210 protein-coding genes, 6 tRNA genes and 4 pseudogenes (2 of these 220 only partly in view) are annotated in these 225428 nt (G+C 71.9%); 136 read left to right on the forward strand and 84 right to left on the reverse strand.

The window, feature by feature from the left end; translation table 11 throughout:
- Nucleotides 1-136 carry the 5' portion of a GntR family transcriptional regulator gene (locus tag AB0F29_RS08340; protein WP_361869551.1) on the reverse strand. 584 nt of this gene lie to the left of the window's left edge, so 136 of the gene's 720 nt are visible here — the first part of the coding sequence; the start codon lies at nt 134-136; its stop codon lies beyond the left edge, outside the window.
- A gap of 312 nt (nt 137-448) precedes the next feature.
- The gene (gene hmgA, locus AB0F29_RS08345; RefSeq protein ID WP_361868853.1) at nt 449-1768 is read right to left on the reverse strand and encodes a homogentisate 1,2-dioxygenase; all 1320 of its coding nucleotides are present in this window, start codon (nt 1766-1768) and stop codon (nt 449-451) included.
- Nucleotides 1769-1990: 222 nt separating this feature from the next.
- Here hmgA and AB0F29_RS08350 point away from each other — a divergent pair, with 222 nt between their 5' ends.
- From AB0F29_RS08350 to AB0F29_RS08365, 4 genes are all read left to right on the forward strand, one after another.
- Entirely contained in the window at nt 1991-2611 is a 621-nt protein-coding gene (locus AB0F29_RS08350; RefSeq protein ID WP_361868854.1) for a TetR/AcrR family transcriptional regulator, read from the forward strand.
- A gap of 368 nt (nt 2612-2979) precedes the next feature.
- Complete coding sequence (locus AB0F29_RS08355; RefSeq protein ID WP_361868857.1) at nt 2980-4425, forward strand: citrate:proton symporter; 1446 nt, start codon at nt 2980-2982, stop codon at nt 4423-4425.
- Nucleotides 4425-5801: an MFS transporter gene (locus tag AB0F29_RS08360; RefSeq protein ID WP_361868860.1), complete on the forward strand. Its 1377-nt coding sequence runs from the start codon at nt 4425-4427 to the stop codon at nt 5799-5801. Before AB0F29_RS08355 ends, AB0F29_RS08360 begins: the two co-directional genes overlap by 1 nt.
- A gap of 184 nt (nt 5802-5985) precedes the next feature.
- Complete coding sequence (locus AB0F29_RS08365) at nt 5986-7356, forward strand: ABC transporter ATP-binding protein (protein WP_361868862.1); 1371 nt, start codon at nt 5986-5988, stop codon at nt 7354-7356.
- A 13-nt stretch (nt 7357-7369) separates the two neighbouring features.
- Here the strand turns inward: AB0F29_RS08365 and AB0F29_RS08370 are convergent, their stop codons facing one another.
- Nucleotides 7370-7870: a DinB family protein gene (locus AB0F29_RS08370; RefSeq protein WP_361868863.1), complete on the reverse strand. Its 501-nt coding sequence runs from the start codon at nt 7868-7870 to the stop codon at nt 7370-7372.
- Nucleotides 7871-8169: 299 nt separating this feature from the next.
- Between AB0F29_RS08370 and AB0F29_RS08375 the strand changes: the two genes are divergently transcribed.
- Entirely contained in the window at nt 8170-9564 is a 1395-nt protein-coding gene (locus AB0F29_RS08375) for an aldehyde dehydrogenase family protein (RefSeq protein ID WP_361868865.1), read from the forward strand.
- A gap of 34 nt (nt 9565-9598) precedes the next feature.
- Nucleotides 9599-10690, forward strand: coding sequence for a Zn-dependent alcohol dehydrogenase (locus AB0F29_RS08380; RefSeq protein WP_361868868.1), 1092 nt, complete (start codon nt 9599-9601; stop codon nt 10688-10690).
- A gap of 133 nt (nt 10691-10823) precedes the next feature.
- Here AB0F29_RS08380 and AB0F29_RS08385 read toward each other — a convergent pair whose 3' ends face one another.
- The 5 genes from AB0F29_RS08385 to AB0F29_RS08405 form a co-directional block, all read right to left on the reverse strand.
- On the reverse strand, nt 10824-11414 hold the full coding sequence (locus AB0F29_RS08385) for a hypothetical protein (protein ID WP_361868870.1): 591 nt from the start codon (nt 11412-11414) through the stop codon (nt 10824-10826).
- A gap of 113 nt (nt 11415-11527) precedes the next feature.
- Nucleotides 11528-12196 carry a GNAT family N-acetyltransferase gene (locus AB0F29_RS08390; protein WP_361868873.1) on the reverse strand — a complete coding sequence of 223 codons (669 nt, stop codon included), beginning with the start codon at nt 12194-12196 and terminating at the stop codon, nt 11528-11530.
- A gap of 392 nt (nt 12197-12588) precedes the next feature.
- The gene (locus AB0F29_RS08395) at nt 12589-13011 is read right to left on the reverse strand and encodes an ANTAR domain-containing protein (protein WP_361868876.1); all 423 of its coding nucleotides are present in this window, start codon (nt 13009-13011) and stop codon (nt 12589-12591) included.
- A 149-nt stretch (nt 13012-13160) separates the two neighbouring features.
- Nucleotides 13161-13514: a DUF6233 domain-containing protein gene (locus tag AB0F29_RS08400; RefSeq protein ID WP_361868878.1), complete on the reverse strand. Its 354-nt coding sequence runs from the start codon at nt 13512-13514 to the stop codon at nt 13161-13163.
- 20 nt (nt 13515-13534) lie between these two features.
- Entirely contained in the window at nt 13535-13774 is a 240-nt protein-coding gene (locus tag AB0F29_RS08405; RefSeq protein WP_361868880.1) for a hypothetical protein, read from the reverse strand.
- 166 nt (nt 13775-13940) lie between these two features.
- Between AB0F29_RS08405 and AB0F29_RS08410 the strand changes: the two genes are divergently transcribed.
- Nucleotides 13941-14201, forward strand: a complete 261-nt coding sequence (locus AB0F29_RS08410) for a hypothetical protein (protein WP_361868883.1) — start codon at nt 13941-13943, stop codon at nt 14199-14201.
- Nucleotides 14202-15336: 1135 nt separating this feature from the next.
- Nucleotides 15337-16581, forward strand: coding sequence for a hypothetical protein (locus AB0F29_RS08415; RefSeq protein ID WP_361868886.1), 1245 nt, complete (start codon nt 15337-15339; stop codon nt 16579-16581).
- A gap of 155 nt (nt 16582-16736) precedes the next feature.
- Here the strand turns inward: AB0F29_RS08415 and AB0F29_RS08420 are convergent, their stop codons facing one another.
- From AB0F29_RS08420 to AB0F29_RS08430, 3 genes are all read right to left on the reverse strand, one after another.
- Nucleotides 16737-17966 carry a cytochrome P450 gene (locus AB0F29_RS08420; RefSeq protein WP_361868888.1) on the reverse strand — a complete coding sequence of 410 codons (1230 nt, stop codon included), beginning with the start codon at nt 17964-17966 and terminating at the stop codon, nt 16737-16739.
- Nucleotides 17944-18729 carry a tRNA-dependent cyclodipeptide synthase gene (locus tag AB0F29_RS08425; protein WP_361868891.1) on the reverse strand — a complete coding sequence of 262 codons (786 nt, stop codon included), beginning with the start codon at nt 18727-18729 and terminating at the stop codon, nt 17944-17946. Before AB0F29_RS08425 ends, AB0F29_RS08420 begins: the two co-directional genes overlap by 23 nt.
- 63 nt (nt 18730-18792) lie before the next feature.
- A complete protein-coding gene (locus AB0F29_RS08430) occupies nt 18793-19617 on the reverse strand; it encodes a methyltransferase domain-containing protein (protein WP_361868894.1) in 825 nt (274 codons plus the stop codon).
- Between the two features lie 833 nt (nt 19618-20450).
- Between AB0F29_RS08430 and AB0F29_RS08435 the strand changes: the two genes are divergently transcribed.
- On the forward strand, nt 20451-21797 hold the full coding sequence (locus AB0F29_RS08435; protein ID WP_361868896.1) for a cytochrome P450: 1347 nt from the start codon (nt 20451-20453) through the stop codon (nt 21795-21797).
- A 144-nt stretch (nt 21798-21941) separates the two neighbouring features.
- Here the strand turns inward: AB0F29_RS08435 and AB0F29_RS08440 are convergent.
- Nucleotides 21942-22094, reverse strand: a pseudogene (locus AB0F29_RS08440) (hypothetical protein); the annotation flags it as partial.
- A 426-nt stretch (nt 22095-22520) separates the two neighbouring features.
- Between AB0F29_RS08440 and AB0F29_RS08445 the strand changes: the two are divergent.
- Nucleotides 22521-22685, forward strand: a complete 165-nt coding sequence (locus tag AB0F29_RS08445; protein ID WP_361868899.1) for a hypothetical protein — start codon at nt 22521-22523, stop codon at nt 22683-22685.
- Nucleotides 22686-22714: 29 nt separating this feature from the next.
- On the opposite strand, the gene AB0F29_RS08450 is transcribed toward AB0F29_RS08445, so the two are convergent.
- Together AB0F29_RS08450 and AB0F29_RS08455 are read right to left on the reverse strand one after the other, a co-directional pair.
- On the reverse strand, nt 22715-23233 hold the full coding sequence (locus AB0F29_RS08450; protein ID WP_361868901.1) for a hypothetical protein: 519 nt from the start codon (nt 23231-23233) through the stop codon (nt 22715-22717).
- A 106-nt stretch (nt 23234-23339) separates the two neighbouring features.
- The gene (locus AB0F29_RS08455; RefSeq protein WP_361868904.1) at nt 23340-23945 is read right to left on the reverse strand and encodes a hypothetical protein; all 606 of its coding nucleotides are present in this window, start codon (nt 23943-23945) and stop codon (nt 23340-23342) included.
- 167 nt (nt 23946-24112) lie between these two features.
- On the opposite strand from AB0F29_RS08455, the gene AB0F29_RS08460 reads away from it, so the two are divergent.
- Both AB0F29_RS08460 and AB0F29_RS08465 read left to right on the forward strand, forming a co-directional pair.
- Nucleotides 24113-24502, forward strand: a complete 390-nt coding sequence (locus AB0F29_RS08460; RefSeq protein WP_361868907.1) for a helix-turn-helix transcriptional regulator — start codon at nt 24113-24115, stop codon at nt 24500-24502.
- Between the two features lie 140 nt (nt 24503-24642).
- Nucleotides 24643-24825 (forward strand): hypothetical protein, encoded by a 183-nt coding sequence (locus AB0F29_RS08465; protein ID WP_361868910.1) that lies wholly within the window; start codon nt 24643-24645, stop codon nt 24823-24825.
- 124 nt (nt 24826-24949) lie between these two features.
- Here AB0F29_RS08465 and AB0F29_RS08470 read toward each other — a convergent pair whose 3' ends face one another.
- From AB0F29_RS08470 to AB0F29_RS08480, 3 genes are all read right to left on the reverse strand, one after another.
- The gene (locus tag AB0F29_RS08470) at nt 24950-25930 is read right to left on the reverse strand and encodes a DMT family transporter (RefSeq protein WP_361868912.1); all 981 of its coding nucleotides are present in this window, start codon (nt 25928-25930) and stop codon (nt 24950-24952) included.
- A gap of 77 nt (nt 25931-26007) precedes the next feature.
- Nucleotides 26008-26760 (reverse strand): winged helix-turn-helix domain-containing protein, encoded by a 753-nt coding sequence (locus AB0F29_RS08475; protein ID WP_361868913.1) that lies wholly within the window; start codon nt 26758-26760, stop codon nt 26008-26010.
- A gap of 14 nt (nt 26761-26774) precedes the next feature.
- A complete protein-coding gene (locus AB0F29_RS08480) occupies nt 26775-27464 on the reverse strand; it encodes a TetR/AcrR family transcriptional regulator C-terminal domain-containing protein (RefSeq protein ID WP_361868915.1) in 690 nt (229 codons plus the stop codon).
- Nucleotides 27465-27554: 90 nt separating this feature from the next.
- Between AB0F29_RS08480 and AB0F29_RS08485 the strand changes: the two genes are divergently transcribed.
- The 3 genes from AB0F29_RS08485 to AB0F29_RS08495 all read left to right on the forward strand — a co-directional run bounded on the left by AB0F29_RS08485 (nt 27555) and on the right by AB0F29_RS08495 (nt 29805).
- A complete protein-coding gene (locus tag AB0F29_RS08485; protein ID WP_361868917.1) occupies nt 27555-28706 on the forward strand; it encodes an acyl-CoA dehydrogenase family protein in 1152 nt (383 codons plus the stop codon).
- 88 nt (nt 28707-28794) lie between these two features.
- Nucleotides 28795-29085 carry a YiaA/YiaB family inner membrane protein gene (locus AB0F29_RS08490; protein WP_069754201.1) on the forward strand — a complete coding sequence of 97 codons (291 nt, stop codon included), beginning with the start codon at nt 28795-28797 and terminating at the stop codon, nt 29083-29085.
- Nucleotides 29086-29172: 87 nt separating this feature from the next.
- The gene (locus AB0F29_RS08495; RefSeq protein ID WP_361868920.1) at nt 29173-29805 is read left to right on the forward strand and encodes a TetR/AcrR family transcriptional regulator; all 633 of its coding nucleotides are present in this window, start codon (nt 29173-29175) and stop codon (nt 29803-29805) included.
- A gap of 55 nt (nt 29806-29860) precedes the next feature.
- Here the strand turns inward: AB0F29_RS08495 and AB0F29_RS08500 are convergent, their stop codons facing one another.
- Complete coding sequence (locus AB0F29_RS08500) at nt 29861-30322, reverse strand: MaoC family dehydratase (protein WP_361868923.1); 462 nt, start codon at nt 30320-30322, stop codon at nt 29861-29863.
- A 113-nt stretch (nt 30323-30435) separates the two neighbouring features.
- On the opposite strand from AB0F29_RS08500, the gene soxR reads away from it, so the two are divergent.
- Entirely contained in the window at nt 30436-30912 is a 477-nt protein-coding gene (gene soxR, locus AB0F29_RS08505) for a redox-sensitive transcriptional activator SoxR (protein WP_361868925.1), read from the forward strand.
- A gap of 18 nt (nt 30913-30930) precedes the next feature.
- Here soxR and AB0F29_RS08510 read toward each other — a convergent pair whose 3' ends face one another.
- The gene (locus AB0F29_RS08510) at nt 30931-31545 is read right to left on the reverse strand and encodes a hypothetical protein (RefSeq protein ID WP_361868927.1); all 615 of its coding nucleotides are present in this window, start codon (nt 31543-31545) and stop codon (nt 30931-30933) included.
- A gap of 457 nt (nt 31546-32002) precedes the next feature.
- On the opposite strand from AB0F29_RS08510, the gene AB0F29_RS08515 reads away from it, so the two are divergent.
- From AB0F29_RS08515 to AB0F29_RS08525, 3 genes are all read left to right on the forward strand, one after another.
- Nucleotides 32003-35107: a DNRLRE domain-containing protein gene (locus AB0F29_RS08515; protein WP_361868929.1), complete on the forward strand. Its 3105-nt coding sequence runs from the start codon at nt 32003-32005 to the stop codon at nt 35105-35107.
- The gene (locus AB0F29_RS08520; RefSeq protein ID WP_361868931.1) at nt 35104-35544 is read left to right on the forward strand and encodes a hypothetical protein; all 441 of its coding nucleotides are present in this window, start codon (nt 35104-35106) and stop codon (nt 35542-35544) included. The genes AB0F29_RS08515 and AB0F29_RS08520 overlap by 4 nt, the downstream gene beginning before the upstream one ends.
- Nucleotides 35545-35739: 195 nt before the next feature.
- Complete coding sequence (locus AB0F29_RS08525; RefSeq protein WP_361868934.1) at nt 35740-36222, forward strand: GNAT family N-acetyltransferase; 483 nt, start codon at nt 35740-35742, stop codon at nt 36220-36222.
- Between the two features lie 14 nt (nt 36223-36236).
- Here the strand turns inward: AB0F29_RS08525 and AB0F29_RS08530 are convergent, their stop codons facing one another.
- A complete protein-coding gene (locus tag AB0F29_RS08530; RefSeq protein ID WP_361868937.1) occupies nt 36237-37517 on the reverse strand; it encodes a DUF1343 domain-containing protein in 1281 nt (426 codons plus the stop codon).
- A gap of 202 nt (nt 37518-37719) precedes the next feature.
- Here AB0F29_RS08530 and AB0F29_RS08535 point away from each other — a divergent pair, with 202 nt between their 5' ends.
- The 4 genes from AB0F29_RS08535 (at nt 37720) to AB0F29_RS08550 (ending at nt 42500) form a co-directional block, all read left to right on the forward strand.
- Nucleotides 37720-38490 carry an SDR family NAD(P)-dependent oxidoreductase gene (locus AB0F29_RS08535; RefSeq protein WP_361868939.1) on the forward strand — a complete coding sequence of 257 codons (771 nt, stop codon included), beginning with the start codon at nt 37720-37722 and terminating at the stop codon, nt 38488-38490.
- Nucleotides 38487-40205, forward strand: a complete 1719-nt coding sequence (locus AB0F29_RS08540) for an AMP-binding protein (protein ID WP_361868941.1) — start codon at nt 38487-38489, stop codon at nt 40203-40205. Before AB0F29_RS08535 ends, AB0F29_RS08540 begins: the two co-directional genes overlap by 4 nt.
- A gap of 49 nt (nt 40206-40254) precedes the next feature.
- Nucleotides 40255-40848 (forward strand): TetR/AcrR family transcriptional regulator, encoded by a 594-nt coding sequence (locus AB0F29_RS08545; RefSeq protein ID WP_361868944.1) that lies wholly within the window; start codon nt 40255-40257, stop codon nt 40846-40848.
- 317 nt (nt 40849-41165) lie between these two features.
- A complete protein-coding gene (locus tag AB0F29_RS08550) occupies nt 41166-42500 on the forward strand; it encodes a M28 family metallopeptidase (protein WP_361868946.1) in 1335 nt (444 codons plus the stop codon).
- A 71-nt stretch (nt 42501-42571) separates the two neighbouring features.
- Here the strand turns inward: AB0F29_RS08550 and AB0F29_RS08555 are convergent, their stop codons facing one another.
- Together AB0F29_RS08555 and AB0F29_RS08560 are read right to left on the reverse strand one after the other, a co-directional pair.
- The gene (locus AB0F29_RS08555) at nt 42572-43786 is read right to left on the reverse strand and encodes an acyl-CoA dehydrogenase family protein (RefSeq protein WP_361868949.1); all 1215 of its coding nucleotides are present in this window, start codon (nt 43784-43786) and stop codon (nt 42572-42574) included.
- Between the two features lie 5 nt (nt 43787-43791).
- Nucleotides 43792-44814: a phosphotransferase family protein gene (locus AB0F29_RS08560; protein ID WP_361868952.1), complete on the reverse strand. Its 1023-nt coding sequence runs from the start codon at nt 44812-44814 to the stop codon at nt 43792-43794.
- Nucleotides 44815-45005: 191 nt separating this feature from the next.
- On the opposite strand from AB0F29_RS08560, the gene AB0F29_RS08565 reads away from it, so the two are divergent.
- Entirely contained in the window at nt 45006-46295 is a 1290-nt protein-coding gene (locus AB0F29_RS08565) for an enolase C-terminal domain-like protein (protein WP_361868955.1), read from the forward strand.
- Nucleotides 46296-46464: 169 nt separating this feature from the next.
- Nucleotides 46465-47400 carry an NADP-dependent oxidoreductase gene (locus AB0F29_RS08570; protein ID WP_361868958.1) on the forward strand — a complete coding sequence of 312 codons (936 nt, stop codon included), beginning with the start codon at nt 46465-46467 and terminating at the stop codon, nt 47398-47400.
- Between the two features lie 150 nt (nt 47401-47550).
- Here AB0F29_RS08570 and AB0F29_RS08575 read toward each other — a convergent pair whose 3' ends face one another.
- The 3 genes from AB0F29_RS08575 to AB0F29_RS08585 all read right to left on the reverse strand — a co-directional run bounded on the left by AB0F29_RS08575 (nt 47551) and on the right by AB0F29_RS08585 (nt 49878).
- The gene (locus tag AB0F29_RS08575; protein ID WP_361868961.1) at nt 47551-47865 is read right to left on the reverse strand and encodes a DUF202 domain-containing protein; all 315 of its coding nucleotides are present in this window, start codon (nt 47863-47865) and stop codon (nt 47551-47553) included.
- Nucleotides 47862-48257: a DUF202 domain-containing protein gene (locus tag AB0F29_RS08580; RefSeq protein WP_361868963.1), complete on the reverse strand. Its 396-nt coding sequence runs from the start codon at nt 48255-48257 to the stop codon at nt 47862-47864. The genes AB0F29_RS08575 and AB0F29_RS08580 overlap by 4 nt, the downstream gene beginning before the upstream one ends.
- A 112-nt stretch (nt 48258-48369) precedes the next feature.
- Nucleotides 48370-49878 carry an alpha/beta hydrolase gene (locus AB0F29_RS08585; protein ID WP_361868965.1) on the reverse strand — a complete coding sequence of 503 codons (1509 nt, stop codon included), beginning with the start codon at nt 49876-49878 and terminating at the stop codon, nt 48370-48372.
- A 164-nt stretch (nt 49879-50042) separates the two neighbouring features.
- On the opposite strand from AB0F29_RS08585, the gene AB0F29_RS08590 reads away from it, so the two are divergent.
- Nucleotides 50043-50795, forward strand: coding sequence for a MerR family transcriptional regulator (locus AB0F29_RS08590; protein ID WP_018959567.1), 753 nt, complete (start codon nt 50043-50045; stop codon nt 50793-50795).
- Between the two features lie 190 nt (nt 50796-50985).
- On the opposite strand, the gene AB0F29_RS08595 is transcribed toward AB0F29_RS08590, so the two are convergent.
- Nucleotides 50986-51540: an NUDIX domain-containing protein gene (locus tag AB0F29_RS08595; protein ID WP_361868967.1), complete on the reverse strand. Its 555-nt coding sequence runs from the start codon at nt 51538-51540 to the stop codon at nt 50986-50988.
- A 143-nt stretch (nt 51541-51683) separates the two neighbouring features.
- Between AB0F29_RS08595 and AB0F29_RS08600 the strand changes: the two genes are divergently transcribed.
- Nucleotides 51684-53339, forward strand: coding sequence for an FAD-binding dehydrogenase (locus AB0F29_RS08600; protein ID WP_361868970.1), 1656 nt, complete (start codon nt 51684-51686; stop codon nt 53337-53339).
- Between the two features lie 151 nt (nt 53340-53490).
- Here AB0F29_RS08600 and AB0F29_RS08605 read toward each other — a convergent pair whose 3' ends face one another.
- On the reverse strand, nt 53491-53916 hold the full coding sequence (locus AB0F29_RS08605) for an ASCH domain-containing protein (RefSeq protein WP_361868973.1): 426 nt from the start codon (nt 53914-53916) through the stop codon (nt 53491-53493).
- Nucleotides 53917-54119: 203 nt separating this feature from the next.
- Between AB0F29_RS08605 and AB0F29_RS08610 the strand changes: the two genes are divergently transcribed.
- The gene (locus AB0F29_RS08610; RefSeq protein WP_361868976.1) at nt 54120-55091 is read left to right on the forward strand and encodes a hypothetical protein; all 972 of its coding nucleotides are present in this window, start codon (nt 54120-54122) and stop codon (nt 55089-55091) included.
- Nucleotides 55092-55149: 58 nt separating this feature from the next.
- A complete protein-coding gene (locus tag AB0F29_RS08615) occupies nt 55150-56721 on the forward strand; it encodes an APC family permease (protein ID WP_361868979.1) in 1572 nt (523 codons plus the stop codon).
- 78 nt (nt 56722-56799) lie between these two features.
- Here the strand turns inward: AB0F29_RS08615 and AB0F29_RS08620 are convergent, their stop codons facing one another.
- Nucleotides 56800-58197 (reverse strand): gluconate:H+ symporter, encoded by a 1398-nt coding sequence (locus AB0F29_RS08620; RefSeq protein ID WP_361868982.1) that lies wholly within the window; start codon nt 58195-58197, stop codon nt 56800-56802.
- A gap of 11 nt (nt 58198-58208) precedes the next feature.
- Nucleotides 58209-58739: a gluconokinase gene (locus AB0F29_RS08625; protein WP_361868984.1), complete on the reverse strand. Its 531-nt coding sequence runs from the start codon at nt 58737-58739 to the stop codon at nt 58209-58211.
- A 132-nt stretch (nt 58740-58871) separates the two neighbouring features.
- Here AB0F29_RS08625 and AB0F29_RS08630 point away from each other — a divergent pair, with 132 nt between their 5' ends.
- The 3 genes from AB0F29_RS08630 to AB0F29_RS08640 all read left to right on the forward strand — a co-directional run bounded on the left by AB0F29_RS08630 (nt 58872) and on the right by AB0F29_RS08640 (nt 61359).
- Entirely contained in the window at nt 58872-59573 is a 702-nt protein-coding gene (locus AB0F29_RS08630) for an FCD domain-containing protein (RefSeq protein ID WP_026290816.1), read from the forward strand.
- A gap of 71 nt (nt 59574-59644) precedes the next feature.
- Complete coding sequence (locus tag AB0F29_RS08635) at nt 59645-60730, forward strand: S-(hydroxymethyl)mycothiol dehydrogenase (protein WP_361868988.1); 1086 nt, start codon at nt 59645-59647, stop codon at nt 60728-60730.
- Entirely contained in the window at nt 60730-61359 is a 630-nt protein-coding gene (locus tag AB0F29_RS08640; protein WP_361868990.1) for an MBL fold metallo-hydrolase, read from the forward strand. Before AB0F29_RS08635 ends, AB0F29_RS08640 begins: the two co-directional genes overlap by 1 nt.
- Nucleotides 61360-61371: 12 nt before the next feature.
- Here the strand turns inward: AB0F29_RS08640 and AB0F29_RS08645 are convergent, their stop codons facing one another.
- Nucleotides 61372-62310, reverse strand: coding sequence for an RluA family pseudouridine synthase (locus AB0F29_RS08645; protein WP_361868992.1), 939 nt, complete (start codon nt 62308-62310; stop codon nt 61372-61374).
- 62 nt (nt 62311-62372) lie between these two features.
- A tRNA-Leu gene (locus AB0F29_RS08650) sits at nt 62373-62460 on the reverse strand.
- 183 nt (nt 62461-62643) lie between these two features.
- Between AB0F29_RS08650 and AB0F29_RS08655 the strand changes: the two genes are divergently transcribed.
- The 3 genes from AB0F29_RS08655 (at nt 62644) to AB0F29_RS08665 (ending at nt 65317) form a co-directional block, all read left to right on the forward strand.
- The gene (locus AB0F29_RS08655; RefSeq protein WP_361868994.1) at nt 62644-63978 is read left to right on the forward strand and encodes a M20/M25/M40 family metallo-hydrolase; all 1335 of its coding nucleotides are present in this window, start codon (nt 62644-62646) and stop codon (nt 63976-63978) included.
- A gap of 153 nt (nt 63979-64131) precedes the next feature.
- On the forward strand, nt 64132-64365 hold the full coding sequence (chpH, locus tag AB0F29_RS08660) for a chaplin ChpH (protein WP_361868997.1): 234 nt from the start codon (nt 64132-64134) through the stop codon (nt 64363-64365).
- A gap of 139 nt (nt 64366-64504) precedes the next feature.
- Nucleotides 64505-65317 carry a chaplin gene (locus AB0F29_RS08665; protein ID WP_361869000.1) on the forward strand — a complete coding sequence of 271 codons (813 nt, stop codon included), beginning with the start codon at nt 64505-64507 and terminating at the stop codon, nt 65315-65317.
- A gap of 70 nt (nt 65318-65387) precedes the next feature.
- On the opposite strand, the gene AB0F29_RS08670 is transcribed toward AB0F29_RS08665, so the two are convergent.
- Nucleotides 65388-65576 (reverse strand): DUF5703 family protein, encoded by a 189-nt coding sequence (locus AB0F29_RS08670; RefSeq protein WP_109977076.1) that lies wholly within the window; start codon nt 65574-65576, stop codon nt 65388-65390.
- A gap of 47 nt (nt 65577-65623) precedes the next feature.
- Here AB0F29_RS08670 and AB0F29_RS08675 point away from each other — a divergent pair, with 47 nt between their 5' ends.
- Nucleotides 65624-66289: a hypothetical protein gene (locus AB0F29_RS08675; RefSeq protein ID WP_361869002.1), complete on the forward strand. Its 666-nt coding sequence runs from the start codon at nt 65624-65626 to the stop codon at nt 66287-66289.
- Nucleotides 66290-66379: 90 nt separating this feature from the next.
- Here the strand turns inward: AB0F29_RS08675 and AB0F29_RS08680 are convergent, their stop codons facing one another.
- Together AB0F29_RS08680 and AB0F29_RS08685 are read right to left on the reverse strand one after the other, a co-directional pair.
- Complete coding sequence (locus tag AB0F29_RS08680; RefSeq protein ID WP_361869005.1) at nt 66380-68740, reverse strand: helix-hairpin-helix domain-containing protein; 2361 nt, start codon at nt 68738-68740, stop codon at nt 66380-66382.
- Nucleotides 68737-69720 carry an aldo/keto reductase gene (locus tag AB0F29_RS08685; RefSeq protein WP_361869007.1) on the reverse strand — a complete coding sequence of 328 codons (984 nt, stop codon included), beginning with the start codon at nt 69718-69720 and terminating at the stop codon, nt 68737-68739. The genes AB0F29_RS08680 and AB0F29_RS08685 overlap by 4 nt, the downstream gene beginning before the upstream one ends.
- A 138-nt stretch (nt 69721-69858) precedes the next feature.
- On the opposite strand from AB0F29_RS08685, the gene AB0F29_RS08690 reads away from it, so the two are divergent.
- Both AB0F29_RS08690 and AB0F29_RS08695 read left to right on the forward strand, forming a co-directional pair.
- Nucleotides 69859-70908, forward strand: coding sequence for an LLM class F420-dependent oxidoreductase (locus AB0F29_RS08690; protein ID WP_361869008.1), 1050 nt, complete (start codon nt 69859-69861; stop codon nt 70906-70908).
- A 253-nt stretch (nt 70909-71161) separates the two neighbouring features.
- Nucleotides 71162-71950 carry a ferritin-like domain-containing protein gene (locus AB0F29_RS08695; RefSeq protein ID WP_361869010.1) on the forward strand — a complete coding sequence of 263 codons (789 nt, stop codon included), beginning with the start codon at nt 71162-71164 and terminating at the stop codon, nt 71948-71950.
- Nucleotides 71951-72013: 63 nt separating this feature from the next.
- Here AB0F29_RS08695 and corA read toward each other — a convergent pair whose 3' ends face one another.
- A complete protein-coding gene (gene corA, locus AB0F29_RS08700; protein ID WP_361869012.1) occupies nt 72014-73006 on the reverse strand; it encodes a magnesium/cobalt transporter CorA in 993 nt (330 codons plus the stop codon).
- Nucleotides 73007-73060: 54 nt separating this feature from the next.
- Between corA and AB0F29_RS08705 the strand changes: the two genes are divergently transcribed.
- The 4 genes from AB0F29_RS08705 (at nt 73061) to mshC (ending at nt 76598) form a co-directional block, all read left to right on the forward strand.
- On the forward strand, nt 73061-73783 hold the full coding sequence (locus AB0F29_RS08705) for a histidine phosphatase family protein (protein WP_361869014.1): 723 nt from the start codon (nt 73061-73063) through the stop codon (nt 73781-73783).
- 70 nt (nt 73784-73853) lie between these two features.
- Nucleotides 73854-74444 (forward strand): DUF3090 domain-containing protein, encoded by a 591-nt coding sequence (locus tag AB0F29_RS08710; RefSeq protein ID WP_018959545.1) that lies wholly within the window; start codon nt 73854-73856, stop codon nt 74442-74444.
- Nucleotides 74408-75247, forward strand: a complete 840-nt coding sequence (locus tag AB0F29_RS08715; protein WP_361869017.1) for an SCO1664 family protein — start codon at nt 74408-74410, stop codon at nt 75245-75247. The genes AB0F29_RS08710 and AB0F29_RS08715 overlap by 37 nt, the downstream gene beginning before the upstream one ends.
- A gap of 121 nt (nt 75248-75368) precedes the next feature.
- Complete coding sequence (mshC, locus tag AB0F29_RS08720; protein ID WP_265602502.1) at nt 75369-76598, forward strand: cysteine--1-D-myo-inosityl 2-amino-2-deoxy-alpha-D-glucopyranoside ligase; 1230 nt, start codon at nt 75369-75371, stop codon at nt 76596-76598.
- 113 nt (nt 76599-76711) lie between these two features.
- On the opposite strand, the gene AB0F29_RS08725 is transcribed toward mshC, so the two are convergent.
- The 6 genes from AB0F29_RS08725 to AB0F29_RS08750 form a co-directional block, all read right to left on the reverse strand.
- Nucleotides 76712-77764, reverse strand: a complete 1053-nt coding sequence (locus tag AB0F29_RS08725; protein WP_361869020.1) for a PAC2 family protein — start codon at nt 77762-77764, stop codon at nt 76712-76714.
- Nucleotides 77765-77957: 193 nt separating this feature from the next.
- Nucleotides 77958-79016 carry an LLM class flavin-dependent oxidoreductase gene (locus AB0F29_RS08730; protein ID WP_361869023.1) on the reverse strand — a complete coding sequence of 353 codons (1059 nt, stop codon included), beginning with the start codon at nt 79014-79016 and terminating at the stop codon, nt 77958-77960.
- Between the two features lie 142 nt (nt 79017-79158).
- Nucleotides 79159-80769: a glycerol-3-phosphate dehydrogenase/oxidase gene (locus tag AB0F29_RS08735; RefSeq protein WP_361869025.1), complete on the reverse strand. Its 1611-nt coding sequence runs from the start codon at nt 80767-80769 to the stop codon at nt 79159-79161.
- A gap of 14 nt (nt 80770-80783) precedes the next feature.
- Nucleotides 80784-82328 carry a glycerol kinase GlpK gene (gene glpK / locus AB0F29_RS08740; RefSeq protein ID WP_018959539.1) on the reverse strand — a complete coding sequence of 515 codons (1545 nt, stop codon included), beginning with the start codon at nt 82326-82328 and terminating at the stop codon, nt 80784-80786.
- A gap of 53 nt (nt 82329-82381) precedes the next feature.
- Nucleotides 82382-83173, reverse strand: a complete 792-nt coding sequence (locus AB0F29_RS08745; protein WP_361869028.1) for an MIP/aquaporin family protein — start codon at nt 83171-83173, stop codon at nt 82382-82384.
- Between the two features lie 341 nt (nt 83174-83514).
- Entirely contained in the window at nt 83515-84279 is a 765-nt protein-coding gene (locus AB0F29_RS08750) for an IclR family transcriptional regulator (RefSeq protein ID WP_361869030.1), read from the reverse strand.
- 240 nt (nt 84280-84519) lie between these two features.
- On the opposite strand from AB0F29_RS08750, the gene metH reads away from it, so the two are divergent.
- The 3 genes from metH to AB0F29_RS08765 all read left to right on the forward strand — a co-directional run bounded on the left by metH (nt 84520) and on the right by AB0F29_RS08765 (nt 90815).
- A complete protein-coding gene (gene metH, locus AB0F29_RS08755; protein ID WP_361869033.1) occupies nt 84520-88038 on the forward strand; it encodes a methionine synthase in 3519 nt (1172 codons plus the stop codon).
- Nucleotides 88039-88182: 144 nt separating this feature from the next.
- The gene (locus tag AB0F29_RS08760; protein WP_361869036.1) at nt 88183-88893 is read left to right on the forward strand and encodes an HAD family phosphatase; all 711 of its coding nucleotides are present in this window, start codon (nt 88183-88185) and stop codon (nt 88891-88893) included.
- Nucleotides 88894-89216: 323 nt separating this feature from the next.
- Nucleotides 89217-90815: an ABC transporter substrate-binding protein gene (locus AB0F29_RS08765; RefSeq protein ID WP_361869039.1), complete on the forward strand. Its 1599-nt coding sequence runs from the start codon at nt 89217-89219 to the stop codon at nt 90813-90815.
- A gap of 115 nt (nt 90816-90930) precedes the next feature.
- Here the strand turns inward: AB0F29_RS08765 and AB0F29_RS08770 are convergent, their stop codons facing one another.
- The gene (locus tag AB0F29_RS08770; protein WP_003970158.1) at nt 90931-91602 is read right to left on the reverse strand and encodes a response regulator transcription factor; all 672 of its coding nucleotides are present in this window, start codon (nt 91600-91602) and stop codon (nt 90931-90933) included.
- A 9-nt stretch (nt 91603-91611) separates the two neighbouring features.
- Nucleotides 91612-92457, reverse strand: coding sequence for a PD-(D/E)XK nuclease family protein (locus AB0F29_RS08775; RefSeq protein WP_322784846.1), 846 nt, complete (start codon nt 92455-92457; stop codon nt 91612-91614).
- A gap of 177 nt (nt 92458-92634) precedes the next feature.
- Here AB0F29_RS08775 and AB0F29_RS08780 point away from each other — a divergent pair, with 177 nt between their 5' ends.
- From AB0F29_RS08780 to AB0F29_RS08790, 3 genes are all read left to right on the forward strand, one after another.
- On the forward strand, nt 92635-93885 hold the full coding sequence (locus tag AB0F29_RS08780) for a site-2 protease family protein (protein WP_361869043.1): 1251 nt from the start codon (nt 92635-92637) through the stop codon (nt 93883-93885).
- Nucleotides 93886-93980: 95 nt separating this feature from the next.
- The gene (locus AB0F29_RS08785) at nt 93981-94898 is read left to right on the forward strand and encodes a tRNA (adenine-N1)-methyltransferase (RefSeq protein ID WP_018959530.1); all 918 of its coding nucleotides are present in this window, start codon (nt 93981-93983) and stop codon (nt 94896-94898) included.
- Between the two features lie 181 nt (nt 94899-95079).
- Nucleotides 95080-95655, forward strand: a complete 576-nt coding sequence (locus AB0F29_RS08790) for a hypothetical protein (RefSeq protein WP_361869046.1) — start codon at nt 95080-95082, stop codon at nt 95653-95655.
- Nucleotides 95656-95715: 60 nt separating this feature from the next.
- Here AB0F29_RS08790 and AB0F29_RS08795 read toward each other — a convergent pair whose 3' ends face one another.
- Nucleotides 95716-96027 carry a ferredoxin gene (locus AB0F29_RS08795; RefSeq protein ID WP_018959528.1) on the reverse strand — a complete coding sequence of 104 codons (312 nt, stop codon included), beginning with the start codon at nt 96025-96027 and terminating at the stop codon, nt 95716-95718.
- Between the two features lie 240 nt (nt 96028-96267).
- Here AB0F29_RS08795 and arc point away from each other — a divergent pair, with 240 nt between their 5' ends.
- The 6 genes and pseudogenes from arc (at nt 96268) to prcA (ending at nt 102157) form a co-directional block, all read left to right on the forward strand.
- Nucleotides 96268-98034, forward strand: a complete 1767-nt coding sequence (gene arc, locus AB0F29_RS08800) for a proteasome ATPase (RefSeq protein ID WP_361869049.1) — start codon at nt 96268-96270, stop codon at nt 98032-98034.
- A 234-nt stretch (nt 98035-98268) separates the two neighbouring features.
- Nucleotides 98269-99780 (forward strand): depupylase/deamidase Dop, encoded by a 1512-nt coding sequence (dop, locus tag AB0F29_RS08805; protein ID WP_361327925.1) that lies wholly within the window; start codon nt 98269-98271, stop codon nt 99778-99780.
- Between the two features lie 130 nt (nt 99781-99910).
- The gene (locus AB0F29_RS08810; RefSeq protein WP_010057120.1) at nt 99911-100129 is read left to right on the forward strand and encodes a ubiquitin-like protein Pup; all 219 of its coding nucleotides are present in this window, start codon (nt 99911-99913) and stop codon (nt 100127-100129) included.
- A 162-nt stretch (nt 100130-100291) separates the two neighbouring features.
- Nucleotides 100292-100491: pseudogene (locus tag AB0F29_RS08815) on the forward strand (endonuclease domain-containing protein); the annotation flags it as partial.
- Nucleotides 100443-101288 (forward strand): proteasome subunit beta, encoded by an 846-nt coding sequence (gene prcB, locus AB0F29_RS08820; RefSeq protein WP_361869053.1) that lies wholly within the window; start codon nt 100443-100445, stop codon nt 101286-101288. The pseudogene AB0F29_RS08815 and the gene prcB, both read left to right, overlap by 49 nt.
- A 56-nt stretch (nt 101289-101344) precedes the next feature.
- Entirely contained in the window at nt 101345-102157 is an 813-nt protein-coding gene (prcA, locus tag AB0F29_RS08825; RefSeq protein ID WP_361869056.1) for a proteasome subunit alpha, read from the forward strand.
- A gap of 57 nt (nt 102158-102214) precedes the next feature.
- On the opposite strand, the gene AB0F29_RS08830 is transcribed toward prcA, so the two are convergent.
- Nucleotides 102215-103249, reverse strand: a complete 1035-nt coding sequence (locus AB0F29_RS08830; protein WP_361869058.1) for a LacI family DNA-binding transcriptional regulator — start codon at nt 103247-103249, stop codon at nt 102215-102217.
- A gap of 135 nt (nt 103250-103384) precedes the next feature.
- On the opposite strand from AB0F29_RS08830, the gene AB0F29_RS08835 reads away from it, so the two are divergent.
- The 12 genes from AB0F29_RS08835 (at nt 103385) to AB0F29_RS08890 (ending at nt 115590) form a co-directional block, all read left to right on the forward strand.
- On the forward strand, nt 103385-104644 hold the full coding sequence (locus AB0F29_RS08835; protein ID WP_361869060.1) for an MFS transporter: 1260 nt from the start codon (nt 103385-103387) through the stop codon (nt 104642-104644).
- Between the two features lie 9 nt (nt 104645-104653).
- On the forward strand, nt 104654-106015 hold the full coding sequence (gene pafA / locus AB0F29_RS08840) for a Pup--protein ligase (protein WP_030583618.1): 1362 nt from the start codon (nt 104654-104656) through the stop codon (nt 106013-106015).
- Nucleotides 106016-106164: 149 nt separating this feature from the next.
- Complete coding sequence (locus AB0F29_RS08845; protein WP_361869063.1) at nt 106165-107103, forward strand: FKBP-type peptidyl-prolyl cis-trans isomerase; 939 nt, start codon at nt 106165-106167, stop codon at nt 107101-107103.
- Nucleotides 107104-107147: 44 nt separating this feature from the next.
- Complete coding sequence (locus AB0F29_RS08850; RefSeq protein ID WP_361869066.1) at nt 107148-107519, forward strand: FKBP-type peptidyl-prolyl cis-trans isomerase; 372 nt, start codon at nt 107148-107150, stop codon at nt 107517-107519.
- 164 nt (nt 107520-107683) lie between these two features.
- Nucleotides 107684-108637, forward strand: a complete 954-nt coding sequence (locus tag AB0F29_RS08855; RefSeq protein WP_018959519.1) for a WYL domain-containing protein — start codon at nt 107684-107686, stop codon at nt 108635-108637.
- A 13-nt stretch (nt 108638-108650) separates the two neighbouring features.
- Nucleotides 108651-109607 carry a WYL domain-containing protein gene (locus AB0F29_RS08860; RefSeq protein WP_361869070.1) on the forward strand — a complete coding sequence of 319 codons (957 nt, stop codon included), beginning with the start codon at nt 108651-108653 and terminating at the stop codon, nt 109605-109607.
- A gap of 22 nt (nt 109608-109629) precedes the next feature.
- Nucleotides 109630-109941: a hypothetical protein gene (locus AB0F29_RS08865; protein ID WP_361869073.1), complete on the forward strand. Its 312-nt coding sequence runs from the start codon at nt 109630-109632 to the stop codon at nt 109939-109941.
- Nucleotides 109942-110016: 75 nt separating this feature from the next.
- Entirely contained in the window at nt 110017-110214 is a 198-nt protein-coding gene (locus tag AB0F29_RS08870) for a hypothetical protein (protein WP_361869076.1), read from the forward strand.
- Between the two features lie 219 nt (nt 110215-110433).
- A complete protein-coding gene (gene tatA, locus AB0F29_RS08875) occupies nt 110434-110730 on the forward strand; it encodes a Sec-independent protein translocase subunit TatA (protein ID WP_361869078.1) in 297 nt (98 codons plus the stop codon).
- 49 nt (nt 110731-110779) lie between these two features.
- Nucleotides 110780-111745, forward strand: coding sequence for a twin-arginine translocase subunit TatC (tatC, locus tag AB0F29_RS08880; RefSeq protein WP_361869081.1), 966 nt, complete (start codon nt 110780-110782; stop codon nt 111743-111745).
- A gap of 19 nt (nt 111746-111764) precedes the next feature.
- On the forward strand, nt 111765-112658 hold the full coding sequence (locus AB0F29_RS08885; RefSeq protein WP_361869084.1) for a diacylglycerol kinase: 894 nt from the start codon (nt 111765-111767) through the stop codon (nt 112656-112658).
- A 91-nt stretch (nt 112659-112749) separates the two neighbouring features.
- Nucleotides 112750-115590 carry a DEAD/DEAH box helicase gene (locus AB0F29_RS08890; protein WP_361869086.1) on the forward strand — a complete coding sequence of 947 codons (2841 nt, stop codon included), beginning with the start codon at nt 112750-112752 and terminating at the stop codon, nt 115588-115590.
- A 259-nt stretch (nt 115591-115849) separates the two neighbouring features.
- Here AB0F29_RS08890 and AB0F29_RS08895 read toward each other — a convergent pair whose 3' ends face one another.
- From AB0F29_RS08895 to AB0F29_RS08905, 3 genes are all read right to left on the reverse strand, one after another.
- Nucleotides 115850-116287, reverse strand: a complete 438-nt coding sequence (locus AB0F29_RS08895; protein WP_361869089.1) for an SPW repeat protein — start codon at nt 116285-116287, stop codon at nt 115850-115852.
- A 130-nt stretch (nt 116288-116417) separates the two neighbouring features.
- Entirely contained in the window at nt 116418-117377 is a 960-nt protein-coding gene (locus AB0F29_RS08900) for an ADP-ribosylglycohydrolase family protein (RefSeq protein ID WP_361869092.1), read from the reverse strand.
- Nucleotides 117378-117474: 97 nt separating this feature from the next.
- Entirely contained in the window at nt 117475-118122 is a 648-nt protein-coding gene (locus AB0F29_RS08905) for a fasciclin domain-containing protein (RefSeq protein WP_018959510.1), read from the reverse strand.
- A 304-nt stretch (nt 118123-118426) separates the two neighbouring features.
- On the opposite strand from AB0F29_RS08905, the gene AB0F29_RS08910 reads away from it, so the two are divergent.
- The 5 genes from AB0F29_RS08910 to AB0F29_RS08930 are packed head-to-tail and all read left to right on the forward strand — an operon-like array spanning nt 118427 to nt 123849.
- Nucleotides 118427-119719 (forward strand): FAD-dependent oxidoreductase, encoded by a 1293-nt coding sequence (locus tag AB0F29_RS08910; RefSeq protein ID WP_361869096.1) that lies wholly within the window; start codon nt 118427-118429, stop codon nt 119717-119719.
- Entirely contained in the window at nt 119713-120438 is a 726-nt protein-coding gene (locus AB0F29_RS08915; RefSeq protein ID WP_361869098.1) for a DUF1365 domain-containing protein, read from the forward strand. The genes AB0F29_RS08910 and AB0F29_RS08915 overlap by 7 nt, the downstream gene beginning before the upstream one ends.
- A complete protein-coding gene (locus AB0F29_RS08920; RefSeq protein ID WP_361869101.1) occupies nt 120435-121700 on the forward strand; it encodes a cyclopropane-fatty-acyl-phospholipid synthase family protein in 1266 nt (421 codons plus the stop codon). The genes AB0F29_RS08915 and AB0F29_RS08920 overlap by 4 nt, the downstream gene beginning before the upstream one ends.
- A complete protein-coding gene (locus AB0F29_RS08925) occupies nt 121697-123049 on the forward strand; it encodes a cyclopropane-fatty-acyl-phospholipid synthase family protein (RefSeq protein WP_361869104.1) in 1353 nt (450 codons plus the stop codon). The genes AB0F29_RS08920 and AB0F29_RS08925 overlap by 4 nt, the downstream gene beginning before the upstream one ends.
- Nucleotides 123046-123849 (forward strand): DUF1295 domain-containing protein, encoded by an 804-nt coding sequence (locus AB0F29_RS08930; protein ID WP_361869107.1) that lies wholly within the window; start codon nt 123046-123048, stop codon nt 123847-123849. The genes AB0F29_RS08925 and AB0F29_RS08930 overlap by 4 nt, the downstream gene beginning before the upstream one ends.
- Before the next feature lie 108 nt (nt 123850-123957).
- Here AB0F29_RS08930 and AB0F29_RS08935 read toward each other — a convergent pair whose 3' ends face one another.
- The 5 genes from AB0F29_RS08935 to AB0F29_RS08955 form a co-directional block, all read right to left on the reverse strand.
- Entirely contained in the window at nt 123958-125325 is a 1368-nt protein-coding gene (locus AB0F29_RS08935) for a deoxyribodipyrimidine photo-lyase (protein ID WP_361869110.1), read from the reverse strand.
- Nucleotides 125326-125375: 50 nt separating this feature from the next.
- Nucleotides 125376-126128 carry an anti-sigma factor gene (locus AB0F29_RS08940; protein ID WP_361869112.1) on the reverse strand — a complete coding sequence of 251 codons (753 nt, stop codon included), beginning with the start codon at nt 126126-126128 and terminating at the stop codon, nt 125376-125378.
- Nucleotides 126125-126709 carry a sigma-70 family RNA polymerase sigma factor gene (locus tag AB0F29_RS08945; RefSeq protein ID WP_018959502.1) on the reverse strand — a complete coding sequence of 195 codons (585 nt, stop codon included), beginning with the start codon at nt 126707-126709 and terminating at the stop codon, nt 126125-126127. The genes AB0F29_RS08940 and AB0F29_RS08945 overlap by 4 nt, the downstream gene beginning before the upstream one ends.
- Nucleotides 126710-126822: 113 nt before the next feature.
- Nucleotides 126823-127260 (reverse strand): ABA4-like family protein, encoded by a 438-nt coding sequence (locus AB0F29_RS08950; RefSeq protein WP_361869115.1) that lies wholly within the window; start codon nt 127258-127260, stop codon nt 126823-126825.
- The gene (locus AB0F29_RS08955) at nt 127257-128225 is read right to left on the reverse strand and encodes a hypothetical protein (protein ID WP_361869118.1); all 969 of its coding nucleotides are present in this window, start codon (nt 128223-128225) and stop codon (nt 127257-127259) included. The genes AB0F29_RS08950 and AB0F29_RS08955 overlap by 4 nt, the downstream gene beginning before the upstream one ends.
- A gap of 116 nt (nt 128226-128341) precedes the next feature.
- Here AB0F29_RS08955 and AB0F29_RS08960 point away from each other — a divergent pair, with 116 nt between their 5' ends.
- Nucleotides 128342-129085 (forward strand): MerR family transcriptional regulator, encoded by a 744-nt coding sequence (locus AB0F29_RS08960; protein ID WP_361869121.1) that lies wholly within the window; start codon nt 128342-128344, stop codon nt 129083-129085.
- 318 nt (nt 129086-129403) lie between these two features.
- On the opposite strand, the gene AB0F29_RS08965 is transcribed toward AB0F29_RS08960, so the two are convergent.
- Nucleotides 129404-130255, reverse strand: a complete 852-nt coding sequence (locus AB0F29_RS08965) for a siderophore-interacting protein (protein WP_361869123.1) — start codon at nt 130253-130255, stop codon at nt 129404-129406.
- 52 nt (nt 130256-130307) lie between these two features.
- Nucleotides 130308-131216 (reverse strand): 5'-3' exonuclease, encoded by a 909-nt coding sequence (locus tag AB0F29_RS08970; protein WP_361869554.1) that lies wholly within the window; start codon nt 131214-131216, stop codon nt 130308-130310.
- A 260-nt stretch (nt 131217-131476) separates the two neighbouring features.
- Here AB0F29_RS08970 and AB0F29_RS08975 point away from each other — a divergent pair, with 260 nt between their 5' ends.
- The 4 genes from AB0F29_RS08975 to AB0F29_RS08990 all read left to right on the forward strand — a co-directional run bounded on the left by AB0F29_RS08975 (nt 131477) and on the right by AB0F29_RS08990 (nt 136891).
- Nucleotides 131477-132613: a glycine betaine/L-proline ABC transporter ATP-binding protein gene (locus AB0F29_RS08975; RefSeq protein WP_361869126.1), complete on the forward strand. Its 1137-nt coding sequence runs from the start codon at nt 131477-131479 to the stop codon at nt 132611-132613.
- Nucleotides 132606-135227: an ABC transporter permease/substrate binding protein gene (locus AB0F29_RS08980; protein WP_361869129.1), complete on the forward strand. Its 2622-nt coding sequence runs from the start codon at nt 132606-132608 to the stop codon at nt 135225-135227. The genes AB0F29_RS08975 and AB0F29_RS08980 overlap by 8 nt, the downstream gene beginning before the upstream one ends.
- Before the next feature lie 163 nt (nt 135228-135390).
- Nucleotides 135391-135936: a helix-turn-helix domain-containing protein gene (locus AB0F29_RS08985; protein ID WP_265602545.1), complete on the forward strand. Its 546-nt coding sequence runs from the start codon at nt 135391-135393 to the stop codon at nt 135934-135936.
- A gap of 244 nt (nt 135937-136180) precedes the next feature.
- Nucleotides 136181-136891 carry a helical backbone metal receptor gene (locus AB0F29_RS08990; protein WP_361869133.1) on the forward strand — a complete coding sequence of 237 codons (711 nt, stop codon included), beginning with the start codon at nt 136181-136183 and terminating at the stop codon, nt 136889-136891.
- On the opposite strand, the gene AB0F29_RS08995 is transcribed toward AB0F29_RS08990, so the two are convergent.
- The gene (locus AB0F29_RS08995; RefSeq protein ID WP_361869136.1) at nt 136830-138017 is read right to left on the reverse strand and encodes a TDT family transporter; all 1188 of its coding nucleotides are present in this window, start codon (nt 138015-138017) and stop codon (nt 136830-136832) included. The two genes, AB0F29_RS08990 and AB0F29_RS08995, sit on opposite strands and share 62 nt — an antisense overlap.
- A gap of 70 nt (nt 138018-138087) precedes the next feature.
- Between AB0F29_RS08995 and AB0F29_RS09000 the strand changes: the two genes are divergently transcribed.
- Both AB0F29_RS09000 and AB0F29_RS09005 read left to right on the forward strand, forming a co-directional pair.
- Complete coding sequence (locus AB0F29_RS09000; protein ID WP_361869139.1) at nt 138088-139023, forward strand: LysR family transcriptional regulator; 936 nt, start codon at nt 138088-138090, stop codon at nt 139021-139023.
- 58 nt (nt 139024-139081) lie between these two features.
- Nucleotides 139082-140056: a DUF2510 domain-containing protein gene (locus tag AB0F29_RS09005; RefSeq protein ID WP_361869142.1), complete on the forward strand. Its 975-nt coding sequence runs from the start codon at nt 139082-139084 to the stop codon at nt 140054-140056.
- A 25-nt stretch (nt 140057-140081) separates the two neighbouring features.
- On the opposite strand, the gene AB0F29_RS09010 is transcribed toward AB0F29_RS09005, so the two are convergent.
- A complete protein-coding gene (locus tag AB0F29_RS09010; protein ID WP_361869145.1) occupies nt 140082-141284 on the reverse strand; it encodes an amino acid deaminase/aldolase in 1203 nt (400 codons plus the stop codon).
- A gap of 876 nt (nt 141285-142160) precedes the next feature.
- Between AB0F29_RS09010 and AB0F29_RS09015 the strand changes: the two genes are divergently transcribed.
- A complete protein-coding gene (locus AB0F29_RS09015; protein WP_361869148.1) occupies nt 142161-143135 on the forward strand; it encodes a hypothetical protein in 975 nt (324 codons plus the stop codon).
- Nucleotides 143132-144313: a type VII secretion-associated serine protease mycosin gene (gene mycP / locus AB0F29_RS09020; protein ID WP_361869151.1), complete on the forward strand. Its 1182-nt coding sequence runs from the start codon at nt 143132-143134 to the stop codon at nt 144311-144313. Before AB0F29_RS09015 ends, mycP begins: the two co-directional genes overlap by 4 nt.
- Nucleotides 144314-144344: 31 nt before the next feature.
- Here the strand turns inward: mycP and AB0F29_RS09025 are convergent, their stop codons facing one another.
- Nucleotides 144345-145295, reverse strand: coding sequence for a DMT family transporter (locus AB0F29_RS09025; protein ID WP_361869154.1), 951 nt, complete (start codon nt 145293-145295; stop codon nt 144345-144347).
- Nucleotides 145296-145362: 67 nt separating this feature from the next.
- On the opposite strand from AB0F29_RS09025, the gene AB0F29_RS09030 reads away from it, so the two are divergent.
- The 3 genes from AB0F29_RS09030 to AB0F29_RS09040 all read left to right on the forward strand — a co-directional run bounded on the left by AB0F29_RS09030 (nt 145363) and on the right by AB0F29_RS09040 (nt 147585).
- Nucleotides 145363-145968, forward strand: a complete 606-nt coding sequence (locus tag AB0F29_RS09030; RefSeq protein ID WP_361869156.1) for a TetR/AcrR family transcriptional regulator — start codon at nt 145363-145365, stop codon at nt 145966-145968.
- A gap of 59 nt (nt 145969-146027) precedes the next feature.
- A complete protein-coding gene (locus AB0F29_RS09035; protein ID WP_361869159.1) occupies nt 146028-146756 on the forward strand; it encodes an SseB family protein in 729 nt (242 codons plus the stop codon).
- Between the two features lie 115 nt (nt 146757-146871).
- On the forward strand, nt 146872-147585 hold the full coding sequence (locus tag AB0F29_RS09040) for an MIP family channel protein (protein WP_361869160.1): 714 nt from the start codon (nt 146872-146874) through the stop codon (nt 147583-147585).
- 92 nt (nt 147586-147677) lie between these two features.
- Here the strand turns inward: AB0F29_RS09040 and AB0F29_RS09045 are convergent, their stop codons facing one another.
- Nucleotides 147678-148040 carry a DUF1844 domain-containing protein gene (locus AB0F29_RS09045; RefSeq protein ID WP_018959482.1) on the reverse strand — a complete coding sequence of 121 codons (363 nt, stop codon included), beginning with the start codon at nt 148038-148040 and terminating at the stop codon, nt 147678-147680.
- Between the two features lie 371 nt (nt 148041-148411).
- Between AB0F29_RS09045 and infC the strand changes: the two genes are divergently transcribed.
- The 12 genes from infC to AB0F29_RS09105 all read left to right on the forward strand — a co-directional run bounded on the left by infC (nt 148412) and on the right by AB0F29_RS09105 (nt 159905).
- Nucleotides 148412-149128, forward strand: coding sequence for a translation initiation factor IF-3 (gene infC / locus AB0F29_RS09050; protein WP_361869557.1), 717 nt, complete (start codon nt 148412-148414; stop codon nt 149126-149128).
- 120 nt (nt 149129-149248) lie between these two features.
- On the forward strand, nt 149249-149443 hold the full coding sequence (gene rpmI, locus AB0F29_RS09055; RefSeq protein WP_003970213.1) for a 50S ribosomal protein L35: 195 nt from the start codon (nt 149249-149251) through the stop codon (nt 149441-149443).
- Between the two features lie 107 nt (nt 149444-149550).
- A complete protein-coding gene (gene rplT / locus AB0F29_RS09060) occupies nt 149551-149934 on the forward strand; it encodes a 50S ribosomal protein L20 (protein ID WP_007457565.1) in 384 nt (127 codons plus the stop codon).
- 145 nt (nt 149935-150079) lie between these two features.
- Nucleotides 150080-150925 (forward strand): RNA methyltransferase, encoded by an 846-nt coding sequence (locus AB0F29_RS09065; protein WP_361869164.1) that lies wholly within the window; start codon nt 150080-150082, stop codon nt 150923-150925.
- A 172-nt stretch (nt 150926-151097) separates the two neighbouring features.
- Nucleotides 151098-152276 carry an ATP-binding protein gene (locus AB0F29_RS09070; RefSeq protein ID WP_361869166.1) on the forward strand — a complete coding sequence of 393 codons (1179 nt, stop codon included), beginning with the start codon at nt 151098-151100 and terminating at the stop codon, nt 152274-152276.
- 168 nt (nt 152277-152444) lie between these two features.
- A complete protein-coding gene (pheS, locus tag AB0F29_RS09075; RefSeq protein WP_030632315.1) occupies nt 152445-153584 on the forward strand; it encodes a phenylalanine--tRNA ligase subunit alpha in 1140 nt (379 codons plus the stop codon).
- Nucleotides 153584-156097: a phenylalanine--tRNA ligase subunit beta gene (pheT, locus tag AB0F29_RS09080; RefSeq protein WP_361869168.1), complete on the forward strand. Its 2514-nt coding sequence runs from the start codon at nt 153584-153586 to the stop codon at nt 156095-156097. The genes pheS and pheT overlap by 1 nt, the downstream gene beginning before the upstream one ends.
- Before the next feature lie 417 nt (nt 156098-156514).
- The gene (locus tag AB0F29_RS09085) at nt 156515-157867 is read left to right on the forward strand and encodes a transcriptional regulator (protein WP_361869171.1); all 1353 of its coding nucleotides are present in this window, start codon (nt 156515-156517) and stop codon (nt 157865-157867) included.
- An 86-nt stretch (nt 157868-157953) separates the two neighbouring features.
- Nucleotides 157954-158484, forward strand: coding sequence for an NUDIX domain-containing protein (locus tag AB0F29_RS09090; RefSeq protein ID WP_361869174.1), 531 nt, complete (start codon nt 157954-157956; stop codon nt 158482-158484).
- Between the two features lie 234 nt (nt 158485-158718).
- Nucleotides 158719-159003: a hypothetical protein gene (locus AB0F29_RS09095; RefSeq protein ID WP_361869176.1), complete on the forward strand. Its 285-nt coding sequence runs from the start codon at nt 158719-158721 to the stop codon at nt 159001-159003.
- 99 nt (nt 159004-159102) lie between these two features.
- Nucleotides 159103-159564 carry a hypothetical protein gene (locus AB0F29_RS09100; RefSeq protein ID WP_361869179.1) on the forward strand — a complete coding sequence of 154 codons (462 nt, stop codon included), beginning with the start codon at nt 159103-159105 and terminating at the stop codon, nt 159562-159564.
- A gap of 131 nt (nt 159565-159695) precedes the next feature.
- The gene (locus tag AB0F29_RS09105) at nt 159696-159905 is read left to right on the forward strand and encodes a hypothetical protein (protein ID WP_361869180.1); all 210 of its coding nucleotides are present in this window, start codon (nt 159696-159698) and stop codon (nt 159903-159905) included.
- A gap of 302 nt (nt 159906-160207) precedes the next feature.
- Here AB0F29_RS09105 and AB0F29_RS09110 read toward each other — a convergent pair whose 3' ends face one another.
- Nucleotides 160208-161065, reverse strand: a complete 858-nt coding sequence (locus AB0F29_RS09110) for a 3-hydroxybutyryl-CoA dehydrogenase (protein ID WP_361869182.1) — start codon at nt 161063-161065, stop codon at nt 160208-160210.
- A gap of 233 nt (nt 161066-161298) precedes the next feature.
- Here AB0F29_RS09110 and AB0F29_RS09115 point away from each other — a divergent pair, with 233 nt between their 5' ends.
- A complete protein-coding gene (locus AB0F29_RS09115; protein WP_361869559.1) occupies nt 161299-162570 on the forward strand; it encodes a family 10 glycosylhydrolase in 1272 nt (423 codons plus the stop codon).
- Nucleotides 162571-162733: 163 nt separating this feature from the next.
- On the opposite strand, the gene AB0F29_RS09120 is transcribed toward AB0F29_RS09115, so the two are convergent.
- Both AB0F29_RS09120 and AB0F29_RS09125 read right to left on the reverse strand, forming a co-directional pair.
- Complete coding sequence (locus AB0F29_RS09120) at nt 162734-162937, reverse strand: DUF1918 domain-containing protein (RefSeq protein ID WP_361869185.1); 204 nt, start codon at nt 162935-162937, stop codon at nt 162734-162736.
- A gap of 47 nt (nt 162938-162984) precedes the next feature.
- Nucleotides 162985-164025, reverse strand: a complete 1041-nt coding sequence (locus AB0F29_RS09125; RefSeq protein WP_361869187.1) for a DMT family transporter — start codon at nt 164023-164025, stop codon at nt 162985-162987.
- On the opposite strand from AB0F29_RS09125, the gene AB0F29_RS09130 reads away from it, so the two are divergent.
- The 5 genes and pseudogenes from AB0F29_RS09130 (at nt 164024) to AB0F29_RS09150 (ending at nt 167669) form a co-directional block, all read left to right on the forward strand.
- The gene (locus AB0F29_RS09130; protein ID WP_361869190.1) at nt 164024-165478 is read left to right on the forward strand and encodes a PLP-dependent aminotransferase family protein; all 1455 of its coding nucleotides are present in this window, start codon (nt 164024-164026) and stop codon (nt 165476-165478) included. The two genes, AB0F29_RS09125 and AB0F29_RS09130, sit on opposite strands and share 2 nt — an antisense overlap.
- Nucleotides 165479-165541: 63 nt before the next feature.
- Nucleotides 165542-166117: a histidine phosphatase family protein gene (locus AB0F29_RS09135; RefSeq protein ID WP_007457533.1), complete on the forward strand. Its 576-nt coding sequence runs from the start codon at nt 165542-165544 to the stop codon at nt 166115-166117.
- 58 nt (nt 166118-166175) lie between these two features.
- Nucleotides 166176-166396: pseudogene (locus AB0F29_RS09140) on the forward strand (EstA family serine hydrolase); the annotation flags it as partial.
- A gap of 74 nt (nt 166397-166470) precedes the next feature.
- The gene (locus tag AB0F29_RS09145) at nt 166471-166968 is read left to right on the forward strand and encodes a peptidylprolyl isomerase (RefSeq protein ID WP_215109274.1); all 498 of its coding nucleotides are present in this window, start codon (nt 166471-166473) and stop codon (nt 166966-166968) included.
- 161 nt (nt 166969-167129) lie between these two features.
- On the forward strand, nt 167130-167669 hold the full coding sequence (locus tag AB0F29_RS09150) for a hypothetical protein (protein ID WP_361869193.1): 540 nt from the start codon (nt 167130-167132) through the stop codon (nt 167667-167669).
- Nucleotides 167670-167730: 61 nt separating this feature from the next.
- Here the strand turns inward: AB0F29_RS09150 and AB0F29_RS09155 are convergent, their stop codons facing one another.
- A complete protein-coding gene (locus tag AB0F29_RS09155) occupies nt 167731-168129 on the reverse strand; it encodes a DUF5997 family protein (protein ID WP_361869196.1) in 399 nt (132 codons plus the stop codon).
- Nucleotides 168130-168187: 58 nt separating this feature from the next.
- Here AB0F29_RS09155 and AB0F29_RS09160 point away from each other — a divergent pair, with 58 nt between their 5' ends.
- Both AB0F29_RS09160 and AB0F29_RS09165 read left to right on the forward strand, forming a co-directional pair.
- Nucleotides 168188-168988: a LysR family substrate-binding domain-containing protein gene (locus tag AB0F29_RS09160; protein WP_361869199.1), complete on the forward strand. Its 801-nt coding sequence runs from the start codon at nt 168188-168190 to the stop codon at nt 168986-168988.
- A 176-nt stretch (nt 168989-169164) separates the two neighbouring features.
- Nucleotides 169165-170484 carry a hypothetical protein gene (locus AB0F29_RS09165; RefSeq protein WP_361869562.1) on the forward strand — a complete coding sequence of 440 codons (1320 nt, stop codon included), beginning with the start codon at nt 169165-169167 and terminating at the stop codon, nt 170482-170484.
- Here the strand turns inward: AB0F29_RS09165 and AB0F29_RS09170 are convergent.
- The 3 genes from AB0F29_RS09170 to AB0F29_RS09180 all read right to left on the reverse strand — a co-directional run bounded on the left by AB0F29_RS09170 (nt 170463) and on the right by AB0F29_RS09180 (nt 172904).
- On the reverse strand, nt 170463-171461 hold the full coding sequence (locus AB0F29_RS09170; protein ID WP_361869201.1) for a MerR family transcriptional regulator: 999 nt from the start codon (nt 171459-171461) through the stop codon (nt 170463-170465). The genes AB0F29_RS09165 and AB0F29_RS09170 overlap by 22 nt on opposite strands.
- Before the next feature lie 3 nt (nt 171462-171464).
- Entirely contained in the window at nt 171465-172211 is a 747-nt protein-coding gene (locus AB0F29_RS09175) for a HEAT repeat domain-containing protein (RefSeq protein ID WP_361869564.1), read from the reverse strand.
- An 84-nt stretch (nt 172212-172295) separates the two neighbouring features.
- On the reverse strand, nt 172296-172904 hold the full coding sequence (locus AB0F29_RS09180; protein WP_361869203.1) for a GPP34 family phosphoprotein: 609 nt from the start codon (nt 172902-172904) through the stop codon (nt 172296-172298).
- A 184-nt stretch (nt 172905-173088) separates the two neighbouring features.
- Here AB0F29_RS09180 and AB0F29_RS09185 point away from each other — a divergent pair, with 184 nt between their 5' ends.
- The gene (locus AB0F29_RS09185; protein WP_361869206.1) at nt 173089-173418 is read left to right on the forward strand and encodes a deoxyxylulose-5-phosphate synthase; all 330 of its coding nucleotides are present in this window, start codon (nt 173089-173091) and stop codon (nt 173416-173418) included.
- Here the strand turns inward: AB0F29_RS09185 and AB0F29_RS09190 are convergent.
- The gene (locus tag AB0F29_RS09190) at nt 173405-174457 is read right to left on the reverse strand and encodes a hypothetical protein (protein ID WP_361869208.1); all 1053 of its coding nucleotides are present in this window, start codon (nt 174455-174457) and stop codon (nt 173405-173407) included. The two genes, AB0F29_RS09185 and AB0F29_RS09190, sit on opposite strands and share 14 nt — an antisense overlap.
- 328 nt (nt 174458-174785) lie before the next feature.
- On the opposite strand from AB0F29_RS09190, the gene AB0F29_RS09195 reads away from it, so the two are divergent.
- Nucleotides 174786-175130, forward strand: a complete 345-nt coding sequence (locus AB0F29_RS09195) for a hypothetical protein (RefSeq protein WP_361869210.1) — start codon at nt 174786-174788, stop codon at nt 175128-175130.
- 77 nt (nt 175131-175207) lie between these two features.
- On the opposite strand, the gene AB0F29_RS09200 is transcribed toward AB0F29_RS09195, so the two are convergent.
- On the reverse strand, nt 175208-176785 hold the full coding sequence (locus tag AB0F29_RS09200; protein ID WP_361869212.1) for an MFS transporter: 1578 nt from the start codon (nt 176783-176785) through the stop codon (nt 175208-175210).
- A gap of 74 nt (nt 176786-176859) precedes the next feature.
- On the reverse strand, nt 176860-177444 hold the full coding sequence (locus AB0F29_RS09205; RefSeq protein ID WP_361869215.1) for an NAD(P)H-dependent oxidoreductase: 585 nt from the start codon (nt 177442-177444) through the stop codon (nt 176860-176862).
- Nucleotides 177445-177585: 141 nt separating this feature from the next.
- On the opposite strand from AB0F29_RS09205, the gene AB0F29_RS09210 reads away from it, so the two are divergent.
- Nucleotides 177586-180939 carry a BTAD domain-containing putative transcriptional regulator gene (locus AB0F29_RS09210; RefSeq protein WP_361869217.1) on the forward strand — a complete coding sequence of 1118 codons (3354 nt, stop codon included), beginning with the start codon at nt 177586-177588 and terminating at the stop codon, nt 180937-180939.
- 298 nt (nt 180940-181237) lie between these two features.
- On the opposite strand, the pseudogene AB0F29_RS09215 reads toward AB0F29_RS09210, so the two are convergent.
- Nucleotides 181238-181590, reverse strand: a pseudogene (locus AB0F29_RS09215) (VOC family protein).
- A gap of 198 nt (nt 181591-181788) precedes the next feature.
- Between AB0F29_RS09215 and argC the strand changes: the two are divergent.
- From argC to AB0F29_RS09245, 6 genes are all read left to right on the forward strand, one after another.
- Nucleotides 181789-182817, forward strand: a complete 1029-nt coding sequence (gene argC, locus AB0F29_RS09220) for an N-acetyl-gamma-glutamyl-phosphate reductase (protein ID WP_361869220.1) — start codon at nt 181789-181791, stop codon at nt 182815-182817.
- Nucleotides 182814-183968, forward strand: coding sequence for a bifunctional glutamate N-acetyltransferase/amino-acid acetyltransferase ArgJ (gene argJ, locus AB0F29_RS09225; RefSeq protein WP_361869223.1), 1155 nt, complete (start codon nt 182814-182816; stop codon nt 183966-183968). Before argC ends, argJ begins: the two co-directional genes overlap by 4 nt.
- Nucleotides 183965-184894, forward strand: coding sequence for an acetylglutamate kinase (gene argB, locus AB0F29_RS09230; RefSeq protein WP_361869225.1), 930 nt, complete (start codon nt 183965-183967; stop codon nt 184892-184894). The genes argJ and argB overlap by 4 nt, the downstream gene beginning before the upstream one ends.
- Nucleotides 184891-186108 carry an acetylornithine transaminase gene (locus tag AB0F29_RS09235; RefSeq protein ID WP_361869227.1) on the forward strand — a complete coding sequence of 406 codons (1218 nt, stop codon included), beginning with the start codon at nt 184891-184893 and terminating at the stop codon, nt 186106-186108. The genes argB and AB0F29_RS09235 overlap by 4 nt, the downstream gene beginning before the upstream one ends.
- Nucleotides 186109-186133: 25 nt before the next feature.
- A complete protein-coding gene (locus tag AB0F29_RS09240) occupies nt 186134-186676 on the forward strand; it encodes an arginine repressor (protein WP_018959444.1) in 543 nt (180 codons plus the stop codon).
- Nucleotides 186677-187054: 378 nt separating this feature from the next.
- Nucleotides 187055-189019 carry a protein kinase gene (locus AB0F29_RS09245; protein WP_361869231.1) on the forward strand — a complete coding sequence of 655 codons (1965 nt, stop codon included), beginning with the start codon at nt 187055-187057 and terminating at the stop codon, nt 189017-189019.
- A gap of 444 nt (nt 189020-189463) precedes the next feature.
- Here the strand turns inward: AB0F29_RS09245 and AB0F29_RS09250 are convergent, their stop codons facing one another.
- Nucleotides 189464-190171 carry a L,D-transpeptidase family protein gene (locus tag AB0F29_RS09250; protein WP_361869233.1) on the reverse strand — a complete coding sequence of 236 codons (708 nt, stop codon included), beginning with the start codon at nt 190169-190171 and terminating at the stop codon, nt 189464-189466.
- Nucleotides 190172-190379: 208 nt separating this feature from the next.
- Here AB0F29_RS09250 and AB0F29_RS09255 point away from each other — a divergent pair, with 208 nt between their 5' ends.
- The 3 genes from AB0F29_RS09255 to AB0F29_RS09265 all read left to right on the forward strand — a co-directional run bounded on the left by AB0F29_RS09255 (nt 190380) and on the right by AB0F29_RS09265 (nt 194217).
- Nucleotides 190380-191576 carry an argininosuccinate synthase gene (locus AB0F29_RS09255; RefSeq protein WP_361869236.1) on the forward strand — a complete coding sequence of 399 codons (1197 nt, stop codon included), beginning with the start codon at nt 190380-190382 and terminating at the stop codon, nt 191574-191576.
- Between the two features lie 134 nt (nt 191577-191710).
- On the forward strand, nt 191711-193138 hold the full coding sequence (gene argH, locus AB0F29_RS09260; RefSeq protein WP_361869237.1) for an argininosuccinate lyase: 1428 nt from the start codon (nt 191711-191713) through the stop codon (nt 193136-193138).
- A gap of 107 nt (nt 193139-193245) precedes the next feature.
- Nucleotides 193246-194217: an aldo/keto reductase gene (locus tag AB0F29_RS09265; RefSeq protein ID WP_361869239.1), complete on the forward strand. Its 972-nt coding sequence runs from the start codon at nt 193246-193248 to the stop codon at nt 194215-194217.
- 43 nt (nt 194218-194260) lie between these two features.
- On the opposite strand, the gene helR is transcribed toward AB0F29_RS09265, so the two are convergent.
- Nucleotides 194261-196426: an RNA polymerase recycling motor ATPase HelR gene (gene helR / locus AB0F29_RS09270; protein WP_361869242.1), complete on the reverse strand. Its 2166-nt coding sequence runs from the start codon at nt 196424-196426 to the stop codon at nt 194261-194263.
- 284 nt (nt 196427-196710) lie between these two features.
- Between helR and AB0F29_RS09275 the strand changes: the two genes are divergently transcribed.
- Nucleotides 196711-197262, forward strand: coding sequence for a helix-turn-helix domain-containing protein (locus AB0F29_RS09275; protein ID WP_361869245.1), 552 nt, complete (start codon nt 196711-196713; stop codon nt 197260-197262).
- Nucleotides 197259-198803, forward strand: coding sequence for an MFS transporter (locus AB0F29_RS09280; RefSeq protein ID WP_361869248.1), 1545 nt, complete (start codon nt 197259-197261; stop codon nt 198801-198803). Before AB0F29_RS09275 ends, AB0F29_RS09280 begins: the two co-directional genes overlap by 4 nt.
- A gap of 97 nt (nt 198804-198900) precedes the next feature.
- On the opposite strand, the gene AB0F29_RS09285 is transcribed toward AB0F29_RS09280, so the two are convergent.
- Nucleotides 198901-199572: a lysophospholipid acyltransferase family protein gene (locus AB0F29_RS09285; protein ID WP_361869251.1), complete on the reverse strand. Its 672-nt coding sequence runs from the start codon at nt 199570-199572 to the stop codon at nt 198901-198903.
- 263 nt (nt 199573-199835) lie between these two features.
- On the opposite strand from AB0F29_RS09285, the gene AB0F29_RS09290 reads away from it, so the two are divergent.
- The 3 genes from AB0F29_RS09290 to AB0F29_RS09300 all read left to right on the forward strand — a co-directional run bounded on the left by AB0F29_RS09290 (nt 199836) and on the right by AB0F29_RS09300 (nt 202211).
- Nucleotides 199836-200981 (forward strand): glycerophosphodiester phosphodiesterase, encoded by a 1146-nt coding sequence (locus AB0F29_RS09290; protein WP_361869254.1) that lies wholly within the window; start codon nt 199836-199838, stop codon nt 200979-200981.
- Between the two features lie 136 nt (nt 200982-201117).
- On the forward strand, nt 201118-201690 hold the full coding sequence (locus AB0F29_RS09295) for a sigma-70 family RNA polymerase sigma factor (protein WP_361869256.1): 573 nt from the start codon (nt 201118-201120) through the stop codon (nt 201688-201690).
- Nucleotides 201691-201707: 17 nt separating this feature from the next.
- Complete coding sequence (locus AB0F29_RS09300) at nt 201708-202211, forward strand: GNAT family N-acetyltransferase (protein ID WP_361869259.1); 504 nt, start codon at nt 201708-201710, stop codon at nt 202209-202211.
- Between the two features lie 44 nt (nt 202212-202255).
- Here AB0F29_RS09300 and AB0F29_RS09305 read toward each other — a convergent pair whose 3' ends face one another.
- Together AB0F29_RS09305 and AB0F29_RS09310 are read right to left on the reverse strand one after the other, a co-directional pair.
- Nucleotides 202256-202696: a hypothetical protein gene (locus tag AB0F29_RS09305; protein WP_361869260.1), complete on the reverse strand. Its 441-nt coding sequence runs from the start codon at nt 202694-202696 to the stop codon at nt 202256-202258.
- Between the two features lies 1 nt (nt 202697).
- On the reverse strand, nt 202698-203057 hold the full coding sequence (locus AB0F29_RS09310) for a hypothetical protein (protein ID WP_215110157.1): 360 nt from the start codon (nt 203055-203057) through the stop codon (nt 202698-202700).
- A gap of 597 nt (nt 203058-203654) precedes the next feature.
- Here AB0F29_RS09310 and AB0F29_RS09315 point away from each other — a divergent pair.
- The 8 genes from AB0F29_RS09315 (at nt 203655) to AB0F29_RS09350 (ending at nt 215035) form a co-directional block, all read left to right on the forward strand.
- The gene (locus tag AB0F29_RS09315; protein WP_361869263.1) at nt 203655-204752 is read left to right on the forward strand and encodes an ATP-binding cassette domain-containing protein; all 1098 of its coding nucleotides are present in this window, start codon (nt 203655-203657) and stop codon (nt 204750-204752) included.
- A complete protein-coding gene (locus tag AB0F29_RS09320) occupies nt 204749-205420 on the forward strand; it encodes a methionine ABC transporter permease (protein ID WP_361869264.1) in 672 nt (223 codons plus the stop codon). Before AB0F29_RS09315 ends, AB0F29_RS09320 begins: the two co-directional genes overlap by 4 nt.
- Nucleotides 205421-205503: 83 nt before the next feature.
- Nucleotides 205504-206370 (forward strand): MetQ/NlpA family ABC transporter substrate-binding protein, encoded by an 867-nt coding sequence (locus AB0F29_RS09325; protein ID WP_361869265.1) that lies wholly within the window; start codon nt 205504-205506, stop codon nt 206368-206370.
- Between the two features lie 128 nt (nt 206371-206498).
- The gene (locus tag AB0F29_RS09330; RefSeq protein WP_361869267.1) at nt 206499-207158 is read left to right on the forward strand and encodes a GNAT family N-acetyltransferase; all 660 of its coding nucleotides are present in this window, start codon (nt 206499-206501) and stop codon (nt 207156-207158) included.
- 158 nt (nt 207159-207316) lie between these two features.
- On the forward strand, nt 207317-208555 hold the full coding sequence (cbiE, locus tag AB0F29_RS09335) for a precorrin-6y C5,15-methyltransferase (decarboxylating) subunit CbiE (protein ID WP_361869269.1): 1239 nt from the start codon (nt 207317-207319) through the stop codon (nt 208553-208555).
- Nucleotides 208556-208888: 333 nt separating this feature from the next.
- Nucleotides 208889-212563: a nicotinate-nucleotide--dimethylbenzimidazole phosphoribosyltransferase gene (gene cobT / locus AB0F29_RS09340; RefSeq protein WP_361869272.1), complete on the forward strand. Its 3675-nt coding sequence runs from the start codon at nt 208889-208891 to the stop codon at nt 212561-212563.
- Between the two features lie 264 nt (nt 212564-212827).
- Nucleotides 212828-214147, forward strand: a complete 1320-nt coding sequence (gene cobA, locus AB0F29_RS09345; RefSeq protein ID WP_361869274.1) for a uroporphyrinogen-III C-methyltransferase — start codon at nt 212828-212830, stop codon at nt 214145-214147.
- A 69-nt stretch (nt 214148-214216) separates the two neighbouring features.
- Complete coding sequence (locus AB0F29_RS09350) at nt 214217-215035, forward strand: RNA methyltransferase (protein ID WP_018959423.1); 819 nt, start codon at nt 214217-214219, stop codon at nt 215033-215035.
- Between the two features lie 55 nt (nt 215036-215090).
- Here AB0F29_RS09350 and AB0F29_RS09355 read toward each other — a convergent pair whose 3' ends face one another.
- Nucleotides 215091-216437: a protein kinase gene (locus AB0F29_RS09355; RefSeq protein ID WP_361869277.1), complete on the reverse strand. Its 1347-nt coding sequence runs from the start codon at nt 216435-216437 to the stop codon at nt 215091-215093.
- Nucleotides 216438-217054: 617 nt separating this feature from the next.
- Between AB0F29_RS09355 and AB0F29_RS09360 the strand changes: the two genes are divergently transcribed.
- The 3 genes from AB0F29_RS09360 (at nt 217055) to AB0F29_RS09370 (ending at nt 218962) form a co-directional block, all read left to right on the forward strand.
- A complete protein-coding gene (locus AB0F29_RS09360; protein ID WP_018959421.1) occupies nt 217055-217261 on the forward strand; it encodes a hypothetical protein in 207 nt (68 codons plus the stop codon).
- Between the two features lie 340 nt (nt 217262-217601).
- The gene (locus AB0F29_RS09365) at nt 217602-218582 is read left to right on the forward strand and encodes an aminoglycoside phosphotransferase family protein (protein ID WP_361869280.1); all 981 of its coding nucleotides are present in this window, start codon (nt 217602-217604) and stop codon (nt 218580-218582) included.
- 65 nt (nt 218583-218647) lie between these two features.
- A complete protein-coding gene (locus AB0F29_RS09370) occupies nt 218648-218962 on the forward strand; it encodes a zf-TFIIB domain-containing protein (protein ID WP_361869282.1) in 315 nt (104 codons plus the stop codon).
- Nucleotides 218963-219074: 112 nt separating this feature from the next.
- Here AB0F29_RS09370 and AB0F29_RS09375 read toward each other — a convergent pair.
- The 5 genes from AB0F29_RS09375 to AB0F29_RS09395 form a co-directional block, all read right to left on the reverse strand.
- Nucleotides 219075-219149 (reverse strand) — tRNA-Val (locus tag AB0F29_RS09375).
- A 23-nt stretch (nt 219150-219172) separates the two neighbouring features.
- Nucleotides 219173-219244: transfer RNA gene (locus AB0F29_RS09380), tRNA-Val, on the reverse strand.
- A gap of 36 nt (nt 219245-219280) precedes the next feature.
- Nucleotides 219281-219352: transfer RNA gene (locus AB0F29_RS09385), tRNA-Val, on the reverse strand.
- Between the two features lies 1 nt (nt 219353).
- A tRNA-Cys gene (locus AB0F29_RS09390) sits at nt 219354-219427 on the reverse strand.
- Nucleotides 219428-219465: 38 nt separating this feature from the next.
- A tRNA-Gly gene (locus AB0F29_RS09395) sits at nt 219466-219538 on the reverse strand.
- 145 nt (nt 219539-219683) lie between these two features.
- On the opposite strand from AB0F29_RS09395, the gene AB0F29_RS09400 reads away from it, so the two are divergent.
- From AB0F29_RS09400 to AB0F29_RS09410, 3 genes are all read left to right on the forward strand, one after another.
- Nucleotides 219684-220742, forward strand: a complete 1059-nt coding sequence (locus AB0F29_RS09400; protein ID WP_361869285.1) for a chorismate-binding protein — start codon at nt 219684-219686, stop codon at nt 220740-220742.
- Nucleotides 220739-221560, forward strand: coding sequence for an aminodeoxychorismate lyase (locus AB0F29_RS09405; protein ID WP_361869288.1), 822 nt, complete (start codon nt 220739-220741; stop codon nt 221558-221560). Before AB0F29_RS09400 ends, AB0F29_RS09405 begins: the two co-directional genes overlap by 4 nt.
- A gap of 61 nt (nt 221561-221621) precedes the next feature.
- Nucleotides 221622-222458, forward strand: a complete 837-nt coding sequence (locus AB0F29_RS09410; RefSeq protein ID WP_361869289.1) for a GNAT family N-acetyltransferase — start codon at nt 221622-221624, stop codon at nt 222456-222458.
- Nucleotides 222459-222502: 44 nt separating this feature from the next.
- Here AB0F29_RS09410 and AB0F29_RS09415 read toward each other — a convergent pair whose 3' ends face one another.
- A complete protein-coding gene (locus tag AB0F29_RS09415; protein WP_361869291.1) occupies nt 222503-223021 on the reverse strand; it encodes a DsbA family protein in 519 nt (172 codons plus the stop codon).
- Between the two features lie 330 nt (nt 223022-223351).
- Here AB0F29_RS09415 and AB0F29_RS09420 point away from each other — a divergent pair, with 330 nt between their 5' ends.
- Together AB0F29_RS09420 and AB0F29_RS09425 are read left to right on the forward strand one after the other, a co-directional pair.
- Nucleotides 223352-223831, forward strand: a complete 480-nt coding sequence (locus AB0F29_RS09420) for a hypothetical protein (protein ID WP_361869293.1) — start codon at nt 223352-223354, stop codon at nt 223829-223831.
- A 191-nt stretch (nt 223832-224022) separates the two neighbouring features.
- Entirely contained in the window at nt 224023-224178 is a 156-nt protein-coding gene (locus AB0F29_RS09425; RefSeq protein ID WP_164494018.1) for a hypothetical protein, read from the forward strand.
- 24 nt (nt 224179-224202) lie between these two features.
- Here AB0F29_RS09425 and AB0F29_RS09430 read toward each other — a convergent pair whose 3' ends face one another.
- Together AB0F29_RS09430 and AB0F29_RS09435 are read right to left on the reverse strand one after the other, a co-directional pair.
- Nucleotides 224203-224799 carry a CGNR zinc finger domain-containing protein gene (locus AB0F29_RS09430; protein WP_361869295.1) on the reverse strand — a complete coding sequence of 199 codons (597 nt, stop codon included), beginning with the start codon at nt 224797-224799 and terminating at the stop codon, nt 224203-224205.
- 270 nt (nt 224800-225069) lie between these two features.
- Nucleotides 225070-225428: the 3' portion of an SsgA family sporulation/cell division regulator gene (locus tag AB0F29_RS09435; protein WP_003959770.1), read on the reverse strand. 55 nt of this gene lie beyond the right edge of the window; 359 of the gene's 414 nt are visible here — the last part of the coding sequence; its start codon lies off the right edge, out of view — the gene reads right to left on this strand; the stop codon is at nt 225070-225072.

Genomic DNA, 225428 nt, shown 5'->3' on the forward strand with positions numbered 1-225428 from the left:
TGAGCACGCTGACCCCGTAGTGCGCGGCGAGCTGCTCCTCGGTGGGCAGCCTGGCGGAGGCGTCCTGGGGGCGGCCCAGTATGGAGGCCCGCAGGGACTGGGACACCTGGTACCAGAGAGGCAGCTTCCGGTTCAGGACGAGGGAGTCGGGGGCGAAGGCGGGCGAGGGCGGCGCGGGGACCGCCTCGGCGTTCCCGCCGGCCCCGGCGGTGGCGTCCCCGCCGGTCCCGGTCCCGGTCGTACCCGTGGCGTTCCCGCCGGTCCCGGTCCGGTCCGTGCCGGTGGTGTCCCCGCCGGTCCCGGTCCGGTCCGTGCCGGTGGTGTCGCCGTCGGTTCCGGTCCGGTCCGTGCCGGTGGTGTCGCCGTCGGTCCTCCGGGTGTCCGCCCCGGCTCTCTCCTGGCTCTCCGTCATGTGGTCCCCGTCCCGTCCCCTCCGGCCTTCCGCCGTCTATGGCCGGAAGTTGCGGCTCAGACCCTGCCATACGTCGTCGTAGCCGCGCTGAAGGTGTTCGGCGGCGGCCGCCTGGGCGGTCGCCGTGACCGGCCAGCGGGTCTCGAACATGAAGGCCAGGCCGTCGTCGATCTTCTGCGGCTTCAGCTCCGCCGCGCTCGCCCGGTCGAAGGTCTCCCGGTCCGGTCCGTGCGCCGACATCATGTTGTGCAGGGAGCCGCCGCCCGGGACGAAGCCGTCCGCCTTGGCGTCGTAAGCACCGTCGATCAGGCCCATGTACTCGCTCATCACGTTGCGGTGGAAGTACGGCGGGCGGAAGGTGTCCTCGCCGACCAGCCAGCGCGGGGCGAAGACCACGAAGTCCACCCCGGCCAGCCCCGGGGTGTCGGACGGCGAGGTCAGCACCGTGAAGATCGACGGGTCGGGGTGGTCGTAGCTGATCGTGCCGATCACGTTGAACCGGCGCAGGTCGTAGACGTACGGGGTGTGGTTGCCGTGCCAGGCCACCACGTCGAGCGGCGAGTGGTCGTACGTCGCCGACCAGAGGTTCCCGCAGAACTTGTTGACCACCTCCACCTGGCCCTCGTGGTCCTCGTACGCGGCGACGGGCGCGAGGAAGTCCCGTGCGTTCGCCAGGCCGTTGGCGCCGATCGGGCCGAGGTCGGGCAGCGCGAACGGGCGGCCGTAGTTCTCGCAGACGTATCCCCGCGCGGTCTCCTCCAGCAGCTCCACCCGGAAGCGGATCCCGCGCGGGATCAGCGCGACATGGCCCGGCTCGGCGCGCAGCAGGCCCAGTTCGGTGCGGAGCAGCAGTCCGCCGCGCTCGGGGACGATCAGCAACTCGCCGTCGGAGTCGCTGAACACGCGGTCCGTCATCGAGGAGTCGGCGTTGTACAGGTGGATCGCCATGCCCGCGCGCTGCGCGGCGTCGCCGTTGCCGCCGAGCGTCCACAGGCCGCTCAGGAAATCCGTGCCGGGCGCGGGGTCGGGCAGCGGATTCCAGCGCAGCCGGTTCGGATCCGGCACGGTCTCGGTGAAGGGCGCCGAGCGCAGGCCCCCGTTGTCGATGCGGGTGAACGCCGGGTGGGCGGCCGAGGGACGGATCCGGTAGAGCCAGGAGCGGCGGTTGTCCGCGCGCGGTTCGGTGAAGGCGGAGCCGCTCACCTGCTCCGCGTACAGCCCGAGCGGGGCGCGCTGGGGGGAGTTGCGGCCGTGCGGCAGCGCCCCGGGAACCGCCTCCGAGGCGTGCTCGTTGCCGAAGCCCGAGGAATACGTCAGCCCCTCGGCCGTCTTCCTCGCCTGGTCGATCGCGCTCATCCCGCACTCCCGGTGCCCAAGAAGCCATCGGATCCGCCGGACGGTGAATCCTATGTACTACCGTAGGAATAGGAGCGGGGCACGTCAACGGCATACATCGCGCCATTCGTGGCCTGTGTCGCGCCCATCGCGCGGTGCGGGGAGGGGGCCTGCGGGCGGGCGTCGCCGCCGTCCACCGGGTGGCCGGTGCGGTGCGTCGGGTTTGAGTCGGGGCACGGCATCATGGGGCCCGTGCCCCAAGTCAACCCGAACCTCCGCCGCGCCCCCGTGCAGCAGCGCAGCGCCGACCGGCTGGCCCGGATACTCGACTCGTGTGCCGGCCTCCTCGACGAGACCGGCTACGAGCAGCTCACCACGCGGGCCGTCGCCGAGCGCGCCGACGTGCCCATCGGCTCCGTCTACCGGTTCTTCTCCAACAAGCGGGCGCTCGTCGACGCCCTCGCGCTCCGCAACCTGGACACCTACGCCGACCGCATCGCCGCCCGGCTCGCTGACCTCCCGTCCGGCGACTGGCGTGCCGCCATCGACGCGGTGCTCGACGTGTACCTGGCGATGAAGCGGAGCGTCCCCGGCTTCGCGCTCGTCGACTTCGGGCCGCCGTTCCCCGCCGAGGGCGCGGCGGACGACGCCAACCGGCGGCTGGCGGACCGGCTCGTCGCGCTGCTCGCCGGCCACCTCGGCCGACGGCCCGACGAGGCGCTGTCCCGGGCGATCCTGGTGAGCGTCGAGGCCGCCGACGCGCTCCTCCAACTGGCCTTCCGCACGGAACCGTCGGGGGACGCGGCCATCGTCGCCGAGACGCGGACCCTGGTCAGGTCCTACCTCGCCCAGACGCTCGACTGAGCAAGGGTCCCCGGGCGGGGAGCCTTCGGCCGCTCCGCGTGCCCGGCCGCATGCCTGTGCGCCTTGCGAGGGCCCCTTGACCGGGAGCCTTCGGCCGCTCCGCGTGTCCGGCCGCGGGTGCGCCCGCATGCCTGTGCGCCTTGCGCGCCGCCCCTGGCGGGGTCCGCCCGTCTCCCCGCCGTCCGGCCGCCGTACTGAACGCCATTCCGGTCCCCGTGGGACCCGCTCTCTAACATCACCGTGTTGACCTGGGGTTTTGCTCGTATTGCTCACACGTCAACATCTTGTTAACGCCGCGAGAACGCCCCTAACGTCATCCGGACCGCCGACACCGGTGGGAGTTCAAGGATGAACGTTAGGTATCCCCCATGCTGACAATCCTCGGCTTCGCCATGATCGCGACCTTCCTGGTCCTGATCATGACGAAGAAGATGTCGCCGATCGCGGCGCTGGTACTGATCCCCGCACTGTTCTGTGTCGCCGTCGGACAGGGAGCGCAGCTCGGCGACTACGTCATCGAAGGCGTCGGCAACCTCGCGCCCACCGCGGCCATGCTGATGTTCGCCATCGTCTACTTCGGCGTGATGATCGACGTCGGCCTGTTCGACCCGATCGTCCGGGGCATTCTGAAGTTCTGCCAGGCCGACCCGATGCGCATCGTCGTCGGTACGGCGGTGCTCGCCGCGATCGTCTCGCTGGACGGCGACGGCTCCACCACCTTCATGATCACCGTCTCGGCGATGTATCCCCTCTACAAACGCCTGAAGATGAGCCTGGTCGTCATGACCGGCGTCGCGGCCACCGCCAACGGTGTCATGAACACCCTCCCCTGGGGCGGCCCCACCGCTCGTGCCGCCACCGCCCTCAAGCTGGACGCCTCCGAGATCTTCGTGCCGATGATCCCGGCGCTCGCCATGGGTCTGCTCGCCGTGTTCGTGCTGGCGTACGTGCTCGGCCTCCGGGAGCGCAAGCGCCTGGGGATGCTCACGCTCGACGAGGCGCTCGCCCGGGAGCCGGAGCCGGAGACCGTGTCCACCGGTGCGGGCGGCGCCGGCGGTGAGGACCGCCTCCGCAAGGGCGCCGCCGCCTCCGCGGGCGGTACGGGGACGGGTACGGGTGCCGGCAGCGACGCCGCGGCCGACCCCGCGGACGGGGGCGGGGATGACGACGAGTTCCAGGGCCTTGACCCGAACCGGTCCACGCTCCGCCCGAAGCTCTACTGGTTCAACGCCGGACTCACCGCCGCCCTGCTGACGGCGATGATCATGGAACTGATGCCGATCCCGGTGCTCTTCCTGCTCGGCGCGGCCCTCGCGCTCACCGTCAACTTCCCCCACATGCCCGACCAGCGGGCCCGGATCGCCGCGCACGCCGACAACGTCCTCAACGTCTCCGGCATGGTCTTCGCCGCCGCCGTCTTCACCGGAGTCCTCACCGGCACCGGCATGGTCGAGAACATGGCCGACTGGGTCGTCGGCGCGGTCCCCGACGCGATGGGCCCGCACATGGCCATCGTCACCGGCCTGCTCAGCCTGCCGCTCACCTACTTCATGTCCAACGACGGCTTCTACTTCGGCGTCCTCCCCGTCCTCGCCGAGGCAGGCGCGGCCCACGGGGTCTCGCCGCTGGAGATCGCGCGCGCCTCCCTGGCCGGCCAGGCCCTGCACATGTCCTCGCCGCTCGTGCCCGCCGTGTACGTCCTCGTCGGCATGGCGAAGGTCGAGTTCGGCGACCACACCCGCTTCACCGTCAAGTGGGCCATCCTCACCTCGCTCGTGGTGCTCGCGGCGGGCGTCCTCTTCGGCATCATGTAATGACCCGCACACCGCGAACCGGGCCCGGCAGGGGCTGGCTGCTGCGCCTCGTCATCGCCTTCGCCTTCGCGCAGGGGGCGGTGTCGATGGCGCGGCCCGCCGTCTCCTACCGGGCCCTCGCGCTGGGCGCGGACGAGGCGGCCGTCGGCGTCATCGCCGGGGTCTACGCCCTGCTCCCGCTGTTCGTCGCCGTGCCGCTGGGCCGCCGCACCGACCACGGCCGCTGCGCGCCCCTGCTGCCGCTCGGCGTGCTCCTGATCTCCGGCGGCTGCGCGGTCAGCGGCATCGTCTCCTCGCTGCCCGCGATGGCCGCCTGGAGTGGGGTGATGGGCCTCGGCCACCTGTGCTTCGTGATCGGCGCGCAGTCGATCGTGGCCCGGCAGTCCGCGCCCGACGAACAGGACCGCAACTTCGGGCACTTCACCATCGGGGCCTCGCTCGGCCAGCTCATCGGCCCGGTCGCCGCGGGCGCGCTCATCTCGGGGCAGGGCGGGGCCCTGGGGCGTACGAGCGCGCTCGCCCTCCTCGTAGCGGCCGCGGTCGCCGCCGTCGCCCTCGCCTCGCTCTGGCGCATCGAGCACCGCCGGGAGGCCGGCCCCGGGGGCCGGCCCGGCGACAAGGTCCCGGTCCGCGCGATCCTGGGCGCGCGCGGCGTCCCCGCGGGCATCTTCATCAGCATGGCGGTGCTGTCCGCCACCGACATCCTCACCGCCTACCTGCCGGTCGTCGGCGAACACCGCTCCATCGCCCCGGCCACCGTCGGGCTGCTGCTGAGCCTGCGGGCCGCCGCCACGATCGCCTGCCGGCTGGTCATGTCGCCGCTGCTGAGGCTGCTGGGCCGCAGGGCCCTGCTGACCAGCAGCTGCCTGCTCGCCGGGCTCCTCTGCGCGGGCGTCGCCCTCCCCGTGTCCGTCCCGGTCCTCGCCGTCATGCTCGCCGTCCTCGGCTTCTGCCTCGGCGTCGGCCAGCCGCTGTCCATGACCACCGTGGTCCGGGCCGCCCCCGACCGGGCCCGGTCCACCGCGCTCGCCCTCCGGCTGACGGGCAACCGGCTCGGCCAGGTCGCCGCCCCCGCCGCGGCGGGGCTGATCGCGGGCGCGGTGGGAGTGGCCGCCCCGTTCGTGCTGCTCGGCGTGGGCCTGATCGGCGCGGCGGGACTCGGCCTGCGCGGCGACGGACGCCCGGAGCCGTCACCGGCGCCCCTGGGCACGGGGTCGGTACCACCCCTGGAGACGGAGCCGGCACAGGCACCCCCGGGCACGGAGTCCGCCCTCGCCCCGCCGGACCCGGTGCCCGCGGCCGTACCGCAGGACACCCCGGCCCGCGGCGGCCCCGTACCGCCGACCGCACGGAAGGGGGCCGAGTACCCCGGCTGACCGGCCGGCAGCGGGCCCGTACCGCCGACCGCACGGAACGGGCCGAGAGCCCCGGCCGAACCGGCCCCGCCGGACCCGTATGCCCCAACCTTCGCGCGAGTCATTCCCACACCCCGCCCGGTGGGCTAGCTTCCACACAGCCGCTCCCCACCGCGATGCCACCACTTCCTCCGGGCGGACCCTCATGACGCGCGCGATCTCCCTGCACCAAGTCAGCAAGAACTACGGCCGGGACCGGCGGGCCGTCGACCGGTTCACGCTCTCCGTCGACCCCGGCGAGTTCGTCGTGCTGCTCGGGCCCTCCGGCTGCGGCAAGTCCACCGTGCTGCGCATGATCGCGGGCCTGGAGGAGATCACCGAGGGCGAGCTGCTCCTCGACGGGGAGTACGCCAACCACACCCCGCCGCGCGAACGCGGCATGGCGATGGTGTTCCAGAACTTCGCCCTCTACCCGAGCATGACCAACCGGGCCAACATCGGCTTCCCGCTGAGACTGGAGAACCCCCGCGAGGACAACACCGCGCGCGTCGAGGCCACCGCCCGGATGCTCGGGATCGGGCACGTCCTCGACCGCTACCCGGCACAGCTCTCCGGCGGCGAGCGCCAGCGGGTCGCGATGGGCCGGGCCATCTCCCGCCGGCCCTCCGTGTTCCTGATGGACGAGCCGCTCTCCAACCTCGACGCGAAGCTGCGCAGCCATCTGCGTGCCGAAATCGCCCTGCTCACCAAGGAACTGGGCGTCACCACGGTCTACGTCACGCATGATCAGGCCGAGGCGATGTCCCTCGGCGACCGGGTGGCCGTGATGCGCGGCGGAGTCCTCCAGCAGGTCAGTCCGCCCCGCGAGGTCTACGCCCTGCCGGACAACGTGTTCGTGGCCGCCTTCATCGGCACCCCGCGCATCAACCTCCTCCAGGCCGTCGTGCACGCCCCGCTGGAGGGCCGGATGTCGATCGACCTCGGGAGGCAGCGGCTCGCCCTGCCCGAACCCCTCAGCACCGACCACCAGTTGCTCCGGATCCAGCAGGGCCGGCGGATCATCGTGGGGCTGCGCTCGGAGGCGGTCCGGATCGCCCCGCCCAGCCAGGCCCGGCCCGGCGAGGTCGCCCTCAGCGGCATCGTCGAGCACGTCGAATACCAGGGGCACGAGGCGCTGGTCCACCTCAGGACCGGTTCGCGGCCCGCCGTGGTCCCGGACCTCGAATCCGCCCGGCCCCGGACGATGCCCCGCCGCCGCAGGGCCGCGGCCGGCGGGGGAGGCGGGGTCGGTGTCCGGAGACGGCTCGGGGGGCGGACGGGCGGCCGTATCAGCGGTCCTGTCGTCACCCTCGACGAACCCGCCCCGGACCCCACGGAGCCCCGGGGCCCCGACCACCCCTCCGCACCCTCCGGCGACCTGGTCGTGCGCACCGGACCCGACCTGCGAGTGCGGACCGGGGGACAGGTGCCGCTGCTGGTGGACCTGGCCCACCTGTACGTCTTCGACCACTACGGTCGCCGCATCTGCCCCCTGCCCCGGGACGCCCCCGGCTTCGACGACCTTCCCCGGAGCTGAGGGGCCCGCAGGCTCAGCGCCCCGTCGAGCCGTCGATCAGCTCACGGAGGATGTCCGCGTGACCGGCATGGCGACCGGTCTCCTCGATCATGTGCGCGAGGGCCCAACGGACGCTGGGGGCGGGGTCGTCCGAGCGTGGGCGGGGCACCGGCGCGCCGAGGCCGGTGCACGTGTCGAGTGCGCTGTTCGCCTCAGCGACCGCCTCCCGGTAGCGGGCGACGACCTCGGCCACGCCGTCCGCGGGGGCGGCGTGGAAGGTCGCCGGCCAGTCGGCGACCCGCTTCCCGAGGAACAGGGAGCGCTCGACGTAGGTCAGGTGGTTGAGCAGGCCGAGCAGGTTCGTGCCCGAGGGCACCGCGGCGGCGCGGGCCTCCGGTTCCGGGGCTCCCTCGACCTTCGCGGCGATCGACTCGCGCAGGTAGTCGAGGAAGCCGCGCAGCACCTCGGCCTCGCTGCCCCCGGCCCGGGGCGGCGGGGTGTCCCGGCGGCGTCGCGGGCGGGGCTCGGCGGTCATGGGTGCCTCCTGGGATCCGGGTTCGCGTGCTCGTTCCAGTCTTGGCCGGTCCACTGCCGCCAGGGCAAGGGATCATGCCGTTACGGCAAGGCGGCGCGAGCAGGGATGCCCGTGCCGGGGCGTGCGTGCCGGGCGTGACCGGCGTCTCCCAAGCCTCCCTGGCGTCAGAAAACTAACGGCGCTAGTTTGGGTGGGTGCGACGTGCTGCCCCGCGCCGCACGGCTTCGGCGCTCCGCACAGTTCGGCTTCGGCGCTCCGCGCACCTCGGCTCCGCACAGCACGTCCGGGAGGAAACAGCCATGAAGGCGCATGACCAGATGTACATCGACGGTGCGTGGCGGCCCGCCGTCGGACAGGACACGATCGCGGTCGTGAACCCGGCCGACGAGCAGGTCATCGCCCGCGTGCCGGCGGGAACGGCCGAGGACGTCGACGCGGCGGTACGGGCGGCGCGCGCCGCCTTCCCCGCCTGGGCCGCGACCCCGCCCGCCGAGCGCGCCTCCCGGCTCACCGCGCTGGCCGACACGCTGACCGCCCGCAAGGACGAACTGGCCGAGACCATCACTGCCGAGCTGGGCTCGCCGCTGCCGCTGTCCCAGAAGGTTCACGCGAGCGTGCCCGTGCTGGTGGCCGCCTCCTACGCCGAACTGGCCGGCCGCCACGCCTTCGAGGAGCGGATCGGCAACTCCACCGTGCTGCTGGAGCCGGTGGGCGTGGTCGGCGCGATCACCCCCTGGAACTACCCGCTCCACCAGATCGTCGCCAAGGTCGCCCCCGCCCTCGCCGCGGGCTGCACCGTCGTCCTCAAGCCCGCCGAGGACACCCCGCTCACCGCGCAGCTCTTCGCGGAGGCCACCGAAGCGGCCGGTCTGCCGCCGGGCGTCTTCAACCTCGTCACCGGCCTCGGACCGGTCGCCGGCCAGGCGCTCGCCGCCCATGAGGACGTCGACCTGGTCTCGTTCACCGGCTCCACCGCCGTGGGCCGGCAGATCGGCGCCACCGCCGGGGCCGCCGTCAAGCGGGTCGCCCTGGAGCTCGGCGGCAAGTCCGCCAACGTGATCCTGCCCGGTGCGGACCTCGCCAAAGCGGTCAACGTCGGCATCGCCAACGTGATGACCAACTCCGGCCAGACGTGCAGCGCCTGGACCCGGATGCTGGTGGACGCCGACCGGTACGAGGAGGCCGTGGAGCTCGCGGCGAACGCTCTCACCAAGTACGTGGTCGGCGAGCGGGTCGGTCCGCTCGTGAACGCCAAGCAGCGGGACCGGGTGCGCGGTTACATCGCCAAGGGCGTCGAGGAGGGCGCCCGGCTGGTCGCCGGCGGCCCGGACGCGCCCCTGGAGACCGGCTACTACGTCAGCCCGACCATCTTCGCGGATGTCACGCCGGACATGACGATCGCCCGCGAGGAGATCTTCGGCCCGGTGATCTCGATCCTGCGGTACGAGGACGAGGACGACGCCCTCCGTATCGCCAACGACACCGTGTACGGGCTCGCCGGCGCCGTCTGGGCCGCCGACGACGAGGAGGCGGTGGCCTTCGCCCGCCGGATGGACACCGGACAGGTCGACATCAACGGCGGACGGTTCAACCCGCTGGCCCCGTTCGGCGGTTACAAGCAGTCGGGGGTGGGACGCGAGCTGGGGCCGCACGGCCTGGCGGAGTACCTCCAGACCAAGTCGCTCCAGTTCTGAACCCCGCAACCCTTCCCGCACAAGGAGACTGCTCGTGGTCCGCGCCGCCGTACTGCCCGCCGTCGGAGCTCCGCTGGAGATCACCGACATCGTCCTGCCGGAGCCCGGCCCCGGCCAGGTGCGCGTCTCCCTCGCCGCCGCCGGCGTCTGTCACTCCGACCTGTCCCTGTCCAACGGCACCATGCGCGTCCCGGTGCCCGCCGTCCTCGGCCACGAGGGCGCCGGTACGGTCCTGGCGGTCGGCGAGGGTGTCACGCAGGTGGCCCCGGGCGACGGCGTGGTCCTCAACTGGGCCCCCTCCTGCGGGGCCTGCTTCCACTGCGGGATCGGCGAGGTCTGGCTCTGCGCCGACGCCCTGAAGGGGACCGCCAACCTCCACGCCCGTACGGCCGACGGCACCGACCTCCACCCCGGCCTCAACGTCGCGGCCTTCGCGGAGGAGACCGTCGTCGCCGCGAACTGCGTGCTCCCCGCCCCCGACGGCATCCCGCTCACCGACGCCGCCCTCCTCGGCTGCGCGGTCCTGACCGGCTACGGGGCGATCCACCACAGCGCCCGGGTCCGCGAGGGCGAGAGCGTCGTCGTCTTCGGGATCGGCGGCGTCGGCCTCGCCGTGCTCCAGGCCGCCCGGATCGCCGGCGCGTCCCGGATCATCGCGGTCGACGTCTCCCCGGCCAAGGAGGAGCTGGCCCGGCAGGCGGGAGCCACCGACTACGTCGTCGCCTCCGCCACCACCCCGCGCGAGATCCGCAAGCTCACCGGCGGCCGGGGCACGGACGTCGCGGTCGAGTGCGTCGGCCGGCCCGCGACCATCCGGGCCGCCTGGGAATCCACCCGGCGCGGCGGGCGCACCACGGTGGTCGGCATCGGCGGCAAGGACCAGGAAGTCACCTTCAACGCCCTGGAGCTCTTCCACTGGGGCAGGACCCTGACGGGCTGCGTCTACGGCAACAGCGACCCGGCCCGCGATCTGCCCGTCCTCGCCGACCACATCCGCGCCGGCTGCTTCGACCTGTCGATGATGGTCACCGAGCACATCGCCCTGGACGGCATTCCCGCCGCCTTCGACAACATGATCGCGGGCAAGGGCGGCCGCGCGCTGGTGGTCTTCCAGGCCCGGCCCTAACCTCACAGGGCAATACACCTAAGGCCGTCACGCCGCCGGGTTGATTGCGGGCGTTGGTCGCGCTGGCCTCCCACTTCAGGTTGGGGACGGCGTTGACGCCGGTGCTCCCGCCGGGCTGGATGGTGCCCAGGTCTCAGACGGCGACCGTCGCATCCCCCACGCAATGGGCGTCCGTGCTCAGCGTCGTCTCCCTCTCGTTCTCTCCCAGCGCTTCACGCGCCTTCCTGACCTTGGCTTCGTCTCGCGGGCTCTTAATCAACTCCGTCGCACAACGGCCGAGTGGCTCCGAAAGGCCAGGCTCCGCCATGGGGCGGAGGATCAGGGCGGTCCCGCGCGCCGGCACGTTCCCGATGTTCGCGACCATTACATCGGCGGGGTCGTCCTCGTCATCGGAGGGTTCGCGCATGAACTTGCCCTCGATGACGGCGCTGTCCACCTTCTGCACGGTGAAATCGAGGTTGTAGGTGCTACCGCCCTCAATCGAGATCTCGCTTCCCCCGTTCGTATTCCCTCCGAAGACCGTGGCCTTCACGGCGAAGGTGTAGGCACCCGGCCCGGCGTAGCCGAAGTTCGAGTTCCAGCCGCCCACAGACGTACCGCCCTTCTTGGCGGTGATGGAGTCAAAAGCCTCGCAAACGTCCGTCTTCGACCACGAGGAGCTGGGCGTGGCGTGATAGCAGACGGCCGAGGTGCGGGCCCGCATGACCGTGCCGTCGGTCTCCACGCACAGCGTGACGTCAGCCTTCTGCTGACGCGTTCCCTTGTCCGCGGCCTCAGCTCTGCCCGCAGCGCGAAAGCGGCGGTGGGGCTCTGCGGCCCGACCACCCGGGTGTCGGTTCAGAAGGGGAGAGGAGCGCGTCGCATGCGCAGTCGCGCTCCGGCTTCGTCGATCACGACCTCAGCACCGACCCAACCGTCCCGGAAGGCTGCCTCAAGTTCAGTGATGGCGGAGAGGGCCACGGCCTTCTCCTCCCCGCGTGGGGAATCCGCACCCCACCCGGCCGGAAAGGGGCGGTACAGCAGGAAGCGCAGGTGACCGCCGAATTTCCGCACGAGACGGACCGGTCGGAGTCCCGCCGTTACCAACGGCTTCACGCCGTACGGGTTGCAGGGGGAGCTCGTCGCGAAGACGTGCCGCGTGCCGGTGCCGGCAAGGTCGGCCAGCGCCCGCGCGTTCATCAGACCGCCCAGCCCGTGTCCGCGCCACTCGGGCTGGACCGCCGTGGTATCCCAGTGAGCGACCCGGTCCCACTCGTGGGAGGGAAGCGGCACTTCCTTGGCGAGGTTGAACTCCCGGCCCCGCGGAAAATAGACCATGCGATAGCCCACCGGTACACCGTGACGGAGCGACGCGTAACACAGACCGCCCCCGTCAAGGCAGTACTCGATGAACTCCCCTGAGCTGCGCTCGAAGACGGTCTTCTCTGGCAGAGCGGCGTAGATGCGCTCCTGCATGGTGAGGATGAGCCCGCGGTCCCCAGGCCCCAGCCGGACGATGTCGAACATCACGCCACCCCGGTCGTGGCAATGAAGAAAAGCAGATACGTCCTCATGCCCACGACTCCCTCAAAAAGAGCGGCTGCGGCCGATAGCCAGCGTGACCTACCCGCGCGGGTCACCGCGAACCGGCTCCCTGATCTACTGGGCCGGAAACCGCCAATGCGGCCTCGGCGGGGCCCGCCCCGGCGGGCGGCGTGGTCCAGAACGGCGCACGGCCGCCCGAGCAGACCCGGCGGGATCGCGCCGCGCTGGTCGGCCATGATCAGCCGTACGGACCCGATGTCGTCGAACGTCGAGTCGCACATGCTGGTCCGGGGGAGCCCTCACGTTGAGTAACGCCCCCAGGTGACAGGTCATCACTTTGCTCTGATAACGGGTGAACCGGAGAAGCGGCCGGGTCACCCAGCGCCGTCGCTCTGCCGGTCCCCCACGGCCCGCCGGCGCAGCTCCCGCTCCAGGCAGCGGCGCAGGGGCTCGGGGAGCCTTTCGCCTTGGGCGTGGGTCACGCGCGTTCCGGCTACCGCCCTCAGTTTCGCGTTGGAGTGCTGCGAGACGTTCACCAGCACGTCCCACGCCTCCTCGGGTGAGCAGCGGGTCAGGGCGATGGGGACTCCACACGCCTGGTCGATCACCGCGAGGCTCACTAAGGCCTGCTCCAGCTGACGGACCTGTTCCAGCGCCCGGTCCAGTTCCGCCCCGGTGTCACCGGTTCCCGCCGGGCGGGTGCTGTCCACCGCCGGGTGTGCGCCGTCCGGCGGGGGCGGGCCGTAGCGGACGGCGGGCGCGGTACTCCCCTGACCGGGAGAGGCAGAGGCGGCCATGGACGTCATCTTCCCGCCGCACCGTACGCAATGCATCACGACACAGCCCCGGGCGCACGTACCCCGGCCGCGCAGGTCAGGAGCCCTGCGCACGGTCCGCCGGGGTACTCACGTGAGGGGCATTCCGCTCAGAGCGGCCCGAGCAGGGGTCAGGGTCTGCTGAGCACGTTGTCGGGGCGGCACACCGCGCAAGCCTGGACACCCTCGGCCAGCTCCGCACGGGCACGCTCCCCACTGACCGGCCGCAGCGCCCTTCCCCCGGCGAAGCAGTCGCCCCGGTGAATCTCAGCGACGGGCGCCCCGATACCGACAGCAGAGATCCCCCACTCAGGCGTCGGCGTGCGACGCGGCCCAGGCCGGGCGGCGGCCGGGGGCCGCGCGGCGCGCTGGGGCTGCGCCGACCTCTCGACAGCCGCGATCTGCTCACGCACCCGATCCAGGGAGAGGACCAGCCACGTTTCCAGTGTCCGGAGACGCTCCAGGTCAGGAGGCAGATCACCCATGCCCGATCGGCTCCTCCGGCTCACGCCGCGTCCGCACGCCGGCCCCCGCCGGCTCGCCGCCTCAGCTCCACCCGGGCCGCAGGCGTCCACCCGGCCGGAGTCGACCAGAACGGATGCCACTCGATCCTCACCGACAGCAGGAGCAGCCGACGGCGCAGCTCCGTGGCACCGCGCGGACGCGGCACGGCCAGGGCGCGGTAGGTGTCGTGCCACTCCCGCTGGGCGCGGACAAGATCGTCGGGGAAGGGGAAGCCGTCCATCCACCTATCAGAACATGCGTTCGATTTCTTGTGCCACTCCACTGCTCACCGGGCCCGGCCGGTGCCGGCGCACCGCCTCCGGGGTGACCGGGCCGCGTTTTCCAGCCCGCACGCCGCTGCCGCCACGTTCCCCGGCACCGGCCCCGCGACCACGAGCTTGGCGTCCTTGGTCACGGCCGCCCGGTGCGGACGGCAGGCGGCGCTGCGGCTGTGGAGCGGGCACATGGCCCTGGTCGCCGAGACGGGCGCCGGCTTGGACGCGGCGGCGATGTTCCGGGCGCTGGAGGAAGAGGAGGTCGCCCCGCGGCGCCGAGGTCGAGGCCGCGGCGGCGCTGCTGTCGAGGAAATGCCGCAGGAGGGCCGCGTACATGCGGAAGGCTCCGGGAACATGTGCGAAGGCCGCCAGGGGCGGACACTGGAGGAGTGAGGCGCTCACGGGTGTGCGCGGTGTGCGGGGCCGGTCTCCCCCGGGCCGGATCGGCCCGGCGGCGGTACTGCTCCGACGCCTGCCGCGCCGCGGCCTACCGCGACCAGCAGACCAGCCGGCGGATCATCGCCGTCGGCGTCCTTAACCGCCGAAGCCGTTCCGGCCGCTCCGCGCCCTCTTGAGCTCGACGTTGGAAAATCTTAGGCCAGCTCGTTCCAACCTGGTCACTCCGCGCGCTCGTGGGCCAGACCCTTCGTGAGCTGCGCTTCTAAGGCCCCTTTGTCATTTCTTGGTGCTGGGGTGGTTGGAGTGTCAGGGTCCCCCGCCCCAAAATTGGGAGTGAGCAGGACAAGGGCAGCCGGGACTGGTGAGTCCCCGGTTGTTCACACTCGGCCGTTGGGGAGTACAGAATCGTTCCCTTGCGTGTCTCGGCTCGCGTCGTGTGCTGAGAAAGCTTGTTGCGATGGGTGAACGCGGTAGCGATGGACCATGACAGATCCTTTCGCACTGTGTCCCCTTCCGGTGCCTTGCGAATCGCCGTTGGTTTCGCTTACTCCGGCCGCTCCCCCTCCCTGCGAGGCGTGGGAAACAGCCGCCGATGATGCGCAGCTCTGCCAGGAGCCGGCACAGGAGGGGCTGGTGACAGGCTTCAACTGACTTTGCAGCTGTTCCGGCTGGCCGGTTCCTTCAAGAGTGGAGTGTCGGTTACGGCCGATCGAAGAGGCTGCGCGTCTCTTGATCGGCCGTTGCGGCCGTGCCCCCGCCCCTGCTTCGTATGGCCACGCAGTCGAAAAACGGGCTGTCTCGCTTCGGAATTGCTCATTCCTATTGCCTTCCGATCACACGCTGTCAGCGACTTTCAGGCGCCACTCCAAGGCCCACCAGAGGTAGCGCGGCCCACTTGGAGAAGAGCCCGTCGGTGCCCGAGCGCGCTGAATTCGGAGACGGCCGGAAGATGGCCTAAAAAGTCCCGCTTGAACTGCGCAGATGTCCGGAACTTACGGGGACGTGGATCCACGGCGGTCTTAAAGTGGATGTTCACAGCATCATGGCGACTGTTCTCTTAAATCTGCCAGGACCGTGCTGGGGCCGGGGAGCGGGGGAAGGTGTGCCTAAAGGGACGCGAAATACTCGCTTGGCTGCTCTTCAGCAGGAGGCAAAGTGGACCAACGGGGATTTGGCCCGGGAAGTCAACCGGCTCGGGACTCTTCACGGCCTGCGCCTGGCCTACGACCGAACAGCGGTCGCGCACTGGCTGTCCGGGTCCCGCCCGCGCCCTCCCGTGCCCGCCCTGGTGGCCGAGGTCCTCAGCCGCCGCCTGGGCCGACTGGTGACCCCCGAATGGACGGGGCTGGCATCCCCGCAACAGGCGGCATCTTCCTCCACCGCGCACCCGATCCTCGCACTCGCCGAATTCGCCGTCACTGACGCCGACTCCGACCGACGAGGCCGTCCTGCGCGCCTCTTCTCCGTCCAGGAGATCGAAGCCGAACTCAGCGGAGCAGCTATCCGGCTGCGCGATTCTGACAGCCGCCGCTCATCCACCGCACAGCGCCTCGAACACCTCAGCAGTTTTTTCTTCGAACACGTCCAGCGCTACGGGGGGCTGACGCTCGGCACCACCTTGTCACGCTACATAGCCGATGAGACACCGCGCCTCCTGGTCGTGCGCAGCACCGAGACCGACAGGCCGGAAGTCCTCACCGCCCTTGCCCGGCTCAGCTACGTCCAAGCCGCTATAGCGGCCGACAGCGGCCGTCCAGGGCTTGCCCAGGGCTACTACCAGCACGCGCTGAGACTCGCCCGGCGGGCCGGTGCCCGGCCCGACTACGCCATCACTCTGCGCGCCCTGGCCACCTTGGCGGACAGCCTTGGCGAGAGAGCGCTCAGTTGGAAACTCACGGGCCACGCCATCGAGATCGCAGGGCCGAACGCGGCGCCTGCGCTCCGGAGCTTCCTCTACTCCGGTCATGCCCTCACTCTGGCCCGGACCGGTGACCGCCCCGCTGCGCTCCGTGCGCTCGCCACCGCCTTGCGGATACACCAGGAGGACCTCCAAGCGACAAGTCCCTTCGAGACCTACACGGAAGCGTCGCTCCAGTACCAGCGCGCTCTCGTACTCAAGGCTTTGGGAGCAGGTCCTGACCACCTCCAGGCCCTCCTGGACTCCCTGAGGACAAGACCCGTCGACCACCACAAGGCCCTGGCCATCACCCACAGCCAGATCGCGCTCGCCCTTCTTCACGCAGGGCAGTGGGACCAGGCGCTCCCGCACGCCCAGAAGGCATTCGCCAGCGCCCGGACAGTCTCCTCCATGCCCGCCCGCACGAACGTGGCAGAACTACGCCAGTCCATGGCAGCCTTCCGCCGCCGCGTATAGACCTGCCCTCCAGGCCGACCGTGCCGAGCCCCTTCGGGGGACGGTAGCCGCCGCCCGAGAGTGGTCTGTGCCTCGCCTCGTAGCAGAGTCTGCTCATGTGCGGAGGCAGAGAACATCTGAGGCGACAGAGTGCGGGGTGTTGAAGCCCACACACCTCAGGACCAGGTGACGGGCAGTTCCGTCGGCCGGGTAAAGAGGTAGGTGTCCGGTTCCCAGGCGATGTCCTCGTGCTTGGCCGCCAGGGCCAGGTCCGGCAGTTGTGTGAAGAGGGTCGAGAGCGCGGTCTGCAGGTAGAGGCGGGCGATGTTGACGCCGAGGCAGAAGTGGGGGCCGGTGCCGAAGGTGATGGCCGGGTCCTCCCGTGTGCTGCGGTCGAGGCGGAAGCGCTCCGGTTGTTTGTAGTGCTCGGGGTCCCAGGTCGCGGCGACCCAGGGGGTGACGACGGCGTCGCCGGCCCGGATGCGGACTCCGTGCAGTTCTGTGTCGGCCAGGGCGAGCCGGGGCATCGACGTCATGCCGTTGTGGTGCAGGCGCAGGAGCTCGGCCACCGCAGTGGGCCACAGACCGGGGTCGCGCCGTATGCGGGCGAGCTGGTCGCCGTGCCGCAGCAGTGTGTAGACACCGGTCGTGACCGGCCCGGTGACCGGTTCGGCGGAGGTGACGAACAGATACATCACCGTGGCGTGCAGATGCTCCGCGGTGATGGCCCCGTGCTGGTGAGCGCGGATCAGCGCCTCGACCGGGTCACGCGGCTCGCATCCGTCGTCGTAGTCGGCCTTCTTGGCTTCGATCACTTCGGTCGCGAAGTCGAGCATCCACCGGGTGGAGGTGTCGATCTTGGCGGCCGGTGTCGTGTAGTCGACCTGCGAGCGCAGCCGGGGAACGATCTTGCGGCGCTGACGTGGGGCCACCCGCATGAGGTCACAGGCGAGGGTCGCGGCGAGCGGATGTGCGTAGGCGCGGTGCAGGTCTGCGGGGTTGGGGCCCTCGCGCAAGGCTATCGCGAGGTCGGAGGCGGCCAGGGCAATGGCGGGCTGGATTGCCGCCGCGGCGGCCGGGTTGAAGAACGGCTGGACCACGCGTCGTACGGTGGTGTGCTCGGGCGGGTCGAGGTTGAAGATGCCGCCGGGCACGCTGTTGAAGTCGTCTCCGGCGATGCGCTGCCCGCCGGGGCAGGTGAGATTGCGGGAGAAGTTGCGGCTGGATCCGATCGCGGTGATGTCGGTGCGGCGGGTGACCAGCCAGGCGCGGTGCCCGGAGGGGAAAGTCACCGGCGCTATCGGCCGTTCGCGTCGCAGGATGTCGAACATCTCGGGCGGCAGGCCGTGGCCGCGGGTGGGGAAGGAGTCGGGCCAGGTCAGTTCATCGGGGATCGTTGTTGCCACGGTCGTTCCTTTCATCGGTGAGTACGGACAGGGTGTGGCCCGTTCCTACGGTGAGGCCGGGGACCTGGCCGGTGGCCACCACGTCATAGAGGGGCACCCGGCGGTGGTAGACGAACAGGGTGCTGGGCCGTGCGAGCATGCTGGCGGCGTCCAGCAAAAGTGGGGCCTCGGCGAAGATGTAGCGGGTGTTGCTCTCGACCTGGGCTGGTGTGGGGTCGGAGTCGAGGGAGGTGGCCAGGGCGGTCCGGGTCATCGCGTGCACCGCTTCCCGCATCGGCCGTTGCGTGCGGTAGGCGCTCTCGATGCGGGCCCGGCTCTTCTGGTAGCGCGGGTGGGAGGCGAAGCGGGTCATCACATGCACCCGGGCGTCGGTGTCGGACATCCCGCAGTCGGCCAGGGTGCGGCGTGCGACGTTGCGCATGTTGTGGATGACGCGCTTGGAGCGCTGGACCGCGTGCCGCGGCGGCTTGCCCGCGGATATGTAGCGCAGCGCCGATTCAGGGGCCCCCGGCAGGACCACGTGCACGTCGGAGAACGACCTGGCCGCGCTCTGGCACAGGTCCGCTACGGTCTGCGTGGAGTAGAAGGAGTTGAACGGCGACAGGCCCAGCACCAGGGTGCCGTACCGCTCGCCCAGGCGCGGGTTGTGAAGGTCTACCCCCTCTACCCGGAATCCGCTGGGGCCTGAGAGGTCTTGTGCCGCGCTTTCCGGAGGTGCGTCAGTACCGGTGAGTGGCGGTGAAGCTGTACTGATTCGGCTCATGGCAGTGGCCCTATTCCTCGGGTCGGTTGGGGTGGGTCGGTTGGGAGAGCTGTGGGGGCCAGCTCACTGGTCCGGTGTCGCTGAGGTGTCTTCGGCCGGGTGGGTAGGGCTGTCGGGCACAGCCTCCGGGCCGGCGTGGGCGTCGATGATCAGGGCGTGAGGGCAGTCGAGGTAGTTCGCCCAGAACGCATCCCCATACCTCGCGCGGCCCTCGTCGGAGACGGTCGGGCGAATCCACGAGACGCCGTCGAATCCGGCCGCCTCGAGAGCTTGCTCGTGTGCTGCCGTGGACCAGCGGAAGAAGTCCAGGTCCAGCACCTCCGGCCCTACCCACGCCCGCAGGTGCCCCGGCGTGCCCTCCGCCGGTGACTCCTGCGAGCTCAGGAGCATCCCGTAGCCCCGGTACCACTGCGGATCCGTGGAGAACTCCGGGTTGAGGACCGCGGCCACGAACCGCCCGCCCGTCGCGCGCAGCGCTCGTCGCGCCGTCATACAGAAACCGTGCAGCGCCTCTTGGCTGGACGCGTAGGGCAGCACATACACGGCTGTGACCACGTCGAAGGACTCAGCGATGCCCGGCAGAGCGCCTGCGTCGGGATCGGCGGCGTTCGCTGCCAGGTACTCCACGCCCAGCCCCTCGCGCTCCTCGCGCCGATGGGCGTGCTCCACCATGGCGGCCGACTCGTCCACCCCCACCGCGCGGGCCGCCCCGGCACGGCGCAACCGACGGGTGTACAGCCCACTGCCGCACCCGAGGTCGAGCACGTCCCGTCCCACGATGTCACCGACCGCGTTCAGGAAGCTGTACGCCTCGACATGCTCCCGGAACGGCATCTGCTCCATGCTGCTTTCGTACGCCGCCACCGCTGTGTCGAACTGGGAATCCACCGTCATCTCCTCGCGCTCAGGCGTCGTCGTGCACGGCCCGCCCCGAAGGACTCCCGGCGGTGCACGGGTTCGTTGTTCTTCGTGTGCTGCTCCTTCGTATCGCCGCGATACGACGCGGTACGAGCCTGCGGGCTGCCAGAAGCGTGAACGCGTTGAACCCTGCTGTGATGGTGAGGAACCGCCAGTCCCGAAACCGAATCGGCCAGGCCCAGACACATAGACCCGCCGCACGCGTCCCCGGCCTGGAGGGCTGCAGCACGCTCCCGGCGCGCCCGGGGCGGCCCGCCGCGAAGCCGGCCCGCCCCGTCCATTAGGGGCCGGACCGGAGTCGGCGTCACCAACCAACCCGACTGGCTCTGGGCAGGCGCGAGGGCAGCCGCAGCGCTGTGGGCCGGGGCGCCCAGCCGCCTACGTGGCCTCGGCAGCCGTCAGCTCTGCAGCGGCACCAGGACCGGAAGGAAGGTGCAGCAGGAACCCGGCCGCGACCCACTCAGCCCGCCGGCGGGTGGCACACCTCGCCCCGTTCGCATCCGCATGCGGCCCCCGAGAACCATCCGCCCCGCCCCGCCCTCAGGGTGCTTTCCCCAGCGGGCCTTCGTCTGGCCCGCCCCCTGGTTCGCCTGCACAGGACCGTTCAACAGGTTCACGCCCTTTTGGTTACCGAGACCTTCCCTTCCTGGGGTGGGACTGGCTCTCTTGAAAGGAAAGGAACCGGCGGGGTCGCGGGCTCCGCCTCCCCGGACCCGGCCCCGGGCTCCACCCGCAACAACCGGCCCCGCGCACCCCGCGTCCCCGCTTCATCCACCGCACCGCCGACCGGAGAGTGGACAGCTATGACAAAGGACGTTCCGATCAGCCAGGCACCGGGAGCGCTGCCTCTCCTCGGCCACCTCCTGCCGCTGGTACGCGACCCCCTGAAATTCCTCACCTCACTGCCCGCCCGCGGAGACCTGGTCCACATCCGAATCGGCCCCATGAAGGCCCTTCTGGTGTGCGACCCGGGACTGACCCGCCACGTCCTGGTCAACGACCGCACCTTCGACAAAGGCGGCCCGGCATTCGACCAGGGCAGGGAAGTCCTGGGCAACGGCCTGCCCCTCTGCCCCCATACCGACCACCGCCGCCAGCGACGGCTGGTCCAGCCCGCCTTCCACCCTGACCGCCTGCCCGCGTACGCCCGCCTGATGACCGAACAGACCGACACCGCCACCGGCTCGTGGACCGACGGCCAGACCATCGACGCCTATACCGAGATGCAGAACATCGTCGCCCGGGGCCTGGTGGCAACCATGTTCGCCGACACCCTCAACCCCACCGCCATCACCGAGGTACTGGAGGACCTCGGCGCCATCACGGACGGCATCTTCCGGCGCATGATCACACCACCGCGCCTGAACATGCTCCCCACCCCCGGCAACCGCCGCTATTACCAGGCCCGATCCCGCCTGCGCCAGACCATGGCCCGCGCCACCGCGAACCGCCGCTCCGCCGCCACCGGCCACGACGACCTGCTGTCCGTACTCCTCGGCAGCCCCGATTCCCCCGAAGACAGCCATGACCAGAGCCTTTCCGACGCCGAGATCATCGACCAGCTGATGGCCTTCTTCTTCGCCGGCATCGAGACCGCGGCCGCCACCCTGGCATGGGCACTGCACGCACTGGCCCAGCATCCCCACATCGAAGAACAGCTCCACGCCGAGGCCGACAGCGTTCTCGCCGGCGCCGCAGCCACACTCGACGACGTGCCCAGGCTGGAATACACACGCCGCGTCCTCATGGAATCCCTGCGACGCTATCCGCCGGCCTGGCTCGTCAGCCGCACCACCACCACCGACACACACCTCGGCACGCACCCCGTCCGCTCCGGCACGGCCGTCTTCTTCAGCCCCTATCTCATCCACCACCGAACCGACCAGTACGACAACCCCGAGCAATTCGACCCCGACCGGTGGAGCAGCTCCCGCCACCTCAACCCACCGGACGGCTCCTTCATCCCGTTCGGCGGAGGCGCCCGCAAGTGCGTCGGCGACCAGTTCGGCATCACCGAAGCCGTCATCATCCTGGCCACGATCGCCGCACGATGGCGCCTGGAACCCCTGCCCGGCCGCCCCGTCCGCCCCGCCTTGGCCCTTACACTCAGCCCGCAACGGCTGCACATGCGCCTCAGGCCCCGCACATAGCACCGCCCGGGTCCCACCTGCACACCCCGCGTCGGCTTCACTCAGCCCACAGAGGACGAAGGCGAGCCGGTCGGCCTCGATGCGGTCCGCGTACGGGTGTCGGCCCCGCTCGCCGTACAGGTTCCGCAGCTGGCTCTCGGTGACTTCCTCGCCCGGCGCGAGTCCGAGCGCGGCCAGGCCGCGGCCCATCCAGCGCCCGGCCGGGACACCGGCCTGCTCCTGGGCGGCGCGCAGCGGCATTCGGGCAGGGCGGCGGCCGTCGCCGACGACGGTCTGACGCAGGTAGTAGCGGTACATCTGACCGGCCCGGATCACCCTGATATCGACTGTCAGACAGACCACGCCACACGGCTCTGACCTACGAGGAAGGGCCGGTCCGTCGGAGGGCCCGTCCGGCGGCAGCACCGGCCGGACCTTCCTTCCCCGGTGCCCGCCTGGCGGGAAGCGGCCTCGGGCCGGATTGCGAATGTCGTCGCTCTCCGGCGGTCGTCACTTCACCGCCCGAGCGCGGCAGCGAACACCTGAGCACCACCCGGTGCCGAAGAACGAACACCACCAACGCGCACCGTCCGTCAGCCCCTGGCGACAGCCAGGGGCTTCGTCGTGTTGCCCGGAGGAGACCACGTGCCCACCTTCGAGACCCTCCCCCGCTTCACCACCGACCTCCAGCACCTCACCTCCGCCTAGCGCCGGCGCTTCCACCGTGTCGTCCTGGACGCCTTCGTGCCGGACCTGCGCACCGGCCGCCAGTTCCGCCCCGGCTTACGCGTCAAGCGCGTACAGCGGTCCACCGGCGTCTACGAGATCACCTGGTCCATGGGCTCCGGGCCCGCAGGACGCGCCACCTGGCAGTTCGGGCCCGAGGTCTACCCCGGCATCCCCACGTGATCTGGCGCCGCGTCGGCACCACGACATCCTCACCGGCCCATGAGTCCGGGCGAGTTCAGCGGCACAGAGAGTAGCTGAGTAGGCGTCGGCGGCCTTCGTGCTCGGGCAGCCCGAGTCCGGGCGATCAGAGTTCCAGACCTCGCGTCGGCCTCGGCCCCGTACGCCGCCGCATAGCCGGCTTCCGCGATGACGTGCTCAAGTCTGCTGATCGCCCGCAGCCCGGCCGGCGGCGCGTCGCCGGCGAGCCTGTCGAGCTCCTGCTCGACCTGGTCCAGGAGCGCGACGAGCACGTCGGGAACCGAGACTGCGCGGGTTTCGACGTCGCCGATGTGCCGGGCCCAGTCGTCCTTGAGCTGCCTGGTGTCGTAGAGGTGCGGGGCGTTCCGGTCCACATCCTCCCAGCTGAGCGGGTAGCTGGTCTCGCCGCGCCAGCCGCACGAGCACGCTCCGCAAAGGCTGGGCGCCGGCGGCCTGCGCAGCTCACCCGAGAAGATCCACCAGTCGTTGCTCTCATGGAAGTTCGCGCCGCTGCCTCCGTCGAGCAGCACCGTTGCCGGTTCGATCCCGTCGGTCAGGAGGGGGCACGACAGCGGCGCGCCCCGGTTCCGGCCGCGCCGCTGTCGAGCTGTGGTCAGCCCTCGGGGGAGCCCCGGGTCAGTGGAGCTTGTTGACGGCGGTCTTCGTCGTGGTGCGGAAGGCCGTCAGCGGGGCGTCCTCAAGGTCGCCCATCTGGCCCCAGCGGACGAGGGTGACGGTGCGGCCGTCGCGGCCGACGGAGAACAGGTGGATGTCGGAAATGCCGATCTGCGGGTCGGCGGTGTCCAGGCTGTAGACCCAGGCGCCCTCTTCGACGGCGAGCTTGCCGCGGGAGGCGCTGACGGCCTGCAGGCCCGGATTCTGCTGCTCCAGCAGGGTGCCGCAGCTGGCAAGGGCCCCGCGGAGGGTGTCGACCAGCTTCACGGCGTCGGCCTCGGTACGGGCGACGGTGGTGACCTGGACGCCGTTGGTGTCGAGCTCGGTGCTGAACTCGCGGTAGCGGGTGTTCTGCGCCGGGATCTTGTACGGGGCGCAGAGGACGCCGCCGTTCTCCGGTACGCCGGTGAAGACCTGGGTGGCGGTCCACGGCGTCGACGACGGCGGCATCTGGGAGGCGGCGAGGAAGGCGGGCTGGGCAGCGGCCTGCGCCGGGGCTGTGGCGAGGGCCGCGAGGCCCAGTGCGGCAGCGGCAGCGGTGGCGAGTGCGGTGCGGAGCTTGTTCATGGTGGTGGATCCCCCGTCGGGTCGTTCGTTCGGTCAGTGCTCAACCAGCGTGGGGCCGGCGCCCGCTGGCTGCAACGATCACGCGCCCACCAGCCGTCCCGGAACCATTCCACCCCCGCTGACGTGCAAGGACGTGAAGGATGGGATGCAGGGCCGAGGGGGATGGAATGCCGAAGGACGCCGCCGTCGAGGAGTTCGCGGGGCTCGTGCGCGCGCTGAAGGCGCGGGACGGGAGGAGTTACGAGGCGCTGGGCCGGCGGCTGGGCGTCAGCGCGTCCACCCTCCACCGCTCCTGCTCGGGCGCGACTGTCCTGGAGGAGTTCGCCGTGGTCGACCGCCTCCGCCCTCATGTGCGGGGCGGACGAGGAGGAGCGGCGGGCCCTGGAGGCGGCCTGGGCGGAGGCGGATCGCGCCCGCCGCCGAGCGGCCTCACGCGTCCACGCCTGTGCCGGCCGTGTCGGCCGCGCCGGAATCGAACCCGGAACCGTCGCCATCGCTGCCGCTCTGCTCGGCCACCCCACCCAGCTACGTGTCTCGAGCCCGCGCGCCCCACGTAGCCATCAGTCCTGTCCACGTCCTCGCCCTGGTGCGCGGACTCGTGGAAGAGGCCGCAGAGCCTCGCGCGGATCGCTATCGGTACTTCAAGTCCCTGTTCGGCACTGAGCTCCACGAGGCAGCCGCCATCCGGTGCGGCTTGGTGGAACGCGCCAGCGGCGACCTGCGCGCCACACCAGCCGGACTCGACTTCTACGAGCGGCATCTGCGCCACCTGCCCGGCATTGCCGCCAACTACTGGTACGACCAGCCACATGTGGCCGACGCCGTCACGGAGATCAACCGCACCTACGACCAGGCCACAACGGAAACCCTCACCGCATGATCGACATCTCGAACACGCCCTAAGGCGAACCACGCCCCAGAAGTCCGGGGCCCGGGACGTCGACGTCACCGGGCCCAGCGGCCGGGCGTCCATCTCGCCCTCCTCGACCAGCCGGGAGGCCCCGCTACGTCCGTTCCGCCCGGCGCTCCTCGTCATGACGGGATCCCTCCACCGGCCGGGCCTGATCTCCGGCTGGGGCCCCGGTCCGCTGACGGCTCCGGGAGACCGCCACACCGACCAGGCAGAGCAGCCCGCCGAGTACCCCGAGCGGCGTCGGCACCTCGTCCAGCAGCAGCCACGCCATGAGCACCACCAGCGCCGGGACGGCGTACGTGGTGGCGCCCATCCGGCCCGCGGTGGTCCGGGCCAGGGCGTAGCCCCAGGTGGTGAAGGCCAGTGCGGTCGGGAAGACGCCCAGATAGATCATGTTCAGCGTGGCGGACATGGGGGCGTCGGCCGCCTCGGAGACCAGCACCCCGGTGAACGGCAGGCAGGCGACGGCGCCGATCACGCAGCCGAAGGTGTTGATCTGCAGCGAGGAGCCGTGCACGAGCGCCGGCTTCTGGCTGACCACGCCCAGCGCGTAGACCACCGCGGCCAGCAGGCACAGCGCCACGCCCAGCACGGAGGAGCTGCCGTGCCCGGACATCGCGAGGCCGACGACGACCGCGCCCGAGAACGAGATGCCCATGCCCAGCAGCAGGCGGCGCGGCAGCCCTTCGCCGAGCATGCGGGCGCCCATCAGGGCCATCAGGATCGGCCCGATGTTCACCAGCATGGCCGCCGTCCCGGCGTCGACCTCCTGCTCACCCCAGTTGAGCGCCACCATGTACAGCCCGAACCAGAGCACGCCGGAGGTGATGATTCCGCGCCAGGCGCCGCGCCCGGGCAGCCCCTCCCGCCGTACGAGGAGGATCGCCCCGAGCACCAGCGCGCCTGTCACCAGCCGCCCGAGGGCGAGGGCGCCGGGGGAGTAGGACTCGCCCGCACTCCGGATGGACACGAAGGCGGAGGCCCACAGCACAACAGTGGTGCAGGCGGCGGCGGTGGCGCGCCGGCGGTGGGCCGGCGGGGAGACCGGAAGAAGCGTCGGGGTCGTCGTCATGGCCACGACCGTAGGCCCGGAACGCTTCGGCCCCCACCGAATTGTCCATGCCCGTCAATCGACGGCCGCCCCCGCGCTCAAGCCCGTTCGGCACGGTCGGTCAGCGACGACGGGTCCATGCCCAGCCGGTCCGACAGTGCCCCCGCCCCCGCCGGAGTCACCCGTACCGCTCTCCCCGACCCCACCCGCTCGCACCACCCCGCCGCCAGCACATGCGCGCACAGCGCCGCCCCCGCCGCCCCCGCGAGATGGGGCCGTCGCTCCGTCCAGTCCAGGCAACACCGAGCCAGGGGGCGTCGTCCGGACCGGTCCAGGGGGATGCCCAGGGCGCCGAACCAGTCCAGCCCCGCCTCGGTCAGCGCGAACCCGGTGTCCTGCCGCAGCAGCCCCCGCACCGTCATCGCCTCGGTGATCCGGATGCCGAGCCGACCGGCGAGATGGTCGTAACACGTACGCCCCCGGGCCAGCGCGCTGCTGACGCTCGCCGCCCGCAGCGAACGCGGCTGCTCCGGGGCGTCGGGCGCCGCGTGCGAGGCCAGTCCCTCCACCAGGTGCGCGGCCCGCTCGTCGGCCAGCCGGACGTAGCGGTGACGGCCCTGCCGCTCCTCCGCGAGCAGCCCGCCCGCGATCAGCCGCCCGAGGTGCTCGCTGGCGGTGGACGGGGCGACGGAGGCGTACCGGGCCAGCTCACCGGCGGTCCAGGCCCGCCCGTCGAGCAGGGCCAGGCAGAAGGAGGCGCGGGTCTCGTCCGCGAGGAGGGCGGCCAGTGCGGCGAGTCGCGGGGCCGCCGCGTCGTGCGGCCGGGGGCGCTGTCGCGGGGAACGGTCCATGCGTCCAGGGTGCGTCAGGGACGGTTCGGCGCCGGCCGAACCGTCGCCGCGTCCTCGCCCACCGGCCGCGCGTACTCCTCGTACTGGATCGCCAGCCCGTCCAGCAACGCCCGCAGCCCGGTCTCGAAGGCCCCTTCGTCGACCTGGCGGCGGTGGTCGGCGAGCAGGTGGGCCTGGCCGAGGTGAGGGTAGTCGGCGGGGTCGTAGGCGGTCTCGTCGTCGACGAAGCCCCCGGCGAAGGAGCCCAGCGCCGAACCGGTGATGAAGTAGCGCATGAGCGCCCCGATCCGGGTGGCCTGGGCGGGTGGCCACCCCGCCCCCACCATCGCCCCGAACACCGCGTCGGCGACCCGCAGCCCCGCCGGGCGCCGCCCGGGGCCCCGGGCGAGGACCGGGACGATGTGCGGGTGCGCGGCGAGGGCGGCCCGGTAGGAGAGCGCCCAGTCGTGCAGGGCCTCGCGCCAGTCACGCGGGTCCGACTCCTCGAACATCGACAGATCGACCTGTACGGAGACCGTGTCGGCGACAGCGTCGAGGATCTCCTCCTTGTTGCGGAAGTGGTTGTAGAGCGAAGGGCCGCTGACCCCCAGGACGGCCGCCAGCCGACGCGTGGAGACGGCGTCCAGCCCTTCGGAGTCCACGAGCGCGCTCGCCGCCCCGACGATGCGGTCTCTGCTGAGGAGGGGCTTGCGCGGTCGGGCCATGCGGCTCATAGTAGGGCCTGCGAACCAAAAACTAGCAGTGCTAATTAAAGTGCGCCCGAGCGGCGCTCGCGAGAGGCGGTGGTGGGCACGATGGACCTGACGCTCAGCGAGGAGCAGGAAGCCGTCCGGAAGCTGGCCGAGGACTTCGTCGCCCGCGAGGTCGCCCCCCATGTCGTCGCGTGGGACCGCGCCGAGAATGTCGACAGGTCGATCGTGAAGAAGCTCGGGGACCTCGGCTTCCTCGGTCTGACCGTCCCCGAGGAGTACGGCGGCTCCGGCGGCGACCACCTGTCCTACTGCCTGGTCACCGAGGAGCTGGGGCGCGGCGACTCCTCGGTGCGCGGCATCGTCTCCGTATCGCTCGGGCTGGTCGCCAAGACCGTCGCGTCCTGGGGCGACGAGGAGCAGAAGCGGGCCTGGCTGCCCCGGCTCACCTCCGGCGAGGCGATCGGCTGCTTCGGTCTCACCGAGCCCGGCACCGGATCGGACGCCGGGAACCTCGCCACCCGGGCCGTGCGCGACGGCGGTGACTACGTCGTCAACGGCACCAAGATGTTCATCACCAACGGCACCTGGGCCGATGTCGTACTGCTCTTCGCGCGGACGAACGACGCCCCCGGCCACCGGGGCGTCTCCGCCTTCCTCGTCCCCACCGACACCCCCGGCCTCACCCGCCACACCGTCCACGGCAAGCTCGGCCTACGTGGCCAGGCCACCGCCGAACTGGTCCTCCAGGACGTCCGGATACCGGCCGGTTCCCTCCTCGGGCCCGAGGGTAAGGGCTTCTCCATCGCCATGTCCGCCCTGGCCAAGGGGCGGATGTCCGTCGCGGCGGGCTGCGTGGGCATCGCGCAGGCCGCCCTGGACGCGGCTGTGCGCTACGCCGGTGAGCGCGAACAGTTCGGCAAGGTCATCGCCCGCCATCAGCTCGTCCAGGAGCTGCTCAGCGACATCGCCGTGGACGTGGACGCGGCCCGGCTGCTGACCTGGCGGGTCGCCGACCTGGTCGACCGGGGCCAGGAGTTCGCCACCGCCGCTTCCAAGGCCAAGCTGTACGCGTCCGAGGCCGCCGTCCGCTGCGCCAACAACGCCCTCCAGGTCTTCGGCGGCTACGGCTACATCGACGAGTACCCGGTCGGCAAACTGCTGCGGGACGCCCGCGTGATGACGCTCTACGAGGGCACCAGCCAGATCCAGAAGCTGATCATCGGGCGCGCGCTGACCGGCGTCTCCGCCTTCTGACCGGCTCGCGGGTTCGTACGGGTGTCTGAGTACGGGCCTGAGTACGGGCGCGGATGTGGCGTGCGCCACGTCGGCGGATGCTGAACCCATGAGTGACACGACATCCGTCAAGCAGCAGAGCACCGCCGCCTTCTACCTGCAGGCGGTCGCCTCCTTCATGGTGGCGATCGGCGCGGTCGCCTTTGGAATTTTCTTTCTCGACGCCGACGCCTGGGTGCGCGGCTTCCTCGCCATCGGCGTGCTCTACCTGGTCACGTCCTGCTTCACACTCGCCAAGGTGATCAGGGACCGCCAGGAGGCCGGTCAGATCGTCAGCCGGGTGGACCAGGCCCGGCTGGAGAAGATCCTCGCCGAGCACGACCCCTTCCAGAAACTCTGACCCGGCAGGATCGACCGGGCAACCCCTAAGCGCTTGCTCAGGTTCGGGGTATGGTGTGCGTCCTGTTGACGGAGAGGGGTCCTGGCGATGAGTACGGCGGAGGAGACGAGCGGCGAGGACGCGCCGTGGGGCGAGGTCACTCCCGAGGCAGCCAGGCGGCTCCTCGTCGCCGCCGTGGACGCCTTCGCCGAGCGCGGGTATCACGCGACCACCACCCGTGACATCGCCGGCCGGGCCGGGATGAGCCCGGCCGCGCTCTACATCCACTACAAGACCAAGGAAGAGCTGCTCCACCGGATCAGCACGATCGGCCATGAGCGGGCGCTGTACGTGCTCGCGGCCGAGGCCGACCGGGACGGCACGGCCGCCGAACGCCTCGCCGGGGCCGTCCGCTCCTTCGTCCGCTGGCACGCGGAGCGGCACACCACCGCCCGGGTCGTGCAGTACGAGCTCGACGCGCTCGGCGAGGAGCACCGCACCGAGATCGTCGCGTTGCGGCGCCGGAGCGACGCGGTGGTGCGCCGGATCATCGGAGAAGGGGTGCGGGACGGCGAGTTCGACGTCCCCGACGTCCCCGGCACCGCCCTCGCGGTGCTCTCCCTCTGCATCGACGTGGCCCGCTGGTTCAACGCCCGGGGGACCCGCACCCCCGACGAGGTCGGCGAACTGTACGCCGGCCTCGTCCTGCGGATGGTCGGAGCCGGGCAGACCCAGAAGTAGCCGGCGGCTCCAGAAGTGGCCGGGGCTTCCGAGGCGGCCGTCGCTTTCTCAAGTATCAGAAGTAGTAGCGGGACACCGACTCGGCGACGCAGGTCGGCTTCTCGCCGCCCTCGCGTTCGACCGTGACGACCGCCGTGACCTGCACGCCGCCGCCGGTCTCCTCGACCTCGCGCAGCACCGCTGTCGCCCGCAGCCGCGAGCCGACCGGGACGGTCGAGGGGAAACGGACCTTGTTGGTACCGTAGTTGATGCCCATCTTCATGCCCTCGACCCGCATCACCTGCGGCACCAGGGCGGGCAGCAGGGAGAGCGTCAGATAGCCGTGCGCGATGGTCGTGCCGAACGGCCCGTCCTTCGCCCGCTCCGGGTCCACGTGGATCCACTGGTGGTCGCCGGTCGCGTCGGCGAACCGGTCGACCCTCTCCTGGTCGATCTCCAGCCAGTCGCTGTGTCCCAGCTGCTCGCCCACTCCGTCCCGCAGCTCCTGCGCGGACGTGAAGATCCTCGGCTCTGCCATGTTCCCGGTTCCTGCCTTCCGGCTCGGCGCACCATCAGGCGCGATGTCTAAGCGCTTGCTCAGCATCGTTGTGCGGCGCGTTCCTGTCAACGACATGGCAGTAGATTCGAGGGGTGCCCCAGATTCCCCAGACACTCCACGAACTCTCGGTCGGCCAGCTCTCGGCGCGCAGCGGCGCGGCCGTCTCGGCCCTGCACTTCTACGAGTCCAAAGGCCTGATCAGCAGCAGCCGCACCAGCGGCAACCAGCGCCGCTACTCGCGGGACGCGCTGCGCCGGGTCGCCTTCGTGCGCGCCGCCCAGCGCGTCGGCATCCCCCTGGCCACGATCCGGGAGGCGCTCGCCGAACTGCCCGAGGAGCGCACGCCCAACCGCGAGGACTGGGCCCGTCTCTCCGAGGTCTGGCGCAAGGAACTGGACGAGCGCATCGGGCAGTTGCACCGCCTGCGCGATCACCTGGCCGACTGCATCGGATGCGGCTGTCTGTCGTTGGAGACCTGCGTGCTGTCCAACCCCGACGACGTCGTCGGGGAGCGGATCACCGGTTCCCGTCTGATGCCCGAGCGCCGGAAGCCGCCCCGGCGCGCGTAGTTCCCGGAGCGCGAGGCATCACGCCGCCGCCGTGGCCGGCCTCCGGTGCCGCGGCAGCCGGGCCCTGGCCAGCGTGCGGTCGGTCAGGGCGGGCTGCGGCACCGCGATCCCGCAGCCCGTGCACACCGGACCCGCCCACGGCGCCTCGCCCCGCTCCTGCCGCCACTCGATGCCGGTGTCCGCGCAGACCGGGCAGGCGGAGCCGGGGTCGGCGCCCAGAGCCGCGATCAGGCGGCGCAGGACCTCGGCGAGCGGTTCGGTGGGGTGGATGTCCGGGTCGGAGCAGCGGGCCACCCCGTGACCGCCCCAGGTGCGGCGGTGCCAGTCGTCGAACGCACCGGGCCGCCGCAGCCCCGCGTGCTTCTCGCGCCGCCGCCGGTCGGCGAACCCCGCCTCGTACGCGAGCCAGACGGCCCGCGCCTCCTCCAGCTCGTCCAGCGCGCCCAGCAGACGCGCCGGATCGGGCGCCCGGTCCTCGGGGTCGATCCCGTGCCGGGCGCACAGATGGTCCCAGGTCGCCCGGTGCCCGTACGGGGCGAACCTCTCCAGACACTTGCGCAGCGAATACCGCCGCAGGGCCAGATCCCCCATCGGATCGCGGACCTGTCTCGCCATACTCCGGAAACCGGCCATGACACCGCCACCTCCGTCGCTCGTCCTTGGACGTCATGGAATGGACGTACGCCTGCCCGTTTCGGCTCCATCGAAAGATGAAATCCGTCCATTGGCCGAGACTCCCCATGTCGGGAGGGCTGCCGGGGCGGAAGCGGAGCGGCGCGCGGACGGGTGGTGCGAGGGTGTGCGGCCCTCGCGCGGGTGGCGAGAACCAATGGCGGCGTCACGGCCCCGTCGGTGGGCCCCGGCCCCGGCCGTCGCGTTCCGGGGGCGGTGGAATGCCAGGTCGGAGCGGTGCGGCCAGAAGGCGGCCGGTGATCGGGATCACGTGCCGGCAGGAGGCTGATTAGTGAAATATGCGTGATCTGCGGGGTTCTGACCGGCCATCAGGCCCATGTGCGCACATCTACGATCAGCTCCGTATTTGATCACCCACACAGGTGATTGACAGGAATTGATTCTTGTAGGGGAGAACGTGAACAGACGGTTCACGGCGGCGGCCATATCCCTGGCCATGTCCGCCACGCTCGCTGCTTCAGCGGGCACCGCTCAGGCGCAGGACGGCGGTGACGGAAGACCCGCCGTCACCGCCTCCGGCCCGGCGAAGCGCGTCACCGAGGCACCGGACATCGCCGCGGCACAGCTCGCGGCCAAGCTCTCCGGGCAGCGGGTGGAAGCCCTCTCCGAGCGCGCGGCCGACGCGGGCACATGGGCCAATCCGGACGGCACCCTCACGACGGAGACGTACTCCGGCCCGGTACGGGTCAAGGAAGACGGCCGGTGGAAGTCCCTGGACACCACCCTCGTGGACACCGGCGCCCAGTTGGAGCCGAAGACGGCCGTGGCCGATGTCGTCCTCTCGGACGGCGGCAAGGGTGACTTCGCGTCGGTCAGCCGGGGCAGCCGCACCTTCGGTCTCGACTGGGGCAAGACGCTCCCCGCGCCCCGGCTGGACGGCGACACGGCCGTCTACCCCTCCGTGGTCCCCAACGGTGATCTGCATGTCACCGCTCTGCCGCACGGCTTCTCCGAGTCACTGATCCTCACGGAACGGCCGACGGAACCGGTCGAACTGCGCCTGCCCGTCACCCTGGACGGCATGGAGCTGGAGAAGACTCCCCAGCGGCATCTGCGGCTGGAGGACAGCTCCGGAGATCTCGTCGCCAGCGCCCCCGCCCCCCGGATGTGGGGCACGGGAACCGACCCCGTGTCGGGTGACCCGCTGCGTCACGCCGAGATCGCCACCGCCGTGGAGCAGGGCCCCGAGGGCACGGTGCTGGTCCTCAGGCCCAGCGCGGCGTTCCTCGCCGACCCCTCCGTGACCTACCCGGTCACCATCGACCCGACCACCACCCTGGCCGCGTCCACCGACACCTGGGTGGCCACCAACTACCCGGACTCCCAGCGCGGTTCGACCGAGCTCAAGGCCGGCACCTACGACGGCGGCACCACCAGGGCCCGCTCGTACGTGAAGTTCGACGTCGCCAGGTTCGCGGGCAAGAAGGTCCTCAACGCCGAGCTCCGGCTGCACTCGTACTGGTCCTCCAGCTGTTCCGCCACCGGCTCGGGCGTCGAGGCCCGCCGGATCACGGGCGCCTGGGACCCCAGTGGGGTGACCTGGGGCGCCCAGCCCGCGACCACCGCGACCGGCGCCGCCGTGTCCAGGTCCGCGTACGGCTTCAGCTCGGCCTGCCCCGCCAACTTCATGCGCTGGGACGTCGACGGCATCGCCCAGGCGTGGGCGGACGGCCAGGCAAACCACGGTCTCCAGATCAGGGCCGTGGACGAGGGCGACTCCTTCAGCTGGCGACGCTTCCGCTCCGCCAACTTCGTCGACGGCGCACAGGGTCCGACCGAGCCCGCGCTCTCCGTCACGTACAACACCCGGCCCGGCGCGGCCGTCGCTGTGAACCCGGCGGCGGGTGCCGTGACCGCCGACACCACGCCCACCCTCCAGGGCAGGGCCGCCGACGCCGACGGCAACACCGTCCGCCTCACCTTCGAGGTGTGGAACGCCGACGGCACGGCCCGCATCGCCCAGGGCGTCTCCCCGTTCGTCGCCTCCGGCACCACCGCCGCCTGGACCGTGCCCGCCCTGGCCGCGGGCTCGTACAAGTGGCGCATCGCTGTCTTCGACGGCACCGAGTGGAACGGCACCTGGTCCGCCTGGCGGCCCCTGACCGTCGACCCGGCCGTCCCCGCGTCGCCCACCGTCAGCTCCGCGCAGTACCCGGCAGACGGGCTGTGGCACGGGGACTCCGGTCTGGTCGGCACCTTCCGGATCGCCGACGGCACCGGCAAGGCGGTCTCCGCCGAGTACGCCTTCAACGGTGGTGGTCCGACGGCCGCCGCCCTCACCTCCGGGGCTGCGACCGTCTCCTGGACGCCCGCCACCCGCGGGGCGCACAGCCTGCGCACCCGGGTCCGCAACGCGGCCGGCACCTGGTCCGACTGGCGTGAACACACCTTCCACGTCGGCGTCATCACCGGGGTCCTGGCCACCTCGTTCATCAACGAGATCTCCGAGACCCACTTCGGGACCCTCCTGCACCCGGTGGACGACACCACGGAGGAGGTCGAGGAGTTCCCGGAGGAGACGGTCGTCGAGGAGGACGACACCCCGCCCGGCTACGTCGAGGTGGAGGACCCCGAGGTCGAGGAGACCGAGGACTCCGCCGGGGCCGACGCGACCGCCCAGCTCCCTGACGCCGCGAACAGCTCCATCGTGGGCACGAGCCCCGACGGCGCCACCCAGACCCTGGTCGACATGCCCACGGCGGCGGCCTCCCCGGCCGAACTGAGCGAGACCGGCCTGGTGATCTACCCCAACACCCAGAAGGACGCCGACACGATCGCCGTCCGCAGCAGCACCAGCGCGGTCGAGGTCTTCCACCTGCTGCGCGGCCCGAGCGCGCCGCAGTCGTTCAGCTACACGGCCGGCATCCGGCCCGGCCAGGAGATCACCGCGGTCAGCGAGAACACCTTGATGATCTCCGACGCGCAGGGTGACGCGACCGCGTTCATCTCCGCCCCGCTGGCCCTGGACGCCCTGGGCAGAACCGTGCCGGTCTCCATGCGGCTCTCCGGCAACGAGATCATCGTCTCCCTCGCCCCCGCGCCCGGACAGACGGTGGCCTTCCCGGTCCTGCTCGACCCGGGCGCCGGATACGGCGACCTGACCCCCGCGGAGCGGCGTTACTGCTCCACCAACCCCTACGACTGCAACAAGGCCCGCAAGGACGCCGAGAAGGCTTTCGCCGAGGCCGCGAAGCGGTACTCGAAGAAGTCCCTGTACCAGGGGACCGGCGACGCGTTCCGGCACTGCTACTGGAACGCGCGCATGGAGATCAACATCGACCATGACACCGCATACGAGGTCGCGACCCGCCATGAGTCGGAGTCTCGTGGTGTCGACAAGGAGATGGATCTCCGCAACAACAAGATCGGCCGCAAGATCGGCCGGGACTACCGTGGTAAGAGCAAGGCGAACCACAAGGCCCGCGACAAGTGCATCAGTTACACGAAGAACGGAAAACTGTGGATCATCAAGAGCAAGAAGCTTGTGAGGAGCAACGCATGACCTCTCTTCTCGCGCGTCGTGTCGCGTCCGTGCTTCTGCTGCTCCAGGTTGCCTACGCGGCGCTGCTCCAGATCGCCTTTCTGACACTCGGGCCGGACACCGCGGAGATCGACCACACCGATCCCTCCGGCTTCAGCCCGCTGAACGCCGGCCTGGCGCTGTTCACCCTGGTGGGTCTGGCCGGTGGTGCGGTCCTGCTGGGCCTGGAGCGCGTACGGTCCCGGGCGCCGCGTGCGCTGACGGTGACCTGGCTGGCCCTGGTGGGCCTCGGCCAGACCGTGTTGGCAGTGGTGGCCCTGGCCACCCACGACAGCTCGGCGGGCCTCGGCCTGCCGGTCGCCCTGCTGTTCGCGGCGGGCTGTGCCGTGGTGGCCGTCGCCTGTGCGCTGACCATCCGTACGGGCTCCGGAGCGCTCCGGGCGAAGACGGCCGGCTGACGCGACGGGCCGATGGCCCGTACGGAGGCGGCTCCCCGGAGGACTGGGGAGCCGCCTTCCGGCGTCCCGCCCTCGCCGGGTGCGGGCACCGCTCCCGGAGAGGGCAGGACACCGCGGCGGAGTGCGGGCCGTGCCGGCCACCTGACCAGGGGAATTCAGTGGTGCCACCCTTGCCCGATGAGGTTGTGTGCCCTCATGAACACAGCTTCTCCGCGCCTGGAAAAGGTCACCCCCGACAACGTGCTCGCCGCCTGTCGGCTGGAAGTCGCACCCGAACAGCGCGTGTTCGTCTCCCCGGTCGCCCAGTCCCTGGCCGAGGCCTATGTGCATCCCGCCATCGCCTGGCCCCGGCTGATCTGTGACGGCGAGCGCGTCGTCGGCTTCGTGATGGCCTTCTTCGACGTGCCGTTCGACTTCGACGCCGGGGCGCCGGACGCCCCGCCCCGTTCCGGGCTCTGGCGGCTCGCCGTCGCCGCCGACGAGCAGGGCCGGGGCTACGGGCGGTTCGCCGTGGGGGCGGTGAACGAGGAGGTCCGCCGGCGGGGCGGAACGGTCTCGACCGTGACCTGGAAGCCCGGCGAGGGCGGCCCCGAGGAGTTCTACCTCCGCCTCGGCTACCGCAAGCGGGGCCTCACGGACGACGGCGAGTACCTCGGCGACCTGGACCTCACCGCCTGACCGGACGCGGGGGCCTACCCTCCGTACCGCAGATACCTCCGCCGCTTCGCCCGGAACGCCGACAGGTCCCGCCGCCACGCCCGTACGACCGTGTCGGTGTCCGCGCCCGCGTCGATCATCGTGCGGACGCGGGTGTTCCCGGTGAGCTTGTCGATCCAGTTGTCCGGCCGCCAGGCGAAGCCGCTCCACGTCTGCTTCGCCGTCACCAGCAGGGCGATCCCGGTGCGGACCGGATCGAAGACCTCCCGGTCCTGTACGTGCACCTGCACCCCGCCCACCGTCTTCCCCGCGAACTTGGAGAAGGTCGGCGCGAAGTACGCCTCGCGGAAGGCCACCCCGGGCAGCTCCAGGGCGTTCGCGGCGGCCGCCCAACGGCGGTCGACGCCCTCCGCGCCCAGCAGCTCGAAGGGGCGCGTGGTGCCGCGGCCCTCGGAGAGGTTCGTGCCCTCGAAGAGACAGGTGCCGGAGTAGACGAGAGCCGTCTCGGGCGTCGGCATGTTCGGGCTCGGCGGCACCCACGGCAGCCCGGTCTCGTCGAAGAAGTCCGAGCGCCGCCACCCCGACATCGTCACCACGTCCAGCCGCACCGGATCCTCGTGCAGGAACTCCGCGTTGAAGAACAGCGCCAGCTCCGCCACCGTCATCCCGTGCGCCTGGGCGATCTCCCGGCGGCCGACGAACGTGGCGAACGCCGGGTCCAGCACCGGGCCCAGCGCCGCCCGCCCGGTCACCGGGTTCGGCCGGTCCAGCACGACGAGGCGCTTGCCCGCCAGCGCCGCCGCCTCCATGCAGTCGTACAGCGTCCAGATGTACGTGTAGAAACGTGCCCCCGCGTCCTGGATGTCGAAGAGGACCGTGTCCACGCCCGAGGCGGTGAAGACGTCCGCGAGCGGCTGCCCGCTCTTGAGGTACGTGTCGTAGACCGGCAGCCCGGTCGCCGGGTCGTCGTAGCGCCCCTCGGAGCCGCCCGCCTGCGCGGTGCCCCGGAACCCGTGCTCGGGGCCGAAGACGGCGGTCAGCTCCACCCGCGCGTCAGGGTGCATCACGTCGACGATGTGCCGGACGTCGGCCGTGACGCCGGTCGGGTTGGTGACGATCCCGACCTTCTGGCCCCGCAGCAGGCGGTAGCCGTCGGCCGCCAGCCGGTCGAAGCCGGTGAGCACCCGGCCGCGTCCGGGCCCGGGGCCGCGCCTGGGGGCGGCCGACGCCGCGGCGGGACCGGCGCCAGCCACGGTCGCCGCAAGCGCGCCCACGGCGCCTCCCGCGGCCAGCACACCACGTCGGGACAGGCTCATTCCGCTACCTCCATGATCGCGCCGACTGTCATGGCCACGCACGCTAGCGCGGGCCGGGGCCGCACGGAACGACCTGGACCGCGCCGATTCCCCCAGCCGGTCCCGGAGATCCGTACGGGCCCAGGCCGGTCCGTTCGCGCCCCTTCCCGGATCACATACCGACCGGTTAGTCTGCCCGTCGCAGCCGGATGGGAAGGGCGGGATGACGATGGGTACGGTGCAGGGCGCCGGCGTAGTGGTCACAGGGGCCGGAGGCGGCATCGGCGCCGCTCTGGCCCGCAGGTTCGCCGCCGGGGGCGCGCGGGTCGTCGTCAACGACCTCGACCTCGCCCGGATCGAACCGCTCGCGAAGGAGATCGGCGGCTTCGCCGTCGCCGGGGACGCCTCGGGCATCGTGGACGCCGCCCGGGAGGCGCTCGACGGCACGGTGGACGTCTACTGCGCCAACGCGGGCCTCGCCTCGCCCGGCGACGCGTTCGCCGACGAGGAGGTCTGGGCCGCCGCGTGGGACGTCAACGTGATGGCCCACGTCCGCGCGGCCAGGGCCCTCCTGCCCCACTGGCTGGAGCGCGGCAGGGGCCGTTTCGTCACCACCGCCTCCGCCGCCGGGCTGCTGACGATGATCGGCGCGGCCCCGTACAGCGTCACCAAGCACGGGGCGGTCGCCTTCGCCGAGTGGCTCTCCCTCACCTACCGCCATCGCGGGATCAAGGTCCACGCGATCTGCCCGCAGGGCGTGCGCACCGACATGCTCACCGCCGCCGGTTCGGCCGGCGAGCTGGTCCTCGCTCCCGGCGCCATCGAGCCGGACGCGGTCGCCGACGCGCTGTTCGAGGCGATGGACGCCGACCGCTTCCTGGTCCTGCCGCACCCCGAGGTGGCCGGCTACTACCAGGCCCGCGCCGCAGATCCCGACCGGTGGATGGGCCAGATGAACCGCCTTCAGCAGAAGTGGGAGGCGAGCGGCGCGTGAACGACCCGACCCCCGCCCCCGCCACCCCCGCCCCCGCCACCCCGGCCCCCGGCGGCTCGATCTACGCGGCCCAGCCGTGGCTCGCCCTGCTCAGCGACGCCCAGCGCGCCCCCGTCACCCCGCCCGCGACCGTGCTGCACGCCTTCCGCGCCGCGGTCGGCCGCGCACCCGAGCACCCGGCCCTGGCCTACTTCGACGGCCGCCTGAGCTACCGCGAGACCGACGAGCTGTCCGACTCGGTGGCCGGGCACCTCGCCGCCCGGGGGCTGCGCCGCGGCGACCGCGTCGCGATCATGCTCCAGAACAGCCCGCACTTCGTCCTCGCGCTGCTCGGCGCCTGGAAGGCGGGCGCGACCGTCGTCCCCCTCAACCCGATGTACAAGTCCGGTGAGGTCGGCCACGTCCTCGCGGACGCCGGGGTCACCGCGCTGATCTGCTCGGACCGGGCGTGGGAGACGTATCTGCGGGAGACCGCGGCGGCTGCCCCGCGCCTCACCGTCGTGCTCACCGCCTGCGAGCTGGACCTCCAGACCGTGAACGACCCCCGGGTCCTCGGCTTCGAGCGCCTCCCGGCCCCCGGCCCCGACGACCTCGCCGACGACCTGCTCACCGCGGGCCGCGCCGGGAACCCGGCCCCGGCCGGCCGGGAGCTCACCGCCGCCGACACGGCGCTGATCAGCTACACCTCCGGGACGAGCGGCACCCCCAAGGGCGCGATGAACGCCCACGGCAACATCATGGTCAACGCCGAACGCCAGCGCACCGGCCATCCGATCGCCGAGGGCTCCGCCTATTTCGCGCTCGCCCCGCTCTTCCACATCACCGGCATGGTCTGCCAGCTCGCCGCCTGCGTCGCCAACGCGGGCACTCTGGTCCTCGCCTACCGCTTCGAGGCGGGCGTCGTCCTGGAGGCCTTCGCCGCCCACCGCCCCGCCTACACCGTCGGCCCCTCCACCGCCTTCATGGCGCTGGCCGCGCATCCGGACGCCAACCCGGACCACTTCGCCTCGTTCCGGGTGATCTCCTCCGGCGGCGCGCCCCTGCCGCCCGCGCTCGTGGAGAAGTTCCGCGCGGGCTTCGGCCCGTACCTCCGCAACGGCTACGGCCTCACCGAGTGCACCGCTCCCTGCGCCTCGGTCCCGCCCGAGCACGAGGCCCCCGTGGACCCTGTCTCGGGCACGCTGTCCGTCGGCGTTCCGGGCCCCGACACCTTCGTACGGATCCTCGACGAGACCGGCCGGGAGGTCCCCTTCGGGGAGCAGGGCGAGATCGCGGTGCGCGGCCCCCAGGTCGTCTCCGGCTACTGGAACCTCCCCGAGGCCACGGCCGCCGCCTTCCCGGACGGCGAGCTGCGCACCGGCGACATCGGCTGCATGGACGCGGCGGGCTGGCTGTACGTCGTCGACCGCAAGAAGGACATGATCAACGCCTCCGGGTTCAAGGTGTGGCCGCGCGAGGTGGAGGACGTCCTCCACACCCACCCGGCGGTGCGCGAGGCGGCCGTCGTGGGCGTGGCCGACGCGTACCGGGGGGAGACGGTCCGGGCGTACGTGAGCCTGCGCCCGGGCACCTCGGTGGAGCCCGGCGAGCTGAGCGCCTACTGCGAGGAACGGCTCGCCGCGTACAAGTATCCGCGCGAGGTGGAGATCCTGGCCGAGCTGCCGAAGACGGCGAGTGGGAAGATCCTCAGGCGGGAACTGCGTTCCCCCCGTTAGAACGACGTCGAAACAGCGCACGCACGGTACGAAAGGAAGGTGGCGGCTCATGGCCAAGGCGACGGATCAGAACGGCACTCCCGTCCCCCAGAGGCTGCTGGCCGCCGCCACCCGGCTCTTCGCCGAGCGCGGGTACGACCGCACCTCGGTCCAGGAGATCGTCGAGGCGGCAGGCGTCACCAAGGGGGCGCTCTACCACTACTTCGGCTCCAAGGAGGACCTGCTCCAGGAGGTCTACGCCCGGGTGCTCCGGCTCCAGCAGGAGCGGCTGGACGCCTTCGCGGACGCCGAGGCGCCCATCGAGCAGCGGCTGCGCGACGCGGCGGCCGACGTGGTCGTCACGACCATCGACAACCTGGACGACGCGGCGATCTTCTTCCGCTCCATGCACCACCTGAGCCCCGAGAAGAACAAGCAGGTGCGCGTCGAACGCCGCCGCTACCACGAGCGCTTCCGGGCCCTGGTCGAGGAGGGCCAGCGCGGCGGCGTGTTCTCCACGGCCACCCCCGCCGACCTGGTCGTCGACTACCACTTCGGCTCGGTCCACCACCTCTCCACCTGGTACCGGCCGGACGGCCCGCTCAGCCGCCAGGAGGTCGCCGACCACCTCGCGGACCTGCTGCTGCGGGCCCTGCGCCCGTAGCGGGGGACGGGGACGGCCGACGGATCGTGCCATCAACTGGCCCGCTCCGCCGGTCGGGGCGAGGCTGGATGTATGTCGTACGTCCTGCCTCCCGATGAGGTGCCGGAGTTCCCGGGCGAACCACCGTCCGTTAATAGAACGACCATGTCCGGTTTCCGCTCTTGACGGAGCACTGTCATTTCCTTGAGCATCGGTCACGCACCGCGCACCCCTGGGCCGCTTGTCCGGGCCCACGCTCCAGGACCCGGCCGGATCACCGCGCGGCCGGGGACCCCCCGCACGTTCCGTCACTCCCCAACGGAATCCGGAGCCCGTGAATGAGACCGAACCGTTTCACCCTGCGCAGATCCCCGACGGCCGCCCTGGCCGTCGCCCTCGCCGCCGTCCTCGGAGCCGGAGCACCGGCCGCCCAGGCCGCCGACGCGCCGGCGTCGCCGACAGCCGCCGCCGCGGCGCCCGACATTCCCCTGGCCGGCGTCAAGGCCCACCTCACGCAGCTCTCGACGATCGCCGCGAACAACGGCGGCAACCGCGCCCACGGCCGCCCCGGCTACAAGGCGTCCGTCGACTACGTGAAGGCCAAGCTCGACGCCGCCGGATACACCACCACGCTCCAGCAGTTCACCTCCAACGGAGCCACCGGCTACAACCTGATAGCCGACTGGCCCGGCGGCGACCCGAACAAGGTCCTGATGGCCGGGGCCCACCTCGACTCGGTCTCCTCCGGCGCCGGGATCAACGACAACGGCTCCGGCTCGGCCGGCGTCCTGGAGACCGCCCTCGCCGTCTCCCGCGCCCAGTACCAGCCCGACAAGCACCTGCGGTTCGCCTGGTGGGGCGCCGAGGAGCTGGGCCTGATCGGCTCGAAGTACTACGTCAACAACCTGCCGTCCGCCGAGCGTTCCAAGCTCTCCGGCTACCTCAACTTCGACATGATCGGCTCGCCCAACGCCGGTTACTTCGTCTACGACGACGACCCGGTCATCGAGAAGACCTTCAAGGACTACTTCGCCGGCCTGAACGTCCCCACCGAGATCGAGACCGAGGGCGACGGCCGCTCCGACCACGCCCCCTTCAAGAACGTCGGCGTCCCCGTCGGCGGACTCTTCACCGGCGCCGGCAACACCAAGTCCGCCGCCCAGGCGCAGAAGTGGGGCGGGACCGCGGGGCAGGCCTTCGACCGCTGTTACCACTCGTCCTGCGACACCACGAGCAACATCAACGACACCGCCCTGGACCGCAACAGCGACGCCGCCGCCCACGCCATCTGGACCCTGTCCTCCGGCACCGGCGAACCGCCCGCCGGGGACGTGTTCAGTAACACCGCCGACGTCGCCATCCCGGACGGGGGAGCGGCAGTGACCTCGCCGGTCACGGTCACCGGACGGACGGGCAACGCCCCGGCCGCCCTCCAGGTCGGCGTCGACATCAAGCACACCTGGCGCGGCGACCTGGTCGTCGACCTGGTGGCCCCGGACGGCACCGCGTACCGGCTGAAGAACTCCAGCAGCGGCGACTCGGCCGACAACGTCATCACGACGTACACGGTCAACGCCTCCGCCGAGGTGGCCAACGGCTCCTGGAAGCTCCGCGTCCAGGACGTCGCCCGTCAGGACACCGGCTACATCGACAGCTGGAAGCTCACCTTCTGACTCCCGCGTCACGTGTACGGGCGCCGCCTCCTCCCGAAGAGCACCTCGGGAGGGGGCGGCGCCGCTGTCCGTCACACGTACCGCTTGATCTCCCGCCGGGCCAGCGACCGCTGGTGCACCTCGTCCGGCCCGTCCGCCAGCCGCAGCGTCCGCGCCGAGGCCCACAGCTCCGCCAGCGGGAAGTCCTGGCTCACCCCGCCCGCGCCGTACAGCTGCACCGCGGAGTCGAGGATGTCCACCACCGCGCGCGGGGTGGCGATTTTGATGGCCTGGATCTCGGTGTGCGCGCCCTTGTTGCCCACGGTGTCCATCAGCCAGGCCGTCTTCAGCACCAGCAGCCGCAACTGCTCCACCGTGACCCGGGCGTCCGCGATCCAGTTCCGCACGACGCCCTGCTGGGCGAGCGGCTTGCCGAAGGCCGTACGCGCCACCGCCCGTCGGCACATCAGCTCGATGGCCCGCTCCGCCATCCCGATGAGCCGCATGCAGTGGTGGATCCGCCCCGGGCCCAGCCGCGCCTGCGCGATGGCGAAGCCGCCGCCCTCCTCGCCGATCAGGTTCGCCGCGGGCACCCGTACATCGTGGAAGACCACCTCGGCGTGACCGCCGTGCGCGTGGTCCTCGTACCCGTACACCCGCATCGCGCGCCGCACTTCGAGACCCGGGGTGTCGCGCGGGACCAGGATCATCGACTGCTGGCGGCGGATGTCCGCGCCGTCCGGGTCGGTCTTGCCCATCACGATGAAGACGGCGCACTCCGGGTTCATCGCCCCGGAGATGTACCACTTGCGACCGTTGACGACGTAGTCGTCGCCGTCCCGGGCGATCCGGGTCTCGATGTTCGTCGCGTCCGAGGACGCCACGTCCGGCTCCGTCATCGCGAACGCGGAGCGGATCTCCCCGGCGAGCAGCGGCTCCAGCCACCGCTTCTTCTGGTCGTCGGTGGCGAACTGGAAGAGCACCTCCATGTTCCCGGTGTCCGGGGCCGCGCAGTTCAGCGCGGTCGGCGCGAGATGCGGGGAGCGTCCGGTGATCTCCGCGAGCGGGGCGTACTGGAGGTTCGTCAGCCCCGCCCCGTACTCCGCGTCGGGCAGGAAGAGGTTCCACAGCCCCTGCCGCCGTGCCTCGGCCTTCAGCTCGCCCACGACCGCCGGGGTGTCCCAGGGGGAGGCCAGCCGGGCCCGCTGCTCCTCGGCGACCTCCTCGGCCGGATACACGTGCTCGTCCATGAACGCGAGCAGCCGGCTCCGCAGCTCCTCGGTACGGGCGTCGAATGCGAAGTCCACGGGGTTCAGCCTTCCTGGAGGGTGGTGAGGCCGTGCTCGATGAAGACGGGGACCAGATCGCCGATCCGGTCGAAGCCCGCGCCGACGGTCCGGCCGAGGGTGTAGCGGTAGTGGATGCCCTCCAGGATCACGGCGAGCTTGAACCACGCGAACGCGGTGTACCAGGAGAGGGCGGAGGTGTCCCGGCCCGAGCGGGCCGCGTAGCGCTCGATCAGCTCGGCGGGGGAGGGGTGCCCGGCCGCGCCGCTGGTGGTGGAGACGGGAGACTCCGGCAGGTCGAGGTCGGAGCTGTACATCACCAGGAGACCGAGGTCGGTCAGCGGATCGCCGAGCGTGGACATCTCCCAGTCGAGGACGGCCCTGATCCGGTCGTCGGGGCCGAGCAGCACGTTGTCCAGGCGGTAGTCGCCGTGGACGACGGTGGGCGCGGGGGAGGAGGGCAGCCCGCGGCCGAGGGAGGCGTGCAGCTCGTCGATGCCCGCCAGCTCGCGGTTGCGGGAGGCGTCCAACTGCTTGCCCCAGCGCCGCAACTGTCGGTCCAGGAAGCCGTCGGGCCGCCCGAAGCCCCCGAGCCCGACCGCTCCCGGGTCCACGGCGTGCAGGTCGACCAGGGTGTCGACGAGCCCGAGGACCGCCGCCCGGGTGCGCTCGGGGCCCAGCGGGGCGAGCTGTTCAGCGGTGCGGTACGGGGTGCCCTCGACGTACTCCATTACGTAGAACGGGGCGCCGATCACGCTGTCGTCCTCGCAGAGCAGCAGCGGCTCCGGCACCGGGACGGCGGTGGGGTACAGGCCGCTGATCACCCGGTGCTCGCGCGTCATGTCGTGCGCGGTGGCCAGCACATGGCCGAGCGGAGGCCTGCGCACCACCCACTGCCCGGTCCCGTCGCCGACGACGTACGTCAGGTTCGAGCGACCGCCCTCGATCAGCCGCGCTTCGAGGGGTCCGCTCACCAGCCCCGGCCGCTCGCGGTCGAGATGGCCGCGCAGCAGCTCCGGGTCGAGACCTGGTGGGGGGAGTGAGCTCATGGTGCGTACCTCCGGGCGACGGAACGAGGCGACTGGGCGAGCGACTGGACGAGGCGACTGGACGAGGCGCCTGGACGATCGGGAACCATGATGCCGACCAGTCGGTATGCCGTCCAGTCCCCCCGTGATCCGGCGGCGCGGGAGCCGGCCCGACCCTTTCGGTGAACCGCATCCCTGAATAGAGTTCACGTATGCATACAGATGATCTGGTGATCGAAGACGTCCGGCTCACCCCGATCCTCGTGTCCGATCCACCCCTGCTGAACACCCAGGGCGTCCACCAGCCGTACACCCCGCGCCTGATCGTGGAGGTCGTCACCCGGGGCGGAACGACCGGCGTGGGGGAGACCTACGGCGACGGCGCCTACCTGGAGCCCGCGCGCTCCCTCGCCGCGGCGCTCCCGGGCCGGGCGGTCACCGATCTGAACGGGCTGTTCGCCCTGGCCGAGGAGGTGTGCGGCGCATCGCGCGCCGCCGACGACCGGATCCACGCCGGGGGGCTGCGCGGAGTCAGGAACGCGGAGAAGATCCGGCTCTCGGTCGTCTCCGCCTTCGAGGTCGCCTGTCTGGACGCCCTCGGCAAGGCCCGGGGCCTGCCCGTGCACGCCCTGCTCGGCGGCAAGGTCCGGGACACCGTCGAGTACAGCGCCTACCTCTTCTTCCGCTGGGCCGCCCACCCCGGCCCCGGCGAACGGGACGACTGGGGCGCGGCGCTCGACCCGGCCGGCGTCGTCGCCCAGGCCCGGCGCTTCGCCGACACCTACGGCTTCGGCTCCCTCAAGCTCAAGGGCGGCGTCTTCGAGCCCGACCGGGAGATCGCCGCGATCCACGCCCTGGCCGAGGCGTTCCCGGGCCGCCCGCTGCGCCTGGACCCGAACGGCGCCTGGTCCGTCCCCACCTCGCTGTACGTCGCCGAGCAGCTGAAGGGCGTCCTCGAATACCTGGAGGACCCCACCAGCGGCACGGCCGGCATGGCCGCCGTCTCGGCCGGAACCGACGTCCCGCTCGCCACCAACATGTGCGTCACCACCCTCGCCGAGGTCCCCGAGGCCTTCGCCCGCGACGCCGTCCAGATCGTCCTGAGCGACCACCACTACTGGGGCGGACTGCACCGCACCCGGGAACTGGCGGGCATCTGCCGCACGTTCGGCGTCGGACTCTCCATGCACTCCAACACCCACCTCGGCATCAGCCTCGCGGCGATGACCCACGTCGCCGCCACGGTGCCGGACCTCGGTCACGCCTGCGACAGCCACTACCCCTGGCAGACCGAGGACGTCATCACCGAGCGCCATACCTTCACCGGGGGCCGGCTCACGGTCTCCGACGCACCCGGTCTCGGCGTCGAACTGGACCGCGAGCGCCTGTCCGCCCTGCACCGGCGCTGGCTGGCGGACGAGACCCACCGGGAGCGCGACGACGCGGCGGCGATGCGCGCCGCCGACCCGGAGTGGACGACGCCGACGGTCCCGCGCTGGTGAGGACGCCGACGGTCCTGCGCTGGTGAGCGCGCCGGCGGTCCTGTGCTGGTGAGGACGACGGCTGTCCCGCGCTGGTGAGCGCGCCGGCCGGTCCCGTGCTGCGAGAGGGGCGGGATCCGGCCGTACCCCCTGAGTTGCGGCGGCCCCGACCTGCGCGGAAGGTCGAGGGATGAAGGCGATCAGCTACAGCGCGTACGGTTCCGCCGACGTCATGGAGTACGGCGAGCGACCCGATCCGAAGGTCGGCCCCGACACGGTCCTGGTGAAGGTACGGGCCGCCGCCGTCAACCCGGTCGACTGGAAGGCCCGCGAGGGCTATCTCCAGGGGGGCCTCGAAGCCGTCTTCCCGGTGATCCCCGGCTGGGACGTCTCCGGGGTCGTCGTGCAACCGGGCGTCGCGGTCGACGAGTTCGCGGTCGGCGACGAGGTCATCGGCTACGTACGCGAGGACTTCCTCGCGCGCGGCACGTTCGCCGAGTACGTCGCCGCCCCCGTGCGCACCCTGGCCCGCAAGCCCCTGAGCCTGAGCTTCGAGGAGGCCGCGGGCCTGCCGCTGGCCGGGCTGACCGCCTACCAGGTACTGCACCGCACCCTGAAGATCCGCGAGGGCGACACCGTCCTGGTCCACGCGGCGGCCGGCGGCGTCGGATCGCTCGCCGTCCAGATCGCCCGGCACACCGGCTGCCGGGTGATCGGCACCGCGAGCCCCCGCAACCACGAGCACCTCCGCAGCCTCGGCGCGGAGCCCGTGGAGTACGGCGAGGGCCTCGTCGACCGGCTGCGCGCACTGGTCCCGGACGGCTTCGACGCCTCCTTCGACACGGTGGGCGGCGACGCGCTGCGCGCCTCCGCCGACACCCTCGCCCCGGGCGGCCGGCTCGCCTCCATCGCGGACGGCGAGGTCTTCTCCTACGGTGGCCGCTACACCTTCGTGCGCCCCGACGCCGACGACCTGGCCCGAGTCGCGGAACTGGCCGAACGGGGCATCGTCACCGTCCATGTGGACCGGGTGTTCCCGCTGGAGCAGGCCGCCGACGCGTACCGGCTCAACCAGGAGGGGCGGACGCGCGGCAAGATCGTGGTGACGGTGGACTGGGACGGCTGAGGAGCCCGGCCGGGGGACAGCCCGGGCGCGTGCGTCCGGCCCGGCTTCGAGAACAGCCTGGCGGCCCGCGTCCGGCCCGGCTCAAGCGGCATCGCGTCCCCGGTCCGGCCCGCCCGGCCCCGCCCGGCCACCGTCCGGCCCGTCCGGGGCTCAGAACAGCATCGCCGCAGCGAACACCGCCAGTGCCACCGTGCACAGCGTCGCCGCCAGCGCTCCGCGCGGGGCGAGCGGCTCCGGCCGCGCCGCCTCCATCCGCAGCACCCGACGGTGGGCCACGACCAGGAAACCCAGCCAGGCCGCCGCGCTCAGCGCCACCGCGACCAGCGCGGCCGGCGTCGCCCCGCCGAGCAGCGCCTGCCGCACCGCGAGCAGCGCGACGACCGTGGCGGACAGCGTCGTACGCCGCCAGGCCAGCCGTGTCCGCTCGGGCTGCAGCCCGGGATCCCGGTCCGCCGTCGCCGTCACACGCCCTCCCAGCCGAAGAGGACCACCACCACCATCGCCACGGCGACGACGGCGACCACCAGGCTCAGCAGGGTCGGGAACCGGGACACCGGCAGGTCCTCGCCCCGCCGCATCGCCCGCTCGCACCGCACCCAGTGGTTGACCGCCCGCAGCGCGCAGAGCACCCCGGCCGCGAGCAGCCCGAGCGCGAGCCCGGCCCGGGCGCCCCACACCAGCTCCGGAAGAAACTGGTCGACGGCGAAACCCCCGCCGATCAGGGCCAGCGCCGTCCGGATCCAGGCGAGGAACGTCCGCTCGTTGGCCAGCGAGAACCGGTAGTCGGGGGTGTCCCCCTCGTCCCGGATCCGCTGCGGCGCGAACCACAGCCGTACGCTCTGCACGATCTTGTTCACACCTGGAACCCTAGTGCCAACGTCGCCCAAGCCCGGGCGACGGCATCTACCAGGTCCCGCCGCACACGTCTGTCCGATACGGGCGCCCCACGGCGACGGCCTGCGGGGGAGGTCAGTCCGCTCGGCAGAACGTGTCCTTGGTGGGCATCCTGCCCTCGACGAGGTAACGCGTGGCGGTGTTCAGCGCGCAGGAGTTCTTGCCCAGGACGTACACGCCGTGCCCACTGTCGTCGACAGTGACCAACCGCGCCCGGTCGCCGAACTTCTCGCGCAGCATCTTCCCGCCCCGCAGCGGGGTCGACGCGTCCCGCCGGTTCTGCAGGAGCAGCACGTTGCGGGGGCCCTCGGCGTTGATCTTCACCGGGGGTTCGGCGGGGGCGTACGGCCAGAAGGCACACGGGGTGATGTTGGCGGTGGCGGCGCCGAACAGCGGGTAGCGTTCGCGGTCCGCGGTGACGCCCCGCCGGTAGGTGTTGACGTCCTCGGGCCACTCGACGTCGTTGCAGGTGACGGCGAGGAACACGGTCAGGGCGTTGTCGTTCGGCGACAACGTCCCGTCGGCCGTCTCCTCGGGGACGGGTGCCAGGGCGCGGGCCGCCGTCCGGTCGCCTTCGCGCAGCGCCTGCCAGGTCTGCGCCAACTTGGGGTACTGCGACTGCTTGAACAGGTGGCTGAACGTCAGCAGCCGGAAGAGGCTGCCGTCGATCCCCGCGACCGGAGTGTCGTCGAGCACGCCGGCGATGGTGAGGTAGGAAGCCCGGACCTGTTCGGGGGTGCGGCCCAGGCGGTAGCTGTCGTGCCGGCGGGCGGCCCATCGCGCGAAGTCCGGCAGGGTCTGTTCCATGCCGAGCGCGTAGCGGCGCAGGCCGTCGCGGTCGAGGTGGGTGTCTCCGATGTTGCTGTCGAGCACGATCCGGTCGGCTCGCTCGGGGAACATCGACGCGTACGCGGCGCCGAGTGCCGTGCCGTAGGAGTAGCCCAGGTAGCTGGTCGTCTCCTCGTCGAGCGCGGCCCGGATCCGGTCCAGGTCGCGGGCGGTGTTCGCCGTGGTGAGGTGGCGCAGCGTGCCGTCGTCGTTGTCCGCGCACTGCTCGGCCGCCTGCTCGGCTACTTTCGCCTGTGCGGTGACCGCGGCGTCGTCGACCGCGTACGGCGGGATGTTGGAGTAGTAGAGGCTGTCCGTGGTGAAGCCGCAGCTGACCGGTGTGGAACGACCCGTCCCACGGGTGTCCATGCCGATCAGGTCGTAGCGGTCGGTGACGCTGGTGGGCAGGCCCTGGGCCACCAGCAGCGCGGAGAGCGCCAGCCCGGACCCCCCGGGGCCGCCCGGATTGAGCATGAGGACGCCACGCCGTTCGTCCGGGTCGGCGGCGGCCAGCCGGGAGATGCTGAGGTCGATCTGCTGGCCCTCCGGGTCGGCGTAGTCCAGCGGGACGGGCACGGTGGCGCACCGCAGCTCGGTCGGAGCCGCTTCGGCCACGACGTCGTCGGGGCACTGGCCCCACTTCACCTGCGGCGCTTTGGGCTCCTCGGCGGCGGCGGGCACCGCGGCGAGCGGACCGCCGAGGCCGAGGACCACCAAGAGGGCCAGGCCCTGGCCCGCACTGCCTTGTCGTTTCATGTCCAGTCTCCGCATCCCGGTTCGTGGTCGTGGTCGCGACCATCCCACCGCGTGCCCTTGGGGCAGGGTCAACAAGGACCGGCGTGGAACCGGGTGGTTGACCGTGCCCCAAGGGCACGGTCTTGAATGGCTGCGGGGGGAAGACGCTGGAGAAGGGGCTCCCGGTGGGCTGGAGTACGCGTCAGCTGGCGGAACTCGCGGGCACAACGACCAAGGCAGTGCGGCACTATCACGAGATCGGCCTGTTGGACGAGCCGGAACGAGCGTCCAACGGCTACAAGCGGTACGGCGTCAGCCATCTGGTCCGCCTGCTGCGCATCCGCAGACTGACCGACCTCGGCGTGGCCCTCGCGGATGTCCCGTCGGTCGAGAGCGGAGACGAGAAGGCACGGCAGATCCTCCGTGACCTGGACGCCGAACTCGCTGCGGACATCGAACGCCGGCAGCGGATGCGGCGGGAACTGGCGGCCGTCATGGAGAACCGGGCCGCGCTCGACATGCCCCAGCAGTTCAGGACGCTCGCCGACGATCTGCCCGAGACCCAGCGGTCGCTGCTGATGGCCTACTCCAGCATCCTCACCCCCGTGGCGATGGCAGCCCTCCAGGAACAGCTCGCGGGACCTCGCCGGGATCTCGAAGGGGAATTCGCGGCACTCGACGAGGACACCCCCGAAGAAGTGCGGCAGCGGCTGGCGGAACGCATGGCGCCCGGTGTCCGCCAACAGCACAGGGACCATCCCGGCCTGGCCGACCTGGCGTTCTCCTCGCGCCGGGAGACGGCGGTCGCCGAGTCGGTCGTCGTGCACGCGCTGGTCGAGTACTACAACCGCGCCCACCTCGATGTGCTGCAACGCGTCCACACGATCCTCTTCGAGGACGACACCGCGGAGAGCGAACAAGACGAGGCCCGGGACTGAGAGCCCGCGCCGGGACTGAGAGCCAGCGCGTACCTCGCCTCCGTCGCCGGAGCCGGCCGCCCGCATGATCGGCCGTTACTGGACGCGTGCTGCCGTAAAGCACTGTCGCAGACAGGCTCCCGGACGCCCGCCACGCACACGTTCCACGAGTACGGGAGGCTACTCACCGACCGGGCCCGCTCAACCTCGGTCAGCCCCGCGCGGACCCGTACGGGGCGTCCGAGTGCGGTCGGGCCGCCCGGAACTCCCGCAGCCGGCGGTACGCCTCCACCCCGTCGGGCACCCAGGGCCACTCGTCGAGCCGCCGCTCCAGCTCCGCGTCGTCCAGGAACGTGTGCCAGGCCACCTCCTCCACCTGCGGGGCCACCGGCAGCTCGCACCGCACCCGGTAGACGGCGGACCACCAGGTGTACCCGGCGTTCGCGTCGGCGTAGAGGAACCGGAACAGCGGCTCTGGCCGAGGGAGCCCCGAGACCCCCAGCTCCTCCTCCGCCTCGCGCAGCGCCGCCTCGTCGTACGACTCGCCCGCCCCCACCACCCCGCCGACGAACATGTCGTAGTGCGAGGGGTAGACCAGCTTCGTGGGCGTCCGCCGATGGACGAACACCCGCCCGTCGGCGTCGCGCGCCTCGATGAACACACAGCGGTGCCGCAGCCTCCGCGCGGTCGCCTCGCGGCGCGGGGCCTGCCCGATGACCTCGTCGTTCTCGTCGACGATGTCCAGGATCTCGTCAGAGGGCGTCATACGTTTCATCCAACAGCACCCGGACGGTTGACGTGGCCCCGGCGGGTACCCAAGATCTGACGCACGGGTAACTTGAACGTTTCGCCGGTCCGGTGGGCCGGCCTTCCCCGCCCGCCCCGAGCCACTCCGACAGGACGGAACCCATGGCGTACGACGCTGATGTGATCGTGATCGGGGCAGGACTCGCCGGGCTCGTGGCCACCGCCGAACTGGTCGACGGCGGCCGGTCCGTGATCCTCCTCGACCAGGAGCCCGAGCAGTCCATCGGCGGCCAGGCGCACTGGTCCTTCGGCGGCCTCTTCCTCGTGGACTCGCCCGAACAGCGCCGGCTGCGGATCAAGGACAGCCGGGAGCTGGCCCTCCAGGACTGGTACGGCACGGCGGGCTTCGACCGGGAGACCGAGGACCGCTGGCCGCGTAAGTGGGCCGAGGCGTACGTCGACTTCGCCGCCGGCGAGAAGCGCTCCTGGCTGCACCAGCAGGGGCTGCGCATCTTCCCGGTCGTCGGCTGGGCGGAACGCGGCGGCTACGACGCGACGGGCCACGGCAACTCCGTACCCCGCTTCCACATCACCTGGGGCACCGGCCCCGGCGTCGTCGCCCCCTTCGAACGGCGGGTCCGCGCGGGCGTCGCCAAGGGGCTCGTCCAGCTGAGGTTCCGCCACCGCGTCACCGGCCTCGCCCGTACCGCCGGGGCGCTCGACACGGTCACCGGCGAGATCCTGGAGCCCAGCGCGGCCGAGCGCGGAATCGCGAGCGGCCGGGAGGTCGCCGGCGCCTTCGAACTGAAGGCCCAGGCGGTGATCGTCACCTCCGGCGGCATCGGCGGCAACCACGACCTGGTCCGCGCCCAGTGGCCCGAGCGCCTGGGCACCCCGCCCGAGAAGATGCTGTCCGGGGTGCCCGCGCACGTCGACGGGCTGATGCTCGGCATCGCCGAGAAGGCGGGCGCCCACCACATCAACCGCGACCGGATGTGGCACTACACCGAGGGCATCGAGAACTGGAACCCGATCTGGGCCAGGCACGGCATCCGGATCCTGCCCGGCCCCTCGTCGCTCTGGCTGGACGCGCGCGGCAAGCGCCTGCCGGTCCCGCTCTTCCCCGGCTTCGACACGCTCGGCACCCTCGAACACATCATGGGCTCCGGCCACGGCTACACCTGGTTCGTGCTCAACCAGCGCATCATCGGCAAGGAGTTCGCGCTCTCCGGCTCCGAGCAGAACCCGGACCTGACCGGCAAGTCGGTCCGCGACGTGATCGGCAGGGCCCGCGCGGACGTGCCCGCACCGGTCAAGGCGTTCATGGACCACGGAGTGGACTTCGTCGTGGAGAAGGAACTCGGCGCGCTGGTCCGGGGCATGAACGCGGTCACCGGCGACGACCTCATCGACGAGGCGAGCCTGCGCCGCGAGATCACCGCCCGTGACCGGGAGATCGCCAACCCCTTCACCAAGGACCTCCAGGTCACCGCGGTCCACGGGGCCCGCGCCTACCTCGGCGACCGCCTCATCCGCACCGCGAAACCGCACCGCGTCCTGGACCCGGCGGCGGGCCCGCTGATCGCCGTCCGGCTCAACATCCTCACCCGCAAGTCCCTGGGCGGCCTGGAGACCGACCTGTCCTCCCGTGTCCTCGATCCCGAGGGCGCCCCGCTCCCCGGCCTGTACGCGGCGGGCGAGGCCGCGGGCTTCGGCGGCGGCGGAGTCCACGGCTACCGCTCCCTGGAGGGCACGTTCCTGGGCGGCTGCATCTTCTCCGGCAGGGCGGCGGGCCGGGCGGCGGCGCAGGCGGTGTGAGCACCGCACCGAGACCGGGCCCCGCACGTCAAGCCCCCCGACCGGCGAGGACCGGGCCGGCACTTCAAGCTCCTCCCGACCCGCGAGGACCGGGCCGGCATTCAAGCCCCTCCGGCGATTGAGGAGCGGGGTCCGGGGCGGAGCCCCGAAGTCACCCCAACCGCTCGACCACCCGGAACCGCTCCGCGACGATCAGCGTCCCGTCGTCCACCGTGAACCCCGGATCCCCCAACGCCTCCCGCATCTCCTCGCTGTGCCAGAACCGCTCGTGCCCCGCCCGCCATTCGGCCACCGACCGGTACCCCTCGCCCTCGTCGAGCGCATGCTGGAGATCCACCTCCCCCAGGGGCAGTACCCGTACATCGATCAGCTCCAGCACCGCCACCTCCCGCCCTTCCGAGTCGATCAGCGCGGACCGTTCGCCCACAGGGGGAAGCTCCTCCTGCTCCCGTTCGTACTCGGCCAACAGCCCGGATGTGGACACCTTCTCGCCGGAGAGGACCGCCGCTACCAGCTGGTCGCGCAACGGCCCCGGAAAGGCGAGAAGGAAAGGGCTGAGGGGTTCGCGAGGTTCCATGTCCTCAGTGTGTCAGGCGCCACTCCGTGCCCACCGACCCCGCCGCACGCTGCGCGAACACCCCGCCCGATGGGGTGCAATCCAGCCAAGTAGCGGAAAAGTGCACAGAGTTGACATCAAGCGCCCCTTGACGGGGAGCATTGCCTACCGCTTTGCTGTGCGCGATCATCCGCTCGCACACCGCATCGAAAGAAGCCTGCGGCATGCCCCCGCCTCCGCCGCCCCTGGGCCGCTCCCGCCGTCGGGGCGGCCGCTCGGACCACGTCTTCGACCTGGCCCTCGACGACGATGTACTCATCGCCGCACGTGGCCAGTTCGTTCAGGGCAGATGGTCCGAGGCCCGCACCCTGCTCGTGGGCACCGGGCGGGACTGGGACCGCCGTGGACACCGCGTGCTGGCCCTCGCCGAGACCCCGTCCGCCGTGGACTGGGCCGGTGACTGGCTGCTCGTCGAACCCGAGAGCGCCGACGCGGCCACCCTCCTCGGCTGCGCCCGGGTCGCCCGCGCGCTGCGGCCCAAGGCCAAGGCGAACGACGCCGCCCGCGCCCGGGAAGCCTGCCTGGCCGCCGCCCGTCTCCTCCCCGACGACCCCACCCCCTGGCTCGCGCTGCTCCTCCTGGACCGGGGCCGCGACGACGGGGCGGACGAGACCGGCCGGCTCTTCGAGGAGGTGCGCTCCCGCCATCCCGACCACCATCACGCCCACCACGTGATGACCGCTCTGCTGGCCGAGAGCAACCCCGCCAGCGGCCACGACCCGCTCCACGAGGTGTACGACTTCGCCTCCTGGGCCGCCGAACTGGCCCCCGCCGACTCCCCGTTGTCCGTTCTCCCGGTCATCGCCCACGCTGAGCGCTACCGCGTCCTGGTCGCCGCCGGCATCGAGCCCGGCGACCCGGCGCTCTCCGGGCACTGGTCCGGCCGGCGGGCTCGCCAGGTGATGAAGGCCGCCTTCGACTGGTGGCTGGAATGGGAGCGCGAGGACCATCCGCGTCACCGCCTCGACCTGAACTTCCTGGCCCACGCCAAGGTCTGCGAGGGCCGCCACGCCGAGGCCGCCGCCCTGTTCCACCGCATCGGCCCGTACGCCACCGCCGCGCCCTGGTCGTACTCCGGAGGGGAGCCCCACGCCGCGTTCGTCGCCGCGCGTGCCTACGCGCTCGGCACTCCGTGAAGCACCCCGTGATCCACGAAAGGCACCACCCCACCACGAAGAAGGGACCCATCCCGTCATGTCGAGGGGCAGTTCGATTTCCAGCGAGACCGGCAGCGCGAGGGCGCCGGCCGATACCGGCGGGATCAACACCTACAAGGGCGAGGAACGAGCCCTGCGGGCGAACCGGCTCGGCACCCCCGGACTCCTGCTGTCGGTGATCGCGGCCAGCGCCCCCCTGATGGTGGTCGCCGGAGTGATGCCCACGGTCTTCGGCGTGATGGGCATCGTCGGCCAGCCGCTGCTCTACCTCATCCTGGGCGTCGTCCTGATGCTGTTCAGCGTCGGCTACGCGGAGATGAGCCGGCACGTCCACAACGCCGGCGCGTTCTACGCGTACATCGCCCGCGGGCTCGGTCCGACCGCCGGCGCCGGAGCCTCGCTGGTGGCGCTGGTCGCGTACAGCGCGATGCAGGTCGGCATCTACGGAATCCTCGGCTTCGAGGTCTCCGGCATCTTCGCCACGTATCTCGACATCGAGCTGGCGTGGTGGATACCCGCCCTGGTCGCGGCGGCCGTCGTCGGCGTCCTCGGCTGGCTGAAGATCGATCTCAACGCGAAGGTGCTCGGCGTCCTGCTGGTCATCGAGTGCGCCCTCGTCGTGATCTTCGACATCGCCGCCGTGAGCGATCCCGGCCCCGAGGGCCTGTCGCTGCACGCGTTCAACCCCGAGACCCTCACCGGCGCCGGGCTCGGCACCGCGCTCTGCTTCTGCATCGCCGCGTTCGTCGGCTTCGAGCAGGCCCCGGTGTACGCGGAGGAGACCAGCCGCCCGCAGATCGTGGTCTCCCGGGTGATGTTCCTCGCGGTGGGCTACGCCGCGCTGTTCCTGGCGATCAGTTCCTGGGCCCTCACCGTCGCCGCCGGACCCGGCTCCATCGCCGACACCTCCCTCAAGGAGGGCCCCGGCATGCTGTTCGGCCTCACCGAGGATCGGCTCGGCTCCACCTTCACCGACGTGCTGCACGTCCTCTTCGTCACCGGGATGTTCGCCGCGCTCCTCAGCTTCCACAACGTCGTCGCCCGCTACGCGTTCGCGATGGGCCGCGAGGGCCTGCTGCCCGCTCGCTTCGGCCGCACCAACCGGGCGAGCGGCGCCCCCGGCACCGGCTCGCTGCTCCAGACCGTCGTCTCCGTGGTGATCATCCTGGCGTTCGCGTTCACCGACGACAAGCCGGTCGGCGACCCCACCGCCCCCGTCCTGCGGCTGTTCACCTGGATGGGCAACGTCGGCGCGCTCGGCGTCATCCTGCTGATGGCCGTGGCCTCCTTCGCCGTCATCGCCTTCTTCGTCAAGCGCGGCGCGGGCCGCGCGCAGGCCCCGCGTTTGGTCGCCTCCGGCCTCGCCGGGCTCGCGCTCCTGACGATCGCCGTCTTCACCGTCCGCGACTTCGACGTCCTCGTCGGCTCCGGCCCCGGCTCGGCCCTCAGTTGGCTGCTGCCCGGCGTGATCATCCTCGCGCTCGTCGGAGGCCTCGTGTACGGGGCGGTGCTGCGTTCGGTCAAACCCGAGGTGCATGCCCGGATCGGCCTCGGCAACGAGGCGTTCCAGCTGGAGAAGGCGGCCGAGAGCGAGTCGGCCCGCCGCTGACGACTCCCGTACGCACGCGAAACGCCCGCCCCGGTGCGGTACCGGGGCGGGCGTTTCGTCGTTGCCGTACGGGAGGGGCTACAGCAACAGCGAGAGCAGCAGGATGAAGGCCATGGCTACCACGGAGATGATCGTCTCCATCACCGACCAGGTCTTCACGGTCTGGCCGACGTCCATGCCGAAGTACTCCTTCACCAGCCAGAACCCGGCGTCGTTGACATGGCTGAAGAAGAGCGAACCGGCGCCGACGGCCAGCACCAGCAGGGCCGCGTGCGAGGTCGACATATCGGCGGCCAGCGGGGCGACCAGACCGGCGGCCGAGATGGTGGCGACGGTGGCCGAGCCGGTGGCGAGGCGGATCGCGACGGCGATCAGCCAGCCGAGCAGCAGGGCCGGGATCGACCAGTTCTCGGAGAACTCCAGGATCATCTGACCCACCCCGGCGTCGATCAGCGTCTGCTTGAAGCCGCCGCCCGCCCCGACGATGAGCAGGATTCCGGCGATCGGGGCGAGGGACTTCTCCACGGTGCCGGCGAGCCGGTCCTTGGTGAACCCGGCGGCCCGGCCGAGCGTGAACATCCCGACGAGGACGGCCGCGAGCAGGGCGATCAGCGGCGAGCCGATGACCGCGGTGACCTTCTGGAGGCCGTTGTCGGGGTTGTCGACCACGATCTCGACGAGCGCGTTCAGCAGCATCAGGACGACCGGCAGCAGGATGGTCGCCAGGGTCGCGCCGAAGCTCGGCCGGCGGTCCAGGTCCTCGGAGGGGCGCTGCGGGATCATGTTCTCCGGCGGCTTGATGTCCACCCAGCGCGCGGCGTAACGGGAGAACACCGGACCGGCGATGATCACCGTCGGGATGGCGACCAGCACACCGAGCGCCAGCGTCACGCCGAGATTGGCGTCCAGGGCGTCGATCGCGACCAGCGGGCCGGGGTGCGGCGGGATCAGTCCGTGCATCACGGAGAGTCCGGCCAGCGCGGGGATGCCGATCCGCATCAGGGAGTAGTTGCCGCGCTTGGCGACGAGCAGCACGACCGGGATCATCAGCACGATCCCGACCTCGAAGAACAGCGGCAGACCGATGATCGAGGCGATCAGCACCATCGCCCAGGGCATGACCCGGCCGCTGGCCCTCGCGAGGATGGTGTCGACGACCTGGTCGGCCCCGCCCGAGTCGGCGAGCAGTTTGCCGAGGATCGCGCCGAGCGCGATCAGGACGCCCACGCCCGCGACGGTGGAGCCGAGGCCCGCGGTGAAGCTGAGGATCGTGTCGGCCGGGGCGGCTCCCGCGAAGGAGCCGAGCGCCAGCGAACCGATGGTCAGCGCCAGGAACGCGTGCATCTTGAGCTTGGTGATGAGGAGAACGATGACGGCGATGCCCGCCAGGACGGCGATGCCCAACTGAGCGTTGCCTGCCGAGGTGATCGGTTCGGCGGCTTCCGCTGCCAGCATCTCGACGCTGAGACTGGTCACGGTGATGGTCCTTAACTATCGAGCCGGCGCAGCGCGGCGACGGCTCGGCGGGTGATTTCCTCAGGAGTGCCGGACACGTCGACGCTCACCCCGGCCTCGTCGGCCTGGAGCGGCTGCAACGTCGCGAACTGCGAGTCGAGCAGCGCGGTGGGCATGAAGTGGCCCTTGCGGTCCGCCATCCGCTCCTCGATCAGCGCCCGGTCACCGGTCAGATGCAGGAAGACGGCGTCCGGCGCCCCGTCCCGCAGCCGGTCGCGGTAGACGCGCTTGAGCGCGGAGCTGGAGACGACCCCGCCGAGCCCCGCCCGCCCGTGCGCCCACGCGCCGATGGCGTCCAGCCAGGGCCACCGGTCGTCGTCGTCCAGGGGGGTGCCGGCCGACATCTTGGCGATGTTCGCCGGGGGATGGAAGTCGTCGCCCTCGGCGTACGGAACGCCGAGCTCGGCGGCGAGCAGGGGACCGATCGTGGTCTTGCCGGTTCCTGCTACGCCCATCACCACGACGACGTGGGGGGTGGTGCTCATGGGGGGTGCCGTGTTCATGGAGGTGTCTCGCTGTCTTCTTCGACATCGGTCCGTCGCGCTACTGAAACCTATTAGGTACGACTTATTCAAGAGTCTGTGACGTAAACGTCGTACTTATTGTTCCCGAGGGTCGCCCCGTAGGCTTGACCCATGACCACACAGAGCCAGGGGCTGCATACACATGTGCTGGACACCCTGGGTCTGGAGATCTCCTCCGGCCAGTGCCCGCCCGGCAGCGTCCTACGCACCGACGAGCTCGCCCAGCGCTTCGACGTCTCCCGTACGGTCGTCCGCGAAGTGGTCCGGGTCCTGGAATCGATGCACCTGGTCGAATCACGCCGCCGCGTCGGCGTGACGGTCCGCCCCACCGAGACCTGGAACGTCTACGACCCCCAGGTCATCCGCTGGCGTCTCGCCGGCGCCGACCGCCCCCGCCAGCTGCGCTCCCTCACCGTGCTGCGCTCCGCGATCGAACCGGTCGCGGCGGGCCTCGCAGCCCGCCACGCCACCGCCGCCCAGTGCGCCGAGCTCACCGAACGCGCCCTCGGCATGGTCGCCACCTCGCGCGGCCAGCAGCTGGAGGGCTACCTCGAACACGACATCGCCTTCCACCGGATCGTCCTCAACGCCTCCGGCAACGAGATGTTCGCCCGGCTCGGGGACGTCGTCGCCGAGGTCCTCGCGGGCCGCACCCACCACCAGGTGATGTTCGAGGACCCCGACCCGGCCGCCGTCACCCTGCACGTCCGCCTCGCCGAGGCGGTCCGCGAGGGCGAGGCGGAGGCCGCCGAACGGATCACCAAGGAGATCGCCGTCGGCGCCCTGCACGAACTGGACGTGCTCGCTCCGTAGCGGGTCCCCCAAGGCGTACGGTTGTGCGCGATCGATCTTCGCGAAAGCTCAGGAGCAGGGAGAGCACGGTTATGGCGCAGCAGGTGCAAGGGGTCATCGCACCGGGGAAGAACGAGCCGGTCAGGGTCGAGACGATCGTGATCCCGGACCCCGGCCCCGGCGAGGCGGTCGTGAAGATCCAGGCGTGCGGCGTCTGTCACACTGACCTGCACTACAAGCAGGGCGGCATCAACGACGAGTTCCCCTTCCTCCTCGGCCACGAGGCCGCGGGCGTCGTGGAGTCGGTCGGCGAGGGCGTCACGGACGTCGCCCCCGGCGACTTCGTCGTCCTCAACTGGCGTGCCGTGTGCGGCCAGTGCCGCGCCTGTCTGCGCGGCCGCCCCTGGTACTGCTTCGACACCCACAACGCCAAGCAGAAGATGACCCTGCTCGACGGCACGGAGCTGTCACCCGCGCTGGGCATCGGAGCGTTCGCCGAGAAGACCCTCGTCGCCTCCGGCCAGTGCACCAAGGTCGACCCCGAGGTCTCCCCGGCCGTCGCCGGACTGCTCGGCTGCGGCGTCATGGCGGGCATCGGCGCCGCCATCAACACCGGCCAGGTCGGCCGGGGCGACTCCGTCGCCGTCATCGGCTGCGGCGGCGTCGGCGACGCGGCGATCGCCGGATCACGGCTGGCCGGCGCGGCGAAGATCATCGCGGTCGACATCGACGACCGCAAGCTGGAGACGGCGAAGAAGATGGGCGCCACCCACACCGTCAACTCCCGCTCCACCGACCCGGTCGAGGCGATCCGCGCCCTCACCGACGGCAACGGCGCCGACGTCGTCATCGAGGCGGTCGGCCGCCCTGAGACCTACCAGCAGGCCTTCTACGCCCGCGACCTCGCCGGAACGGTCGTCCTCGTCGGCGTCCCCACCCCGGACATGAAGCTCGAACTGCCGCTCCTGGACGTCTTCGGCCGCGGCGGCTCGCTCAAGTCCTCCTGGTACGGCGACTGCCTGCCCTCCCGCGACTTCCCGATGCTCGTCGACCTTCACCAGCAGGGCCGCCTCGACCTCGCCGCCTTCGTCACCGAGACCATCGGCCTGGGCGACATCGAGCAGGCCTTCGCCCGGATGCACGACGGCGACGTCCTCCGCTCGGTGGTGGTCCTCTGATGTCCGCCCGCATCGACCATCTGGTCACCTCCGGCACCTTCGCCCTCGACGGCGGCGAGTGGGACGTCGACAACAACGTCTGGATCGTCGGCGACGACACCGAGGCGATCGTCATCGACGCCGCCCACGACGCCGCCGCCATCGAGGCCGCGCTCGGCGGCCGGACGCTGCGCGCCATCGTCTGCACCCACGCGCACAACGACCACATCGACGCCGCCCCCGCCCTCGCGGCGGCCACCGGCGCCCCGATCCTGCTCCACCCGGACGACCTGCCGCTCTGGCAGCAGACCCACCCGGACCGCACGCCCGACGGCGCCCTGGCCGACGGCCAGGAACTGACCGTGGCGGGCACCACGCTCAAGGTTCTCCACACCCCGGGCCACGCCCCCGGCGCGGTCTGCCTGTACGCCCCCGAGCTGGGAACGGTCTTCACCGGCGACACCCTCTTCCAGGGCGGCCCCGGCGCCACCGGCCGGTCCTTCTCGTCGTTCCCGACGATCATCGACTCGATCCGGGACCGGCTGCTCACCCTGCCCGGCGACACCGCCGTCCGAACCGGCCACGGAGACCCCACCTCCATCGGCGCGGAGGCCCCGGGGCTCGACGAGTGGATCAAGCGCGGCCACTGAGCGCCGCGCGCCTCACCTCTCCGGCCAGGCGGAGAGCCGCAGCCCGCTCGCGAAGCGGCGAGGCTCCCCGCCGACCGGATCGGTGAACTCCAGCACCCGGGCCAGCAACTGCAACGGCCGCGAGAAGTCGTCGGAGGCCCCTTCCTCCTCCACCACCGGATACAGCGGATCGTGGACGATGGGCACCCCCAGCGCGTTCATGTGGACGCGCAGCTGATGCGTGCGCCCGGTAGCGGGCAGCAGCCGGTAACGCCCGGCCCCGCCCCGGTGCTCCACCAGCTCCACCCGGCTCTCGCTGTTCGCCTCCCCCGGCTCCTCGCGGGCGGCGAGCACCCCGCGCTCCTTCACGATCCGGCTCCGCACGGTCCGGGGCAGGACCAGCTCCGGGTCGTACGGGGCCACCGCCTCGTACTCCTTCCGCACCAGCCGGTCCCGGAACAGCGTCTGGTACGCGCCCCGGTCCTCGGGCCGCACCACGAACAGCACGAGCCCCGCGGTCAGCCGGTCCAGCCGGTGCGCCGGCTGCAGGGCGGGCAGGTCCAGCTCCCGCCGCAGCCGCGCCACCGCGGTCTCGGTGATGTGCCGCCCCCGGGGCATAGTCGCCAGGAAATGCGGCTTGTCGGCGACCACGAGCCGCTCGTCCCGGTACACGACGCCGACCGGGAAGGGCACCGGTTCCTCCGGCGCGAAGTCCCGGTGGAACCAGAGACACCGCCCCGCGGCATACGGCTCGTCGCCCCGCACGGCGACCCCGTCGGCCCCCACGAACCGCCCGGCCTCCAGCATCTCCGCCACCCGGGCCGCCCCGATCGCCCCGCCGAACCGCCCGACCAGATGGTCCCCGACGCAGCCCCAGAGCCCTTCGGGATCCTCCGGCAACCGCACCCGCACCGCGTCGATCCCGTTCCGCTGGGGGAGCGGCGCGGGAGGCGGCTTCCTGCGTCCTCGCATCGTCGCCCCTCTCCGTGGTCGCCCGGTGACGCAAAAGAGCCCCACCGAAGTGGGGCTCCTGCTGGTGTCCGAGGGGGGACTTGAACCCCCACGCCCGATAAAGGGCACTAGCACCTCAAGCTAGCGCGTCTGCCATTCCGCCACCCGGACAAGGTGTCTGTCTCGCGGGCCGTGCCCGTTCCGACGTGGAAAACCATAGCAAACATTCGAGGGTGCTCGATCACGCCCCGATCGCTGTGAACGGTGCGTGACGGGGGGTGCGCGGCCTTGGGCGCGGGCCGTGGGCGCGGGAGGATGAGGGGGAGCACCACAGCGACAGTGGAAGGAACCAGCGTGAGCGAGAGCAGCACGGGCAAGGCCGTCACCGGCGGCAACGCCGAGAGGGAGGTCGTCGACCTCTGTCGTGACCTGATCCGGATCGACACCAGCAACTACGGCGACCACTCCGGCCCCGGTGAGCGGCTCGCGGCCGAGTACGTCGCGGAGAAGCTCGCGGAGGTCGGCCTGGAGCCGAAGATCTTCGAGTCGCACAAGGGGCGGGCCTCCACGGTCGCCCGGATCGAGGGCGAGGACCCCTCCCGCCCGGCGCTCCTGATCCACGGGCACACCGACGTCGTCCCGGCCAACGCGGCGGACTGGACCCACGACCCGTTCTCCGGGGAGATCGCGGACGGCTGCGTCTGGGGCCGGGGCGCGGTCGACATGAAGGACATGGACGCGATGACCCTCGCGGTCGTCCGCGAGCGCATGCGCACCGGCCGCAAGCCCCCGCGCGACATCGTGCTCGCCTTCCTCGCGGACGAGGAGGCCGGCGGGACGTACGGGGCGCGCTACCTCGTCGACAACCACCCCGGGCTCTTCGAGGGCGTCACCGAGGCGATCAGCGAGGTCGGCGGCTTCTCCTTCACCGTCAACGAGAACCTGCGGCTGTATCTGGTGGAGACGGCCCAGAAGGGCATGCACTGGATGAAGCTGACCGTGGACGGCACCGCCGGACACGGATCGATGATCCACAAGGACAACGCCATCACGGAGCTGTCCGAGGCGGTCGGCCGACTGGGCCGGCACAAGTTCCCGGTGCGGGTCACCAAGACGCTGCGGCACTTCCTGGACGAGCTCTCCGACGCGCTGGGCACCGAGCTGGACCCGGAGAACATGGATGAGACGCTCGCCAAGCTGGGCGGCATCGCCAAGCTCATCGGCGCCTCCCTCCAGAACACCGCCAACCCCACGCAGCTCGGCGCCGGCTACAAGGTCAACGTCATCCCGGGCCAGGCGACCGCCCACGTCGACGGCCGGTACCTCCCCGGGTACGAGGAGGAGTTCCTCGCGGACCTGGACCGGATCCTCGGGCCCAACGTCCGGCGCGAGGACGTGCACGCGGACAAGGCCCTGGAGACCACGTTCGACGGCGCGCTGGTCGACGCCATGCAGACCGCGCTGGTCGCCGAGGACCCCATCGCCCGTGCCGTGCCGTACATGCTCTCGGCCGGAACCGACGCCAAGTCCTTCGACGACCTCGGCATCCGGGGCTTCGGATTCGCCCCGCTGAAGCTGCCGCCGGAGCTGGACTTCGCGGGGATGTTCCACGGCGTCGACGAGCGGGTCCCGGTCGACGGTCTGCAGTTCGGCGTGCGGGTGCTCGACCGGTTCATCGACCACGCCTGACCGCTCCCTGACCGATTCGCCGGTGATTCGTCCACCTGTACGGACATGTCCGAACGAGTGAAACGAGTCGTTCACACGTAGCCCCGCCAGATCCTCCTCGTTACAAGGTTTGCGGTCCGCGGCTGGGACCGCATTTTCCAACTAGGAGGAATCATGATCAAGAAGGTCGTCGCAGTTGCGGCTGCTACGGGTGGCCTCGTTCTCGCGGGTGCGGGCATGGCTTCCGCCGACGCGGGCGCCCAGGGTGCTGCCATCGGCAGCCCCGGCGTGCTCTCCGGCAACGTCGTCCAGGTCCCGATCCACGTGCCGATCAACGTGTGCGGCAACACCGTCTCCGTGATCGGTCTGCTGAACCCCGCCTTCGGCAACACCTGCGTCAACGCCTGACGTTGAAGGTCGACCCGTAAGGGTTTGAGCTCGACCGGTCCCGGAGTGCACTCCATGCACTCCGGGACCGTTCGGCATTCGGCTCCCGCACGGTCATGTCCGGGGGTTTTTCGGAAGCCAGAAGGCAGGAAACGAACCTATGCGACAGGTCACTCGTAAAGGCCTGATCACCATGGCGGCTGCGGGCGGAGTGCTCGCGCTGAGTGGCGGATACGCCCACGCCGACTCGGGGGCGGCCGGTACCGCCTCCGGCTCACCGGGCGTGCTGTCCGGCAACTCGGTCAGCGTCCCGATCGACATCCCGGTCAACGTCTGCGGCAACTCCGTCACCGTCGGCGGACTCATCAACCCGGTGTTCGGAAACGACTGCGAGAACGGATCGGCAGAGTCCGACCGCTCCGGGGACCGCTCGGCAGCTCCCCAGGAGCGCTCGGTCCCGGGCGGCTCCGGAAACGGCGCCCGGGCCGGCGACACCGCCGCCTCGGGCGGGCACACCGACACGTCGGACCGGCACTCCGAGCCCGGCACCGGCCGTCACCGGGCCCCGGGCGGCGGCGCCACGGCCGAGGGAACCGCCCAGGGCTCGCCCGGCATTCTCTCCGGTAACACGATCCAGGCTCCGATCAGCGTCCCCGTGAACATCTGCGGCAACAGCGTCTCCGTGATCGGTCTGCTGAATCCGACCTTCGGCAACAGCTGCTCCAACGACGCCGAGGTTCCGCCCCCGCCGCCCGAGCAGCCGGAGAAGCCCCCCGTCACGCCGGAGAAGCCGGTCACCCCGCCGGCCAACCAGCCGCCCGAGCCGAACGCTCCCGAGACCCGGCACATCCCCGGGGAGCAGCTCGCGCAGACCGGTGGGGGCGGGCTCGAACTGCTCATCCCGGCCAGCGCCGGACTGCTGCTCGCCGGTGCGGGATCGGTTCTCTACCGCCGCTCGCGCAGCGCCGCCTGATCCGGGCGCGCACACCACGGCACAGCATGGACGGGAGAGCGGGCCCCGCGACCGCGGGGCCCGCTCCCTGTCACCAGGTGGCCCGTAGCTGACGGATGATCCGTCTGCGCAGCCGCACCCTGCGGCTGCCGTCCCTGCGGAGCGTCAGGCGGTCCAGTTCCCAGTGTCCGTACTCGGCGTGGTCGGTCAGGAGTCGGGCCGCTTCCTTGCGGGAGACCCCGCGCGGCACGTACACGTCGGCGAATTCGTATTCCGGCATCGCATCTATTGTGCGGGCAGAGCCCCGGTACGGATAGCGTCTGCACTATGTCTGATGCTGCGCAGCCCACCGCTGCCGAGGTACGTGCCGCCGCCGAGGCGGTCAAAGCCGCGATCGACCGTCACCTCGACGCGGTCGAACGCCGCACCGGGGACGACGACCCCGCCGTCTACGACGCGTTCAACGCCCTTGCCGCTGCCGCCGAGGTCTACGACGAACTCCTCTACGAGCGCTACGACGAAGTCACCCCCTTCGAGATCCCCGGCGCCGACGACTCCCTGCCTCCCTACGCCGGTCCCGCCGAGCCCAGCGCGCTCAGCGTCCTGATCCGGCGCGACTACCTGGTCGCGGAGCCCCCGCGGCTGCTCGCACAGGCGCAGCGCCTCGCCGACCTCGACGCGGGTCCGGGCGGCGGACAGGACACGGCCCCGGTGGTCGGCACCAGCGTCCACGCCGCGCTCGGTGTGCTCTTCGGCGAGTACGAACCGGACGAGATCGCCTCCCGGCACAAGGAATTCGGCCTGGAGGAGGGCGACTCCACCCTCTGGGTCTCGGCCGCGGAAGCGCCGCCGGAGCCGGGGGAGTGGCTCGGCGCCCCGTTCGAGGACGCCGACCCCGAACTGGTGGTCTGCCGCTTCGACGTCAGCGCGGTCTTCGACGAGGAGGACGAGTCGGACGAGGACTTCGCCGGCCCCTCGGCGGGCGGCCTCTGACCCCTCTCCCTCCTCCCGCACCGGACGTGACGGTGGGGCCCCGGCGCACAGCGCACCGGGGCCCCACCGCTGTCCGGATCAGCTCAATCCCTAGGACGACGCGTCGGGCGTCGGGAGCGCCTCCAGCAGCGCGCGCAGCCGTGTCGTCCGCTCCTGGGCCGGAACCTGCGCCACCGCCCGCGGGAGCGCCTGGTCCACCCCGTGCACCACGGACAGATGCCGCTCGCCCCGGCCGAACGCGGTGTACACCCAGGGTCTGCTCAGCCCCTGCGCGGCGTCGCCCGGCAGCACCACGACCGCGGCGGGCCAGCGCATCCCCGCCGCCTGATGGGCGCTGAGGGCCCAGCCGTGCCGCACCGACGACTCCACCCGCTCCTGCGGTACGAGGACGGGGACGCCCCCGCAGTCCAGCCGCAGCCCCTCGGCGTCGGCCGAGCGCACCACCCCGGGCACCGCCCGGCCGGGCGCGGGCACATGGACCACGCGGTCGCCCGGGTCGAAACCGCCGAACCGGCCGGGGCCCGGGTTGAGCCGCTGCTTCAGCGCCTCGTTCAGCGCCCTGGTCCCGGCGGCCCCGCCATGGCCCACGGTGATCACCTGGGTCTCCTCGGCGGGGATGGAGAACGCCCGGGGCACCGAGTCGGCGACCAACTGCACGGTGCGGTGGACGGCCTCGCCCGCGTCGCGGACCGGGACGATCACCACCTCCTTGCCAGGAGCGTCGACCTGATGCAGCTCGCCGATGCCGATACCGGAGACCAGCTCGCCGATCGGCCCGGGGTCCGGGGTGCGGGAGACGACCTGCGGGCAGGCGTGGGACGCCAGCACATCGGCGAACACCCGCCCGGCGCCCGCCGAGCCCAGCACGCCCGGGTCGCCGCTCAACACCAGCCGGGCGCCGTCGGCCAGCGCCTCGACCAGGACCGCCGCACCCTCCACGTCCAGCTGCGGGGCGTCCAGCACGACCAGCAGATCCAGGGCGAGCGCCCCGTCCTCGTCCCGGCCGGGGCCCTGCCCACCGGAGAGCAGGCCGGCCAGCGTGACCGCCGTGTCCGGATCACCGGTGGCCGCCGCGAGCCTCCGGCGGCCGTCCTCGCTGTGGGTGGCGCCCAGGGCCCGCAGCCCCAGGCCGCGCGCCGCCGCGATCAGGGCGGCCGGCTCGGCCCTGGCCGCCTCGCCGCCGCTGTGCGCGACCAGTCCGGCCGCGGCGGTCGTACGGATCAGCTCGGCGGCCGACGGGCTCGGGGCGGCGGCGGCCGCCTCCGTCCAGTCGGCGGCCTTCTCGCAGGCGTTGACCAGCCGGGCCAGGCCATCGGCGAGGCTCTCCTCGGCCAGGGCGTAGCGGTCCAGGCCCAGCAGCACCTGGACCGGCTCCCGCACGACGTCGGCCTCCTCCGCGAGGCCCGCTCCGTCCGCTTCGCCGTCCGCCGGGTCGGCGTCGTCCGGTGCCGGCTGGTCGGCTTCCCCGAAGACCAGGGCGACACCCTCCTCGACGGCGTCCCGCACCGCCGCGTCCGGGTCGCCGACCGCGCGCTCGGCGAGCGCCGCCCGTACGGTCTCGGCGTCCAGTGCCGTGTGGCCCTGGAGGGCGGCACGCTCCAGCAGCCAGCCGACCAGCGCCGACGTCCTGCGGCCGTCGTCGGGGCCGCATGCGGCGCCCAGCAGGGCCCGCGCGAAGCCGTCGGCCTGCTCCGGTCGCACACCGGGCACCGTCAGCAGCTGCCAGGGGTCGGTGCGCAGCAGCTCGGCGGCCTGCTCGCCCAGCGCGCCGACGGCCGGGCGGGCCAGCGCCTCGGGGGCCCCGCCCTCCGTGAGTACCGCGCGCACCGCGTCCAGGGCTTCGGGGGACGCGGTCGGTGCGGTCGGTGCGGCGGCGGGCCCGGGGGACCGGGATGGCTGTGCGGCGGCCGGTGCGGGGCGCCGGGCGGCCGGGGCGGGCGCGTCGAAGAACGCGGTGCCCGCCTTCTCACCGCTCTCCACGGCGCGGACGGCCGCGAGCAGCTCGGCGGCCGTGCCGCTCAGTCCCGTGCCGGCGGGGATGGGTGCGGCTTTCTCCGCCTTGCGCTTCTCGATCCGCTCCCGCAGTTCGCGCTGGGCGGCCAGCTCGGCCTGCGCCTCCGAGAGCTCGGCGGCGGGAGCCGCTTCGGCGGGCGCGGCGTCAGCGGTCGCCCCGTCCTCCCCGTCCTCCCCGTCCTCCCCGTCCTCCGCGTCGTCCGCGTCGTCCTCCGTGTCCTCGCGCCCGTCCTCCTCGACACCCGCCGAAGTGTCCGACGGACCGGTGCCTCCGGAGGCATCAGGAGCGTCGGGCCCATCGGGTGCATCGGGCACGTCAGACGCATCGGGCGCTTCGGCGTGCTCGGGGCCGTCGGCACCGGCCTCCGGCGGGGACACGGTGTCCTGTGGTGTGTCCGTGCCGACGGTGCCGGGGGTCTCCCCGGGAAGCGCAGTCACAGCGTGCTCCAGTCCTGGTCGGGATAGCGGTGCACGGGCGCCGACACATCGTCGAGCGCCTGGCAGATCTCGTAGGGAAGACTAAGCGCCTCCACTGACAAAGCCTCCGCGAGCTGCCCGGCGTTGCGCGCACCGACGATCGGCGCGGCGACCCCGGGCCGGTCCCGGACCCAGGCGAGCGCCACCTGGAGCGGGCTCGTCGCCAGTCCGTCCGCCGCCGTCGCCACCGCGTCGGTGATGCGGGCCGAGGCGTCGTCGAGATACGGCTCGACGAACGGGGCGAGCCGTGTCGACGCGGCCCGGGAGCCGGACGGGGTGCCCTGGCGGTACTTGCCGGTGAGCACACCGCGCCCCAGCGGCGAGGACGGCAGCAGCCCGATCCCGAGGTCCAGCGCGGCGGGCAGCACCTCGCGCTCGATGCCCCGCTGGAGCAGCGAGTACTCCATCTGCGTACTGGCCAGCCGGGTGCGCACCCCGGGCGCGGCGAGCTGCCAGGTGGCGGCCTTCGCCAGCTGCCAGCCGCAGAAGTTCGACACGCCCGCGTACCGCACGCGGCCGGAGGACACGGCGAGGTCCACCGCCTGGAGGGTCTCCTCCAACGGGGTCCCCGGGTCGAAGGCGTGGATCTGCCACAGGTCCACGTAATCCGTGCCGAGCCGCTCCAGGGACGCGTCCAGAGCGGCCAGGAGGTGCCCGCGCGAACCGTTGAAGCGGCGGTAGGGGTCCGGGACGTTGCCCGCCTTCGTGGCGAGGACCAGATCCTGACGGGGGACCAGGCTCCCGACGAGCCGCCCGAGCAGATATTCGGCCTCGCCGCCCCCGTACACATCGGCGGTGTCCACCAGGGTGCCGCCCGCGTCCCAGAAGGCCTTGAGCTGGTCGGCGGCGTCGTGTTCGTCCGTGTCCCGGCCCCAGGTGAGGGTGCCGAGCCCGATCCGGGACACGCGAAGGCCGGTACGGCCGAGATGCCTCTGCTCCATGGGCGCTGAGATTACTGGCCACGACCCCACCGGGTGGAGGCCTGTGGACAACCGGAGGTCCGCCGGGCCTGCCGGATCTCCGTCACCCGCGCTAGAGTCCGGAGAAAGGGACGTTACTGATCAGTAAGGGGAGCGGCTATGCGGCTCGGCATCAATCTCGGTTACTGGGGCGCCGGCATGGACGGCGACAACCTCGCCGTCGCGCAGGAGGCCGACCGGCTCGGCTACGACGTCTGCTGGGCGGCCGAGGCGTACGGCTCCGACGCCCCGACCGTGCTGACCTGGGTCGCGGCCCGGACCGAGTCGATCGACGTCGGCTCCGCGATCATGCAGATCCCGGCGCGCCAGCCCACCATGACGGCGATGACCGCCGCCACCCTCGACTCGCTCTCCGGCGGCCGCTTCCGCCTCGGCCTCGGGGTCTCGGGCCCGCAGGTCTCCGAGGGCTGGTACGGCGTGAAGTTCGACAAGCCGCTGGCCCGCACCCGGGAGTACGTGGAGATCGTCCGCAAGGCGATGACCCGCGAGCGCGTGTCGTACGAGGGGGCGCACTGGACGCTGCCGCTCCCCGGCGGTCCGGGCAAGCCGATCAAGCTCACCGTGCACCCCCAGCGCGAGCACATCCCGCTCTACATCGCCGCGATCGGCCCCAAGAACCTGGAGCAGACCGGCGAGATCGCCGACGGCGCCCTGCTGATCTTCCCCTCCGCCGAGCACCTGGAGGAGACCGCGATCCAGCCGTTGCGCGCGGGCCGGGAGAAGGCCGGGAAGACGATGGAGGGCTTCGACGTCAGCCCGACGCTGCCGCTCGCCGTCGGCGACGACGTGACCGGCCTCGCCGACATGTTCCGCCCGTACACCGCGCTGTACGTCGGCGGGATGGGCAGCCGGAAGCAGAACTTCTACAACCAGCTCGCCCAGCGCATGGGGTACGAGAAGGAGGCCGCCGAGATCCAGGACAAGTACCTCGGCGGGGACAAGGCGGGGGCCGCGGCGGCCGTGCCGCACCAGCTGATCGACCAGACCGCGCTGCTCGGCCCCGTCGAGCGGATCGCCGAGCGGATGCAGGCCTATGCCGCCGCCGGGGTCACCACGCTCAACCTCGCCCCGGCCGGCTTCACCCTGGAGGAGCGGCTCACCGCCCTGCGCGCCGGCACGGACGCCCTGGAGCGCTCCGGGCTCGCCTGACGGACGACACCGGTACAGACGACACCGGTACAACCGGGACAGCACTACGGCCGTGGTGGGGGCTCGGGGGTCCTCCCCGCCACGGCCGTCACCCGGAACAACGCGCCGAGCGCCCAAGGGTTACGCCGCCGCGCCGGGCGCCGCCCGCCGGTCGCCCCGGTTGCCGACCGCCCCGCGGCGCATTTGACTCTTCCTGCGCACTACTGCTCCGCGGACCTCGATTCCGCGGGCAACGGGTACGGAGGTGGCCGTCATGCTCTCAGCGCAGACTCTGTTCCAGGAGATTCTGGACAACGACGAGTCCTACCGGCTCTTCTGTTCCATCGCCGCGAGCGGTGAGGCCCAGGGCGGCTGGGAGAACGCCCGCATCGCCGCACTCGTCCCGGAGAGCTGCCGCGACCTGGCTCCCAAGATCGTCCGGCACGGCGCCGACGAGGACAAGCACGGCCGGATCTTCCACGCGCTCCTGAAGAAGCGCGGACTGCCGCCCGTCGAGGTCCCGCCGGAGACCGACTACACGATGCTCCTGGAACAGCAGGGCATCGGGCTCGCGCACTCACGGTTGCGCGGCGAGCAGCGGCTCACCGAGCGCGACATCATCACCTATCTGGCCCACAGTCGCGTCACCGAGCAGCGCGCCTCCGAGCAGATGCGCCTGCTGCGCCGGTACTTCGCCGACCACCCCGACATCGGCCGCGCGGTGAAGATGATCTCCCACGACGAGGACAACCACCTCGCCTACTGCCACGAGGAACTCCTCGGCCTCGCCCGCGCCGGGCACGGCCGCACCATCCAGCGGACCATGCGCGAGTGCGCCCTGGCCGAGATCCGCGTCTACCACGACGTCAGCCTCGCCGTGATGGCCGCCATGGGCCGGGTGCTCGGCTGGCCGCGGCCCAAGGCGGCCGTGCTCGCCGCGGGCATCCACGCGGTGTACGCGTACGAGCGCCTCGTCGGCTGGCGGCGGATGGTGAGCCTGGAGATGCCGCGGAGGCGCGACGCGCTGGGCAGCCCCGCCGCACCGGAGCGCGAGTACGCCTGAGGGCGCAGGGCGTACGGCGTACGACGCACGCACGCAGCACACGCCTCGCGGGCGCCGGGGCGCTCAGAGCCAGCCGCGCCGCTTGAACAGCCGGTAGAGACCGAACACGGCGCAGCCCATCGCCGCGACCACCGCCGGGTACGTCCACACCCAGTGCAGCTCCGGCATGTGGTCGAAGTTCATGCCGTAGACGCCCGCCACCATCGTCGGGACGGCGGCCATGGCCGCCCAGGCGGAGATCTTGCGCATGTCGTCGTTCTGCCGCACGCCCATCTGGGCCAGATGCGCCGACAGAATGTCCGAAAGCAGCCGGTCCAACCCCTCCACCTGCTCGTTGGCGCGCGTCAGGTGGTCGGCCACGTCCCGGAAGAACGGCTGCGCGTGCTCGTGGACGAACGGCACGCCCGCCCCCGAGAGCCGGGCCATCGGAGCGGTCAGCGGCCCGGCCGCCCGGCGGAACTCCAGCACCTGTCGCTTGAAGGTGTAGATCCGGGCCGCGGTGTTCTTCGAATCGCCGCCGCTCGGGGCGAACACCTCCGCCTCCAGCTCCTCCAGGTCGAGCTGGAGCTCACCGGAGACGTCCATGTAGTGGTCCACGACGGCGTCGCTGACCGCGTACAGCACCGCCGTCGGGCCGTGCTTCAGCACCTCGGGCTCGGCCTCCAGCCGGCGGCGCACGGCTGCCAGCGGGGCTCCCTCGCCGTGCCGGACCGTCACCACGAACGAGTCGCCTATGAAGACCATCAGCTCGTCGGCGCTGACCTTGTCGCTCTCCGGCTCGTAGACGACCGGCTTGAGGACCGCGAACAAGGAGTCGTCGTACACCTCCAGCTTGGGCCGCTGATGCGCCCGCAACGCGTCCTCCACGGCCAGCGGGTGCAGCCCGAACTCGTCCCGTACGAGGTCGAACTCCTCCTCCGTCGGCTCGTGCAGCCCGATCCACAGGAACGCGTCCTGTGCGTCCCGCGCCTCGTCCAGGGCATCGGAGAAGTCGTCGGGCCGTTCGGTGCGGCGCCCGTCCCGGTAGATGGCACAGTCCACGATCACGGCGGGCATTCTTCCCCGTGACCGGCTCCGGCGCACCTTCGCCACCCCTCTAGGCTGGCGGGTATGCCCACCCTGATCCTCGTACGCCACGGACGCTCGACCGCCAACACCGCCGGAGTGCTCGCGGGCCGCACCCCCGGTGTCTCCCTCGACGAACGCGGCGCCGAACAGGCCGCGGCCCTCCCCGCGCGGCTTTCCGCGGTGGTCCCGGTCCTCGCCGTCAGCAGCCCCCTGGAGCGCTGCCGGCAGACGCTCCAGCCGCTCCTCGACGCCCGCCCCGGCCTGTCCCTGCACACCGAGGACCGCATCAGCGAGTGCGACTACGGCGACTGGTCGGGACGGAAGCTGGCCGAACTGTCCGACGAGCCCCTGATGTCCGTCGTCCAGCAGCACCCCTCCGCCGCGGCCTTCCCGGGCGGCGAGTCGATGCGCGCGATGCAGGCCCGCGCCGTCGACGCCGTACGCGACTGGAACGACCGGGTCGAGGCGGAGCACGGTGAGGACGCCACCTACGTCATGTGCTCGCACGGCGACATCATCAAGTCCCTCGTCGCCGACGCGCTGGGCATGCACCTGGACCTCTTCCAGCGTGTCCACGTCGACCCCTGCTCGGTCACCGCGATCCGCTACACCAGGCTGCGCCCCTTCATCCTGAGGCTCGGCGACACCGGCGACCTCGCCTCCCTGGCCCCCCGCGAGCAGTCCGTCGGGGCGGACGCCGCCGCGTCCCCCACGGACGACGGCTCGGCGGACGCGACGGTCGGGGGCGGTGCGGGCGCGCCGTGATCGCTCCGGGCAGTAGGGTGGACGCGCCGTAGCGCCGCCCAACCACCATCGAAGCTCAAGGGAGCAGGACGTGTCCCGTCAGGTGTTCCTCTACGACCCACCGGACCGATTCGTGGCCGGTACGGTCGGGTTGCCTGGCCGCCGTACGTTTTTCCTCCAGGCGTCCTCCCAGGGCAGGGTCACCAGCGTCGCCCTGGAGAAGGCCCAGGTCACCGCTCTCGCCGAGCGGATCGACGAACTGCTCGACGAGGTCGTACGCCGCACCGGGGGCAACTCCCCGGTGCCCGCGGTGGCCCCGACCGACGTCTCCGACACCGCGCCGCTCGACGTGCCCGTCGAGGAGGAGTTCCGGGTCGGCACCATGGCCCTGGCGTGGGACGGCGAGGAGCAGCGCATGATCGTCGAGGCGCAGGCCCTCGTCGAGCTCGACGCCGGCTCCGAGGACGACCTCGCGGAGGCCGAGGAGAAGCTCCTCCAGGACGAGGAGAACGGCCCGCCGATGCTCCGTGTCCGGCTCAGCGGCGCCCAGGCCCGCGCCTTCGCCAAGCGGGCCCTGGACGTCGTCAACGCCGGCCGCCCGCCGTGTCCGCTGTGCAGCCTGCCCCTTGATCCGGAAGGACACGTATGCCCGCGCCAGAACGGATACCGTCGCGGAGCCTGACGGACACGGACCTGCTCACCCTGCTCACCGAGGGCACGATCACCGTCCTCGGGCAGGTCGGCGGAGCGTCCAACGCGGTGCTGCACTGCACGGTGGCGTACGAGGGCGAGGCGCGCCCCTGCGCCTACAAGCCGGTCGCGGGGGAGCAGCCGCTGTGGGACTTCCCCGACGGGACCCTCGCCCAGCGGGAGGTCGCCGCGTACGAGGTCTCCCGGGCGACCGGCTGGGACCTCGTGCCGCCGACCGTGCTGCGGGACGGGCCGTACGGGCAGGGCATGTGCCAGCTCTGGATCGACGGCCCCCCGCCCGGCGAGGACGCCCCCGAGCTGCTGGCACTCGTCGAGGACGAGGAGCCCGGTGACGGCTGGAAGGCCGTGGGCTTCGCGGACGTGGGGGAGGGGAAGACCGCGCTGCTGGTGCACGCCGACGACGTGCGGCTGCGGCGGCTCGCCGTGCTGGACGCGGTGATCAACAACGGCGACCGCAAGGGCGGACACCTGCTGCCCGCCCACGGCGGACGGCTCTTCGGCATCGACCACGGCGTCACCTTCAACGCGGACGACAAGCTGCGGACCCTGCTCTGGGGCTGGGCGGGCGAGCCGCTGACCGAGGAGGCGCTGGCCGTGCTGGGCCGGCTCGCCGGCGAGCTGGCGCCGGGCGCCGCCCTCGCCACCCGGATGGCCGAACTCATCACACCGGCCGAACTGGAGGCCCTGCGGCAGCGGGTCGCGGGGCTGGTCAGGAGCGCCGTGCACCCGCGGCCGAGCGGTCAGTGGCCGCCCATTCCCTGGCCGCCGGTGTAGGAGCTCCGCGGGTCCGGGCCGGGCCATACCGCCCGGCCCGGGTTTCACGCAAGAGGGCCTCTTCGGACAGGTTTCCGATGCCGGTTCGTATCCGGAAGCATCGTCCGGTTACGCTCATGACATGCATGCCTGGCCCGCTTCTGAGGTCCCCGCCCTGCCTGGCAAGGGCCGCGACCTTCGGATCCACGACACCGCGACCGGCGGACGGATCACCCTTGACCCCGGTCCCGTCGCCCGCATCTATGTCTGCGGCATCACGCCGTACGACGCGACCCATATGGGTCATGCGGCGACCTACAACGCGTTCGACCTCGTTCAGCGCGTGTGGCTCGACACCAAGCGGCAGGTCCACTACGTCCAGAACGTGACCGACGTGGACGATCCGCTGCTAGAGCGGGCCGTGCGCGACGGTCAGGACTGGACCGAGCTCGCGGAGCGCGAGACGGCGCTCTTCCGCGAGGACATGACCGCGCTGCGGATGCTGCCCCCGCAGCACTACATCGGAGCGGTCGAGGCGATACCGGGCATCGTGCCCCTCGTCGAACGCCTCCGGGACGCGGGCGCCGCCTACGACCTGGACGGCGACGTCTACTTCTCCGTCGACGCCGACCCGCACTTCGGCGAGGTCTCCGGCCTGGACGCCGAGGCGATGCGCCTGCTCTCCGCCGAACGCGGCGGCGACCCGGAGCGCCCCGGCAAGAAGAACCCCCTCGACCCGATGCTCTGGATGGCCGCCCGCCCGGGCGAGCCGAGCTGGGACGGGGCCTCCCTGGGCGAGGGTCGCCCGGGCTGGCACATCGAGTGCGTCGCCATCGCGCTCGACCACCTCGGCATGGGCTTCGACATCCAGGGCGGCGGCTCCGACCTCGCCTTCCCGCACCACGAGATGGGCGCCTCCCACGCCCAGGCGCTGACCGGTGAGCACCCGTTCGCCAAGGCGTACGTCCACGCCGGAATGGTCGGCCTGGACGGCGAGAAGATGTCCAAGTCGCGCGGCAATCTGGTCTTCGTCTCGACGCTGCGCCGCGACGGCGTGGACCCGGCGGCCCTCCGGCTCGCCCTGCTCTCCCGCCACTACCGGTCCGACTGGGAGTGGACCGACCAGGTGCTGGCCGACGCCGTCGAGCGCCTCGCGCGCTGGCGGGCCGCCGTCTCGCGCCCCGACGGACCGTCCGCCGACGCGCTGGTCGAAGAGGTCCGCGAGGCCCTCGCTGACGACCTGGACAGCCCCGCGGCGCTCGCCGCGGTGGACCGCTGGGCCGCGCTCCAGGGCGCGGAGGGCGGTACCGACGAGGGTGCGCCCGGCGTCGTCTCGCGTACGGTCGACGCCCTGCTGGGCGTCGCGCTGTAGGACGGAGCGCGGCACCGGACACACGAACGGAGCGCCGCACGGGATCGTCTCCCGTGCGGCGCTCCGCCGTTCCTGGGCGTCAACCAGCCCGCGCGCAGGCCACCGGTGCCCGGTCAGTCCTCGTCGGGGGTGTCCCCGGAGCCTTCCCCGGCGTCGTTTCCCGGCGCCTCGTCAGGGCCCTTGGCGCTCTGGTCGTCGGCGGCCTTCCCCCGCCCCGGCTCCGGACGCGGCGGCTTCGGCGGGCGGGTCCGGCCGCTGGAGGGGTCGCGCAGATACGGCACGTCCCCGGACTCCGTCGCATGGCCGCCCGGCCCCTGCCCGGGGCCGCCGTCCCGCCGTCGCAGATAGCGCTCGAACTCCCGGGCGATGGCCTCGCCGGACGCCTCGGGAAGCTCCGCGGTGTCCCGCGCCTCCTCCAGCGTCTGCACGTACTCGGCGACCTCGCTGTCCTCCGAGGCGAGCTGGTCCACCCCGAGCTGCCAGGCCCGTGCGTCCTCGGGCAGTTCGCCCAGCGGGATCCGCAGCCCGATCAGGTCCTCAAGACGGTTCAGCAGGGCCAGCGTCGCCTTCGGGTTCGGCGGCTGCGACACATAGTGCGGTACCGCGGCCCACAGGCTGACCGCGGGGACGCCGGCGTGGGTGCAGGCCTCCTGGAGGACCCCGACGATGCCCGTGGGCCCCTCGTACCGCGTCTCCTCCAGGTCCATCGTCCGCGCCAGGTCCGCGTCCGAGGTGACCCCGCTCACCGGCACCGGCCGGGTGTGCGGGGTGTCGCCGAGCAACGCGCCCAGGATGACGACCATTTCGACGCCCAGCTCATGGGCGAAGCCGAGGATCTCGTTGCAGAACGACCGCCAGCGCATGGATGGTTCGATGCCGCGCACCAGGACCAGGTCCCGGGGCTTCTCCCCGCCCACCCGCACCACGGACAGCCGCGTCGTCGGCCAGGTGATCTTCCGCGTACCGCCGTCCAGCCACACCGTGGGCCGGTTGACCTGGAAGTCGTAGTAGTCCTCGGCGTCCAGCGCCGCGAACACCTCGCCCTTCCACTCCCGGTCCAGATGACCGACCGCTGTGGAGGCGGCGTCCCCGGCGTCGTTCCAGCCTTCGAACGCGGCCACCATGACCGGGTCGATCAGCTCGGGCACCGACTCGAGCTCGATCACCCGGGCCTCCTTCCGATGTCTCCATACGTACGGAGCAACCTTACGGCTTCCGGGGGGCCCCGCCGCAGCCCTCTTGCACGGCCGGGTGAACCCTGCCACCGTGAGTGGATCATCGGGTGGATCAGTGCATCATGGCCCCCCCGCGGCACGGCGGCCCGCCACCGTGCCGGTACGGCGGCGAGCCGGCTCCGCGTCAGCTCCGCGGCGAGGACGGCGCTTCCCGGCGCACCACCGGGGCGATCTCCTCCGCGAACCGCTGGAGCGTCTCCAACTGCTCCGGCCGGCCCAGCCCGAAGCCGTCCACGGTGATCGACTGGAGGTCGTGGCGGTAGACCTCGTGCCAGCCGAGGATCTTGTCGATGATCTGCTGCGGGCTGCCGATCAGCTGCGGTCCGCCCTCGATCGCCTCCTCGATCGTGCGGAACGGGGTGTTGTAGCCGGCCTTGCCCTCCAGACCCGGCTTGAAGACCTGCCGCACCCGCGCCTCGTACACCTCCTTGTACCGGTCGACGGCCGCCTGGGAGCTGTCGGCGATGAGGAGTCCGCCCGATCCCGCCGCCACCTGGGCGTCCGCCGGATCGTGCCCGTAAGCCTCGAACCGCTCCCGGTAGTGGGCGATGAGCCGGGCGTACGCCTCGCGCGGCTGGATGGCGTTCGCGGTGAACAGCGGGTCGCCGTGCTTGGCCGCCAGTTCGGGGGAGTTGAGGCTGGTCGCCGAGCCGTGCCAGACGCGTGGCACGCCCGCGTACGGGCGCGGCACCGTCGTCACGTTCTTCAGGGGCGGCCGGAACTCGCCCTCCCAGTCGACGCCCTCCTCGCTCCACAGCCGCCGCAGCAGCTCGTACTTCTCCTTCTGGAGGTCCCACTGCCGTGCCTCGTCGAGCCCGAAGAGGTCGAAGTGGCCCGCCTCCGCGCCCTTGCCGACGACGAGTTCGACCCGACCCCGGGATATCTGGTCGAGCGTCGCGAAATCCTCCGCGACTCGCACCGGGTCCAGGATCGCGACGACGGTCACGCCGGTGAGCAGCCGGATCGTCTTCGTACGGGCCGCGATCGCGCCCAGCACCACGTTCGGACTGGAGGAGAGGAAGGCCCCGGCGTGCCGCTCGCCGACGGAGTACGCGTCGAAGCCGAGCCGCTCCGCCACCGTCGCCGTGTCGATCACCTCCTCGAACCGGTCGGCGGCCGGGAGGAGTTCACCGGTGAGCGGGTGCGGCTCGTGGCCGATCAGGGAGAGCACGGAGAATCTCATGAACTCCACTGTCCCCGGGGCACGTTGCGAGCGCATGGCGGGAGTGTGGCGCGTGCGCCGGGGCGATCGCGCACGCCGAAGGGGGCGGCCCTCGCGGGAGGCCGCCCCCTTCGCCCGTCCACGCGGGACGGGGGGAAGCAGGTCAGTCCTTCTCGGCGAGCAGCTTCTCGACTCCGGCGCGGACGTCGCCCGTCGCCAGGCCCCGGATTGTCAGCGTGGTCCGGCGGCGCAGCACGTCGTCCGCCGTCTCGGCCCACTCGTGGTCCCGGGCGTAGGCGACCTGGGCCCAGATCTCCGGGGCATCCGGGTGGACGCGCTCGGCCAGCTCCGGGCTCTCGTTCGCCAGCCGGGCGATGTCGAAGGCGAGCGAACCGTAATGCGTGGCCAGGTGCCGGGCGGTGTCCGGCGCCATCCGGGGGCCGGGCGTGCCGCCGTCGATCAGCAGCCGGTGCGCCACCGCGTTCGGGTTGGCGATCCCGGGGAGCGGGAGCTTCCGCGGCAGCCGGTTCATCGGCTCCATGTCCTCGGCCAGCGGGTGCCCGGGCAGGGCGGCCAGCTTGTTCATGACGGTGCGGCCGATGTGACGGAAGGTCGTCCACTTGCCGCCGGCGACCGACAGCATCCCGCCGCGGCCCTCCGTGACGACCGTCTCGCGCTTGGCCTTGGAGGTGTCGCCGGGGCCGCCGGGCAGCACCCGAAGACCGGCGAAGGAGTACGTGATCAGATCGCGCGACAGCTGCTGGTCCTTGATGGAGAACGCCGCCTCGTCGAGGATCTGCGCGGTGTCCGCCTCGGTCACCGCGACGTCCGCCGGGTCGCCCTCGTACTCCTCGTCCGTCGTGCCGAGCAGCAGCATGTCCTCCCAGGGCAGGGCGAACGTGATCCGGTACTTGTCGATCGGGGTGGCCAACGCCGCCCGCCACGGCCGGGTCCGCTTGAGGACCAGGTGCGCGCCCTTGGACAGCCGGATGGAGGGGACCGCGTTCGGGTCCTCCATCTTCCGCAGGTGGTCGACCCAGGGGCCGGTGGCGTTCAGCACGAGCCGGGCGGTGACGCCGAACTCGGTGCCGTCCGTGCTGTCCTTCAGGTCGGCGCCCGTGACCCGGCCCCGGGTGAACCGCAGCCCGGTGACCGCCGCGTGGTTCAGGACGGCCGCGCCCGCGTCGACGGCCGCGCGGACCGTCATCAGGGCCATGCGGGCGTCGTTCATCTGGTCGTCGCCGTAGACCGCGACGGCCTTCAGGTTGTCGGTGCGCAGCTCGGGGACGTCGCGCTGCGCCTTGGCCGGGCTGATCACATGGCCGACGCCGTCGCCGAACGCGGAGAGCGCGGAGTAGGCGAAGACGCCCGCGCCCAGCTTGGCCGCGCCGTGCGGGCCGCCCTTGTAGACCGGCAGGTAGAAGGTGAGCGGGTTGGCCAGGTGCGGGGCCACCTCGCGGGAGACCGCGCGGCGCTCGAAGTGGTTCTCGGCGACCAGCTTGACCGCGCCGGTCTGGAGGTAGCGCAGACCGCCGTGGAGGAGCTTGGAGGAGGCGGAGGAGGTGGCGCCGGCGAAGTCGCCGGCGTCCACCAGAGCCACCCGCAGCCCGGACTGCGCGGCATGCCAGGCGGTGGAGATGCCCAGGATGCCGCCGCCGATGACCAGGAGGTCGTACGTGGCCCGGGACAGCTGCTCCCGGGTCTCGGCGCGGCTCGGCAGCGAGCCGGAGGCCGGGTGCGTTCCGAGGGCGGGAACGCTCTGCAGGGTGGTCATGGTGATGCTCCTCGTCAGCTTTCTTCGTCCTCGATCCAGCTCATGGTCCGTTCGACGGCCTTGAGCCAGCTCTTGTACTCGCGGGCACGGGTGTCCGCGTCCATGCGGGGTGTCCACTCGGCGGCCCGGCGCCAGTTGGCGCGCAGCGCGTCGGTGTCCGGCCAGAAGCCGACGGCGAGACCGGCGGCGTAGGCGGCGCCGAGGCAGGTGGTTTCGGCGACCATGGGGCGCACCACCGGCGCGTCCAGGAAGTCGGCGAGCGTCTGCATCAGCAGGTTGTTGGACGTCATGCCGCCGTCGACCTTGAGCGCGGCCAGCTCGACGCCGGAGTCCTTCGTCATGGCGTCGCTGATCTCGCGGGTCTGCCAGGCGGTGGCCTCCAGGACGGCACGGGCGATGTGCGCCTTGGTGACGTAACGGGTGAGACCGGCGATCACCCCGCGGGCGTCGGGGCGCCAGTAGGGGGCGAAGAGGCCGGAGAAGGCGGGCACGAAGTACGCGCCGCCGTTGTCCTCGACCGAGGAGGCCAGCGTCTCGATCTCGGCGGCCGACTTGATCAGGCCCATCTGGTCGCGCATCCACTGCACCAGCGAGCCGGTGACCGCGATGGAGCCCTCAAGGGCGTAGACCGGGGGCTTGTCGCCGATCTGGTAGCCGACGGTGGTGAGCAGCCCGTTGTACGAGTTCACCGGAGTGGAGCCGGTGTTCATCAGCATGAAGGTGCCGGTGCCGTACGTGGACTTGGCCTCGCCCTCGGCGAAACAGGTCTGGCCGAAGAGCGCCGCCTGCTGGTCGCCGAGCGCGGAGGCGACGGGGATGCCGTCGAGGATGCCGCCCTTGGCGTGGCCGTACACCTCGGCGGAGGAGCGGATCTCGGGGAGCACCGCGGCCGGGATGCCGATGGAGGAGAGGATCTTCTCGTCCCACTCCATCCGGTGCAGGTTCATCAGGAGGGTGCGGGAGGCGTTGGTGACGTCGGTGACGTGCACCCCGCCGTCGGTGCCGCCGGTCAGGTTCCAGATGACCCAGGAGTCCATGGTGCCGAAGAGGATGTCGCCGGCCTCGGCGCGCTCGCGCAGCCCCTCGACGTTGTCGAGCAGCCAGCGGACCTTGGGGCCGGCGAAGTACGAGGCGAGCGGCAGCCCGGTCTCGCGGCGGAACCGGTCCTGGCCCACGTTGCGGCCGAGCTCCTTGCAGAGCGCGTCGGTGCGGGTGTCCTGCCAGACCAGCGCGTTGTGGACCGGCTCACCGGTGTGCTTGTCCCACATCAGCGTGGTCTCGCGCTGGTTGGTGATGCCGATCGCCTTGACGTCGGCGGAGGTGATGCCCGCCTTGACGATGGCGCCGGCGACGACCTCCTGGACGTTCTCCCAGATCTCGGTCGCGTCGTGCTCGACCCAGCCCGGCTTCGGGAAGATCTGCTCGTGCTCCTTCTGGTCGACGGAGACGATCCGGCCGTCCTTGTCGAAGACGATGCAGCGGCTGGAGGTGGTGCCCTGGTCGATGGCCGCGATGAACGGCCCGGTGCCGTGGGTGCCGGTGGTGTGTGCGTCGGTCACGGTGTGCTCCCGGAAGTCTGTGAAGTGAAGAGGTGCGGCTCGGACTGGGGTGTCTACGCGAAGGCGAGGTTGTAGAGCCCGCCGGCGAGTGCGCCACCGATGAGCGGACCCACGATGGGTACCCACGCGTAGCCCCAGTCCGAACCACCCTTGTTCGGCAACGGCAGCAGGGAGTGCACGATGCGCGGACCGAGGTCGCGGACCGGGTTGATGGCGTAGCCGGTCGGGCCGCCGAGCGAGAGGCCGATGGAGACGACGACCAGGGCGGTGATCAGCGCGCCGAGCGTGCCGAGGCCGTTGCCCGCGTCGTTGAGGCCCTGGGTCAGGATCGCCAGGACCAGCACGACGGTCGCGATGATCTCGGTGATGACGTTCTGGGCGCCGTTGCGGATCTCCGGACCGGTGGAGAAGATCCCGAGCACCGGGCCGGCCTTCGGGGCGGCCGCCCGGTCGACCATGCCTTCGTCGGTGGACTTGGACCCGACGATCTCCGGGTCGGTCAGATGCGCGTGGAACTGGCCGTAATAGACCGCCCAGACGAGCAGGGCGCCGATCACCGCGCCGAGCAGCTGCGAGAAGAGGTACAGGGGGACGTCGCCCCACGCGGTGCCGCCCTCGATGGCGAGGCCGACCGTGACCGCGGGATTGAGATGGGCGCCCGATACGCCGCCGGCGAGGTAGGCGCCGGTCAGCACGGCGAAACCCCACCCGAAGGTGATGGCCAGCCAGCCCGCGTCCCGGGCCTTCGAGCTCTTCAGCGTGACGGCGGCACAGACACCGCCGCCGAGCAGGATGAGTACGGCGGTACCTATGGTCTCGCCGATGAAAATGTCGGAGCTGGACACCCGCGACTCCTTTGTCCTTCGTCCAGGGGAGAGCGGAGCACCGGTCCCGCCGGTGACCCGCGCCCCAGATGGGTATCCACGAAGCGTGGGCAGCCCACCTGTAAGGGCTTGACCGGCCCTTGGCACCGTCACACCCTAACGCGTATTGCCGTTAGGCGTTCGACAATGCCGACCGTTGAACGGCAGTGTTTCCCCCGAGTGAAGGAAGCGTCAAGGGTTCTGTGGTCCACGACTCGGTGCGCGATGCGATCGTTACCGCGAGGGGCCGGGACGGCCCCGGGCATGGGTGAGCACAGGTCGGTACCGAGTGCGGGGAGGGGCGGGACGGGCTGTGCGGGCGCTCAGAAGCGGCCGGCGCCCAGATCCCGGGAGACCGCGCGGGCGCAGTCGCGCACGGCCGCGATCAGCTCGGGGCGCAACGCCCCGCCCGGGGCCACCCGCTCCACCGCGCCCGTCACGGCGACCGCGCCGACGGGCATCCTGCGCCGGTCGTGGATCGGGGCGGCCACCGCGGCCACGCCCTCCCAGGTCTCCTCGGCGTCGGCGGCCCACCCCTGGGCCCGGATCAGGTCGAGCATCGACTCGAAGGCGTCGGCGGCGGTGACGGTGCGCCCGGTGAAGGAGCGGCGCTCCGCCTCCATGACCTCGCTGTGGGCCACCGGGTCGTACGCGGACAGCACCTTGCCCAGCGCCGTGGAGTGCAGCGGCTGCATGGCCCCGACCTCCAGCACCTGGCGGCTGTCGTCGGGCCGGAAGACGTGGTGGACGATCAGCACGCCGTGCTGGTGCAGCACCCCGAGGTGCACGCTCTCGCCGCTGGAGCGGGCCAGGTCGTCCGTCCAGACCAGGGCGCGCGCCCGCAGCTCGTGGACGTCCAGATAGCTGTTGCCCAGCCGCAGCAGCTCCGCGCCCAGCTGGTAGCGGCCCGACGCCGCGTCCTGCTCGACGAAGCCCTCCAGTTGGAGCGTGCGCAGAATGCCGTGCGCGGTGCCCTTGGCCAGCCCCAGCGAGGAGGCGATGTCGGAGAGCCCGAGCCGGCGCTCGCCGCCCGCCAGCAGGCGCAGCATCGCGGCCGCCCGCTCCAGCGACTGGATGTTCTTGGCCATCGCGCCGTACTCCTCCACCTCGGTTCGACAATGCTGAACACTATCGGTCGATGCCGACCTGCGCCGGACTCCGGAGGAAAGTCTCCGCCACCGGGCCGCACCCGCCGCACCCGCACAGCATGCAGTCCGTCCCATGGACGCCCCCTACGGTCCCGAGCGGTGTCCGGCTAGGCTGGCGAGGTGCGCCTTCCCCAAGAAGGACGCAAAGCCGACAGCCGTCGCATCCCTGGGAGATCATCCATGGCCTCGTTGCCGACATCCGCCGCCGACAGCCGGACCCGCGCAGACGCACTCCGCGAGGCACTCGCCACCCGTGTGGTGGTGGCCGACGGGGCGATGGGCACCATGCTCCAGGCGCAGGACCCCACGCTGGAGGACTTCGAGAACCTCGAAGGCTGCAACGAGATCCTGAACGTCACCCGGCCCGACATCGTGCGTTCGGTACACGAGGAGTACTTCGCGGTCGGCGTCGACTGCGTCGAGACGAACACCTTCGGCGCGAACCACTCCGCCGCGAACGAGTACGAGATCGCCGACCGGATCTTCGAGCTCTCCGAGTCCGGCGCCCGGATCGCCCGCGAGGTCGCCGACGAGTTCGGCGCCAAGGACGGACGCCAGCGCTGGGTCCTCGGCTCGATCGGCCCCGGCACCAAGCTGCCCTCGCTCGGCCACATCACCTACGACGTCCTGCGCGACGGCTACCAGAAGAACGCCGAGGGCCTCCTGACGGGCGGCTCCGACGCCCTGATCGTCGAGACCACCCAGGACCTGCTGCAGACCAAGTCCAGCATCATCGGCGCGCGCCGGGCGATGGACGCCCTCGGCGTCCACGTGCCCCTGATCTGCTCCCTCGCCTTCGAGACGACCGGCGTCATGCTGCTGGGCTCCGAGATCGGCGCCGCCCTGACCGCCCTGGAGCCGCTCGGCATCGACCTGATCGGGCTGAACTGCTCGACCGGCCCGGACGAGATGAGCGAGCACCTGCGCTATCTCGCCCGCCACTCCCGTACGCCCCTGATGTGCATGCCCAACGCCGGCCTGCCCGTCCTCACCAAGGACGGCGCGCACTTCCCGCTCGGCCCCGACGGTCTCGCCGACTCCCAGGAGAACTTCGTCCGGGACTACGGCCTCTCCCTCATCGGCGGCTGCTGCGGTACGACGCCCGAGCACCTGCGGGCCGTCGTCGAGCGGACCCGGGGGCTCACGCCGACCGAGCGCGACCCGCGCCCCGAGCCGGGCGCGGCCTCGCTCTACCAGACCATTCCCTTCCGGCAGGACACCGCCTACCTGGCGATCGGGGAGCGCACCAACGCCAACGGCTCCAAGAAGTTCCGCGAGGCCATGCTGGAGGCCCGCTGGGACGACTGCGTGGAGATGGCCCGCGACCAGATCCGCGAGGGCGCGCACATGCTCGACCTCTGCGTCGACTACGTGGGCCGCGACGGTGTCGCCGACATGGCGGAGCTGGCCGGCCGCTTCGCGACCGCCTCCACCCTCCCGATCGTGCTGGACTCCACCGAGCTGCCCGTGCTCCGGGCCGGCCTGGAGAAGCTCGGCGGCCGGGCCGTGCTGAACTCGGTGAACTACGAGGACGGCGACGGCCCCGAATCCCGCTTCGCGCAGGTCAGCGCCCTGGCCTCCGAACACGGCGCCGCGCTGATCGCGCTGACGATCGACGAGGAGGGCCAGGCCCGTACGGTCGAACACAAGGTCGCCATCGCCGAGCGGCTGATCGAGGACCTCACCACCAACTGGGGCATCCACGAGTCGGACATCCTCATCGACACCCTGACCTTCACCATCTGCACCGGTCAGGAGGAGTCCCGCGGCGACGGCATCGCCACCATCGGGGCGATCCGCGAGCTGAAGCAGCGTCACCCGGACGTCCAGACCACGCTGGGCCTCTCCAACATCTCCTTCGGTCTGAACCCGGCCGCCCGGACCGTCCTGAACTCTGTCTTCCTCGACGAGTGCGTCAAGGCCGGCCTGGACTCGGCGATCGTGCACGCCTCGAAGATCCTGCCGATCGCCCGGCTGGAGGAGGAGCAGGTCAAGGTCGCCCTCGACCTGATCTACGACCGCCGCGCCGAGGGCTACGACCCCCTCCAGAAGCTCATGGAGCTGTTCGAGGGCGTCAACATGAAGTCGATGAAGGCGGGCCGGGCCGAGGAGCTGATGGCTCTCCCGCTGGACGAGCGCCTCCAGCGGCGCATCATCGACGGCGAGAAGAACGGCCTGGAGGCCGACCTGGACGAGGCCCTCCAGAACACCCCGGCCCTCGACATCGTCAACAACACGCTGCTGGAAGGCATGAAGGTGGTCGGCGAGCTGTTCGGCTCCGGCCAGATGCAGCTGCCGTTCGTCCTCCAGTCCGCCGAGGTCATGAAGACCGCGGTGGCCCATCTGGAGCCGCACATGGAGAAGACGGACGACGACGGCAAGGGCACGATCGTGCTCGCCACCGTCCGCGGCGACGTCCACGACATCGGCAAGAACCTTGTCGACATCATCCTTTCCAACAACGGCTACACCGTCGTCAACCTCGGTATCAAGCAGCCCGTCTCCGCCATCCTGGAAGCAGCCGAGGAGCACCGCGCGGATGTGATCGGCATGTCCGGCCTCCTGGTGAAGTCGACGGTGATCATGAAGGAGAACCTCCAGGAGCTCAACCAGCGCAAGATGGCCGCCGACTTCCCGGTGATCCTCGGCGGCGCCGCGCTGACCCGGGCCTACGTCGAGCAGGACCTGCACGAGATCTACGAGGGCGAGGTCCGCTACGCCCGCGATGCCTTCGAAGGCCTGCGCCTCATGGACGCGCTCATCGGCGTCAAGCGCGGAGTGCCCGGCGCGGTCCTGCCCGAGCTCAAGCAGCGCAGGGTCCCCAAGAAGGACGTCGACACCGCGGTCCTGGAGGCCGAGGAGCCCGAGGGCTCGGTGCGCTCGGACGTCTCCACCACCAACCCCATCCCCGAGCCGCCGTTCCGGGGCACCCGCGTCATCAAGGGCATCCCGCTCAAGGACTACGCCTCCTGGCTCGACGAGGGCGCGCTCTTCAAGGGCCAGTGGGGCCTCAAGCAGGCCCGGACCGGCGATGGACCGACGTACGAGGAGCTGGTGGAGACCGAGGGGCGCCCGCACCTGCGCGGCTGGCTCGACCACCTCCAGTCCAACAACCTCCTGGAAGCGGCCGTCGTCTACGGCTACTTCCCCTGCGTCTCCAAGGGCGACGACCTGGTCCTCCTCCACGAGGACGGCTCCGAGCGCACCCGCTTCACCTTCCCGCGCCAGCGCCGTGGCCGCCGCCTCTGCCTCGCCGACTTCTTCCGCCCCGAGGAATCCGGCGAGAGGGACGTCATCGGCCTCCAGATCGTCACCGTCGGCTCCCGGATCGGCGAGGCCACCGCCGAACTGTTCGCCGCCAACTCCTACCGCGACTACCTGGAGCTGCACGGCCTCTCCGTCCAGCTCGCCGAGGCGCTCGCCGAGTACTGGCACGCGCGGGTCCGCAGCGAGCTCGGCTTCGCGGGGGAGGACCCGGCGGACGTCGAGGACATGTTCGCGCTCAAGTACCGCGGCGCACGGTTCTCGCTCGGTTACGGGGCGTGCCCAAACCTGGAGGACCGGGCCAAGATCGCCGACCTCCTCCAGCCGGAACGCATCGGCGTGCACCTCTCCGAGGAGTTCCAGCTCCACCCGGAGCAGTCCACCGACGCCATCGTCATCCACCACCCCGAGGCGAAGTACTTCAACGCGCGGTAACCCCGTATTCCCGCCGCGGCCTCGCGCCCTTCGCGCACCGCGGCCGGACACGTCGTACACTGGTCGGTCCAGTGCAGGCCGGTCGCCCTCCCGTTCTCCGGGAATGGCGGCCGGCCTTCTCGTCCCTTACGGAAGGTGTGCCGGATGACCAGTACGGTCCCCGCGTCCTTGACCCGCACGGCCGAAGGCGCCGCCCTGCAGGCGGTCCTTCTCGACATGGACGGAACCCTGGTCGATACCGAGGGCTTCTGGTGGGACGTCGAGAAGGAGGTCTTCGCAGGCCTCGGGCACCAGCTCGACGAGGCCTGGCGGGACGTGGTCGTCGGCGGTCCGATGACCCGCAGCGCCGGCTACCTCATCGACGTCACCGGCGCCGACATCCGGCTGGACGAGCTGACGGTGCTGCTCAACGACGGATTCGAGAAGCGCATCGAGCGCGGGGTGCCGCTGATGCCGGGCGCCGAGCGCCTGCTCGCCGAACTGGCCGCGTACGAGGTGCCCACCGCGCTCGTCTCCGCCTCCCACCGCCGGATCATCGACCGGGTGCTGGAATCGGTGGGCCGCCACCACTTCGCGCTCACCGTCGCCGGGGACGAGGTCGCCCGGACCAAGCCCCACCCCGAGCCCTACCTCACCGCCGCCGCGGGCTTCGGCGCCGACCCCTGGCGCTGTGCCGTCATCGAGGACACGGCGACCGGGGTGGCCGCCGCCGAGGCCGCCGGCTGCCGGGTCGTCGCCGTGCCCTCCGTCGCCCCGATCGCGCCCGCGGCCGGACGCGTGGTCGTCGGCTCCCTCGAAGAGATCGACCTCGCCTTCCTGCGCAAGCTCATCACCCAGGCGGGCGGAACGGGCTGACCCTCACCGGGCGTGCCCGCGCTCCCGCCACGCACTTGTGAACGAACAGGGGATTTTCTGGTCGTCCCCGTGTGCGTTCCGGCAACGTTCCGTGGATGTGGATCAGTTGCGGGGTGTCTCTGTGAAGAGGCCCGACAGGTGACCTTCCTCACCTGGGGACCCGCGGAGGGCTGTCGAGATCGGGTGAGCTGTCCGTAATCGTGGGCGTATATCATCCCATCCGGTCGCCGGAGGTGCGGGAGCCGTCCGCCGGGCGGTCGGAGGCGTCACCCGCGGCTACTAGCTTGGATTCCTCACCTGCCGGGATGAGGGAGAACGTCCAGATGAACCGCAAGACCCTGGTGCTGCCGGCCGTCGTCGGCCTGCTCGCCCCCGTGCTCGCCGCCTGCGGCAGCACGGACAGCGGCGCCGGTGGCGACGGAGCCATCGTCGTCGGCACCACGGACCAGCTCGTGGCCTCCAAGGAGAACCCCGCGCCGCTCGACCCGGCCATCGGCTACGAGGCGGGCGTCTGGAACGTCCTGCGGCAGACCGTGCAGACCCTGACCACGGTGCCGAGCGGCGGAGGCGAACCGGTGCCCGAGGCCGCCCGCAGCTGCACCTTCACCGACACCGCGAACGAGAGCTACCGCTGCACCCTGCGGGCGGGCCTCACCTTCGCCGACGGGGCGCCCGTCACCGCCGAGGACGTGAAGCACTCCATCCAGCGCGTCATCGACATCGACGCGGACAGCGGGCCGGTCGGACTCCTCGCCAACATCGACATGATCGAGACCAAGGGCGACGACCAGGTGATCTTCCACCTGAACGCGCCCGACGCGACCTTCCCGTACAAGCTCGCCACCCCCGCCGCCGGCATCGTCCCGAAGGCGCAGTACCCGGCGAAGGAGGGCCGCACCGGCTTCCAGGTGAACGGCTCCGGCCCGTACACCATGGAGCCGCGGGTCGAGGACGGCCGGGTCGTCGAGATCGCCTTCACCAAGAACCCCTCGTACAAGGGCGAGCTGAAGGTCCTCAACGACGAGGTCGAGATGGCACTGTTCCCCGACGCCGAGGCCATGGGCAAGGCGCTCGACGAGGAGAAGATCCACATGATGACCCGGGCGATGTCGCCCCAGCAGGCCCGCGACATGCTCGTGGAGCCGGAGGAGGGCATCGAGCTCACCGAGCTGCCCGGCCTGGCCATCAGCTACCTCGGTTTCGACACCAAGGACCCCGCGGTCAGCAAGCCCGTCCGGCAGGCCATCGCGCAGATCGTCGACCGGGGCGCGATCGCGGGCAAGGTGTACGGCACCACCGCCGAACCGCTGTACTCGCTGATCCCGTCCAGCATCGCCGGGCACACCAACGCCTTCTTCAACAAGTACGGCGAGCCCAGCGCCGCCAAGGCCCGGGCGATCCTCGACGACGCCGGGATCAAGACGCCGGTGAAGTTCACCCTGCACTACACCAGCGACCACTACGGCCCGGCCACCGCCGAGGAGTTCAAGGCGATCCAGCAGCAGCTGAACAGCTCGGGCCTCTTCGACGTCTCCGTCCAGGGCAAGGAGTGGTCGCAGTACCGCCCCGAGCAGAAGCGCGGCGACTACGCGGCCTACGGCATGGGCTGGTTCCCCGACTTCCCGGACCCGGACAACTACACCGCGCCCTTCCTGGACGAGAACAACTTCCTCAACTCGCCCTACCGCTCGCGCGAGGCGCAGAAGGTCCTCATCCCGCAGTCCCGCCGCGAGACCGACCGCACCGCCGCCGGCCCCACCTACGAGAAGCTCCAGGACATCGTCGCCACCGATGTTCCGGTGCTGCCGATCTGGCAGGGCAAGCAGTACGTGGCCTCCCGGGACGGGATCGCCGGTGTGGAGCGCTCCGTCAGCGCCACCTCCGAACTCCAGCTCTGGGAGCTCAACCGGCCCAGCGTCTGAGACCCGACCGGAAAGCCGTCCGGCCCGGCCCCCTCCTGTTTCCAGGAGGGGGCCGGGCCGGACGGCTTCGTCGTGTGCGTGTGCGTGTGCGTTGTGGTGCGGGTGTGCGGGGCCGCTACTGCGCGCCGGGACGCACCAACCCGCTCTCGTACGCGTACACCGCGGCCTGCACCCGGTCGCGCAGGCCCAGCTTCGTCAGCACATGGCCCACATGCGTCTTGACCGTCGTCTCGCTGACGAACAGATCCGCCGCGATCTCCGCGTTGGACAGACCCCGCGCCACCAGCTTCAGCACCTCGACCTCACGGTCCGTCAGCGTGTGCAGGGCGTCCGGCACCGGGTCCTCGCCGGACGGCAGGTGATCCGCGTACTTGTCCAGCAGCCGGCGCGTGATGCTCGGCGCGAGCATCGCCTCGCCCGCCGCCACCACCCGGATCGCCTGGACCAGCTCCGCCGCCGGAGCGTCCTTCAGCAGGAACCCGCTTGCCCCGGCGCGCAGCGCCTCCACCACGTACTCGTCGAGATCGAAGGTGGTCAGCACCAGCACCTTCGCCGGGCCGTCCTTCCCGGGTCCGGTGATCTGACGCGTGGCCTCCACGCCGTCCATCCGCGGCATCCGGATGTCCATCAGCACCACATCGGGCTGCAGCGCCCGCACCTGATCGATGGCCTGCAGACCGTCACCGGCCTCACCGACCACCGCCAGATCGCCTTCGGCCTCCAGAATCATCCGGAAACCGGTGCGCAGCAGAGGCTGGTCATCGACCAGAAGGACGCGGATCGCCACAGGAACTCCTTAAGGGCCCTCAAGGGCCACGGCACGGCCGGCCTCGGCCTGGACCGGTCCCATTCTGCCCTGGCCATCCTCACCCGAATCCGCAGGGCGGACCGACAGCGGGTATACCGGGGGAGTCCCGCCGAATTCCGGACACACCGCCTGGTGGTCGCACCAGCCGCACAGCTTCGTCGGCCGAGGCCGCCAGTCACCGGTCTCCGTCGCCAGCGAGATCGCGTCCCACAGCGCCAGCAGCTTGCGCTCCACCCGCTCCAGGTCCGCCACCACCGGGTCGTACGTCAGCACGTCGCCGCTGCCCAGATAGACCAGCTGGAGGCGGCGCGGCACCACGCCCTTCAGCCGCCAGATCACCAGCGCGTAGAACGTCATCTGGAACAGCGGACCGTCGGAATACTCCGGCCGCGGCGCCTTCCCCGTCTTGTAGTCGACGATCCGGACCTCGCCGCTCGGCGCGACGTCCACCCGGTCGATCACCCCGCGCAGCCGCAGCCCCGACTCCAGCTCCGTCTCGACGAACAGCTCACGCTCCGCCGGCTCAAGACGCGTCGGGTCCTCCAGCGAGAACCACCGGTCCACCAACCGCTCCGCCTCACCCAGCCAGCGCGTCAGGCGCTCCCCCTCGGTGTCCCCGGCGAACAGCCCGGTCAGCTCCGGCTTCGACTCCAGCAGCCGGTCCCACTGGCCGGGAATCAGCGCCCGCGCCCGCGGCGCCGTCCGGTCGGCCGCCGGTGCGTCGAAGAGCCGCTCCAGCACCGCATGGACCAGTGTGCCGCGGGTAGCCGCCTCGCTGGGCTTCTCCGGCAGCTTGTCGATGACCCGGAAGCGGTAGAGCAAGGGACACTGCATGAAATCGCTCGCCCGCGACGGCGACAGGGACGAAGGCGGCTGGGGCGGCCGCGGCACGGAAGTCATGTCTCCAGACCCTACGGCCCGCCACTGACAGCGAGCGGCATACCATCGACGGCAGACCCTCGCACACTGCATGATCGTGGCAAAGGCCACTCACCGAACCGAAGGGACCCCGTGGACGACAGCGGCGACAGCGGGCGGCCGCAGCCCGGCGCAGGGGGAACGGCCCCCGGCACCGATCCCGAAAACGGCAAGCCGAAACGTCCCGCCGAGCCGGGCGGCGGCCTGCTCATGGGCCGGCCCTTCGGTGTGCCCGTCTACGTCGCCCCCAGCTGGTTCGTCGTCGCCGCGCTGATCACCTGGGTGTTCGGCGGCCAGCTCGACCGTGTGCTGCCCGAGCTGGGCGCCGCCCGCTACCTCGTCGCCCTGTTCTTCGCCATCGCCTTCTACGCCTCCGTGCTCGTCCACGAACTGGCCCACACGGTCGCCGCGCTGCGCTACAAGCTCCCCGTCCGCCGCATCCAGCTCCAGTTCTTCGGCGGCGTCTCGGAGATCGAGAAGGAGAGCGAGACACCCGGCCGCGAGTTCGTCCTGGCCTTCGTCGGACCGCTCCTGTCCCTGGTCCTCGGCGGCGTCTTCTACGGCGCGATGCAGTTCGTCGAGCCCGGCACGGTCCCCGGCGTCCTGGTCGCGGGCCTGATGATCTCCAACCTCATCGTGGCCGCCTTCAACCTGCTGCCCGGCCTGCCGCTGGACGGCGGCAGGATGCTCCGCGCCGTCGTCTGGAAGATCACCGGCAAGCCCATGAGCGGCACCATCGCCGCCGCCTGGGTCGGCCGCGGCCTCGCCGTCGTCGTCCTCGTCGGACTGCCGCTGCTCACCCACACCGGAGCACTCGGCGGCACCGCCCAGAACATCGGCGGCGTCGAGACCGTCATGGACGCGCTGCTCGCCGCGATCCTCGCGGGCATCATCTGGACCGGCGCCGGGAACAGCCTGCGCATGGCCCGCCTCCGCGAGCACCTGCCCGACCTCCGGGCCCGCACCCTGACCCGCCGCGCCGTCCCCGTCGAGTCCGCCACCCCGCTCTCCGAAGCGCTGCGCCGGGCCAACGAGGCGGGTGCCCGCGCCCTCGTCGTCGTCGACGGACAGGGCAACCCGAAGGGCGTCGTCCGCGAGGCCGCCATCGTCGGAGTCCCCGAACACCGCCGCCCCTGGGTCGCCGTCAGCGGCCTCGCCCAGGACCTCACCGACGGCATGAAGGTCCCTGCGGAACTGGCAGGCGAAGCCCTCCTGGACCGGCTCAAGGCCACCCCCGCCACCGAGTACCTGGTCGTCGAGGAGACCGGCGAGATCTACGGAGTCCTCTCCACCGCCGACGTGGAGCGCGCCTTCGTCAAGGCCATGGCCCGCCCCGGCGCCTGACGGCCCTCTTGGAGGGTCGGCGGCCGCGGCCCGGGCGGTCGACGGCCGCGGGCCTGGGCGGTCGGCGGCCCGGGAATCACCGGTAGGCTGGTCACATGTCTGAACCGACCGGTGCCGCCCGCCGACGTGGGCCCTTCAAGGTCGGGGACCAGGTACAGCTCACCGACCCCAAGGGCCGCCACTACACCTTCACGCTCGAAGCCGGAAAGAACTTCCACACCCACAAGGGTTCTTTCCCGCACGACGAGCTGATCGGTGCTCCCGAGGGCAGTGTTGTCCGCACCACGGGAAACGTCGCCTATCTCGCGCTGCGCCCCCTGCTCCCCGACTACGTCCTGTCCATGCCCCGCGGCGCTGCCGTGGTCTACCCCAAGGACGCCGGCCAGATCCTGGCCTTCGCCGACATCTTCCCCGGCGCCCGCGTCGTGGAGGCCGGGGTCGGATCCGGCTCGCTCAGCACCTTCCTGCTGCGCGCCATCGGCGAGCAGGGCATGCTGCACTCCTACGAGCGCCGCGAGGACTTCGCCGAGATCGCGCAGCAGAACGTCGAGCGCTACTTCGGCTCCCCGCACCCGGCCTGGCAGCTGACCGTCGGCGACCTCCAGGACAACCTCTCCGACACCGACGTCGACCGCGTCGTGCTGGACATGCTCGCCCCCTGGGAGTGCCTGGAGGCCGTCTCCAAGGCCCTGGTGCCCGGCGGCATCCTCTGCGCCTACGTGGCCACCACCACCCAGCTCTCGCGCACCGTCGAGTCCATCCGCGAGATCGGCTGCTTCGCCGAACCGCAGCCCTGGGAGTCGATGATCCGCAACTGGCACGTGGAGGGCCTCGCCGTCCGCCCCGACCACCGGATGATCGGCCACACCGGCTTCCTGGTCACCGCCCGCCGCCTCGCGGACGGCGTCGAGCCGCCGCTGCGCCGCCGCCGCCCGTCCAAGGGCGCCTACGGCGACGACTACGACGGACCCGGCAGCCAGAGCCGCGGAGGCTCCGCCGCCGACCGCGGCTGACCCGTCCAACGCACCGGCGCCGCCGCGCAGTTCCCCGACCGACCGGGGAACTGCGCGGCGGCGCCTTTTCGTTGCCCCCGCCGTTCCGCCCCGGTGTGAGGTGTGGCACGATGCCGGCAACCCCTCGGAGGTGTCCCCACCCCCTCACCGGGCTTCCAGGAACCATCAGGAGACATACCGCGTGCAGACCCCCGCGCTCCCGGATCTCGCCCACACCGCCGCCAAGCCGATGCACTGGCTCGTCACGGCCGCGGCGATGGCCGGGGTCGTCGCACTGGCCGGGCTGCTCCAGCCCCGTACGGCCACCGCCACCGCCACGGCCCCCGAGGAGCGGACCACCACACAGCACGGCGCCCCCGCTCCCGACCCGGCCGGCGTGGAGTTCCCGCTGGAGTGCGGCGGCGCCGGGACGACCGTCGCGAAGAAGGCCTCCGGGGACCTCGACGGTGACGGACGGCCGGAAACCGTCGCCGTGGTGCACTGCGCCGCCGGATCGGGGACCCCGCCCGGCGGCATCTACGTCCTGACACGGAGCAGCGGGGCCGCACCCCGGGTCGTGGCGACCCTGGTGGACCCCGCTGACAGGAAGACCGTCGGGGACTTCGCCGTACGTGACGGCCTCGTCTCGGCGACCCTGCTCGGCTACTCCTCGCTCGACGTGCCCCGCTGCTGCCCCGACCAGGAGGAACAGGCCTCCTGGCGGTGGAAGGGGAAGGCGTTCGTCCGCACCTCCGGGGACCTCGCGCGCAGCGTCTGAGCGCGCACTGCGAGGCTCCGGCCGGCGTCGGGGCGCGAGCCCCCCGTACCGGCTGGAGTACTAGTCGGCGTCGGGTCCGTACACCTCGACGCTGTCCTTGACGCGCCGCACGTGGATGCAGTCCCCGGGGCACTCCTTGGCCGAATCGACGACGTCCTGGAGGAGCGGCAGCGGCACCGGCGTGGTCGCCCCCGGGCTCTGCAGGAGCTCGTCGTCGCCGCTCTTCACATAGGCCAGGCCGTCGATGTCCAGCTCGAAGACGTCGGGGGCGTACTGCACACAGATGCCGTCGCCCGTACAGAGGTCCTGGTCGATCCAGACCTCCAGGTCCTGCGTGTCACTGTCGCCCGGCGAGTCCTGCTGCACGGTCATGTGTCCTGCCGTTCCTGCGTATCTGAACCAATTGGAGCCAGCCCTGACGGGTGTTGAACAGTTCGACGATACAACCGGCGGCTTTCCGGTGGCGAAGGGTGGGTATTCCCTTGACGTGAGGGAGAGCGCAAGGGTGAAGATCGGACACGCCCCGCAGTCTTTGTGATCTAGGGGTTTCAATCACCACCCACCCAGGTAGGGTCAGGAAGCGTCCAGCTCCCCATGGAGGAGGTGAGGACCGTGGCAGCCCACGACGACGACATCAACCGCGGCATCCGGCCCGCGCGAGGGTCAGAGGACCCAGCCGGCCAGGTTGCCTATCTCGAGCAGGAGATCGCCGTCCTGCGACGTAAGCTCGCCGACTCTCCGCGTCACTCGAGGATTCTCGAAGAGCGGATCGTCGAGTTGCAGACGAACCTGGCAGGCGTGTCCGCACAGAACGAGCGGCTCGCCAACACGCTCCGTGAGGCGCGTGACCAGATCGTGGCCCTCAAGGAGGAGGTCGACCGGCTGGCGCAGCCGCCGGCCGGCTTCGGCGTCTTCCTGCAGGCCAACGAGGACGGCACCTGCGACATCTTCACCGGGGGCCGCAAGCTCCGGGTGAACGTGAGCCCCAGTGTCGAGCTCGAGGACCTCCGGCGTGGCCAGGAGGTCATGCTCAACGAAGCGCTCAACGTGGTCGAGGCCATGCAGTTCGAGCGCGCCGGGGACATCGTCACCCTCAAGGAGATCCTTGAGGACGGCGAGCGCGCCCTGGTGGTCGGGCACACCGACGAGGAGAGGGTGGTGCGGCTCGCCGAGCCGTTGCTGGACATCACCATCCGCTCCGGCGACGCCCTGCTCCTGGACTCCAGGTCGGGTTACGTCTATGAGGTGGTCCCCAAGAGCGAGGTCGAGGAGCTGGTCCTCGAAGAGGTCCCGGACATCGACTACGACAAGATCGGCGGCCTGGGCGACCAGATCGAGCTGATCCGCGACGCGGTCGAGCTTCCGTACCTGCACCCCGACCTCTTCAAGGAGCACGAGCTCCGCCCGCCGAAGGGCATCCTGCTCTACGGTCCGCCCGGCTGTGGCAAGACCCTCATCGCCAAGGCCGTCGCCAATTCGCTCGCCAAGAAGGTCGCCGAGGTCACCGGGCAGCCCGCGGGGAAGAGCTACTTCCTCAATATCAAGGGCCCCGAGCTCCTCAACAAGTACGTCGGCGAGACCGAGCGGCACATCCGCCTGGTCTTCCAGCGTGCGAGGGAGAAGGCGAGCGAGGGTACCCCCGTCATCGTCTTCTTCGACGAGATGGAGTCCCTCTTCCGCACCCGCGGCAGCGGCGTCAGCTCGGACGTGGAGAACACCATCGTCCCGCAGCTGCTCGCCGAGATCGACGGTGTGGAGGGCCTGGAGAACGTCATCGTCATCGGCGCCTCCAACCGCGAGGACATGATCGACCCCGCCATCCTGCGACCCGGCCGCCTCGATGTGAAGATCAAGATCGAGCGTCCGGACGCCGAGGCGGCGAAGGACATCTTCGCGAAGTACCTCACCCCGGGGCTCCCGCTGCACGCGGACGATCTGGCCGAGCACACCGGCTCCCGGCCGGCCGCCGCCCACGCCATGATCCAGTCCGTCGTGGAGCGGATGTACACGGAGTCAGAGGAGAACCGCTTCCTGGAGGTCACGTACGCCAACGGCGACAAGGAAGTCCTCTACTTCAAGGACTTCAACTCCGGCGCGATGATTCAGAACATCGTCGACCGGGCGAAGAAAATGGCCATCAAGGCATTCCTGGAACAAGGCCAGAAGGGGCTGCGGGTCGCTCATCTCCTGCAGGCCTGTGTGGACGAGTTCAAGGAGAACGAGGACCTGCCGAACACGACCAACCCGGACGACTGGGCCAGGATTTCCGGCAAGAAGGGTGAGCGGATCGTCTTCATCCGCACACTCGTCACCGGAAAGCAGGGTGCGGACACCGGCCGTTCCATCGATACGGTGGCCAATACCGGCCAATACCTGTAATACACGGACCGGCTGCGGAAGCCCCCAGGGGCCTCCGCAGCCGGTTTCATTCCCCCGTTCCGGCCGAGCCGGAGCAATGTCGTAATGGAGCTCCCCACCGGCGCAGAGGCGCTCTAGGCTCTGCGGTACCGCCGAGTCGCGCAGTGCGGTGACGGGCACCGCACACGCACCGGACACAGCAGCGGTACTTGAGCGTCGTCCCCGGAGGGGCCGACGCCGGGCAAGGAGGGCCGCATGACCGTACGGCGAGTAATGGGCATCGAGACCGAGTACGGGATCTCCGTCCCCGGCCACCCCAACGCCAATGCCATGCTCACCTCGTCCCAGATCGTCAACGCCTACGCGGCGGCGATGCACCGGGCGCGCCGCGCCCGCTGGGACTTCGAGGAGGAGAACCCGCTGCGTGACGCGCGAGGCTTCGACCTCGCCCGGGAGACCGCCGACTCCAGTCAGCTGACCGACGAGGACATCGGCCTGGCCAATGTCATCCTCACCAACGGCGCCCGGCTGTACGTCGACCACGCGCACCCCGAATACAGCTCCCCGGAGATCACCAATCCGCGCGACGCGGTGCTCTGGGACAAGGCCGGCGAACGGATCATGGCGGAGGCGGCCGAGCGGGCGGCCGCCATCCCGGGCGCGCAGCCGATCCACCTCTACAAGAACAACACCGACAACAAGGGCGCCTCCTACGGCACGCACGAGAACTACCTCATGCAGCGGGAGACGCCGTTCTCGGACATCGTGCGCCATCTGACGCCGTTCTTCGTCTCGCGCCAGGTCGTCACGGGCGCGGGCCGGGTCGGCATCGGCCAGGACGGCAACGAGCACGGCTTCCAGATCAGTCAGCGCGCCGACTACTTCGAGGTCGAGGTCGGGCTGGAGACCACGCTCAAGCGCCCCATCATCAACACCCGGGACGAGCCGCACTCCGACGCCGAGAAGTATCGCCGGCTCCACGTGATCATCGGCGACGCCAACCTCTCGGAGATCTCCACCTATCTCAAGCTCGGCACCACGTCCCTGGTGCTGTCCATGATCGAGGACGCCTTCATCAACGTCGACCTCGCGGTCGACCAGCCCGTGCGCACCCTGCACCAGGTCTCCCACGACCCGGACCTGCGGCAGCTGATCACGCTCCGCAGCGGCCGGACGCTCACCGCGGTCCAGCTCCAGATGGAGTACTTCGAGCTGGCCCGCAAGTACGTCGACGAGCGGTACGGCGCGGACGCCGACGAGCAGACCAAGGACATCCTGACCCGCTGGGAGGACACCCTCAACCGGCTGGAGACCGATCCGATGAGCCTGGCGGGCGAGCTGGACTGGATCGCCAAGCGGGAGCTCATGGAGGGCTACCGCCGCCGCGACGCGCTGGACTGGGACGCGCCCCGGCTGCATCTGGTGGATCTCCAGTACGCGGACGTACGGCCCGACAAGGGCCTCTACAACCGCCTGGCGGCCCGCGGGAAGATGAAGCGCCTCCTGGACGAGGACGAGGTCACCAGGGCCCGTACGAAGCCCCCGGAGGACACCAGGGCCTACTTCCGCGGGCGCTGCCTGGAGCAGTACGCCGACGACGTCGCGGCGGCCTCGTGGGACTCGGTGATCTTCGACCTGCCGGACCGCGACTCCCTGCAACGGGTGCCCACCCTGGAACCGCTGCGCGGCACGAAGGAACACGTCAAGGACCTGCTGGACCGCTGCCGGACGGCGGAGGAGCTGGTCCGGGTGCTGTCGGGCGGCTGAAAGGCCTCCGGGCTGGGAATCAATCACCTGAGGCGCGGGCGTTGCATCAACTACCGGGTCAAATGTCGGACCCCGTGGGTAGGGTCTGATCAAGAGCTTCGATTGCTTCGAACCGAGCGGGGTGAGCTACATGGCGACCAAGGACACCGGCGGCGGACAGCAGAAGGCGACACGTTCCACCGAGGAGGTCGAGGAGCAGGCGCAGGACGCGCAGGCGTCCGAGGACCTCGCGGAGCGCCAGGAGAAGCTGAGCGACGACGTCGACTCGGTCCTGGACGAGATCGACGACGTCCTGGAGGAGAACGCCGAGGACTTCGTTCGGTCCTTCGTTCAAAAGGGTGGAGAGTAGTTCACCAGTGTGAACGCCCGGAGGTGTTCCGGGAGCTCACGCGGACATGCGCGCAGACAACGGGGGGAGGGGGTGCCGGCGTTCGCCACGGCGTGCGTCGTCACCCCCCGCCCGCCGGTCCGGGGGCCGTTTCCCGTTCCCGCCGGATCGGTGCGGATAACCCCCTCCGAACATGTGGATCACTCCCGTCGGGCGGGTAGGGTCCGTGGCGTACGTACGTGGTACTTGCTTCAACGGCAATCCGGCCATCGGCAAGTCGGGGGATGATCCTGACTCTCCTGCGCAGGGCCATCGCATACCTGGAGGGAAACGCGTGGAAGCCAACACTCGTAGCACCGGGCGTCTACCAGCTGCCTTCCTGACGCCGGGCTCGTCCTCGTTCATGGACTTCCTGTCCGACCAGTCGCCCGAGATGCTCCCGGGCAACCGGAGTCTGCCGCCGCTCAAGGGGACCATCGAGGCGCCGCACGGGACGACCATCGTCTCGGCGTCCTTCCCCGGTGGCGTGGTCCTGGCAGGCGACCGGCGAGCCACCATGGGCAACATGATCGCGTCGCGCGACATGCAGAAGGTCTTCCCGGCCGACGAGTACTCCGCGGTGGGCATCGCCGGCACCGCCGGACTGGCTGTGGAGATGGTCAAGCTGTTCCAGCTGGAGCTGGAGCACTTCGAGAAGGTCGAGGGCGCCCAGCTCTCCCTGGAGGGGAAGGCCAACCGCCTCTCCACCATGATCCGCAGCAACCTCGCCATGGCCATGCAGGGCCTCGCCGTGGTGCCGCTCTTCGCCGGCTACGACGTCGACCGCGAGAAGGGCCGCATCTTCTCCTACGACGTCACCGGCGGCCGTACCGAGGAGAGCGGCTACGCGGCCACCGGCTCCGGGTCGATCTTCGCCCGCAACGCGATGAAGAAGCTCTACCGCGAGGACCTGACGGAGGAGCAGGCCCTCACCCTGGTCGTGCAGGCGCTGTACGACGCGGCGGACGACGACTCGGCGACCGGCGGCCCCGACGTGGCCCGCCGCATCTACCCGATCGTCACCGTCATCACCGACGAAGGCTTCCGGAGGCTGACCGACCAGGAGTCCTCCGAGATCGCGCGCTCCATCCTGGAACGCCGACTCGAGCAGCCCGACGGCCCGCGCGCCGCGCTGCTCTGATCCGGACCTCCAGCCTCCAGACGCACTCGTCACTGACAGAAAGGGACGGATAGCCGGTGTCGACGCCGTTCTATGTCTCACCCCAGCAGGCCATGGCCGACCGGGCGGAATACGCCCGCAAGGGCATCGCCCGTGGTCGCAGCCTCGTTGTGCTGCAGTATGCCGACGGCATTGTGTTCGTCGGCGAGAACCCGTCCCGCGCTCTGCACAAGTTCAGCGAGATCTATGACCGGATCGGCTTCGCGGCCGCCGGCAAGTACAACGAGTACGAGAACCTCCGCATCGGCGGCGTGCGCTACGCCGATCTGCGTGGATACACCTACGACCGGGACGATGTGACGGCCCGTGGGCTGGCCAACGTCTACGCCCAGACGCTCGGCACCATCTTCTCCAGCGCGGCCGAGAAGCCGTACGAGGTGGAGCTGGTGGTCGCCGAGGTCGGCAGCGCCGCCGAAGGTGACCAGATCTACCGGCTGCCGCACGACGGTTCGATCGTCGACGAGCACGGCTCGGTCGCGGTCGGCGGCAACTCCGAACAGATCAGCACCTTCCTCGATCAGCGTCACCGCGACGGGATGACGCTGGCCGAGGCGCTCAAGCTGGCCGTCCAGGCGCTCTCGCGGGAGCCGGGCGGCGGCGAGCGGGAGATCCCGGCGGAACGGCTGGAGGTCGCGGTCCTGGACCGCACCCGCCCCCAGCAGCGCAAGTTCAAGCGGATCGTCGGCCGTCAGCTGGCCCGGCTGCTGGACACGGAGACCGCCGGCAGCACACCGACGGACGCCCCGTCCGACACCGAGGACACCGACATCACGGACGGCACCGACAGTGCCGACAGCACTCCCGACTCCACGGAGGAGACGGACAAGTAGAGGACGAGCGGCGCCCCTCGGGGCGCCGCGCCCCCGGGTCCCGGCCCGGGGGCACCGTCATGTCCGGGCGGCGGGCGGCGGCGCCGTGGAGCCGCGTACGACGAGCCGGACCGGCAGACCGCCCCGCTGGACGGGGCGGCCGTCCAGCACCGCGAGCAGCGCCTCCATGCCCCGCTCCCCGACCTGCTCCGCCGGCAGCCGCACCGTGGTCAGCTCCGGCTCCAGCGCGGTGGCCAGCGCCAGATCGTCGAATCCGGTGACCGACAGTTCGTCCGGCACCCGCAGCCCGAGCCTGCGGGCCGCCTTGCAGGCCCCGGCGGCCAGAATGTCGTCGTCGCAGATGATCGCGGTGGGCCGGTCCCCGGGAGCCGACAGAGCCTGTTCGGCCGCCTCGCGCCCCGCCCGGACCTCCAGAGGGGCGCGCACCGTGCGCACCGTCACGTCCCCCGCCGCTCCCAGCACGTCGTGCAGCGCCTCGGCGCGCACGGCGAACGTCCAGGTGTCCACGGCGGACGCCAGATGCAGGAAGCGGCGGTGGCCGAGCCCCAGCAGGTGGCCCGTCACCTGCCGCATCCCGTCGGCGATGTCGAGGTTCACACGGGCGGCGGGTCCGGTGTCCGAGGGGTCGCTGTCCAGCATCACCAGCGGCAGATCCGCCCCGTGCAGCGCGCCCAGCGCGTCGGCTGCCATCGAGGACGCGATGACCCCGTCGAGCGCGGCGCGGGCCGAGGCGAACGGGTCCCGGGCCGGGCCCGTGCCGTCGGGCGAGGGGTAGAGCACCACGCCGAAGTCGTGCTCGGCGGCGAGCTCCGCGGCCCCGGCGTACACCCGCGCGAAGAACTCGTTGGTGAGCGCGGGCACCACCAGCAGCGCGGTCCTGGTGCGGCCGAGCCGCAGACTGCGCGCCGCCAGATTGGGCCGGTAGCCGATCTGCGCCGCGGTGTCCCGGACCCGCTGGGCCGTGGCCTCCGACACCCTGCCCGGCCACTTCCCGCCGAGCACCAGGGAGACCGTCGCCTGGGAGACGCCCGCCGCACGGGCCACGTCGCGGCTGGTGGGCCGGGCGGGGCCGGGCTGATGCGCGCTGGTCACTCGTGCCTCCGTGCGGGATGTTTCCGTAACGCCGCGAGGTGGACCCGCGAACTGCGCACATGGTACGTATGAACCTCGACGTTATACGTAACACCTCGCGGGCGGCACAGCCGGTCGGGGCGGAGAGGGGCGGACATGGCCGCGGGATATCTGGAGATCCTCCGGGCGCGGCATGCCGCCCGGCTGCTGACGGGCACCCTCGTGGGGCGGCTGCCCAACGGCACCGCGCACATCGCGATCGTGCTGTTCACCCGGGCGGAGGGCGGCAGCTACACCCTGGCCGGCGTGCTCGCCGCCGCCTACGGACTGGCCACCGCCGTCGGACAGCCGCTGCTCGGCCGGGCGGTCGACCTCTACGGGCAGCCCCGTGTCCAGCTCCCGGCCGCCGTGGTCTCCGCGCTCGGCATGACGCTGCTGGCCGTCACCGGCCTCTCCTCGCTCCCGCTGGCCTACCTCGCCGTCATCATCGCCGGAGTCGCCACACCGCCGCTGGAGGGCGGCCTGCGGGCCCTGTGGCCCAGCGTCCTCAAGGGCGAGGGCCAGGTGCACCGGGCCTACGCCCTGGACGCCGTGGCGCAGGAGATCATGTTCACCGTAGGTCCGCTCCTGGTGACGCTGCTCGTATCGCTCTGGTCGCCTGCCGCCGCGTTGCTCGTCATCAACGCCATCGGGGTCCTCGGCGCCCTCTCGGTCGTCCTGTCCGAGCCCTCGCGCACCTGGCGCTCCGCGCCCCGGGAGGCGCACTGGCTCGGCGCCCTGCGCTCGCCCGGGCTCCTCGCCCTGCTCGGCGCGTTCTTCTTCGTCGGGCTCGCCCTCGGCTCCATCACGGTGGCCGGGGTGGCGTACGCGGACGACCACGGCCGGGAGTCGGTGTACGGGTGGCTGATGGCCGCACTCGGGCTCGGCGCGCTGATCGGCGGGCTCGGCTACGGGGCGCGGCAGTGGGCCGGCCCACCCGAGAAGCGGCTGCGGGTCATCGTCGGGCTGCTGGCACTGGGCTATCTGCCGCTGACGCTCACCCCCTCGGTGCCCGTCATGACCGCCCTCGCCGCCCTCGCCGGAGTGTTCCTCGCACCGGCCATCGCCTGCTCCTTCATCGTGGTCGACCGGCACGCCCCGCGCGGCACGGTGACCGAGGCGTTCTCCTGGCTCGTCACCACGTTCGGCGTGGGCGCGGCGGCCGGCACGGCCGTCGCGGGGCCGGCCGTCGAACTCGGCTCGACGGCCTGGAGCTTCGCCGTCGCCGGGGCCGGGGGAGTGGCCGCCCTGGCGGTCCTCCTGGCCACCGGGAACGTGCTCGCGCCCCCCTCCCGTACGCCCGCCGTCGTGACGGGATCGGAAAATGATCGAAACGGAGCCGTCGAACCCGGTTTCAGCTCAGGCCATAAGGCGTAATGTTCAGTCATGGACCGCCGCATTTTCGGGCTGGAGAACGAGTACGGCGTCACGTGCACGTTCAGGGGACAGCGCCGACTGTCACCTGACGAAGTGGCGCGCTACCTCTTCCGCCGTGTTGTGTCATGGGGCCGCAGCAGCAATGTCTTTCTGCGGAACGGCGCCCGCCTCTACCTCGACGTGGGATCGCATCCGGAATATGCAACCCCCGAATGCGACAACGTGACCGAACTGGTCACGCACGACAAGGCGGGCGAGCGCATTCTCGAAGGCCTGCTCGTCGACGCCGAACGCCGCCTGCACGAGGAGGGAATCGCGGGCGACGTCTATCTCTTCAAGAACAACACCGACTCGGCGGGAAACTCCTACGGCTGCCACGAGAACTATCTCGTCGCCCGCCACGGAGAATTCTCCCGGCTCGCGGACATCCTCATTCCGTTCCTCGTCACCAGGCAGCTGATCTGTGGTGCGGGCAAGGTGCTCCAGACCCCGCGCGGCGCGGTCTACTGCGTCAGCCAGCGTGCCGAGCACATCTGGGAGGGCGTCAGCTCCGCGACCACCCGCTCCCGGCCGATCATCAACACCCGCGACGAACCCCACGCCGACGCCGAGCGGTACCGCCGCCTCCACGTCATCGTCGGTGACTCGAACATGTCCGAGACGACCATGCTGCTCAAGGTCGGCGCCACCGACCTGGTGCTCCGCATGATCGAGGCGGGCACGGTGATGCGCGACCTGACCCTGGAGAACCCGATCCGGGCGATCCGCGAGGTCAGCCACGACCTCACCGGGCAGCGCAAGGTGCGCCTGGCCAGCGGCCGGGAGGCCTCGGCCATCGAGGTCCAGCGGGAGTACTACGAGAAGGCCGTGGACTTCGTCGAGCGCCGGGGCATCCGCACCGGCACCGTCGACCAGGTCCTGGAGCTGTGGGGCCGCACCCTGGACGCGGTCGAGGCCGAGGACCTCGACCGGATCGACACCGAGATCGACTGGGTCATGAAGTACAAGCTCATCGAGCGGTACCGGGCCAAGCACAACATGACCATGTCGAATCCGCGGGTCGCCCAGATAGACCTCGCCTACCACGACATCCACCGCCGCCGAGGCCTCTTCTACCTCCTGGAGCGCAAGGGGCAGACAGCCCGCATCTGCAACGACCTGAAGATCTTCGAGGGCAAGTCGGTGCCCCCGCAGACCACCCGGGCGCGGCTGCGCGGCGACTTCATCCGCAGGGCCCAGGAGCAGCGGCGGGACTTCACCGTCGACTGGGTCCACCTCAAGCTCAACGACCAGGCGCAGCGCACGGTGTTGTGCAAGGACCCGTTCCGTTCCGTCGACGAGCGCGTGGAGAAGCTGATCGCCGGCATGTGAGCCGGCGTCACCGCATCACGGCCCCGGCCCCCAGGACCCACCGGTCCTGGGGGCCGGGGCCGCCCGTGCGGGGTCCGGCCCCAACCGGATCAAAGGGCCTAGAGTGTTGCGGGACCGATTCACCGTGCCCCCTGAGATCTGAGGAACCAGTGCGCCGAATTGCCGGCCTTTTTCTCGCCCCCCTCCTGCTGCTGTCGGCAGTGGCGTGCGGCAGCGACGACAAGGCCTCCGACTCCGCCTCGTCCAAGAACGGCGTCCCCGCGATCACCGCGGGCGCCAAGTTCGGCGAGAAGCCCACCCTCTCCAAGGGGGAGGGTGACCCGCCCAAGGAGCTGAAGACCGAGGTCCTCAGCGAGGGGGACGGCGCGAAGCTCAAGAACGGCGACGCGATCCAGGTCAACTACCTCGGCCAGGCGTGGGACTCCACCAAGCCGTTCGACAACAGCTTCGACCGCAAGCAGCCCTTCGACCTCACGCTGGGCGCAGGCATGGTCATCCAGGGCTGGGACAAGGGCCTGGTCGGCCAGAAGGTCGGCAGCCGCGTCGAGCTGGTCATCCCGCCGGAGCTCGGCTACGGCGAGCAGGGCCAGGGCGACATCAAGCCCAACGCCACGCTCGTGTTCGTCGTCGACATCCTGAAGGCCACCCAGATCCCGGCCTCCGCCAAGGGCACCGAGGTCGCCCAGAACAACGCCGACCTGCCCAAGGTCGGCGTGAAGACCGACGGCAAGGCCCCGACGGTCACCATCCCCAAGGGCGACCCGCCGAAGAAGCTCGTCTCCAACTACGTCCTGGAGTCCGACGGCGAGGTCGTCAAGGAGTCGGACAGCGTCGTCGTGAACTACGTCGGCATGATCTGGAAGGGTGCCAAGGAGTTCGACAACACGTACACCACGGGCAAGACCCAGACCTTCCCGCTGTCCCAGGTCACCCTCAAGGGCCTGAAGAACGGCCTGGTCGACAAGAAGGTCGGCAGCCGGGTGCTGCTCGTCATCCCGCCGGACCAGGCCTTCGGAGACCAGCAGCAGCAGGCCATCCCGAAGAACTCCACCCTGGTCTTCGCCGTGGACATCCTCGCCAAGGTGTAAGACTGTCCCGGTTGTCCAGTTCATCATTTAGAGGAGCAGTTTCCGTGAGCATCGAGAAGCCCGAGGTCGACTTCCCGGGTGGCGAGCCGCCGGCCGACCTGCAGATCAAGGACATCTGGGAGGGCGACGGCCCGGTGGCCCAGGCCGGCCAGACCGTCTCCGTCCACTACGTGGGCGTGGCCTTCTCCACCGGCGAGGAGTTCGACGCCTCCTGGAACCGCGGCACCCCGCTGAAGTTCCAGCTCGGCGCCGGTCAGGTCATCTCCGGCTGGGACCAGGGCGTGCAGGGCATGAAGGTCGGCGGTCGCCGCGAGCTGATCATCCCCGCGCACCTCGCCTACGGCGAGCGCGGCGCCGGCGGCAAGATCGCCCCGGGCGAGACGCTGATCTTCGTCTGCGACCTCGTAGCGGTCTGATCCGTTCCGGTTGTGCGAAGGAGGGCCCCCGCCGCACGGCGGGGGCCCTCCTTCGCTCTCCGGCGGGTCCCGTCACCGCTCTCCGGCCGGCGGCCCGCCTTTTGGTCCCCACACCCCGGGGCGGTACGGTCGACGGTCGTAGAGCAACAAGAGAAAGGGCGTCGATGGCGATTGCCAAGGCCGAGCGGTTGATGAACCTCGCGCTGTGCCTGCTGGGGACCCGGCGCCCCCTCAGCAAACGCGAACTCCGCGGATCCATCGAGGCCTACCTCGAAGCGGGTTCCGACGACTCCTTCAACCGGATGTTCGAGCGCGACAAGGACGATCTGCGTGAGCTCGGCCTCGTCATCGAGACCGTCGAGAACCTCGACGGCGACACCGGATACCTGGCCCGCCGCGACAGCAACCGGCTGCCTCCCATCACTCTGGACGCCGAGGAGGCCGCGGCCCTCGGCCTCGCCGCCAAGGTCTGGCAGCAGGCACGCCTCGCCGGAGCCGCCAGCGGCGCCCTCCAGAAGCTGCGGGCCGCCGGAATGCCGGAGGCCGAGGACGCCTACGAGGTCCACAGCGCCCTCGAACCCCGCATCCCCGTCCACGAGGCCGCGTTCGAGCCCTTGATGCTGGCCTGCCGCGACCGGCGCCCCGTCACCTTCGACTACCGCAAGGCCAACTCCGCCCGCCCCGAGCAGCGCCAGGTCGAACCCTGGACCCTCGAATGCTGGCGCGGCCACTGGTACCTGGCGGGCTGGGACCGCGAGCGCGGCGCCGAACGCGTCTTCCGGCTCTCCCGCATCACCGGCAAGGTCCGCTCCCGCGCCGGGGCCTTCAGCGCCGAGGTGCCCGACGTCGTCACCGTCCGCGAGACCGTCGAGAGCTGGGCAGGCGAGACCGCGACCCGTACCGCCCGGATCAGGCTGCGCGCCGGAGCCGGTTACCCGCTGCGGTCGCGGGCGATAGCCGTGAGGGAACGCGGCGACGGCTGGGACGAGCTGGAGATCCCGTACGGGCACGGACTCGACGCCTGGCTCGTGGAGTTCGGCCCGGACGTCGTCGTGGAGGAACCCGCCGATCTGCGGGCCGATGTGGTGGACCGGCTCCGTGCCGTGGCCAAGGACTAGGGGCAGGGAAACGATGGCCACGAACGCGATCGACCAGACCCGCCGGATGCTGTCCCTGGTGACGTATCTGCGCGAGCGCCCCGGCGCCCACGTCCAGGACGTGGCACGCGCCTTCGGGATCACCGAGGACGAACTGATCTCGGACCTCGACGTCCTGCCCATGTGCGGTACCAGCTTCCGCGGCGGCGACCTCCTCGACATCGATACCGACGGCGACCGGATCTGGTGGCACAACCCGGACGACGTCGCCGAGCCGCTCCGCCTCGCCGCCGACGAGGCCACCGCGCTGCTCGTCGCGGCCCGCGCCGTCGCCACCCTGCCCGGCCTGCGCGAGAGCGACCGGCTCGCCCTCGTCCGCGCCACCGCCAAGCTGGAGACGGCCGCCGGCGAGTCCGGCGCGGCCAGCTCCCGCCTCTCGGTGACCTTCGAGGCGGAGGGCGGCGTCTTCGCCGACGTCGACCGGGCCATCTCCGAGCGCCGCCGGCTCTGGCTGCGCTACTACTCGCCCGCCCGCGACGAACTCACCGAGCGCGAGGTCGACCCGATCCGGCTCTTCGCCGTCGGCCACACCTATATGGAGGGCTGGTGCCGGCTCTCCGAGGCCCGCCGGACCTTCCGGCTGGACCGGGTCGCCGAGATCCGCCTCCTCGACGCCCCCGCCGCCCCGCCCGAGCTGGAGCTGCGCGACCTGTCCGCGGGGCTCGTCCAGCCCGCCGCCGAGGACCCGGAAGTCGTGATCGAGGTCGGCACCGGCGGCCGCTGGGTCGCGGAGTACTACCCGCACGACTCCGCCGACGAGCTCCCCGACGGCGGCCTGCGGATCACCCTGCGCACCCCGGACCCGGCTTCCCTGCGAAGGCTCGCCCTGCGCCTCGGCGGCGACGGCCGCATCGTCACCCCGCCGGAGCTCGCGGACAGCGCCCGCGAGGCCGCCCGCGAGGCACTCGCCGCCTACGAGGACGCGGTCTGAGACCCGAGGAGGGGAGACGACGATGAACCGGACGCCCCTGTTCCCGGCCACCACCCCCGGGATCCGCCCGGCGCCCCTGCCCGGCGCCGGGCCCGTCCCGGTGCCCGTACCCGCCGCCGTACGCTTCCGGGCCGCCTGCCCCGACTGCCGCGGGAGCTTCGAGCTGGCCGCCGCGGCACTGCGCCTCGCGATCGGCGCCACCAGCCGCACCACCTTCTACACCTTCACCTGCCCCGAGTGCGGCGCCTCGGTCCGCAAGCCCGCCGGGGAGCGCATCATCGAACTGCTCACCGGCGGCGGCGTACGGACGCTGCGCCTGCACACCGCCCTGTAGCGACCCGACCGCCGCGCTCGTCAAAAGCCCCGTAGGAAGTCCTGTAGGAAGCCCCGTAGGAAGAGGGACCGCCGTATGTTCTGGCCCATGCTCGCCATCGCCCTCGGATTCCTGGGCATCGCCGTGCTCGGCGTCCTGGGCATCAAGGTCTTCGTCGAGGCCCAGCGTCTCGGCCGACAGGTCACGGTCACCACGGAGCGGATCAACCGGGCGTCCGAGGACCTCGAACGGGCGGCCACCCGCCTCGCGACCACCGGCGAAGGCCTGCGATAACGGTCCCTGAGGCCTGATGTTCGCCCGCACCGGGGGGTACGCTGCATGGGTCGGCCCAGGCTAGGGAGGTGCGGGTCGCAAGCAGGAGTACGCGCGGGCATTGCCTCGCGTTTACCCCTGCGGGTTACGATCGCTGCCAAGCGCAACGATCGGACGTATGCCCGGTCGAACGGGTAGCGAGCCCACCCTCCAGCCGCCTCAGTGAGAAGGAAGTCGCACATGATCGGCAATCTGAAGCCCCTCGAGATCGTTCTGATCATCGCTGTCATCCTGCTGCTCTTCGGTGCCAAGAAGCTTCCCGACATGGCGCGCTCGCTCGGCAAGTCGGCCCGCATCCTCAAGAGCGAGGCCAAGGCCATGAAGAAGGACGACGCGCCGACCGCGGCGCCCACGACGGAGACCGTCGAGGACCCGAAGCCCCCGCAGTCCACCACCGCGCGCACCATCCAGGCCGCTCCGGGAGATGTCACCAGCTCCCGTCCGGTCAGCGAGGCCAAGCCCACCACCCAGAGCTGACAGCTGACGCGCTCCGCCGACAGCCGCCGCACGAGACGAGGGAAGTGGGTTGCTCAAGTCTGCCCGCAAGCAGGAGAAGGACGACGAGGGGCGGATGCCTCTCCTCGATCACCTGCGTGAGCTGCGTAACCGGCTGCTGAAGGCCGTGCTGGCGATCGTCGTGGTGACGATCGTGGCAGCGTTCTTCCAGAAGGAGATCTACGACTTCCTTCTCCGTCCCCTGCTCGAATCCGTCGGGTGCAAGGACGGCGTCGTCGTCGCCGTCAACGGCAAGCCCTGCGCGCTGCTGAAGACCAACACCCTGCTGGCGCCGTTCACCAACGCCCTCAAGGTCGCCCTGATGTCCGGCGTCCTGTTGGCCACCCCGGTCTGGCTGTACCAGCTGTGGGCCTTCGTGGCCCCAGGACTGCACCAGGGCGAGAAGCGCTACGCCTATGCCTTCGCCATCGTGGGCGCGCCGCTCTTCCTCTCCGGCGGCTACCTCGCGTACGCGATCCTGCCGCAGACCGCCGAGATCATGCTCGGGTTCAGCCCCGAGAACGTGCAGAACCAGATCGAGCTCGACAGCTATCTGGATCTGCTGGTCCGCATGGTGATCGTCTTCGGCCTCGCCTTCGAGCTGCCGCTGCTCCTCATCGCGCTGAACATGACCGGTGTCGTCTCCGGGAAGCGGATGCTCGGCTGGTGGCGCGGGATGATCGTGGGCCTCACCGGTTTCGCGGCGATCGCGACCCCGGGTGGCGAACCGGTCTCGATGCTGCTTCTCGCCGGCCCGCTCGCGGTCCTCTACTTCATCGCCGTCGGCTTCTCCCTGCTGAACGACAAGCGGCGCAACCGCAAGAACCCCGACGCCGAGCTCGGTGACGACGAGGCATCGGATCTCGATCTGACGCCCGAGCCCGTCGGGAGCGTGGAGCGTGTCTCCGGCTCTCGACCCGCACTCCCGGGGCAGGCGTCCGGTGAGGCGGACGGTCCCGGATCACACCGGGTGAACGGTTACGACGACATCACCTGACCTTGTAGGGTCCGGAAGGGTGACCAGCGAGATCACCCTCTTCGTCAATCCCACCGCAGGACGCGGCCGGGGCGCGCACGCCGCGCAGCCGGCCGCTTCCGCGTTGCGGGACGCCGGATTCTCCGTCCGTACGGTGCTGGGCCAGGACGCCGACGACGCCCTGCGTCGGGCTCGCCGCGCCGTCGCGGCGGGGACCGGGGCGCTGATAGCCGTGGGCGGGGACGGGCTGATGTCCCTCGCCCTCCAGGCCGTCGCCGGGACCGCCACCCCGCTCGGCGTCGTCGCCGTCGGCACCGGCAACGACTTCGCCCGGGCGCTGGGGCTGCCGATACGTGACCCGGCAGCCGCCGGACGGCTGGCCGCGCGGGCGCTCAAGGAGGGCGGTCACCGCGACATCGACCTCGGGCGGGTCGGGGAACGCTGGTTCGGCTCGGTCCTCGCCTCCGGCTTCGACTCCCGGGTCAACGACCGGGGCAACCGGATGCGGTTCGTCGGCGGCCGGTTCAAGTACGACCTCGCGATCCTCGCCGAACTGGCCGCCTTCCGGCCGATCCCGTACCGGATCCGGCTCGACGGGGGAGAGGCCGCCGAGATCGAGGCCACCCTCATCGCGGTCGGCAACGGAACCACGTACGGCGGGGGCATGCGTATCTGCGCCGAAGCCGAGATGGACGACGGGCTCTTCGACGTGACCGTGGTGGGACGGTGCACCCGCACCACGCTCCTCAAGGTCTTCCCGAAGGTCTACCGGGGCACGCACCTCGGCCACCCCGCCGTCACCGTGCACCGGGCCTCCTCGATCGAGCTGGCGGCGGCCGGGGTCACGGCGTACGCGGACGGTGAACCGCTGGGCCCGCTGCCGCTCACCGCCACCTGCGTACCGGGTGCCGTGCGGGTGCTCACCGGGGGCTGAGCAGGCGCCGGTCCGGCCCGGACGAGCAGACGACCAACGGTATTAAAGGTCGCGCTGAGTGTCAGAGGTGGCGGGTAGGCTCGTAGCCAAGATGACAGAGGACCTCTCACCAGCTGAGCGATACCAGGCTTCTCGGGACCGTGCGGCCGAGATGGCCACGGCCCTCGGGCCCTTCCGCGAGATGTACGAGTTCGGTCTGGACCCGTTCCAGATCGAGGCCTGCCAGGCCCTGGAGGCGGGCAAGGGGGTGCTGGTCGCGGCCCCCACCGGGTCGGGCAAGACGATCGTCGGCGAGTTCGCCGTGCATCTGGCCCTGGAGCAGGGCCGCAAGTGCTTCTACACCACACCGATCAAGGCGCTCTCCAACCAGAAGTTCGCCGATCTGGTCAAGCGCTACGGTGCCGACAAGGTCGGTCTGCTGACCGGTGACAACAGCGTCAACTCCGAGGCGCCGGTGGTCGTGATGACCACCGAGGTCCTGCGGAACATGCTGTACGCGGGCTCCCAGTCGCTGTCCGGCCTCGGCTATGTGGTCATGGACGAGGTGCACTACCTCTCCGACCGCTTCCGCGGCGCGGTGTGGGAGGAAGTGATCATTCACCTCCCCGAGTCGGTGACGCTGGTCTCCCTGTCGGCGACCGTCTCCAACGCGGAGGAGTTCGGCGACTGGCTGGACACCGTGCGCGGCGACACCGAGGTGATCGTCTCCGAGCACCGCCCGGTGCCGCTCTGGCAGCACGTGATGGCCGGACGCAAGATGTACGACCTCTTCGAGGAGGCGACCGACCACGGCGGCCGGGGCGCCGGACGGCGTGAGGTCAACCCCGACCTGGTCCGTCTCGCCCGGCAGGAGAGCCAGAACGTCTACAACCCCCGCGACCGCCGCCGGGGCAAGATGGTGCGCGAGGCCGACCGTGAGCGCGAGAGGCGTCAGCGCGGCCGGATCTGGACGCCCGGCCGGCCCGAGGTCATCGACCGGCTGGACAACGAGGGCCTGCTCCCCGCCATCACCTTCATCTTCAGCCGGGCCGGCTGCGAGGCCGCGGTCCAGCAGTGCCTGTACGCCGGTCTGCGGCTCAACGACGAGGACAAGCGCCGATTGGTCCGGGAGATCGTCGAGGAGCGGACCGCGTCCATCCCCGGCGAGGACCTGCACGTCCTGGGCTACTACGAGTGGCTCGAAGGTCTGGAGCGGGGCATCGCCGCGCACCACGCGGGCATGCTGCCGACCTTCAAGGAGGTCGTCGAGGAGCTGTTCGTACGGGGGCTGGTGAAGGCCGTCTTCGCCACGGAGACGCTGGCGCTCGGCATCAACATGCCCGCGCGTTCCGTGGTCCTGGAGAAGCTCGTCAAGTGGAACGGCGAGCAGCATGCCGACATCACCCCCGGTGAGTACACCCAGCTCACCGGCCGGGCCGGGCGCCGCGGCATCGACGTCGAGGGCCACGCGGTGGTCCTGTGGCAGCGCGGCATGGACCCGACGGCGCTGGCCGGCCTCGCGGGCACCCGCACCTATCCGCTGCGCTCCAGCTTCCGCCCCTCGTACAACATGGCGGTCAACCTGGTGCAGCAGTTCGGGCGGCACCGCTCGCGGGAGCTGCTGGAGACCTCGTTCGCCCAGTTCCAGGCGGACAAGTCCGTCGTGGGGATCTCGCGTCAGGTGCAGCGGAACGAGGAGGGCCTGGAGGGCTACCAGGAGGGCATGACCTGCCACCTCGGTGACTTCGAGGAGTACGCGCGCCTGCGGCGCGACCTCAAGGACCGCGAGACGGAGCTGGCCAAGCAGGGCGCGGCGCAACGCCGAGCGGCGGCGGCCTCCTCGCTGGAGAAGCTGAAGGCCGGGGACGTCATCCACGTGCCGACGGGGAAGTTCGCGGGGCTCGCCCTCGTGCTGGACCCGGGGCTTCCTGCCGGGCGGGCCAACGGGCACCGCGGGTTCGACCACCATGACGGGCCGCGTCCGCTGGTGCTGACCGCCGAGCGCCAGGTCAAGCGGCTGGCCTCGATGGACTTCCCGGTGCCGGTGGAGGCGCTGGACCGGATGCGCGTCCCGAAGTCGTTCAACCCGCGCTCGCCGCAGTCCCGGCGTGATCTGGCCTCCGCGCTGCGGACGAAGGCCGGGCACGTCGTGCCCGACCGGCACCGCAAGGGGCGGGCGCCGGCCGCCGACGACCGCGAGATCGCCCGGCTGCGGACCGAGCTGCGCGCCCACCCCTGCCACGGGTGCGACGAGCGGGAGGACCACGCGCGGTGGGCCGAGCGCTACCACCGGCTGCAGCGGGACACCCGGCATCTGGAGAAGCGGATCGAGGGGCGGACGAACACGATCGCCCGGACCTTCGACCGGATCGTCGCGCTCCTCACCGAGCTGGACTACCTCCGGGGCAACGAGGTCACCGCGAACGGGCGGCGGCTGGCCCGGCTGTACGGGGAGCTGGATCTGCTCGCCAGCGAGTGCCTTCGGGAGGGCGTCTGGGAAGGGCTCAACCCCGCTGAACTGGCGGCTTGCGTATCGGCGTTGGTGTACGAGGCGCGGCAGGCCGACGACGCCGTCGCGCCGAAGCTGCCGTCCGGTCCCGCCAAGCTCGCCATGGGCGAGATGGTGCGGATCTGGGGGCGGCTGGACGCCCTGGAGGAGGACTTCAAGATCAACCAGACGGAAGGGGTCGGGCAGCGTGAACCCGATCTCGGCTTCGCCTGGGCGGTCTACATGTGGGCCTCCGGCCGGACGCTGGACGAGGTGCTGCGCGAGGCGGAGATGCCGGCGGGGGACTTCGTGCGGTGGTGCAAGCAGGTGATCGACGTGCTGGGGCAGGTGGCCGCGGCGGCTCCTCGCGATGCGGGGGAGGGGGCGAGTCCCGTGGCGAAGAACGCGCGCAAGGCGGTGGACGCGGTGTTGCGGGGGGTCGTGGCTTACAGCTCTGTCGGCTGACGCCGGTGCTGGGCGCGGCGCGCGGGCGGGGTGGGGCAGGTCGTGCGGGTGCGCCTGCGGCGGGCTTGTTCCCCTACCCGCCCCTTCCCGAAACCGGGGCTCTGCCCCGGGCCCCGCTCCTCAAGCGCCGGAGGGGCTGGGAGGGTGGCTGGCTCTGCCCCGGCCCCCGCTCCTCAAGCGCCGGAGGGGCTGGAGTACGGCCGCCGGAGGGGCTTGAGCGGGATCGAAGAGGGGCGGGGGCTTTCGGGGCGCGTCCGGGTCAGGTGCTGCGGGTTTTGGCGGCTGCTCCCGCGCAGACCATGCCCAGCAGTACGGTCAAGCCGCCGACGATGATGTTGTTGATCACGATCCCGGCGTCCGGGCTGCTGCCCACCACCCAGCTCGACACGATGATCCACGCACCCATGGCGCAGATCGCCCAGCTCAGGCCGTACATGCGCTCCGGCATCACCGTGAAGCCGAGAGCCAGTACCGCGATGGCGATGCCCATCACCAGGTTGTGCGTGACCAGGGCCGGCTGGCTGGCCGTGAAGTGGAGCACCCACGGGGAAACGGCGCAGTAGAGGCCGACGAGGAACACCGGCGCGTCCACCAGCGCCACATCGCGACCACCCATCACCCGGTCGTACCGCGCACGCATTTCCGAGGCATCGGGGTGGCCCGATAGGTCACTCCTCGCGTGTGAGACGTTGCTCATGAGATTTCGTCTCCTTCGTCGTGCGGGCCCCGCCGCCGTAGCGAAGAGATGCGGCAGGCACCCTCATCCCCATAGTGCTCTTATCTGGCGTTTATGTGTATTTTTCGGGCGATGTTGTTGGTGGGGATTCTCAGGTGCTCCGAGGCCCTTCGGAGTCGAGGCGACCGGCCAGGGTGCGAAGGTCCCCCGCGGTCAGCCGGCGGTTCCCGTAGCCGGGCAGCGGTACGTGCAGGGGCTCGGTCCAGCGGTCGGGGATCGTTCCGATGCCGTACACCGCTCCCGCCAGGCCACCCGTCACGGCTGCCACCGTGTCGGTGTCCCCGCCCACGTCGACGGCGGCCGCCAGGGACCGCTCGAAGGTGTCCGTCGTGCGCAGCGCCCAGAGCGCCGTGCCCAGGCAGGGCCACACCGCGCCGTTGAACTCGGTCGCCAGGCCCGGGTGCCAGTCGGGGGCCAGTACCGTCGCCCAGCGGGCCCGGTGGTCGGCGTGGACCTCGGCCAGCGTCGCGGGGAGGGCGGCGAGCGGGTCCTCGCCTGCCAGCGCGACCCGGATCAGTTCGTGGAGGACGGCGGTGCCCTCCCAGGCCGCCCGGTCGCCGTGGGTCAGCGCCGCGATCCGGCGGGCCGCCTCCATCGTCCCCGGGCGGCCGGAACGTGCGAAGTACACCGCCGATGTGGTCGCCCGCATCAGCGAACCGTTGCCCGCGGCCCGCCCGTTGAGCTGGAAGTGCAGGGCCGCCGCCAGGTCCCAGGGTTCGCCGTTGGTCAGCACGTCCTCGGTCTGGAGGCCGATGTCCTTCGGCCCGCCCGCGGCCCACCTCCGGAACCGGTCGAACACGTCCGGCAGGTCCAGGCCGCCTCGCTCCAGCAGCGACTCCCCGACCAGCACGGCCATCTGCGTGTCGTCCGTCGCCTCGCCCGGGTCCCAGCCGCCGCCCCCGCACAGCGCCCCGACGCCGTCCGGGAAGCGGGCCGTGAACACGCCGGCGGGGCCGAACTCGAACGGGGCGCCGAGCGCGTCCCCGGCGGCGGACCCGACCACGGCTCCGGCCACGCGGTCGCCACGGCCCAGGGGGTCACGGTGTGTCATCCGGTCAGGCTAGGGCAGCGCCTGCGCACGACGAGGGGCGGGGAGCCGCGGTACACCGCGGCTCCCCGCCCCTCGTCCGTGGGGGTCGGTGGGGGGGCTACTTCGGGGGCATCAGGACCGAGTCGACGATGTAGACCGTGGCGTTGGCGGTCGGGACGTTGCCGCAGACGACCTTCGACGCGTCGTTCACGGTGTACTCGACGCCCGAGCCGGCCGTGGTCAGCTTGCTCTTCTCCAGCGTGTCGAAGGAGCCCTTCTCCAGCTGCTGGGGCGTCAGCTTCTCGCCCACCACGTGGTAGGTGAGGACCTTGGTGAGCTCGGCCTTGTTCGCCAGCAGTGCGTCCAGGTCGGCCTTCGGGATCTTGGCGAAGGCGTCGTTGGTCGGGGCGAACACCGTGATGTTCTCCGCGTTGTTGAGCGTGTCGACCAGGCCTGCCTGCTTCACGGCGGCCACCAGCGTCGACAGCTCCTCGTTGTTCGAGGCGGCCGTGGCGACCGGGTCCTTCGCCATGCCGTCGAACGAGCCCGCGCCCTCCGTCGGCACCGACGAACAGGCCGGACCGAACGGCTCGTCCATGGTCGCCGAGTCATCGGCCGAGGGGCTCGCCGGGGCGGACGAGCTGGGCGTCGAGCCTGCCGCCGAGTCCTTGGAGGAGTCGTCCGACGAGCAGGCGGTCAGGGCGAGCGGCAGCACGGCCGCTGCGGAGACGGCGACGGCTGCGCGGCGGAAGAGGAGCGTGTTCATGGCGTTTCTCCTGGATCGAAGGTCTGGTGCGGAGAGAGAAAGAGAAGAGAAAAGGGGAGTGGGGCGTGCGGCCGGCGGGACCGGCGGGGCGGAAGTGCCCCGGCCGGCCGCGCGTCGTTCCGGTCTGCTCTCACACAAGGGGTTCGACGCCGGTCGGCCGGCGGATTGGTCCGGAACCCTCATTCACCCGTTCGGAGTAGATCCACTGATCGACCAATCCATCCGGCCACCCGCCACGAATGCACGGTGAGGAGCACCCGAGCAGTGCTCCGACCTGTGTGCTGAGGGACCGGAGGGAGCCGGAATGGCAGGGGAACGACGGCGGACGGCCGTGGTCGGGTCCGGAGTGGCGGGACTGACCGCCGCCCACGTTCTCCGGAACGCCCACGAGGTGACGCTGTACGAGGCGGAGGACCGCGTCGGAGGCCACGCCCACACGCATGACCTGACCGCGTCCGACGGCCGGGTGCACCGCGTGGACTCCGGGTTCATCGTGCACAACCGCCGGACCTACCCCCACCTGCTGCGGCTCTTCGACGAACTGGGCGCCGCCACCCAGGAGTCCGAGATGTCGATGTCCGTACGGTGCGAGGGATGCGGCCTCGAGTACGCCGGGGCGCGTGGCCCGGCCGGGCTCTTCGCGCAGCCGCGCTCCGCCGTGCGGGGCCCCTATCTGCGGATGCTCGCCGAGGTGCCGCGCTTCCACCGCGCGGCCCGGGCCCTCCTGGAACTGCCGGAGAGCGGGACGGGCGAGACGGGTGGCACGAGCGGGATGACGCTGGGGGAGTTCGCCCGGCGCGGGCGCTTCTCGCCCTACTTCCACGCCCACTTCCTCACGCCCATGGTCTCCGCCGTCTGGTCCTGCGACCCGGTCACCGCCCTGTGCTACCCGGCCCGCTATCTCTTCCGCTTCCTCGCCCACCACGGCATGCTCGCCGTCGGCGGCTCCCCGGTCTGGCGCACCGTCACCGGCGGCTCGCGCGCCTACGTCGACCTCCTCGTCAAGCAGCTCACCGCCGTGCACATCTCGACCCCGGTACGCGCCATCACCCGGCACGCGGACGGCGTCGAGATCACCACGGAGGACGGCACGAGAACCCCGTACGACTCCGTCGTCATCGCCACCCACCCCGACCAGGCGCTGCGGCTGCTCACCGACCCGACCGACGCCGAGCGCGGCACGCTCGGCGCGTTCCGGTACTCCCGTAACCCGACCCTGCTGCACACCGACACCGCGTTGCTGCCGCGCGCCCGGGGGGCCAGGGCCTCCTGGAACTACCTGATGCCCTCGTGCGCCGCCGACGCCGACCGCGTCACCGTCAGCTACGACATGAACCGGCTCCAGCGGCTCGACGCGCCCGAGACCTTCGTCGTCACGCTGAACGGCTCCGACCGCGTCGACCCCGCCTCCGTACGCGCCCGCATGGTCTACGAGCACCCCGTCTACACACCCGAGTCCGTCGCCGCGCAGGGCCGCCTGCCCGCCCTCTCCGGTCCCGTCACCGCCTACGCGGGGGCGTACCACGGCTGGGGGTTCCACGAGGACGGCTGCCGTTCGGGGGCCGAGGCCGCGGCGGCCCTGGGGGTGAGGTGGTGAACGCCCTCTATCCGTGCACGATCACGCACGTACGGAACCGGCCGACGAGGTACGCGTTCCGGCACCGTACGTATCTCTGGCTCATCGACCCCGACCGGCCGCCCCGGCTGCCCCGCCTCCTGCGACCGCTGGCCCGGTTCGACCCCCGCGACCACTTCGGCGGCACCGCCCCCACCATCCGGGCCGGGCTGGAGCGCTTCCTGCGGGCGCGGGGCGTGGAGCTGGGCGAGGGCACCGTCACCATGCTCACCCAGGCCCGGGTGTTCGGACACGTCTTCAACCCGATCACCGTCTACTGGTGCCACCGGGCCGACGGGAGCCCTCTCTGCGTCGTCGCCGAGGTGCACAACACGTACGGCGGACGGCACGGCTACCTCCTGCGCCCCGACGGGGGCGACCGGGCCGTGGCCGACAAGGAGTTCTACGTCTCGCCGTTCTTCCCCGTGGACGGCGGCTACCGGATGCGGCTGCCCGAGCCCGGGCCCCAGCTCGACCTGAGCATCCATCTGGAGCGCGACGGGGCCCGCCCGTTCACCGCGACCGTACGGGGCGACCGGCGGCCAGCCGGCCCCCGGGAGTTGGTGCGCCTCGCCCTGCGCCACCCGCTGTCCACCCTCCTCGTCTCCGCCGCGATCCGCCTGCACGGCATCCGGCTCTATCTGCGCGGGCTTCCCGTGCAGCCCCGTCCCCCGCACCGCCCACAGGAAGGCATGCAGTGACCGCGCCCACCTCCGCGCCGCCGGCAGAGCACACCCCCGGGACCGACCCGCAACGCTGGCCCGACATCATCGAGCAGCCCCGGGCCTCCCGCGCCCGGACCGCCGTCGCCGAGCGCATCGTCCGCCACGCGCTCGGCCGGCTCCCCCTGCGCGCCCGGCTCGCGGGCAGGGACGCCATAGGCCTCGGCGGGCCGCTCATGGACATCCGCGACCCCGACGCCTTCTTCCGGCGGATCGGCGCGAGCGGACTCATCGGCTTCGGCGAGTCCTACATGGCGGGGGAGTGGGACGCGCCCGACCTGGTCGGCGTGCTGACCGTGCTGGCCGACCACGCCGCCGACCTCGTCCCCCGGCCGCTGCAACGCCTGCGCGGCGTCTGGGCGCTGCGCAGGCCCGCCGCCCAGCTGAACACCCCCGAAGGCTCCCGGGACAACATCAGCCACCACTACGACCTGTCCAACGAGCTGTTCGCCCTCTTCCTCGACGAGACGCTCTCCTACTCCTCCGCCGTGTTCCGCGGCTTCCCCGCCGAACACGACCTGCTGCCCGCCGCCCAGCACCGCAAGATCGACCGGCTGCTCGATGCCGCCGGGGTCACCGAGGGCACCCGCCTCCTGGAGATCGGCACCGGCTGGGGCGAACTGGCCGTCCGCGCGGCCGCCCGCGGCGCCCGGGTCGTCACCGTCACCCTCTCCGCCGAACAGCGCGAACTGGCCCGCGCCCGGATCCGCGACGCCGGGTACGCGGACCGCGTCGAGGTGCGGCTGAGCGACTACCGCCAGGTCACCGGCGACTACGACGCCATCGTCAGCGTGGAGATGGTCGAGGCGGTCGGCGAGGAGTTCTGGCCGGTCTACTTCGAGACCCTGGACCGGCTGCTCGCGCCCGGCGGCCGGATCGCCCTCCAGGCCATCACGATGCCCGACGACCGGCTGCGCGCCAGCCGCTCCACGTACACCTGGATCCAGAAGTACATCTTCCCCGGCGGACTCCTGCCCTCCACCGAAGCCGTGGAGCGGATCACCACCGGCCACACCCGCCTGCGCACCACGCAGCGCATCCGCTTCGGCGCGCACTACGCCGAGACGCTCCGGCTGTGGCGGGAGAGGTTCACCGAGCGGGCGGCCGAGGTCGACGCCCTCGGCTTCGACGCCGTCTTCCGCCGGATGTGGACCTTCTACCTCGCCTACTCCGAAGCGGGCTTCCGCTCCGGCTATCTCGATGTGCAGCAGCTGCTTCTGACCCGCGAGGAGACCGCGTGACCACCACCGCCCCCCAACCCCCCGCCCGGCGCACCCCGACCGGGGCCGCCCAGCGCGTCGAACCGCTGATCGAGCGGTTCCTCGGCGGCCCGCCGCCGGTCCGGGTACGGATGTGGGACGGCAGCGAGACCGGGCCCAGGGACGCTCCCACCGTCCATGTTCGGACCCGCAGAGCGCTGCGCCGCCTGCTGTGGGAGCCGGGCGAACTCGGCCTCGCCGAGGCCTACATCACCGGCGACATCGACCTCGACACCGATCTCGGCGACGGGCTGCGCGCCATGCGCCGCGCCGCTCGCGACCGCGGCCTGACCGCGCCCGCGCCCGCCCTCGCCGACCGGCTCAGGGCGGCGGGCCTCGCCCTGCGGCTCGGCGCGGTCGGTCCCCGGCCACCGGTGCCCGCCGCCCGCGCCGGACTGCGCGGGGCCCTGCACAGCAAGGCCCGGGACCGGGCGGCGATCAGCCACCACTACGACCTGTCCAACGCCTTCTACGCGCTCCTCCTCGACGAGACGATGGCGTACTCCTGCGGATACTGGACCAGCGACGCACCCGGCTACGGCCCGGCCGACGCGCAGCGCGACAAGCTGGAGCTGATCTGCCGCAAGCTCGGACTGCGGCCCGGCGCACGGCTGCTGGACATCGGCTGCGGCTGGGGTTCGCTGACCCTGTACGCGGCCGAGCGCCACGGCGTCCGCGTCACCGCCGTCACCCTCGCCGCCGAACAGGCCGCGTACGTACGGGAGCAGGTCACCGCGCGCGGCCTCGACGATCGCGTCGAGGTGCTGAACATCGACTACCGGGACATCGCGGGGCGGCCGGAGACCCGGGGCGCGTACGACGCGGTGTCCACCATCGAGATGGGCGAGCACGTCGGGGACGCCGAGTACCCGGCGTTCACCGCGATCCTGCACGACGCGCTGCGGCCGAAGGGACGGGCCCTGGTCCAGCAGATGTCCCGGGGGACGACCGCGCCGGGCGGCGGCGCGTTCATCGAGTCGTACATCGCCCCCGACATGCACATGCGGCCGCTCGGTGAGACCGTCGCCCTGCTGGAGGGCGCCGGTCTCGAGGTGCGTGACGTCGAATCGCTGCGCGAGCACTACGTGTGGACGGTGGAGGCCTGGCGGCGCACCCTGGAGGAGCGGTGGGCGGAGTTCGTCGCGCTGGTGGGGGAGGAGACCGCGCGGGTGTGGCGGCTCTACCTCGTCGGCGGCGCGCTCGCGTTCGAGGAACGCCGGATGGGCGTCGACCAGATCCTCTCCGTACGGCCCGACCCGGTCGGCTCCGCCGCGATGCCGCCCACTCGGCGCGACTGGTACGCGCCGGCCGCCCCGGAGGAGAGCTCATGAGCGGCTTCGCCTGGTCCGCGTTCGCGAGCGGCCTCGCGGGCGCGGCCGTCGCCGCGCTCGGCGTCATGCTCGTCACCTTCGCCATCGCCCTGAAGAAGGGCGTGCACCGGATCGTCGACATCGCCTGGGGCATCGGCTTCGCCGCGGTCGCCCTGGTCTCCTACGGCCTGTCGGCGGGCGACGGCGACGACGGCCGGCGGCTCCTGGTCACCGCGCTGACCGTCATCTGGGGGCTGCGCTTGGCCCTCCACATCGGCCGGCGCGGAAGGGGCCACGGGGAGGACCCGCGCTACGCGAAGATGCTGGCCAAGGCCCCCGGCAACCCGAACCTGTACGCCCTGCGCAAGGTGTATCTCCTCCAGGGGGCGCTGGTCTGGCTGGTCTCGCTCCCGGTGCAGGCCGCGCACTACCTCACCGCGCCGCTCGCCTGGTGGGCCTGGGCGGGGGCACTCCTGTGGGCGGTCGGCCTCGCCTTCGAGGCGATCGGCGACGCGCAGCTCGCCCGGTTCAAGGCCGACCCCGCCAACCAGGGGAAGATCATGGACCGGGGGCTCTGGTCCTGGACCCGCCACCCGAACTACTTCGGTGACTTCTGCGTCTGGTGGGGCCTCTTCCTCTTCGTCTGCCAGGCCCCCGCCGCCGCTGCCGCCACCGTCGTCGCCCCGCTGGTGATGAGCTTCCTGCTGACCAAGGGCAGCGGCGCGGCCCTGCTGGAGCGCCATATGGCCGATCGCCCCGGGTTCGACGCCTACGTGGCGCGGACGAGCGGCTTCTTCCCCCGGCCGCCGCGCCGGGTCTGACAGCCGAAGAGGCCTGTCCCGCGTCTCCCCGGGCCGGGTCTGACAGCCGAAGAGGCCCGTCCCGCGTCTCCGCGGGACGGGCCTCTTCGCGTCGTGGCCGTCGTCCGGTCAGTCCAGGCCCCGGGCGCGTTCGAAGCGGGCCCGGGCCTCGGCCAGGTCCACCACCGGGTCCGGGTAGTCCAGGCCCGCCCGGTCCAGGCCCTGAAGCTTCCAGGGCTCGTGGATCGCGGCCCCCTCCAGCTCCGCCAGCTCCGGCACCCAGCGCCGTGCGTAGGCGCCGCGCGGATCGAAGCGCTTGCCCTGGATCACCGGGTTGAGCACCCGGTTGGGCCGGGTGTCCGTGCCGGTGCCCGCCACCCACTGCCAGTTGAGCTGGTTGTTCGCCAGGTCGCCGTCGACCAGCAGGTCCAGGAAATGCCGGGCGCCCACCCGCCAGTCCACGTACAGCGTCTTGGTGAGGAAACTCGCGGCCAGCATCCGGCCCCGGTTGTGCATCCAGCCCTCGTGCGCGAGCTGCCGCATCGCCGCGTCCACCAGCGGATATCCCGTACGCCCGGACTTCCAGGCGTCGATCTCGTCCTCGTCGGAGCGCCAGCGGTCCCGGCGCGGCCGGTAGTCGGACCAGGAGGCGTCGGGGCGGGCCGCGAGGACCTGGTGGTGGAAGTCGCGCCAGGCCAGTTGCCGCACGAACGCCTCGCCGCCGGGCCCGCCCTTCTCCCGGGCGCGGTGGACCAGTTCGGCGGCGGAGACCGTACCGAAGTGGAGATGAGGGGAGAGCCGGGACGTCGCGTCGCCGGCCAGGTCGTCGTGGCCGTCCTCGTAGTCGGCCATCGGCCCGTTCAGCCAGGCCGTCACCAGCTTGCGGCCCGCCTCCTCGCCGCCCCGGGCGAGGCCGGGGGAGAGGTTCTCGACGGTTTCCCGGTCCGGGAGCGGGTCGCTCGCCACACCGTCCGGCACCCGCACCGAGCGGGGAGCGGTCAGTGTGCCCCGTACTCCCTCCGCCTCCCAACGGCGGAAGTACGGGGTGAACACCGCGAAGTGGTCCTTGCCGCCCGTCGGGACCACCCGGCCCGGAGCGAGCGCGGTGACCACCGCGTCATGGACGCGCAGCTCGCCGCCGGTGCCCGTCAGGGCCTCCCGGATCCGTTGCTCGCGCCGCGTCGCGTACCCGCTGACCCCGGCGGCGACGTGCACGGCGGCCGCCCCGGTCTCCTCGGCCACCCGCCTCACCGCCTCGGCCACCTCGCCCCGGCGGACGACCAGCCGGCCGCCCCGGTGGCGGAGTCCGGTGTCCAGGGCGGCCAGACAGTCGGCGAGGAACGCCAGCCGGTTGGGCGCGTCGAACCCGGCGCGGTGGACGGCGTCGTCCCGGACGAACAACGGGACGACCTCGTCCGCGTCCCGCAGGGCGGCACGCAGCACCGGGTTGTCGTGCAGCCGCAGATCGGAGGTGAACAGCACCACCGCGACACTCATGGAACGGACGCTCCCTTGCATGGTTCGTGGGTGAGTGGGCAGGTGAGCGGTCAGGCTGTCGGGAAGTTCATCAACGCCACCGGGGACGAGGTCGGTTCGTCGGAGCCTCCGGCGGGTTCGACCGTGATGCCCATCCCGGACGCCCGGTCCACCGGCCCGTCCAGCAGGACCGCGTCGTCGCTCGCCTGCGGATCCATCAGACCGGCCGGGCGCATCGTGCCCTCGTCGTTGAACCAGAGCTGGTAGACCTTGCCGCTCGGCGGCCGGTCCATCCCCGAGGCCAGGAACACGGCACGGTTCTGGCTCCGCGAGACGACGACGGTGCCGTGTGCGCCGCCCGTCAGCTCACTCGACGTGGTCTTCGCGTCTGGGGCCGAGAGCACCTGGGCCAGCTGCTCGTTCTGCCGCTGCGCCTGGTTCGCCTCCTGCCGCGCGTCCTGCGCCACCTGGTTCTGCCAGACCGCGACCCCGCCGAACGCGGCGGCCGCGGCGACGCAGGCGGCGAGCGCGTAGGAGTACCACCGGCCGGTGCGTCCGCCCCCGCCGGTCCGTGCCCGTCTGCCGGGCGCCGGAGCCTCCTGGCGTACGGTCGTGATCTCCCGCAGCACCCGGTCGCGCAGCTCGCGCGGCGGGGTCTCGGCGACGGCGAGGCCGAGCCGGGCGGCGGTGGCCGACAGCTCCCGCACCTCCTGGGTGCAGGCCTCGCAGTCCTCCAGGTGCCGCTCGAACGCCTGCCGTTCGGAGTCCGGCAGTGCGTGCAGGGCATAGGCACCGGTCAGCGTGTGCAGTTCGGCCGTGCTCATGCGCTCACCCCCAGGCAGTCGCGCAGGCGGATGAGGCCGTCGCGGAGTCGTGTCTTGATGGTGCCCAGCGGCACGGCGAGCAGCTCGGAGACCTCACGGTAGGTCAGGCCCCGGTAGTAGGCCAGGGTCACCGACTCGCGTTGCAGCTCGGACAGGGTGCGCATACAGCGCCGTACCTGTTCTCTCTCCAACCGGGTCTCGACCTGTTCGGACACCTCGTCGAAGGCGGGCGTCCGGTCCAGCAGCGCCGCCTTGTGCTCCCGGGCGGCGGCGGCCTCCGCCGAGCGGACCCGGTCGACGGCCCGGTGGTGGGCCACGGTCAGCACCCAGTTCATCGCGCTGCCCCGGGACGCCCGGAAACGGGGCGCGGTGCGCCACACCTCCACCAGCACCTCCTGCGCCACCTCCTCCGACTGGGCCGGATCGCGGAGCACGCTGCGCACCAGGCCGAGCACGGGCCCGCTCACCGCGTCGTACACCGAGGCGAACGCGTCCTGGTCGCCCCGCGCGACCCGCACCAGGAGCTCCTGGAGGTCGGGGCCGGGCGAGGGCACCCCACTGATGTGTACGGCTTCCTTCACGCGGGTTTCCTCCCGGGACGATCGTCGCTTCCGGCAGTGATTCGGAGCCGACGGCCGTACGGATTGGTCGGATGCCCGCGATCTTCGCAGACCGGGCCCCGGGAGGACGCGACTCAGCCGGTGGGCGTTTCGCGCCGTCGCAGGCGGACGGCGCGGACGGCGAGGAAGATCACCAGCCCGAACGGCGACAGCAGGATCGTCAGGACCAGCAGCGGCCCCATCAGCAGCGGCGAGAGCCCCAGCTTCCGGCTCTGGAGGTACATCCACTGACCGAGCAGCAGGTCCCAGGCGAGCACCTGCGCCCAGATGGTCCCCGCGCCGCCGGCCAGCGCCGTCAGATCACGGAACGCGTCGATGTCCGGGCTGCTCACCGCCGTCCAGAGCTCCGGGAACACCGGCACGGCCATGACGACGTAGACGGCGAGCACGGGCAGCACGGTCAGCGGTGAGGCGGCGACGCGGGCGGTGCCGGACCAGGTGGGGGCGAAGATCATCAGCAGCCAGAACGGGGCGGCCAGATAGAACGTGATCTCGAACAGTGCGCCGGTCATGCCACGGGCTCCCTGTCGTCGGCGGTGTTGGAGGAGGGGTGGTGCGGGGCGGCCGTGCGCAGCGCGCTCCAGGTTCCGCACGCCACCGCCGCGAGGACGGCTCCGGCGGCGGCCAGCGTGGCGCCGTCCGGGTGGATCAGCGGCTGTCCCCGGAGCGCCTGCCAGGTGATGAGCGCGACGAGCGCCGCGTAGCCGGCCACGGCGACCCGCACGAGACGCAGCCGCACCCCGGCGTCGCGCAGCGGGGCGAAGCGGGGCGCGAGGAGCACCAGGACGATCACGAGGAGCGGCAGCAGTTGGAGGGCGTGCATGCCCACGAAGTGCGGGGCCCGCAGATCGCCGCCGGTCGTCGACCAGCCGGTCAGCGGCATGGCCGGGCCGCCGTCCGGTACGCCCACGGAGTGCGCGCCGACGATGTCGGCGGTGTTGAGGTTCCCCGCCGCCCGCTGGCTCTCGCTCGGCAGCGGCATCAGGAAACCGAGGGCCGCACCGGCCAGGGCGATCAGCAGCCCGCCCCGGACGGCCAGGGCCGTCGCCCGGTCGGCGAGGCGGGTGCGCAGCAGCAGGACGGCTATCACCAGAGTGGCCGCCCACAGGACGACGATGGTCACCCCCATCGCGTCCCACAGCACCGCGTCGAACGTGGTCGCGAAATTGAAGTGGCTGCGTCGGCCCCGGACGACCTGCACCGTGATCAGCACCATCTCGGTCAGACTCGTCAGGGCGACGACGTGCCCGGCCCACCGACCGGTCCGCCGCCCCCGGGTGAGACGGGCCAGCATCCAGGCCAGGGTCAGGCCGTACGCGGCGAAGGACACGGCGAACTTGAACGGCTTCGCCCAGATCGGCGCCCCCACCAGGACCCGGTCGTCGACCACGAGGCCGACGGCGGAAACGAGGGCCATGACGGCCATCGCGGCGGAGAAGACGACTAACGGGCGATGCCAGGAACGCCATGACGACATGAGAGACCCCCTGTGTTGATGCGATTAACAGTGGATAGCTGCACTGTCTGCTATCCGATAGAGGGACTATCTATGATGAGGTCGGTTTCTGGCAAGGGCGAAAGGGCGAACACGCGGTGCGCATCGGTGAGTTGAGTCGCAGGTCCGGGGTCCCGGTGCCGACGATCAAGTACTACCTACGGGAAGGGCTGCTGCCCGCAGGGGAGCTGACCAGCCCGAATCAGGCCCACTACGGCCCCGGGCACGAGCGTCGGCTGCGCCTGATCAGGGCGCTTCTGGATGTGGGCGGCCTCTCGCTCGCCGGTATCGGCGAGGTCCTGGAGGTCATGGACGACCCCGAACAGCCGGTGCACAAGGTCCTCGGCATCGCGGCGGACGGCGTCACCCCGGCAGGCGGGGGGGAGGCGGGGCCGGAGCTGGAGGAGGCGCGGGAGGAGGTGGCCGAGCTGCTGCTGCGGCGGGGCTGGCACGTCGACGAGCGGTGTTCCGCCGCCGAATCACTGGCGGGGGTGCTGGCCGCGCTGCGCAGGGCCGGGCACGGCGGATACATCGGCCTGCTGGACGTCTACGCGGATGCCGCCGAGCCGCTCGCCCGCGCCGACCTCGACTACGTACAGCGGCGGGTGGCCCGCGAGGACCTGGTCGAGAGCGTCGTCGTGGGCACCGTCCTCGGCGAGGCGATGTTCGGCGCGCTGCGGAGGCTGGCGCACATCGATGTGTCCTTCCGCCGCTTCGAGTCCCCGCAGAACCTCTCGGGGCCGGTCGATCGGGAGGACTCCCGCGCCACGGAAGAGGGTGCGGGCGGGGAGTGGGGCGCCGGGGCCGGGGGCGGTGGTGCGGAGCCGGGCCCTGCGGGCTGACCCAGGCGCGGGCCCGGTGTGCCGCCCGGCGGGTGCGGTGCGGAGCCGGGCGCCATGGGCTGACCCGGTGCGGGCGGGCTCCGGTGTGCGGCCCGGCGGGTGCGTTGCGGTGTGTGTGGGCGGCCCCGCCGCGGCCGCCCACGCGTCGGGCCCCCCGAAGCGCGGGCCCTGTCCGCCGCAGATAAGGCGGGCAGGGCCCGGTGGTCCGTTACGGCGGGCAGGGCCCGGTGGCCCGTTACGGCGGACAGGGCCCGGTGGTCCGTTCGGCAGGGTCGCCCGGTGCGGCCCGGCAGGGGGCGGCCGACGTCGGGGCGGGTGCTACGGAGCGGTCGTGCCGCTCTCCTGCTCGCGCTCCACCTGCTCGTTCCACTCACGCTTGACGGCACGCCAGGCGTCGTCGTTCTGGCCGAGACGCCAGTAACCCGAGATCGAGAGCCGCGCCAGCGGGATCTGCCGCTCCACGCGCAGATACCGGCGGATCTCCTTCACGAAGCCCGCCTCCCCGTGCACGAAGGCCTGGATCTCGCCCTCCGGGAAGTCCAGCCCCTTCACGGCGGCGGTCAGCAGCTCGCCGACGGGCCGGTCGCCACGGTGCAGCCAGGTCACGGACACGCCGTCGGGCGTCACGATCTTCTGCTCCTCGGAGGCGTCCGACACCTCCACGAAGGCGTGCACCAGCGCACCCGACGGCATCTGCTCCAGCGCCGCCGCGATCGCCGGCAGCGCGCTCTCGTCGCCGACCAGCAGGTGCCAGTCCGCCGACGCCTCGGGACCGTAACCGCCGCCGGGGCCGAGGAAGGTCACCTGCTCGCCCACCCGGGCCCGCTGCGCCCACGGTCCCGCGAGTCCCGCGTCGCCGTGCACGACGAAGTCGACGGCCATCTCCCGGGCGACCGGGTCCCACGAGCGCACCGTGTACGTACGGGTGGTGGGCCACAGCTCACGCGGGTATCCCTCCCGGATCGCGGCCATGTCGAACGGGTGCGCGTAGTCGGCGCCCTCGGGCGCGAAGCACAGTTTGATGTAGTGGTCGGTGAAGCCGGAGAGGGCGAAGTCCGCGAGCCCTTCGCCGCCGAGGACCACCCGGACCATGTGCGGGGTGATCTGCTCGGTGCGCACGACCTGCGCCCCCTGAGCCGTGGGTCCCTGCCGCGCCGGCCGCTCTGCCACGAGGTACTCCCTGGTTCGAAAATGCGAGCTTAGGTATGCCTAAGTTAACACCTCAGTGCTGAAGGGTGGTCAGGAGCCGCTGAAGCGCTCCGCCCAGCCCCCACTGCTCCGCCAGCGCCTCCAGGGCGGCAGGGTCGCCCGGCTCGCGGGGCAGCGCCGGGTCGAAGTCGGGCAGGGGAACGTCCCCGGCCACCCGGACCACCTTCGGCGCGACGGCCACATAGGCGCGCGACTCGTCAAGCCGCTTGCGCTGCGAGGGCGTCAGCTTCGCCTTCGGATCGTCCACCGCCGCCATGATCCCGGCGAGATCGCCGTACGCGTCCAGCAGCTTCGCCGCCGTCTTCTCGCCGATGCCGGGGACGCCCGGGAGCCCGTCGCTCGGGTCGCCGCGGAGCAGCGCCAGGTCGACGTAGCCCGCGCCGTCCACGCCGTACTTCTCGCGGAGCCAGGCCTCGTCGGTCACCTGAAGGGTGCCGACGCCCTTGAGCGGGTAGAGCACGCGCACCTGACGGGCGTCGTCGACCAGCTGATACAGATCGCGGTCGCCGGTGACGATGTCCACCGGCCCGGTCGCCCGCCCCGCGAGGGTGCCGATGACGTCGTCCGCCTCGTACGGCGTGACGCCGACCCGGGCGATCCCGAGCGCCGCCAGCACGTCCTCGATGATCGGGACCTGCGGGGACAGGGTGTCGGGGATCTCCTCCTCGTCCGTCTGTCCGGCGGGCGTCTCCTCGGCGACCCGGTGCGCCTTGTACGTCGGGATCAGGTCGACCCGCCACTGCGGGCGCCAGTCGTTGTCCCAGCAGGCGACCAGATCGTCCGGCCGGTGGTCCTGCACCAGGCGGCCGATGAAGTCGAGGAGTCCTCGCACGGCGTTCACCGGCGTACCGTCCGGCGCGCGCACCGAATCGGGTACGCCGAAGTAGGCGCGGAAGTAGAGGGAGGCGGTGTCGAGGAGCATCAGGCGTCGCGTCACAGACCCGATGATGCCCCACCGCACCCACAGTCGCTCCGGGTAACCGCTTACTGTCGCTCCGTCGCAGGTCGGTGACGTGGGTCACTGTTGTGTTTGGGCTGTGTAAGCGAGGGCAGGCGCGCCACCGGAGCGAACCACGTCGCATTTTCAACTAGTGCATGTGCCACGCGGACAGAACCCGCACCGCTCCACGGTCTGCCGGAGGGGGTGGCAGACCGTTTTTCGGTTCAACGCGTGAGGTGTATGTGTCCAGGCTGCAAGCCGAGCACTTGTACAAAGTCTTCGGAAGACGACCCGATGAAGCCGTGCGGAAGCTCGAGAACGGCTCCGACCGCGACGAGTTGCGCGCCGAGGGAACGACCGCAGCGGTGATCGACGCCTCGTTCACCGTGGAGCCGGGGCAGATCTTCGTCGTCATGGGGTTGTCCGGCTCGGGCAAGTCCACCCTGCTGCGCATGCTCAACGGTCTGCTCGACCCCACCGCGGGCCGGGTGCTCTTCGACGGCCAGGACCTGACCGCCCTGAGCCCCCGCGAGCTGCGGCACGTCCGCTCCACCAAGATCAGCATGGTGTTCCAGCACTTCGCGCTCTTCCCCCACCGGAGCGTCCTGGAGAACGCCGCGTACGGCCTGGAGGTCCAGGGCGTGCCGCGCGAGGAACGTGAGGTCCGCGCCACCGAGGCGCTGCGGATGACCGGCCTCGAAGGCTGGGAGAAGTCCTGGCCCGACGAGCTGTCCGGCGGTATGCAGCAGCGCGTGGGCCTCGCCCGCGCGCTGGCCACCGACGCCGACCTGCTGCTCATGGACGAGTCGTTCAGCGCGCTCGACCCGCTGATCCGCCGTGACATGCAGGACCAGCTGCTGGAGCTCCAGAAGCGCCTGAAGAAGACCATCGTCTTCATCACCCACGACCTCAACGAGGCCATGCGCCTGGGCGACCGGATCGCCGTCATGCGCGACGGGGAGATCGTCCAGCTCGGCACCGCCGAGGACATCCTCGTCACCCCGGCCAACGACTACGTCGCCTCCTTCACCCAGGACGTCGACCGCTCCCGGGTCCTCACCGCGGGCGCGATCATGGCCGAGGCCCACACCGTGATGGGCACGAAGGCGGCGGACGGCAAGGAGCTGCGCACCCCGCAGGACGTGCTGGCCGCGGCCCCCGCCACGGTCCCCGAGTCCACGCCGATCATCGACCTGTTCACGCCCTGCTCGCAGAGCTCGAACCCGGTCGCCGTGACCGACGCCAAGGGCAAGCTCGTCGGCGTCGTCCCCAGCTCCCGGCTGCTCGCCGTCCTCGGTGAGCCGATGACCCCGGCCGAGCCCCCTCGCGACACCGAACCCGCGGCAGCGGACGGCGCGAAGAAGGTGGCCAGTGTTTAGGCTCCCCCTCGGCGAATGGGTCGACTCCGCGGTCGACTGGCTGCAGACCCACCTCGCCTGGCTCTTCGACGCCATCAGCTCCATCGTCAGCGGCATGTTCGACGGCATAGCCGCCGTCCTGTCCGCCCCCGCACCGCTGCTCCTCGCGGGCATCGTCGCCGTCATCGCCTGGTGGCTGCGCGGCCTGCCCGCGGCGCTGCTCACCTTCGTCGGGTTCGCCCTCATCGACTCCGTCGAACTGTGGGACGAAGCGATGGACACCCTCACCCTGGTGCTCGTCGCGACCCTGGTCACCCTGGTCATCGCGGTGCCGCTGGGCATCTGGGCCTCCCGGTCCAGGACGGTCAGCGCGATCACCCGGCCGGTCCTGGACTTCATGCAGACCATGCCCGCCATGGTCTACCTGATCCCCGGCGTCATCTTCTTCGGCGTCGGCGTGGTCCCCGGCATCATCGCCACCATCATCTTCGCCCTGCCCCCGGGCGTCCGGATGACCGAACTCGGCATCCGCCAGGTCGACGGCGAACTCGTCGAGGCGGCCGAGGCCTTCGGCACCACCTCGCGCAACACCCTGCTGCGCGTCCAGCTGCCGCTCGCCCTGCCCACGATCATGGCCGGCATCAACCAGGTCATCATGCTCGGCCTGTCCATGGTCGTCATCGCGGGCATGGTCGGCGGCGGCGGCCTCGGCGGCTCCGTCTACCGCGCCATCGGCAACGTCGACGTCGGCCTCGGTTTCGAGGCGGGCATCTCCATCGTCATCCTCGCCATGTACCTGGACCGGATGACCGGCGCGCTCGGCACCGAGGTCTCCCCGCTGGGCCGCCGCGCGGTCGCCAAGGCCCAGGCCATGGCCGAGGGCTGGAAGATCTGGACCTACCGTCCGCAGCCCCGCATCGCGGCCGTCGGCATCGTCGTCCTCGCGCTCGTCGCGGGCAGCATGAGCATGTTCGGCGGCTCGAAGGACGACACCGCCGGCCAGGTCGCGCGGATCGGCGACGGCAAGAAGGTCAGCATCGGCTACATCCCGTGGGACGAGGGCATCGCCTCCACCTTCCTCTGGAAGGAGATGCTGGAGCAGCGCGGCTTCGAGGTCGACGTCAAGCAGTACGAGGCCGGCGCGCTGTACACCGGTATGGCCAACGGGCAGATCGACTTCCAGACCGACTCGTGGCTGCCGGTCACCCACGCCAGCTACTGGGCGAAGTACAAGGACCGCCTGGAAGACCTCGGAGCGTGGTACGCCCCGACCTCGCTGGAGCTCGCCGTCCCCGCGTACATGAAGGACGTCCAGACCATGGACGACCTCAAGGGCCGGGCCTCCGAGTTCAAGGGCCGGATCGTCGGCATCGAGCCGAGCGCCGGCGAGATGGGCCTGCTCAAGGACAAGCTGCTGCCGGGCTACGGCCTGGACAAGGAGTACAAGCTCATCGACGGCTCCACGCCGTCCATGCTGGCCGAGCTGAAGCGCGCGTACGCCAAGAAGGAGCCGATCGTGGTTCCGCTCTGGTCGCCGCACTGGGCGTACAACGAGTACGACCTCACCAAGCTGAAGGACCCCAAGGGTCTCTGGGGCAAGGGAGACGGCGTCCACACCCTGGCGCGCAAGGGCTTCTCCGCCGAGAACCCCGTGGTCAGCAAGTGGCTCAAGGACTTCAGGATGAGCGAGAAGCAGCTCACCAGCCTTGAGGCCCAGATCCAGAAGTCCGGCTCCGGCAAGGAGCAGGAAGCCGTCCGCACCTGGCTGAAGGACAACCCGGGCGTCGCCGACAAGTGGTCCCCGGTCCCGAAGGACGCCAAGGCCGACGGCGGCAAGGACGAGCGTGACCGCGCCGTCGAGGTCGCCTGGTTCCCCTGGGAGGAGGACATCGCCGCCACGTACCTGTGGAAGGCGGTGCTGGAGGAGCGCGGCTACAAGATCAACCTCAAGCAGTTCGAGGTCGGTCCGATGTACGCCGCGATGTCACGCGGCCAGATCGACGTGCAGTTCGACGGCTGGCTGCCGTACACCCAGAAGAATTACTGGGACAAGTACGGCGACAAGCTGACCGACCTCGGCTCCTGGTACGGGCCGACCTCCATCGAGGTCGCCGTCCCCGACTACGTCAAGGACGTCAAGACCCTCGACGACCTCAAGGGCAAGGGCTCCGACTTCAAGGGCCGGATCATCGGCATCGAGCCCGGCACGGCCACCATGGAGAACCTCAAGAAGAACGTCCTGCCGAGTTACGGCCTGGACAAGGAGTACGAGGTCCTCGACTCCTCCACGCCCGGCATGCTGGCCGAGCTGAAGCGCGCGTACGCCAAGAAGGAGCCCGTCGCGGTCCTGCTGTGGACCCCGCACTGGGCGTACAACGAGTACGGCATGACCAAGCTGAAGGACCCGAAGAAGGCGTTCGGTGAGGGCGACCGCCTGCACACCATCGCCTCCAAGGAGTTCCCGAAGCAGTACCCGCAGCTGACGAAGTGGTTCAAGGACTTCAAGCTCACCGAGAAGCAGCTCGGCGGCCTGGAGAACGAGATCCAGAAGCGCGGCGTGGGTCACGAGGAGGAAGCCGTGAAGGCCTGGATGGACGACAACCCGGGCATCGCGGACACCATGGCGCCCCAGTAAGGGCCCACGGGCACGAAAGCAGCAGGTCGTGAGGGGTGGCCCCCGCCTTCGGGCGGGGCCGCCCCTTCCGGCTGCCCGGGGGCGTTTACCGGACGTCGTGCGCAACCATGTGCGTAAGGTGCTGGCAACCGGGAGGATGGCGGAGGCGGGAGGGAGCCGGGACATGGACGACAAGGACACACCGCGGGTGGGCGCCGCCGTCCGCCGACGGCGCAGAACCCTGGGACTCACACTGGCCGCGGTCGCCTCGCGGAGCGGCCTCTCCGTGCCCTTCCTCAGCCAGATCGAGAACGAGCGCGCCCGCCCCAGCGCCCGCTCCCTCGACCGGGTCGCCGAGGCGCTGGAGACCACCACCGGGCGTCTGCGGGCCGCCGCCGACTCCGCGCGCGCCGTCGACGTCGTCCGGGCCGAGGGGGGCGAGGGCGTACGCCGCCTGGTGCGCGGCCGGCACCAGCTCAGCGCCCTGGAGTTCACCGGCGAACCGGACCTCGGCCGTGAGTTCCAGCACCGCAACGACGAACTGATGTACGTCGTCGAGGGCGCCGTGGACGTCGAGGCCGAGGGCCAGGTCCACCGCCTGGAGCACGGCGACACCCTGTTCCTCTCCGGCGGGGTCCGCCACCGCTGGCGCGCCACCGTGCCCGGCACCCGGCTGCTGGTCGTCGCGGTGGCCGAACACATCGACGCCACGTTCGACTCGCGCCGCTGACCCCGTACGCGGTCCGCCCGGCGGCGAGTCCGTACGGGGCCGAGTGCGTATGGGGCAGAGCCCGTGCGGGGCGAGTCCGTACGATGCCGAGCCCGTGCGGGGCTGAGTCCGTACGATGCTGAGCCCGTGCGGGGCCGAGTCCGTCCCGTGGCGGGCCCCGCCCGGTGGCGAGTCCGCCCGGTGGCGAGTCCGCCCGGTGGCGAGCCCCGCCCCCTCCTCCTCTTCCTCCGCGAAAGGCCCGTCCGTGCGCGTCGTCTCCCTGGTCCCCTCGCTCACCGAGGCCGTCGCCCACACCGCACCCGGGCTGCTGGTCGGGGTCACCGACTGGTGCACGCACCCCGCGGATCTCACCGCCGCCCGCGTCGGCGGCACGAAGAACCCGGACGTGGCGGCGATCACCGCCCTCGCCCCCGACCTCGTGATCGCCAACGAGGAGGAGAACCGGGCCCCCGACCTCAACGCGCTCCGGGCCGCCGGGCTCGACGTCCTGGTCACCGAGGTCCGCACCCTGGATCAGGCACTCGCCGAACTGCACCGTGTCCTCGTCGACGGCTGCGGGCTCGCCCGGCCTCGCTGGCTGGATACGGCCGAAGCCGCCTGGGCCGCCCTGCCCGCACCCTCCGGAAGCCCGCGCCCCGCCGCCGTACCGATCTGGCGGAGGCCCTGGATGGTTCTCGGCCACGACACCTTCGCGGGCGACCTCCTCGCCCGCCTCGGCGTCCGCAACGTGTACGCCGACCACGCCGAGCGCTACCCGCGCATCCCGCTCGACGAGCTGAACGCCTCCGGGGCCGAGCTGATCGTGCTGCCCGACGAGCCCTACCGCTTCACCGCGGACGACGGGCCCGAGGCCTTCCCCGCCCTGCCCGCCGCACTCGTCGACGGGCGGCTGCTCACGTGGTACGGGCCGTCGCTGGCCGAGGCGGCACGGGCGCTGCCGTCAGCGCTCCGCTGAGCACCCCGAGCGCCGTCCGCGTCCCGGCCGCCGCCCAGGCCACCACCAGGAGGACGTACAGCCCCACCGCCAGCCAGGTCAGCGCGTCGAGCCCGGTGTGCCGCGCCAGACCGGCCGCGCCCGTCACACACGTGCCGACGGGGAAGGTGAACGCCCACCACGTCATCGCGAACCCCATGCCGTTCCGGGCGGCCCGCACCACCATCGCGGTCGCCAGGGCCAGCCACAGCAGCGCGAAGCCCATCACCGGCACCCCGTACAGCACGGCGAACGCGCCGAACGCGGAGGCGTAGGGAGCCCCGACCGCCCCCGGGGCGACGTCGGCCAGCTGGTTGACGGCGGTCGTCGACTGCCCGAGCGGACCCAGCACCAGAAAGAGCGTCGGGGTCAACGCGAGCGGCAGCGGACCGTGGTGGACAAGCCGGGAGAAGACCAGCGGCAGCACGACCAGCGTGGCCAGCAGCGACAGGCCGAACATCGCGTAGCAGGCCAGCAACAGCGCCTCGCGCCCCTGTCCAGCGGCGACGTGGGGCACCAGCAGCGCGCCCTGCGAGGCCGACACCATCGGGGCGACCAGCGGCAGCAGCCACACCGGCGACGCGGTTCCCGGCGCGGGGCGGTGGCGTACGACCATCAGATACGGCACCACGACAGCGGCCACCAGACCGACCGCCGTACCCGCCACGAACAGCACCACGTCCACCGCGAGCGCCGCCCGCGCGCCCACCACGTCCTGGCCCACCGTCAGCGTGGCCCCGCCGACGGCCAGCAACGCCATCGACAGACAGCCGTAGAACGGGGCGACGGCCGGGTCCAGCAGATGGGCGCGGGCCTGGTCGCGGTGGCGGAGCCAGTGCCCGGCACGAGCGGCGAGGACGGCCAGCAGCAGCACGGCCGACAGCGCCCACACCACGGTGCACGCGGCCCGCAGCCCGGGAACGTCCCCCGGAAGCGTCGCGCCGGCGCTCGCGACGATCGCGGTGCCCATGACACTCGCGTACCAGTTGGGGCCGATGTGCCGGAGGGACGGCAGCCGCGTCGCGTCCCCGGGCGCCTCCGCCGGGCGGGTCGGAAGCGCGGCGGGCGGCGACGGTGCGGCGGTCCGGGTCACCGGAAAGATGGTCATGCCACGATTCTTCGCGGCCGGGCCCCCGCCCACCAGGGACCCCGTTCCTATGAGGTCATAAGCTGGCTTTATGACCGGCGACGACCCACACGCACCCCACGTTTCCCTCTCCCACCGGGTCCCCGACCTCGGGGCGCTGCAACTGCTGCTCGCCGTCGCCCGGCACGGCAGCCTCGGACGGGCCGCCCGGGACGTCGGCATCACCCAGCCCGCCGCCTCCAGCCGCGTCCGGTCCATGGAGCGCCAGCTCGGCGTCGCCCTCCTGGACCGCTCCCCGCGCGGCTCCCGGCTCACAGACGCGGGCGCGCTGGTCACCGACTGGGCCCGCCGGGTCGTCGAGGCGGCGGAGGCCTTCGACGCCGGCGCCCAGGCGCTGCGCGACCGCCGCGACTCCCGGCTGCGGGTCGCCGCCAGCATGACGATCGCCGAGTACCTGCTGCCGGGCTGGCTGATCGCGCTGCGCGGCGAGCGGCCGGACACCGCGGTCTCGCTCCTCGTCGGCAACTCGGCGGCCGTCGCCCGCCGCCTGGTCACCGGCGAGGCCGACCTCGGCTTCGTCGAGGGCCTGTCGATACCGGAGGGCCTCGACGGCACCGTCATCGCCCACGACCGCCTCGTCGTCGTGGTCGCCCCCAGCCACCCCTGGGCCCGCCGCCGCACCCCGCTGCTGCCCGGCGAACTCGCCGCCACCCCGCTGATCCTGCGCGAACACGGCTCCGGCACCCGCCAGGTCCTGGACGCGGCGCTCGCCGTGCACGGCGGACTGGCCCAGCCCCTGCTGGAGCTCTCCTCGACCACGGCGGTCAAGGGCGCGGCGGAGAGCGGCGCGGGACCCTGCGTCCTGAGCGAACTGGCCCTCGGCGAGGAGCTGTCGTCCCGCCGCCTCGTCAAGGTCCCCATCGCGGGCGTACGGCTGCGACGCCAACTGCGCGCGGTCTGGCCCGGGGGCCACCGCCCCACCGGCCCCGCCCGCGATCTGCTGTCCCTGACCGGCCGCGACGCCTGACCCCGCGAACCCTCCGAACCCCGGCCGCCGTGTCGGAGCCGGACCCTAGAGTGGGGGCATGAGCTACGCGACGCCGCCCGGCTGGTATCCGGACACGGGCGCGCCCGGCTTCGAGCGCTGGTGGGACGGTACGGCCTGGACCGCGCACACCCGCCGGTCCGACGCTGCCCACGCCGCACCGGAACAGCCGCCCGCACCCGTGGCGTTCGGCCCGCCGTCGCTTCCGCTCCCGCGCCGGCGCGGCCCCCGGGGCGCGGTCGGCGGCGGCAGCCGGACGAAGGTCCTGGCGATCACGCTCTCCGGGGTGCTGGTCCTGGGCGCGGCCGTCGCCGGGGCCGTGCTGCTCGGGCGCGACGAGGGCGGTACACCCGCGGCTCCGACGACGACCGCCTCGCCCCAGGCCCCGGTCACCGCCCCCACGGCCACCGCCTCCTCCGCCGAGCCGGCCCAGGACTCCGACCCGGACGAGGACCCCACTGTCCTCGTCGACCAGCTCAACGGGGTCACCCTGCCGGTGCCCGAGGGCTGGGAGAAGCCGGAGAGCACTTCCGACGACGCCGCCACCATCCGCACCGAGCAGTCCTACGACTGCCCCGGAGGCGCGGCGTTCTGCTACCACGGCACGGTCACCACCCGCACCGCCCGGGGCGGCGAGACCGACGTCAGAGCCCTGGCCGAGGCCGACATCGTCACCGCGGCCGACAAGGCCTACGAGGAGGACAACCTCGGCCGGCGCACCCACGGCGGCATCACGTCCCACAAGGTGCTCAAGACGCAGGAGCTGACCGTCGCCGGCCGCACCGGCTACCTGGTGCGCTGGCAGGTCACCACCGGCAAGGGGCCCGGAGGGTACGTGCAGTCCCTGGTCTTCCCCTCCACGGTCGGCGCCGGGACACCGGTGATCGTCCGGTTCGCCTTCGACGCCGGGGCACCCGGCCTGCCGCTGTCCCTGATGGACACCATCACCCGGGGCATCCGCCCGCTCGGCGACAGCGCGACGAGTGGTGGAGTGGGCGCGTCCATCGGCCCCTGAAGCCCGCATCGCCCGGGGCCCGAGGTCAGAGGAAGGTCTGTCCCTCGCCCCGGTACGTCGGAACGCTCGCCGTGACCCGGTCGCCCTCGACCAGGTGCAGCGCGTCGAAGCGCTCGCACAGTTCCCCGGCCTTGGCGTGCCGGAACCACACCTTGTCGCCGATCAGCAGGTCGTCGGCGGGGGAGCCCCGCAGCGGCGTCTGTACCTCGCCCGCGCCCTCCTGCGCGTCGTAGCGCAGCCCCTCCGGCAGATACGGCACCGGCGAGCGGTCGGCGCCGGCCGGGCCGGACGCCGGATAGCCGCCCCCGAGCACCGTCACCACGCCGACGCCGGGCCGGCGCACCACGGGCTGTGCGAACAGGGCCGCCGGCCGGCCGGTGAACGACGTGTAGTTGTCGAAGAGCCGGGGCATGTACAGCCCCGAACCGGCCGCGATCTCCGTCACCGCGGCCTCGACCGCCGTGTGCTGCACACTGCCGGTCCCGCCGCCGTTGACGAACTCCAGCTCCGGTGCGACCGCGCGGACCGTCCGGACCACCTCGGCCCGGCGCACCGCCAGCTCCTTGCGGGCGGTCGACTGCATCAGCCGGATCGCCCGGGACAGCAGCGGCCGCCCCGCCAGCGCGTCGCCGACCCCGGCGACATGCCCCTCGTACGCCATCAGCCCCACCAGCCGGAAGCCCGGCCTGCGGACCACCGAGCGGGCCAGCTCGGCGAGTTGCGCGGGGGAGCGCAGGGGGGAGCGCAGCGCCCCGATCCGGACCCGGCCGCCCAGCATCCGCAGGGAGGTGTCCAGCTCAAGGCAGACCCGGATCTCCTCCCGGCCGCCCGCCCGGGAGGCGTCGATCAGCTCCAACTGGGCGTGGTCGTCGACCATCACGGTCACGGCCCCGGCGAGCTTGGGATCGGCCGCCAGCTCGGCGAACGCGGACCGGTCGGCCGACGGGTAGGCCAGCAGGACGTCGTCGAATCCGGCCCGCGCGAGCCACAGCGACTCCGCCAGCGTGTACGACATGATCCCGGCGAACCCGGGACGCGCGAGCACCCGCTCCAGCAGGGCCCGGCACCGCACCGACTTGCTCGCCACCCGGACCGGTTTCCCGGCCGCCCGCCGCACCAGATCGTCCGCGTTGGCGTCCAACGCCTCAAGATCGACGATCGCGATCGGGGCGTCGAGATGGGCGGTGGCTCGGTTGTAGCGGGTCCGGTCAGCCGCGCGGGCAGTCATGGCCGCAGCTTGCCAGAGAGGTGCTACGGCTGGGTAGGGGGGTGATCGCGACAGATCGTCCGCCGACCGGGGCGTCCCGTTCCCCGCCGCCCGCCCGCAGCCCGTAGAGTGACGTGCACGCGAGCACCAACGGGCCTGTCAGCGGCGGTGATCCGTGGTCGGTACGAGGACGTGTATGCGGGGGGCCGGATGAGTACCGAAGCGCAGCGCGCCCCTGTGCCGCCCCGCCCGACCACCCCTCCCACGACCCCGACCACCCCTCCCACGACCCCGGCCGCCCCTCCCACACCCCCGGCACCCGCTTCCACGCCCACGCCCGCCTCACGGACCGCGCCGCCTCAGCAGGTTCGGCCGACGGTGATTCCGCAGACGGCTCAGGCGGCACCGGCCCACCCGCCGGCTCCGGCCCCGCAGGAAGCGTCTCCGGCCCCGGCGGCTGCTCCGGCCCCGCAGGAAGCGTCTCCGGCCCCGGCGGCTGCTCCGGCCCAGCACCCCTCGCCGCCCCGCCCGGCAGCACCGGCCCAGCAGGCCCCGCCGATGCGTCCGGCCGCGCCGGCCGCGCCGGACCCGAAGGCCCCGCCGGCCCGCTTCACCCTGGCGGCCCGTGCCGTCCCACCAGCCCGTCCGGCCGCACCGGCAGCCCCCGCCCCGGCCCCTTCCGCCCGGGCGGTCCCGCAGGCCGCACCGGCAGCCCGCGCAGCGCAGGGAGCACCGGCAGCCCCAGCCCCTTCCGCCCGCGCGGTCCCGCAGACCGGACCAACAGCCTCCGCAGCGCAGGCCGCACCGGCAGCCCGCGCCCCGCAGGCCGCACCGGCCCAGCGGCCCACGCCCCCCAGGGCGTCCGCGCCCGCGCCGCCCTCCACGAGCCCCGCCCCGATGCGGCCGGGCCCGCCCCCCGCGGGTCCGCCGAGCCCGACGCTTCCCGGTCCGCCCGTCGGCCCGCCGCCCGTCACCCGGCGCAGGCCCGTCGGGGCCGTCGATCTGACGCCCGCGCCGGGAGCCGTTCCGCCGCCCCCCGGCGGCTACCGGACGCCGGTCCGTTACGGCTACCCGGAGACGCCTGCCGAGACCACCACCCGGCTGCGGCCGGTCCGCCCCCGGCAGCGGTGGCGTACCGCGGCGGCCGCCGCCTGCGTCGTGCTCGGCCTCGGGCTGATCGGCGGGGCGGCCACCGGGGCCTGGCTGACCGGCGACTCCTCGGCCGAGACCACCGGGAACCCGTACACCGCCGCACGCGGAGCCTGGCACAGCGTCCCCGTCGACACGCTGTTCCCGCGCGCCCTCCAGGGCAAGGGTGCGGGCCCCGGCGGCACTCACCGCACCTGGACGCGGATCGCCGTCGCCGCCGACAGCACGTGCGGGAGCGGGCTCGACCCGCTGCTCCTGACCACGCTCCGCTCCGTGGGCTGCGAACGGCTGGTGCGCGCCACCTACACCGACGCCACCCGCTCCGCCGTCACCACCGTCGGCCTGGTCTTCACCGAGGCCGACGCCCCGGGCATGCGGGCCCTGCGCACCCGGTTCACCGAGCAGAAGCTCGGCGCGCGCAAGGACCTCATGCCCCGTACGTACGCTCCCGAGGGCACGCCCGCGGCCTCCTTCGGTGACGGACAGCGCGCCAGCTGGACGGTCGACCCGCTCACCGAGATCCCGGTCGTCGTCCTCGCCGTCTCCGGCTTCGCGGACGGCCGCACCGTCGCCGAGCCGCAGCCCGCACCCGCCGCCATGGCCCCGGGCGCCACGACGGACATCGCCCAGGCCGGGCTCGGCCACGAGGCGAAGGGCATCGCGGACCGGGTGGAGCGCGGGCTGCGCACGCACATCGCCGAACTCACGGAGCCGCCCGGATGACCCGACGACCCCACCGCGTCCTCGCCGCGGTCTGCGCCGCCGCCGTCCTCGCGCTCACCCCCGCCGCGCCCGCCCACGCGGACGCCATCCGCGACCAGCAGTGGGCGCTGGACGCCCTGCACACCGACCGTGCCTGGGAGACCACCCGGGGCCAGGGCGTCACCGTCGCCGTCCTGGACACCGGGGTCGACGACGCCCACCCCGACCTGACGGGCCAGGTGCTTCCCGGCAAGGACCTCGTCGGCTTCGGCGCCGCCCGCGGCGACTCCTCCTGGGCCCTGCACGGCACCGCGATGGCCGGCATCATCGCCGGACGCGGCAACGGCCCCGGACGCTCCGACGGCGTCCTCGGCATAGCCCCCGAGGCCAGGATCCTGCCGGTCCGGGTCATTCTGGAGTCCAAGGACCCCGCCCGGGCCAAGGCCCGCAAGTCCCGCGGCCCCGCCCTCGCCGACGGCATCCGCTGGGCCACGGACAACGGCGCCGACGTCATCAACCTCTCCCTGGGCGACGACAGCAAGTCCGCCCACCCCGACCCCGGAGAGGACGCGGCCATCCAGTACGCCCTGTCCAAGGGCGTCCCCGTCGTCGCGTCGGCGGGCAACGGCGGTGAGAAGGGGGACCGGATCTCCTACCCGGCCGCCTACCCCGGGGTGATCGCGGTCGCCGCGGTCGACGAGTACGGCACGCACGCCACGTTCTCCACCCGCCGCTGGTACGCCACCGTCAGCGCCCCCGGCGTCGACATCGTGGTCGCCAACCCGGACGGGCACTACTACATCGAGTGGGGCACATCGGCCGCTGCCGCGTTCGTCTCCGGCGCGGTCGCCCTCGTCCGGGCCGCCCACCCCGGCCTGGACCCGGCCCAGATCAAGAAGCTCCTCGCCGACACCGCCCGCGACGCCCCCGCCGAGGGCCGCGACGACGCCCGCGGCTACGGGATCGTCGACCCGGCGGAGGCCATCGAGGCGGGCTCCCGGCTGCGTCCGGCCGACCTGGACGCCAAGGCCGCCCCGGCGGGACACCGGGGGCGGTACTTCGGCGACGGCCCGGCCCCGGCCCGTACCGCCGACGCGACGGCCAACTGGGCCGCCCCGCTCGCCGGCGGCCTCGGCGCGGCGCTGCTGGCCGCGGCCGTCGTCCTGTGGCGCGGCCGGAACGCCCCCGGCCGCCGCTGAACGCACCGCGCCCGGACCGGCCCGCGCCGACTCACCGGCCCGCCCCGGACACCGCGTCCGGCCGGTCGCGCGCGGCCGCCTTCCGAGCCTGATCACCGGTGGGCCCGTCGCCGCGCGGGGCGGCCCCGCGGTGCACCACGACCACCGCCACCAGCCCCAGCGCCAGACCGAGCACGGTCCGGGGGCCGAACGGCTCCCCGAACATCAGGGCTCCCCACACCGCCGTGACCGGGGCCATCAGGAACATGAGCGTGTTGACCGCCGTGACGCCCGAGCGCCTCAGGATCAGCCAGTACAGCCCGTACCCGCCGAAGGTGGACAGCACCACCAGCCAGCCGACCGCGCCCCAGAACGCGAGCTCGGCGGGCGGCAGCGCGGTCCCCGTGCCGAGGGCGAGCGCGGTGAAGATCACGGTGCTGGCGGCGCAGTGCACGGTCAGTGACACCGAAGGGGCCACCCGGGTGGCGGAACGGCTCTCCAGGAAGGTGGCGGCCACCAGCGACAACATGCCGACGAACGGCAGGGCATAGGCCCACCCGGCCACCCCGGCGGCGGCCGAGGCGTCGGCCGTCGTGACCACGACGACCCCGGCCACCCCCAGACACAGGCCGAGCCACTGCCGGGCGGTGACGTGACTCCGCAGCAGCGGTCCGGCCAGCGCCCCCGCCACCAGGGGCTGGACCCCGTCGATCAGGGCCGTGGTGCCCGTGGAGACCCCGAGCTGGATCGCGTAGTAGACGGTCAGCAGATAGCCGCTCTGCGACAACGTGCCGATCACGACCTGCCGGACCACGTCCCGGGCGCCGAGGCCCCGCCAGGAGGCGCGCGCGACGGTCACCGCGACCACGGCCAGGACGACCGTCAGCGGCAGGAACCGCCACATGAGGATCGTGAGGGCGGACGCGCCGCCGGCGTCGAGCTTGGCCCCGATGAACCCGGAGCTCCAGCACAGCACGAAGGCGGCCGGGAGCAGGACGTTCATGACGCACCTCGCTATACAGATCGGTATACCTACCCTCTCGACTATACAGATCGGTATACTCGTTGCCATGGGTACTTCCGAGGAACTGCGCCGGATCACCATGACGCCTGCCGCGCGACGGGCCCTGGCGGCCGCCGAGCGGCTCTTCTACGACCGGGGCATCCATGCCGTCGGGGTGGACCTGATCGCCGCCGAGGCCGGGGTGACCAAGAAGACCCTCTACGACCGCTTCGGCTCCAAGGAGCAGATCGTCGTGGAGTACCTCGCCGACCGCGACGAACGGTGGCGCGCCTTCCTCGCCGAGCGCCTCGACGCCGCGCCCCCCGCGCCGCGCGCCCGGATCCTGGCCGTCTTCGACGCCTCGCGCGCCTGGATGGCGGAGAACGGCTCCAAGGGGTGCAGCATGGTCAACGCCCACGCGGAGATCAGCGACCCGTCCCACCCGGCGCACGCGGTCATCACCGGCCAGAAGCAGTGGATGCTGGACCTGCTCACCCGGCTCGCCCGAGGCGTCGAGGGCCTCGGCCCCGACGCCGCCGACCGGCTGGGCCGGACGCTCATGCTGCTGCACGAAGGGGCCCTGGTCGCCCACGGACTGAAGGTCTTCCCGGACCCCGTCGCCCACGCCCGCGAGGCGGCGGCCGGCCTGCTGGCCGGGGTCACCGGGCGCTGAGCCCCGCGCCCGCCCCACCTGCGGGCGGGCGGCCGGACCCCAGGCACTACCCTCGTCCCGTGGAGCTCAAGAACATCCCGGACCCCGGTTTCTCCGATGACGACGGCTCGGCGTCCCCCGCCCTGACCAGGGCCCTGGACGCCTGGTCCCGCGACCGGGGCGCCGTCGGCCCGGTCCTCACGGCGCTGCGCGACGCCCGGCTCCTGGTCCCCGTCGTCGCCGTGCTCGGCGAGGTCGAGGAGGACGAGAACGGGCTCCGCCGCGAGAAGACCAGCGACATGGCCGTGCCGACCCTCCGGGCCGGCGACCGGCGCGCGCTCCCCGCCTTCACCTCGACCGAGGCGCTCGCGCTCTGGGACCCCGAGGCGCGCCCCGTCGCCGTACCGCTGCACCAGGCGCTCCAGGCCGCCGCCCACGAGAAGGCCGACACCGTCGTGCTGGACCTCGCCGGACCCGTCGCCTTCGAGCTGAGCGGGCAGGCGCTCCTGGCCCTCGCCGAGAACCGCACCAGCACCGACCCGCTCCAGGATCCCGCCGTCATCGCGGCCGTACGGGAGACCGTGGCCGCCGACCCCGCCGTGGTCCGCGCCCACCTCGGCCCCGGCAGCGCGGACGGCACCCTCGCGCTCGTCCTCGTCCCCGACGCCGTGCCCGCAGAGGCGGCCCGCCGCATCGCGCAGGCGCTGTCGGCCAGCGAGGTGCTGCGGGCCCGGCTGGTGAGCGGCCTGGATCTGGCCGTTCTCCCCGCCGGTACGCCCACACCGGGGGAGCCCCTCTTCGCCCGCTGACGCAGCGGGCCGCACCGGGACGACCCGGTCGACGCGCGCCAAGCGCCCGCCGCCGTGAGAATTGTCGGGAATGCGGAGAAATCCGACCAACCGATCAAGCTCGCGAGGTGGTTCCATGCAGAAGCGGATCGTGGCGTCAGAGTTCCTCGGCACCGTGCTGCTGGTGTTCTTCGCCGTAGGGTCCGCGGTGGTCGCCGTCGAATACCTCGGCACGGTGGGCATCGCCCTCACCTTCGGCTTCACCCTCCTCGCGCTGGCCTATGCGCTCGGCCCGATCTCCGGCTGCCACGTCAACCCCGCGGTCACGCTGGGCATGTATATGGCGGGCCGGATCGGCATCCGTACGGCCGTCGAGCGCTGGGTGGCCCAGTTCCTCGGAGCGGTCGTCGGCGCGGCCCTGCTGTTCCTGCTGGCGAAGCAGATCCCGGGGCTGGAGACCAGCGGCGAGTTCGGCACCAACGGCTACGGCGACCGATCGGCCGTCGGCATCAACATCGGCGGCGCGTTCCTCGCCGAGGTGGTCCTGACGTTCCTGCTCGTCTACGTGGTCCTCGCGGTGACCCACAAGGTGGCGGTCACCGGCTTCGACGGGCTGCCCATCGGCCTGGCGCTCGCCGCGATCCACCTGGTGGGCATCCCGCTGACCGGCACGTCGGTCAACCCGGCGCGCAGCTTCGGCCCGGCGCTCTTCGCGGGCGGCGCGGCCCTCTCCCAGCTCTGGCTGTTCATCCTCGCGCCCGTGGTCGGCGGAGCGATCGCGGCCTACGCCCACCGGCTCACCCACCCCTGCCCCAACGTCCTGCCCGCGGAGACCGAGGACGCCATCTGACGGACACGCCCCGGTCCGTCCGCACCCACAGCGGAAGCCCGCCGCCCCACAGGGGGCGGCGGGCTTCCTGGCGTACGGGGGAAGGGCTGCGGCTAGCCGTAGACGGGACCGGTGTACTTCTCGCCGGGGCCGTGGCCGGGCTCGTCCGGCACCAGCGACGCCTCGCGGAAGGCGAGCTGGAGGGACTTCAGGCCGTCGCGCAGCGGGGAAGCGTGGAAGGTGCTGATCTCCGTGGCGCTCGCGTCCAGCAGTCCGGCCAGCGCCTGGACCAGCTTGCGGGCCTCGTCGAGGTCCTTGTGCTCCTCGCCCTCCTCGGTGAGGCCGAGCTTCACGGCGGCTGCGCTCATCAGGTTGACGGCGACCGTCACGATCACCTCGACCGCGGGGACCTCCGCGATGTCGCGGGCCATGTCGTCGAAGCCGGGGTTCTCACTGCTGGGGGTCGCGTCACTCATGCCCACACGATAAGGCCAGGCCACCGCCCTCCCGCGCGCGGGAGCCGCTTCGGGACCCGCCGGGGCGGAGAGGGAGGCGATGGCGGGGGAGACGCGGGATTAGCGCCCCCGGGGCCGGGCTGCTAACCTTGTGTAACGACCGGCCGGACATCTATGTGCCCGGCCCACAAGTGGAGGCTCCGATCTCCCACCTGACTGTCCTCACCGGACGGCGGGTCACCGGTCAGACGGTCCCCATCGTTCCGTACGGACGATGGAGTCGTCCGATGCGCCCCGCGGTTGACCGCGGCGGTGTTCCGGTAGTTCCTGGAGCCCCGCCTGTGTCCCGTCCGGGGCATTTTTGCGCTCCCGGCTCGGTTGGTCTTGACGTTATAAGACGTTACGCGGCTGTCCGCCAGGCGGTCGCGTGGTGCTACCGAGGAGGATCCATCAGCGCCGAGCCCCGCATCAACGACCGGATTCGCGTTCCCGAGGTCCGACTTGTCGGTCCCAGCGGCGAGCAGGTCGGGATTGTTCCGCTTGCCAAGGCCCTGGAACTCGCACAGGAGTATGACCTCGACCTGGTCGAGGTGGCGGCGACAGCCCGTCCGCCCGTGTGCAAGCTCATGGACTACGGGAAGTTCAAGTACGAGTCGGCCATGAAGGCCCGTGAGGCGCGCAAGAACCAGGCGCACACGGTCATCAAGGAGATGAAGCTCCGGCCGAAGATCGACCCGCACGACTATGACACCAAGAAGGGTCACGTCGTCCGGTTCCTCAAGCAGGGCGACAAGGTCAAGATCACGATCATGTTCCGTGGTCGTGAGCAGTCCCGCCCCGAGCTGGGCTTCCGACTGCTCCAGCGTCTCGCTTCGGACGTGGAGGACCTGGGCTTCATCGAGTCCAACCCGAAGCAGGACGGCCGGAACATGATCATGGTTCTGGGCCCGCACAAGAAGAAGACCGAAGCCATGGCCGAGGCCCGTGAGGCCCAGGCCGCCCGCAAGGCCGAGCGTCAGGGTACGACCGACGCGCCGACCGAGGGCGACACCGCCGAGGCTCCGGCCGAAGCGGTCGAGGCTCCGGCCGAGACACCCTCCGAGACGTGACCTCAGGGGCTGCCATCCAGGCGGCCCCGGGTCTCCCCGGAATCCCATAGAGATCTGACGCCCCTGCAGTCCGGTGCCCCGCACCGTGAGGGGCGCCACTGACGAGGAGAGAACGGCGCGATGCCGAAGAACAAGACGCACAGCGGTGCCAGCAAGCGCTTCAAGATCACCGGCTCCGGCAAGGTGCTCCGCGAGAGGGCCGGCAAGCGCCACCTGCTCGAGCACAAGTCGTCCAAGAAGACCCGCTCGCTGACCGGCACGGTCGTCGTGGCTCCGGCCGACGCCAAGAAGATCAAGAAGCTTCTCGGCAAGTGAGGCTCGGCCTCCGGCTCGCCCCGGAGGCACGACCTCGATCACACCGGGACCGATTCGTTTCCGGGCCGTGTGAAGACACCCACGGCCCCGCTACAAGGAGTTAACAAGTGGCACGCGTCAAGCGGGCAGTCAACGCCCACAAGAAGCGCCGGGCAATTCTCGAGGCGGCCAAGGGCTACCGCGGGCAGCGTTCGCGTCTGTACCGCAAGGCCAAGGAGCAGGTCACCCACTCCCTGGTCTACAACTACAACGACCGCAAGAAGCGCAAGGGCGACTTCCGTCAGCTGTGGATCCAGCGCATCAACGCCGCTGCCCGCCAGAACGGCATGACGTACAACCGCCTCATCCAGGGTCTGAAGGCCGCCAACATCGAGGTGGACCGCAAGATCCTGGCCGAGCTCGCGGTCAACGACGCCAACGCGTTCGCCGCCCTCGTCGAGGTCGCTCAGAAGGCCCTCCCGAGCGACGTCAACGCCCCGAAGGCCGCCTGATCCAGGCCCCCCTTCCAGGTAACGCACCGGACCCGCAGGCGTACGCCGCCTGCGGGTCCGGTGCGTTGGACCCGCCGACGGCACACACCGGCCGACGACACCCCCACACCGCCACAGCCGTACGCAGAGAGGCTCGCCGCCGACCATGGGCACCCCCGAACTGATCTCCCCGCGTTCCCCCCGTGTCGCCGCCGCCCGCCGGCTGGCCCGCCGCAACTTCCGCGGCAAGGAGCGCAGGTTCATCGCCGAGGGGCCCCAGGCCGTACGCGAGGCCGCCGCCCACCGGGGCGGTGACGGCGAGCCGACGCTCATCGAGCTGTTCGCCACGCCCGAGGCCGCCGACCGGTACGCCGACATCGTCGAGGCCGCCCACACCGCGGGCGCCCGGGTGCACCTGGCCGACGACGACGTCCTCGCCGACGTCTCGCAGACCGTCACCCCGCAGGGCCTCATCGGCGTCTGCCGTTTCCTGGACACCCCGTTCCAGGAGATCCTCGCCGCGAGGCCCACCCTGGTGGCCGTTCTGGCCAACGTGCGGGACCCCGGGAACGCCGGGACGGTACTGCGCTGCGCGGACGCGGCCGGCGCGGACGCGGTGATCCTGACCGACGCCTCGGTCGACCTCTACAACCCCAAGTCCGTACGGGCCTCGGTCGGTTCGCTCTACCACCTGCCCGTCGCCGTCGGCGTCCCCGTCGAACAGGCCGTGCAGGGCCTGAGGGACGCCGGGGTGCGCATCCTCGCCGCCGACGGGGCCGGGGCCGACGACCTGGACGACGAGCTGGACGCGGGCACCATGGGAACCCCCACCGCCTGGGTCTTCGGCAACGAGGCCTGGGGGCTCCCCGAGGAGACCCGCGCGCTCGCCGACGCCGTCGTCCGCGTCCCCATCCACGGCAGGGCGGAGAGCCTCAACCTCGCCACCGCCGCCGCCGTCTGCCTGTACGCCTCCGCCCGCGCTCAGCGTCCCCGGCGCACCCCCGACGCGTAGCGCGGCGCCGCTCCGACGACCCGTCAGCACACGATCCCAGCCATTCCCGCGCCCCTCCCACCGGCGCACTCCTCTCCGCGCCCCCACAGGGTGTCGCCGGTTCACCACCGCCTAGTAGGGTGACGAACTCGGGGGCCCACTGCACCGGTTCGAGAGGTGGGGATACGGGAAGATGGCTGTCGGCATGAGCTCGCCGCGACCGGCGCACACCACCGCGGCACGCGCTGCGGAAGAGGAGCCGGACGGGTCGGCGGCCGGTCCGTACGGCCTCGGCGCCGGCCTCGGCCAGGAAGCCCCCGGCGTCGACCCGGACGACCTTCCCGACGGTCTCGTCGTCGCCGACGCGAGCGGGCGCGTCGTCTGCTTCAACGCCGCCGCCGCCCGCATCACCGCCACCCCCCGCGCCGACGCCATCGGACGCCCCCTGGACGTCGCCCTCCCGCTGGAGGACCTCAAGGGGAAGCGCTGGTGGGAGCTGACCGACCCGTACGGCGGTCTCGCCACCCGCAAGGCCCAGCCCGAGCGCAACCTGCTGCTGCCCGGCGGCCGTGAGGTGCTGGTCTCCGCCCGTTACGTACGCGAGCACCCGCTCGGCCCGGTGCGACGGGTCGTGGTCTCGCTGCGGGGCACCGAGGCCCGCCGGCGTACCGAACGCAGCCATGCCGAGCTGATCGCCACCGTCGCCCACGAACTGCGCTCCCCGCTGACCTCCGTCAAGGGGTTCACCGCCACGCTGCTCGCCAAGTGGGAACGTTTCACCGACGACCAGAAGCGGCTGATGCTGGAGACCGTCGACGCGGACGCCGGCCGGGTCACCCGGCTCATCGCCGAGCTGCTCGACATCTCCCGCATCGACTCCGGCCGGCTGGAGCTGCGCCGCCAGCCCGTCGACGTCTCCGCCGCCGTGGCACGGCACATCCAGGCGCTCATCACGGGCGGCCAGGCACCCGACCGCTTCCGGGTCCGGGCCCGGGGTCCGCTGCCGGCCCTGTGGGCGGATCCCGACAAGGTCGACCAGGTCCTCGGCAACCTCCTGGAAAACGCGGTGCGCCACGGCGAGGGAACCGTCACCATTGAGATCGCCCCGGCACCCGCGCCGGGGGCGGACGACGAGACGGGAACGGCTGTCACCGTGAGCGACGAAGGCCCCGGCATCCCCGAGGAGTCGATGGGCCGTGTCTTCACCCGCTTCTGGCGGGGGAGCAAGCGGGGCGGCACGGGCCTGGGCCTCTACATCGTCAAGGGCATCGTCGAGGCCCACGGCGGCACCATCACCGTCGACCGGGGGCCCGGCGGCGGAGCCGAGTTCCGATTTATTCTGCCCGTGAGCATGCCCGCCTATCTGAAGTAGAGGGGTTTGCGTAGCGATCAGGCAGGGTGGTGGTGGGCGACGGGAGGGCTGAGCGGCCCGCGGGCGCCCCGACCGTCCTGCGGCCTTTAGACTCGACCTTTGGCACCTTTGCGTCCTGCGGTCGTCGAGCCGGGTCGCGCCACCAGCCAATCGGAAGCACGGGAAGAGATGTCGGCACCGAACAAGTCGTACGACCCAGTCGAGGTCGAGGCACTGAAACCGGAAGAGATCGAGCGCCTGCGGGACGAGGCGTTCGCCGCCTTCGCCGCCGCCGGCGACCTCGACGCGCTCGCCCAGGCGAAGACCGCGCACACCGGAGGTACCTCGCCGCTGTCCCTCGCCAACCGCGAGATCGGCGCCCTGCCCCCGCAGGCCAAGGCCGAGGCGGGCAAGCGCGTGGGCCAGGCCCGCGGCGCCGTCTCCAAGGCGCTCGCCGCCCGCCAGGCGGAGCTGGAGGCCGAGCGGGACGCCCGGGTGCTCGTCGAGGAGGCCGTGGACGTCACGCTGCCCTACGACCGCACACCGGCCGGCGCCCGCCACCCCCTGACGACCATCATGGAGCGTGTCGCGGACGTCTTCGTGGCCATGGGCTACGAGATCGCCGAGGGCCCCGAGGTCGAGGCGGAGTGGTTCAACTTCGACGCCCTGAACTTCGTGCCCGACCACCCGGCCCGCCAGATGCAGGACACCTTCTTCGTCCAGGGCACCACGCCCGACGGCAAGGCGACCGAGGGCGACGAGTCCGGCGTCGTGCTGCGTACGCACACCTCCCCGGTCCAGGCCCGCTCGCTCCTGGAGCGCAAGCCCCCCGTCTACGTGGTCTGCCCCGGCCGGGTCTACCGCACCGACGAGCTCGACGCCACGCACACCCCGGTCTTCCACCAGATCGAGCTGCTCGCCGTCGACGAGGGCCTCACCATGGCCGACCTCAAGGGCACCCTCGACCACATGGTCCAGGCGCTCTTCGGACCGGACATGAAGACCCGGCTGCGGCCGAACTTCTTCCCGTTCACCGAGCCGTCCGCCGAGATGGACATGGTCTGCTACGTCTGCCGCGGCGAGTCCGTCGGCAACCCGGACCGCCCCTGCCGCACCTGCGGCAGCGAGGGCTGGATCGAGCTGGGCGGCTGCGGCATGGTCAACCCCAAGGTGCTCACCGCCTGCGGCGTCGACCCCCAGAAGTACAGCGGATTCGCCTTCGGGTTCGGCATCGAACGGATGCTGATGTTCCGCCACAACGTCGAAGACATGCGAGACATGGTCGAGGGCGACGTCCGGTTCACCCGGCCGTTCGGGATGGAGATCTGATGCGCGTCCCGCTTTCCTGGTTGCGGGAGTACGTCGACCTGCCGGAGACGGAGACCGGCCGTGACGTACAGGCCAAGCTCGTCTCCGTGGGGCTGGAGGTCGAGACCGTCGAGCAGATCGGCGCGGGCCTCAAGGGCCCCCTGGTCGTCGGCAAGGTCCTGACCATCGAGGAGCTGGAGGGCTTCAAGAAGCCCATCCGCTTCTGCACCGTCGATGTCGGCGCCGCCAACGGCACCGGCGAACCGCAGGAGATCGTCTGCGGCGCCCGTAACTTCTCGGTCGGCGACAAGGTCGTCGTGGTCCTCCCGGGCGCGGTCCTGCCCGGCGACTTCGCGATCGCCGCCCGCAAGACGTACGGCAAGACCTCGCACGGAATGATCTGCTCCACCGATGAGCTCGGCATGGGCGACGACGGAACGCACGGCATCATCGTGCTGCCGCCGGAGCACGAGGTCGGCACCGACGCGATCGAGCTGCTCCAGCTCGTCGACGAGGTCCTCGACATCGCCGTCACCCCGGACCGCGGCTACTGCCTCTCGATGCGCGGTGTCGCCCGGGAGACCGCCATCGCGTACGGGCTGCCGCTGCGCGACCCGGCGCTGCTGGACGTGCCCGCGCCGAACGCGTACGGCTACCCGGTCAAGATCAGTGACCCGATCGGCTGCGACCGCTTCACCGCGCGCACCGTCACCGGTCTCCAGCCCGAGGCTCGCTCGCCGATCTGGATGCGCCGCCGCCTCCAGAAGGCCGGGATGCGGCCGATCTCGCTGGCCGTCGACATCACCAACTACGTGATGCTGGAGCTGGGCCAGCCGCTGCACGCCTACGACCGCACCCGGGTCGAGGGGCCGATCGGCGTGCGCCGCGCCACGCAGGGCGAGAAGCTCACCACGCTGGACGGCACCGTGCGCGTGCTGGACGCCGAGGACCTCGTCATCACCGACGACCGCGGGCCGATCGGCCTCGCGGGCGTCATGGGCGGGGCCAACACCGAGATCGCCGACGCGGACGGCGAGCACGCGCTCACCACCGAGGTCGTCATCGAGGCCGCGCACTTCGACGCGATCTCGATCGCCCGCACCGCGCGCCGCCACAAGCTGTCCTCCGAGGCGTCCAAGCGCTTCGAGCGCGGCGTCGACCCGCAGGCCGCCGCCGCTGCCGCGCAGCGCACGGTGGATCTGCTGGTCCTCCTCGCGGGCGGCACCGCCGAGGCCGGGGTCACCGAGATCACCGCCCCGTCCGCGCCGCGCACCATCGCGATGCCCGCCGACCACCCGGACCGGGTCGCCGGTATGGGTTACGGCCGCGAGACCGTCGTCCGCCGCCTCCAGCAGGTCGGCTGCGACGTCTACGGGCAGGACGAGCTGATCGTCACCGTCCCGTCCTGGCGGCCGGACCTGAACGAGCCGAACGACCTCGCCGAAGAGGTCATCCGGCTGGAGGGCTACGAGAACCTGCCCTCCACGCTGCCCACGCCCCCCTCCGGGCGTGGTCTCACCGACCGCCAGCGGCTGCACCGCCGCATCGGCCGGGTGCTGGCCGGAGCCGGTTACGTCGAGGCGCTGAGCTACCCGTTCATCGGCGACGCGGTCCTGGACCAGCTCGGCCTGGAGGCGGACGACGCCCGCCGCCGCACGGTCAAGCTCGTCAACCCGATCTCCGACGAGGAGCCGGCGCTGCGCACCACGCTGCTGCCGGGCCTCCTCGGCGCCCTGCGGCGCAACGACGGTCGCGGCAGCCACGACCTGGCGCTCTTCGAGACCGGTCTGGTCTTCAGGCCGACCGGCGAGGAGACGCCCGCCCTGCGGCTGCCCGTCGACCGCCGGCCCACCGACGAGGAGATCGCCTCTCTCGACGCGGCCCTGCCGCGTCAGCCGCGCCGCGCCGCCGTCGTCCTCGCGGGCGCCCGCGAGCAGTCCGGCTGGTGGGGCAAGGGCACCCCGGCGACCTGGGCGGACGCCGTCGAGGCCGCTCGCTCGATCGCCGCGGAGGCCGGTGTGGAGGTCATCGTCCGCGCCGACCGGCACGCCCCGTGGCACCCGGGCCGCTGCGCCGCGCTGTACGTCACCGTGAACGGCGAGGAGACCCTCTTCGGACACGCGGGCGAACTGCACCCGCGCGTCATCAAGGCGCTCCACCTGCCCGAGCGGACCTGCGCCGCCGAGGTCGAGCTGGACGTCCTGGAGCAGGCCGTCGACGGAGCGCTCCAGGCGCCCCGGATCTCCACCTTCCCGGTGGCGACCCAGGACGTCGCGCTCGTCGTCGCCGGGGACGTACCGGCCGCCGACGTGGAGCGGGCCCTGCGTGAGGGCGCGGGTGAACTCCTCGAATCGCTGCGGCTGTTCGACGTCTTCACCGGTGAGCAGATCGGCGGGGGCAACAAGTCCCTGGCGTACGCGCTGCGCTTCCGCGCCGCCGACCGCACCCTGACCGTCGAGGAGGCGTCCGCCGCCCGCGACAGCGCGGTGGCCCTGGCCGCCGAGCGCACGGGCGCGGTGCTGCGCGGCGCGTAGCCCGTGCCGCGGCGTTGAGAAGGGGCGTATCCGGCCACCGGATACGCCCCTTCTCCATCCCGCCGAGCGACGGAGGGACCACACGCCGGAGCCGGCATCGGAACCGGGAGGAACGCGGTTCCGACGTCCGTTCCGCAGCCACCCTCCTTCGTCGTCGGTCAGTGGGCCGTGCGGTCCGGGCGCCGTCCGCGCTGCCTCGGAGTGTCGGGCAGGTCAGCGGCGCGGACGGCGCGGGTGCGGGTCGTAGGCCGTTACGAGGGGGAGCCGACGACCCGGCCGCCTCTTGCGAGGGAGCTCATTCAACCGAGCCCGGGACCCGCGCGGCAGGGCGCACAGCAGGAGGGTTCGGGCATTCCGTTCACACCCCGTGTGAATCGTGCTCCACTAGGCTCATTGCGACACGCACCTGGGGGGACGATGGAGCCCAATGTCCTGCTCGAAGCCCTGATCGAGGAGGCCGGTGTGTCCCGCGCGGGCCTCGCCGGTCACGTCAACCGGGCGGGCCTGACCCGTGGGCTGAGCCTGCGGTACGAACACACGGCGGTCTCCCGCTGGCTCAAGGGCCAGCGCCCGCGGGGGCAGGTGCCCGACCTGGTCTGCGAGGTGCTGGCCGGCCGGCTGGGGCGGCCCGTCGGGCTCGACGACGTCGGGATGGGCGCGTCGGCCGCTTCCGCCGGGGCGGACGCCGGCGCCGGGAGCGGCTCCCTCTGCGGGTTCGTCGAGCGGGCCACCGCCCTGTGGCGCTCCGACGAACAGCAGCGCCCGCACCTGGCCACCGTGCCCGCCGTCACCGGCACGCCGGCGGTGATGCCGGTCTGGGAGTGGGAGAACCCCCCGGAGGACACCGACGTCTCGCGGCCGGGACCGGGCCGAGTCAGCGCGGGCGACATAGCGATGCTCAAGTCGGCCCGCGACCACTACGAGCAGATGTACCGCAAGACGGGCGGCCTCGCGACCAGATCCCGGATCGTCCGCTTCCTCAACGCCGAGGCCGCGCCGCTGCTGCGCGGCGGCTACAGCGACGCCCTGGGCCGGAGCCTGCACCGGGCGACGGCGGGACTCGTGGCGGTGGCGGGCATCTGCGCCTACGACTCCGACGCCCACGGACTCGCCCAGCGCTACTTCCACCAGGCGCTGCGGCTCGCCAAGTCCAGTGGGGACCGGGGGCTGGGCGGCTATGTGATCGCGCTGCTGGTCACCCAGTCGCTGTTCCTCGGCGACTACCGCCGCTCCATCGCCTTCGCCGAGGCCGCGCTGCGGGCCGCCGGCGGTCACATCACCCCCGCCCTCGCCGCCGATCTGCACGCGATGCAGGCCAAGGCGTACGCCCGGCTGGGCGACGCGGCGAACGCCCGGGCCTGCATCGGGCGGGCCGAGGCGCAGGCAGGCCGGATCCACACCGGCCGGGAACCGGACGAGACCGGGTACGTCCAGCCGGGCCTGGTCGACGTCCAGGTGGCGGAGGCGCTGCTCGGTCTCGGGGACCTGCCCGCCGCCCGGGAGCACGCGGCCTCCGCCGTGCGCGCCCCGGCGCACGACCGGGGGCGCGTGCACCGTCTCGCGATGTTGAGTCATATCGAGCTGCTTCAGGGCGAGGCCGACCGCGCGGCCGGTACAGCTGCCGAAATGGCGATGAGGGCCCGGGGGATGGAGTCCCAGCGGCTGCGCGACCGGCTGCGGCAGGTCCGGAGCGAACTGGCCGCGAGCGGCTGCTCCGACGCGGTGGGGACCACCGACCTCATCGACGAGGCGCTCCGCGTGCCTCTGTGAGCTCTGCCGACGCCCCGTTGTCCGCTCCCCGTGACAGCCGAGCCTGCTGACATGTTGACCCCAACATGTCGAAAGGCGGCAGAACCGTGCAGTGGACGAACTTGAGCGAACGGAATGTGTATCAGAACCCGTGGTTCCGGGTGAATCTGGCGGACGTCCAGCTCCCCGACGGCAGTCACCTCGACCACTTCGTCATCCGGCTGCGACCCGTCGCGGCCGCCACCGTCGTCAACGGGGCGAACGAGGTGCTGCTGCTCTGGCGCCACCGGTTCATCACCGACAGCTGGGGGTGGGAACTGGCCGCGGGCGTCGTCGAGGACGGCGAGGACATCGCGGCGGCGGCGGCCCGCGAGATGGAGGAGGAGACCGGCTGGCGCCCCGGCGAGCTGCGCCCGCTGCTCACCGTGGAACCGTCGAACGGCCTCACCGACGCCCGGCACCACCTCTTCTGGTCCGACGAGGCCCACTGGACCGGGCCCCCGCAGGACGCCTTCGAGTCCTCGCGCCGCGAGTGGATACCGCTCAAGGTGGTCCCGGACATGATCGCCCGGGGCGAGGTGCCCGCCGCGAACATGGCGGCCGCCCTGCTGATGCTGCACCACCTGAGACTGGGCTGACCCGGCCGCGTAACGAGTGCCCCGCACACGCGAGGAACCGGCCCCGGGGTGACCGGGACCGGCTCCTGGCACATACAGCGGCTCTGCGGCCCCATGGAAACCGCGGACGGGGGCGACAGCTGTTCCCAACGAGGTCGGGCGAGTGATCACAACCTGGGGGAAGTCGCGCGGCCCTTGGAGTGGGAAGGGTTCATCGCGCCGCCCCAAGGACATGCATTGATCTATGGAGAAGCTGTGGAAAACCGTGACGGAGCCGTTGAAGTAGCTCGGCCGGCCTGGTTCACCGGTGGGACGCGCCTGTTCGGTGATTTCGTGTCCCTCGTTGAGGGGCAACCGAACATGCTGGCCATTGCCGGTGCGGTGGAGCTGCCTAGTAGCCAGTCGATTCAGGAAGTGCTGGACTATGTGTCCGACGAGTTCATGAGGTCAGGTACGGGTCCTGACTGGGAACCGAATCGACGTGGTCACCTTGTGGAGGACTTGATCGATGTCTTCAACGACCTGCTGCCTGAAGAGTAGGGGCCAGGAACCGGGCCATGGAGATGGTGGTCGGGCCCATCGAGACCGGTCAGCGTTCCGCCCCGGTGGCGGAATGCCGACCTGGCGGAGGCGCAACGTATGACCGACGGCAGTTCCTACGCGAGTAACCCGGAGTATCTTCCGAGCTTCATGAACGACCCTCGCGACGATGACGGTCGACAGGTCGTGAAGTTGAAGCTCGCTGAGAACGACGAACTGACCGCAGCAGGCCTGAGCAGGTTCCCGGCCGGCACCGGCGACGTGATCGACTTCACGACCATTCGGTACGAAGAGCGCCTCTGGTGGGACGACGAGGAGCATTGGGTGAGGATGGCGGTGGAGCTGCTTTCCTCGTACGTGCAGCGAGACGAGCGGGTCGCCATCATCTGGGGAAACTACGCGATGCCGACCGTGGTCATGCCCGCGGAGGTCGCAGTCCGGCATGCGCGGGACATCCTGGACGCCGGTCCGCACTTCTGGATCCATCCGCTCGGGGGTTCGGTGCTCATCGAATGCCTGATGGATGGCCAGGTGACGATCGTGACGATCCCGCCGGGCTGAGCACGTGGACGTGAGAACGCCCCGCTCGAAAGAGGTGCGAAGGACGGCGTGGTGGGGGCTGCCGCGCAGCGCCGGAGAGGCACATCGACCGCTTGTGCCGGCGGTCTCCGACCCTGGCCCAGGGGGTGCAGGTGCTGGCCGACCTCCTCCCCGAGATCGAGGAGTCCCCGTTCGTCGGCCACCTCATCGAGGCCGAGGTGACGGAGGCGGACAGGGACGAGTTCATCAAGCTGAAGAAGTGCACCCTCGACAGCCGGATTCTGACCGCCGGTGTGATCCAGCACGACACCGACCTTCCGGTGATGGCCACGGTGGTGCTGGAGGAGCCCGGCGCTGCCTGACTGAGCCCGTACGCCAGGGCGCCCGCGTCTCCATCCGATGCCGGGCGCGCCCTGGCGTACGCGAATCATGGTGGCGAGACCGGGGATCCAAGGACGGGGCTTCGCCGCTGGCGACCGGTGCACCGGAGCGCTGCGGAGCGACGGCGCGGAAGCAATGCCTTCCCCCCCCCAGTCGTGTCGTGCAGGCCCGGCGTGGGGTCGGCAGTGGGGTACGAGGCTCTGCGGGCCGCACCCGGTCCTGACCATGGGGAACGTGCCCCGGCGGGCCCGGCCGCATGAGCGCCGACCCCGCCGGTAGCCGGTCAGTACGGGTAGAAACCCGACCCCGTCTTGCGGCCGAGCCGGCCCGCGTCGACCATCCGCTGGAGCAGCGGGGGAGCGGCGTACAGCGGCTCCTTGTACTCGGCGTACATCGAGTCCGCGACCGAGGCCACGGTGTCCAGGCCGATCAGATCGGCCAGCTTGAGCGGACCCATCGGGTGGGCGCAGCCCATCTCCATGCCGTTGTCGATGTCCTCGCGACTGGCGATGCCCGACTCGAACATCCGGATCGCGGAGAGGAGGTACGGGATCAGCAGCGCGTTCACGACGAAGCCGGACCGGTCCTGGGCGCGGATCGGGTGCTTGCCGAGCACGTCCTGCACGACGGCCTCGGCGCGGGCGATCGTCTCGTCCGAGGTGGTCAGCGCCGGGATCAGCTCGACGAGCTTCTGCACCGGGGCCGGGTTGAAGAAGTGGATGCCGATGACCCGGTCCGGGCGCGAGGTGGCGACGGCCAGCTTCACCAGCGGGATCGAGGAGGTGTTGGAGGCCAGAATCGCGTCCTGCCGGGTCACCACCTGGTCGAGCACCTGGAAGATCTCGGTCTTGACCTGCTCGTTCTCCACGACGGCCTCGATGACGAGGTCGCGGTCGGCGAACTCCCCGAGGTCGGTCGTGAAGCTCAGTCGGCCGAGGGTCTCGTCCCGCTCCTCCGCGCTGATCTTGCCGCGCTCGGCGGCCTTCGAGAGGGAGTTGTACAGACGGGTGCGGCCGATCTCCAGCGCTTCGCCGGTGGTCTCGGCGACCTTCACTTCGAGGCCGCTGCGCGCGCACACCTCCGCGATACCTGCGCCCATCTGGCCACAGCCCACCACTCCGACGCGTGCAATGTCGGCCATAGAGTCCGTCACCTCGTGCCTTTCGCCGTTCTCCGTATCGCAGGGTCCCGTGTGATTCCGGTGCCCGCCTCGACCCCACGACGTTACTCCGAATGCCGATGCGGACGTCCCGCGGGTCATGGCGGCCACGGATGGGAATGATGCGGTTACGTAGAGCTATCAACGTTGGAGCGGGACATGGTGGAGAGAGGTGGGCCTGGATGAGGCGAACGGGAGTGGCGAGGAGGGCGTTCGTGTTGGGTGCGGCCGGACTGCTGGCGGCGATGACGTCGGCCGGTGACGCGGTCGCCCTTCCGGCGGGTAGGCGAGGGGGCGGCGGAGGGTTCGCGGCGCCGGGTCAGATGCGCGGTATGTGGATCGCGACGGTCGCCAACATCGACTGGCCGTCCAAGCCGGGGCTCACGGCGGCGCGACAGGAGACCGAGCTGTTCGCGTATCTGGACCGGGCGGTCGAGCTGCGGCTCAACGCGGTGGTGTTCCAGGTCCGGCCGACCGCCGACGCCCTGTGGCCCTCGCCGCACGAGCCGTGGGCCGCCTGCCTCACCGGGACCCAGGGGAAGGACCCGGGCTGGGACCCGCTCGGCACGGCGGTGCGCGCGGCGCACGACCGGAACCTGGAGCTGCACGCCTGGTTCAACCCCTACCGGGTGGCGAACCACACCGACCCCACCCGCCTCATCGCCTCCCACCCGGCCCGGCTGAACCCGAGCTGGGTCGTGCCGTACGGCGGGAAGCTCTACTACAACCCCGGGCTGCCGGAGGTCCGCCGTTTCGTCCAGGACGCGATGCTGGACGCCGTGCGGCGCTACGACATCGACGCGGTGCACTGGGACGACTACTTCTACCCGTATCCGGTGGCCGGTCAGACCTTCGACGACGACGCGGAGTTCGAGCGGTACGGCGGCGGCTTCGCCGACCGGGCGGCCTGGCGGCGCGACAACATCGACCGGCTCGTGCGCGAGACGGGGGAGCGGATCCGGCAGATCAAGCCCCACGTCCGCTTCGGCGTCAGCCCCTTCGCGGTCTGGCGCAACGCGGCGACCGACCCGCTGGGTTCGGACACCCGGGCGGGCGTGCAGACCTATGACGACCTGTACGCCGACACCCGCAAGTGGGTCAGGGAAGGGTGGATCGACTACATCTGCCCGCAGATCTACTGGCACGTCGGCCAGGCCGCCGCCGACTACGCCAAGGTCCTCGCCTGGTGGAGCCGGACCGTCCGGGGCACGGGCGTCGATCTGTACGTGGGCGAGGCGCTGTACAAGGCGGGTGACCCCGCCCAGGCGGATCCCTGGCAGGACCCGGCGGAGCTCTCCCGCCACCTCACCCTCGCCCGGGACCACGCGGAGGTGGGCGGCCATGTCTTCTTCTCGGGGAAGAGCGTGATGGCGGACCGGATCGGCGCGATGCGGCGCGTCGTGGCCGACCACTACACGGACCGGGTCCGGCTCTATCCGGACCGGGGCCGCACGTATCCGCACCGTGGTCGCCCTTCGGCGAGGTGATCCGGGTCCCGGGTCCGGTCTCCGGCGGCCGGACGCGGCGGGGCACGCGGTGGTCGGGTCGGCCCGGGGCAGCGCATGGCTGAGGGCAGCGCATGAGCGCATGGCTGAGGGGCACGCGGTGGCCGGGCCCGGGTGTGCGGGCCCCGGCCACCGCGCACTGCCGCTACGGCCCGTCCTTCGGCGCCTCCCTGTGCTGGACGGCGCTGTCCGGGCCCGGTGACATCAGGTGTTCACGGCCGTCATCGAAGCGGAGCCGGTACGGGGGAGCGCCCCCGTCGCCGAGCACCTCGATGATCTCGGCGACCCGGTCGTGCTGTCCCACGGTCCTGCCGTGCATCAGCAGCCGGTCGCCCGTGTGTGCCTCCATCGGGAGCGACCTCCTCACAGGGGGAGACGGTGTCCGTGTCGACAAGTCTATGACCGTACGCGCCGGGATTCCCCCGCTGCGCCGCGGCCGGCCCGCTGGGTGGCGGCGATGCAGACGAGCACGGCCACCGCCGCGACCGGAGCCGCGGCGGACATCTCCTCGCCGAGCAGGAGGAAGGACCACACGAGCGTGAGCAGCGGCTGGGCGAGCTGGAGCTGACTGGCCCGGGCGACCCCGATCGCCGCCATGCCCCGGTACCAGACGTACAGCCCGAGGAAGGTCGACCCGGCGGCGACCCACACCAGGCCGAGGACGCCGTGAGCGTTCAGGTGCACGGGTTCGAGGGGCAGGGCCACCAGGGCGCCCGCCACCGCGAGCGGCAGGCACAGGACCAGGGCCCAGCCGATCACGTGCCATCCCGGCATCAGCCGGGCCAGTCGGCCGCCCTCGGTATACCCGGCCGCGCACACGAGGAGCGCGCCGAACAGATACAGGTCGCCGGGGGCGAGAGCCCCTCCGCTCTGCTGCACGGTGAAGGCGATCACCACCGAGGCCCCGGCGAGAGCAGCGGTCCAGAACGTGCGCGAAGGGCGCTCGCCGGTGCGCAGGGATCCCAGCACCGCCGTGGTCAGCGGCAGCAGGCCCACGACCACGGCCGCGTGCGAGGTGGTGGAGGTCTCCAGGGCCAGCGTCGTCAGCAGCGGGAAGCCCACCACCACCCCGCCCCCGACGACCGCGAGGCCGGCCCAGTGCCGGCGTTCGGGCAGCGGGACGCGCGCGGCCAGCAGCACACTGCCCGCGACCAGGGCCGCGAGCACGCTGCGCAGAGCGACCAGGGACCAGGGGCCGAAACTCTCCAGCCCCCAGGCTGTGGCCGGGAAGGTGAGCGAGAACGCCACCACGCCGAGCCCGGCGAGCACGGTGCCGCTCCGGCCGGCCGAGGGCCCTGTCGCGGGGCTGCTTCCCGACCTGCCCGCGGCCGAAGCCGTGGCCGCTTCCGACGGGATCGCCCGAGCGGTCCGAGGGGTGCCGACCGACTCGGCAACCGCTATCGATGAAGGATGGGTAGCGCTATTATCTGCTCTCATGCAAGAGCGTAGCAGCGTCGCCGAACTGGTCACTTCTCTGCGGGGGGACCTCAACCGCTACTCTCCCGGTGGAAAGCTGCCGTCCAGTCGTGCGCTCGTCGAGCGGTTCCGGGTCAGCCCCGTCACCGTCTCCCGCGCCATCGCCCAGCTCGCCGCCGAGGGACTCGTCGTCACCCGCCCCGGCTCCGGCGCCTTCCGGGCGCACCCGCGCGTCGCGCCGCCCGCGCCGGGCGACACGTCCTGGCAGGAGGTGTCGCTGAGCGGCGACGGCGGGCCCGAGGTGGTGCCGCGCACCGTGGACGCCTCCGGCGTGCTGGTCACCCTCGCCGCGCCGCCGCCCGGCGTCATCGAGTTCAACGGCGGCTACCTCCACGCCTCCCTCCAGCCCGAGCGGGCGCTCTCCGCGGCCCTGGCCCGCGCGGGCCGCAGGCCCGGCGCCTGGGGCCGCCCCCCGACGGACGGACTGCCCGAACTGCGTTCCTGGTTCGCCCGCGAGATCGGCCCCGCCGTCTCGGGCACCGACGTCCTGATCACCGCGGGTGGCCAGAGCGCCCTGGCCACCGCGCTGCGCGCGCTCGCCCCGCCCGGCGCCCCGGTCCTCGTGGAGTCGCCCACCTACCCCGGGATGCTCGCCGCCGCCCGCGCCACCGGGCTGCGCCCCGTCCCCGTGCCGATGGACGCCGACGGGGTACGGCCCGAGCTGCTCGCCGACGCCTTCCGAGCCACCGGAGCCCGGGTCTTCGTCACCCAGCCGCTCTTCCAGAACCCCACCGGAACCACCCTCGCGCCCTCCCGCCGCCCCGAGGTCCTGGCGATCGCCCGCGCGGCCGGGGCCTTCGTGGTCGAGGACGACTTCGCCCGCCGGCTCGCCCACGACGACGCCGGACCGCTTCCGGCGCCGCTGGCCGCCGACGATCCCGACGGCGTCGTCGTCCACGTCTGCTCGCTGACCAAGGTCACCTCGCCCAGCCTGCGGGTCGGGGCCCTGGCCGCCCGCGGGCCGGTGCTGGAGCGTCTGCGGGCCATCCAGGTCGTCGACAGCTTCTTCGTACCCCGGCCGCTCCAGGAAGCCGCGCTGGAACTCGTCGGCTCCCCGTCCTGGGGCCGTCACCTCGCCGCCGTCGCCACCGAGCTGGGGCACCGCCGTACGACCATGGCGGCGGCTCTCGGCGGCGAGCTGCCGGAACTCGCGCTGCCGCATCTCCCGGCGGGCGGCGGCAGCCTCTGGCTCCGGCTCCCCGGAGGCGGCGCGGGAACGGCCACCGACGAGCCGGCCGTCGTCTCGGCCGCGCTGCGTGCCTCCGTCGCCATCGCCCCCGGGCGCCCCTACTTCTGCGCCGAACCCCCGGCCGGCCACGTCCGCCTGAGCTTCGCCGCGGTCTCCGGGGCGGCCGAGATCGCGGAGGGCGTCCGCCGCCTCCGTACCGCCTTCGACGGGCTCCTGGGCGGCTGACGCGGCGCGCCCCGACGTGCGCGCCCTCTTGACCAAACGGGCCTTCGGCCCCACCATCCCGCCATGACGCTTCGGGTCTCCCTGGTCGCAGCGGCGCGCAGCTCCTCCCGGCTGGCCGAACGCTTCGACGACGACCGGCCGCTCGATCAGGCCGGCTGGCACGAGGTGCAGCTCGTCGCCCACACGCTCGTGCCGCTCGGCGCCGCCGAGCTGCGGTACTGCTCGCCCACCCCGCGCAGCCGTGCCACCGGGGACGCCCTCGGCTTCGCGCCCATGGCGCAGCCGGCCCTGCGCGACTGGGACATGGGCCGCTGGCGTGGACTGACGCTGGGCGAGGTCACCGCCCGGGAACCGGCCGCCGTGGACCACTGGCTGGCGGACCCGCGCAGCGCGCCGCACGGCGGCGAGTCGATGCTCGGCTTCATCGGGCGGGTCGGCGGCTGGCTGGACACCCGTCCCGCCGCCGACGGCCTCGTCGTCGCGGTCGCCGAACCCGCCGTGATCCGGGCCGCCCTCGTCTACGCCCTGAACGCCCCGCCCTCCGCGTACTGGAACGTCGACGTCCGTCCGTTGTCCACCATCACGCTGACCGGCCTGCCGGGCCGCTGGAGCCTGAGCCTGGAGGCGGGCATCCGCTGACCCGGGCGGGGCCGGGGGAGGCGGCCAGGGCCTGGTGTGCAGCCCCTTCCAACGCGCCCTCGACCTCTGGACGAGCGGTGCGAACCGCTCCTACGGCCCCGGCCCGCGGGCGCTCGGCCGCGACGGTGCGGGCGGCTCCTGCGTCCGGCCGGCTCGGATGCACCGATCGCCGTCGGGTACGTCATGAACCGGATGGGCTCCCGGCTCCCCGACGCCCCGCGCGGGACGGCCCTGGTGGACGCCGTCCGAGCGGCCCACGGGGAGACCACCGCGAGGTGAGCGGAACAGGTCGTCCGCGGTGCCGAGCCAACCCGGGTTTCGCCTGCGGTTGCCAGGAATGTGAGGATGTCACCATGACAACCAAGGTCTACTTCGACATCACCATCGACGACGCGCCCGCAGGGCGGATCACGTTCAACCTGTTCGACGACGTCGTCCCCAAGACGGCGGAGAACTTCCGCGCGCTCGCCACCGGCGAGAAGGGCTTCGGCTACGCCGGTTCGTCCTTCCACCGCGTCATCACGGACTTCATGCTCCAGGGCGGCGACTTCACCCGCGGTGACGGCACCGGCGGCAAGAGCATCTACGGCGAGAAGTTCGCCGACGAGAACTTCACGCTCAAGCACGACCGTGTGGGCCTGCTCTCGATGGCCAACGCCGGGAAGAACACCAACGGTTCGCAGTTCTTCATCACTACGGTGCTCACCCCGTGGCTGGACGGCAAGCACGTGGTCTTCGGTGAGGTCGCCGACGACGACAGCATGGCCCTGGTCCGCAAGATCGAGGCGCTCGGCTCCTCCAGCGGCAAGACCCGCGCCAAGGTCACCATCGACAAGTCCGGCGTTCTCTGACCGGTCCGATAACCCGACGGGCCCGTGGCGGGGCCGTTCCACCGACGTACGCGTCGGCGGGGCGGAACCCGGCCGCGGGCCCGTGGCGTGCGGCCGCCGGTTCCCCTGCCACGTACCCCCGACTCGGGCATAATTTGACGTGTCCACAACGGGGAGACGTGATGCGACGCACCGATGCCGCACGAGAACTGGGCGGATTCGTCCGGGAGCACCGCACGGACGGCAGCAGACGCCTGCGCCTGGCGGCAATCCTTCTGGTCGTCGGCGCCGCCGGCGCCGCCCTGGGAGTGCCCGTGACCATCGCCTCCATCGGGACCACCGACGGCGCACCCGAACTGGCGGGCCTGCTGCTCGGGGTGGGGCTGGTCGGGCTGGGCCTCGGGGTGTGGCGCCTGATACAGGCCCGCCGCACCCGGGAGCAGTGCTTCGACGTCCACGAGCGGGGGCTCACCCACCGGGTGGCGGGCAACGCCACGCTGATCCCCTGGACGGACATCGAGCGGATCGGCTCCGCCTCGGCCGAGGACGGACGCCCGCTCGCCGAGGCCCGGGGGACGGGCTTCGGCTTCGCCATCGAACTGCGCGACGCGCGGAAGATCCGGGTGGACACGTTCACCGAGGACGCGCGGGAACTGGCCGAGACGATTCACCGTGCGGTGAGCCTGGGCCAGTTCCCTCAGGGACGGGGTCGTCGGCCCTGACGCCAGGCGCGTTCGCCCGCCGGTCCGCTGATGGCCGGATCACCGATGATGGGATGTGCGATTACTGTCGGCCGGACTGCGCGGCCCGCTCGGCGTTGCGCTCCTTGATCCGGGCGGACTCCTTGCGCACCTCGGCCTGCGTGGCGCGCTCCTTCTCGAGCCACTCGGGCATCTCGTCCTTCAGCGCGTCGATCTGCTCGGTGGTGAGCGCCTCGGTGACCCCGCCGCGGGCGAGCCCCGCGATGGAGATGCCGAGCTTCGCGGCGACGACCGGGCGGGGGTGCGGGCCGGTGCGGCGCAGCTCCACCAGCCAGGCGGGCGGGTCGGTCTGGAGGGCGTTGAGCTCGGTGCGGGAGACGGCACCCTCCTGGAAATCGGCGGGGGTGGCCTGGAGGTACACACCCAGCTTCTTCGCCGCCGTGGCGGGCTTCATGGTCTGGGCGGTCTTGTGCGACGTCATGGGTCCAGGGTATCGACCATGGGACATACCTCCGACCACCTGCCGGTAGCCTGGTTCCGTGACAGGTTCGGACATCCCCTCATCCTTCAGGCTCGCGTACGTTCCCGGCGTGACGCCCACCAAGTGGGTGAGGGTCTGGCGCGAGCGGCTGCCCCACACCTCTCTGGAACTCGTCCAGGCCACCGCGGCCGAGGCACCGGAGCTGCTGGCGGACGGTGGCGCGGACGCCGGTCTCGTACGGCTCCCGGTCGACCGGGACGTCCTGAGCGCCATCCCCCTCTACACCGAGACGACCGTCGTCGTGATCCCCAAGGACCACGTCGCGACCGCCGCGGAGGAGGTGTCGCTCGCCGAGCTGTCCGACGAGATCGTGCTGCACCCGTTGGACGACCTCCTTGCCTGGGAGACCCTGCCCGGCCGCCCCGCCGTCGAGCGCCCGGCGACCACGGCGGACGCGATCGAGCTGGTGGCGGCGGGCGTGGGCGTCCTTCTCGTCCCGCAGTCCCTGGCCCGCCTCCACCACCGCAAGGACCTCACCTACCGTCCGGTCCCGGACGCTCCCGAGTCACGCGTCGCCCTGTCCTGGCCCGAGGCGGAGGCCACTCCCGATCTGGTGGAGGAGTTCATCGGGATCGTCCGGGGGCGCACCGTCAACAGCACCCGTGGCCGCGCGGCCACCCCGCCGCGTCCGGCGAAGGACAAAGCGAAGGACAAGGGCAAGGACAACAAGGCCAAGCGGGCCGGGGCGGGCGGCGGCGCGGGCGGCGCCCGGAACAGGTCCGCGGCTGGCAGGAAGCCCCAGTCGGGCGGCCGGACCGGCGGCCAGGGCGGGAAGCGCGGAAAGCCGCGGGGCCGGTAGCGTACCGAGCTCCGGCCCGCGAGCGTCGCATCCGGATTCGGCCCGCGAACGCCACCACACGCCGGTTGTCTCGTTGATGGGGCAACCGCCGTATGCAGGGGAGCGTCCGTCCGATGCCGAACATCCGCAGACCGATCCCGGACATCCGCAGGTGGTCGTCGACCGCGCGCGGGCCGTTGCCGAGCACCCGCAGAGTCCAGCGCCTCGGCCTCGTCGGGATGCTGCTCATCGCCGTGGCCTTCGCCGGGTTCCAGCTGACGGCGGTCACCGGGCGGGCCTCGCCCGACACGAAGAACTACCTCTCCTACGCCCTGAGCCTCAGCGGCGCGGACCGCCAGGAGGCGGGCCGGCTGGCCATCGGCTACTCCTGCGCCAGCGGGCAGCACCCACTGGACCTCATCCCCTGGACCAGCAGGAAGACCGCGGGAGAGTCCGAGGAGAGTTGCGTGCGCCGGTTGAACGACTCGGTCGCGTACTGGTCGGACCACGGCAACACGTCGGGGATGACCGCGCCGTTCGCCAACCAGCGCTTCATGGCCATCTTCGAGGCCAGGCCCGGCTATCCGCTGTTCCTGGTCCCCTTCGTGGCCGCCTTCGGAGCCACCTGGGGTCTCTGGCTCGCCGGGCTCGTCGTCGCACTGGCCGGAAGTGTCTGCGTCCTGCTCACCCTCCGGGCCGCGGGGGCTTCCCGGCGGGCCGGGCTGGCCGGGCAGGCCCTGTACCTCGCCCTGCCCACCGGCACCGTCGCCATGAACCCCCTGAGCGACGGGCTCTCCCTGGCGCTCGGCACGGCGGTCGCCCTCGGCTGCGTCCTGCTGCTGCGGGACCGGACCCGTACGGGCGCGGCGCTCGTCGCGGGCGGCCTCGCCCTGATGTTCCTCGTCCGCTACTCGCAGGCCCTGCTGCTGGCGGCCGCTCTCGCGGGCGTCTTCCTGGCCCTGGCCGGGTGGCTCCGGCTGAAGCGGCGGGCGCTCGCCCCCGTACTCCGGGCGGCCGGACTGTGCGGTGCGCTGGCGGCGATCGTCTACGCCGGGGCGCATCTCCTGTCCTGGCCCATGGGCGAGGACAGTGCCCAGGACCTGCTGACCCACCACTACCAGCGCCCCGACCTGCCCGACCCCTGGCCCGAGTTCTTCGTCCAGGAGCGGGTCTTCTGGTCGGCGTGGCTCCGGCGCCAGGCCACCAACCCGGTCCTCCCCGTCCTGCTCGCGCTCTCGGCCTGGGCGCTGCTGAGACGGCGCTCCGTGGTGCTGCCCGTCGCCCTGGCGGCAGGGGCGGCGGGCCTCCTCAACCAGGCGGGCCACCCGAACCTCGACCAACTGCTGGGCCACCGCCTCGTCGTGTTCGTCTGGCTGCTGCCCGTCCTGGCGATTCCGCTGCTCCTGGACCGGCCGCCGACCGACTCCCCGCCCCACGTCGACACCACGCCACACGCCGCACCGGTTTCCGTGGGCGACGTCCCGGGCGAGGTCCGTCACCCCACGTCGCGCAGCTGAAGAAGGTACGCCGCGGTCAGCGCGACGGCGCGGTCCTCGTCGTGCAGCAGCTCCCGGAGAGCACGTGAGGAAGCCGCCCCCGGGAGGCCCGCCAGCGCCTGGGTCAGCCGCCCGCGCGCCGACGCGCCGGTGGTGTCCCGGGAGAGGCGGTCGACGAGCACGGCCGCGATCCGGTCCGCCGCCGTGTCGTCGCCGGCCAGCAGGCTCAGCGCGTCGGCCGCATCGGTGTCGTGCGTCCCCGCCACGACCAGGTCGACGAGCGTCGGGACCGCATCGGCCTCGCCCCGCGTCCCGAGGGCCAGGGCGGCGTAGCCGCGGACCACGCCATCGGGGCTCACCAGGGCGTCCCGCAGCAGCGCGGTGACCTCACCGCCGGACATCTCGGCGAGGGACCTTACGGCGCGTTCCCGCACCGCGGCCTCCGGTGAGCCGAGCCCCTCCGCCAGCAGCGCCGGGCCGCGGCCGCCCGATCGCTCCAGGGCCCAGCGAAGGGCCCCGGCCACATGCGGGTCGCCCTCGCCGAGCGCCGCCTCGACCAGGGCCTCCACCGGTACCTCGTCCACCGAGGCGAGGGCGGCGCGCTGGCGGGCGTCGGCGCTCGTGGACCCCAACGCCCCCAGGAGCGTGACGACCTGGAGGACGTCCTCCCAGCCGGCCGGATCCGTGGCGTGGACGCGGTGCAGCCGGGTGAGCAACTCGGTCTCCACCGCGATGCGTTCGCGCGTCCGACGGATCAGGTCGTCGACGAGTGCCGAGGGTGTGAAGCCGGGGTCGTCGAGGGCACGCCCGATCTCGCGCAACGACAGCCCCACCGCCCGCAGGCTCTCGACGTGGAAGATCCGCTGGATGTCCTTCCCGGAGTACTCCCGGTAACCGGACCCCGTGCGGCCCGACGGCCGCACCAGACCGAGCGACTCGTAGTGCCGGAGCATGCGGGCACTGACTCCGGACCGCCGAGCGACTTCACCGATCAACACGCCTCAGGGACCTTCCTCCCCGGAGCGACCGGAGCGACCGGAGTGATCGGAGCCAGCGGAGCCGTCCCTGGTGTTCCCGGTGTTCCCGGTCTCCCCGGGGCCGCCGAGGGCCACGACGCGCTTCGCCTCCTCCACGGCGAGCGTGAATCCGGCGTCCGGGTCGCGCAGCAGCCGTTGGGTGGCGAGCGCGTGCGCGTGGACGAGCGGGTCGGGGCTCCTCGTCGCGGCGGCCAGTGCCGGCGCCGTCGCGTCTCCCAGGGCGACCAGCGCCTGGCTGAGACTCAGCCGGGTCTCCCGCCCGCCGCGCCCGAGCTGCGTCGCCAGCAGTACGGCCAACGCGGCCTCCTCTCCGTCCGGTACGAGTACCACCGCCGCCCGCCAGGCACTCCGCGCCACCTCGTCGTCGGCGTCGGTCAGGTGCGCCCGGGTGATCGCCGGCCACGCCCGCCGGTCCCCGATCTTGGACAGCGTGTGCAGCGCCTGGCTCCGCGCCCGCGTGCGCTCGGAGCGGAGCTCGCGGAGCAGCGGGGGAAGGGTGACGGGCACCGGGTGACGGGTGAGCGCCCAGGTCAGCATGTCGCGTACGAAGAACTCCGGCTCGACCGCGCACCGCTCGACGAGCGTGCCGACGCAGCGCGGGTCCGGCGCCGAGCCGACCGCCAGAGCCGCGCGCAGTCGCACCGACGCACGGTCGTCCTCCAGCCCCCGCAGCGCTCGTACCGTGTCCGTGTCGTGTCCCGTGACCGTCATCGAGACCACCTCCTCGGCAAGCAGTGAAGAGCTTGTCACCGTGTCAAGGTCAACCCTGCCGTGTGCCTCGGCCGGGGGCCCGGCTCACGGGCCGCGCCAGACGTTGGCGAAAGCCGTGTTCTCGATGGTCCGCCGCTGGCGTACGGCCTCCAGCTCCATCACCGCTTCGTGGACGGTGGCGACCACGGTCGTCACCGTCTCGTCGTCGAGGCCGGGCTCGTCGTCGCCGGACTGCCCGTCGTCGATGCCCACGGCCGACGCGAGGGCGGCCAGGACGGGTTCCCCCTCCTCCCGGCGGCCGATGGCCCGGCGGCGGCCGGGGGTGTCGACCAGCTCCACGCGCCTGGGGCCGAAGGGCAGCCGGCCGCTCCTCTTCTGTGTGAGTTCGCCGTCCTTCTCCAGAGCGTCCTGGTAGGCGGCCGCGAGGTCCCGGCCGCGGCGCCACAGCCAGTCCTCGATCCGCTCGTGGGGCGGTTGCCGGGTGATCAGTGCGGCGGCCTCGCCGAGAAGCCGGTCGTCCGGCGTCGACGGCCCGCCCGGCACGATGAGGTCGCCGTCCACGGTGACGGTTCCCGTACCGATGAGATCGAGCAGTTCGGCTCCCGCGAGGGCGAGCGACAGGTCGCCCTGCCCCACGGTGTGCTCCGGTACCGGATCCATGGCGATGATGAACAGGTCTTTCGCCGTGGTCATGAACGGCTCCCCTCAGAGGCATCGGCAAGGCGGGCCCCGCCGACCGCCCCGGCCAGGAGCCGGTTCGGCGGCGGGGCGACTGCTGCGACCAGTATCGCCCCCACTCGGACCATCCGGCCCTGGACCAGGGACAGGTCCGAAGAAGTCGATGGCCCTCTCCCGGTGTGATCCCTGGGCTGAGCCGGTGAGCCATGGGAAGACCTCGTACGTCTGCCTCCCCTGCCGGGCCTCCTTCAAGCAGCCCCACGACCGGGCACGGCAGCGGAACTGCCCGCGCTGTGCGGAGCCGATGATCCACGTGGGCTCGGCGTTCGAGGCGCCGAGGAGGCGGGACGCCGCGGCCTGGCGGGCCCTCGCTGTCCTGCTGAACGCGGGCGTGGGGTTCCACAAAAGCTGCTGCGGCGGGCCCGGATTCCGTCCACGGACCCCGCGTGAGGTGCGCGAGCGGCTGACGTACGCGCTGCGCAGCGGCACCCCGGTCGCCGAGGCGCTCGTCCGCTTCAACGTGCCGTAGGGCGTGATGGCCGTGGCTCGGACCCGGTCGGGCGGGCAGCCGTGTCCCCGGGGCTCCGTGGCGAGGCGGGGGGAACCCGCAGCCGGTCGTGGAGGACCGCGAAGGCGGTGCACGTGACGGGGAGGGTCACGGCCGCCGCGATCAGGAGCCCGACGATGACGGGGGCGAGGATGCCGGCGTAGTACGCGGCGAAGAAGTTGCCCGTGGCCTGTTCGACGAGGTCGCGGACGAGGGGCCGCAGGGGCAGGGCGATCTGCGCCACCAGCCGGAAAACCCCGGCGGCGAGAGCGGCCGACGGCAGCGCGAGGGCCAGGACGCGGGCCGCGCCGGCCCGTGTCCACGTCAGCGCCCAGGAACGGCGCAGGGCCGCGCGGGGGCCGAGACCGGCGGCCGCGGCCGCCGGGGCGAGGGCGAGCGCGAGGCGCAGCAGCACGGCGATGAACAGGGCGGCCGCGGGGGAGACCATGACGAGCGTATGGGGCCACGATCCGCGTTCCAGGGGCTCCGGGGTGTCGAGGTGGTAGCCGGTGAGCCGGTCCGACACGGCGAAGACGAGCAGGGGCAGAGGCCAGACGATCAGGCCACGCAGCGTGTACACGGCGAGCACCGGTCGCAGCCGTCCGGGCACCGGGCCCCACGAGCGGTTTTCCCGGGCTGTCGCGGTGCAGTCGGCAGACTCCGCCGCGACAGCCCGGGAGCACACCGCCTGTAGGGCCGCGCTGCCGACGCCGAGGAGAAGCAGGAAGAGCGGGAGCGTGCCCAGGGCGACCGACGCCAGGTCGGTGTGGTCGTGCAAGTAGGGGTCCTCGGCTTGGTGGTACCAGACGCGTTGGTCGCGCATACGGGTGAAGACGGGCCAGGCGAGTGCGAAGACCGCGCCGGTCATCAGTAGCCCGGCCAGCCCGGACAGGCCGACGACGCGCGCCGTTTCACCCGCCAGGGTCCCCCGCCGCCGCAGGACGGCGAACGTCGCTGCGGCGAGGCCGAGTTGAGGGCTCCCACTCCTCGGCGGCGCGGGGTGGTCGTGCGGTGGGCGCATGGGAGGACCTTCCTCCGCTCTACGTTCCGTACCGCACGGCTACGACATGTCCCCGAGAAGGACGCAGGGCGGGCCCGGCGCGGTTCTCCGCCGGGCGTCGACGCACCTGTCGTGCCACTGCTCGCCGAGCCCCGCGCCGGCTCCGGATCATGACCCGTCGCTTTGTGTGTCACCATATGTGCGCAGTGTCACGACGCCGTCACCTCGATGGCCCGTGCGTCGGCGCGCCTGCGGAAACACGTTTCCCCGCCCGGCCCCACCCGCGACCGGCCCTGCCTGCCGGGAAGAGGGCCACGGCAACACCCTCATCACCAGAAGGATTTCACCCATGCGCTTCCGCTCCACCTTTGCCGCCGCTCTCGGCGCCGCTCTGCTGCTCGCCGCCGTCCCCTCCTCCGCCTCGGCCGCCGAGGGGCAGTTCCGCTACGACTACGTGACCGTCGAGGGGTATGAGGCGACCGGCTTCCTGAACAGCCCGCCCAGCGGCGAGTGCGTCAACCTCCCGGGCGTCGGCCTGGAGAACCCCGAGCCCGGGCACTCCCCGAAGAACCGCACGGACGCCTGGGCGGAGGTCTTCACGGACGTCGACTGCGAGGGTGCTTCCTTCCCCCTCCGCCCGCACACCGGCGGGGCCTCGGAGCGGCTGAAGGTGCGTTCGGTCGTCTTCCACTGACGCACTGACGCACTGTCGTATACCGAACCGTCGCCCACCCCTGAACCACCGCTGCACCCGCCGCCGTCCGTGACCCCCTACGGAGCCACGGGCGGCCGGACGTGCTGGGGGGCATCCTGTGCGGGGTCGGCCTTGGGGGAGCCCACGCCCCGCAGGGCGGTCATCGCGATGACCGCGGTGGTGGCGGCCACCAGAGCACAGACGACGGCGACGATGTTCAGACCACTGGTGTACGCGTCACGGGCGGCGGCCAGCGCCTGGCCGCCCAGCTCCGGGGAGAGCCGGCCTGCCGCGACGATGGTGCTCTCCAGGCTGTCCCCGGTGGCCCGGGCGGCTTCCTCGGGCAGCCCCTCGGGCACCTGGACCTGGCTGCGGTAGACGACGCTGCCGACGCTGCCCAGGGCTGCGATGCCCAGGGCGACGCCCAGGTCACCGCTGATCGAGGAGAGCGCCGCGGCGGATCCGCCCCTCTCCGGGGGGGCGGAACTGACCACCAGGTTGGTGCCGAGGGCCCCGGCGGGGCCGCTGCCGAAGAACACGACGATGAAACCGGCCACCAGGAGCGGCAGTCCGCCGATCGGGTCGACGAAGGCGATCAGTACGTAGCCGACCGCGCCGATGCCGAGGCCCATGCCGACGACGAGCCCGAGCGGCAGCCGCTTCAGCAGCGTCGGGGCGATCTGCGCGGAGATGATGGAGGCGATGGCGGAGGGCACCATCCACAGCCCCGCCTCCATCGGGGACAGTCCCTCGACCATCTGGAAGTAGCCGGTGATGAACAGGTAGAACCCGCCCATGGCGACCATCGAGACCAGCAGGACCACCAGCGCGAAGCTGAACGAGGCGCTGCTGAACAGGCGCAGGTCCAGCAGCGGGCTTTCCAGCTTCCGCTGCCGCGAGACGAACAGTGTGCCCACCACGAGACCGACCAGGACCGCCCCGGCCGCCAGCGGGTCCCAGCCGTACTTGGCGAGCTCCTTGAGTCCGTAGATGACCGGCAGGATCGTGCCGAGCGAGAGGGCCACGCTCAGCAGATCCACCTTCCCTGCCTCGGCGTCCCGGTACTCGGGCAGCAGGATCGGCGCCAGGACCAGCAGAATCACCATGATCGGCACGCCCAGCAGGAAGACCGAGCCCCACCAGAAGTACTCCAGGAGCGCACCGCCGACCACGGGGCCCAGGGCGGTGCCGGCCATGAAGCAGCTGGCCCACACCGCGATGGCTCGGCCACGCTCCTGCGGGTCGTGGAACATGTTGCTGATCAGGGCGAGGGTGGACGGCATCAGCGTCGCCGCGGAGATGCCCAGCAGCGCGCGGGTGGCGATCAGCGTCTCGGCGCTGGTGGAGTAGGCGGCGAGCAGGGAGGTGAGACCGACGCAGGCGGCACCGATCATCAGGAGCTTGCGGCGGCCCACCCGGTCGCCGAGCGTGCCCATGGTGATCAGGAAGCCGGCGATCATGAAGCCGTAGATGTCCATCATCCACAGCGTCTGGGTCCCGGTGGGCTCCAGTGCCTCGGCGAGGTGCGGCAGGGCCAGGAAGAGGACGCTCTGGTCCAGTGAGATCAGCAGCGTGGGCAGGGCCAGCACGGCCAGCCCGGTCCATTCCCGGGCGCCCGCTTTGGGCGCGGAGGGCGCGGCGGCCTTCGATGACATGCGGTGTTCCTTCCGTGGTTTCCGTACGTGGGATTTCGTACGTGGTTTCCGTACGTGCGGGTTCCGCGGGCAGCTCAGCCCGGGTAGGCGCCCTCGGCGCGGGCGTCCCGGAGCATGCGTCCCCACCAGGTCAGCTGGTCGAGCATCGACGTGGCCGCGGCGAGGGGGCCCTCGGGGTCCATCGGTCGGCCCCGGTCGTCGAACTGCTCCCGGCAGTCGGGGAAGGCGACGGAGTCGCGCACCGTGACGGCGTGCAGTCCGGGGAAGATCTGGCGCAGCTGCGCCACCGCCCGCAGACCGCCCGCGATGCCGCCGTAGGAGACGAAGCCCACCGGCTTGGCCTTCCACTCGTCGACGTACCAGTCGATGGCGTTCTTCAGCGAGGCGGGGAAGCTGTGGTTGTACTCCGGTGTCACGATCACGAACGCGTCGGACGCCGCCGGCCACGGTGCGAGGTCCCGCACCGCCTGCGGGGCGGGGGACCCGGCTGCCTCGGGGAGGACGTCGGGCAGCCACGCCTCGGCCAGGTCGATCACATCGACGTCGAGGTCGCCGCGCCTGGCGGCCTCGGCGGCGATCCAGTCGGCCGGAGTGGGGCCGAACCTGCCGGACCTGACGCTGCCGATGATGACGGCCACGCGCAGCCTGCGCTCGGGCATCCGGGTCTCCTTCGGTCGGCCGGCTTCTCCCGGCCGCCACTGTGCGCCCGGCCGCTCCCGGACTTCTCCCGGTTCGGTCTCGACCGGTGGCAGGACCGCGAGGGCCTGTCGATCGCCCCCTCGCCGGGATAGCGTGATCACATGCGTTTCGGTGTGCTCGGTCCCTTGGCGGTGTGGACGACGGACGGGCGGACGGTCCGCGTACCCGAGCTGAAGGTCCGCGCGCTGCTGGCCCTCCTCCTGGTCGAGCAGGGGCGGCCGGTCTCGGCCGACCGGCTGATCCACGAGCTGTGGGGCTCCAAACTGCCCAGCAACCCGACAGGGGTGCTCCAGACCAAGGTCTGGCAGCTGCGCCGCGCGCTGGAGGACGCCGAGCCCGGGGGGCGTGAGCTCGTGGTCTCCCTCGCCCCGGGGTATCGCCTGCGCGCGGACGGGGACGCGGTGGATTCCGGCCGGTTCCACCGGCTGGCGGCCGGAGCCCGGTCCGCCGGCGACCCGCGCGAGCGGGCGGCGCTGCTCGCGGACGCCCTGGCCGTGTGGCGTGGGCCGGCTTTCGCCGACTTCGCGGACGAGGAGTTCGCCCGTGCCGCACGGGACCGGCTGGACGAACAGCGGCTGACCGCTCTGGAGGAACAGGCGGAAGCGCGGCTGGAGTTGGGGGATCACGCGCTGGTCGCCGACGAGCTGGGCGACCTGGTCGCCCAGCACCCGTTGCGCGAGCGGCTGCGCACCGCGCACGTCCGGGCCCTGTACCTCGCGGGCCGGCAGGGGGCGGCGTTGAGCAGCTACGCCGAGCTGCGCGAGCAGTTGGCGGAGAACCTCGGGGTGGACCCCAGCCCCGGACTGGCGGCGCTGCACCGGTCGATCCTCGACCAGGACCCCCGGCTGACCGCGCCTCCCTCGCCCACGACCAGTGCTGTGCGTCCGGCGACGAACATCCCTGCCGCCCTCACCGAGCTCATCGGCCGGTCCGGGGCGATGGACGAGCTCCGCTCACTGCTGGCCGCCAACCGGCTGGTGACGCTCACGGGGGCGGGCGGTGTCGGCAAGACGCGGCTCGCCCTGGCGATGGCCTCCCAGGTCGTCGACCGGTTCCCGGGCGGGGTGCGTCTCGCCGAGTTCGCCGTGCTCGACCCGCCCCGGGGGACGGGGCGGCCGGGGACGTCCGCTCCGCCCGCCGGGGTGCACGAGGTGGTCGGCGCGGTGCTCGGGTTGCGCGACGACTCCGTCCCGAACCCGGTCGGGGGTGCGCCGCTCTCACCGGTGGACCGACTGGCGCACGCGCTGGGCGACGAACCCGCGCTACTGGTCCTCGACAACTGTGAGCACGTGATCGAGGACGTCGCCGAGCTGGCCGAGCGTCTGCTCAAGGCCGCACCCCGGCTGAGGATCCTGGCGACCAGTCAGAAGCCGTTGGGGATCACCGGCGAACACCTCCAGGAGGTACCGCCGCTGCGGCGCCCCGGCCCTGGGACCGATCTCGGCCCGGCGGCCGTACGCCGCTTCAGCGCGGTGAGGTTGTTCGAGGCGCGTGCCAAGGCGGCGGCCCCCCGGTTCGTCCTCGACCGCGGCAATGTGGAGGCGGTCGTCTCGATCTGCCGCCGCCTGGACGGTATCCCGCTGGCCCTGGAGATGGCCGCGACCCGGGTCCGGTCCCTGGGTGTGGCCGAGCTGGAGGCCCGTCTGGACGACCGGTTCCCGCTGCTCGCGGCGGGCTCGCGCGGCGCTCCGGAACGGCATCGGACCCTGCGGGCGGTGATCGACTGGAGCTGGGGCCTCCTCGACGAGCAGGAACGCACGGTGCTGCGGCGGCTGGCCGTGCACGGCGACGGAGCCACCCTGGACGCGGCCGAGGCGGTCTGCGGGACCGAAGGGCCCGATCGTGCCCCGGTGATGGACCTGCTGGCCCGGCTGGTGGACTGCTCGCTGGTCGTCATGTCCGAGGGAACCGACGGCCCCCGTTACCGGCTGCTCGAATCGGTGGCGGCCTACTGCGTCGAACGCCTGCGGGGGAGCGGCGAGTTCGACGGGACGAGGCGGCTGCACCGGGCGTACTACACGGAGCTCGCCGAGCGCGCCGACCCGCATCTGCGGGGCCACGGTCAGCGGCAGTGGCTGCGCCGCCTGGACACCGAGACCGCCAACACACGGGCGGCGCTCGACAGCGCCGTACAGGGAGGGGACGCGGACCGGGCGCTGCGGCTGGTGAACGCCCTGGCCTGGTACTGGCGCCTGCGCGGCCGCAACCACGAGGCCGAGCGGTCCCTGGCCCTCGCGCTGTCCACGGCCGAAGACGCCGGCCCCCCGGCCCCCGAGGACACCGAAGCCCGCGCCCTCTCGGTGGCTCGGGCCACCGCCTGGCTGGGGGGCTTCCGGCTGACGATCCACGGCAGCACCGATCCCCGGACGGCTTACGAGGCCGCGCTCCGGCCCTACGCGGCGGTGGACGACCCCGCCGGACGGGCCAGGTCCCAGTGGTTCCTGGCCTCCACCCTCTACGGCATCGGGGACATGGCACCGAGCGAGGAGCTGGTCGCCCGCGCCCTGGACGGCTTCCGGTCGCTCGGCGACAGCTGGGGCACGGCCGCGGCCCTGGGCAGCCACACCTACCACGCGAAACTGCGCGGGGACTTCGGCGCCGTGCGGCGCGACGGCGAGCGGAGTCTCGCCCTCTTCCGGGACCTGGGCGACCAGTGGGGGCAGCTCCAGGCCATGGTTCCGCTCCAGACCCTGGCGGAGGCCGTCGGCGACTACGCGTACGCCGGGCGGCTGTACCGGGAAGGGCTGCGCATGGCGGAGGCCCTCGGCCTGTGGCGGGAGGTCGCCTTCCAGCTCTCGGGACTCGGACGGCTCGCGCTGCTCACCGGCGACCTGCCGGGGGCCCGGGAGCTGCACGAGAGGGCGCGGCGCCTCGCGGCCGAGCAGTCGGACACGTTCGGGGAACAGTACGCCGAGATCGGGCTCGGGCTGGGGGCCCGCAGAGCCGGCGAACTCGACGCGGCCGAGGCCCACCTGCGCCAGGTACTGGAACTGCACCGGCGGGTGGGGTACGAACCGGGAACGCCTCCGCTGATCCTGGTCGAGCTGGGGTTCATCGCCGAACTGCGGGGCGACGCGGACGAGGCCCTGCGCCTGCAGCGCGAGGGCCTGTCGGTGGCCCGCGCCACCGGCGACCCGCGGTCGGTCGCGCTGGCGCTGGAAGGGCTGGCCGGAGCGGAACTGCTGAGGGGGCGGCCCGAGGGGGCAGCCCGGTGCCTGGGAGCCGCGGCGGCGGCCAGGGACGCGGTCGGGCTGCCGCTGCCCGCAGGGGAGCGGCACGACGTCGACCGTGTCTCGGCCCGGACCGTGGACCTCCTCGGCCGGGAGGCCTACGAGGCCCGGTTCGCCGAAGGCGGCGAGACGGTGGAACAGCTCCCGGGCCCCGACGTGCGCACCGGGCAGCAGCGCTCCCTCTCGTCCCACGCCGGGGGAGCCGTGGGCACGACGAACGCGTAGAGGAGGGTGTCCGCGACGCTCCCCACGCCGGGCAACGGCGGCACCGCGCGGCCGGCTTCGGCGCTCATATCGGCCCGCCGACCGCCAAGGTCGGAAGCGCCGTTTCGGAGCCTCCCCCTGTCAGGGTATGACGCTGAGCAAGGGGCATGTCCCGTTGTCGTGGTGCGGCCCGGTCGAGCCGGCCGATGTCCTGGGGGCAGATCGTGTTCTTGTCGCCCTCGGGGAGACAGCGGCGGGGGCGGCTGCGGGTGGGCGAAAGCGTCAGGCAACCTCCGCCCGAACGGCTGCCCGGCCCCGCTCAGCTCCTCCGCTCGCCCAGGACGCAGAATTCGTTGCCCTCCGGGTCGAGGAGGGTCACCCAGCGCTGCCCGTCCTGCGCGGTGTCGCGGCGCCGGGCGCCGAGGGGGAGCAGCCGGGCGACTTCGGCCTCCTGGTCGTCGGGGCGGAGGTCGGGGTGCAGCCGGTTCTTCGACGTCTTGCCCTCGGGGACGGGAACGAAGAGCAGCCCCGGCATCCGGTCCGGCTCGGGCCGGATCTCGATGATCTCCTCCGGTTCGTCGATCACTGCCCAGCCGAGAGCCTCGGCCCACCAGCGCCCGAGGGCGATGGGTCGGAGGAGTCGACGATGATCTGTTCCCATGCGAGTGCCATGGGTGTGAGCTTGAACAGGGTCTGCGGAGTACGGACCGCGGCCTTCATGTCTCCGGAACAGCCCGCTCGCCCCGCCTCCCGTACGGCTTCCCGAAGGCTCAGCCGCTCGGTCTCGACGGACCGCTGCCCGCGGCCGGTACCCTTTGCATAAACGTGCGTCGATGCGTATAGTCATGCCATCGATCAGGAGGGTTACCGATGGTGGTACGAGCAGCAGTGGCAGGGGCGAGCGGCTACGCCGGCGGGGAGCTGCTCCGTCTTCTGCTGGCGCACCCGGACGTCGAGATCGGCGCCCTCACCGGGCACTCCAACGCCGGGCAGACGCTCGGCTCGCTCCAGCCGCATCTGCGGCCCCTGGCCGACCGGGTGCTGGAACCCACCACCGCCGAGGTGCTCGCCGGCCACGACGTCGTCTTCCTGGCGCTTCCGCACGGGCAGTCCGCCGCCGTCGCCGAGCAGTTGGGGCAGGGGGTTCTCGTCGTCGACATGGGGGCCGACTTCCGGCTGAAGGACGCCGGTGACTGGGAGACGTTCTACGGGTCCCCGCACGCCGGGACCTGGCCGTACGGCCTGCCCGAGCTGCCGGGCGGGCGGGCCGCGCTCGCCGGGACCCGGCGCATCGCCGTGCCCGGGTGCTACCCGACCGCCGTGTCCCTCGCGCTCTTCCCGGCGTACGAGGCCGGCCTCGCCGAGCCGGAGGCCGTGATCGTCGCCGCGTCCGGCACCTCGGGTGCGGGCAAGGCGGCCAAGCCGCATCTGCTCGGCTCCGAGGTGATGGGCAACATGACCCCGTACGGCGTCGGCGGCGGGCACCGCCACACGCCGGAGATGATCCAGAACCTCAGCGCCGCCGCCGGGCAGCCGGTCACCGTCTCGTTCACTCCCACCCTCGCGCCCATGCCGCGCGGCATCCTCGCCACGTGCAGCGCGAAGGCGAGGCCCGGCGTGAGCGCCCAAAGCCTGCGCGGGGTGTACGAGAAGGCGTTCGCGGACGAGCCGTTCGTGGACCTGTTGCCCGAGGGGCAGTGGCCCGCGACCGCCGCGGTGTACGGCTCCAACGCCGTCCAGCTCCAGGTCGCGTACGACGCGGCCGCCGGGCGGATCATCGTGATCAGCGCCATCGACAACCTCGCCAAGGGCACCGCGGGCGGCGCCCTCCAGAGCATGAACATCGCCCTCGGACTCCCCGAGGACACAGGTCTTTCGACGATCGGAGTGGCACCGTGAGCGTCACGGCAGCACAGGGGTTCTCCGCGGCGGGCATCGCCGCGGGAATCAAGGAGAGCGGCAACCCGGACCTGGCCCTCGTGGTCAACGACGGGCCGCGTCGCGCCGCCGCGGGCGTCTTCACCTCCAACCGCGTCAAGGCCGCCCCGGTGCTCTGGTCGGAGCAGGTGCTCAAGGGCGGCGAGGTCACCGCCGTCGTCCTCAACTCCGGTGGCGCCAACGCCTGCACGGGGCCCCAGGGCTTCCAGGACACCCACGCCACCGCCGAGAAGACCGCGGAAGTGCTTAAGGGCCACAGCGCGGGCGAGATCGCCGTCGCCTCCACCGGGCTCATCGGCCTGCTGCTCCCCATGGACAAGCTGCTCCCCGGCATCGAGCAGGCAGCCGCCGCGCTCAGCGAACACGGCGGTGAGAAGGCCGCCATCGCCATCAAGACCACCGATACCGTGCACAAGACGGCCGTCGCGGGCGGCGAGGGCTGGACCGTCGGCGGCATGGCCAAGGGCGCGGGCATGCTCGCCCCCGGCCTGGCCACCATGCTCGTCGTCCTCACCACCGACGCGGACGTCGAGAGCCCCGCGCTGGACGCCGCCCTGCGCGAGGCCACCCGGACCACCTTCGACCGGGTCGACTCCGACGGCTGCATGTCCACCAACGACACCGTGCTGCTGCTGGCCTCCGGCGCCAGCGGCATCACCCCGGAACAGGGCGAGTTCGCCGAGGCCGTACGGGCCGTCTGCGCGGACCTGGCCCGGCAGCTCATCGGCGACGCCGAGGGCGCGTCCAAGGACATCCGGATCGAGGTGATCAACGCGGCCACCGAGGACGACGCCGTCGAGGTCGGCCGGTCCATCGCCCGCAACAACCTCCTCAAGTGCGCCATCCACGGCGAGGACCCCAACTGGGGCCGGGTCCTCTCCGCGATCGGCACCACGCGGGCCGCCTTCGAGCCGGACCGGCTCAACGTCGCCATCAACGACGTCTGGGTCTGCAGGAACGGCAGCGTGGGCGAGGACCGCGAACGCGTCGACATGCGCTACCGGGAGGTCAGGATCACCGCCGACCTCGCCGCCGGCACCGAGTCGGCCGTCATCTGGGCCAACGACCTCACCGCGGATTACGTCCACGAGAACAGCGCGTACAGCTCATGACCACAGCGCGGAAGCACACCGCACTCCCGAAGGCGCAGATCCTCATCGAGGCGCTGCCCTGGCTGACCCGGCACCACGGCAGGACCGTCGTCATCAAGTTCGGCGGCAACGCCATGATCGACGAGGAGCTGAAGGCCGCCTTCGCCCAGGACGTCGTCTTCCTGCGGCACGCCGGCCTCAAGCCCGTCGTCGTGCACGGCGGCGGCCCGCAGATCAGCGCCCAGCTCGACAAGCAGGGCCTGGTCAGCGAGTTCAAGGCCGGGCTGCGGGTCACCACCCCCGAGGCGATGGACGTCGTCCGGATGGTGCTCGCCGGACAGGTCCAGCGCGAGCTGGTCGGCCTCCTCAACCAGCACGGCCCCCTCGCCGTCGGCATGACCGGCGAGGACGCCCACACCATCACCGCCGTCCAGCACCGGCCCACCATCGACGGCGAACTCGTCGACATCGGCCGGGTCGGCGAGATCACCGCCATCGACACGGGGGCCATCCAGGCGCTGCTGGACGACGGCCGCATCCCGGTCATCTCCTCCATCGCCAGCTCCGCCGACGACCACCACGTCTACAACGTCAACGCCGACACCGCGGCCGCCGCACTCGCCGCCGCGCTGAACGCCGAGACGCTGATGGTCCTCACCGACGTCGAGGGCCTGTACGAGGACTGGCCCAACAGCGACGACGTCATCAGCCGGCTCACCGCGAGCCAGCTGGAGAAGCTGCTGCCCGAGCTGTCCAGCGGCATGGTCCCCAAGATGCGGGGCTGTCTGCACGCCGTGCGCAACGGTGTCGAGACCGCCCGCGTCATCGATGGCCGCGTCCAGCACTCGATCCTGCTGGAGATCTTCACCGACGAGGGCATTGGCACGATGGTCGTGCCGGACGCCCCCATCGACGTACACACAGGGCCTGAACAGGGGGAATCATGACCGGCGCAGAGGCTGTCAAAGAGACCGCGGGACTCGTCTCGCGGTGGCAGGGCGCGCTGATGGACAACTACGGCACGCCCCGGCTGCCGCTCGTCCGCGGCGAGGGCGCCCATGTGTGGGACGCGGAAGGCACCCGCTACCTCGACTTCGTCGGCGGTATCGCGGTCAACGCCCTCGGCCACGCCCACCCCGCCGTCGTCGAGGCCGTCTCCACCCAGATCGCCTCCCTCGGACACGTGTCGAACCTGTTCATCGCCGAGCCGCCCGTCGCGCTCGCCGAGCGGCTGCTCCAGCTCTTCGGCCGTCAGGGGCGGGTCTTCTTCGCCAACTCCGGCGCGGAGGCCAATGAGGCCGCCTTCAAGATCGGGCGGCTCACCGGTCGCACCCACATGGTCGCCACCGACGGCGGCTTCCACGGCCGGACGATGGGCGCGCTCGCCCTCACCGGCCAGCCCGGGAAGCAGGAGCCCTTCCGCCCCCTGCCCGGTGACGTCACCCACGTTCCGTACGGGGACGCCGCCGCGCTGAAGGCCGCGGTGACCACCGACACCGCGCTGGTCATCATCGAGCCGATGCAGGGTGAGAACGGCGTCGTCGTCCCGCCCAAGGGCTATCTGGAGGCCGCCCGGGAGATCACCCGGGCGACCGGCACCCTGCTCGTCCTGGACGAGGTCCAGACCGGTATCGGCCGCTGCGGCCAGTGGTTCGAGCACCAGGCCCACCAAGGAGTCGAGCCGGACATCGTCACCCTCGCCAAGGGCCTCGGCGGCGGACTGCCGATCGGCGCGACGGTCGCCTTCGGACCGGCGGCCGACCTGCTGAAGCCGGGACACCACGGAACGACGTTCGGCGGCAACCCGGTCGCCTGCGCCGCCGGGCTCGCCGTCATCGACACCCTCGCGGCCGACGGCGTGCTCGCCGACGTCAAGCGGCTCGGGGAGAAGATCCGCGACGGCGTCGAGGCGCTGGGACACCCCCTGGTCTCCCACGTCCGCGGCGCGGGCCTGCTGCTGGGTATCGTGCTCACCGGACCCCTCGCACCGCAGGTGCAGCAGGCGGCCCAGGGAGCCGGCCTCCTGGTGAACGCGCCCGCCCCCGATGTCGTACGGCTCATGCCGCCGCTGATCATCGGTGACGCGGAGGTGGACGCGTTCCTGGAGATCCTGCCGAGCGCTCTCGACGCGGCATACGGGGACGGACGATCCGGAGCATGACCCTCCGGAGAATGAGGCGACGACGATGACCGAGGCGCAGGAATCCGAGCACGGCGGGCCGTCCGTGCCGCAGACCCGCACCGCCCGCCACCGCCGGATCGTGGACATTCTGAACCGGCAGCCGGTCCGCTCGCAGAGCCAGCTGGCCAAGCTCCTCGCCGACGACGGGCTGAGCGTCACCCAGGCGACGCTCTCCCGCGACCTCGACGAGCTGGGGGCGGTGAAGATCCGCAACACCGGCGGCGAGCTGATCTACGCGGTGCCGAGCGAGGGCGGATTCCGCACCCCGCAGGCCCCGCTGGGCGGTTCGGCCAAGGAGGAGCGGATGCGCCGGCTCTCGGCCGAGCTGCTCATCTCGGCGGAGGCCTCGGCCAACCTCGTGGTGCTGCGCACCCCGCCGGGCGCGGCCCAGTTCCTCGCCTCGGCCATCGACCAGGCCGAACTGCACGACGTCCTCGGCACCATCGCGGGCGACGACACGCTGATGCTCATCAGCCGCGACCCGAACGGCGGCCAGGCGCTCGCCGACCACCTGCTGAGGCTCGCTCAGAACGACCGTCAGGCGTAACGAGGGCCGGACGTGGTTGATGCCGTGGGCGGCGGACCCAACCCTCGCACGGTCGAGGAACGCCGCTGCGGTGGAACCCTTCCCGTTGTCCAGGGGGCCGGTGCGGGCGAGCCCGGAGGAGGTCGTCGACGATGGAGCGCGGGCGGATGCGGCCGCGCTTCGCGTCGGTCGCATCCGCCCGTGCCGTCACCTTGGCCCGGTCGCTGTTTCGGCTGTGGACCCGTCGGCCTCCGCCGTCGCGGATCCGGCCGTGAGCCGGACCTGACCAACCAGAAAGAGAACCTCAACTAGCCCTCAATTCGGCCTCGTTCGATGCTCGTGAGAAATACTGTGCGACATACGATCACCGAGGCAGAGAGGGCTCCGATGCAGCCATTGATGGACGACGATCCACGGCAGGTCGGACCTTTCCGCATCATCGAGCGGCTGGGCGCGGGCGGTATGGGCCGGGTCTATCTCGGCCGGGCCGCGGACGGGCGGGCGGTGGCGGTGAAGACGGCGCGGCGCGAACTCGCCGACGGCGGCAGCTTCCGGAAGCGCTTCGCCCGCGAAGTGGCCGCGGCCCAACGGGTCGGTGGACCGTTCGTGGCACCGGTGATCGACGCCGCCCCCGAGGCCGATGTGCCGTGGATGGCCACCGAGTACGTACCGGGCCTCTCCCTGACCGTCGTCGTGGACCGCTACGGGCCCTTACCCGAACACACCGTCACCCTGCTGGCCTCAGGTCTCCTGCAGGCACTCTCCGCCGTGCACGACCAGGGACTGGTCCATCGCGACCTCAAACCCTCCAACATCATCCTCACCTCCGCCGGGCCGCGCGTCATCGACTTCGGGATCGCCTACTCCGCGATCGACACCGTGCTGACGACGTACGGTGCCGTCCTCGGCACCCCCGGATTCATGGCCCCCGAACAACTCGCGATGGGCTCGGAGATCACGGAAGCGACGGACGTCTTCGCCTTCGGCAGCGTCCTCGTCTTCGCCGCTACCGGCAACGGCCCCTTCGGAACCGGTCATCCGCAGGTCCTGATGTACCGCACCATGAACGACGCCCCCCGGCTGGACAGCGTCCCCGGAGGCCTGGCACGGACCGTGGCGGCCTGCCTGGACAAGCCGCCGGACCGGCGGCCAACGGTCGCGGCCCTCGGACGGCACTTCGGCACGCACCGCTTCGACAACTGGCTCACGGGTCCCCTCGACTCCGATCTGCGCCGAATTTTCGCGCGGCTGAACGACCCCAGAGTCGCCTTCTCGCCGCGGGCCGCGGACAGTATGCCCACAGCTCCCGGCACGGCCCGGCCCACGGAGGGGCCGATCGCCGTGAACGAACCGAGGTCCCCCGCCGGCGCCTCCGCCCCGGGCGGTGGCGGCTCAGCAGCATCCACCCCCGGCCCCGGAGCCCGGCCGGCGTCCCCGAGGATGAGCCGACGCGGCGCGCTGGCCGCCCTCTCCTTCGCCGGGATAGCAGCGGGAGGCGGGGCGCTTTCCTGGGCCCTGTGGCCCGAGGGCAAGGAGAACGGCGCGAACGGGGACGAGGCCGCGCCCAGGAGTCCGGACGGGGACACGGAGGGCGACGGGGAGTCCAGCGAGCCCCCGCCCGCCGAAACCGGTGCGGCCGTCTTCGAACTGCCCAGCGGCAAAGTGAAGATCGACGCGGTCATGCCGGTGCCGGACGACCCGGTACGGCACGCCCCGAGCGGGTACTGGCTGTTCACCGGCGACCAGTACCTCCGCGCCAGGCTCTCCGCCGACGGCTACCCGGTACGGAAGAACCTGAAGGGACCCTCCGGGCTGGACGCGTGGAACACCATCGGGACGCAATCCGCTTTCCGGGACGGAATCGATGCCGTGCTCCGCGTTCCGGGAAGGGCCGACGAGTACTGGATCTTCTCCCGGGACAGATACATGCGCATCAGGGTCGACCCCCACTATTCCTACTACGACAGTCTGAAGGCGGGCCCCCGCCCCATCAGCGACTGGTCGGAAGCCTTCGGCGGAATCTCGGGCGATGGCGTCGACGCCATCGTTCCGGTGCCGGACGACCCCCATCAGGTCTGGGTGTTCTCGGGCTCCCAGTACGTCCGGACGCGGCTGAACAAGGACGGAACCCTGGGCGGCGAAATCGAGATCAACAGGCGGGCCGTCAGGGACGGCTGGCCGAAGACCCTGGGCTCGACGGAGGGATTCAGCGACGGATTCGACGCGGCGCTTCCCCTGCCGGGCGAACCGAACAAGTACTGGGTGTTCTCCGGGTCGCAGTACATGAAGATCAACGTGACCGACGTGGAGTACGACGACACCGTGCTCCAGCCACCGCGCGAACTCCGCACCGAGCAGGGGTGACGTACGGCAGCCCTCGGCCCTCCACCGCCGGTTGCCCGGCGCCGGCGGACGACGCCGGGCAACCGGAGTGAAGTCCCGGGGGCCGGGTCCGCACCGGCAGTGAGCCCGGGGGCCCACCCCGAAAGCGGTAAGCCGACGCGGCCAGGGCGACGGGGACGAGCGGCAGCAGGCTCTGGGTGAGGGAATCCGGGCCGTGCAGGGCGGCCCCGCCGTGCCACTTCGCCCGGTCCCTGAGGATCGCCGGGCAGAGCGCGTCGAGCCGGGCCCGGGGGGTGACGCTCTATTCGCACGGCCCGTTCCTTGATCGGATCGTCCGCGACGGACCAGGGCTGTCCCGGAGTGACCGACCTGCGGTTTCCGGCCGTTGGTGCCGTCCACGAGGAACGTCGGGCGGGCCGGGTGCCGCGGGCCCGGTCCGATCCGGAGGAGAGGGCCCGCGGCCGTTCAGTAGCGCGTGATCGCGGTGGGGCCCGAGGAGGTGCCGACCGCGATGTGCGGTTCGCGCTCCGGGTCCGCCCAGGCGAGGATCTCCGCCATGGCGTCGGCCGGGACCGAGACGCACCCGGCCGTCGCCCCGCGCCCGTTCACATGCAGGAAGATTCCCGCGCCCCTGCCCCGTACCGGACGGTCGTAGTTGAAGCCGATCACCAGGGCGCGGGCGTACTGCGTGCCGTAGGAGACCAGATGCTCGGCCTCCGCCGCCCGGCAGTCCGCCGGACGTGGCTCCACCCAGCGGTTGTACGCGCGCGCGTCGTTGTCCTGGCACCACCAGGAGTCCTCGGTGACCTCGCGGTACGGATACGTCGTGCCGGCCGGGGCGTCCTCGGTGCCGAAGGCGTACGGCAGGTCGTACAGGCCGGTGGGCGTGGTGCCGGTGCCCTGCTCCCGGGCCTCCCCGTCGGCCAGCCCGCCTTCCCCGAACCGCGCCGGCGCCGACCCGGCCTCCGTCCACCGGCCCCCGCGCCGCTCCCACCAGGTCACGGTCCCCGTCGTGGAGCCGGTGTCCGGGGCCTCGGCGGTGATCAGCTGGGAGCCGCCGCCCGTGTCCGCCAGCCGGTAGGGCAGGGGAGGGGCATCGGTCCGGCCGGGCCCGGCCCCGAGCGAGCCGGCCAGGGCGAGGAGTACGGCGGCGGTCACCAGTGATCTGCGCATGCTCCGGACCGTACGACGGCCGGCGGGCGCGCCCCACCGGACCTGCTCCGTACGGCCCAGCGGCTCACTCCGGACGGCCCGCTCACTCCGCTTGCCGCCTTCGTGCGTCCGGGCGGCCGAGCACGCTGCGCTGACCTGCTCTTTTGACAAACAATACGGTGGACTGCATAGTTATGCCTATCAGTGATTGCACCGTAAGGAGAAACCCGTGACCGAGCGCGTCGTTCTCGCCTACTCGGGCGGCCTGGACACCTCCGTCGCCATCGGCTGGATCGCCGAGGAGACGGGCGCCGAGGTCATCGCCGTCGCCGTGGACGTCGGCCAGGGCGGCGAGGACCTGGACGTCATCCGCAAGCGCGCGCTCGCCTGCGGTGCCGTCGAAGCCGAGGTCGCGGACGCCAAGGACGAGTTCGCCGAGGAGTACTGCCTCCCGGCGATCAAGGCCAACGCCCTCTACATGGACCGCTACCCGCTGGTCTCGGCCCTCTCCCGGCCGACCATCGTCAAGCACCTCGTCGCCGCCGCCCGCAAGCACGACGCCGGGATCGTCGCCCACGGCTGCACCGGCAAGGGCAACGACCAGGTCCGCTTCGAGGCCGGCATCTCCGCACTCGGCCCCGACCTGAAGTGCATCGCCCCGGTCCGCGACTACGCGATGACCCGGGACAAGGCGATCGCCTTCTGCGAGGAGAAGAACCTCCCGATCGCGACCACCAAGAAGTCCCCGTACTCCATCGACCAGAACGTCTTCGGGCGCGCCGTCGAGACGGGCTTCCTGGAGGACATCTGGAACGCGCCGATCGAGGACATCTACGAGTACACCGACAACCCCGCCGTCCAGCGCGAGGCCGACGAGGCCGTCATCTCCTTCAAGGAGGGCGTGCCCGTAGCCATCGACGGCCGTCCCGTCACCGTCCTCCAGGCGATCCAGCAGCTCAACGAGCGGGCCGGCGCGCAGGGCATCGGCCGGATCGACATCGTCGAGGACCGGCTCGTGGGCATCAAGTCCCGCGAGGTGTACGAGGCGCCCGGCGCGATCGCGCTGATCACCGCCCACCAGGAGCTGGAGAACGTCACCGTCGAGCGCGAGCTGGCCCGCTACAAGCGGCAGGTCGAGCAGCGCTGGGGCGAGATGGTCTACGACGGCCTGTGGTTCTCCCCGCTGAAGCGCGCCCTGGACGGCTTCATCAACGAGGCCAACCAGCACGTCACCGGCGACATCCGGATGACCCTGCACGGCGGCCGCGCCGTCGTCACAGGCCGGAAGTCCGAGGAGTCGCTGTACGACTTCAACCTCGCCACCTACGACTCGGGCGACACCTTCGACCAGTCCAAGGCGCAGGGCTTCATCGAGATCTTCGGTCTCTCCGCCAAGATCGCGGCCAAGCGTGATCTGCAGGCATAGCCTGACGCTTACCTCGCCCGACCCTCCCTCGTTGTACAGCCGCCTCCCCGTCGTCACGCGGCAGGGAGGCGGCCGCATATCCGTACCTTGGCCCATGTTCTGGCCTTGGCCTTTGCCCTTTTGAGGAGTACGCAGTGAGCAGCAACAACGGTGACGTCCGGCTCTGGGGCGCGCGTTTCGCCGACGGACCGGCCGAGGCGCTGGCCAAGCTGTCCGCCTCCGTCCACTTCGACTGGCGGCTCGCGCCGTACGACATCGCCGGCTCCCGAGCCCACGCACGCGTGCTCAACAAGGCGGGCCTGCTCAGCGAGGACGAGCTGACCCGGATGCTCGCCGGGCTCGACCAGCTCGCAGCGGACGTCGCGGACGGCTCCTTCACCGGGACCGTCGCCGACGAGGACGTCCACACCGCGCTGGAGCGCGGGCTGCTGGAGCGACTCGGCGCCGACCTCGGCGGCAAGCTGCGGGCCGGGCGGTCGCGGAACGACCAGATCGCCACGCTCTTCCGGATGTACCTGCGCGACCACGCCCGGACCATCGGCGGGCTGATCGCCGATCTCCAGAGCGCCCTGGTCGGCCTCGCCGAGGCCCACGCGGACGTCGCGATGCCGGGCCGCACCCACCTCCAGCACGCGCAGCCCGTGCTCTTCGCCCACCACGTGCTCGCCCACGTGCAGCCCCTGTCCCGGGACGCCGAACGGCTGCGCCAGTGGGACGAGCGCACCGCCGTCTCCCCGTACGGCTCCGGGGCGCTCGCCGGATCCTCGCTCGGCCTCGACCCGGAGGCGGTCGCCGCCGACCTCGGGTTCGAGCACGGCTCGGTCGCCAACTCCATCGACGGCACCGCCTCGCGGGACTTCGTCGCGGAGTTCGCCTTCATCACCGCGATGATCGGCGTCAACCTCTCCCGGATCGCGGAGGAGGTCATCATCTGGAACACGAAGGAGTTCTCCTTCGTCACCCTCCACGACGCCTTCTCCACCGGCTCCTCGATCATGCCGCAGAAGAAGAACCCGGACATCGCGGAGCTGGCCCGGGGCAAGTCCGGCCGACTCATCGGCAACCTGACCGGCCTGCTCGCCACGCTCAAGGCCCTCCCGCTCGCGTACAACCGGGACCTTCAGGAGGACAAGGAGCCCGTCTTCGACTCCTGCGACCAGCTGGAGGTCCTGCTCCCCGCCTTCACCGGGATGATGGCCACCCTCACCGTCAACCGTGAGCGCATGGAGGAGCTGGCCCCGGCGGGCTTCTCGCTCGCGACCGACATCGCGGAATGGCTGGTCAAGCAGGGCGTTCCGTTCCGGGTGGCGCACGAGGTGGCCGGCGCCTGCGTCAAGGAGTGCGAGCGGCAGGGCATCGAGCTCGACCAGCTCACCGACGAGCAGTTCGCCAAGATCTCCGAGCACCTCACCCCCGAGGTCCGCACCGTGCTCAACGTGCGGGGCGCCCTCGCCTCCCGCGACGGCCGGGGCGGAACGGCCCCCTCCGCCGTCGCCGTACAGCTCGCCGAGGTGAAGGAAGACCTGGCCGCCCAGCACGCCTGGGCGACCGCCCGCCAGTAGGGAGGCCGGTCGGGTGCGCGCGGGGAGCCGTGCCGCACCGGATGGACGAAGGGCATCGCGCGCTCACCGGGGTAGGAGTAACCGAAACCCGACCCGAGGAGCCCGCGATGCCCTTCGCCGCCCTGGCCGCCGCGACGACCCCGACCGCCCACTTCGGGCTGGGCCTTGCCGCCGTCGGGAGGCCCGGCTACATCAATCTCCACCGAGACCGGGACCTGCCCGCCGGCCGCGACGCCGACGCCCTGCGCGCCCGCACCCACGAACTGCTGGACGCCGCCTACGCCCAGGGCGTCCGGTACGTCGACACCGCCCGCTCCTACGGCCGCGCCGAGGAGTTCCTGGGGGAGTGGCTGGACGCCCGGCCCTCCTTCACCGACCTCGTCGTCGGCAGCAAGTGGGGGTACACCTACACCGCCGACTGGGACGTCGAGGCCGAGGAACACGAGGTCAAGGACCACAGCCTCGCCGCCTTCGAGCGCCAGTACGCCGAGACCCGGGCCCTCCTCGGCGACCGGCTCAGCCTCTACCAGGTCCACTCGGTTACCCCGGACAGCCCCGCGCTCACCGACAAGGAACTGCTCGACCGGCTCGCCGTCCTGGCCGCGGACGGGGTCACCGTCGGCCTCTCCACCAGCGGGCCCGCCCAGGCCGACGCGATCCGGGCCGCCCTCGCCGTCACGGTCGACGGCGAACCCCTCTTCCGTACGGTCCAGGCCACCTACAACGCCCTGGAGACCTCGGCCGCGCCCGCGCTCGCCGAGGCCCACGACGCCGGGCTCACCGTGATCGTCAAGGAGGGCATGGCCAACGGGCGCCTCGCCGGGGCCGAGGCCCCCGCCGTGTTCCAGGAGATCGCCGCCGCCGCGGGCGTGGGCGGCGACGCGGTCGCCCTCGCGCTGGTCCTGCACCAGCCCTGGGCGGACGTCGTGCTCTCCGGCGCCGCCACGGTGGGCCAGCTTTCCGGCAATCTGCACGCCGCCGTCGTCGACCTGGACGACGAGCAGCGGGCCGGCCTCGACGCCCTGGTCGAGGAGCCGGAGGCGTACTGGCGGCACCGGGCAGGACTGCCCTGGCACTGAAGCCCGCACGCGGGGCCGCCCCCGACGGCCCGGCCCCGACGCCTCAGGAGCTCGTCAGGACGACGAGCTCCCGGGTCGCCCGGGTCATCGCGACATAGCGGTCCACCGCCCCCTCGACGCCCGCGCCGAAGTCCTCCGGGTCGACGAGGACGACCAGGTCGAACTCCAGGCCCTTGGACAGCTCCGGGGTCAGCGACCGCACGCGGGGCGTCGCCCGGAACGCGGGGTCGCCGATGACGCAGGCGATCCCGTCGTCGTGCGCGGCGAGCCACGTCGCGAGGACCGTGTCCAGATCCTCGACGGAGCCGTACCTGACGGGGATGCCGCTGCCGCGGACGGAGACCGGCACGTTGGCGTCGGGGAGTACGGCCCGGACCACCGGTTCCGCCTCCGCCATGATCTCCCGCGGAGTCCGGTAGTTGATGGTCAGGGAGGCCAGGGTGATCCGGTCGAGCCCGACCCGCTCCAGCCGCTCCCGCCACGACTCGGTGAACCCGTGCCGGGCCTGCGCACGGTCCCCGACGACGGTGAAACTCCGGGACGGGCACCGCTGGAGCAGCATCTGCCACTGGGCGTCGGTCAGCTCCTGCGCCTCGTCCACGACGATGTGCGCGAACGGCCCGGCCAGCAGGTCGGGTTCGGTGCCGCCCGGCCGGTCGGCGGTGGCCAGGGACTCCCGGAGATCCGCCCCGCGCAGCATCACCAGCGCACCCTCGCCGTCCGTGTCCGCGTCGGCCAGGGTCTTGTCGGCGAGCAGACTCTCCACGACCCGGTCCATCTGCTCCCGCTCGGCGGCGGCCGCGGCCTCGTGTCGACGTCTGCGCCGGGACGCCTCCGGGTCTCCGAGCCGCTGCCGTGCCGCGTCGAGGAGAGGCAGGTCGGAAACCGTCCAGGCCCCGGCGTCCGGGCGCTGCAACCGTCCGACCTCCTCCGAGGTCAACCAGGGGGCGCACCTGCGCAGATAGGCGGGTACGGACCAGAGGTCGCCGACCAGGTCGGCCGCCTCGACCAGCGGCCAGGCGCGGTCGAAGAGGGCGAACAGCTCCCGGTTGCGCCGCAGCGAGGCGCGCAGTTGTTCCTCCGGTGCGTCCCCGTCGTGCTTGTCCACGAGGATCGTGACCAGCTCCTCCCAGATCTCCTCCCGCGCCTCGTTGTGCGGTGTGCCCGGGCCCGCCGCCCCGAACGCCGAGGCCCAGTCGGCGGCGCTCAGCCAGATGTCGGACCAGTGCGTCTGGACCCGTACGCCCGTGGCGGGCGGCTCCTCGTAGAACCGGACGGCCGGCTCGACCGCCTTCACCAGCTCCGCCGACGCCTTCAGCCGCGCCACCTCCGGGTCGGTCTCGGCGCCCGCCTGCGCCCCCTCGGCGACCAGGTCCCGCAGGGTGCACGTCTGCACGCCCTCCTCCCCGAGGCTGGGCAGGACATCGGCGACGTACCCCAGATAGGGCTCGTGCGGCCCGACGAACAGCACGCCACCGCGGCGGTGGCCGAGGCGCGGGTCGGAGTACAGGAGAAAGGCGGAGCGGTGCAGGGCGACGACGGTCTTCCCGGTGCCGGGCCCGCCGTCGACGACGAGCGTGCCCCGGGAGCCCGCCCGGATGATGGCGTCCTGGTCGGCCTGGATGGTGCCCAGCACATCGCGCATCCGGGCCGACCGGTTGCCGCCCAGGCCGGCGATGAACGCGGACTGGTCATCCAGCGCGGCATGACCGGCGAAGCCCTCCGGTGCGAACACCTCGTCCCAGTAGTCGCTGATCCGGCCGCCGGTCCAGCGGTAGCGGCGCCGGCTCGCCAGGCCCATCGGATCGGCGTGGGTGGCCCCGAAGAACGGCTCGGCGGCGGGGGAGCGCCAGTCGAGCAACAGCCGGCGGCCTGTGCTGTCGGTCAGCCCGAGCCGTCCCACGTACAGCGGTCCGCAGCCGTCCGCGGCGACCATGTGCCCGAGGCACAGGTCGAGGCCGAACCGCCGCAGGGCACGCAGCCGGCCGGTCAGCCGGTGGATCTCCACATCCCGGTCCATCGCCTGCCGGCTCGCTCCGCCGGGCGCCCTGCGCTCGGCCGCGAGCCGGTCGGTCAGCTCGGCGATCGACTGTTCCAGGCAGAGGGCGACGGCGGCGAAGTGCTGCTCGTCATCGGCGATCAGCGCCGGGTCGGCCTTGGCGGAGAGGCGGTCGGGGAGGGCGAACGCGCTGGCGGTCAGGGGTGTCACGGCATCGGTTCCGATCTGCGGTGCGTACGGGGGGCGGCGTACCGTCCCGGCTACGGCCGACGATTCTGCGGCATATGGGGGGTCTTGCCGCAAGGCCCCCCATGAGCTATAAGTTGAGAGTGGCAAGGAGTGGTTTCACCTCCGGCCATTTTTTGTTTCCCGCCTCGCTCCGCCCTTCGCTCTGCCCTTCGCTCCGCCCCTCCCTCGTGCCTGCCCTCTCCTGCTGCACACCCGCGCACCCGGGAAATGAGACGAACATGTCTCAGTTGGGCTATGGTTGTCTCATGACTCTCGACCGTGAGCAGGTGCTGCGCAGCGCCGCCGCCCTGCTGACCCGCAGATCGACCGCCACCATGGACGAGGTCGCCAGGGCGGCGGGCATCGGCCGGGCCACCCTCCACCGCCACTTCGCCGGGCGCGACGCCCTGGTGAGGGCGCTGGAGAATCTCGGCATCCAGGAGTTCGAGGCGGCCCTGGACGCCGCCCGGCTCGACGAGGACACCTCCGAGGAGGGGCTGCGCCGCCTCATCGCGGCCGTCGAGCCCAGCGCCGGACTGCTGTCCTTCCTCGTCAACGAGAACCAGCTCTTCGAGGGCGACGAGGTCAACGAGGGCTGGGACCGGGCCGACGCCCGCGTCTCCGCCTTCTTCCGCCGCGGCCAGGAGCGCGGCGAGTTCCGTATCGACCTCACCCCCGCCTGGCTCACGGAGGCCCTCTACGGGCTCGTCGGCACCGGCGCCTGGGCCGTCCAGGCGGGGCGGGTCGCCGCACAGGATTTCCAACACATGATCGTCGAGTTGCTGCTCGGCGGAGCACGCCGGAGCGTAGAGCAATGACCAGCATCGACCAGAACCCGGACACCACGGACGCCGTACGCCGCCCGGGGCGGTGGATCGCGCTCGCGGTCCTCGTCCTCGCCGTGCTGCTGGTGGCCGTGGACGCGACCGTCCTCGGTCTCGCCACCCCGTTCCTCAGCGAGGACCTCGAACCGACCGGCACCCAGCTGCTCTGGATCGGTGACGTCTACTCCTTCGTCATTGCCGGCCTGCTCGTCTCGATGGGCAGCCTCGGCGACCGCATCGGCCGCAAGAAGCTGCTGCTGGTCGGCGCCGTCGCGTTCGGCGCCGTCTCCGTGCTCAACGCGTACGCGACCACGCCGGAGATGATGATCGTGGCCCGGGCGCTGCTCGGTGTCGCGGGCGCCACCCTGATGCCGTCCACCCTGGCCCTGATCCGCAACCTCTTCCACGACCCGCGCGAGCGCAGCCTCGCCATCGGGATCTGGGGCGCGATGGCCTCGGCGGGCGCGGCCGTCGGTCCGGTCGTCGGCGGGGCCCTGCTCGAACACTTCTGGTGGGGTTCGGTCTTCCTCATCAACCTGCCCGTGATGGCCGTCCTCGTCGTCGTCGGCGTCAAGCTGATCCCGGAGTCCAAGAACCCGGCCCCGGGCCCGTGGGACATGCTCAGCGTCGGGCTCTCCCTGGTCGGCATGATCGGTGTGGTGTACGCCATCAAGGAGGCGGCAGCGCACGGGGTGAGCTGGGGGGCCGGAGCGGCGGCCGTCGTCGGCGTCTTGGCGCTCACCTGGTTCGTCCGCAGGCAACTGCGGCTGCCCGCGCCCCTGCTGGACATGCGGCTCTTCCACCACCGGGGCTTCTCCGGCGCGGTCCTCGCCGACCTGCTGACCATCCTCGGCCTGTCGGGTCTCGTCTTCTTCCTCTCCCAGTTCCTGCAACTGGTGCAGGGCCGCGGGCCGCTGGAGGCCGGGCTCGCCGAACTGCCCGCCGCCATCGGCGCGGTGACCGCGGGTCTGCTGGCCGGGTTCGCCGCCCGCCGCTTCTCGGTCCGCTCCGTCGTCTCGGGCGGCCTGGCCGCGGTCGGTTTCGCTCTGGGCAGTGTGACGCTGCTCGACCAGAACACCGGGTATCCGCTGCTCGGCTCCATGCTGCTGGTCGTCGGCGTCGGCGCGGGCTTCGCCTTCACCGTCACCGCCGACGTGATCCTCTCCAGCGTCCCGAAGGAGCAGGCGGGCTCCGCGTCCGCCGTCTCCGAGACCGCGTACGAACTGGGCGCGGCCCTCGGCATCGCCCTGCTCGGCTCCATCGTCACCGGCGTCTACCGGGGCTTCCCGACCCCGTCCGGCATCCCCGCCGACGTCGAGTCGGCCGCCCACGAGTCACTGGGCGGCGCGGTCGAGGCCGCCGGGGCGCTGCCCGCCGCCCAGGCCGGGCCGCTGGTCTCGGCGGCCCAGGAGGCGTTCGTCGACGGGCTGCGGTCGGCCGCGGGCATCGGCGCGGCGGTACTGCTGGCGGCGGCGGTCGCCTCCTGGTTCCTGCTGCGGGGCCAGAAGCTGGAGGACGGCGTCGAGCACCCGTGACCGTACGGCGAAGGGTCCGCACCCTCAGGGGTGCGGACCCTTCGCCGTGAGCGTCGTACGGGCCGGGCGGCCTTCTCCGTAACCGTCGTACGGGCGGTCAGGCAGCCTTCGCCTTCGTCGCGTACATGTCCACGTACTCCTGGCCGGACAGCCGCATCACCTCGGCCATCACCGAGTCGGTCACCGCCCGCAGGACGTAGCGGTCGCGGTCCATGCCCTCGTAGCGCGAGAACTCCATCGGCTCCCCGAAGCGCACCGTGACCTTGCCCGGCCGGGGCAGGCCGGCGCCGCCCGGCTGCAGCTTGTCGGTCCCGATCATCGCGAACGGGATCACCGGGGCGCCCGTCATCAGCGTCAGCCGCGCGATGCCCGTACGGCCCCGGTAGAGCCGGCCGTCGGGGGAGCGGGTGCCCTCGGGGTAGATGGCGAAGGCCTGCCCCTTCTCCAGCACCCGGCGTCCCGTCATCAGCGCCGCGACCCCGCCCCGGCCGCCGTCCCGGTCCACCGGGATCATGCCGCAGCCGGTGAAGAACCAGGCCATCAGCTTGCCCTTGAGGCCCTTGCCCGTGACGTACTCGTCCTTGCCGATGTAGAACACCGGCCGGTCGCAGCAGATCGGCATGATCATCGAGTCGATGAACGTGAGGTGGTTGCCCGCGAGGATCACCGGCCCGGTCCCGGGAATGTTCTCGACGCCTTCCACCTGTGGGCGGAACATCAGGCGCAGAATCGGTCCGAGCACTGCCTTGATGACCGTGAGACGGGACAACGGTTCCTCCGGTGTCGTGGCCTGGCCGGCCGCGATGGAATGGGTCGTACGGGCGGTGGCCGGTGCCGACGGGTGATGGTCGGTGCAGGTGAGGACGATACTCGCGGGTATGCCCTGATCGCACATCGGGTTCACGAAGCGGATACACGGTGTTGACGTGTGTTTCCGCCATGTTGGCCGAGGAGCCGTCCTCCCGTACACCTCCCAGCCTACGATCGGGCCTCGCTCGACCGGTCCCGGACATCACCAAGCGAGGAGCATTCATGACGGAGCGTGCGCGGAAGACCCCTGGCCGGCGGAGCCTCCTGGGCGCCGCGGTCCTCGGCACCGCGGCCCTGGGCCTGCCCGCCACCGCCCACGCGGCCGAGCGGGGCCGCGGCCACGGATCGCTGCGCGATCTGCCCGTGCCGACGGTGATCGGCCACCGCGGGGCCAGCGGCTACCGGCCCGAGCACACTCTCGGCTCCTACCAGCTGGCCCTCGACATGGGTGCGCACATCATCGAGCAGGACCTCGTGCCGACCAAGGACGGCCACCTCGTCTGCCGTCACGAGAACGACATCACCGCCACCACCGACGTCGCCGACCACCCCGAGTTCGCCGGCCGCAGGACGACCAAGAGCATCGACGGCCTCTCCCTGACCGGCTGGTTCACCGAGGACTTCACCCTCGCCGAGCTGAAGACCCTGCGGGCCAAGGAGCGCATCCCGGGCAACCGTCCGGACAACACCCTCTACGACGGCCGCTGGAGCGTCCCCACCTTCGAGGAGGTGCTGCGCTGGGCGGAGAAGGAGGGCCGCAAACGCTCCCGGCCGGTCTGGCTGTACGTGGAGACCAAGCACCCCACCTACTTCCGCAAGCTTGGCCTCGGCCTGGAGGAGCCGCTCGCCCGGCTGCTGCGCCGCTACGGGCGGGACCGCCGGAACTCCGCGCTCATCCTCCAGTCCTTCGAGCCCGGCTCGGTCCAGCGCCTCGCGCGCCTCGTCGACACCCCGCGCATCGTCCTGCTCTCCGGCCCGAAGGAGCGCCCCTGGGACTTCGTCGAGTCGGGCGACCCGCGCACCGTCGCCGACCTGGTGACCCCCGCCGGGCTGGCGTGGATGGCCTCCTTCGCCCAGGGCATCGGCCCCACCCTCGACCTCGTCATCCCGAAGGACGCCTCGGGACGGCTCACCACCCCGACCACGCTGGTGCGGGACGCGCACGCCAAGGGCCTGCGGCTGCACCCGTACACACTGCGCAACGAGAACAGCTTCCTGCCCGCCGACTTCCGGCGCGGCACCGACCCCAATGCCTACGGTGACGTGTTCGGCGCCTGCGCCGCCTATCTCGCCACCGGCATCGACGGCATCTTCGCCGACCATCCGGACGCGGCGCTGCTCGCGGCGGCGGACCACGCCGGGCGCTGACCCGGTACGGAGGCGGGCGCGGCGCACCACTCGTACCCGGGGTGCGCCGTCAGCCGCCCGCCCCCGGCATACCCCGGTCGGGTGGTGGAGCGCCGCCCGGGGCAACCGGCGGCCGTCCCGGCACGTCCGCCGGGGCATGACGCTTCCCGATCACGACCCCGGCCCGGCCGCTTCCACCGCCCTCGTCGTCCGTGCCTTACAACCCCTGGTTCGCGCGGAGGCGAGGGCCGAGGCCCCGGCCGCCGGGCTCGACCCCGCCGACCTCGAACAGAGCGTCTGGGTACGGCTGCTGGAGCGCCCGGCCGCCGCCGGACCACCCGCCGACGCGGCCCGCTGGGTGCGCGACACCGTACGGGGCGAGGCCCGCCGAGGCCGCCGGACGGTCCGGCGGGAACGCCCGTACGCCGGAGCGGAGCCCGCCGCCGGACCGGCCGACTGCCCGGAACGCGCCGCCCTCGGGGCCGCCGAACGCCGGGCGTTGCGCTCCGCGCTGGCCCGGCTGCCCGGCCGCTGCCCCCGGCTGCTGGAGGCGATGCTCGCCCCCAGCGACCCGACCTACCGGGAAATCGCAGGGGAGTTGGGTATGTCACAGGGGAGCTTGGGCCCGATCCGTTCCCGTTGCCTTGGATGTCTGCGCAGAATGCTGGCTGCGGAGGTTGTCGCTCCTTCCGTGCGGGAAGGGAGCGGTAGGCAACCGGCGAACAGGTGAGCGGGAGGCGTGCACACATGGGCATGAGCGTGACCATCTCGGCAGCGACGGCACAGGACGTCGAGCAGATCTTCAGACTTCAGTACCTCTGCTTCCAGCGCGAGGCGGAGCTGTACGACAACTACCGGATCGACCCGCTCGTCCAGAGCCTCGAATCCCTGCGCTCCGAAGTCGCCGACGACCTGGTGTTCGTGGCCCGGCTCGGGGACGAGGTCGTCGGCTCGGTCCGAGGCGGCACCGACCCGGACGGCACGGGCCTCATCGGCAAGCTCTGCGTTCATCCCCGGCTCCAGGGGCACGGCCTCGGGGCCAGGCTGCTGCTCGCCGCCGAGTCGGCGCTCTCCGCCGAGCGGGCGACGACCCGCTTCCGGCTGCACAGCGGACACCGCAGCGAGGGCAATCTGCGGCTCTACCGGCGAGCCGGGTACGCCCAGGTCGGGGCCGTCACCGGAGCCGACGGCGTCCGGATGGTCCTGTTGGAGAAGGACGCGGCCGACCGGGACTACGTGGCCAGCGCCTGACCGTGCGCCGCGCGCGGCGGGGCCGAAACGGCGTCGACAGGGCCTTAGACCGCGACCGTCTTCGCGCGGCGCAGCCAGATCATCCCGGTGACCGGCAGGATCACCGGGATGAAGAGGTACCCCATCCCGAAGTCCGACCACACCGTCGAGTCCGGGAAGGCGGTCGGCTCGACCAGCGTCCACGCGCCGACGACCAGCACACCGATCAGCTCCGCGGCACAGCACACCAGCGCCGCCCGGCGGGCCTTCTCGCCGCCGCGCACCAGCGAGTACGTGATGAAGCCGTACACCAGGGCCGCGACGGCCGAAAGCCCGTACGCCAGCGGCGCACGGTCGAAACCCCTGACCATCTCGACGATCGTCCGCGAGGCCGCCGCGACCGTGAACACCCCGTAGAACCAGACCAGGACCCGGCCGGGACCGGTGCCCAGTTCGAAGGCCGGCTTCGGGGCCGTGGCCACCTCGGGGCGGTCGGTGTCGCTCACGTCAGTTTCCCCAGATGTCATAGAGCCGGACCTCCAGAACCGCCAGCACGACCGCGCCCGCCGCGACCGTGACCGAACCCCAGCGGGTCCGCTCGGTCAACGACAGGAATCCGGCCGCGGGCACGGCGGCGAACGAACCGATCAGGTAGGCGATGAACACCGCCATCCCCTGCTCCGGCCGTTCCCCGCGCGCCAGCTGCACGACGCCCACGGCCAACTGGGCCAACGCCAGCACGGAGACGACCGCCATCCCGATGAAGTGCCAGTCCTTCGTCGGCTGGTCCCGGTAGGCGGCATGTCCGCACCAGGCGGCGAGGGCGAGCGCGGTCACGGCGACCGCGACCGTCAGGGCGTCAAGCATGAGTCGAGGGTATTACGGACGGAACGCCCGCCCGCGTGCGGCCCCGGCCGCCACGGAGGCGGCCACCGCACCGGGGCCCACATCGTGGCCTTGGCCACAACCGGCGGCCGAGGTTCCGCTACCCGGCCACCCGGTCACTCCTGAAGCCGCCCCTGCGATCACCCTGTCATCGCAGGTCACAGCGGTGCGCCGCGCGCCTTCCGGCGTAAACGGAAGGCAAGCATCCGGCCATCCAGTACTGTCCGCTATGCGGACAGCAGGGATCGCGGAGACCTCACGTCTGTTTTACTTGGCCCATGACCACGACGAGCAGCCGCACCCTTGCGACCGAGGCGATCAGCACGCCCGGTGCTCGTTGTATGTGTCGAATGCGCGCCTTCTGAGGGCCCCCGCCTGAGCCTCGCGCCCCGAAGCGAGACCGAGCCTGCGCCGTCCGCCCCCTGCGGAACGAGCGCGCCCGCGCATGCGCTGCCCCGGCCGACCGCCGCGTACAGCCATGCCGAGACACCCGGCCGACCAGCCCGAAAAGTCTCTTCAGACGAATGCCCCGTGCCCGGCGGACACCGCGCCGCGCACTCGACAGTGACGGAAACCCCTGTGATCACCACGACGGGCCTCACGAAGGTCTACCAGTCGCGCGACCGTGAGGTCACCGCACTCGACGGCGTCGACCTGCACGTCCGCGAAGGCGAGGTGTACGGCGTCATCGGACAGAGCGGCGCCGGCAAATCCTCCCTGATCCGCTGCGTCAACCTCCTGGAACGCCCCACCTCCGGCACGGTGACGGTGGCCGGCCAGGACCTCACCGCCCTCGCCGGCCGCGGCCGACGGGCGAGCGCCGAGCTGCGCCGGGCCCGCACCCGCATCGGCATGGTCTTCCAGCACTTCAACCTGCTCGACTCCCGCACCGTGCTGGACAACGTGGAGCTGCCGCTGGAGATCCTCGGCGTCTCCGGCCAGGACCGCACCCGCAAGGCCAGGGAACTCCTCGACCTGGTCGGCCTCGCCGACAAGGCGAAGGCCTACCCCGGCCAGCTCTCCGGCGGCCAGAAGCAGCGCGTGGGCATCGCCCGCGCCCTGGCGGGCGACCCCCAGGTGCTGCTCTCGGACGAGGCGACCTCCGCGCTCGACCCCGAGACCACCCGCTCCATCCTCCAACTGCTGCGCGACCTCAACCAGCAGCTCGGCCTGACCGTCCTGCTCATCACCCACGAGATGGACGTCGTCAAGACCGTCTGCGACTCCGCGGCGCTCATGCGGCGCGGCCGGATCGTCGAGTCCGGGACCGTCGCGGAACTCCTCGCCACCCCCGGCTCCGAACTGGCCCACGAGCTGTTCCCGGTCGGCGGGACCGCCTCCGGCCCCGACCGCACGGTCGTCGACGTCACCTTCCAGGGGGAATCGGCTTCCCAGCCGGTCATCTCCCAGCTCTCCCGTACGTACAACATCGACATCTCGATCCTCGGCGCCGCGATGGACACCGTCGGCGGCAAGCAGATCGGCCGGATGCGCATCGAGCTGCCCGGCCGCTTCGAGGAGAACGTCGTTCCCATCGGCTTCCTGCGCGAGCAGGGCCTCCAGGCCGAGGTCGTCGAGGACACGACCGACCCGGAGGCCGGCGCCGGGACCGACGCGCCCGCCACCGTCGTACCGGAGCAGACGTCCGCCCTGCTCACCAAGGAGGTCGTCAAGTGACCTGGTCCGAAATGCAGCCCCTGCTGACCCAGGGCACCGTCGACACCCTCTACATGGTGCTGTGGTCCGCGCTGGTCACCGTCGCCGGCGGACTGCCGCTCGGCATCCTCCTGGTCCTCACCGACAAGGGCGGACTGCTCCAGAACGCCCTGGTGAACAAGGTCGTCGGTGTGATCGTGAACGTCGGCCGCTCCCTGCCGTTCATCATCCTGCTGATCGCCCTGATCCCGTTCACCACCTGGGTCGTCGGTACCTTCATCGGTCCCACCGCGATGATCGTGCCGCTCGCCGTCGGAGCCATCCCGTTCTTCGCCCGGCTCGTCGAGACGGCGATCCGCGAGGTCGACCACGGACTCGTCGAGGCGGTGCAGTCGATGGGCGGCTCCATCCCCACGATCGTCCGCAAGGTGCTCCTCCCACAGGCGCTGCCCTCGCTCGTCTCGGGTGTCACCACCACCCTCATCGTGCTCATCGGCTACTCCGCGATGGCCGGCGCGGTCGGCGGCGAAGGGCTCGGCTCCCAGGCCATCACCAACGGATTCCAGCGCTTCGACAACCGGTTCATGCTGGTCACCGTCGCCCTGCTGGTCGTCATCGTCACGGTGATCCAGCTGATCGGTGACCTCGCCGTCCGGCTGCTGGCCCGCCGCGGCCGCACCGCCTCCTGAGGCCCGGCCCCCCAAAAACTCTCTGTCCCACCGAGCCCGAACTCCTTGTCCGGGCGCACCACCACAAGAAAGAGGCACTTTTCGTGCGCAAGAACATCAAGATCACCGCAACCGTCGCTTCCGCCGCCGCCCTCGCCCTGGGCCTGAGCGCCTGCGGCACGGCCTCCGACCCGGCAGCCAAGAGCGAGACCGGCTCGAACGCCGACACCTCCAAGGCCCTGGTCGTCGCCGCGTCCCCGACGCCGCACGCCGACATCCTGAACTTCGTCAAGAAGAACCTGGCGAAGAAGGAGGGCCTCAATCTGGAGGTCAAGGAGTTCACGGACTACGTCCTGCCGAACACCGCCACCCAGAACGGCCAGGTCGACGCCAATTTCTTCCAGCACAAGCCCTACCTGGACGACTTCAACGCGAAGCAGAAGACCACCATCGTGCCCGTGGCCGACGTCCACCTGGAGCCGTTGGGCCTCTACTCCAAGACGGTCAAGGACCTCAAGGACATCAAGGCCGGCCAGACCGTCGCCGTCCCCAACGACACCACCAACGGCGGCCGCGCCCTCCAGCTGCTCGCCGAGAACGGCCTCATCACCCTCAAGGACGGCGTCGGCACCAGCGCCAAGCTGAGCGACATCACCGACAAGAAGGGCCTGGAGTTCAAGGAGCTGGAGGCCGCCACCGTGCCCCGCGCGCTGGGTGACGTGGACGCCGCCGTCATCAACGGCAACTACGCCATCGAGGCCGACCTGAAGCCCGGCGAGGACTCCCTCGCCCTGGAGAAGGCCCAGGGCAACCCGTACGCCAACATCCTGGCGGTCAAGGACGGCGACCAGAAGGACCCGCGCGTCGAGAAGCTCGCGAAGCTCCTCAACTCCGACGAGGTCAAGAAGTTCATCGAGGACACCTACCAGGGCTCGATCATCCCGGCCTTCGGCACCCCCGCCAAGTCCTGACGCTCACCCGGCACTTGCCGACGGAGCCCCGCACTTCCCTCCCGGAGGCGCGGGGCTCCGTCGTGCGGCCCCGCCCATGCGCACCACGCACCCGATGCTGCATGCTGTGCTTTTAACCGGTCTTCGGCATGGAGCTGCGCATGACTACCACCTTTCCGTCCATCTCCATCAGCACGGACAGGTTGGTGATGCGCCCCTTCGAGATGGCCGACATCCCCGCGTACATCGAGATGATGAACGACGAGGCGGTCGTCGCGTGGATGGACGGGCCGAACCCGTACACCCAGGTCGACGCCGAACGCTGGGTACGCAGGATCGCTCCTGCCGAGCGCACCGGGGGCCACGGCATCGCCCTCGCCGTCACCGAGTTCCTCACCCAGCGGCTCGTCGGCAGCGTCCGCCTCCTCGACACCGACTGGCGTACCCGCTCCACCGAGGTCCGCTACATCACCGCCCCCTGGGCGCGCGGCGAGGGGTACGCCACCGAATCCGTGCTCGCCACAGCCCAGTGGCTCTTCCGGGACCAGGGCTTCGAACGCATCGAGCTGCGCACCCCCGCCGACAACACCGCCTCCCAGCAGGTCGCCCAGAAGCTCGGCTGCATCAGCGAGGGCGTCCTGCGCAACGCCCGCATCGCCCGCACCCGGACCGAGAACGGCACCGACGGCGGCTGGACCGACATCCGCACCGACCTGATCGTCTGGGGACTCCTCCCCGAAGATCTCGAAGGGGTCGCGGAACAGCTCGCCGACGCCGGCGACTACGGCACGTACAACACCTGGAAGTAGCGCCCGAGGCCTCTGCGGGCCCGAGGTCCGGACCAGGTACTCTCACCCCTGCCCGGCACCGCACGGGAAACGCCGCACGGGAAACGCCGCACGGGAAACGCCCGCACCGCACGGGCGTACGCGCCCCGCCCCTCCGACACCTCAGGAGACAGACGACGATGGCCGACCGGGTCACGGTGATCGGCTGGGACGGCTCGCCACTGACCAGAGCGGCCACGGCCGCGCTCTCGGCCGCCACGCTCGTCGCCGGCGCAGCCCACCACCTCGCCCTGCCGGAAGTACCCCCGCACGCCGAACGCATCCGCCTCGGCAGCGTCGACCTCGCAGCCCGCAGGATCGCCGGCCACCGCGGCAGCGCCGTGGTCCTCGCCGACGGCGACCCCGGCTTCTTCGGCGTCGTCCGCACCCTGCGCGCCCGCGAACACGGCCTGGAGGTCGAGGTCGTCCCCGCCGTCTCCTCCGTGGCCACCGCCTTCGCCCGGGCCGGCATGCCCTGGGACGACGCCCAGGTCGTCGTCGCCCACCCCCGCACCCTGCGCCGCGCGGTCAACGTCTGCCGTGCCCACCACAAGGTCGCCGTCCTCACCTCACCGGGCGCCGGACCCGCCGAACTGGCCCTGCTCCTCGAAGGCGTCCACCGCACCTTCGTGATCTGCGAGGAACTCGGCACCGCCCGCGAGCGCGTCACCGTCCTCACCTCCGACAAGGCGGCCGACCACGCCTGGCGCGACCCCAACGTCGTCATCGTCATCGGCGGCGGCCCCGAGACCACCGCCGCCGGCGCCTGGATCGCCGGCCGCCAGCCCGCCTACCCCCAGGGGATACGGGGCTGGGCCCTGCCCGCCGAGGCCTACCGGGCCGCCGGGGCCGAGCGGATGCAGGAGTCAGGCGAGGGCGAGTTCCCCGGCCTGCGCGCCGCCCAGCTCGCCCGCCTCGGCCCCCGCACCGGCGACCTGGTCTGGGACATCGGCTCCGGCAGCGGCGCCCTCGCCGTCGAGGCGGCCCGCTTCGGCGCGGCGGTCCTGGCCGTGGACGACGACCCGGCCGCCTGCGCCCGCACCGAGGCCGCGGCCCGCGCCTTCGGCGTCCCCGTCCAGGTCGTCCGCGGCCACGCCCCGCACGTCCTGGAGCGGCTGCCCGAACCGGACGTCGTACGGATCGGCGGCGGCGGCGTCCCCGTGGCCACGGCGGTCGCCGACCGCCGCCCCGAACGCATCGTGACCCACGCCTCGACCCGCGACGAGGCCGAGGCCCTGGGCGGGGCGCTCACCGGCAATGGCTACACGGTCGAATGCGCGCTGCTCCAGTCCGTCGACCTGGACACCACCGCCTGGACCGAGCGCGAGAGGTCGGTCGTGTTCCTGCTGTCCGGACGCCGTTCGGACCTCGCCCCCTGACCCGCTCGGCCCGGTGCGGAAGGTAGGCTGGCGGATTGTTGTACCGCACCCGGCCGTTCGTCGCTTCGTTCGTCAATGTCCGGAAAAGTGGACCGTTTTGGTCCGCGCTGTGGTACGGCGCAACCCGGGGGACGCGCAACGTGGCGCAGTCCACAGTGAGCCGTGGCAGAACAGCCTGTCGCGGCGGCGAACGGCCGCGAGAATAGGAAGCCGCGCGGGCGTTTCGTGCCGCGCGGCGAGCCCGCTCGTTCTTGATGACGAGCACCGGCATGCCGTGGTTCGGCGTCCCGGGCGAAGGGCCGAAGGAGCACTGACGATGGGCGAGGGGTACGCATGACTGACACCGGCCAGATCCCGGGCGAGGGACTGCCGGAGAACGCAGGCATGGTGGAGCAGCCGGGCATCCCCGCCCCGGACGCGTACACCTTCCTCGACCCCTCCGAGCACACTCCCGAGGACGACGACCTTCTGCTGATGCCGACCTCCCAGGGCGCCTGGAGCGACCCGCAGGCCGCCCCGGCCCCCGCGCAGGGCCAGCCCGCCGCGCAGACCGCGGTGGCGCAGCCCGCCGCTCCCGAACACGGTGTGCCCCAGGCCCAGGCCCAGCAGCTCCCCGCGCAGCAGGGCCAGTTCGCTCCCGCCGAGACGCACAGCACCCATGAGTCCGGTGGCCGCGACTCCGGCTCCGTGGACCTCGACGGCGTACGCAACCCGGCACCCGCACCGGTCGGCGCGGCCGCCGCCCCCGCCCGCCGCCCGCTGCACCGGGGCCCCGCCTCCGCCGAGGCCCCGACGTACGGGGGTACGCAGGGCGGCGTCGTGCGCTCGCTGGCCGACCGGGGCCCCGCCGGAGCCACCCGGACCGCCGCCCCCGCACGCCACGCGGGCCCGCCGACGGCCGGCCCCGCGTACGTCGAGGTCCCGGCCGAGGACCCCTCGGCCCTGCCCGGCCCGCAGTTGGGCGAGATCCCGCCGCAGGCCGGCGCCCCGTGGGGGGCTCAGCCGCCGCAGCCGGAGCCGGAGCAGGTCATCGCGGAGCCGGCGCAGGCCGATACGGCTCGGCAGCCGGAGCAGGTTCAGGTTGTCGAGGCCGAGCAGCCGGCGGCCGAGCCCGTTGTGGTCGAGCAGGCCCTGGCGGTCGAACAGACCGAGGCCGTGGTCGAGGCCGAGGAGCCGGTTCAGGAGGTTCCGCCGGTCGAGGCGGCTGAGGCGGTCGAGGCGGTACAGCCGGCCGAGCCGGTGGCCGCGCCCGCCCCGGCGGCGGTTTCGGCGGCCCCGATCGAGCAGCCGGTGCGGCCGGAGCAGCCCGCCGCCGCTGCGCAGCCCGAGCAGGCCCCGCAGGCCGCCCCGGCAGAAACGGTCGTTCCCGAGCCGGCCGCCGTGGAGACGCCCCCCGCCGGCCCCGTCGTCGTCCCTGAGCCCGAGGCGGCCCGGCCGGAGGCTCCGGCAGAGGCACCCGCTCAGGCTCCGGCCGACGAGGTGGCCGCATCCGGGCCGCCGGAGCCGGTGGCGGCGCAGCACGATGCCGCCACGGCCCCGGAGCCCGAGGCCCAGGCCGTCCCGGTGGAGGCCGCGGTTCCCGAACCCCAGGCCCCGGCACAGGAAACGCCTGTCGTCGCGCCGGTGGTACAGCCCGAGGCAGTGGTGCCCGAGCAGGAGCGGCCCGTCGAACCGGCTCCTGAGCCGGCCCCGGCGGCAGCGGTGACCGGGAGCGCGGAAGCCCTCGCTGCTCCGGAAGCCGCTGTGGCCCCGGAAGCGGTTGTGGCCCCGGAAGCGGTTGCGCCGGAGCCGGCGGCCGAGCCGCTCGCCCCCGAGCCCGTGCAGCCCGTCGCTGTGGAGCCGGTGGAGCCCGTGGAGCCCGTGGGACGGATGGAACCCGTGGGACCGGTGGAGTCGGCCGAGCCCGCGACGGAGGAAGCGCAGGGAGCTGAGGAAACGGAGGCGCAGGAGCCGTCGGCCCGGCAACTCCCCGCAACGGAGCGGGAAGCCACTCCCGCCCCCGAGCCCGCCGACGCAACGGCGGCGGCAGCGGCCGACGTGGCCGCGCCCGAAGCCGAGGACGGCACCGGCCCCGAGGTCATCGAGACACCGGAGCTCCCGGAGCCGCCCGCGCCCGACCACCAGGCACCCGCCGCCGACCACCAGGCACAGGCTGAAGCACCGCAGCACACCGAGGCACCGCCGCAGTCGGAGGCGGCAGAGCAACCGGAGGCGGCACAGCAGATCGAAGAGCCTGCCGAAGCCGCGGAACCCGCCGGACAGGCCGAGCCGTTCACCCCGCCCGCGCCTGGTTACGACGACGCCGAACGGGAAGCGGTCCTGCGGGTCATGCGCGAGCGCCGGGACATCCGCAACGGCTTCCGCAGCGACCCGATTCCGCACGAGGTCCTGCTCCGGGTGCTGGAGGCGGCGCACACCGCGCCGAGCGTCGGCCACTCGCAGCCGTGGGACTTCGTCGTCATCCGCTCCGCGGAGACCCGCCGCTCCATGCACGAACTGGCCCAGAGCCAGCGCGACGCCTACGCCGAGTCGTTGCCCAAGGGCCGGGCGAAGCAGTTCAAGGAACTGAAGATCGAGGCGATCCTCGACACCCCGGTCAACATCGTCGTGACCGCCGACCCCACCCGCGGCGGCCGCCACACCCTCGGCCGGCACACCCAGCCCCAGATGGCCCCGTACTCCTCGGCCCTCGCCGTCGAGAACCTGTGGCTCGCCGCGCGGGCCGAAGGCCTCGGCGTCGGCTGGGTCAGCTTCTTCGACGAGCGGGAGATGGTCCGCGCGCTCGGCCTCCCCGAGCACCTGGAGGTCGTGGCCTACCTGTGCGTCGGCTACGTCGACGAGTTCCCCGAGGAGCCCGAGCTGGTGCAGGCGGGCTGGTCCAAGCGCCGCCCGCTGTCCTGGGTCGTCCACGAGGAGACGTACGGCCGTCGCGCGCTGCCGGGCGCCGAGCCGCACGACCTGCTCCAGGAGACGATCTCCGCGATCCGCCCGCTGGACGCGAAGGCGCTCGGCGAGGCGTGGGAACGCCAGAAGCGGATGACGAAGCCCGCCGGCGCGCTCGGCATGCTGGAGATCATCTCCGCACAGCTGTCCGGGCTCTCCCGGATGTGCCCGCCGCCGATCCCGGAGCCCGCGGCCGTCGCGATCTTCGCCGGCGACCACGGGGTGCACGCCCAGGGCGTCACCGCCTGGCCGCAGGAGGTCACCGCCCAGATGGTGGCGAACTTCCTGGGCGGCGGAGCGGTGTGCAACGCCTTCGCGGCCCAGGTCGGCGCCGAGGTCTGTGTCGTGGACGTGGGCGTGGCCTCGGACCTGCCGGCGACCCCGGGTCTGCTGCCCCGCAAGGTACGCGCGGGAACAGCGGACTTCACGACGGGCCCCGCACTCTCCCGGGAAGAGGTCCTCGCAGCGATCGAGGTGGGCATCGAGACCGCCCGGGACCTGGTCGCGGCAGGCAACAAGGCCCTGCTCACCGGCGAGATGGGCATCGCCAACACCACCGCGTCGGCGGCCCTGATCTGCGTGTACACGGGGATCGACGCCTCCGAGGTGACGGGCCGGGGGACCGGCATCAACGACGAGATGCACGCCCGGAAGGTCGACGTCGTCCGTCGCGCCCTGGACCTGCACCAGCCTGACCCGGCCGACCCGATCGGTGTACTCGCGGCGGTCGGCGGCCTGGAGCACGCGGCGATGGCCGGCTTCCTCCTGGGCGGAGCCTCCCTGCGTACGCCGGTGATCCTGGACGGCGTGAGCGCGGGCGCGGCGGCCCTGGTGGCCCGTGCCATCGCCCCCGAGGCGCTGGCGGCCTGCATCGCCGGCCACCGCAGCGCGGAGCCCGGCCACGTAGCCGCGCTCAACAAGCTGGGCCTGCGCCCGCTGGTCGACCTCGACCTGCGACTGGGCGAGGGAACCGGCGCGCTGCTGGCGCTCCCGATCGTGCAGAGCGCGGCGCGCGCGATGCACGAGGTGGCGACGTTCGACTCGGCGGGCGTGACGGAGAAGTAGCCGCCCAACCGGTCCCTCCGGCGTTTGAGGAGCGGGGTCCGGGGCGGAGCCCCGAATCCAGCCGGTCCGGCGCTTGAGGACGAAGGGGGACCGGGGCGGAGCCCCGGTCCCGGGAAGGGGCGGGGGAGGGGACGGGCCCGCCGCGGGCGCCCCCCCCCACCCCGTATCGTGTTCCCGACCCAGACCTCAGCTTTCCGCACGTCACAGCCGCTCCACCGCCGCAGCGGCCTCTACGCAGCACCCGCACGAGGAGCCCGTACCGCCATGGCCGAGCACGCAGACCACGCCGAGCACGCAGGTCACGCCGACCGCGCAGGTCACGTCGATCACCCCGCGTACCCCGTAGGACTGCGTCTGCACGGCCGCCGCGTCGTCGTCGTCGGCGGCGGCCAGGTCGCACAGCGCAGGCTGCCGCAGCTCATCGCCACCGGGGCCGTCATCACTCTGGTCTCCCCCTCCGCGACGCCCTCCGTCGAGGCCATGGCGGACGCCGGGGAGATCCGCTGGGAACGCCGCCGCTACCAGGACGGCGACCTCGCCGACACCTGGTACGCCCTGATCGCCTCCTCCGACACCCCGGCCAACGACGCCGCCTCGGCCGAGGCCGAGCGCACCCGTACCTGGTGCGTCCGGGCCGACGACGCCGAGGCCGCCACCGCCTGGACCCCGGCCACCGGCCGCAGCGAGAACGTGACCGTCGCCGTCCTCACCACCACCTCCCAGGGCCGTGACCCCCGGCACTCCGCCGCCATCCGCGACGCCATCGTCGAGGGCCTGCGGGACGGTACCCTCGCCGCCCCGCACCACCGCACCCGCGCCCCCGGCGTCGCGCTCGTCGGCGGCGGCCCCGGCGACCCGGACCTGATCACGGTGCGCGGCCGCCGCCTCCTCGCCGAGGCCGACGTGGTCATCGCCGACCGCCTCGGCCCCCGCGACCTGCTCGACGAACTCCCGCCGCACGTCGAGGTGATCGACGCCGCGAAGATCCCGTACGGGCGGTTCATGGCCCAGGAGGCGATCAACCAGGCGCTCATCGAGCACGCCAAGGCGGGCAAGTCCGTGGTCCGGCTCAAGGGCGGCGACCCGTTCGTCTTCGGCCGCGGCATGGAAGAGGCCCAGGCGCTGGCCGCCGAGGGCATCCCCTGCACGGTCGTGCCCGGGATCTCCAGCACCATCTCCGTTCCCGGGGCGGCCGGCATCCCGGTCACCCACCGGGGCGTCGCCCATGAGTTCACCGTGGTCAGCGGCCATGTCGCCCCCGAGGACCCGCGCTCGCTGGTCGACTGGGAGGCCATCGCCCGGCTGCGCGGCACCCTCGTCCTGCTGATGGCCGTCGACAAGATCGGCGCCATCGCCGCCGCCCTCATCGCCCACGGCAAGGACCCGGCCACGCCGGTCGCCCTCGTCCAGGAGGGCACCACCGCCACTCAGCGCCGGGTCGACGCGACCCTCGCGGACGTCGGCGAGCGCGCGGTCGCCGAGGACGTGCGCCCGCCCGCCGTGATCGTCATCGGCGAGGTCGTCGCGGTCGGCCCGCACTCCGCACCGGGGACCGGCCGGAACCGGCCGGGCGACCGGGCGTGAAGTAACCCGCGGTTACCCATCTTCATCCCAGGCGTTGGCACCACACACCGGACAAGGCAGTATCACCCTGTGGCAGAACTCATCACCGTCGACGACCCCGACGACCCGCGGCTGAGCGACTACATCGGCCTGACCGACGTCGAGCTGCGACGACGACGTGAACCCGCCGAAGGCCTCTTCATCGCCGAGGGCGAGAAGGTGATCCGCCGCGCCCGGCAGACCGGGTACGAGATGCGGTCGATGCTGCTCTCGGCCAAGTGGGTCGACGTCATGCGCGACGTCATCGACGAGGTCCCGGCCCCGGTGTACGCCGTCGCCCCCGACCTGGCCGAACGCGTCACCGGCTACCACGTCCACCGCGGTGCCCTCGCCTCCATGCAGCGCAAGCCGCTGCCCGCATCCGACGAACTGCTCGCCACCGCGCGCCGGGTGGTGGTCATGGAATCGGTGAACGACCACACCAACATCGGCGCCATCTTCCGCAGCGCGGCGGCCCTGGGCATGGACGCGGTCCTGCTCTCCCCGGACTGCGCCGACCCGCTCTACCGGCGCTCCGTCAAGGTCTCCATGGGAGCGGTCTTCTCCGTCCCCTACGCCCGGCTCGAAGCCTGGCCCAAGGCGCTGGAAGGGGTACGGGAGGCCGGCTTCCGGCTTCTCGCCCTCACCCCGGACGCCAAGGCGACCAGCATCGACGAGGCGGCCCCGCACCGACTGGACCGGGTGGCGCTGATGCTCGGCGCGGAGGGCGACGGGCTGTCCACGCGGGCTCTGATGGCCGCCGACGCATGGGTCCGCATCCCGATGGCGCACGGCGTCGACTCACTGAACGTGGGCGCGGCGGCGGCCGTCGCCTTCTACGCGGTGGCCACGGGACGCCCGGAGAGCTGAGCACGGCCGGTCGGCCTCTCCCGGCGTCAGGACCAGACCCCGGCCGGTCCCGGTGTCAGGACGACCGCGGCTCCTGCACGGCCTGCGCCTGTGCCGGCGTCTGCGGCCCCCGATACTGCTGCTCGGTCCCGGTCCCGGTCCCGGTCCCGGCCCCGCCGCCCAGCCCACGCGCCGGCCCCTGGCAGCCCTGCGCCGCAGCGATGCCCAGCGCCACCAGCAGCGTCACCACGACGAACACCACCAGCCGCTGGCGCAGCAGCCGCGGATTGGCCGGACGCCGCCCCGCCGAGGTCGTGCGCGCCCCGGAGCGGGTCCCCGGCCGGCCGTTCGTCCCGGCCGGGGAACCCTGCCGCTTCCCGGAACGCGTCGTGTCACGCGAAGCCTGCTGAGGGCGCGAGCCACCGGTGCGCGGCGACCCCGAACGCGCGGGCGCGCCCCGCCTGCCCGGCTGGGGGCGAGAGGCGGAGGGGCCTTCCGAGCGGCGGGTGTGCTGATCGGCGTACGGGTCGGCCATCCGGCCGGTCGGCCGGTCGGCTTCCTGGGCCGAGCGCTGGGCGGGCGGCCGGCTCTCGTGCAGCCCCTGCGCCTCGCGCGCCGCGATCTCCTTGAGCCGCATGGACAGTTGCAGCGTGCTGGGCCGCTCCTCCGGGTCCTTCGCCAGACAGGCGCTGATCAGCGGGGCCAACGCGTCGTGCACTCCGTGGAGCTGCGCCTCCTCGTGCACGACGCGGTACAGCATCACCTCGGAACTGCCGTGCCCGAAAGGGGAGTCGGCCATCGCCGCGTACGCCAGTGTCGCGCCGAGCGAGAAGACGTCCGTCGCGGGCGTCACGGCCGCGCCCCGGACCTGCTCGGGCGCGAGGAAGCCGGGTGACCCCACCGCCGTACCGACATGGGTGAGCGTGCTCGCCCCGGTCGCCCAGGCGATGCCGAAGTCGATGATGCGGGGGCCCTTGGGGGAGAGGAGGATGTTCGACGGCTTCAGGTCGCGGTGGACCACCCCCGCCTCGTGCACCGCCACCAGCCCCTCGGAGAGCGCGGCCCCGATCGAGGCGACCTCGGCGGCGGCCAGCGGGCCCTCCTCGGCGACCTTGTCGTGCAGCGACGGGCCGGGCACGTACTGCGTCGCGAACCACGGGCGGTCCGCTTCCAGATCGGCGGCGACCAGCCGGGCCGTGCAGCCGCCGCGGATCCGCCGGGCGGCCGACACCTCGCGCGCGAACCGCGAACGGAACTCCTGATCCTCCGCCAGGTCGGGCCGGATCACCTTGAGCGCCACCCGCTGGCCGCGACGGTCGGAGCCGAGGTAGACGACGCCCATGCCGCCCGCGCCGAGCCGTCGGTGCAGCCGGAACGAGCCGACGAGACGCGGGTCCTCGCGCCGGAGCCGCATCATCGCCATCGTCTGCCCATCCCCGCTGCCTGGTCCGCCTGACGAGGCACAGCTTACGTACCCCGCGCCCGGCGCGCTCAGAGGCCGCGCCCTCGCGGGGGATTCGATTGCCCGTGCCGGGCGGGAGAGGTGAAGAGGGGTCAGGGCGCGGTGGATCCGGGCCCCTCGGCCGATCGCTCCGCTCAAAGGGCCGCCGGACAGGGGAGATTGGACCACCGCGGGAACGCGGGGCACGGCCCGTCCCGGAGGCCGTGACCACCGCCCGGACCCACGGGGTGGTGGTGTCCCGCAGGGGGCCCGGCCCCGGGGCGGCAGCCCGCCGGGGTGGTGGGCGTGAGTGAAGTCACCCGGCGCGCACGCCCCCGGGGCAGGCCGACAGGTACCGGAAGCGGGCCGGACGTCCCCGGGCATCCCCTCCGGGATGACCCCAACCTCCGGTGGTCCGTCTCCACCCAGGGGAGTACGCCGATCGACGGCGGCTCATCCTCCGGGAGGCCCGGAATTAGGTACGCGGGCATGACGCCCTGTGCTCGCCGGTTACCTAATGTTGAGGTCAAGCGGCGGGCGCAGCACTCGTCCCCCGAGGTCACACGCCCGCCGCTCCCCATCAGGTCAGGAGAGGAACCATGTCGGACACGGCAACGCGGACCATGGTCCGTACGCAGGGACGCAGGGCGTACGCCGCGTTCGGCACCCGTTCGTCCGGCACCCGTCACCCCTTGGTGGCGACGGCGATGGTCCTTCCCCTGGCGGCCCTGCTCGCGGTCGTCTTCGGCGGCTGGGAAGCGGTGGTCACACAGGCGTCGTCCGTGGCGGTGATGCTGGGGCGCTGAGCGGCGCCCGGGGTCCGGAAGAGCGGTCCGGACCCGCACATCCGGCCAACAGCCCCGTGGGGACGGGGGTGCGGCGGACGGCAGCGTTTGTCCGGTCAGCTGGGGAGCTGACCGGGCATCGCGCTGTCCGGGCCCGGGCTCGTGAGTTCCCCCGCCGGGCCGACGCACACAGCACCGACCGCCCCGGGACGTGTCCTGACGTGCCGGCCCCGGAGGGCAGGCCCCCGGAGCCCGGCCCGGGCAGCGGCTTCCCGACCGGGTCGGTCCCCGGGCGGGCTCTCGCGTTACGCTCACGGCGGGACCGGTGCCACGGCCGGGCCGACCGCCGCCGGGGGAGCCGTTGACCACCACCCAGACCTCAGTCGTCCATGACCTGGGCACCCTGGCGCACCGCCTCTCCCACCCCGCCGGGGCGCGTTGCGTGTGCGAGCCGCCGCAGGTCCTTGCCGACCGGCCCGACGGCACGGTGGTCCGCAGCGGCGCGATCGTCGCGAAGGCCCACGCGGCCGACACCGACCGCGAGGCGCTGACGGCCCGGATCGCCCTGGCCGCCGCCCCGCGACTCACCGGGATCCTGCTCCCGCCGCTCTCCGCCCCGGGGTACCCGGAGCCCTCCGGGCACTCCACTCCCGCCCCGCGTCCGGTCACCCTCTGGCCGCTCGGCACGCCCGTGGACCCCACCGACCCCGACGCGGCCCCCTGGGCCGAGGCGGCGGTGCTGCTCGCCCGCCTCCACCGGACGGAGCTCCCGTTCCGGCTCCCGCCGATGCGTGGACCGGCCAAGGCCGCGCGGGCCGTCGCCAGGATGTCCGCCGCGCTTCCCGGCGACCCGGCCGTCCTGCCCGTGCTGGCCGGCTGGCGGGCCCTGCCGGCCTGGGCCCGGGGCGAGGCCCCGGCACCCGCCCGGAGGGCCGGCTTCCTGTGCCACGGGGACCTGCACCTCGGCCAGCTCGTACGCCACCCCGCGCCTGACGGGCCCTGGCTGCTCATCGACGTGGACGACGCGGGGACGGGCGACCCGGCCTGGGACCTCGGCCGGCCCGCCGCCTGGTACGCCGCCGGACTCCTGCCCCCCGAGGACTGGTCCGCCTTTCTGGACGCCTACCGGTCCGCCGGGGGACCCGCGGTGCCCGCCGACGGAGACCCCTGGCCCGAACTGGACGTCCCGGCCCGCGCGCTGACGGTGCAGACGGCGGCGCTCGCCCTGGCCAAGTGCGCCGCTGAGCAACGGGATCCGGACGAGCTCGAACAGCTGATGATCGAATCCTGTGCCCGAATCGCTACGTTGCCGCCCGAGTTGGCCGTCGACCAGGCGTCGTAGGGTGAACGGACCGCCGCCGGGCAGACATTCCGGCGACGGCACAACGAGGGCGAGGAGCAGAGCCGATGATGCAGTGTCCGAAGTGTCACGCGCAGATGAACACGTACAACCGCAACGGCGTCCAGATCGAGCAGTGCAGCGGTTGCCGGGGCATATTCCTCGACTACGGCGAGCTGGAGTCGCTCACCCGCCTGGAGTCCCAGTGGTCCCAGCAGGCCCCGCCCGCACCCCCCGCCCCGCAGGCCTACCCGGCCGCGCCTGCCGCCCATGCCCCCGCCCCCGCCTGGGGCGCGCCGCAGCACGGCGGGCACGGCGGGCACGGCGGGCACTACGGCCACCACCGCCAGAAGGGCTTCGGCCGGATGCTGTTCTCGTCCTGATCGTTCTGATCGCCCCTCCATGCCCCGGCGGCCTTCGCGCCACCGGGCCACGGAGGGGACGGACCGTACGACGAAAGAACCCCCGGTCGTGGAGACGACCGGGGGTTCTCGATGGTGCGCGATACTGGGATTGAACCAGTGACCTCTTCCGTGTCAGGGAAGCGCTCTCCCGCTGAGCTAATCGCGCGGGGCGAACCTGTGTGTACTGCGTGCGCGATACTGGGATTGAACCAGTGACCTCTTCCGTGTCAGGGAAGCGCTCTCCCGCTGAGCTAATCGCGCGGGGATCCTTGCGGACCGATGATCCTTGCGAATCAGTGGACGATACTGGGATTGAACCAGTGACCTCTTCCGTGTCAGGGAAGCGCTCTCCCGCTGAGCTAATCGTCCTTGGAGGTGGAGACGGGATTTGAACCCGTGTAGACGGCTTTGCAGGCCGTTGCCTCGCCTCTCGGCCACTCCACCAGGGATGGGGGCTCGGGAAGAATCCCCCACCTTCTGCGAGCGGACGACCAGGTTCGAACTGGCGACCTCAACCTTGGCAAGGTTGCGCTCTACCAACTGAGCTACGTCCGCTTGTCGTTTCCGGCCCGCTTGCGCGTCCCGGCGACGTGTTGAACTCTAGCGGATTCCTGGGCCAGTACAAAAACGCGTTTGTGCAGCGTGCTGCGGTGACCTCGCCCCGGCGCAGGTCACCGCGCACCGTCCTAGACTCGTTCGCGTGTCCGACCTCGCTCCCTTGGCCCGTTTCGACGGCCTCATCGCCTCCGGCCTGCAGGATGTGACCCACGATCCTGCGGCTCTCGATTCGTCCGGGTTTTGGGCGGTATGTGCCGATTTCGAAGGGCGCATCGTCTGCGCCCGCTTCACCGATGTGCGCCAGGAGGCAGTGCCCCCTCCCGTGCCCGGAGCGTGGCGCGGGCCCGCCACCGGGGACTGGATCTCCTCGCTGGACCGTGACGCCTACACGGCGGGCGTACGGCGGATCCGTGAACACATCGCGGCGGGCGACGTCTACCAGGCCAACCTCTGCCGGGTGCTGTCCGCGCCGCTCCCCGGCGGCGGGGCCGGTGCCGACGTCGATGCCCTGACCTCCCTGCTCGCCCGCGGCAACCCCGCCCCGTACGCGGGAACGATCCGGCTGCCGGATCACGGCGTGGAGATCGCCACCGCGTCGCCGGAACTCTTCCTCCGGCGCGACGGCCGGACCGTGGAGTCCGGGCCGATCAAGGGCACCGGCCGGACCGAGGACGACCTGCTGGCCAAGGACCACGCGGAGAACGTGATGATCGTGGACCTGGTCCGCAACGACCTGGGCCGGGTCTGCGCCACCGGAAGCGTGAGCGTGCCCGATCTCTGCGTCGTCGAGAAGCACCCGGGTCTGGTCCATCTCGTCTCCACCGTCCGAGGGCGGCTGGCCGACGGAGCGGGCTGGCCCGAGCTGTTCTCGGCGGCCTTCCCGCCCGGCTCGGTCAGCGGGGCGCCGAAGTCCAGCGCGCTGCGGATCATCGCCGAGCTGGAGCGGGCCCCGCGCGGGCCGTACTGCGGTGCGATCGGCTGGGTCGACGCCGACCGGGGCACGGCCTCGCTCGCCGTCGGGATACGGACGTTCTGGATCGACCGGACCGGGCCCGCGTCGCGCTTGCGGTTCGGGACCGGGGCCGGGATCACCTGGGGATCGGACCCGGATCGCGAATGGGACGAGACCGAACTCAAGGCCTCCCGGCTGCTCGCTGTAGCGTCGGGCGCGTATCCGGAGACAGGAAGGACCGCACTATGAGGATCTGGGTCAACGGCGGACTGCGGGACGCCGACGACGCCCGGCTGTCGGTGCTCGATCACGGGCTGACCGTGGGCGACGGCATCTTCGAGACGGTGCGTACGAGCGAGGGGCGCCCCTTCGCGCTGACCCGGCACCTCGACCGGCTCACCCGGTCCGCCCGGGGTCTGGGTCTGCCGGATCCGGACCACGACGAGATCCGCCGCGCGGCCGCCGAGGTCATCGACGCCAATCCCGTCGCCCTGGGGCGCCTGCGGATCACCTACACCGGCGGGCTGTCCCCGCTGGGCTCGGACCGGGGGACCGACGGGCCGAGCCTCGTCGTCGCCCTCGACGGGGTGAAGCGCCGCCCGGACAGCACGGCGGTGATCACCGTCCCCTGGACGCGCAACGAACGCGGCGCGCTCGCCGGCCTGAAGACGACCTCGTACGCCGAGAACGTCGTCGCCCTGGCACGGGCGCGGGAACGGGGCGCGTCCGAGGCGCTGTTCCCCAACACCGCGGACCGCCTCTGCGAAGGCACCGGATCCAACGTGTTCGTCGTCCTGGACGGCCGCGTCCACACCCCGCCGGTTGCCTCCGGCTGCCTCGCCGGGATCACCCGCGCGCTGGCCGTGGAGTGGACCGGGGCCGAGGAGACGGACCTTCCGATGGGCGTCCTCGCCGAGGCCGACGAGGTGTTCCTGACCTCGACGCTCCGCGACGTCCAGGCCGTGCACCGCCTCGACGACCGCGAGCTGACCCCGGAGATCGGACCGGTGACGGCGAAGGCCATGCGGATCTTCGCCGAGAGGTCCGGCGACGACCTCGACCCGTAACCGGCCCCGGCGGCCCCGAAAAAGGGGTGACGGGGTGCCGCGCAGGGGATAAACACCCTTGATGACCACGACACTCCGGCCGTCCGGGCCGCTTCAGCAGGGCGCCGACGGTGCGCGGGCCCGCCACTACGACGTGTGCGACAACGGGCGGCCCGTCGGCGCCGTCTCGATCAGCACCGACGACGCGTTCGGCGCGACCGCCGGGGTGCTGCGCTCGCTCGGCGTCGAGGAGCCCCGGCGCAGGCGCGGCCGGGGCACCATCGCCGCGCTCGCCGCCGAGGAGGTGCTGCGGGGGTGGGGCTGCACCCGGGTGCGGGTGGAGGTCCCCGCCGACAACGACCCGGCCCGCCGCCTCGCGGCCGCCCTGGGCTACACCGAACGCAGCCGCAACATGGCCAAGGACCTCGGCCCGGACACCGTCCGGCTTCCCGCGGGCCTCACCTCGCGTGCGATGGGCGACGAGGAGTTCGCCGCCTGGCGGCAGGACGCGGTGCGCACGTACGCACAGGAATGGGCCGACCGCGGCGTGCCGCCCGAGCAGGCCAGGCTCAAGTCCGAGGCCGACCACGCCACCCTCCTGCCGGACGGACTGGCGACCGACGGAGTGCGTTTCGAGGTGCTGGTGCACGGGGGCGAGGTCGTCGGCCATGTGTGGGTGGCCCGCCGGGAGCTGCCGCCCGGTGGCGACGCCGGGTTCGTCTTCGACGTCGAGGTGCGCGAGGAACACCGGGGCCGGGGCCACGGCAGGACCCTGATGCTGCTCGCCGAGGACATCACCCGCGCCTGGGGCCTGGACCGGCTCGGCCTGCATGTCTTCGCCTCCAACACGCCGGCCCTGCGGCTGTACGAGTCCCTCGGCTACGCGACGACGCGCTACAACCTGGCCAAGGCGCTGTAGCCGCTCCCCGCCGCTGCCCGCCTACCGGTGGCCGCTGTGGTCCGCTACCGGTCCCGTGCGGCCAGGATGCCGTCGATGATCTCCTCGATCCGCGCGCGCAGCCCGTCCTGGGTCTTGCCGCCGTCCAGCCGCTCGTCGCCGATCACATAGGTGGGTGTGCCGGTGACGCCGATCGCCTTGCCCTCCGCCTGGTCGGCGTCGACGATCAGCAGATGCCGGCCGTCGATCAGCGCGGTGTCGAACTCCTCGGCGTCCAGGCCCAGTTCCCGTGCCACAGCGAGGAGGACCGGCTCGCCCGTGCGGCCGAGGTCGGCGGTGCGGGACAGCAGCGCCTCGATGTACGGCCAGCCCTTCCCCTGGTCCGTCGCCTCCTCGGCGGCCTGGGCCGCGGCGTAGGCGTGCTGGTGCTTGTCCAGCGGGAAGTGGCGCAGCCGGACCTCGACGCGGTCCCCGTACCGGGCGCGCAGGGCGTGCACATCGTCGAGAGCTTGGTTGCAGTCGGGGCATTCGAGATCGCACCAGAGGTCGAGGACGACCGGTGCCGCGGGGGAGGAATCGCTCATGTGCCCAGTCTTCCAGGCCGGGCGGGCGCGACCCAACCGGGACCTGAGGGCTGTCCCGTCGTCCCTGGCGGGTGCGCGACGACAGCTGCGGCGCCTCTCCGCGTTGTCGGAACATCCCCGTACATCCAGTATGCGGACGTCCCTCCGCCTTGCGATGCACCGCATCCGACGCCGCGCGCTGATCCACCGGGGATGACGGGGCAGCCCTCGGCCACCCCCAGGGGAGGAGTCCGGCCCTGAAATGTCCCTGAGGTGGACGGCCACCGTGGCCCCGACGGCGGTCGCCGGTGCAGGATGGAAGGGACGTATCCCCTGCGCCTGGAGGCCCTGATGCTTGCCGAGACCATCTGTTCCGCGGTGTCGGCGGCCGGCCTCGGCATCGCCGCGGTGACCGCGTACCGCAAGCGGTTCCTCACGGCGACGAGGATCGCCGCCTACTCCCTCGTCCCGGTCGGGCTCGTGCTGACCGGGATCGTCGAGTGGGTCGCCGGGATCGCCTTCAGGCCGAGCGTCTGGCTCGGCTTCGGGGTGCTCGGCCTTTCCTGGCTGCTGTTCATGACCACCCGCGCCATCGAGCGCCGCAGCGGCACCACCCGCGCGGAACGCAAGGCCGCGCGGGCGGCAGGACGGACCGGGGCGGTGGCCCCGGCCGCCTCCGCTCCCTCGCTCGGCGCGGGCGGTGCGGCGGGACCCGGGGCAGCGGCCGCGAAGCCGCAGCCGAAGCCGCAGCCGAAGAAGAAGCAGGAGGCCGCCGCGCCCGGCGACGACTTCAGCGACATCGAGGCGATCCTCAAGAAGCACGGCATCTGAGAAAGAAAGAAGCACGGCATCCGAGACGGCGGCCGGCCCCCGGGGGCGCGCGCTCGGGCCAACCGGCCCGAATGTCTGACGGATCCCCGTACGCCGGAGCGATTATCGATGGCCACGGGATGGTGAACTCCCGGGGGAATGAAGTCGGTTGATCGCCAACACGGCCGCGGGTACGTCATGATCACCCCGAGATGGTGGACACTTCCCGGGGCGATGCCCCCGCACCCCCCGCCGAAGAGCCCCGCGGCTGCCTCTTCGCGCTCTCCCAGCCGCCCCTGATGATCTTCCTGACCGTGATCGGGGGCCTGCTGCTGATGGCCGCCCTGCACGATCTCTTCGTGCTGTGACGCCTCGCGCCACCCTTCTGGGCGTCAGCCCGCGGCTTCCTTGCGCCGGGCCCGGTAAGCCGCGACGTGGAGGCGGTTCCCGCACGTACGGCTGGAGCAGTAGCGGCGGGAGCGGTTGCGCGAAAGGTCGACGAACGCGTGCCCGCAGTCCGGGGCCTCGCAGCGCCGCAGTCGCTCCTGCTCGCCCGCCACGATGATGAAGGCCAGCGCCATGCCGCAGTCGGCCGCGAGATGGTCGGCGATCGAGGCGTCCGGGGCGAAGTAGTGCACGTGCCAGTCGTAGCCGTCGTGGTCCGTGAGCTGCGGGGTGGTTCCGGCCGCCGCGACGAGCCGGTTGACCAGGTCGGCGGCGGCGCGGGGGTCGGGCGCCGCGAAGACCTCGGCGAAACGGGCCCGGACGTCGCGTACGGTGGCCAGGTCCTTCTCGCCGAGCGTGCCGACCCCGCTGATGAGATGCCGCTCCGCGAAGGCGTACAGCGCGGCGATGTCGGCGAGACCGTCCTCGGATCCGCCCGCGAGTCCGCCCCCGGGGTCGCCCCGCGGCGGCTCGTTCTCCGGTGCGGTGTTCACCAGATCGACCACCGTGTCGAGGGCGATCCGGGTGTCGTGAGGGATCAGCACGCTTCGCTCCCTGGCCTTCCGGCGGGCGGGCGCCTGCCGATGGCGGCTGACTCTACTGGCTCGGCCGGCCGGCGCCGGGTCCGGTGCGGGCCGGGCAGGGAGCGGAACGGACCCCTCCGGCGCCGGGGAGGAGGAGCCGCGGCCGCCGGGCGCACCGGCGCCGTCGTCGCGGTGGTTTCCGCGACGACGGCGCCGGTGTCTGCCCTATGCGGTTGTCAGCACGACGCCGTCGCCCCGAGTCGGACGGCGTAGAGCGGCTCTCTGCCTGGCTCAGCTCTCGGCCAGGATGTGGGAGAGCTCCGTGTCGAGATCGAAGTGACGATGCTCGGTGCCGGGCGGAACCGCGGCGTCGGTCCTCTTCAGGAACGACTCCAGGGCTCGCGCCGGGGCTTCGAGCAGGGCTTCTCCCTCTGGGGAGCTCAGGGCGATGCATACGACGCCTTGACCGTGACTACGAGATGGCCAGACGCGGACGTCTCCGGTGCCGGTGGGCCGGTGCAGCCCTTCGGCGAGGAGGTCGCGGGCGAATACCCATTCGACCGTCTCCTCCGCTCCGGTGTGGAAGGTGGCGTGCACGGCATAGGGATCGGCCGTGTCATACCGCAGGCCCGCGGGTACAGGCAGTGAGG

Origin of the sequence: Streptomyces sp. NPDC026589, from assembly GCF_040638385.1 — a bacterium.
GTDB lineage: Bacteria > Actinomycetota > Actinomycetes > Streptomycetales > Streptomycetaceae > Streptomyces.

Bases quoted from the DNA above. Each gene is read 5' to 3' on its own strand.
- AB0F29_RS09120 (WP_361869185.1), bottom strand. From the start codon at position 162,937: ATGGAGGCACACACGGGCGACCGGCTGCTGATGCACGGCAGGACCGTG.
- AB0F29_RS09370 (WP_361869282.1), top strand. From the start codon at position 218,648: ATGATGCAGTGTCCGAAGTGTCACGCGCAGATGAACACGTACAACCGC.
- AB0F29_RS08765 (WP_361869039.1), top strand. From the start codon at position 89,217: ATGAACCGCAAGACCCTGGTGCTGCCGGCCGTCGTCGGCCTGCTCGCC.
- AB0F29_RS09040 (WP_361869160.1), top strand. From the start codon at position 146,872: ATGCAGAAGCGGATCGTGGCGTCAGAGTTCCTCGGCACCGTGCTGCTG.
- AB0F29_RS08735 (WP_361869025.1), bottom strand. From the start codon at position 80,769: ATGACCACCCTGCAGAGCGTTCCCGCCCTCGGAACGCACCCGGCCTCC.
- AB0F29_RS09030 (WP_361869156.1), top strand. From the start codon at position 145,363: ATGGGTACTTCCGAGGAACTGCGCCGGATCACCATGACGCCTGCCGCG.
- AB0F29_RS08500 (WP_361868923.1), bottom strand. From the start codon at position 30,322: ATGGCAGAGCCGAGGATCTTCACGTCCGCGCAGGAGCTGCGGGACGGA.
- AB0F29_RS09235 (WP_361869227.1), top strand. From the start codon at position 184,891: ATGACCGGCGCAGAGGCTGTCAAAGAGACCGCGGGACTCGTCTCGCGG.
- AB0F29_RS08775 (WP_322784846.1), bottom strand. From the start codon at position 92,457: ATGCAGTGTCCCTTGCTCTACCGCTTCCGGGTCATCGACAAGCTGCCG.
- AB0F29_RS08730 (WP_361869023.1), bottom strand. From the start codon at position 79,016: ATGAGATTCTCCGTGCTCTCCCTGATCGGCCACGAGCCGCACCCGCTC.
- AB0F29_RS09310 (WP_215110157.1), bottom strand. From the start codon at position 203,057: ATGCTTGACGCCCTGACGGTCGCGGTCGCCGTGACCGCGCTCGCCCTC.
- AB0F29_RS08715 (WP_361869017.1), top strand. From the start codon at position 74,408: ATGCCCGCGCCAGAACGGATACCGTCGCGGAGCCTGACGGACACGGAC.
- AB0F29_RS08855 (WP_018959519.1), top strand. From the start codon at position 107,684: ATGGCGATTGCCAAGGCCGAGCGGTTGATGAACCTCGCGCTGTGCCTG.
- AB0F29_RS08495 (WP_361868920.1), top strand. From the start codon at position 29,173: ATGAGTACGGCGGAGGAGACGAGCGGCGAGGACGCGCCGTGGGGCGAG.
- cobA (WP_361869274.1), top strand. From the start codon at position 212,828: ATGGCCGAGCACGCAGACCACGCCGAGCACGCAGGTCACGCCGACCGC.
- AB0F29_RS09195 (WP_361869210.1), top strand. From the start codon at position 174,786: ATGCGCTTCCGCTCCACCTTTGCCGCCGCTCTCGGCGCCGCTCTGCTG.
- AB0F29_RS08835 (WP_361869060.1), top strand. From the start codon at position 103,385: ATGGCCGCGGGATATCTGGAGATCCTCCGGGCGCGGCATGCCGCCCGG.
- AB0F29_RS08485 (WP_361868917.1), top strand. From the start codon at position 27,555: ATGGACCTGACGCTCAGCGAGGAGCAGGAAGCCGTCCGGAAGCTGGCC.
- AB0F29_RS08890 (WP_361869086.1), top strand. From the start codon at position 112,750: ATGACAGAGGACCTCTCACCAGCTGAGCGATACCAGGCTTCTCGGGAC.
- AB0F29_RS09415 (WP_361869291.1), bottom strand. From the start codon at position 223,021: ATGAGCGATTCCTCCCCCGCGGCACCGGTCGTCCTCGACCTCTGGTGC.
- AB0F29_RS09150 (WP_361869193.1), top strand. From the start codon at position 167,130: ATGCGACGCACCGATGCCGCACGAGAACTGGGCGGATTCGTCCGGGAG.
- AB0F29_RS08595 (WP_361868967.1), bottom strand. From the start codon at position 51,540: ATGACGCCCTCTGACGAGATCCTGGACATCGTCGACGAGAACGACGAG.
- AB0F29_RS09070 (WP_361869166.1), top strand. From the start codon at position 151,098: ATGGCTGTCGGCATGAGCTCGCCGCGACCGGCGCACACCACCGCGGCA.
- cbiE (WP_361869269.1), top strand. From the start codon at position 207,317: ATGGCCGACCGGGTCACGGTGATCGGCTGGGACGGCTCGCCACTGACC.
- AB0F29_RS08750 (WP_361869030.1), bottom strand. From the start codon at position 84,279: ATGGCCAAGAACATCCAGTCGCTGGAGCGGGCGGCCGCGATGCTGCGC.
- AB0F29_RS08545 (WP_361868944.1), top strand. From the start codon at position 40,255: ATGGCCAAGGCGACGGATCAGAACGGCACTCCCGTCCCCCAGAGGCTG.
- hmgA (WP_361868853.1), bottom strand. From the start codon at position 1,768: ATGAGCGCGATCGACCAGGCGAGGAAGACGGCCGAGGGGCTGACGTAT.
- AB0F29_RS09245 (WP_361869231.1), top strand. From the start codon at position 187,055: ATGGACGACGATCCACGGCAGGTCGGACCTTTCCGCATCATCGAGCGG.
- pheS (WP_030632315.1), top strand. From the start codon at position 152,445: ATGTCGGCACCGAACAAGTCGTACGACCCAGTCGAGGTCGAGGCACTG.
- AB0F29_RS08870 (WP_361869076.1), top strand. From the start codon at position 110,017: ATGTTCTGGCCCATGCTCGCCATCGCCCTCGGATTCCTGGGCATCGCC.
- AB0F29_RS08795 (WP_018959528.1), bottom strand. From the start codon at position 96,027: ATGACCGTGCAGCAGGACTCGCCGGGCGACAGTGACACGCAGGACCTG.
- corA (WP_361869012.1), bottom strand. From the start codon at position 73,006: ATGCCCGCCGTGATCGTGGACTGTGCCATCTACCGGGACGGGCGCCGC.
- AB0F29_RS09250 (WP_361869233.1), bottom strand. From the start codon at position 190,171: ATGCGCAGATCACTGGTGACCGCCGCCGTACTCCTCGCCCTGGCCGGC.
- AB0F29_RS09045 (WP_018959482.1), bottom strand. From the start codon at position 148,040: ATGAGTGACGCGACCCCCAGCAGTGAGAACCCCGGCTTCGACGACATG.
- AB0F29_RS09330 (WP_361869267.1), top strand. From the start codon at position 206,499: ATGGAGCTGCGCATGACTACCACCTTTCCGTCCATCTCCATCAGCACG.
- AB0F29_RS09190 (WP_361869208.1), bottom strand. From the start codon at position 174,457: ATGCGCCCACCGCACGACCACCCCGCGCCGCCGAGGAGTGGGAGCCCT.
- AB0F29_RS09355 (WP_361869277.1), bottom strand. From the start codon at position 216,437: ATGGCGATGATGCGGCTCCGGCGCGAGGACCCGCGTCTCGTCGGCTCG.
- chpH (WP_361868997.1), top strand. From the start codon at position 64,132: ATGATCAAGAAGGTCGTCGCAGTTGCGGCTGCTACGGGTGGCCTCGTT.
- AB0F29_RS09360 (WP_018959421.1), top strand. From the start codon at position 217,055: ATGTCGGACACGGCAACGCGGACCATGGTCCGTACGCAGGGACGCAGG.
- AB0F29_RS08695 (WP_361869010.1), top strand. From the start codon at position 71,162: ATGCTCTCAGCGCAGACTCTGTTCCAGGAGATTCTGGACAACGACGAG.
- AB0F29_RS09200 (WP_361869212.1), bottom strand. From the start codon at position 176,785: ATGTCATCGAAGGCCGCCGCGCCCTCCGCGCCCAAAGCGGGCGCCCGG.
- AB0F29_RS08670 (WP_109977076.1), bottom strand. From the start codon at position 65,576: ATGCCGGAATACGAATTCGCCGACGTGTACGTGCCGCGCGGGGTCTCC.
- AB0F29_RS08860 (WP_361869070.1), top strand. From the start codon at position 108,651: ATGGCCACGAACGCGATCGACCAGACCCGCCGGATGCTGTCCCTGGTG.
- AB0F29_RS08510 (WP_361868927.1), bottom strand. From the start codon at position 31,545: ATGGCCGGTTTCCGGAGTATGGCGAGACAGGTCCGCGATCCGATGGGG.
- AB0F29_RS08865 (WP_361869073.1), top strand. From the start codon at position 109,630: ATGAACCGGACGCCCCTGTTCCCGGCCACCACCCCCGGGATCCGCCCG.
- AB0F29_RS08390 (WP_361868873.1), bottom strand. From the start codon at position 12,196: ATGTTCGACATCGTCCGGCTGGGGCCTGGGGACCGCGGGCTCATCCTC.
- AB0F29_RS08895 (WP_361869089.1), bottom strand. From the start codon at position 116,287: ATGAGCAACGTCTCACACGCGAGGAGTGACCTATCGGGCCACCCCGAT.
- AB0F29_RS08400 (WP_361868878.1), bottom strand. From the start codon at position 13,514: ATGGGTGATCTGCCTCCTGACCTGGAGCGTCTCCGGACACTGGAAACG.
- AB0F29_RS09240 (WP_018959444.1), top strand. From the start codon at position 186,134: ATGACCGAGGCGCAGGAATCCGAGCACGGCGGGCCGTCCGTGCCGCAG.
- AB0F29_RS09425 (WP_164494018.1), top strand. From the start codon at position 224,023: ATGGTGGACACTTCCCGGGGCGATGCCCCCGCACCCCCCGCCGAAGAG.
- AB0F29_RS08935 (WP_361869110.1), bottom strand. From the start codon at position 125,325: ATGAGTGTCGCGGTGGTGCTGTTCACCTCCGATCTGCGGCTGCACGAC.
- AB0F29_RS08600 (WP_361868970.1), top strand. From the start codon at position 51,684: ATGGCGTACGACGCTGATGTGATCGTGATCGGGGCAGGACTCGCCGGG.
- AB0F29_RS09015 (WP_361869148.1), top strand. From the start codon at position 142,161: ATGCGGCCGGGCCCGCCCCCCGCGGGTCCGCCGAGCCCGACGCTTCCC.
- AB0F29_RS08360 (WP_361868860.1), top strand. From the start codon at position 4,425: ATGACCCGCACACCGCGAACCGGGCCCGGCAGGGGCTGGCTGCTGCGC.
- AB0F29_RS08950 (WP_361869115.1), bottom strand. From the start codon at position 127,260: ATGACCGGCGCACTGTTCGAGATCACGTTCTATCTGGCCGCCCCGTTC.
- AB0F29_RS08350 (WP_361868854.1), top strand. From the start codon at position 1,991: ATGGGGCCCGTGCCCCAAGTCAACCCGAACCTCCGCCGCGCCCCCGTG.
- mycP (WP_361869151.1), top strand. From the start codon at position 143,132: ATGACCCGACGACCCCACCGCGTCCTCGCCGCGGTCTGCGCCGCCGCC.
- AB0F29_RS08640 (WP_361868990.1), top strand. From the start codon at position 60,730: ATGTCCGCCCGCATCGACCATCTGGTCACCTCCGGCACCTTCGCCCTC.
- AB0F29_RS09405 (WP_361869288.1), top strand. From the start codon at position 220,739: ATGAGGATCTGGGTCAACGGCGGACTGCGGGACGCCGACGACGCCCGG.
- AB0F29_RS08470 (WP_361868912.1), bottom strand. From the start codon at position 25,930: ATGACGACGACCCCGACGCTTCTTCCGGTCTCCCCGCCGGCCCACCGC.
- AB0F29_RS08705 (WP_361869014.1), top strand. From the start codon at position 73,061: ATGCCCACCCTGATCCTCGTACGCCACGGACGCTCGACCGCCAACACC.
- AB0F29_RS08610 (WP_361868976.1), top strand. From the start codon at position 54,120: ATGCCCCCGCCTCCGCCGCCCCTGGGCCGCTCCCGCCGTCGGGGCGGC.
- AB0F29_RS09025 (WP_361869154.1), bottom strand. From the start codon at position 145,295: ATGAACGTCCTGCTCCCGGCCGCCTTCGTGCTGTGCTGGAGCTCCGGG.
- AB0F29_RS08970 (WP_361869554.1), bottom strand. From the start codon at position 131,216: ATGCTCCTCGACACCGCCTCCCTCTACTTCCGCGCCTACTTCGGCGTA.
- AB0F29_RS08940 (WP_361869112.1), bottom strand. From the start codon at position 126,128: ATGAGCACGGCCGAACTGCACACGCTGACCGGTGCCTATGCCCTGCAC.
- AB0F29_RS08985 (WP_265602545.1), top strand. From the start codon at position 135,391: ATGGACGACAAGGACACACCGCGGGTGGGCGCCGCCGTCCGCCGACGG.
- AB0F29_RS08560 (WP_361868952.1), bottom strand. From the start codon at position 44,814: ATGAGCTCACTCCCCCCACCAGGTCTCGACCCGGAGCTGCTGCGCGGC.
- AB0F29_RS09130 (WP_361869190.1), top strand. From the start codon at position 164,024: ATGCAAGAGCGTAGCAGCGTCGCCGAACTGGTCACTTCTCTGCGGGGG.
- rpmI (WP_003970213.1), top strand. From the start codon at position 149,249: ATGCCGAAGAACAAGACGCACAGCGGTGCCAGCAAGCGCTTCAAGATC.
- AB0F29_RS08995 (WP_361869136.1), bottom strand. From the start codon at position 138,017: ATGACCATCTTTCCGGTGACCCGGACCGCCGCACCGTCGCCGCCCGCC.
- AB0F29_RS08810 (WP_010057120.1), top strand. From the start codon at position 99,911: ATGGCGACCAAGGACACCGGCGGCGGACAGCAGAAGGCGACACGTTCC.
- AB0F29_RS08565 (WP_361868955.1), top strand. From the start codon at position 45,006: ATGCATACAGATGATCTGGTGATCGAAGACGTCCGGCTCACCCCGATC.
- AB0F29_RS08435 (WP_361868896.1), top strand. From the start codon at position 20,451: ATGACAAAGGACGTTCCGATCAGCCAGGCACCGGGAGCGCTGCCTCTC.
- AB0F29_RS08405 (WP_361868880.1), bottom strand. From the start codon at position 13,774: ATGGACGGCTTCCCCTTCCCCGACGATCTTGTCCGCGCCCAGCGGGAG.
- AB0F29_RS08675 (WP_361869002.1), top strand. From the start codon at position 65,624: ATGTCTGATGCTGCGCAGCCCACCGCTGCCGAGGTACGTGCCGCCGCC.
- AB0F29_RS09275 (WP_361869245.1), top strand. From the start codon at position 196,711: ATGACTCTCGACCGTGAGCAGGTGCTGCGCAGCGCCGCCGCCCTGCTG.
- AB0F29_RS08525 (WP_361868934.1), top strand. From the start codon at position 35,740: ATGAACACAGCTTCTCCGCGCCTGGAAAAGGTCACCCCCGACAACGTG.
- AB0F29_RS09005 (WP_361869142.1), top strand. From the start codon at position 139,082: ATGAGCTACGCGACGCCGCCCGGCTGGTATCCGGACACGGGCGCGCCC.
- AB0F29_RS08605 (WP_361868973.1), bottom strand. From the start codon at position 53,916: ATGGAACCTCGCGAACCCCTCAGCCCTTTCCTTCTCGCCTTTCCGGGG.
- AB0F29_RS09085 (WP_361869171.1), top strand. From the start codon at position 156,515: ATGGAGCCCAATGTCCTGCTCGAAGCCCTGATCGAGGAGGCCGGTGTG.
- AB0F29_RS08455 (WP_361868904.1), bottom strand. From the start codon at position 23,945: ATGAACAAGCTCCGCACCGCACTCGCCACCGCTGCCGCTGCCGCACTG.
- AB0F29_RS09100 (WP_361869179.1), top strand. From the start codon at position 159,103: ATGACCGACGGCAGTTCCTACGCGAGTAACCCGGAGTATCTTCCGAGC.
- AB0F29_RS08370 (WP_361868863.1), bottom strand. From the start codon at position 7,870: ATGACCGCCGAGCCCCGCCCGCGACGCCGCCGGGACACCCCGCCGCCC.
- AB0F29_RS09010 (WP_361869145.1), bottom strand. From the start codon at position 141,284: ATGACTGCCCGCGCGGCTGACCGGACCCGCTACAACCGAGCCACCGCC.
- mshC (WP_265602502.1), top strand. From the start codon at position 75,369: ATGCATGCCTGGCCCGCTTCTGAGGTCCCCGCCCTGCCTGGCAAGGGC.
- AB0F29_RS08910 (WP_361869096.1), top strand. From the start codon at position 118,427: ATGGCAGGGGAACGACGGCGGACGGCCGTGGTCGGGTCCGGAGTGGCG.
- AB0F29_RS09125 (WP_361869187.1), bottom strand. From the start codon at position 164,025: ATGAGAGCAGATAATAGCGCTACCCATCCTTCATCGATAGCGGTTGCC.
- AB0F29_RS09180 (WP_361869203.1), bottom strand. From the start codon at position 172,904: ATGACCACGGCGAAAGACCTGTTCATCATCGCCATGGATCCGGTACCG.
- AB0F29_RS08645 (WP_361868992.1), bottom strand. From the start codon at position 62,310: ATGCGAGGACGCAGGAAGCCGCCTCCCGCGCCGCTCCCCCAGCGGAAC.
- AB0F29_RS08905 (WP_018959510.1), bottom strand. From the start codon at position 118,122: ATGAACACGCTCCTCTTCCGCCGCGCAGCCGTCGCCGTCTCCGCAGCG.
- AB0F29_RS08475 (WP_361868913.1), bottom strand. From the start codon at position 26,760: ATGGACCGTTCCCCGCGACAGCGCCCCCGGCCGCACGACGCGGCGGCC.
- pafA (WP_030583618.1), top strand. From the start codon at position 104,654: ATGGACCGCCGCATTTTCGGGCTGGAGAACGAGTACGGCGTCACGTGC.
- AB0F29_RS08930 (WP_361869107.1), top strand. From the start codon at position 123,046: ATGAGCGGCTTCGCCTGGTCCGCGTTCGCGAGCGGCCTCGCGGGCGCG.
- AB0F29_RS08900 (WP_361869092.1), bottom strand. From the start codon at position 117,377: ATGACACACCGTGACCCCCTGGGCCGTGGCGACCGCGTGGCCGGAGCC.
- AB0F29_RS08760 (WP_361869036.1), top strand. From the start codon at position 88,183: ATGACCAGTACGGTCCCCGCGTCCTTGACCCGCACGGCCGAAGGCGCC.
- dop (WP_361327925.1), top strand. From the start codon at position 98,269: ATGACCGTACGGCGAGTAATGGGCATCGAGACCGAGTACGGGATCTCC.
- AB0F29_RS09410 (WP_361869289.1), top strand. From the start codon at position 221,622: ATGACCACGACACTCCGGCCGTCCGGGCCGCTTCAGCAGGGCGCCGAC.
- AB0F29_RS08460 (WP_361868907.1), top strand. From the start codon at position 24,113: ATGCCGAAGGACGCCGCCGTCGAGGAGTTCGCGGGGCTCGTGCGCGCG.
- AB0F29_RS08955 (WP_361869118.1), bottom strand. From the start codon at position 128,225: ATGTCGTCATGGCGTTCCTGGCATCGCCCGTTAGTCGTCTTCTCCGCC.
- AB0F29_RS09300 (WP_361869259.1), top strand. From the start codon at position 201,708: ATGGGCATGAGCGTGACCATCTCGGCAGCGACGGCACAGGACGTCGAG.
- AB0F29_RS08395 (WP_361868876.1), bottom strand. From the start codon at position 13,011: ATGGCCGCCTCTGCCTCTCCCGGTCAGGGGAGTACCGCGCCCGCCGTC.
- AB0F29_RS08570 (WP_361868958.1), top strand. From the start codon at position 46,465: ATGAAGGCGATCAGCTACAGCGCGTACGGTTCCGCCGACGTCATGGAG.
- AB0F29_RS09265 (WP_361869239.1), top strand. From the start codon at position 193,246: ATGCCCTTCGCCGCCCTGGCCGCCGCGACGACCCCGACCGCCCACTTC.
- AB0F29_RS09295 (WP_361869256.1), top strand. From the start codon at position 201,118: ATGACGCTTCCCGATCACGACCCCGGCCCGGCCGCTTCCACCGCCCTC.
- AB0F29_RS09175 (WP_361869564.1), bottom strand. From the start codon at position 172,211: ATGACGGTCACGGGACACGACACGGACACGGTACGAGCGCTGCGGGGG.
- AB0F29_RS09205 (WP_361869215.1), bottom strand. From the start codon at position 177,444: ATGCCCGAGCGCAGGCTGCGCGTGGCCGTCATCATCGGCAGCGTCAGG.
- argC (WP_361869220.1), top strand. From the start codon at position 181,789: ATGGTGGTACGAGCAGCAGTGGCAGGGGCGAGCGGCTACGCCGGCGGG.
- cobT (WP_361869272.1), top strand. From the start codon at position 208,889: ATGACTGACACCGGCCAGATCCCGGGCGAGGGACTGCCGGAGAACGCA.
- AB0F29_RS08520 (WP_361868931.1), top strand. From the start codon at position 35,104: ATGACCTCTCTTCTCGCGCGTCGTGTCGCGTCCGTGCTTCTGCTGCTC.
- AB0F29_RS09290 (WP_361869254.1), top strand. From the start codon at position 199,836: ATGACGGAGCGTGCGCGGAAGACCCCTGGCCGGCGGAGCCTCCTGGGC.
- AB0F29_RS09155 (WP_361869196.1), bottom strand. From the start codon at position 168,129: ATGACGTCGCACAAGACCGCCCAGACCATGAAGCCCGCCACGGCGGCG.
- AB0F29_RS08625 (WP_361868984.1), bottom strand. From the start codon at position 58,739: ATGAACACGGCACCCCCCATGAGCACCACCCCCCACGTCGTCGTGGTG.
- AB0F29_RS08585 (WP_361868965.1), bottom strand. From the start codon at position 49,878: ATGAAACGACAAGGCAGTGCGGGCCAGGGCCTGGCCCTCTTGGTGGTC.
- AB0F29_RS09000 (WP_361869139.1), top strand. From the start codon at position 138,088: ATGACCGGCGACGACCCACACGCACCCCACGTTTCCCTCTCCCACCGG.
- AB0F29_RS08375 (WP_361868865.1), top strand. From the start codon at position 8,170: ATGAAGGCGCATGACCAGATGTACATCGACGGTGCGTGGCGGCCCGCC.
- AB0F29_RS09280 (WP_361869248.1), top strand. From the start codon at position 197,259: ATGACCAGCATCGACCAGAACCCGGACACCACGGACGCCGTACGCCGC.
- AB0F29_RS08535 (WP_361868939.1), top strand. From the start codon at position 37,720: ATGACGATGGGTACGGTGCAGGGCGCCGGCGTAGTGGTCACAGGGGCC.
- argB (WP_361869225.1), top strand. From the start codon at position 183,965: ATGACCACAGCGCGGAAGCACACCGCACTCCCGAAGGCGCAGATCCTC.
- AB0F29_RS08425 (WP_361868891.1), bottom strand. From the start codon at position 18,729: ATGAGCCGAATCAGTACAGCTTCACCGCCACTCACCGGTACTGACGCA.
- AB0F29_RS08635 (WP_361868988.1), top strand. From the start codon at position 59,645: ATGGCGCAGCAGGTGCAAGGGGTCATCGCACCGGGGAAGAACGAGCCG.
- AB0F29_RS08630 (WP_026290816.1), top strand. From the start codon at position 58,872: ATGACCACACAGAGCCAGGGGCTGCATACACATGTGCTGGACACCCTG.
- AB0F29_RS08550 (WP_361868946.1), top strand. From the start codon at position 41,166: ATGAGACCGAACCGTTTCACCCTGCGCAGATCCCCGACGGCCGCCCTG.
- AB0F29_RS09210 (WP_361869217.1), top strand. From the start codon at position 177,586: ATGCGTTTCGGTGTGCTCGGTCCCTTGGCGGTGTGGACGACGGACGGG.
- AB0F29_RS08530 (WP_361868937.1), bottom strand. From the start codon at position 37,517: ATGAGCCTGTCCCGACGTGGTGTGCTGGCCGCGGGAGGCGCCGTGGGC.
- AB0F29_RS09145 (WP_215109274.1), top strand. From the start codon at position 166,471: ATGACAACCAAGGTCTACTTCGACATCACCATCGACGACGCGCCCGCA.
- tatA (WP_361869078.1), top strand. From the start codon at position 110,434: ATGATCGGCAATCTGAAGCCCCTCGAGATCGTTCTGATCATCGCTGTC.
- AB0F29_RS08615 (WP_361868979.1), top strand. From the start codon at position 55,150: ATGTCGAGGGGCAGTTCGATTTCCAGCGAGACCGGCAGCGCGAGGGCG.
- AB0F29_RS08665 (WP_361869000.1), top strand. From the start codon at position 64,505: ATGCGACAGGTCACTCGTAAAGGCCTGATCACCATGGCGGCTGCGGGC.
- AB0F29_RS08355 (WP_361868857.1), top strand. From the start codon at position 2,980: ATGCTGACAATCCTCGGCTTCGCCATGATCGCGACCTTCCTGGTCCTG.
- pheT (WP_361869168.1), top strand. From the start codon at position 153,584: ATGCGCGTCCCGCTTTCCTGGTTGCGGGAGTACGTCGACCTGCCGGAG.
- AB0F29_RS08785 (WP_018959530.1), top strand. From the start codon at position 93,981: ATGTCTGAACCGACCGGTGCCGCCCGCCGACGTGGGCCCTTCAAGGTC.
- metH (WP_361869033.1), top strand. From the start codon at position 84,520: ATGGCCTCGTTGCCGACATCCGCCGCCGACAGCCGGACCCGCGCAGAC.
- AB0F29_RS08365 (WP_361868862.1), top strand. From the start codon at position 5,986: ATGACGCGCGCGATCTCCCTGCACCAAGTCAGCAAGAACTACGGCCGG.
- AB0F29_RS08490 (WP_069754201.1), top strand. From the start codon at position 28,795: ATGAGTGACACGACATCCGTCAAGCAGCAGAGCACCGCCGCCTTCTAC.
- AB0F29_RS09420 (WP_361869293.1), top strand. From the start codon at position 223,352: ATGCTTGCCGAGACCATCTGTTCCGCGGTGTCGGCGGCCGGCCTCGGC.
- AB0F29_RS09065 (WP_361869164.1), top strand. From the start codon at position 150,080: ATGGGCACCCCCGAACTGATCTCCCCGCGTTCCCCCCGTGTCGCCGCC.
- AB0F29_RS08480 (WP_361868915.1), bottom strand. From the start codon at position 27,464: ATGGCCCGACCGCGCAAGCCCCTCCTCAGCAGAGACCGCATCGTCGGG.
- AB0F29_RS08690 (WP_361869008.1), top strand. From the start codon at position 69,859: ATGCGGCTCGGCATCAATCTCGGTTACTGGGGCGCCGGCATGGACGGC.
- AB0F29_RS09135 (WP_007457533.1), top strand. From the start codon at position 165,542: ATGACGCTTCGGGTCTCCCTGGTCGCAGCGGCGCGCAGCTCCTCCCGG.
- AB0F29_RS09110 (WP_361869182.1), bottom strand. From the start codon at position 161,065: ATGGCCGACATTGCACGCGTCGGAGTGGTGGGCTGTGGCCAGATGGGC.
- AB0F29_RS08685 (WP_361869007.1), bottom strand. From the start codon at position 69,720: ATGGAGCAGAGGCATCTCGGCCGTACCGGCCTTCGCGTGTCCCGGATC.